This window comes from Saccharothrix mutabilis subsp. mutabilis, assembly GCF_039521145.1.
Taxonomy (GTDB): Bacteria; Actinomycetota; Actinomycetes; order Mycobacteriales; family Pseudonocardiaceae; genus Actinosynnema; species Actinosynnema mutabilis.
This window is the reverse complement of sequence record NZ_BAAABU010000001.1, coordinates 1-228144: the sequence shown is the minus strand read 5'-3', so window position 1 is coordinate 228144 and position 228144 is coordinate 1. Positions and strand designations below refer to the sequence as shown.

The window sequence follows — 228144 nt, the reverse complement described above, 5'->3', positions numbered from 1 at the left end:
CCGACGGCAGCGCGGTGCGCACCGGCACCTACCTCGGGCACATCGGCAACGAACTGCCGTGCGGCGGGTCGAGCACCGGTGCGCACGTGCACTTCTCGCTGTTGAAGGGCAACACGCACATCAGCGTCAACGGCATGACCATCGGCGGCTGGACGTTCTACGAGGGCGCCCAGGCCTACGGTGGTTACGCGCAGCGCGGCAGCACCCGCGTGAACGTCGGCGGCCGGGTCACCAACTACGGCGCCGGCACGACCCTGCCGACCGGCACGGTGAACGGCGGCTCGAACAGCTCGGTCACCCTGCGCTCCGGCCCCGGCTTGAGCCACGACGCCGTGGGCACGGTCGCGAACGGCACCGTCGTCTCCATCGCCTGCACGGCACGCGGTGAGACGGTGCAGGGCGTGTGGGGCGCGACCGACCTGTGGAACCGCCTCGAAGACGGCAAGTGGATCAGCGACGGGTTCGTGGACACGGGTTCCAACGAACCGGTGGCGGCTGCTTGCTGAACAAAGCCGTGGGCGGGCTCCGGCCTGCACCGAACCCGCCCACGGCCTCGGATTGGACTACAGTCCGGTTCGTGCTCGAACCGGATCACGAACTGCTCGACCTGCGCGGCGCGCGGCCGAAGGAACGGGCCGATGCCGCGCGCAACCGGGCTGCCGTGCTGGATGCCGCCGCGGCGCTGTTCCGTGAGCACGGGGTCGATGCCGTGTCCATGGACGCCATCGCCGCCGCCGCCGGCGTGGGCAAGGGCACGTTGTTCCGGCGGTTCGGGGACAAGGCCGGGTTGGCCGCCGCCCTGCTGGACGAGCAGGAGCGCACGCTCCAAGAGGCCGTGCTGACCGGGCCGCCGCCGTTGGGGCCGGGGGTCGATCGAGGAAGCCGGGTGCGGGCGTTCGTCGCCGCCTACCTCGACTACCTGCTGCCCCACCTGGCGCTGATCCGCATGTCGGAGACGGCCTCGCCGGGCGCGCGGTACCGGATCGGCTCCTACCGGTTCTGGCACCGCCACCTCACCCTCCTGCTCCCCGGCCCGGACCCGGAGGCCGACGCGCACACGCTGCTCGCCGCCCTGTCCGCCGAGCACGTGCACGCGGTCCTGCCCCGACTCGGGCCGGACCGCGTGCGTCAAGCCGCGCTCCGCCTCGCCGACGCCCTGGTCACCTGACCGGGAACCGCCGGACCGCGACGAGCACCGGGACCAGCAGGAGCAGGACGCTCCACGGGAGCGACCCCGGACCGGCCGCCGCGAGCAGGACACCGCCGACCACCCCGCCGCCGGCCATGGCCGCGTTCCACAGGGTCACCAGCATGGCCTGCGCGGTGTCGGCGGCCGGACCGCCGGCGTGCGCCACGGCGGTCTGCAGCAGCGTCGGCACGCCGCCCCAACCCAAGCCCCACAACGCGACCGCCGCGTAGACCACCACCGGACTGTCCGCCGGCACCCCCAACGCCCCCGCCGCGACGGCCACCAGGACCGTCGCCGCCACGGTCAGCGCCCGCAGCCGCCGGTCGATCAACGCCCCCACCAGCCAGATGCCCGCGATCGACGCGACCCCGAACACCAGCAGCACGACGTCCACCGAACCGCCCATGCCCACCGCGCCCAGGAACGTCGCGATGTAGGTGTAGAGGATGTTGTGCCCCAGCACGAACGCCGCCGTCACCACCAGCACCGCCACCACACCGGGCATCCGCACCGCCGCCGCGACCCGCGGCCGGCCCGACGGCTCGCCCGGGAAGTCCGGCACGGCGAGCAGGACCCACCCGACCAGGACCACGGCGATCCCCGTCATCACCCAGAACGCCGCCCGCCAGCCGACCGCGCCGCCCAGGAACGTCCCCGCCGGGATGCCCAGCGACAACGCCACCGGGATGCCGGCCATCACCACCGCGATCGCCCGACCCGCCGACTCCGCGGGCACCAGCCGCCGCGCGTAACCGGCCAGCAGCGCCCACACCACGCCCGCCGCGACCCCGGCCACGAACCGCGCCGCCAGCGCCACCGGGAACCACGACGAGACGGCCGTGACCGTGTTGGCCACCGCGAACCCGACCACCGCGATCAGCAGCAACCGCTTGCGCCGCCAGGACGCGGTCGCCGCCACCAGCGGGATCGCGGTGACCGCCGTGCCGACCGCGTACACCGTCACCAGTTGGCCCGCCGCCGACTCGCCGACGCCCAGGTCCGCGCTCAGCGCGGGCAGGACGCCGGCGGGCAGCGCCTCGGTCAGCACGGTCACGAACGCCGCCGTCGTCAGGGCCAGCAGGGCGCCCAGCGGGAGCCGCACCGATGTCATCACCATGAGCCGTATGCTCAAACCATCACACATGTGTGAAGGTCAAAGTGAGGGGGCGCACATGAGGATCGGGGAGCTGTCGGAACGCACGGGCACGTCCCGCCGCCTCCTGCGCTACTACGAGGAACGCGGCCTGATCGTGTCCACCCGCTGCGCCAACGGCTACCGGGACTACGACGAGCGCCTGGTGGACCGCGTCCTGCAGATCCGCGGCCTGCTCGACGCGGGCCTGCCGACGCGGATCATCAAGCAGATCCTGCCCTGCCTGGACAAGCCGCGCGTCATCTACTTCCCCGACGCCACCCCGGAGATGATCGCCACCCTGGAACGGGAACGCGACCGCATGACCGAACGGGTCGCCTGCCTGACCCGCAACCGCGACGCGATCTCCGAGTACCTCGACGCCGTGCGGGAGTACAACGGTCAGCGGTAGTGGGCCGCGACGACCTCGAACGCCGCCTTGCGCCGCCAAGTCCCGTCCTCGCACACCTTCACCACGCCGTAGGATGCCATGTCCAGGTCGAGGTCGTCCCGGTGCGGCAGGAAGTGGTTGGCGAACGTGTAGACGAACGCCGTGTCCACGCCGACCTCCTCGAACAGCGACAGCACCTCGTCCAGGTACCGCGCCTGCTCGGCCTCGTCGCGCTCGTACGGCCCGTCCAGCCCGACCGGCGTGGGGCCGTCCCACCGCACGACCAGGCCGCCGCGCGCGCCGAGGTCGCCCGCGCCCCGGAACGTCGCCGACCCGAACTCCGTGACGGCGAGGGGTTTCCCGGCCGCCACCAGGGACCGGATCGACTCGCGGTAGCGGTCGGCGACCTCCGCGGACCGGTAGGCGTCGACGGCGACGAAGTCGAACGGCGTCCAGTCCACGCCCTCGAACGGGATCGAGGCGTAGGTGACCTTCCCGCCGAACCGCTCCCGCACCACCGCCACCGCCCGCGCCAGGAACTCGTTGACCCGCCCGGGGACCGCCGCCAGCGCGGCGCCGACCTGGTCGCGCGGCGCGGACAGCAGCCACCGCGTCCGCTCGTGCCCGTCGGCGCCCGGCAGGAACCCGGTGGTGAACAGGCTCAGTTCGGCCCCGGTGACGAACACGACCTCCGCGCCCCGCCGCCGCACCCCCTCCGCCCGCTCGGCGCAGTCGACCAGCACCGCCAGCACCTGCTCCGGCGTCAACTCCCCGGTGAACGGCGAGAACCACACCTCCAGCCCCAGCTCGGCCGCCGACCGCGCGGCGGCTTCCAACCGCTCGGGGTGGCCACCGGTCAGCCGCACCGCCGTGCAGTGCAACTCGTCGCGGATGACGCGGAGGTCGCGCGCCACCACATCGAGATCCCACGGCTCGTGCGTGGTGTCCCCGTACTTGTTGATGAAGCCCGTGTCGTAGCTGATGCCCTTGCCGCGCATGCCCGCCCCTCTCGTTTAAGGTACGTGACGTACCCTATGTTAGGGTACACCGAGTACCGGAGGTGTGGGTGGAGCGGAAGACGCGACGGCGCGGAGCCGACCTGGAGGAGGCGATCCTCGACGCCGCCGCGGCGGAACTCACCGAGCACGGGTACGCCGCGCTGACCATGGACAAGGTCGCGAAGAGGGCCGGCACCAACAAGAACGCGCTCTACCGCCGCTGGCCCAACCGGGCCGCGCTGGCCATCGCCGCCTACAAGCACCTGGTGTCGGCCGAGACCCCGGTGCCCGACACCGGCGAGCTGCGCGGTGACGCGCTGGAGCTGTTGCGCCGCGCCAACTCCTACTGGTCGTCGCCGCAGGGAGCGGTGCTGCGGGACCTCATGGGGAGCATCGGTCTGCCGGAGTTGCTCGCCCAGGCCCGCGACGAGGTGGCCGACGCCGGCAGCGCGTGGTGGCTGACCGTGGTGCAGCGGGCCGTGGCCCGGGGCGAAGCGCGGCCGGAAGCGCTGCGCCCCAGGGTGGCGACGGTGCCGATCGCATTGCTGCGCAACGAGTTCCTCACCAGCGGGACGCCGACGGTGCCCGACCGCGTGCTGGTCGAGATCGTCGACGAGGTCTACCTCCCGCTGGTGCGCGACCGCTGAGGATCACCGGGCGGGGCGCAGCTCGCGACCGGCGGCGGTGAGGTGCTCCCAGGTCCGGCCGCGCTGGCTGGGCGGGGCGGAGCCGTCCGCGGTGCGCATCGGGTACACCAGCCCGAACGGCACGGGCTGGTCGAACTCGTCACCGCTGCGGATGTCGATCAGATCCCGGACGTGCGCCATCACGACCTCCTCACGGGGGTGGGTGGCCCGCCGCGGTGGGCGGGGCCGACGGTGGATGTCCGTCAATTACCCGTTTCCACGCGATGACAAGCGGGTTTCCGTTGCTGCATCAGGGTGAAGTCACGTGCCGATGTGTCGTCCACCGGACGCGCGGCGGCCGGGATCGCCTGCGCCACAACGACGTTCAGGTCCGCCGCAAGATCCCGCACAAGTCGGTCAGGGCGCCACCCAACGGCAGGTCCACCCGGACCGTCGCGTGGACATCGCCGCGGGTGCGGCCCTGGTTGACGATCACGACCGGTTTGCCCGCCCTCGCCGCGTGCCGCACGAACCGCAGCCCGGACATGACCGTGAGGGACGAGCCGAGCACCAGCAGGGACCGGGCGGCGTCGACCAGCCCGAAGCACTCGTCCACGCGCTGCTTGGGCACGTTCTCGCCGAAGAACACCACGTCCGGCTTGAGCACGCCGCCGCAGTCCGCGCACGGGACGACCTCGAAGCCCGCCACGTCCTCGGCGGCCAGGTCCACGTCGCCGTCGGGGTTGATCCGGGTGGCGGTGGCCTGGAAGTCGGGGTTGGCCGCGCGCAGGCGGCGGTCCAACTCCTCGCGGGGCGAGACGCGCCGGCAGTCCAGGCACAGGACGCGGTCGAGGTTGCCGTGCAGCTCGACGGCGTCGTGGGTGCCCGCCGCGTGGTGCAGGCCGTCGACGTTCTGGGTGATGACGCCGGACACGAACCCCGCGTCGCGCAGCTCGGTGACGGCGCGGTGGCCGGCGTTGGGGTGGGCGCGGGCGATGGTGCGCCAGCCGAGGTGGCTGCGCGCCCAGTACCGCCGCCGCCCGTCGGGGCTGCCGACGAACTCCTCGTAGGTCATCGGCGTGTGCTTGCGCAGGCTGCCGGACGCGCCCCGGTAGTCGGGGATGCCGGACTCGGTGGACAGCCCGGCGCCGCTGAGCACCAGCGCACCACCCCCGGCGACGACGGGGACGACCTCGTCCAGGCTCGTGGTGCGCGGCAGCGGCGCACCGGTGTCCGTCCAGCTCAAGGTGGGCCGCGTGCGCACGCGTCCCAGCTTACGTGCGTAACGCGACACCCACCGGAAACGATCAAGCGGGCATGACCGGCGCAGTGCCCAGGCCCGACGGCGAGCCCGACTTACCGCCGCACGTCGCCAACCACGTCGGCAGCGTCCACGGCCCGTCCGTCCAGGCGGGGTACGTGGCAGGCGGCATCCACTTCCACGCGCCCCCGCCGGCGACACCGGCACCGCGACCGGTGCGTGACCGACGCCTGGCGCGGGCGTGGCTGGCCGTCGTACTGCTGGTCTTCCTCGTGGCCGGGTTCGGCTCGTACCTGCTCAACGTGTCGGTCGGCCACGGTTCGCTCACCGCGAACCTCGCCGCCGACGGGGTGCTGCTCGCGGTGGCCGTGGGTGTGCTGGCGTTGCGGTGGCGGCTCGTGGCGCGCGATCTGTCGTTCGCGGCCTACGTCGGTCGGGTGCTCGCGCGGTGCGTGCCGCGCTGCGTGGCCATGACCTCCACGCCGGTTCTCGCCATCGTCGCCGTGGTGCTCGGCGCGCTCCTGGTGGCCTCGGTGTTCACGCCCGTGAGCGGCCACGAGTACACCGCCGCGCAGGGCCGCAACGGCGTGCTGCTGTTCCTGGTGGGCTTGACGGTCCCGGTGGTCCGCACGCTGGTCGTCCGCGCGCGGATCCACCGCCGGCGGTGATCCGGCGGGCGGCGGCCCGCCCATCACCTCAGAACTTGACCGTCGCGCAGCCCACGCGCGGGCCGGCGGTGCCCGCCTTGCCCGGTTCCGTCGCGGTCTTCTGCGCGTGGATCACGACCGAGCCGGCGCGGCGGTCGGAGAACTGCCACGGCACGGTCGTCTTGACCACGGCGTGGCCGCGCTCGTCGGTGGTGAAGTCCAGCCAGATCTCGTTGGTGGGGTTGGCGTAGTCCGGGTCCACCGACGGCTGGTTCGGGTCCACCACGTGCTGGTGGTGCGCGCCGGAGTCGGCCGGGGCCGGGCCGCACGGCTTCTGGTGCGCGTGCGAGCCGTAGGTCCGGTTCGGCACGAGCCCGTAGACGCTGAGCAGGACCTTCGTCGAGTCGCGCTTCGGCGTGGCGACCACGAGCACCTTGGCGCCCGGCGCGATCAACGCCGTGTCGTAGGTGAACGCCTTAGTGGCCACGTCGGGGGTCGCGAACCGCGCGAGCGTCACCGCGACACCGCCACCGCCGCCGGATTCCTCGGCCGTCGCGGTCCCGGCGGTGACCATGAGAGCCGCGCCGATGAGAGGGAGGAGACGCTTCACAGCCCGATGCCTTTCCGGATGGGTCGGCGACCGATTCCTACCCGGCGCACGTTAGCAGAGTGTTCTCCCTACGAAAGTCGCACAAATGTGGATCGCGGGGAGAAACACCTCACCCTCCCGCGAAATCACCCGTTGTGGTACCACCACCGGGTTCCGTCGGCGGTGTCCTCGATGGTGATCCCGCGTTCGCGCAACGCGTCGCGGATCTTGTCGGCCTCGGCGAACTCGCGCGCCGCCCGCAACTCCCGCCGCCGCGCCAGCTCCGCCTCCACGTACGCGTCGTCGTGGGACACCTCCAGGTCGAACGCGTCGAACAGGCCGTCCACCTCGCGCAGGAAATCCAGCGCGGCCGGACCCGGCGGCTCACCGGTGCGGTTGCGCTCCCGCACCCACTCGAACAGCACCGTGACCGCCGCGGGGGTGTCCAGGTCGTCGTCCAGGTGCTCGAAGAACCGCTCCCGCGTCCGCGCCACCAACTCCAGCGCCGCCGGCGACTCGGTGTGGCGCGGGTCCGCCAGCCGCGCGAAGTTCTCCACCCGCCGCCGCGCCGCGCGGGCGTGCGCCAGCGTCACGTCGTTGAACTCCATGGACGACCGGTAGTGCCGGCTGAGGAACGCGTAGCGCAGCGTCCGGAAGTCGGCCAGCTCCAGCGCCTGGCGGATGGTGAGGAAGTTGCCCGCGCTCTTGGCCATCTTCGCGCCGTCCACCCGCAGCAGCCCGGCGTGCATCCAGTGCCGGACCAGCGGGACCTTGCCCGAGGCCGCCTCCTGCTGCGCGATCTCCGCCTCGTGGTGCGGGAAGATCAGGTCCACCGCCCCGCCGTGCAGGTCGTACTGCGGGCCGAACACGGCCTCGGTGATCGCCGTGTCCTCGATGTGCCAGCCGGGCCGGCCCGGCCCCAGCGGCGTGTCCCAGTACGGCTCGCCGGGCTTGCGCGCCTTCCACAGGGCGAAGTCGCCCGGGTTGCGCTTGCCGGCGTGCTCGTCGATGCGGGCGACGGAGTCCTCCGCCTCGACGTGCGTGCGGCCGGACAGCTTGCCGTAGGAGGGGAACGTGGACAGGTCGAAGTACCAGCCGTCGTCGAGCCGGTAGGCGTGGCCGCGGTCGATCAGCGCCTGGACCTGGGCGACGATGTCCTCGATGTGGTCGTGCGCGCGCTCATAGGTGTCGACGGACGTGTTGCGCAGCGCCGCCATGTCCTCCAGGTACCGCGCCTCGAACCGCGCCGACAGCTCGCGCGGCGCGACACCGAGTTCCGCCGCCCGCTTGATGATCTTGTCGTCGACGTCGGTGATGTTCTGCGCGTAGGTGACCCGGTAGCCGCGCTTTTTCAGGTACCGCGCGACGAAGTCGAAATGCGTGTAGGTCTTGGCGTGGCCGATGTGGCTGAAATCGTAGACCGTGGGGCCGCAGACGAACATCCGCACTTCGCCGGGCGTCATCGGTTCGAACGGTTCCACGCGTTTGGTCAGCGTGTTGAAAAGGCGAACGGACACCGCAGAATCTCCTCGGGTGTTGGGAATCGGTTTTAGGAATTCACCGACGCCCGACACTCGGCCACGACCCGACGCACGGCGTCGTCGGCGGAACCGAAGATGACCCACACAGCAGCGGAGTGTAGCAGCAACCCACGCTGCGTGATCACCGTTCGCCCGGCCCGAACCCGACTTCCGGCCGTGCCACGCGGCCCGGGGACTGCGGCAACGTCACCGCACGCAATCCCCGAGTGAGGAGGACTCGTGCGAAGACTCTTAGCCGGCGCCGCCACGCTGGCCCTGCTGACCGCAGGTCTGACCCCCGCCGCCGTCGCCCAGGCCGCCCCGCGGGCCACCGCCGAGCAGCCGCAGCGGGTCACCGACGAGCTGCCGCACCCGCTGGAGGACAAGCGGCGGGCGTTGAAGCGGGAGGCGCTGGCCAAGGTGCTGACCGGCGAGGCCACCGCCGAGCAGCGCGACGGCAGCCGGGTCGTCCGGCTCGGCGGCAAGAACGGCAAGGTGGACCAGTACGTCGAGCTGGAGCGCCAGAAGACCGACAAGGTCTTCGTCGTGCTCGCCGAGTTCGGCGACGAGCGGCACCCGCAGTACCCCGACCAGGACACCGCGCCCGCCACGCCCGGCCCGCGGCGCTTCGACGGCCCGGCGCACAACGCGATCCCCGAGCCCGACCGCTCGGTGGACAACACCACCATCTGGCACCCGGACTTCAGCCGCGAGCACTTCGAGGACCTGTACTTCGCGACCGAGCCCGGCGCGAACTCGGTCGCCAACTACTTCGACCAGCAGTCCTCCGGCCGCTACACCGTCGAGGGCACCGTCACCGACTGGGTGAAGGTCCGCTACAACGAGGCCCGTTACGGCCGGTCCAACGGCTACCCGTGCGGCGGCAACGTCTGCAACAACTCCTACGACCTGGTCCGCGACGCCGTCGCGCAGTGGTTCGCCGACCAGCGGGCCGCCGGCCGCTCCACCGACGACATCCGCGCCCAGCTCGCCGAGTACGACACCTGGGACCGCTACGACTTCGACGCCGACGGCGAGTTCTCCGAGCCCGACGGCTACCTCGACCACTTCCAGGTCGTGCACGCGGGCGGCGACCAGGCCGACGGCGACCCGTGGCAGGGCGAGGACGCGATCTGGAGCCACCGCGGCTACGCGTTCAAGAACTACAACTCCGGTCCGGGCGGCAACAAGCTGGGCGGCGCGCCCATCGGGGACACGGGCCTGTGGGTCGGCGACTACACGATGCAGCCGGAGAACGGCGGCGTGAGCGTGTTCGCCCACGAGTACGGCCACGACCTGGGCCTGCCCGACCACTACGACACCAGCGGCGGCGGCACCAACGGCGTCAACTGGTGGTCGCTGATGGGCCAGACCCGCGTCGGCGTCGGGAACGAGCCGCCCGGCACCCGCGCCAACGAGCTGTCCGCGTGGGACAAGCTCCAGCTCGGCTGGCTGGACTACGAGGTCGCCGTCGCCGGCCAGGAGCGGGTGTTCGACCTCGGCCCGCACGAGTACAACAGCGCCAAGGCCCAGGGCCTGGTGGTCGTGCTGCCGGACGTGTCCAAGACGTTCGACCACGGCGACCCGTTCGCGGGCTCGAAGATGTGGTGGAGCGACAAGGGCAACGACCTCGACCACTCGATGACCCGGCCGCTGGACCTGACCGGGAAGTCCACCGCGGAGCTGACCCTCAAGGCGCGCTTCGACATCGAGGAGGACTTCGACTACCTCTACGTCGAGGCCGCCAACGCCGACGGCAGCTGGACCCAGCTCGACGGCACCGTGGACGGCAGGCCGTTCGTCCGCGACTCCGGCGACGCGCCCTCGATCAGCGGCACGTCCGGTGGCCGCTGGGTGGACGTGCGAGTCCCGCTGACCGCGTACGCGGGCCGGAACACCAAGCTGCGCTTCGCCTACCGCACCGACGGCGGCCTTGCGCTGCAAGGGTTCTTCACCGACGCCGTCACGGTGACCGCGGACGGCGCGCCGGTGCTGGAGGACGGGGCCGAAACCGGTTCCGGCTGGGCGCTCAAGGGCTTCCGGACCACGGCGGGCACCGAGACCAAGACGTTCGACCAGTTCTACATCGCCTCGCACCGCACGTACGAGTCCTACGGCGCGTACAACCGGACCGGGCCGTACCGCTACAGCTTCCCGGACAAGCCGGACTGGGTGGAGCACTTCCCCTACCAGGACGGCCTGCTGGTGTCGTTGTGGGACACGAGCTTCCTGGACAACAACACCAGCGAGCACCCCGGTGAGGGCCTGATCCTGCCGATCGACGCCAACCCCGCGCCGATCTACCACCTGGAAGGGCGGCCGTGGTCGCCGACGGTCGCGGGCTACGACGCGCCGTTCGGGTTGCAGAAGTCGGACTCGTTCACGCTGCACATCAACGGCAAGGCGTCCTATGTGCGCGGTCAGCCGGCGCGGCCGGTGTTCGACGACACCAAGCAGTTCTGGTACCCGGAAACGCCCACGACGGGCGTGAAGCTGCCGGCCGTGGGCGTCGGTCTACGGGTGTTGACGCAATCCGGCACGTCGATGAAGGTGAAGCTGTTCCGCACCAAGTAGGCGCGAGCGCCGGACGTGATCAATTCAGTGTCACGTCCGGCGCCCGTCCGGCGATGTAGACGGACATGGTGAGATCACGTGGCACCGCCGCCGCCCTCGTCGCCGCGCTGTCCCTGACCGGCTGTGCGCAGCAGCCCGCCCCGGCCGGTCCCGCCCGGTCGACCACCGGCGCGCCGCAACCGCTGCGGGTGAGCCTGTGCGACGCCCCCGGCGACCTGGCGGAGTGGATGCGCGCCGACGGCCTGCCCGTCGCCGAGGCCCGCTGCACCGCCGAACCGGCCGACGCCCGCCCGCTGCGCGCGTACGGCAAGTGGTCCTTCCCGCCGTCCGGGCGCGGCACGCCGCACGTGGAGTCCGTGGAGATCGCGGTGTTCGCCGACCGCGGCCCGGACGGCGGCAGCGCGTTCGACGACCTGCGGGCCGCCTACCCGCCGCACGAGCAGCGCACCGTGGCGGGGCACTACGCGAAGGTCGCCCACGGCCGCGGCCGGACCCTGATCAACCTGCCCGAGCTGCCCGAGCCGCTGGACATCACCATCACCACGACGATGACCGGCGCGACCGACGCCGAGCACGCCCGCATCCGCGCCGGCCACCTGCGCGCGCTGGAACAACTCGTGGCCACCGTCGCCCGGGCCTGAAACAGTTTTCCGCGTTGTGCGGGAAACCGCCGGCGGCGTGCGGAATAGCCGCCGGCGGTCAGGCGAATTCACCCGGAATCGGCGGCGCGCGATAGCCCGCGGGCTCGTCGCGCGCCGCCCTCGGAGGGCTGCGGGACCGCGAACGCGGGGACCCGCGACCCCCCTCCGGATTCCCGCATCCACCGCGGCCGGCGGCGGCGCGGGGCCGTCACTCACCCTGGCGGCGTCCACTCGGCGGAACCCCGGCGGCGTTCGGGCGAGCCCCCGCGCGTCCGCCCGGTCCCACCGACGGCCCTCCCGGCCGGGTCAGGGCCCCGGGGCGCACGGACATCTGCGGCCACGTGGAATATCTTTGTTCCGCCTATCACTTTCCACAATTTAGGCAACCCTTGGACGGTTACGTGCCCAATCAGAACGACCGACCTGACCGAGTGCGCACACCAACGCGCAATTCACCCGTTCAGCCGCTTCCGACATTGGTGCCGCGCCGAATACGGTCCTGTCCGGACCGCCGACCTGGACAGCGCGCGGTCACTCCGGGGGACGGGGGCGGGGAATCAGCCGGATCTTCAATTGAAGTTCCCACGTGGCACGCTTCGCGCCTTCTCCCGTCCCGGGCGAATCGCAGGTCTTCGCGTCAGGCGAGGTCCCCCAGTCCCGCTTGACGCCTGCGGAGGCCGGGGAGTCCGTCCACGGGGCTCCCCGGCCCTCATACCCCGGTGGCCGGACGACCGTGGAACAGCCGGTGAAGTCCAGTGTGGACGACCCGGTCCCCGAACCGCGCGCGACTAGCGGGCGACGCGGACCCGGGGCCCGCGCACCCGCCTGCGCCGCACGAAGGAGTGGTCGGCCGCGCAGCCGGCGAGCAGCGCGCCCGACACCAGGACCAGCGTTTCACCGCCGTGGACTGCGCATGCGCAGACCAGGACGGTCCAAAGCAGCAGCCTCATGCAGCAAGGCTAGGGACCCGCGTCACACCCGTCGAAGGATTTGAGGGAAGCTTAGGGTTCCGACTTCCGCGTGCTGGGCGGCGCCACCCCGGCCGCGGTCGCACCGGCCGACCGCGAGCAGGCCGGACCCGGCGCCGGCCGGCCCGCGCTACCGGTCCGGCCGGGCCACCAGCGACCAGAGGTAGCTCAGCGGCTCGCCGTCGGGCTCGTCGCGCTCGACGAACTCGGTGATCAGCTCCACCAGGCGCTCGTGCAGCTCGGCCTGGGACCGCTTGCCCAGCCGCAGGATGCCGCGCCGCACGTCCCGGTTCGCGTCGGGGCCGGCCTCGATGATCTCCGCGCGGTGCGCGCCCAGCATGGCCAGGTCCACCTGCTGCACCAGGCCGTCGCCGTCGTCCACCAGCCCCAGCCGCCAGGTGCGGCCGGTCGCGCGGTAGGGGCGTTCCAGCGCGCCTTTCGCGCCCGTGCGCACCGGTTCGGCGGCCAGGAACCCGGTGCCGACCAGGGCGCGGACGTGCCGCAGCACGGTCGCGGGCGCGACTTCGAGGCGTTCGGCCAGCTCCTGGTTGGTCCACGCGCGGTCGAAGCAGAGTCGGAGGATGCGCCACCGCAGGGGGTGCGCCAGCGCTTTCAACTCCTCGACGGACGCGGTGCGCGGGGGCTGGTCGGCGGGCACGCGTCGAAGGTTAGCCGAGCGGGCCTTGCCGCGCGCACCAGTGATTTGGTTCACTGCCATCGATTGCACTTCATGAAATCGGAGGGGTGGCATGGAGTTGGCGCGGCGAGTCGGCGAGTGGGTGCGCGAGCGGGAGCCGGACCTGGTGGCGGAGCTGGCCGCGTGGATCGCGCAGCCCAGCGTGAGCCGGACCGGCGAGGGCATGCCCGAGGCGGCGGCGCACGGCGTGGAGCTGTTGCGCCGCAGCGGGCTGTCCGCGCGGGTGGTGGAGACCGGCGGCTGGCCCGCGCTGGTGGGCACCGCGCCGGGACCGCCGGGCGCGCCGCACGTGCTGGTGTACGGCCACTACGACGTCCAGCCCGCCGGGCCGCTGCACGAGTGGGTGACGCCGCCGTTCCAACCGGACGTCCGCGACGGCCGCATGTACGGGCGCGGCACGGGCGACAACAAGGGCCAGCACCTCGCCCAACTGCTCGGGCTGCGCGCGTTGCGGGACCTGGGCGGGCTGCCGTGCCGGGTCACCGTGCTGCTGGACGGCGAGGAGGAGATCGGCAGCCCCAACCTGGCGAGAGCGTTGCGGCAGATCGGGGAGCCGGATCTCGTGGTGTGGAGCGACGGGCCGGTGCACGAGTCGGGGCGGGCGGCGGTCGTCCTCGGGGTGCGCGGGGTGCTGGCGTTCGAACTGCGGGCGCGCGGCGCGTCGGGCGTGCTGCACTCGGGGAACTGGGGCGGGGTCGCGCCGAACCCGGCCTGGCGGCTGGTGCACGCGCTGGGCACCATGCGTTCACCGGACGGCCGGGTGCTGGTCGAGGGCTTCGCCGACGCCGTGGAGGGGTTGAGCCCGGGTGAGCGGGCGGCGCTGGCCGCGCTGCCGGTGGACGTGCCGCAGGTGCTCGCGGAGATCGGCGTGACCGCCATGGAACCGCCCGCCGACCTCGGGTTCTACGAGCGCCTGACCGGGCCGACCTTCACCGTCAACTCGCTGACCTGCGAGGACGGCGGCGAGCACCGGACGGTCATCCCGAACGTGGCGGTCGCGAAGTGCGACATGCGGCTGGTCGGCGGGCAGCGGGTGGCCGAGGTGTCCGCCGCGATCGGGGCCCACCTGGCCCGGCACGCGCCGGACGTCGAGTTCGTGCCGGGCGCGGCGATGGAGCCGTCCCGGACGCTGCCCGAGACGCCGTGGACCGACGCGGTCCTGCGGGGCGCGCGGGAGGGCCTGGGCGAGGAGCCGCTGCTGGTGCCCGCGCTGGGCGGGAGCCTGCCGATCGCCGCGTTCACCGACGAGCTGGGCGTGCCGTGCTACGGGGTGCCGCTGGCCAACGTGGACGAGCGCAACCACGCGCCCAACGAGAACCTGGTGCTGGACTGGTTCCGGCGCGGGATCGTGGCGGCGGCGACCGTGCAGCACGCGATCGCGGAGGTGGGGCGGTGAGCCTGACCGACTTCGCGTGGGTGTGCGGCGCGGAACCCGGGCCGGACGGGCGGATCGCGTGGCTCAGCGACGCGACCGGCAAGGTCCAGCCGTACGTGGACGGGCGGCACGTGCCGGTGCCGGGGACCGTGCGGCGGTGCTCGTGGCACCCGTCCGGCACGAAGGTGTTGGTGCTGGTCGATCCCGACGGCGGCGAGGCGCACCGGCTGGCCGAAGTGGACGTGGCGAGCGGGGAGGTCGACTGGCTGGTCGCCGAGGATGGCGTGCGCTGCGAGGTGGGCGTGCCTTACGCGACGGGCGGGAACCCTTACAGCGCCGACGGGACGCTGTTGGCGTACGCGAGCAACGCCCGTGACCCCGAGGTGTTCGACGTGCTGGTGCGCGACGAGCGCGGGTCGCGGACCGTGCTGCGCGGTGACGACCGTTACCTGCCGATGGGCTTCTCCCCCGACTCGCGGCTGTTGCTGGTGCTGAAGTTCCACCAGAACGCCGACCACGAGCTGTTCGTGGTGGACCTGGCCGACGACTCCGCGCGGCGGATCACCGACTTCCCCGGTCCGGCGAAGTACGTGCCGGTGGGGTGGCTGCCCGACTCGTCGGAGATCGTCGTGTGCACCACGCAGGGCCGGGACCACCTGGGGCTGGCGACGCTGTCCCTGGCCGGGGAGCTGACCTGGATCGACACGCCGGAGTCCAGTGTGGAGGGTGGCGCGATCTCCGGTTCGCGCCTGGCGTGGGGCCGCAACGAGCACGGCTGGACCCGCCTGTTCTGGTCCGACGGCGCGCAGGTCCGCCCGGTGGAAGGGCTGCCCGACGGGCTCGCGGTGTGCGAGTTCGGCTACGACGGCCACGTGCTGCGGTTCACCCCGGACGGCAGGTTGCTGGTGCAGCTGGCCCGCCCGGACGCGGCCACCGAGCTGTACCTGGCCGACCTCGACGCCGGGACCGCCGAGCGCGTCACCGACTTCGGCCGGGACCTGCCCGCCCTGGTCGCCCCGACCGTCGTGCACGCGACGAGCCGCGACGGCCTGCGCATCCCATGCCTGCTCTACAAACCCGTCGGCGCGACCAACGCCCCGGTGGTGCTGTCCGTGCACGGCGGACCCGAGTCCCAGGCGTACCCGTCCTTCGACCCGCTGGTGCAGGCGTTGCTGGCCGACGGGATCGGCGTGCTCGCGCCGAACTTCCGCGGCTCCTCCGGCTACGGCCTGGCCTTCCAGCGGATGGTGTACGGCGACTGGGGCGGCGGTGACCTGGAGGACCTGGCGGCTGCCGCGGCGCTGCTCGCGGACGTGGAGTGGGCCGACGAAACGCGGCTGGGGGTGCACGGCGCGTCCTACGGCGGGTTCGCCGCGCTGTCGTGCGCCGCGCGGCTGCCGGACCTGTGGAAGGCGGCGGTCAGCGAGTGCGGGACGTCGGACCTGCTGACCGACATCGAGAACTGCCCGCCGACGTGGCGCAGGCGCACCAAGGAGTGGATCGGCGACCCGGACGACCCGGCGCAGCTGGCGAGCATGGTGGAGCGCAGCCCGATCACGCACGCCGAACGCGTGCAGGCGCCCGTGCTCATGCTGCACGGCGAGAACGACACGCGCGTCAACCCGGAGGAGTCCGAGCGGATGTACGCGCGGTTGAAGGAGCTGGGCAAGCCCGTGCGGCTGGAGCTGCACCCGGGTGTCGGGCACGAGGTGCACCGCGAGGGCCTGGCCGACACGATCGCCCTGATCGTGGACTGGTTCCGCACGCACCTGTGACCGATGTCGGCCCGTGGTCCCACGCCGGGGGTGGGACCACGGGCCGATCCGCGCGGACTCCTGCGCTACGGACCACGCCCGAACCGGACCGCGACGCTCGTCACGGTCGGCACGTTGCCACTGGTCGGAGCGCTCGCCTCCGCGAGCACGTTGGGCTGAACACCCCACACGCGCAAGTTCCGTGTATCCACCGAACGGCGGTCGACACTTGTGTTGGTGAAGGCATCGCGCAGGGGGTGCGGTGCCTTAGCCCGGCGATCCCGGGCGAACGGGGGAGACAAATCAATGAAACATCACGGGAGTGACAGCTTCTTCGTGGTCGGCGAGGGCGTGCTGGAGTTCAGTGGGGCTGGGGAGCCCACTGCCCGGCGGCCCCTCACGGTCGAGGAGCTGCGCCGGTTCCGGTTCTCGCGACTGGGGCCGGAGGGGGTCCAGCTGGACGAGGCCACGCGTACCGCCTTGGCGACCGCGATGACCGCCGACGTCCCGCAGCCCGATTCGGAGAACCCCGCCATCCCGGCCGGGTTCACCTACCTCGGTCAGTTCGTCGACCACGACCTGACCATGGACCGCACCGAGTCCCAGCTGGGCGGGGACGTCAACCTGGACGACCTGGTCCAGGGCCGCTCGCCCGCACTGGACCTCGACTCGGTCTACGGCCGGGGTCCCCTCGACCCCGCCGACCGCCGGTTCTACGCCGACGACCAGGTCAAGCTCAAGATGGGCAAGACCTCCGCCACCACGTTCCCGGACGAGCGGACCAACGTGGAGCTGGAGGGCTTCGACCTGCCCCGGGCCGGGTCCGGGGCGACCGGCGCGGAGCGGCGCCGCCCGCTGATCCCGGACGAGCGCAACGACGAGAACCTGGTGATCGCCCAGACGCACCTGGCGTTCATCCGGTTCCACAACCGGGTCGTGGACGAGCTGGCGCTGACCGGCCTGAGCGGGCAGCGGCTGTTCCGCCAGGCCCGCGCCCAGGTCGTGCGGCACTACCAGTGGATGCTGCGCCACGACCACCTGCCGCGCATCATCGACCCGGCGATCGTGGACGACGTGTTCACCAACGGCCGCCGCTTCTTCGAGGCGCCCGGCCGCGGGTACACCGGCGCGATGCAGCCGCCGACCATGCCGCTGGAGTTCTCGGTGGCGGCGTACCGGCTCGGGCACAGCCAGATCCGGGCCGCGTACGAGTGGAACCGCGTGTTCAACAGCGGCGGGCCGGGTCCGGTGGCGTCGCTGCTGCTGCTGTTCACCTTCACCGGGACCAGCGGCAACTTCCAGCCGGGCACCGACCTCGACGACCCGACGGTCGCCGGGGTGGACACGCTGCCCACCAACTGGATCGCGGACTTCCGCAGGCTCTACGACTTCACCGAGGCGGGCCGGCCCGACCTGGCGCCGACCGGCACCGGCGGCAACGTGACCAAGAAGATCGACACGTTGCTGGTCGACCCGCTGACCCGGTTGCCGGCGGGCACGTTCGACGGGCGGGGGACGCAGTTCCCGCCGATCCACCGCAACCTGGCGTTCCGCAACCTGACGCGGGCCATGATGGTCAAGCTCGCGACCGGGCAGCAGCTCGCCGAGCTGTTCGGGGTGGCGCCGCTGACCGCGGAGCAGATCCTGAACGGCAGCGGTGGCGTCACGCTGGACTCGCTGACCGAGGAGCAGAAGGCGGCGGTCGTGGCGAACACGCCGCTGTGGTTCTACATCCTGCGGGAGGCGGAGTTCGGCAACGGCCTGCTCGGGCCGGTCGGCGGCCGGATCGTCGCGGAGGTGTTCCACCGGGCGATGGAGGGTTCGCGCACCTCGATCGTGCGGGAGCCGTCGTGGCGGCCGGTGTTCGGGCCGGACTCGAACACCTTCCGGATGACCGACCTGCTGCTGTTCGCCTTCGAGGGCAAGGCCGACCTGCTCAACCCGTTGGGCGACTGAGATGTCCACGACCAAGGACTTCGAGGTCGAGGAGGTCGGATCGGTCCCACCGCAGCGGTGGGACCGCTTCGAGGCGTTCCTCCGCCAGGTCGCTCCGACCGCGCTGCGGCTGTCGATCGGGCTGCTGTTCGTCTGGTTCGGCCTGCTCAAGGTGGTCGGCCGGTCGCCGGTGGCCGATCTGGTGCACGCCACGCTGCCCTGGGTGTCCCGGGGCTTCCTGCTGCCGGCGCTGGGCGCGGTGGAGGTCGTGCTCGGCATCGCGCTGCTGCTCGGCAAACCGCACCGGACCACCCTGGTGGTGACGGCGGCGCACCTGGTCGGCACCTTCCTGGTGTTCGTGCAGGCGCCGTCGCTGGCGTGGTCGGACGGCAACCCGCTGCTGCTGACCGCGACCGGTGAGTTCGTGCTGAAGAACCTGGTGCTGGTCTGCGCGGTGCTGCTCCTGCTGGGGCTGCGCCGCCGGCACTAGACCCCGACGGCCCGCCGGCTGCCCCATGCCGGCGGGCCGCGTGTTCACCTGGGCGCAACTGCCGCAGGAGTCCTACGGCGTCGACGGGTTCATCACCGAGCGGACCGTGGAGCCCGCGCTGCTGATCCTGACCGCCCCGACCGGCGGCGGGCGGCCGGGCGTGGACCTGTCGTCGGCGGCGGCGACGCGGGTGGGCGCGGGCGACCGGTCGGCGCGCGTCGACGGTCCGGCCCGGGGCGAGGTGGGTCTGGTGGACGACCCGCACGACCTGGCGCAGGCCGACGCGGGGGTGTTGCGGCTGTGCGCGTTCCGGCTGCGGCTGCCCGCCTAGACGCCGGCGGGTTGGCGTTCGCTCAACGCGCGGCCGGTCGTGATCAGGTCGGTCGCGACGCGGTCCACCGCCTCGGTGAACTCCGGGGCGTCGCACCGCCAGTCCACGAGCTTGTCGTGCAGCCAGTTCCGCCACGCTCCGACCAGACGGGTGAACGTCTCGGTGCCCTCCGGGGTGAGCCGGTACCGGTCGCGGTCTTCGGTGAGCAGGCCCTTGGCCATGAGTTGCCGGGTGGTGGGTTCGAAAATGCCCGCGGGGACGCCGGTGTCGCGGGCCAGCCGGTCCAGGTCCGCGTCGCCGTGGTGGACGCTCTGCCGGAACACCTTGACCAGCAGCCAGGCCTGCGCGTGGCTCAGCGGAACACCGCCGCGGGACAGCACGTCGGGTGTCGGGTCGCGGTCCTCCTTGCCGACGATCAGCGCGACGAGCTTCTCCAGTTCCTGGTCGGACCCGGTGGACTGCGGCACGGCGAAGCTCTCCCCCACGCCGTTGTTGCCGGACGCGGCGACCCGGGCGGTGTCGCGCAACGGGACTTCGCGCAGGAAGAACGCGACCAGGAACGCCACCGCGGCCACCGGCGCGGCGGCCAGGAACACGCCTTGGAGGGTGTCGGCGTAGGCAGCCGTGATCGGCGCTTTCACCGCGTCGGGAAGGGCGTGCAGGGCTTGGACGTTGGTCGCGGCCCGCGGGTCCACGCCCGGCGGGATGGCGGCGGCCAGGTGTTCGGGCAGGCGGCTGGCGTAGATCGTGCCGAACACCGCCACACCGAACGAACTGCCCATGGTGCGCAGGAACGTCACCCCCGAGGTCGCCACCCCGAGGTCTTCGTAACTGCTGGTGCTCTGCACGACCACCACAGGCACCGGCATGCACATGCCCACACCCAGCCCCAGCACCAACATGTACGAAGACGCTTGCCAGAACGCCGTGTCAGTGTCCAACAGCGACAACAACAACATCCCGCACACCATCAGAATGCTGCCCACTATGGGAAACACCCGATACCGACCGGTCTTGCCTATCACGTTGCCGGTGGTGATCGACGCGATCAGGATGCCGATGACCAGGGGCAGCATCTCCAGCCCGGACTGCGTGGCCGAAGCCCCGTGCACGTATTGCAGGTAGGTCGGCAGGAACGTGACCCCGCCCAGCATCGCGAACCCGACCACGAAACTGAGCACGCTGCACACCGTGAACACGGGGTCGCGGAACAACCGCATGGGCAGCATCGGCTCGGCGGCCCGCCGTTCGACCAGCACGAACAACACCAACGCCACCAGCGACCCGGCGACCATCCACAGGATCGTCGGCGACGCCCACGGGTACTCCACACCACCCCAACTGGTGACCAGCGTCAACCCGGTGGCCGCCAAGGCTATGAGCAGGATCCCCAGGTAATCGATCCGCGGCTTCCCCGCAGCCCGAGCCCCCGGCAACGCCAGCGCTCCCACGATCAGGACCACGACACCCAACGGCAGGTTCACGTAGAACGCCCACCGCCAACTCAGGTGGTCCACGAACAGCCCGCCCAGCAACGGACCCACCACAGTGGACACGCCGAACAACGCCCCGATGAGCCCTTGGTACTTCCCGCGCTCGGACAAGGGAACAACGTCGGCGATGACAGCGGACGACGTCACCAACAACCCGCCCGCGCCCAGCCCCTGAATGGCGCGCGACACGATCAACCAGGTCATCGACTCGGACCAGCCACAAAGGAACGACCCGATCATGAAAAGCGCCACACTGGCCAGGAACGCGGGCTTGCGCCCGAACAGGTCCCCGAACTTGCCGATCAAGGCGGTCATGATCGTCTCGGCCAGCAGGTAGGCGGTGACCACCCACGACAGGTGCCCCGCGCCCCCGAGGTCGCTGACGATGGTGGGAAGAGCGGTGGCGACGATCGTCTGGTCCAGCGCCGCCAACAACATCCCCAACATGATCACGGCGATGACCGCACTCCGTGCCCGCCGCCCGACCTCCACCCGTTCGACCACGGCGACCTCCCACGGCGACGATAAGCGCCCCACCCCACCCCCGCTCGCCGACGCCCAGCCCACCCGAGCCACCCCCACTGTCGTACCCAGATGAGACAATGGAACCGGGGGCCGGAGGCCACGCCCGCGAACCAACCGCCTCCACACAGCCGCCTACCACGCCCTGCCACACCCGCCGCCGCGCGCCAGCCTCGCCGCCGCTGCACCCACCACCGCACCCGCCACCCAGGCCGCACTCGCCGTGCCCGGCCGCCCGCCATCCCGCGCCGCCCCCACCACACCCACCCCCGCCACCGCCCCCACCCGGTCGAGGCCACCCCTGCCCGAAATCGGGCACGCCGTTTGGCCGGGTGGTTGGCTGGTGACCATGCTGGACGCCGTGGACGACGAAGTGCCGGACGACCTCCTGCGGCACGTGGTGCGCACGACCGGGATCCCCCCGTCCCTCGCCCACCGCCTCGTCTCCGACGTCATGGGCTACTTCGTCGAAACCGCCACCGAATACGTGCAACGCCGCCACGCGGAGCTGCGAGCACAAGGACTCAAGAACGCCACCATCTGGGACCGCCTCCGCCAGGAGCTGGACACCCGCCCGGTGGCCGCCCCGAAGTTCACCGAGCGCCAGCTCCGCCGCATCGTCTACGGCTAGAAGGAGAACCACATGTGCGGAATCGTCGGGTACGTCGGCTCCCGGGACGCGGTGCCCCTCCTCCTTGAGGGCCTGCACCGCCTTGAGTACCGGGGCTACGACTCGGCGGGCGTGGCCGTGGCCGGCGCCGGCCTCCGGGTCGCCAAGACCGCCGGCCGGGTCGCCGACCTGCGCAGGGTCGTCCCGGCGGACATGGCCGGCACGGTCGGCATCGCCCACACCCGCTGGGCCACCCACGGCGAGCCCAACGACCGCAACGCCCACCCGCACACCTCGGGCGGCATCGCCATCGTCCACAACGGCGTCTTCGAGAACTCCGACCGCCTCCGCGCCCAGCTACTCGCCCAGGGCGTCACCCTCACCTCGGACACCGACAGCGAGGTCCTCGCCCACCTGGTCGCGCGCAGCGACAAGGCCACCCTCGAAGACGCCGTCCGCGAGGCGTTGAGCCAGGTCGAAGGCACCTACGGCGTGATCGTCATGGACGCGGACCGGCCCGGTGAACTGGTCGCCGCCCGCCGCGGCAGCCCGGTCGTGCTGGGCGTCGGCGAGCACGAGATGCTGGTCGCCTCGGACGTCTCCGCCCTGGTCAGGTTCACCCAGCAGGTCATCTACCTGGACGACGACGAGCTGGCCACCGTCACCGCCGACGGCTACCGCACCAGCACGATGGACGCCCGGTCCACCACCAAGTCCCCCACGTCGATCGACGTCGCGACCGCCGAGTACGAGCTGGGCGAGCACCCCGACTTCATGTACAAGGAGATGTCCGAGCAGCCCGAGGCCGTGGACCGCTGCCTGCGCGGACGCCTGGACCACCGGTTCCAGTCCGCCCGCCTCGGCGGGGTGAACCTCAGCCCGCAGGACTACCAGCGCATCCGCCGCGTCAAGCTGCTCGGCTGCGGCTCGGCGTACTACGCGGGGCAGGTCGGCGCGGGCCTGGTCGAGGAGCTGGCGCGCATCCCCGCCGACGCCGAGCCGGCCTCGGAGTTCCGCTACCGCAACCCCGTGGTCGACCCGGACACCCTGTACGTCGCCATCAGCCAGTCCGGTGAGACCCTCGACACGCTCGCCGCCGTGCAGGAGCTCAAGCGCAAGGGCGGCCACGTGATCGGCGTGGTCAACGCGGTCGGCAGCACCATCGCCCGCGAGTGCGGCAGCGGGATCTTCCTGCACGCCGGGCCGGAGGTGTCGGTGGCGGCGACCAAGTCGTTCACGACGATGGCGGTGGCGCTGGCGATGCTCGCCCTGGACCTGGGCCGCGTCCGCGACCTGTCCATCACCGAGGGCCGCCGCGTGGTCGCCGGGCTGGCCGAACTGCCCGCGACGATCGCGAAGATCCTGGGCGCTGAGCAGGAGATCGCCGACATCGCCCGGAAGTACGCGCGGGCGCAGCACATGTTCTTCCTCGGCCGGGTGCGCGGGTGGCCTGTCGCGCGGGAAGGCGCGCAGAAGCTCAAGGAGATCTCCTACCTGCACGCCGAGGCCTACCAGTCGGCCGAGCTCAAGCACGGTCCGCTGGCGCTGATCAACCCGGAGATGCCGTCGGTCGTGGTCGTCCCGGACGACGAGCTGCTGAGCAAGAACATCTCCACGATCGAGGAGATCAAGGCGCGCGGCGGCCCGGTCATCGCGGTCACCGACGCCGACCTGCCGCCCGGCCTGGCCACCGACGTGATCCGCATCCCCAAGGCGCACGACGCCCTCGCGCCGATCACGCTGTCCGTGCCGCTCCAGCTGTTCGCCTACCACCTGGCCCGAGCCCTGGACCGCGACATCGACCGGCCCCGCAACCTCGCGAAGAGCGTGACCGTGGAGTAGCCGTCAACCCGGCTGGAACAAGATCACCCGATCCAGCGACGGCCGGGTGTGGCGGATCCGCGCTACTCTTGGTGCGTGCCCAGAACAGACGTTGGGCGCGTCCCACGAACCAAGGAGTAGTCAACCATGTTCCGCCACCCCGCCGCCACCCTCGTCGCCCGCCCGCAGCCGCACCGCGGCGGGGCCATGACACAACGCCAGCGCGGCCGTCTGCCCGACCGGTGTCACCCCGGCCGGCACCACACGCCGCAACCCCCAGGCCTCGGGCCGAGTCCGACCACGCCACGGCTCGCCGGGCCAACGTCAAGCCCGGCCGCGCCACAACCGCCAGGCCCGCGGGCTCGCGGGCGCGTGGTGGCTGTGCGCCTCGCCGAACCGCAGCCGGATGCGCGCCCCGCCGAGCCTTCCGCGCTCGACGTGGATCGTGCCGCCGGTCACCTCCGCCGCCGCGCGAGCGATGTCCAATCCCAGCCCGGTCGACCCACCGCCCGAGGCACCCCGGTGCAGCGCGCGTTCCGGGTCGGCGATGCCCGGACCACCGTCCTCGACCACGAGGGTCACCCACCCGGCGTGCTTCACCACGGCCACGGTCACCGGCGTGCGCGGCGGGGTGTGGTGGAAGACGTTCTCCAGCAGCGCGTCCACCACCGCGCCCAGCGCGTCCGCCGACAGCAGCACGGGCGTGGGCTCGAACGGCAGGTCCACCTCGCAGGGCCGCCCCTGGTCCTCGGCGTGCGCGGACCAGAAGCCCATGCGGGCCTTGACCACCTCGGCCACGTCGCAACTGCCGGGTTCGGCCGCCGTCGCCACCGGGTGCAGCGACTCGATGATCCGGTCCACGTCGTGCTCCAGCGCGGTCACGGCGCTGCGGATGCGGTCGGCCACCGGGCCCGCGCCGATGGCGTCGGCGTCCAGCCGCAGGGCGGTCAGCGGGGTGCGCAGGCGGTGGGAGACGTCGGCGATCATCTCCCTCTCCTTGGCCAGCAGGCGTTCCGTGCGGTCGGCGGCGGCGTTGATGGCGGTCGCCAGGGCGGTCAGCTCGGGCGGGCCGTCGGCCTTGATGCGCACCTTGCCGTCGCCGTGGGCGATCTCCTCGGCGGTGTCGGCCAGCGTGCGCACGGCCCGCATCACCGGAGCCAGCACCCGCCGCCCCACCACGACCGCGCACACCACCGCCACGGCCGCCAACGCGAGCAGCGCGGCCAACCGCGCCACCAACCCCACCGTGACGACGGGAGCGGGCGTCGAGACCTCCACGACCGCCCGCCGACCGTCCACAGTAGACACCGAGGTCAGGCCTTCGCCCGCCGAAGACACCGAGCCGCGGCCGGAGCCGATGGTGGTGCCGTCGGGCAGGTGCACGGCCAACCGGCCCTGCGCGCCGGCGTCCGTCCGGGCCAGCGCGCTGCGCACCGCGTCCGGGTCGGTGGTCACCGACAGCACGGCGGCGACCGTCGTCACCTCGTGCCGGTCGGCCGCGGCGGCCCGTGACCGGGCCGACTCCACCAACAGCACACCCGCACCCAGCACCAGGAGGACACCCACCAGCGTCGCCGACCACCCCAGCGCACGGGTGAGCAGACCCCTCATTCCGGCGCCACCAGCTTGAACCCGACACCGCGCACGGTGTGCAGGTAGCGCGGCTTCGCGGCGGTCTCCCCCAGCTTGCTGCGCAGCCACGACACGTGGACGTCGATGGTCTTGTCGTCGCCCAGGTACGGCTGCCCCCACACCGCCTGGAACAGCTCACGGCGCGGCACGACCCGACCCGGGCGTTCCGCCAGGTAGGAGAGGAGGTCGAACTCCCGGCGGCTCAGGGACAGGGGCTGCTCGGCGCGGAAGGCCTGGCGTTGGGCCACGTCCACGCGCAGGTCCCCCACGGCCAGCACGTCCCGCTTCTCCGGGCGGGCCCCGGCCGTGGTGCGGCGGAGCAGGGCGTTGATGCGGGCGTTGAGGTGCTCGGCGGAGAACGGCTTGACGATGTAGTCGTCCGCGCCCGCGTTCAGCGAGCCCACGACGGAGCTCTCCGCGCCGCGCGCGGTGGCGATGATGACCGGCACGTCGCTCACCCCGCGCAGCATGCGCAGCGCGGCGACCCCGTCGAGGTCGGGCAGGCCCAGGTCCAGGATCACCAGGTCCGGCTCGCGGGTGCCCGCCTCGCGCAGGGCGGCCACCGCCGTGCCGACGGCGCGCACGTCGTGCCCGAGGTCGGTCAGCGCGTGGACCAGCGCCGCCTGGACCACCGGGTCGTCCTCGACCAGCAGCACCTTGGACATGGAGGGAGGGTAAGGCCTGGGGATGCCGGGTTGCCGGGGCGTTAGCGGGTTGTTGCGACTTATCGCAACCGTGCCTGGCCCTTAACGATCCCTTAGGGAAGCTCCGGCTACTGTCTGCTCCACCGAAATGCAGGGTGCCGCGGATCACACCGCGGTGGGAAATGCAATTGTGCGGTCCTGCGGGGCCGCGCACGAGGAGCGGGCGTGGCGGAAGTCGTTCTGAGCGGTCTCGGGAAAGTGTACGTCGACGGCACCCGCGCGGTCGACGACCTCAACCTGGAAATCCGCGACGGGGAATTCCTGGTGCTGGTCGGCCCCTCGGGGTGCGGCAAGACCACGGCGTTGCGGATGATCGCGGGCCTGGAAAGCGTGAGCGAGGGGGCCATCCGGATCGGGGAGAAGGTCGTCAACGAGGTGCCCTCGCGGGACCGGGACGTGGCGATGGTCTTCCAGTCCTACGCGCTCTACCCGCACCTGAACGTGTACGACAACATCGCGTTCGGACTCACCCTGCGGAAGCTGCCCAAGAAGGAGATCGACAAGCGGGTCCGCGAGGTGGCCGAGGTGTTGGAATTGCACGAACACCTCGACCGGAAACCGCGCAACCTGTCCGGCGGACAACGCCAGCGGGTCGCGATGGGCCGGGCGATCGTGCGCGCGCCGCAGGCGTTCCTGATGGACGAACCGCTGTCCAACCTGGACGCCAAACTGCGCGTGCAGATGCGGGCGCAGATCGCGCGCATCCAGCGCGACCTGGGCGTCACCACGGTCTACGTCACCCACGACCAGACCGAGGCGATGACGCTGGGCGACCGGGTGGCGGTGATGAAGCGGGGCGTCCTGCAACAGGTCGGCCCGCCGCAGGAGCTGTACGACCGGCCGGTGAACCTGTTCGTCGCCGGGTTCATCGGGTCGCCGGGCATGAACCTGGTGACCGCGCGGCTGGACCGCGACGACGACGGGCACTACTGGGTGACCGTCGGCTCGGACGCGTTGCTGCTGCCCGAGTCCGTGCTGCTGGCCCGCCCGGTGCTGGCGCGGTACGCGGGCCGGGACGTGGTCCTCGGCATCCGGCCCGAGGACATGGAGGACGCGGCCCTGGCCGACGCGCAGGAGGGGTCGATCCTGCACTCGGTGGCCGACCTGGTCGAGGCGATGGGCTCGGACGTGCTGGTGCACTTCCCGGTCGACGCCGCGCCCGTGGTCACCGACGACACCCGGGCGCTCGCCGAGGACGACGGCACCGCCGACCTGCCCAAGGCGGGCGGGGTGGTCCTGGTGGGCCGCTTCTCGCCCCGCACGCACATCTACGAGGGCCAGCCGGTGGCCACGTGGGTGGACACGTCCCGACTGCACTTCTTCGACCCGGCCACCGGGTTGTCGCTGTGGACCGACACGTCAGGAGACTGAAGAATGAGCCGCTTGAAGGTGACCGCCGCGCTGGTCGCGGCGATCGCGACGCTGAGCGCGTGCGGGGACGGCGGTACGACCGCCGGCGGAGGGGACGGCAAGTCCCTGAGCGGGCAGACCGTCGAGGTGGTCGGCACCTGGTCCGGCGACGAGCAGCTCCGGTTCGAGCAGGTGCTCAGCGCGTTCAAGGAGAAGACCGGCGCGGAGGTGCGCTACACACCGGCCGGTGACGAGCTGCCGACCGTGCTGCAGACCCGCGTGCAGGGCGGGACACCGCCGAACGTCGCGCTGGTCGCCCAGCCGGGCCTGGTGGAGCAGCTGGCCAAGGCCGGGTCGGTCAAGCCGCTGTCGGCGGACGTGGAGAAGCTGGTCACCCAGCACAACGCGGCGGTGTGGAAGAAGCTGGGCACGTTCGAGGGCAAGCTGTACGGCGTCTACTTCAAGGCCGCCAACAAGTCCACCGTCTGGTACAGCGAGAAGGCGTTCGGGCAGGTCGGCGCGGAGCCGCCGAAGACGTGGGAGGACTTCCTCAAGGTCGGTCGCGCGGTGGTGGACACCGGTCAGGCCGCCGTGTCGGTGGGCGGCGCGGACGGCTGGACGCTGACCGACTGGTTCGAGAACGTCTACCTGCGCACGGCCGGCCCGGAGAACTACGACAAGCTGGCCAAGCACGAGATCCCGTGGACCGACCCGTCGGTGCGCAAGGCGCTGGAGGTCCTGGCGCAGCTGTGGGGCGACCCGCGGCTGGTGGACGGCGGCGGCGCGGGCGCGTTGCAGACCGAGTTCCCCAAGTCCGTGATCAACGTGTTCGGCGAGCCGCCGAAGGCCGCGATGGTGTACGAGGCGGACTTCGTGGCGTCGGTGATCAGCACCAACACCAAGGCGAAGGTCGGCGAGGACGCGAAGTTCTTCAAGTTCCCGTCCATCGAGGGCAGCAAGGACGCCGTGGTCGCCGGTGGTGACGTGGCCGTGCAGCTCAAGGACGACGAGGCGACCAACGAGCTGATGAAGTTCCTCGCCTCGCCCGACGCGGGCAAGGTGTGGGCGCAGCTGGGCGGGTTCCTGTCGCCGAACAAGGACATCCCCGAGGACAACTACCCCGACGACGTGACCCGCGAGCTGGCCAAGCAGCTGGTCGACGCGGGCGACAACGTCCGGTTCGACATGTCCGACCTGGCGCCGGCGGCGTTCGGCGGCACGAAGGGCGCGGGCGAGTGGAAGGCGCTGCAGGACTTCCTGGCCAACCCGGCCGACATCGACGGGACGCTCCAGCGGCTGGAGTCCGAGGCCGCGAAGGCGTACCAGAAGTGACCGTCACCGCACAGCGGTCCCCCGCCGGCTCCCGGGCCGGCGGGGGTCGCCGCAAGCTCGCCGTCGACCCCACCCCCGGGCGTTCGCCGCGCCAGGCGGTGCCGTTCCTGCTGCCCGCGCTGCTCGTGCTGTCCGCGCTGGTGCTGTACCCGTTGGTGTACTCGCTGGTGCGCAGCTTCTTCGACCGGTCCGGCTCGGCGTTCGTGGGCGTGTCGAACTACGTGAACCTGTTCACCGACCCGCGCACGCTGACCGCGTTCAAGAACAACGTGATCTGGGTGGTGGTCGCGCCGGCCGTGGTCACCGGACTGGGCCTGATCTTCGCCGTGCTGACCGAGCGCATCAAGTGGGCCACCGCGTTCCGGCTGGTGCTGTTCATGCCGATGGCGATCTCGCTGTTCGCCTCCGGCATCATCTTCCGCCTGGTCTACGAGGAGGACCCGAAGCAGGGCGTGGTGAACGCGGTGACGGTCGGCGTGCACGACCTGTTCTCCGACCCGTCGCCCTACCCCGGCGCGCGGCCCCGCGACGGGCAGCCGTTCACCCCGGTGGAAGAGGGTTTCACCTCGACCAGGACGTTCGGGCCGGGCACGGCGGTGTCCGTGCCGCTGGTCGGGTTCCAGCCCGGGCAGATCCCCAAGGAGGCCTCGCCGGCGTCGCAGCCTTCCTCCGACGCGCGCGAGCTGCGCGGCGTGGTGTGGCTGGACGTGTCGGTGGGCGGCAAGGCCGGGCAGCTCGACCAGGGTGAGCGCGGCATGCCGGGGCTGGTGGTGGAGGCGGTGCGCGACGGGCAGGTCGTCGGGCGGACCACGACCGGCAACGACGGCCGGTTCACCTTCCCCGACCTCACCTCCGGCGACTACACGCTGCGACTGCCGCCGACCAACTTCGCCCTGCCGTTCCGCGGCCTGACCTGGCTGGGGCCGTCGCTGATCACCCCGGTGATCATCTCCTCCTGGATCTGGATCATGACCGGGTTCGCGATCACGTTCATCGCCGCCGGCCTGTCCGCGATCCCGCGCGACGCGCTGGAGGCGGCGCGGGTGGACGGCGCGACGGAGTGGCAGGTGTTCAAGCGGGTGACCGTGCCGCTGCTTTCGCCGGTGCTGCTGGTCGTGTTCGTGACGCTGGTGATCAACGTGTTGAAGATCTTCGAGCTGGTGTTCGTCATCGCGCCCGGCTCCGTGCAGGAGGAGGCGAACGTGCTGGCGCTGCAGATGTGGCAGGTGTCGTTCGGCGCGGGCGGCGACCAGGGCGTGGGCAGCGCGCTGGCCGTGGTGCTGTTCCTGCTGGTTGCCCCGGCGATGCTGTTCAACATCAGGCGATTCAGGCGGGAGCAGTCGTGACCGTGGTCGAGGTGTCGGTGAGCGGGGCGCCCCGGCGGGGTCTCGCGTCGCGGGTGGTGGCGCGGCTGGGCAGCGGCGTGGTGCAGGTGCTGCTGGCGCTGGTGGCGATCTTCTGGCTGGTGCCGGTGTTCGGGCTGCTGGTGGCGTCGCTGCGGCCGGAGTCGGCGAACACCGCCTCGGGCTGGTGGACCATCTTCACCAAGCCGTCCGAGCTGACCCTGGAGAACTACGCCGACCTGGTGGGCAACTCCACGGTGCTGCGGTCGTTCCTGAACACCGTCTACATCGCCGTGCCGTCCACGGTGCTGGTCGTGGTGATCTCGGCGCTGGCCGCCTACGGCCTGGCGTGGATCGAGTTCCCGGGCCGGATCTGGCTGACCACGCTGGTGGTGGGCCTGCTGGTGATGCCGATCCAGGTGGCGCTGATCCCGGTCGCGAAGCTGTTCGGTTCGCTGGGCCTGTTCGGCACGATCGCGGGCGTGGTGCTGTTCCACGTGGCCTTCGGCCTGCCGTTCGCGATTTTCCTGCTGCGCAACTTCTTCGTGGGCATCCCGAAGGACCTGGTGGAGGCGGCGCGGATGGACGGCGCGCGGGAGTGGGTGATCTTCAAGCGGGTGGTGCTGCCGATCGCGAAGCCCGCGATCGCGTCGCTGACGATCTTCCAGTTCCTGTGGGTGTGGAACGACCTGCTGGTGGCGCTGGTGTTCGCCGACCAGGACTCCGCGCCGATCACCGTCGCGCTGCGCGCACAGCTGCGCCAGTTCGGCACCAACATCGACCTGTTGTCGACCGGCGCGTTCCTGTCGATGATCGTGCCGCTGGCGGTGTTCCTGGCGTTCCAGCGCTACTTCGTCCAGGGCGTGCTGGCCGGTTCGACGAAGTGATGGAGCAACCCGCCCACCAGTAGCCGCCCAACCGTGCCCGCTCGTCGTGCGCCCCGACACCCCGGCGCGCGAGGGCGGGCACGGCTGCGGTCGCCGAAGGTGTCCTCCTCGGCCTTGACGCTCTGATCGCCGCTCGGACACCTGGGACCAGAGCACGCGCGCAGCGCCTCGTACACGACCCGCACGACGTGGGAATCGGCCAGTCCCGCAGGTAACCCCATGGTGATCGCCGGGTCAGAACCCCAACGCGGCACACCCGGCATCCACGGCCGCTTCCTGCAACTCCTCGAAGGGCGCGTCGGGGAACAACATCACGATGTCCGCAACCCCACCCAACGCCACCGCCGCCCGAACCGCGTCCCCGAACGAGGGTTCGCCGCCGACCAGCAGGTGCGCCAACCGGTGCCGCCAGTCGAAGATCTTGCCCACCAGCCCCAGCTCGTGCAGCGCGGTCAGTTCCTGGACGATCAACGCCACGACGTCGCGGTGCTTGTAGTGCAGCGCGAAGTACTGCTCCAACAAGGTGCGTGGGTCGGGCTGGTGGTGCTCAGCGGCGGCCACAAAGGCGTCGCCGTCGGCGAACAACGGCTCCACGATGCTGCGAACCAGGTCCTCGCGCGAGGCGAAGTGGTAGTAGAGCGCAGGCTTAGTGACCCCAAGCCGGTCGGCGATCTCCTGAAGACTGGTGCGCTGCAACCCCTGCCTCAGAAACAACTCCCGCGCCACCGCCTGCGCGCGCTCCCGCGTGTCCGACCGCCCCCTGACCATGGCGGCAGCATACCGACTTAACGTTCGGTAAGCCGCCACCCGACCGCCCGGCAAGTCACCCGCCCCGCAGGTCATCGCTCCACCTGCCCCCGGCCGCCACCCCGCCTGGCCACCCGCCCTCCCGCACCTCGTCCACCCACGGCCGGCCGCTCCACCCGCGCAACCCACCCGCCGCCTCTCCCCACCGCCTCACCCACTCGCCGACCCGCCGCCTCTTCCACCCGCCGACCCGCAGCCTCTCCCTTTTGCCGACCCGGCGCCTCTCCCCCGCCGCCTCACCGCCACCCGCCCGCCGAGCCACACGCGCACTGCTTGACTTAACGGTCGGTAAGCCTTGGCGCGGTCGCATCCATTGACTTACCATCCGTTAAGTAAGGAGGTAAGTCACATGGGGGTTCTGATCTCCGGCGCGAGCATCGCCGGGCCGGTGTTGGCGTTCTGGCTGACTCGTCACGGGTTCGAGGTGACGGTGGTCGAGCGGGCGCCGGCGTTGCGGAAGACCGGGGGCCACGCCGTGGACCTGTTCCGGCCCGCGATGGACATCGTCGAGCGGATGGGTCTGCTACCCGAGGTGCTCGCGCGCGAGACCGGCACCGACCGGTTGACCGTGCAGACGCCCGGCGCACGCCCGGTCGACATCGACCTGCGCCGCCTGTTCAGCGCGATGTCGGACCGGCACCTCGAGATCATGCGCGACGACCTGAGCGAGGTCTTCTACAACGCCACGCGCGACGACGTGGAGTACGTCTTCGGCGACTCGATCACGTCGATCTCCGCCGACGGCGAGGTCACCTTCGAGCACGGCGCACCCCGCCGCTTCGACCTGGTGATCGGCGCGGACGGCCTGCACTCGAACGTCCGCCGCCTGGTCTTCGGCGAGGTCCCACACCACTTCATCGGCGGGTACCTGGCGGTGCTTTCCCTGCCTAAAAATTTTAGTAAGCCGAACCATACTTTTCTGCGGGTGGGGGCGGGGCGGATGGCGGGTGTGTATACGGCGGACCACCTGCCGGATGCTCGGGCCGTCTTCCTGTTTCGGAGTGGGGAGTTGGAGTACCACTACCGGGACGTTGACCGGCAGCGGCGGTTGCTGCGGGAGGCGTTTGCGGGGATGCCTGAGGTGTCCGCCTGGTTGGTGGAGGACGGCAGTTTCTACTTCGACTCCATCACTCAGCTGCGGGTGGACACCTGGTCTCGGGGGCGGGTGGCGTTGGTCGGTGATGCCGGGTACTGCCCTGGGCCGGCGGTGGGGGGTAGTACCAGCTTGGCGGTGGTGGGGGCGTATGTGCTGGCTCATGAGCTGGCTGCGCATCGTGATCACGCTGCCGGGTTTGCCGCGTATGAGCGGGAAATGGGGGACTACGTGCGGCGTAGTCGGGCGTTCGCATTGACGGCGGCCAAGCGGCTGCTGCCTGACAGTCGGCTGGATCTCTGGCTGCTGCGCAACGGGGCTCGGCTCGTCTCTCGCCTGCCCGTGTCGGTGGGGCGGGCCGCGGCGAGGCTCAATCGCAACGGGGTTCGGTTGCACGACGAGGTTCGGGTCAAGGCTTATCCCGCCCCGACGAAGTCGGCCTGAAAGACAGCGGGCTCCCCTGGCCCCGAAAACCAAGGGAGCCCACCGGGCTACCACTGGATGGATTCCAGCGAGTCCAGGGGTGGGCGGTCGTCCAGGGATTCGGGCATCGCCAGGGTGTCCGCCGCTTGCAGGGTGGCTGGGAAGGTGAAGCCGCAGCGGGTCTCGATGTCGGCCAGGCGGACCTGGAAGACGCGGAACTCGTCCAGCTCCAGGGCTTCGAGCTGGTTCAGGTTCTGGGTGAGGATGAACGCCCTGGCCTTCAGGACGCCCTGCTCGACGAACGCGATCACCTTCCAGTACTCGCGCGGCAGGCGCACGCCGCGGAAGACCCGGTCGTCGGGCTGGAACACCGGCCCCCCGTAGACGCTGACGCGGAGGTTGTCCACGTCCACGTCCGCGAGGACCGCGTCCTCCAGCCTCCCCCAGAGGCCGCGTTTCGCGCTCTGGTTGAAGTCGTCCATCTGGGGCGTGATGTTGGTGAAGAAGAACGAGTCGACGTTGGCCTGCTCCGCCTCCGCCACCGGCCCCCACAGCAGGTCGGCGCGGCGGGCGATGTGGCCGCGGTCGAGGCGGTTGCCCTTGTAGAGGTCGTCGCCGACCTGGAACTCCGGCGGGATGCGGGAGTCGAGGATGAACGGGATGCCGCTGCGGTTCAACGTCTTCAGCGTCTTGCCGTCGATGTTCCACGCCACCCAGAACGCGAACCGCCGCGACTTGCTCTGGGCCAGCGAGAAGTGGGTGTAGTCGACGACCTCGGTGCCGTCGAGGACCACCGCGTCCGCCTTGGCCGTCGCGCCCAGGACCGGCACGCCCGCGGGCACGCCCAGGAAGTCCGCGGCGAAGCCCTTGGCGGCGCGCACCGGCTTCTTCGGCGGCTTGATGGTGACGCCGAGCTTCTCGAAGACCGACTGCGGCAGGCAGGCGAGGGCGTGCTCGTCGGTGCTGCCGTTGGTCTCGCCGCCGAAGTGCAGGCCGGCCATGGTGCGGGTGACCTTGCCGTTGGCGGCCTTGAACATCCAGGCGGCGCCGGAGTCGCCGGGCATGCTGATCTCGCCGCCGGGGCCGGGTTTGGCCGGGTCGGGGCCGATCTCGAAGCAGCCGATCTCCTTCTCGCCGACGTCCCCGCCGTAGTTGATCTTCACGATGGCGTCGACGCGGCGAACGATGCCGTGGGTGACGCCGGTGGTCCGGCCGCTCTTGACGACCTTGTCGCCCAGTTCCGGCTCGCCGATCTTCTCGACGGTCAGGCCCAGTTCGACGATGTCGGTGGCGAACGCGCGGTCCTCGATGGTGGCGATCGCGCAGTCGCCGGCCGCGCCGAGGTGGGACCTCACCAGGGTGCCGAGGCGGTTGAGGTCGGTGCGGTTGTCGTCGTGCGGGCCCGGCTGGACGATCGCGTCCCCCAACGCGCCTTTCGGGCCGTGCAGGACGTGCCAGTTCGAGAGCACGTAAGGCGTTCCGTCGACGCGGTCGTAGACGATGCAGCCGACGGTCCCGGCGGGCACCGACGGGTGCGCGACGCTGACGCCGGGCGCCACCGGGTCGATGCGGGACTTGCGCTCCCCCGAGGCGCGTTCCGCGACGACCTGGAAGTTGGCCTTGTAGTCGCGCTGCACGACGTCCGTGGGCACCTCGACGCCGTCCACGACGATGCACTTGGGCAGCAGTTCGGTGCCCAGCGCCTCCAGCGCCGACTCCTCGGCCTTCTCCTTGACGGTGAACTGGATGGCGATCTCGTCGGTCGGCTTGCCGTCCTCGACCTTGTAGCCGATGCCGATCGAGGACACGTTGCCGTCCCGCAGGAAGTCCGCGCCCTTTGTGCGCACGAACTGCCGTAGTGACGCCATGAGCGCGTCGTTCTTCTTCTTGGCCATGAGCGCGACCCCCTGTGTGCGCACGTCGGTGCCTTGCTGTCGACGTGCTCCTGCCCCTTGTTAGCCGCCTGGCGGCGCGTTCACCCGTTCAGCCCAGCCGGCACCGCCGAACGTCTCCACCTTCCACTGTGCCCACCGGAGATGACCGTTGGGCGAACGGGCGGTGGCGCAAGATCCTAAGGCAGCTAAAGGAGTCCGTGATCGCGGGCGTACAGGACGGCCTGGGTGCGGTCGCGCAGGCCGAGTCGGGTCAGGACCCGGGAGATGTGGTTCTTGACGGTGCCTTCGGCCAGGTGGAGGCGGCGGCCGATCTCGCGGTTCGTGCGGCCGGCGGCGACTAGGCGCAGGACCTCGATTTCGCGCTGTGTAAGTGAATGGTCACGCGGAGTTTGGGGGCGGACGGCGTTGGCGAGGCGGGTTGTGGCCGCCGGGTCGAACTGGGCGATGCCGTCGTGCGCCAGCCGCACCGCCGCGGCCAGTTCGCGGGCGGGGCGGTCTTTGAGGAGGTAGCCGCTCGCGCCGCCTTGCAGTGCTCGCACCACGTAGTCCTCGTCGTCGAACGTCGTCAGCATCACCACCCGGCACGACGGCACGCGGACGCGCAGCGCGGCCAACGCGTCGATGCCGTCCATGACGGGCATCCGGACGTCCATCAGGACCACGTCCGGAGCCAAGGACACTGCCTGGTCCACTGCCTCGCGGCCGTCGCCCGCCGTGCCGACGACGGCTATGCCGTCCTGGATGTCGAGCAGGGAGGCGATGCTCTCCCGGATCAGGCGCTGGTCGTCCACGACCAGCACGCGCACGTCGGTCACCGCGGGATCCGGACCGTCAGCCGGGTGCCCGCGCCGGGTGCGCTGCGCACGTCCACCGCGCCGCCCACGGCCGCGACGCGCTCGCGCATGCCGGACAGGCCGAACCCCTCGTCCGCCGCGGAGAAGCCCCGGCCGTCGTCGGCCACGACCAGTTCCGCACCGGAGCGTCCACAGTGGACTTTGACGGACACGGTGTCGGCGTCGGCGTGGCGCAGGGCGTTGGTGATGCCCTCCTGCGCCGCCCGGTACACCGCCAGCAGCACGGCCGGGTCGTAGCCGTCCTCGTCGCCGGCGCACTCCACCTCGACCTTGAGCCCTTTGGTCAACTCCGTCAACGCCGCCGACAGCCGGAACGGTTCGCGCAGCGCCCGCACCGACCGACGCACGTCCGCCAACGCCCGCCGCGCCGACTCGCGGGCCTCGTCCAGCGCCTTGTCCGCCACCGACGGGTCCCGGTCGCGGAACGCCGACGCCTTCTCCAGCAGCACGGACACGGCCGTCAGGTGGTGGCCCAACCCGTCGTGGATGTCGCGCGCCAGCCGGTTGCGCTCGGCGGCGGCGGACAGTTCGGCCAGCCGCGCACGACCCCGCTGCTCCTCCACCGCCACCGCCGCCATCGCCAACGTCAGCACCAGGCCCACGGCGAACATCAGCAGGTCCGACACGCGTTCGACGTCGTGCGTCCAGCCCGGCGCGGTCACGCTGAACGACACCACCACCAGCCCGGCGCACCCGAGCCCGAGCACGACGGCCACCGCCCGGCCGAACGCGAAGTACGCGCCGAAGGGCAGCAACAGCAACAACACCCGGGCCATGCCCGACCCGTCGGCCCCCGCCACCAGCACCACCAGCGCCGCCCGCGCCACCAGGAACGCAACCGGCCCGCCCAGACGCGGTTCGGCCAGGTCCAGCACGACCAGCGCCACCAGACCGCCGACGAACCAGCCGAACCGCGTCTCCCCCAGGCCGGTCAGCCCCGCGTACCCGCCGGCGAGCAGCACGGCGCCGTAGAGCAGGGGCGACAACCACGCGACCGGACGCACGACCGCAGGCTACTTCGGCGACGCCACCGCGCCGATAGTGCCGATCGGCACCTGTCACCGCACCCGGTCGACACCCCGGACGCACTCGGTCCGCACCATCGGCCGCGCCCGGTCGGCACTCACTACCGTGCCGGGCGCGCACCTAGCGTCGCCGGCCATGACCTTCCTGTTGCGTTTCGGCGCCGTCTGCGGCGTGCTGTCCGGATTGTTGATCGCGGTCCCCGGTGCGCTGGAGGCGTTCACCGGCGAGACCCTGCTGACCAGCCTCGTGATCGGGGTGTCGCCGGCGTTGGCCGCGCCCCTGCTCACCGCCCTGCACCTCAAGCAGCGGCACGCCGTCGGCCGCCTGGCCACCGCCGGGTACGCGGTGAACTTCGTCGGCCTCGGCTTGTTCGGCGCGGCGGCGTACGCGTTGAACATCGTGTTGTTCCCGCTCGGCGTCGCGCCCGCCGCGCCGACCCGGGTGGTGCTGCTGGCCAGTGCGGTGGTGTTCGCGGTGGGGTGCGTGTGGTTCGCGATCGGCATGGTGCGCGCCGGTGTGCACCCGAAGGTGCCGGTGTGGACGTACCTGGTGGCGCTGCCGGTGTTCACGCTCGCCGCCCGCCTGCCGGACACGCCGCTGACCAGCGCGTTGCACGTGCTGGTCGGCGGCGCCCTGGTGTGGTTGGCGGTGTCGGTCCACCCGAAGGCGGTGTCGTCCGCGGCGAGCCCTTCCTCGGACGCGGTGCCGGCGGGCTCGTAGCGCTTCGTCGGTACAACGTTGTAAAAGTGCCGTCGGCCATCTACGCTTCCGGCGATCCCGGCCGGGGCCGGACACCGTTCAACGCTGGAGACCAGTTCAGGCTGGAGACCAGTTCACGCTGGAGATCGGGGAGAGCACCGTTGGCTGATGTGTGGGTCGCGCCGGGCCGGATCAACCTGATCGGCGAGCACACCGACTACAACGACGGGTTCGTGCTGCCGATCGCCCTGCCGCACGCGGTGCGCGTCGCGGCGGCCCGCCGGGACGACGGCGTGCTGCGGGTGCGGTCCCGCCAGCAACCCGGCGTGACGGAGGTGCCCGTCCGCGACCTGGCGCCGGGCGCGGTGACGGGCTGGGCGGCGTACGTGGCGGGCGTGGTGTGGGTGCTGCGCGAGGCCGGGCACGACGTCGGCGGGTTCGACCTGGTGGTGGACGGCGACGTGCCGCTGGGCGCGGGCCTGTCGTCGTCGGCCGCCTTGGAGAGCGCCACGGCCCTGGCCGTCACGGAGTTGTCCGGCCTGGACGTCGACCGCTTCGCCCTGGCCCGCTTGGCACAACGCGCCGAGAACGACTTCGTCGGCATGCCGTGCGGGATCATGGACCAGTCGGCGTCCCTGCTGTCCCGCGAAGGCCATGCCCTGCTGCTGGACACCCGCACCCTGGACACGGCGCACATCCCGTTCGACCTCGCGCCGGCCGGCCTGACGCTGCTGGTCGTGGACACCCGCGCCCCGCACCGCCTGGTCGACGGCGAGTACGCCGCCCGCCGCGCCGCCTGCCACAAGGCCGCGGAGGTGCTGGGCGTCCCGGCTCTGCGCGACCTGACCGACGTCCCCACCGACCTGCCGGACGAGCTGTTGCGCCGGGTTCGGCACGTCGTCACGGAGAACCGCCGGGTGCTGGAGACGGCGGAGTTGTTGCGCGCCGGGGACCTGCCCGCCATCGGCCCGCTGCTGACCGCGTCGCACGAGTCCCTGCGCGACGACTACGAGGTGACCGTGCCCGAGCTGGACGTGGCCGTCGAGGCGCTGCTGGCGGCGGGCGCGCTCGGCGCGCGCATGACCGGCGGCGGTTTCGGCGGCTGCGTGATCGCCCTGGTGGCGGCGGCGGAGGTCGAGCGGTGCGCGGCGGCGGTGCGGGAAGCCTTCGCGCGCAACGGTTTCATCGCTCCCGGGTGCTTCACCGCGACGGCCGCTGCGGGAGCCCGAAGGGAGCGCTGACGGCGTTCGCTTCGTGGACATCTCACAGACATCTGCCCGTAGTTGTCAAGGAGTGTCCTCGCGCGCGTTCCGGGTGTACGCACTGTGTATGTCCCCACTGACACGGCGAACCCTGATCGCCGGCGGCATCGCCAGTGCCGGCGTCACGGTCCTCGCCCCCTCCCCCGCCAACGCCATCGCCTACCCGTTCACCCTCGGAGTCGCCTCCGGAGAGCCCGCGCCGGACGGCTTCGTCATCTGGACCAGGCTCGCGCCCAGCCCGCTCAACGTGGACGGCCTGGGCGGCATGACCAGCGCCAACGTGGCCGTGGAGTGGCAGGTCGCCACCGACCAGCGGTTCTCCCAGGTGGTCCGGTCCGGCACGGTCACCGCCGTCCAGGCGTGGGCGCACAGCGTGCACGTCGAGGTCACCGGGCTGGAAGCCGGCCGCGAGTACCACTACCGGTTCCGCGCGCTGGGCTACATCTCGCCGGTCGGGCGGGCCGTCACCGCGCCCGCCGTCGGCACCTCGCCCGCGCTGACCATGCTGTTCACCTCGTGCTCGCACTACGAGGCCGGGTACTTCACCGCCTACCGGCGGATGGCCGAGGAGAACCCGCACCTCATCCTGCACCTGGGCGACTACATCTACGAGGGCGCGGCGTCCACCACGAACGTCCGCAAGCACGCGCCCACCGTTGAGATCGACGACCTCGCCGACTACCGCGTGCGGCACGCGCAGTACAAGGGCGACCCGGACCTCCAGGCCGCGCACGCCGCCGCGCCGTGGCTGGTCGTGTGGGACGACCACGAGGTGGAGAACAACTACGCCGACCTGATCCGCAACGACTCCTCGCCCGCGGGTGACTTCCGGGCGCGGCGGGCGGCGGCGTACAAGGCCTACTACGAGCACATGCCGTTGCGGCCGGCGCAGGCGCCGGTGGCCGAGAACATGCAGCTCTACCGGCGGGTCCGGTGGGGCAGCCTGGCCACCTTCCACATGCTCGACACCCGCCAGTACCGCGACGACCAGGCGTGCGGCGACGGCACCAAGGTGTGCCCGGAGGCCGACGACCCGACCCGTTCGCTGACCGGTTCGGCGCAGGAGTCGTGGCTGCTCGACGGCATGCGGCAGAAGCTGGGCACGTGGGACTTCCTGGGCCAGCAGGTGTTCTTCGCGCAGAAGCTCGCCTCGGCCGACGGCGCGAAGTCGATGGACTCCTGGGACGGCTACACCGCCAACCGCGACCGGCTGCAACGCGGGTGGGACGCGGCGGGGTTGCGGAACACCGTAGTGCTCACCGGAGACGTGCACCGGTCGTGGGCGAGCAACCTGATGTTGAACTACAACACCCAGGACAAGGTCATCGGCACGGAGCTGGTGACCACGTCCGTGACGTCCGGCGGTGACGGCAACGCGGCGGACAACGCCCTGTCCAGCCTCAACCCGCACGTCAAGTTCTACAAGAACCTGCGCGGCTACGTCCGCACCGTCACCACCTCGACCCAAGTGGCCGTGGACTTCCGTTGCGTGGACCGGGTGACCGTGCGCGACTACCCGGTCAAGACCGTCAAGAGCTACGTCGTCCAAGCGGGCAACCCCGGATTGCAGGCGCCATGAAGAAGATCCTCGCTTTGACCGCGGCCCTCATGCTCGCGGTGACCGGAACCGCGTCCGCCGCCGTCACGTGGACCACCGCCAACAGCACCGCCACCGGCGACCAGGACAACGCGGCCGTGTCGGCGGTGCGCAACGGCTGGACCGCCGTGGTGTGGGAGGACGACCGCGACTCCGCCACGCCCGCCGACCCCGTGCACAGCGACGTGTGGATCAGGCTGTTCAAGGACGGCGTGTCCCGCTACGAGAAGAAGCTGTCCGCCGGCGGCACCGGCGACTGGCGGCACGTGCAGCCGGACGTGGCCGTGCACGACGACGGCAGCGCGGTCGTGGTGTGGGCGGAGGACCCGGACGGCAACGGGTTCTACAACATCGCCGTGCGCGCGGTGCGGGTCGACGGCACCATCGCCGGCTCCGCCACCGCGAACGCCAACTCCGACGGCCAGCAGCTCAACCCGGCCGTGGCCGCCGACCCGGACACCGCCGGGTTCGCCGTGGTGTGGGAGGACAAGCAGGCCACGACCAACCCGACCGTGCGCGTGGCCGGGTTCGCCTCGGTGACGTCCAAGACCTACGAGGCGCAGGTGCACAACGCCGGCGGCACCCACCAGCGGCCGGACGTGGCCGTGGGCGCGGCGGGCAACGCCGTCGTCGTGTGGGAAGAAGACGGGGACGGCAACGGGTTCTTCAACGTGGGCCGCAAGATCCTCACGCCGTCGGGCGGGGTGAAGCTGGCGCAGGGCGTGGCGAACGCGTCCGGCGGCGGTCAGCAGCGCAAACCCGTGGTGGCGGCCAACTTCAACGGCGACTTCGCGGTGGCGTGGGAGACCGACCACACCGGCACGGCCCAGGTGGCGGTCCGCTCGTTCCTCGCCGCCGGCACCGCATCGTCCACTGTGGATACTTTGGTGGCCGGCGCCGACCCGCAGGTGGGCATCGACGACCAGCGCGGGGTGGTCGTCACGTCCGTGGTCGCCGCGGACGTGTGGACCCAGGGCTTCAACCCCGACGGCTCCACGGACGGCCGCCTGGCCCGGCAGGCCACCAACCAGACCGTGACCGGGCGCCAGGACGAGCCCGCCCTGGGCGTCGACGCGTGGGGCCTGATCACCATCGCCTACACCGACGACAACGACGGCAACGGCTTCGACCAGGTCTACCTGGGCACCGGCTGGCAGAACAGCGACTGGTGACCTGGTGAGCCCGCGGCGCGTTCCCGCTCACGGGAGCGCGCCGCGGTGCTCCTTCGCCAGGCGTTTGGGCGCTTTGCACAGCCACGCCTCGGTGACCAGCTCCGCCAGCTCGTCCACCGGGATGCGGTCCAGGCGAACCAGGACCGCCGGGTAGCCGTCCAGGTGCGGGATCGTGAAGTAGACGGCCGGGCGTCGGCGATCAGCGCCTCCTTCACGCCCAGGTCGGGCACGCTCGCGCCCAGGATCGGCCCGTCGGGAGCGGACTCGCCGAGGTCCTCGCGGTCGCGTTTGCGCAGTGGACGGTCCCAGACGAACAGCTTGTCCTTCACCCGCCACGCGGGCAGCCCGTCGTACGAGGGTCGTTCGGTCGTCTCCGGCAACGCCAGAGCGAGCCGGCGCACGTCCTCCCAAGTGGCCATACGCGCACCCTAGTCCCGGCTCACGGGCGGATCGTTGGCACGACCAACGACGTGCGCTATCGTTGGCCTCACCAACATTGGTCAGACCAACGGAGTCACCGGTGATCGAGCCCTTCAAGCTGGACGTCCCCCAAGCCGACCTCGACGACCTCGTGGACCGCCTCGCCCGCACCCGCTGGCCCGACGAGCTGCCCGACGCCGGCACGGACTACGGCGTGCCGCTCGCCCGCGTCCGGGGTCTGGTGGAGCGCTGGAAGTCCTTCGACTGGCGTGCCGTCGAGGCCAAGCTCAACGCGTTCCCGCAGTTCACCACCCGCATCGACGGCCAGGACGTGCACTTCCTGCACGTCCGCTCCGACCGCGACGACGCCCTGCCGCTGCTGATCACCCACGGGTGGCCCAGCTCGGTCCTGGACTTCCTCGACGTCATCGAGCCGTTGCGCCGCGACTTCCACCTGGTCGTCCCGTCCGTTCCCGGTTTCGGCCCGTCCGGTCCGACGCGGGAGCGCGGCTGGAGCGTGCAGCGGGTGGGGCGGGCGTGGGCGGAGCTGATGGACCGGCTCGGCTACGACCGCTACGGCGCGCAGGGCGGCGACTTCGGCTCGGGCATCTCGCAAGCGGTCGCGGTGGCCGCGCCGGACAAGGTCGTCGGCGTGCACGTCAACTACCTGCCCACACCCCCGCCCGCCAGCGGCGAGGGCCTGTCGGCGACCGACCTGGAGCGGGTCGAGGCGATCAAGCGGTTCCTCGCCCAGCGCCCCGGCTACCAGGTCATGCACATGACCAAGCCGCAGGTCGTCGCCTACGGCGTCACCGACTCGCCGGTCGGCCTGCTCGGCTGGGTCGCCGACAAGTTCGACGAGTGGCTCGACCCGCGCTCGGACGTGTCCGACGACCGGTTGCTGGAGGTGGTGACCCTGTACTGGCTCACCGGCACGGCCGGCTCCGCCCTGCGCCTGGCGAAGGAGACCGCTCCCGGCGGGCCGCCGTGCCCCGCGCCGCTCGGTGTGGCGGTGTTCGCGCAGGACATCATCCTGGCCGTGCGCGGGGTGGTGGAGCGGCAGTACGACGTGCGGCGGTGGGCCGAGTACGAGCGCGGCGGCCACTTCCCCGCGATGGAGGTGCCGGAGCTGTACGTCGAGGAGGTGCGGTCCTTCTTCGCCGAGCTCTAAACCAGGAGGGAGACCCCGGTCGCCGTCACCACGACGGCGACCGCGCCGTCCAGCACCCGCCACGCCGAGGGGCGCGCGAACACCCCGGAGAGCCACCGTGCCCCGAACCCCAACGAGCAGAACCACAGGACGCTGGCCGCCATCGCTCCCAGCGCGAACCACCAGCGCTGCTCGCCGAACCCGGTCGAGGCGGTGCCCAGAAGCAGCACGGTGTCCAGGTAGACGTGCGGGTTGAGCCAGGTCAACGCCAGACAGGTGAGGATCGACCCGCCCGCGCCCCCGACCAGCACCCCCGGCCGCAGCATCCGGCGCACGGCCAGCACGCCGTACCCGATGAGGAAGGCCGCCCCGAACCAGCGCACCACCTCCAGCACGGTCGGCCACGCGGTCAACACCGTCCCCACGCCACCCACCCCGACCGCGATCAGCGCCGCGTCGGAGAGCGCGCAGATCGCCACGATCGCCGGAACCCGTTGCCGCAGAACCCCTTGCCGGAGCACGAGCGCGTTCTGCGCCCCGATGACGACGATCAACGACAACCCCATGCCGAGCCCGGCCAGCAACGCGTGCATCACGGTGGAGACGCTAAGAACGCGTCAGAGGTAAGGCCAGCTAAACTTTCTAAAGTATCGTTAGCGGGCGTGATGCTGGATCCGGAAGCCGTGCGGACCTTGTTGGCCGTGGTCGACGAGGGCACCTTCGACGCCGCCGCCAAGGCCCTGCACGTCACGCCGAGCGCGGTGAGCCAGCGCATCAAGGCTTTGGAGCAGCGGACCGGCCGGGTGCTGCTGGTCCGGGCGAAGCCGGCGCGGCTGACGGAGTCCGGCGCGGCCATCGCCCGGTATGGCAGGCAGCTCGCTTTGCTGGAGCAGGACACCGCCGGTGCTTTGGGGTTGGCCGAGACTCCGACGGCCATCCAGGTGGCCGTGAACGCCGACTCGTTGAACACGTGGTTCCGCAAGGTGGTTCAGGAGTTGGCGGGGGATGACGAGATCACTCTGAGCGTGCTGCGCGACGACCAGGACCACACGGCCGAGGCGTTGCGGCAGGGTTTGGTCGTGGCAGCGGTCACTTCCATGCCCGAGCCCGTGCAGGGGTGCAGCGTCCGTCCACTGGGGAGCATGAGGTACCACGCTGTCGCGAGCCGGTCGTTCACGCGGCGGTGGCGGGGTGTGGAGTTGGACGAGGTGCCGGTGGTGGTGTTCGACGAGAAGGACGACCTGCAGGACGCGTTCTGCCGTCGGATCACCGGGAAACCCGCTTCTTCCCGTCGCTACCTGCTGCCCGATGGCCCCGTGTTCGAGGACGCCGTGACCGCTGGGGCCGGGTGGGCTTTGTTGAGTGAGCACCAGCTTGCAAGGCACCGGTCTTTGGTACGTTTGTATCCTGATTCTCCTGTCGACGTACCTCTCTATTGGCAGCAATGGAAGCTTGATTCTTCCTTGTTGCAGCGCGTCGCTTCTCTTGTTTTTGACGCTTCGCGGTTTCAGCTTCATTAGCGCTTCGCTTTCTTCGACGCGCTTCGCGCTCTTCGAGCTTGGCCGCGCTGACGCGCTCTCAAGATCAAAAGCGCCTCGCCGGCGGGCAGGCCCCCGGGGTGGAAGGGCGTCGGTTCGTTCCCCGTACGGCCTGCCGGAGGCAACCACCCTTCAGCCTTCTCCGCAACCGGTGAAGCGTGGTTGCGGAGAAGGCTGAAGCGCGGTTGGGCTTCGCCCAGGCCGTACGGGGAACGAACCGAGGCCCTTCCTGTGGCTGATAGCCAAAACGGTGGCGCCTTCGGCGCCAAGAGCCGGGCCGGCTCGTCGGCAACCGGCAGTGCGCCCGGCCGGCTCGTCGGCAACCGGCAGTGCGCCCGGCCGCCCTACCCGTGCCGCCAGCGGTTGTGCGGTCTGCCGCCCCACCTCGCGCCGCCGGCCCTGCGCGCCCACCCTCCACAACCAGGCGCTCCGCGCGCAGCGCGGGGCTTCCTTTGGGCTATTTAGCCAAGGAAGGGCCTCGGTCTGTCCCCGTACGGCCTGGGCGCAGCCCAACCGCGCTTTGGTCTTCTCCGCAACCAGCTTTACCGGTTGCGGAGAAGACCAAAGGGTGGTTGCCTCCGGCAGGCCGTACGGGGACAGACCGACGCCCTTCCCACCCCCGGGGGCCTGCCCGCCGGCGAGGCGCTTTTGATCTTGAGAGCGCGTCAGCGCGCAACGCCCGAGAGCGCGAAGCGCGTCAGGCTTGACGGCGCGAAGCGCGTCAGGCTTGAGAGCGCGAAGCGCGTCCGAAAGAAGCGAAGCGCGAAAGTGAAGCTCAAAGAGAACGGAAAGAGATGCCGGCGTTGAGGAGCCGGGCGGTCAAAGCGTCGCCCATGGCCACAGCGGTGGTCACCTGCCCGGAGGTCATCGGCAACTCGTCGAAAGCGAGGCACATCGCCGACTCGCTGAGCATCTTCGCGGTCTCACCGTACCCGGGATCGCCGCCGGACACCTCGGTCACGACCCGCTGCCCGCCGCCCTCGCCGTAGAACAGCACCTTGAACCAGGACCGCGCCCGCTGCGCCTCGCTCGGTCCCGAACCCGGCTTGCGCCGGTCCAGCAACCAGCGCCGCACGGGCGGCACCTGTGCCAGTCCCATCAGAGCGCCCACCCCGCCTACCAGGCCCACCGCCATCGGCAGCCGGCGAACCGCGATGTGGTGGCTGTAGGTGAACGCGGGCCCGTAGCGGTCCAGCGCCGCGGCCGAGCGCAGCACCACCTGTGGGTCGATGGTCGGCGCGGGCAGCACCCACGCGCCCACCCGTCGGTCGAACCGCGGCGCGTCGAACTTGCCCCGCACGACCCGGCCGGCCGGCCTGCCCTCCACCGCGCGTCGCCGCTTCGCCACGCCGGCCATCGACCGCCACCGGGAGAACGCGGTCACCGCCGAGTGGAACGTGCCGCCCGAGAACGTGCCGGACGCGGTGACGAAACCCTCCACGGTCAGCGGCACGCCCTCCGGCAACCGGCCGACCGTGAAGTGCACGCCCAGGTCGTAGGGCACCGAGTCGAACCCGCACGCGTGCACCAGCCGCGCGCCGGTCTCCCGGGCCGTCTCGTGGTGGCGCAGGTAGGTCCGGTCCACGAACTCGGGTTCGCCGGTCAGGTCCACGTAGTCGGTCCCGGCCCGCGCGCACGCGGCGACCAGGCCGTCGCCGTAGTGGATGTACGGGCCGACGGTCGTGATCACGACCCGGGTGGACTCGGCGACGGCGCGCAGGGACGCCGGGTCGCCGACGTCGGCGATCAGGACGTCCGGTTCGCCGACCGAGCCGCCATCCGGGCCGCCATCCGGGCCGGGCAGGGCCGCGCGGACGGCGTCCAGGCGGGCGCGGTCGCGGCCTGCCAGTGCCCAGCTCGCGCCCGGGGGCAGGTGGCGTGCCAGGTACTCGGCGGTGAGGCGGCCGGTGAAGCCGGTGGCGCCGAACAGCACGACGTCGTACATGCGCAAGCCCTCCTGAGGGTCGTTCACAACGACAACGACGTCATCTTCCCCGGGTGACGCCGTTATCGCGCAGTTCACCATCCCGCCGCCGGGTGATCACCGCACCGTGCCCGCGCGTCCCTACCGTTCGCCGGGCCCTTGTCCGGCACATCAGCAAGCGAAGGGTTTCGGTATGCAGGGTCGCAAGGCCAGGCTCCCCCTAGCGGTCGTCGCCGTCGGCGTCGTCACCGCTGCCACCCTCACCGTCGTCGCCACCTCCGACCACCTCCCGACCGCCTCGGCGGCCACGGCCACGTTCGCCCCGACGGCGGACACGTACGTGGACAGCACGGCCACCGGCACCAACCACGGCACCTCCGGCCAGCTCGGCGTGGACAACTCGCCGATCAAGCGGATGTTCCTCAAGTTCGTGGTGTCGAACGTCTCCGGCACGGTGACCAGCGCGAAGCTGCGCCTCCACACCGACAACGTGTCCGGGGCCGCGAGCCCCAACGGCGGCACGTTCCGGTCGATGACCAACACCACCTGGTCGGAGACCGGGGTGACCTACGCCAACCAGCCCGCCATCGACGGCGCCACCCTGGGCTCGCTCGGCTCGGTCGCCCAGAACGCCTGGTACGAGGTCGACGTGACCTCCTACGTCAACGGCAACGGGACCTTCAGCATCGGCGTCACGTCCGCCAGCAGCGACGGCGCGGACTACGACTCCCGCGAGTCCGGCTCGACCACCGCTCCGCAACTCGTGGTCACCACCGGCACCACCACGACCACCACCACCACGCCGCCCAGCGGTGACCCCGTGCTCGTGGGCGCGGGCGACATCTCGAACTCCGGTTCGGGTGACAGCGCCACCGCCGCGCTCCTGGACAACATCCCGGGCACGGTCTTCACCACCGGCGACAACGTCTACAACGACGGCACCGCCGCGGAGTTCGCGAACTACTACGACCCGACGTGGGGCCGCCACAAGGCGCGCACCCGCCCGTCGCCGGGCAACCACGACTACCACACCTCGGGCGCAGCGGGGTACTACAACTACTTCGGCGCCCAGGCCGGTCCGTCGGGCCAGGGCTACTACTCCTACGACCTGGGCAACTGGCACATCGTGTCGCTGAACTCCAACATCAGCATGTCCGCGGGTTCGGCCCAGGAAACCTGGCTGCGCAACGACCTGGCGAACAACACCAAGCCGTGCACGGCCGCCTACTGGCACCACCCGCTGTTCACCTCGGGCGCCAACCACGCCCCGTCCACGGCGACGCGCCCGCTGTTCCAGGCGCTGTACGACCACAACGCCGACGTGGTGATCTTCGGCCACAACCACCAGTACGAGCGGTTCGCGCCGCAGAACCCCAGCGGCGGGCTGGACACCGCGCGCGGCATCCGCACGTTCGTCGCGGGCATGGGCGGCGCCAGCCACTACGGGTTCGGCACGATCAAGCCGAACAGCGAGGCGCGCAACAGCGACACCTACGGCGTGTTGAAGCTGACCCTGCGCAGCAACAGCTTCGACTGGCAGTTCGTGCCGCAGTCGGGCAAGACCTACTCCGACAGCGGCACGCAGTCCTGCCACTAGTCGCACCCCGCCGCACCCGGTCACCCTCGGGCCGGGTGCGGCACCCCCTCGGGTTGGAGGCCTCGCCGTGTACCTGTCCACGATCGACCGCCCGAAGACCGCCGGCTGGAAGGGCTTGAGCGGCACCGTGTTCGCGCTGGGCGCGGTCAGCCTGGTCACCGACGTGTCCTCGGAGATGGTCACCGCCGTCCTGCCGCTCTACCTGGTCATCGGTCTCCAGCTCAGCCCCGCCGCGTACGGCGCGATCGACGGCCTCTACACCGGGGCGACGGTCCTGCTGCGCCTGGTCGGCGGCTACCTCGCCGACCGCACCACCAAGCGCAAGGCCGTGGCGGGCTTCGGGTACGGGCTGTCGGCCGTGGCCAAGCTCGGCCTGCTGTTCGCCGGCACGTCCCCCGCCCTGCTCGGCGCGGTGATCACCGCCGACCGCGCGGGCAAGGGGCTGCGGACCGCGCCCCGCGACGCGCTGATCACGTTGGCCACCCCGGAGAAGGACCTCGGGCGGGCGTTCGGGGTGCACCGCGCGATGGACGGGGTCGGCGCGTTCCTCGGCCCGCTGGTGGCGCTGGCGGTGCTCGCCGTGGCCGGCAACTCGTTCGACTCCGTGTTCGTCACCAGTTTCTGCGTCGCCGCGATGGGCGTGGTGGTGCTGGTGGTGTTCGTCCGCGACCACCGCTCCCCCGTGCCGTCCACGCCGGTCCGCCCGTCCGCGTTCGTGGACCTGTTGCGGGACAACAAGATCCGGCGTGTGGTGCTGGCGGCCGTGGTGCTGGGCCTGGCGACCATCGGCGACGGTTTCGTGTACCTGTTGCTGCAGAAGCGGGAGAACCTCGCCATCGGCTGGTTCCCGCTGCTGGCCGTCGGCACCAGCCTGGTCTACCTGCTGCTGGCCGCGCCGCTGGGCGCGCTGGCCGACCGCGTCGGCCGCCTGCCGGTCATGCTCGGCGGGTACGCCTGCCTGGCCGCCGCGTACCTGCTGCTGTTCGGCCCGCTCGGCGGGTGGCCGCTGGTCGTGACCGTCGTGGTGCTGTACGGCGTGTTCTACGCCGCCACGGACGGGGTGTTGATGGCGTTGGCCGGGCCGCTGCTGCCCGAACACCTGCGCACCACCGGCATCGCGCTCGTCCAGACCGGGCAGGCGCTTGCCTACCTGGGTTCGTCGGTGCTGTTCGGCCTGGCCTGGCACTACTGGGGCCCGGAGACCGCCACCCGTGCCGCCGCGATCGGCGTCGCCCTCACCCTGCTCACCACGTTGGGACTCCTCGGACGCCGCTCATGACCACCACCCGCACCCGCATCGCCGTGACCGCCGTCGCCGCCCTCGTGCTCGGTGGCGTCGCGGTCGGCTACACCGCCCTGTCCGCCGCGCCGTCCAGCACGGTGTCGTCGGGTCCCGTGACGGGCCCGAAGCTCCAGGTGTTGAGCAACGGCGCGCTGTCCACGGTGTCCCGCACCGACCCGGCCGGTCCGCGCGAGGTGACCGAGCAGCGCTGCGACCGCGCCTACGCCGCCGGCGGCACGATCTCGTGCCTGCGCCCGGCGGGCGCGTTGAAAGCGGGCGAGTTGGCGGTGCTCGACTCGTCGCTGAACGTCGTCCGCACGGTCCCGCTGACCGGGTTCCCCAACCGGACTCGCGTGTCGGCCAGCGGCCGGATGGTCGGCTGGACCCTGTTCGTGGACGGCCACTCCTACGCGGCCAACGGGTTCTCCACCAGCACGGGCATCCTGGACGTGAAGACCGGGACCCTGGTGCGAAACCTCGAAGAGTTCAGCGTGGACGGTGGAGCCGGGGCGGACCGCAACTTCTGGGGCGTCACCTTCACCTCCGACGACAACCGCTTCTACGCGACCATGTCCACCGGCGGCCACCGCTACCTGGTGGAGGGCGACTTCGCGCGCCGGACGGTGAAACCGTTGGCGGACAACGTGGAATGCCCGTCGCTGTCGCCCGACGGCACCCGGATCGCCTACAAGGCCGCGGTCAACGGCGATCCGCAGCAAGGGTGGCGGATCTCGGTGATGGACCTGGCGACCCGCACGATCACGCCGCTCGCCGAGACGCGATCGGTGGACGACCAACCGGCGTGGCTCGACGGGAACACCGTCGCGTACGGGATGCAGCGCGCCGACGGCGTGAACGACGTCTGGTCGGTGCCGACCGACGGGACCGGAACCCCCGCGGTGCTCGTCCCCGAGGCGAACTCCCCCGCGCCGCTCTAGCCGGTTGACCCGGGCGGCGGGTACCGCCACCGGCCGCCCGGGTGGGAAAATCGCAGGTGACAACGTTGTCACCCCTCCTCACCCTGCGGGAGGAACCACATGCGCCTGCACTCCGCAGCGGTCGCGTTCCTGACCATCGCGGCCCTCGCCGTGCCGCTGTCCGGCACCGCCACGGCGATCACCGATCCCGCCCAGCACGTGGACCCGTTCGTCGGCACCAGGCCCGGCGGCCCCGACTTCGGGCACGGCGGCGGCGCGGGCAACACGTTCCCGGGGGCCGTCGCGCCGTTCGGGATGCTCCAGTGGAGCCCGGACACGGTCACCCACCAGCACGGCGGCTACCACTACGACGACAACCGCATCCGGGGCTTCAGCCTCACCCACCTGTCCGGTCCCGGTTGCAGCGACTTCGGCAACGTGCCGTTCATGCCCGTCCTCGGCACGAGCCCGGTCGCGCACTCGACCTTCAGCCACACCAACGAACAAGCGAGCCCCGGCTACTACTCGGTCGCGTTCGACAACGGCATCCGCACCGAGCTGACCGCGAACCAGCGTTCGGGCATCGCCCGCTTCACCTACCCGGCCGGGCAACGCGCCTCCCTGTCCGTGGACGCCGCCCGAGCCTTCAACGCCGCGAGCGGCTCCGTCACCGTGGGCGCCGACACGCTGTCCGGGTACACCGACAGCGGCGGGTTCTGCGGCACGGGCAACCGCTACCGGCTGCACTTCCACGTCACGTTCGACCGCCCGTTCAGCACGGCCGGCGTGGTCCAGGGCGACACCGTGGACACCACGCGCCGCAGCGTCGAGGGCAGCAGCCGGGGCAGCGTGCCGCCCGCGCCCAAGACACCCGGCACCCAGCACGTCCCGCCACCGCCCGCCGCCACGCAGGACGTGCGGCCGTTCGCCGCCGCCGCGTTCGTGTCGTTCGACGCGACGACGGTGACCGCGCGCATCGGCATCTCGTTCGTCAGCCTCGACGGCGCGAAGGCCAACCTGGCCGCCGAGGCCGGCACGAAGACGTTCGACGAGGTCCGCACGCAGTCCCGGGCGGCGTGGAACGGCTGGTTGAGCCGCATCGACGTCACCGGCGGCACCACCACCCAGCTGCGCACCTTCTACACGGCGCTCTACCACTCCCTGTTGCACCCGAACGTGTTCAGCGACGTGGATCGCCGTTACACCGGGTTCGACGGCCAGGTCCACACCACGGCCACCACCCAGTACGCGAACTTCTCCGGCTGGGACGTCTACCGGTCGCAGACAGCCCTGATCGCCCTGCTCGCGCCCCAGGAGGCCGCCGACATCGCCCAGTCCGCGGTCAACCAGGCCGCGCAGGGCGGTTACTTCGACCGCTGGACCGTCGCCAACGGCGGCACGGGCGTGATGAACGGCGACCCGATGGCCGTCATCGTCGCCACCATCCACGCGTTCGGCGGCACCGGGTTCGACACCGCCCAAGCCCTCACCCGCATGGTCAACGGCGTCAACGACATCCGCCAACGCCCGGGGTGGTTGCAGTTCAACAATTACGGTTACGTCCCGACCGGTCTGCCGGACGTGTGGGGCTCGGCGGCCACCACCCTGGAGTACACCAGCGCCGACTTCGCCATCTCCCAGTTCGCCGCACGCCTGGGCGACGCCGCGACCGCCGAGAACTTCCTGCGCCGCGCCCAGAACTGGCGCAACATCTTCGAATCCGGCGCGAAGTACCTCAAACCCCGCAACACCGACCTCTCGTGGCCGCCGTTCAGCCCGACGCAGGAGAACGAGTACGTCGAGGGCAACGCCGTGCAGTACACGTGGATGGTGCCCTACAACCACCGTGGGCTGTTCGACGCCATGGGCGGCAACGCGAACGTCGTGTCCCGTTTGGACACGTTCTTCACCGAGCTGAACGCCGGACCCAAGAAGCCGTACGCGTACCTGGGCAACGAACCGACCCTCAACACCCCGTGGGCCTACGCCTACGCCGGTGCGCCCGCGAAGACGCAGGACGTGGTGCGCCGCGCGTTGACGTCGGTCTTCCGGCCGGCGCCGGAGGGCTTGGTGGGCAACGACGACCTCGGCCAGATGTCGTCGTGGGCGGTGTGGGCGGCGCTGGGCATGTACCCGCAGACGCCCGGTCGTGCCGAGCTGGTGCTGGCCAGCCCGCAGTTCCCGGCCGCCCGCATCACGCGGGGCAACGGCCGCACGATCACCATCAACGCTCCCGGCGCGTCCGACACCGCCAAATACGTGCAATCGCTGCGCGTGAACGGGGCGGCTTCGGCGCGGCCCTGGCTCCCCGCGTCCCTGGTCGCGGACGGCGGCACGGTCGACTTCACCCTGGGCGCCACGCCCACGTCGTGGGGCAGCGCCCCGGGCGACGCGCCGCCGTCCCACGACGTCGGCCCGTACCCGCCGCGCGCGGGTGCCATCACGGGGCTCGCGTCGAAGTGCGCCGACGCGGACCCGAGCATCGCGGGCAACGGCGCCCCGGTGCGCTTGTGGGACTGCAACGGCACGCCGGCGCAGCAGTGGACGCTGGCTTCCGACGGCACCGTCCGTGCTCTGGGCAGGTGCCTCGACGTCAGCGGCAGCGGGCGGGCGAACGGGACCAAGGTGCAGCTGTGGGAGTGCAACGCCACGGGCGCGCAGCAGTGGTGGCCCCGTGCGGGCGCTCTGGTGAACCCGCCGTCCGGCAAGTGCCTCGACGTGCCGAACAGCAACACCGCGAACGGCGTCCAGTTGCAGATCTACGACTGCAACGGCACCGGCGCGCAGCAGTGGCGCGTGCCCTGAGGTGTCAGGCGGTGAACCAGGGAGTGACCACGGCCCGCCCGTCCTCCCTGGTCAGCCGCAACCGGACGGTCCGGTGCGGCAGCTCGGGCACGGCGACCCACCCGTCCGGGCCGATCCCGACCCGCCGCCGCCCCACCGGCGTCTCCACCACGACCTCACCGGAGACCCCGCCGACCAGGGCCCGCAACCCGCCGCCCTCGGCCTGGACGTCGACCGACACGTCCCCGGTCTCGAAGGCCAGCAGGTGCACGTCGTCCTCGCCGGAGCGGACCAGCTGCGGGGCGTCCCACGAGTCGTGCACCAGCTCGGCGAGTTCCTCGTCCAGCCGCCGGGTCGACAGGGCGGCCCGCGCGGCTCGCTCCACCCAGTCGGGCACGGGGTCCACCCGGCCCGCGATCGACCGCAGGCGCTCGACCAGCTCGTCGTCGTCCATCACATCTCCTCGGCGAGCTTGCGCAGGCGGTCCAGGCACCGGCCGCGGGAGGGCCCGATGCTGCCGACCGCGATGTCCAACACGCGGGCGATCTCGGCGTAGGACGGCGGCGGGTCGGCCATCAGCAGGCGGATCAACCGCCGACACGCGTCCGGCAACCGGTCCACCGCCCGCCACAGGGCGGCGTCCCGCTCGGCGAGCAGCAGGCCGTCGTCCGGGGGAGGCGAGTCGTCGGCCACGTCCGGCGGCTCCTCGTCGGCCGCCCGGCGACGCTCGGCCCGGCGCAGCAGTTGCAGGCACTCCCGCCGAGCGGTGGTCGCCAACCAGGCCGCGAGCCGCTCGGGGTCGCTCACCGTGCCGAGCTTCTCGACCAGCTTGAGCCACGTGTTCTGCACGACGTCGGCACAATCTGCGGTCCCGAGCCGGAAGCCCCGGGCGACGGACCACAACAGGGGTGTGTACCGGGCCATCAACTCGTTCCACGCCGCTTGGTCGCCCCGAGCGGCAGCGGAGAGCAGCGATGCGTTGTCCTCACCCACGACGCAGGATTGTTCCGCAACCACACCCATGCCAACCAGATGCCTAACACGGACGAGGTGATGCGCGCACGGCGGCGAGCGACGCAGCGCGAGGGGCAGGCCGGTGCACGCTGGCGGCGGTGGCGAGGCGGTGCGGTGGGGGCGGCGCGGCGGTGGGGTGGCGCGGTGGGCGGCGGCGAGGCGGTGGGGTGGCGCGGTGAGGTGGCGCGGTGGGCGGCGGCGAGGCGGCGCGGTGAGGGCGGCGCGGCGGTGGGGTGGCGCGGTGAGGGCGGCGCGGCGGTGTGCGGCGCGGCGGCGGCCCGTGGCAGGGCAGGGCGGCGGGCGGTAGCGGATGGCGTGTGCAGTTTAGCGCAAAACCGCTCACCCGCCGAACAACCGCCGGCACCCTCAGACCTGAACCACCTCGACCCCCCGCTCGCGGAACCGCCGGACGTCCTCCTCGCGCGCGTCGGTGTCGGTCACCAGCACGTGCACCTGCGTGATCGGGCAGATCGACGCGAACGCCCGCGCCCCGATCTTCGACGAGTCCGCCACCACCACGACCTTGCGCGCCCGTTCCGCCAGCATCCGGTTGATGTCCGCCTCGCCCTCGTGGTGCGCCGAAGCGCCCGCGTCCGGGTCGATCGCGTCCACCCCGAGGAAAGTCACGTCCAGGCTCAGACCACTGAGGATCCGGCTCGCCAGCGGCGACATCAGCTCGTAGGACTGGGGCCGCGCCACCCCACCGGTGACCACCAGTTTCACCTGCGGGCGCACGGCCAGTTCGTTGGCGATGTTCAACGCGTTCGTCACGACGGTGATCACCCCGTCGCCCTCGGCCCCGCCCACGTCCGCGCTGGTCATCAACGCCCGCGCCACCTCGGTGGTCGTGGTGCCGCCGTTCATGCCGACCACCGCGCCGCGGTGCACCTGCTCCGCCGCCGCCCGCCCGATGCGCTGCTTCTCCCCCGCCCGCCGCACGGTCTTGTACCGCAACGGCAGGTCGTAGGCCACCGAGTGGGCGACCGCGCCGCCGCGGGTGCGCGTCAGGAGCTGCTGCTCGGCCAAGTGGTCGAGGTCGCGGCGGATCGTCGCGCCGGAGACCGCCAGTTCCTCGGCGATGTCGTCGACCTCGATCTTGCCGCGCTCGGCCAGCAGCTCCAGCAGCGCGTTCAACCGCTCATACCGATTCACGGGCTACCTCCTGTGCATGAACATTAATGCACATTACAGATGCGCAAAAGTGCATCCGCTGAACACGCCGTCACAGCGTCTCGACCCGGACCTCGTCGTGCAGCTTGCGCAACAACGGCACGTCCACGCTGCCCGCCACCGGCGCCGCCACGGCCGCCGCCGACCAGGCGACCGCCGCGCGCAACCGCATCGGCCACGACGACTGCTCCACCAGCCCGTTGGCCAGCGCCGCCACGGCCGCGTCGCCCGCGCCGGTCGGGTTGCCGCGCACCGGGAACGGCGGCACGGCCCGCCACCGGCCCTCGCCGGTCACCGCGACCAGCCCTTCCGGCCCCAGGGACAGCACCACCGCGCCGGCACCCAGCGCGCGCAGCCGTTCCGCGCCCGCCAAGGGGTCCGCGCTGTCCACGACCTCGCGCAACTCGGCCGCGTTCGGCTTGAGCACGTCGGCCCCGGCGGACGCGGCGGCCAGCAGCGCCGGGCCGCTGGTGTCCACCACGACCGGCACCCCCGCGTCCCGGGCCGCCGCCACGACCCGGGCGCAGGTGTCCTCGGGCGTGCCCAGCGGCAGGCTGCCGGAGCACACCAGCGCCGACGCCTCGGGCAGCCGCGCGCGGACCAGGTCGAGCAGCTTGTCCCACTCGCTGTCCAGCAGCGCCGCGCCGGCCTCGTTGAACAGGGTCGCGTCGTCGTCGTCCACCACGGCCACGGTCATCCGCGTCGGCGCGTCCACGACCAGCAGCGCGTGCGGCACCTCCGACACGACCAGGTCCGCGCGCAGCGACTCGCCGAGCACGCCGCCCACCGGCCCGACGGCCAGCGTCGCGATGCCCATCTCGTGCAGCACCCGGCTGACGTTGAACCCCTTGCCGCCGGCCCGTTCCCGCACCGACCGGACCCGGTGCGTCGTGCCCGGCGCCAGCCGCGCCACCCGGTAGCTGACGTCCAGCGCCGGGTTCGGGGTCACGGTGAGGATCACCGGACGCTCCCGGCGGGCACCGCGCCCAGCACGCCCAGCAGCCGCGCCACCTCGCCCGCCATGCGGTCGCGCGCCGGGCCCAGGTACTTGCGGGTGTCCACGAGCTTCGCGTCGCCGAGCCGGTCGCGGACCTCGTCGGTGAACACCTTGTTGAGGTGCGTGGAGATGTTCACCTTCGTGATGCCCGCCTCGACCGCGCGCCGCAGGCCTTCGTCGGACACGCCAGACGAGCCGTGCAACACCAGCGGGACGTCCACAGTGGACCGGATCGCGGCGATCAGGTCGTAGTCCAGGGCGGCGTCCCGGGTGGTCATCGCGTGCGAACTGCCGACCGCGACGGCCAACGCGTCCACACCGGTCGCCGCGACGTACTCCTTGGCCTCACCGGGGTCCGTGCGCACGCCGGGCGCGTGCACGCCGTCCTTGCCGCCGACCTCGCCCAATTCGGCCTCCACCCAGATGCCGCGAGCGTGGCAGAACCGCGCGACCTCCTTGGTCACCCGCACGTTCTCCTCGTAGGGCGCGGTCGAGGCGTCGAACATCACCGACCCGATGCGGTGCAACGACCCTTCGCGCACCAGCGGCACGGACTCGATGTGGTCCAGGTGCACCGCGACCGGCACCGACGACTCCGCCGCCACCGCCAGCGCCGCCTCCAGCAGCGGCGCGAGGGAACGGTGGTAGCGCACGCAGTTCTCGCTGATCTGGAGCAGCACGGCGGTGCCCGCCCGCTCGGCGCCGGCGACGATCGCCGACGCGTGTTCGAGCTGGATGACGTTGAACGCTCCCACCCCGTGGCCGCCGGCGACGGCGGCGGAGACGATGGCGGCGGTAGGCCTCAGCACAGTGCACTCCTCTTGGCCGCGAGCAGGGCCGCGCCACGACAGCCGGCCAGCCCGCCGAGTTCGGCCGCCACCAGGCGCGGCCGGCGTTGGAAGGTCAGGCGCTCGCGCAGCGCCTCGTCCAGGGGTCGCAGCAGCAGCGCGCCCGCCGCGGACAGCCCGCCGCCGACGACCACCACCTCCGGCGCGAGCACGCTCGCCGTCCACGCCAGCGCCCGCGCCAGCGCGTCCACCGCGTCCTCCCACACGCGCCGGGCGTCGGCGTCGCCCGCGCCGACCAGCCGCGCCACGTCCACGGCTTCGACGGCCCGGCCGGTGCGGGCGGTGTGGCGGCGGGCGATCGCGGACGCCGAGGCGATCGCCTCCAGGCAGCCCCGCCGGCCGCACGCGCACGGCTCGTCGTGGCCGACGTCCACGTGCCCGATCTCCCCGGCGTACCCGCCGGCGTCGTGCACCCGGCCACCCAGCACGAGCGCCGCCGCGATGCCGGTCCCGATCGGCAGGAACAGCGCGTCCCGCGCGCCGCGCCCGCCGCCGGCGGCCGACTCCGCCAGCCCGCCCGCGCGCACATCGTGCCCGAACGCGGTGGCGCGGCCGAGCCGGTCGGTCAGCAGGGCGGCGAACGGCACGTCCCGCCAGCCGAGGTTCTCCGACCACACCGCGACGCCGCGCGCCTCGTCCACGATCCCCGGGACGACCACGCCGATGTCCGCGTCCCCGGCCGGGTCCAGCTCGCCGACCAGCCCGGACACCACGTCGACCACCTGCCCGACGACGTCCGGACCGGGGCGCGGCGTCGGCGCCGAGGCGTGCGCGAGGACCCGGTCGCCGTCGACCAGCACGGCCTTGGTGACCGTCCCGCCCACGTCGACCCCGACCACCAGACCCACCGCGCACCGCCTGTTCATGATTGCGCTCAACTGCGCGCAATCATGCACTTTTGGTCAGATAATGCGCAAGGGGTGTGCACAGCGCCACGTGCTCACGCGGCGACGGGCCGCCCGAGGTTCACGCGGCGCAGCAACGGGTGCCCGGCCTGCCACAGGTGCTCGCCGGCGGCGGCGATCAGGGCCTCGGCACAGCGGTGCAGGTCGGCTGCCGTGTCAGGGGAAGCACCGGTCCAGACGTGGTCGAGGGAGTCCGCGACCTCGACCGCCGGCGACACGACGACCAGGTCACGCACCGCCCGCTGCACCAGCGGGTGGACGTGGACCCGGCCGTCCAGGTGGGTGACCAGGTTGAGGCGGTGCAGGGCGCGCAGGGCCGACAGGTCGCGTCGGTGCAACAAGACGTCTTCCGGGATGCCGTCGGGTGCAAGCAACGACACCGCTTCGAGCATCGCCGGAGCACCCGGCGACAGCGTCCGCGCCCGTTCGACGGACAACGCCACCGCCTCGGCGAAGGTCCCGTCGTGCTCGTCGCCCGGGGAGGTCGCCGGGAACAGGTCGGCCACCCGGTGGCGGCGGTCGGCCAGGCGCGCGAGGTAGGCGGGCACGTCCAGTCCGGAGTCGATGAGGAAGGCCGCCGCCTGGGCCGCCGCCAGCGGGTGGTGGCCCAAGGCGTCCGCGAGCGCCGCCAGGTGGGGGAGGTCGTGCCGGGGATCGACCGACAGCCGGTCCACCAGGTAATCGGCGGCCTCGCCGGGCGTGAACACGCCGACCGGGACGACGCGGACGTCCGGGCGCAGCAACGCGGCGTCCCGGCGGCGGGTGGTCACCAGGGTCCGGCCGGCGCCCTCGGGCCACAGCCCGGACAGCACGGTCGCATCGTCGAGGTCGTCCAGCACCAGCAGCCACGGGGTGCGCGTCGACCGCAGCCACCCCAGGAACCGGTCGGCCGCCGCGTCATCGCAGTCGCAGGCCTCCCCCAGCGCACGCCAGGCACGGGCGTAGCCGGCGAGCACCGAGGGACGGTCGGCGGCCGACACCCACACCAGCAACTCGCACTCGGCCCGGCGGAACGCGGCGGCGGCCAACTGCGACTTGCCGACCCCGACACCACCGGTCAGCACGACGCGACGGGACTCCGACAGCGCGGAATCGACCGCGGCGGCGAGCATCGGCCGAGTGCGCAACGCAGCCGCCGCACCGGGAGGACGCCCGACGACGACCCGCGCCGCCCCGGGAAGAACGCCCGCCGCCAACCTGCCCGGAGCCGAAGGCTTGCCCAGGTCCGCCGGCCCGCCCGGGTCTGCGGGCGGGGCCGGGTCCGCGGAAGCGCGCTTGGCCCGGGCGGCCCGCCACAGCTCGTGCAGGTGGGCCACCTGGCCCGAGCCGCCGGTGGCCAGCACCAGGGCCAGCACCGCGTCGAAGTCGCGCGGCACCGACCGGCCGCTGATCCACTCGCCGAGCCGCCGCGCGTCGACCGCCACCCGCCGGCCCGACGGCAGCGTCACCCCGCCCGCCCGCCCGCCGCGCCAAGGCCTCGTCGGTCAGGTGCGGCAGCCGGTCGCGCAAGCCCGCCACCGCCGCCGCGAACTCCGCCCGCGGATCCCCGGACCGCCTCCCACCTCCCATGACGGCGAGCGTAGGTCGGCCACCCGACGCCGTTCACGAGGAAGTTTCCGCCCTCCGGCGTCCACAACGCCGGCAACGCCCCGTCCGCCGCCACCTTCTTCCTGGGTGCCAACGCCGTCGGCACCGCCCAGGTGGGCGCGCTGCAACCGGGCGCGTCCGCCGCCGTCGCCTTCAACGCCGGACCGCGCGCCGAGGGGTCGTACGAGTACACGGCGAAGGTGGACGAGACCAGGAAGGCCGGCAGGCGGTTGACAGCGGTCGCGACCGGCTGCGAATCTTCCTCACGAGAGCGCTCTCACACCTCTCCTCCCTGCACTAGGAGCTGTCGTGAGACTGATCGCGCAAGGCAGCGCGGTGGTCCTGGCCGTCGCGCTGACCACCCTGCCCTCCCCCGCCTCGGCCACCGGTCGCACCGCCGCCGACCGCGTCGCCGACACCACCCTGGCCGCCGCCCTGCACCGCGACCTGGGCCTGTCCCCCACCGGGGCCGCGATCCGCCAGGACCGGGAATCCCGGTCCGTCCCGGTCGAGACCGCGCTGCGCACGCGCCTGGGCGACCGGTTCGGCGGGGCGTGGTTCGCCGACGGGCTCAAGGTCGGCGTGCTCGACGAGACCGGCGCGGCGGCCGTGCGCGCCGCCGGGGCGACCCCGGTCCGGGTCGCGCACACCGAGAAGTCCCTGGCCACGGCCAAGTCCCGGCTCGACGGGACGGCCGTGCCGGCGGACGTCCACGCCTGGTACGTGGACCCGGCCACGAACTCCGTCGTGGTGGAGGCCGCGTCCACCGCCGCCGCCGAGGGTTTCGCGCGGCAGGCCGGCGTCACCGCCCGCACGAAGGTCTCCGAAGCGCCGCGCCCGCTCTACGACCTGCGCGGCGGCGACCAGTACGTGATCAACGGCAACACGTTGTGCTCCGTGGGCTTCTCGGTGAACAACGGCGGTTTCGTCACGGCCGGGCACTGCGGCGGCGCCGGCAGCCCGACGCTGGGCTACAACAACGTCAGCCAGGGCACGTTCGCCGGCTCTTCGTTCCCCGACAACGACTACGCGTGGGTCCGCACCAACAGCAACTGGACCCCGCGCCCGTGGGTGAACAACTACGCGGGCGGCAACGTCACGGTCGCGGGCTCGCAGGAGGCGGGCGTCGGCGCGTCGGTGTGCCGGTCCGGCCGCACGACCGGGTGGCGCTGCGGCACCATCCAGGCGAAGAACGTCACCGTCAACTACTCCGGCCGCCTGGTGTACGGGCTGACCTCCACCACGGCGTGCGCGGAGGGCGGCGACTCCGGCGGCGCGTGGCTCGCGGGCAACCAGGCGCAGGGCGTCACCTCGGGCGGCTCGGGCAACTGCTCGACCGGCGGCACCACGTTGTTCCAGCCGCTCAACGAGATCCTGAGCGCCTACGGCCTGACGCTGACCACCACGGGCGGCACCAGCCGGATCATCGGCTGGCAGGACAAGTGCATCGACGTGCCGAACTCCAACGGCGTGGACGGCCAGCGGCTGCAACTGTGGGACTGCAACGGCACCGCCGCGCAGAACTGGACGTTCCCCGGTGACGGCACCGTCCGCGCGTTCGGCCTGTGCATGGACGTGGCGTGGGGGTCGCGGGACAACGGCGCGGCCATCCAGCTCGCCACGTGCAGCGGCAACCCGGCGCAGCAGTTCGTGCTCAGCGCGGCCGGCGACCTGGTGAACCCGCAGGCGAACAAGTGCGTGGACGTCACCGCGTGGGGCGGCACCGGGACCCCGTTGCAGCAGTGGGAGTGCACGGGCGGCGCGAACCAGAAGTGGCGTCGCGGCTGAGTCGTGCGCGACCAGGCCATGCGCGACCGGGTCGAGCGCGACTGGGCCATGCGCGACCGGGCCGTGCGCGACCGGGCCGTGCGCGGCTGGGTCGTGTGGTGCTGCGAGGGTTCAGGCGAGTCCTCGCAGCATCAGCCCCCAGTACAGCCAGGGCAGCACGCGCCGTTTGAAGATGGTGTAGTCGGTGCGTTCCCGCATGGTGTCCAGCAGCGGGATCGACGGGCGTGGTCGGCCGGTGTAGTCGAACTCGGCCAGCAGCAGGGTCCGGCGTCCGGTGGTGATGGGGCAGGACGCGTACCCGTCGTAGGAGGCGGGCAGGTCGTGGCCGGCCAGGGACGCCAGCAGGTTGGCCACCACCACGGGCACCTGCTTGCGCACCGCCGCGCCGGTCTTGGAGTTCGGCGTCGAGCCGGCGTCCCCGAGCGCGAAGACGTCCGGGAAGTCCCTGTGCCGCAGCGTGTTCTTGTCCACCTCGACGTAACCGGACGGCCCGGCCAGCGGTGAGGACTTGATCCAGTCGGGCGCGCTCTGCGGCGGCACCAGGTGGGCGAACGAGTACGGCAGCGTGGTCATCCCGTCCGACCCGCGCACCACGACCTCCCGGCCGGACCGCACCGCCACGACCTCGCTCTCCAGGTGCACGTGGATGCCGTACCGCCGCGCGACCCCTTCCAGCACGGCCGAGTACTCCGGCACGCCGAACATCGCGGGCGTCGGCAGGACCAGGTGCACCTCGATGTTGTTCAGCACCCCCTGCTCGCGCCAGTGGTCGGCGGCCAGGTAGGCGATCTTCTGCGGCGCGCCACCGCACTTGATGGGGCCGGACGGCATCGAGAACACCGCCGTCCCCGACCTGGTGCGCTGGATGAACTCCCAGGTCAGCGGCGCGTAGGCGGCGGAGTAGTTGCTGGACGCGCCGTCGCGGCCGAGCGCTTCCACCAGGCCGTCGAGCCGGTGCCAGTCGAGCTGGATGCCCGGGCACACGACCAGCCGGTGGTAGCGCACCGACGTGCCGTCGTCCAGGTCCACCCGCCGGTCGAACGGGTCGACGCCGACGGCCGCCGTCCGCAGCCACCGCACGCCGCGCGGCACGACCTTCGCCATCGGCCGCCCGGAGGCGGCGGAGGGGGCGCGCCCGCCGCCGACCAGCGTCCACAGGGGTTGGTAGTGGTGCACGTCCGACGGTTCGACGAGGACGACGTCCCGTCCGTTGCGTCGTAATCGGGCGGCCGTGGAGATCCCGGCCGCGCCGCCGCCGATGATCACGATCTCGTGGCGCATGGCACTCCCAAAATGTCCGTACAATAACGCTAGCGGGTGAGCCGGGAGGGCTTCAAGGGAGACTTCCGGCATGACGTCGCGCACGCTGGACCGGTCCGCCACCACGCCGCTGTGGCGGCAGCTCCAGGACGACCTCGTGACCCGGCTGCGGGCGGGCGAGTTCCACGCCGGGTTCCCGGGCGAACTGGCCCTCATGGAGGACTACGGCGTCAGCCGGCACACCGTGCGCCAGGCGTTGCAGCGGCTGCGCGCCGAGGGGTTGGTGGTCGCCGAACGCGGACGCCAGCCGCGGGTGAGCCCGGCCGCCGCCGTGGAGCAGCCGTTGGACACCCTCTACAGCCTGTTCGCGTCGGTGGAGGCGGCGGGCATGGAGCAGCGCAGCGTCGTGCGGGTGCTCGACGTGCGCGCCGACGGCGTCGTCGCCGACCGCCTCGACCTCGAAGGATCGACCCCGCTGGTGCACCTGGAGCGGCTGCGGCTGGCCGACGGGGAGCCGTTCGCGATCGACCGGGTGTGGCTGCCCGCCGACCTGGCGCAGCCGCTGCTGACCGCCGACTTCACGCACACGAGCCTGTACGCGGTGCTGGCCGAGCGGACCGGCGTCCGGCTGGACGGGAGCCGGGAGACGATCAAGGCCGTGGTGCCGACCGACGCCGAACGCGCGCTGCTGGGGTGCGGCCGGGACGTGGCGTGCCTGTCGATCCACCGGCAGGGGTCCTCCGGCGGGCGGCCGGTGGAGTGGCGGCACACGATGGTGCGCGGGGACCGGTTCGCGGTGACCTCGGAGTTCCCGGCGGTGGGCGCGCGACCGACGAGGTCTGTGACACACCGCTGACGCTCCGCGCGGCGGTCCGTCATAATGTACGTACATATGACGGAGGTGCACGTGATGGAGATCGAGACGATCGGCACCGCCTCGCTGGGCGACCGGAGCTACCTGGTGCACGACGGCGAGGTGGCGCTGGTCGTGGACCCGCAGCGCGACCTGGACCGCGTGGAGGAGGTGGCGGGCCGGTTGGGCGTGCGGATCACGCACGTCGCCGAGACCCACGTGCACAACGACTACGTCACCGGCGGCCTGGCCCTGGCCCGGCGGCACGACGCGCACTACCTGGTCGCCGCCGCCGAGGAGGTCGCCTACGAGCGCCACCCGGTGCGGCCCGGCGACGCGCTGCCGGTCGGCGCTCTGGCCGTGACGGCCGTCGCGACCCCCGGCCACACCCCGCACCACCTGGCGTACGTGGTGTCGGCGGACGGCCGGCAGGCGGTGTTCTCCGGCGGCAGCCTGCTGTTCGGCTCGGTCGGCCGCACGGACCTGGTGTCCCCCGACCGGACCCTCGACCTGACCCACGCCCAGTACCACTCGGCCCGCGCCCTGGCCGCGGGCGTCGCGGAGTCGGCGACCCTGCACCCGACGCACGGTTTCGGGAGCTTCTGCTCGTCCGGGCCGGCGAGCGGGGCGCGGGCGTCCACGATCGGTGAGCAGCTGCGCACCAACCACGCGTTGACCGACCCGGACGAGCAGCACTTCGTGACGACGCTGATGGCGGGCCTGACGGCGTACCCGTCGTATTACTCGCACATGGCCCCGCTCAACCGCCTGGGCCCGACCGCGGCCGACGTGACCGTGCCCGAGCCGTTGTCGGCGACGGAGGTGCTGGCCCGGCTGGACGCCGGCCAGTGGGTGGTGGACCTGCGCAACCGGGTGGCGTTCGCGGCCGGTCACGTGCGCGGGGCCGTGAGCTTCGAGTACGGGACGAGCTTCGCGACGTACCTCGGGTGGGTCGTGCCGTGGGGCGAGCCGGTGACGTTGCTGGGGTCGGAGCGGGACGTGTCGGCGGCGATCCGGGACTTGTCGAGGATCGGCATCGACCGGCCGTCGGCGTCGTTCGACCTGTCCATCGGCGAGCAGGTCTCGTACCCGATGCGGGGTTGGGACGCCCTGGCGTCCGCCACTTCCCCGGTGGTTCTCGACGTGCGCCGCCCGGAGGAGTTCGCCGACCGCCACATCGTCGGCGCCGTCAACATCCCCCTGCACGAGCTGATGGGCCGCTTGGACGAGGTGCCGCCCGGCACGGTGTGGGTGCACTGCGCGTCGGGCTACCGGGCGGGGGTGGCGGCGAGCCTGTTGCAGCGGGCCGGGCGCGAGGTGGTGCACCTCAACGCCGACTGGTCCCGGGTGCACGGCGTGCCGACAACATGACCGCTTTCTGCCTGGCTCTGCTCGCCGGCGCCGTGGTGGGTCTGTCGTTGGGCGCGTTGGGTGCCGGCGGCAGCGTGCTGACCGTCCCGGCGTTGATCTACTTCCTGGACTTCACCCCGGAACACGCCACCACGGCCGCCCTCCTGATCGTCCTGACGACGTCCCTGTTGGCTCTGTTCACGCACGCGAGGGCCGGCGCGGTCCGTTGGCGCTTGGGCTTGCTGTTCGCGGCGGCCGGCGTGGTCCCGGCGGCCCTGGCCGGCGCTTACCACTCGATGGTCCCGCCGGCCGTCCTGACCGGGGCTTTCGCGGCCGTGGCGGCGGCTGCGGCCCTGACCATGCTGCGCGGCCCCGCTCCGGCCGAACGGGTCCGTCCGGTGCGGGCGGCGGGCGTCGGGGCCGGGCTGGGCGCCTTGACGGGGTTCCTGGGCGTGGGCGGCGGGTTCCTCACGGTGCCGGCGCTGGTGGGTGCCCTGGCCGTCCCGATGACGACGGCGGTGGGCACGAGCTTGTTGGTGATCAGCGTCAACGCCGGCACGGCTTTCGCGGTGCGGCTCGGGACGGTGGCAGCGTTGAACTGGGCTCTGATCGGGCCTTTCGCCGCCACGGCGTTGCTGGGCGCGTGGGATGGCAAGCGTTTGGCGGCCAAGCTGAACCCGGTCGCCCTGCGCAGGCTGTTCGCCGTGGTCTTGCTGGCGGTGGCAGCCCTGATGCTCACCGACGCCCTGTTCCTGTGACGCACCGCGGAACGGCCCTCGGCGGGTGTCACCGAGGGCCGTTCCCCGACCTGCGGAGGGTCAGATCTTGCCGGTGCCGGCGCCGGCCGTGACGATGGACTTCACGTTGCCCGCCGGGTCGAGCGTGTAGCCGTACGGGATCGACTTGACGCTGCCGCCCTGGTCACCCGAGCCCGAGTTGACGAAGTGGTTGTTGCGCGCCACCAGGTTCGCGGCCGGCGAGTCGCCCTCGCCGCGGTGGAACGGGTCCCGCGTGTTCTCGAAGAAGTTGCCCTCCACGAGAACGCCCGCCTCCATCGTGGACGCCACCCCGTAGTCGGTCACGCCACCGTAGTAGTTGTTGTAGACGTGCACCGGGTTGCCGAAGCGCACCCGCGGGTGGCGCTGCTGCGTCCCGTCGAACCAGTTGTGGTGGTAGCTCACGCGCAGCTTGCCGCGGTCCTCGCCGCCGTTGCCGTCGTCGTGGCCCAGCAGCATGGTCTTGTTGTGGCTGGAGAACTTGTTCCACGACACGGTCACGTAGTCGGACGCGCGCTTGACGTCCACGGCGCCGTCGTACCCGCTGGAGAAGCTGTTGTGGTCCACCCAGACGCGGCTGGAGTACTGGACGTTGATCGCGTCGTCCTTCCACCCCCGGAAGTTCAGGTTGCGGACGATCACGTTGGACGCGTTGGAGATGTTCAGGCCGTGCCCGGCGATGGTGGCGGTCGAGCCGACGCCGATGATCGTCTTGTTCGACGTCACCTTCGCCATGCTCGACAGCGTGATCGTGCCGGACACGCGGATCACGGCCGCGCTCGACGACTGGACCGCCGAGACGAACGCCGAGGTGGTCGAGACGGTCACCGGGGTGGCGCTGCCGCCACCCGTGGTGCCACCGCCCTGCGTCGCCCACCCCTCCAGGTTGAACGAAGCGGCCTGCGCCGGTGCGACGACGGCCACCGAAGCCGCGGCCACCGCCACGGCCGCGACCAGCGCACGGGAAATCGTGCGAGACATCGGGTTTCCTCCATACGACTGTGGATGACAGGAGAACCGGCGGCGGTTTTTCCCTACGGCTGGGCCATCACCACCTCTCCACCGTGTGATCGCGGATGTGCTCGACGTTCCAGGCGTCCCCCAGGCCGGGCGACGTGGGCAGGGTGACGTGCCCGGACGCGTCGAGCGGGTCAACGGCCGCGAGCCGGTGCGGCGGCACGCGGTCGAAGTCGTGGTGCGGGTGCAGCAGCCCGCGTTCGTACCAGCGGCCGGCGTCGGTGCCGCCGAGCACCGCGAGCGACGCGCTGCCGTCGCCGTGGATCTCGCAGTCGACGTTGAACGCCTCCGCCAGGTGAACGGCCTTGACCGTGGGCGTGATGCCGCCGACGTCGGTCGGTCCGGCGCGCAGGATGTCGCACGCCCCGGACCCGACCCACTCCGCCCGGCTCAGGTGCTTGCCCCACGCCACCTCCGGCCCGATCACCGGGATCCGCAGCTGGTCGGCCAACCACCGGTAGGAGGACGTCGACGCCTCTTCCATCGGCTCCTCGAACCAGTAGAAGTCCAGCTCCTCCAGCGCCTTGCCGAGTTCGAGCGCTTCGGTCCGCGAGTACCAGTGGTTCGCGTCCAGCATCAACGCGATGTCGGGCCCGACGGCGGAGCGAACGGCCGCGCACGCCTGGATGTCCGCGCGCACGCTCGGCGCACCGGCCACCGGCGGCATCCACGTGTGCAGCTTGATCGCCCGGTACCCCTGGTCCACCAACCGCTCGGCGAACTCGGCGTAGTCGGCCGGCGTGCTCAACCCGCCGGGGATCGAGTCGCCGCACATCGTGCTGGCGTAAGCGGGGATCGATGACCGCGCCCCGCCCAACAGCTTCCACACCGGCAACCCGGCGCGCTTGCCCACCAGGTCCCACAGGGCCGTGTCCACGTACCCCAACGCCCGGTCGGTGAACCGCCCGTGCGACCCGCGCTGGCGACGGGCCATCAAGCGCCACAACCGCTCCCGGTCCCACGGGTCCGCGCCCACCAGCACCGGCCGGACGTACGCCTCCAGAACGGCCGGCCGGAGCTGGTCGGGGTGCACCTGCACGCGCCCCACGACCCCGTCGGAGTCGGTGATCTCCAGCACCGCCTCGCGCACCTCGTGCTCGGCGCTGGGGTGCCGGTGCCCGCCGGAGTCCACCGCCGTCCACGCCGTGGTGGTGAACACCGACACCTCGACGGTCTCGATCACTTCCGCTCCTCCCACTCCTTCTGGGCGGCGGTCAGCTTGGTCGCCATCTCGTCCAGGAACGCCTGCGGCGCGAGCTCACCCAGCAGCACCTTCTGGTACTGCGGCTCGCTGTCGGTCTTGGTGATCGAGGAGTACTGCGGCAGGTAGACGGGAGCCGGCACGGTCACCGTCGCCGGGTCCTCCAGGACGCCCAGCGCCATCTTCACCGGCTGGTTGGACGCGATCCACGCCGCGTCGCGCACGTCGGTGTTCGCCGGGATCTGCCCGACCTTCTCGTTCCAGTACGAGTTCGACTCCTTCGAGGTCAGGAACTCCACGAACTTCCACGCCGCGTCCTGGTTCTCGCTGTTCTTGAACACCGCGAAACCGTCGGTCGGGTTGGGCACCACGGTCCGCTTGCCCGACGGCCCCACCGGCAGCGGCATCGCGGCCACGCGGTCGCCCAGGGCCTTGGTGACGTCGCCGTAGGACCCCAGGTTGTGGTGCATCATGCCGACCGACCCGCCGGTGAACTGCGCGACCATCTGGGTGTAGCTGTTGTTCACGTCCGCCTCGGGCGTGGCCTTCTTGTAGAGCGCGGCCACCTTGCCGACCAGCTCGGCGTTGCGCTCGTCGCCGACCGTGGACTTCCCGCCGCTGAAGAACTCGGTGACCCCGGAGTACGAGTACGCCTCGGTCAGCAGCTGGAACACCGAGCCCGCGCCGCCGCGGATGGTGTAGCCGTACCGGTTCGCGGCCCGGTCGGTCAGCTTCTCCGCCGCCGCCACCAGCTCGTCCCACGTCCGCGGCGGCGTGATGCCGGCCTGGGTGAACCAGTCCGTGCGGTACCAGACGACGTCCATGTTGCCCGACGACGGCACCGAGTACAGCTTGTCGTCCGGCGCGGTCTGCCGGACCGTCTCCACCAGCGACGGCAGCAACTTGCCCCGCAAGCCGCTGCCCTCGACGCGGTCGTCCAGCGCGACCAGGGCGTCCTGGCCCACCAGGTGCGCCAGGTACGACGTGGTCACGCCGCCGACGTCCGGCGTCGAACCGCCCGCGATGGCGGTGTCGTACTTCTGCTGCACCGACGAGCTGGGGATGCCGACGTACTCGACGTCGATGTCCGGGTTCGCGGCCTCGAACCGCTTGATCAGCTCCTCGTAGATCGGCGTGCGGCCGGGGCCGCCGTTGTTGTCCCAGAACACGATCGTCGTCCTGCCGCCGTCCCCGCCGCCCGACGAGCAGGCCGACAGCACCAGGGCCAGCACGACCAGCAGTGCCCGCATGGTTCCTCCCGCAATCCTCATCCCTTGACCGCCCCGGCGCTCAGGCCCTGCACCAGGTACCGCTGCACGACGGCGAACACCAGCACCACCGGCACGGCCGCGACCACGCCGCCGGCGGCCAGCGCGCCGAAGTCGGTGTTGAACTCCCCCAGCGCGTAGCTCAGCCCGACCGGCAGGGTGAACTTGTCCTGCCGGGAGGCGAACATCAGCGCGAACAGGAAGTTGTTCCACGCCCCGATGAACGCGAACGACCCCACCGCCACCAGCGCCGGTTTGAGCTGCGGCAGCATCACCGCGAAGAACGCGCGCAGCCGCGTGCAGCCGTCCACCATCGCGGCCTCCTCCAGCTCCACCGGGACGTTGCGCACGAACCCGCTCATCAGGATCAGCGCCAACGGCAGCTGGAAGGCGACGTCGGCGACGATCAACCCGGTGAGGCTGTTCAACAGGCCCGCCTCGCGGAAGATCACGAACAGCGGGATCAGCATCATCGCGCCCGGGATGAACTGCGTGCACAGCAACGCCACCAGGAACAGCCGCTGCCCGCGGAACTTGAACCGCGCCAACGCGTAACCGCCCATCAGCGACAGCACCGACACGAACACCAGCACGCCCAGCGCGATCACCATGCTGTTGTAGAAGAACGTGCCGAACCCGATGCCGTTCCACACGGTGTCGAAGTGCTCGAACGTGATCGGCCACGGCACGAGCGCGGTGGAGCCGGTGGGGCGCACGGCGAACACCAGCATCCAGTAGAACGGCACGAGCGTGAACAGCAGGTACAGCGCCAGCGGCACGTGCAGCCGCAACACCCGGCTCATGCGCGACTCCCGAACTTCGACAACCGCAGGTACAGGATCGAGAAGAACAGCAGGATCACGAACCCGGCCACGGTCAGCGCCGAGCCGTAGCCGAAGTCGTGCGAGTCGACCGCCTTGCGCGCCACGTACAGGGGCAGCGTGGTGGTCTGGTTGGCCGGGCCGCCGCCGGTGAGCGTGTAGATCAGGTCGACGTTGTTGAACTCCCACACCGCGCGCAGCAGCGTGGACAGGATGATCGCGTCCTTGAGGTGCGGCAGCGTCACGCTGATGAACCGCCGCCACCGGCCCGCGCCGTCCACCGCCGCCGCCTCGTACAGGTCCTTCGGGATGCTCTGCAGGTCGGCCAGCAGCAGGATCGCGAAGAACGGCACACCGCGCCACAGCTCGGTGACCACGGTCGCGGGGAAGACGGTGGCCGGGTTGCCGAGCACCGAGGTGCCCGGCGAGCCGATCCCCCAGCCGGCCAGCTCCTGGAAGATGCCGGTGGACGGGTTGTAGAGCAGGATCCAGATGCCCGTGGTGAGCACGCCCGACACCGCCCACGGGGAGAACACCAGCGCCCGCGCCAGGCCGCGCCCGACGAACGTCTCGTTCACGATCAGCGCGAGGACCAGGCCGAGCAGGAGTTGGAGACCGACCTCCACCACGACCCACTTGGCGCTGAACGCGAGGCTCTGCCAGAACAGCGGGTCCTCGGTGAGCATGAAGCGGAAGTTCTCCAGCCCGACGAACCCGTTCTTCCAGGGCTGGGTGACGTTGTAGCGCTGGAGGCTGTAGTGCACGACGCTGGCGATGGGGTAGAGCAGGAACACCGCCATCAGCAGCAGCGTCGGCGCGATCAGCGCGTACGGCGCCCACCTCTTGGTCCTCACCGAGCGCCCGCCCGCAGGTGCTTGACCTTGTGCGCGGGTTCCAGGCCGCGGGTGAGCGTCGGCGTCCAGCCCGCGTCGGCGGCCAGCGGCGTGTCCGGGTGGGCGGCGTTGAAGGCGGCGACGACGTCGGTCTGGCGGCCGTCGACCAGGTTGCCGCGCGTGGTGATCGCGGTGCCGCCCCAGTGCCGGATGACGTCCTCGGCGGGGATGCCCTTGATGTAGTTGTTCTCCGCGACGATCTTGGAGTGCACGCCCACGCCCCACGCGTAGTTGTAGGTGGGGCCGGCCTCGAACAGGTTGTCGTAGACGTGGACCTGGCCGAACCGGACGCGCGGGGCGCGTTCCTCGACGTTGCGGAAGACGTTGTGGTGCACCGAGACGCGCAGCTTGCCGGGATCGGTGGTGGAGGTGTTCGAGGAGCCGATCAGCATGGTCTTGCCGTGGTCTTCGAACCGGTTGTGGGAGACGGTGACCAGGTCCGAGCCGTTGGTGATGTCCAGCAGGCCGTCGTGCCGCTCGTAGGGGCGTCCGAAGTGGACGGTTTCGGTGGTGTCGGGTTGGTCGGTGAACGTCGAGCGGTCCACCCAGACGTTGGTGGCGCCGTTGAGGGAGACCGAGTCGTAGGACGAGTTCCAGTTGCCGGTGGCGCCGTCGGTCGGGTCCCACTGCGGGAAGCAGTCGCGGGTGTCGCGGAAGGTCAGGTTGCGGATGATCACGTTGCGCGCGCCGTGCACCCGCAGGTTGCCGCCGGTGATGCCCGCGCCCCGACCGTCGCCGACGATCGTGGTGTCGTCGCCGACGTTCAGCGCGATGGCGGCGGCCTGGTTTCGCGCGGAGGCGGCGCGGGCGTCCTCCAACGGCCCGGCAGGCTCGCGGTCCCGCCCCCAGACCGCCGGGTCGTAGGCCTTCAGGTATTCCTCCAGCGTGTACCCGCCGGTGGCGTAGGCGGCGCAGTCGGCCCGCAGGTCGATGACCCCGCGCACTTTCACCAATCGCGGCGCGGGACCGGCGAGCGCGGCCCGCAATTGCGCCGCGGTGCGCACGACGTGCACGTTCGACGCATTCGAGCCACCGGTGGTGCCGGACCCGGCGCTGGCCCAGCCGTCACCGGCCGACAGGACTTGTCTGCCCAGGTCATGGCCTGCCTGGACGGGCGTGGCGAGGGCGCAGCACAGCACGACCGCGACCACGGGAACCACGGGAATCCGCATGGCGACTTCCTCGACCGAAGATTTGTTCAGATTTGTGAACGCTTTCCAGAAGTGCGAACCGAGTATTACGACGGCGTGTGGCCGGCGTCAACGAAATGCTTTCGTTCGATGGGCGTTCGATCCCGATTGTCGAACGCGGGTCGAATTCGAATCGAATTCGACCCGCGGTGGGATGGACGGCCGGGAGCGGGGTCGGTGCCGCTTCTGCCGCCAGGCGGACCCACTACCCAGCCCCAGCCCAGCCCCAGCCCTCGCCCCCGTCTTCGCCCTCGCCCCCGTCCTCGCCCTCGCCCCAGCCCCAGCCCAGCCCCCCGCCCAGGACCTCACCTCACAGAGCGGGTGTGAAAGCCGCGATGCGAGCCGCCAGAACCCGCGCGTGCGGGTCCCCCCGGTACCGGTCGGCCAAGTGCCGCAACGGCTGCAACCGGTCGGCCACCCGGATCGAACTCACCTCGGACGCCAACGCCACCGCCCGCTGCCCCACCGCGTCCGCCTGGTCGAAGTCGCCGTCCAGCAGGTGGTTCGCCGTCAACGCGATCAAGCTCAGCGCCCGGCTCCGCGCCATCCGCTCCGGGTACCCCTCCACCGCCACCCCAAGAGCCGGGATCGCCGTCGCGGTGTGGGCCGGGTCCACCGTGCGGGCCAGTTCGGTGTGCACCACACCGGTGATCGCGGACAGGTCCGTCTCGTCGAAGAACCGCGCCCAGCCGGGGACGTCCTCCGCCGCCGTCCGGTCGAACTCCTCGTGCGCCTGCCGCAGCCGGATCATCGCCATGCCCTGGTCGCCCAGCCCCGCGTGCGCCCACGCCTCGTTCGCCCGCAGGATCGCCGTCGCGTGCCGCGACCGGGCTCGCCTGGCCGCCGCGACGCCCAGTTCGAAGATCTCCAACGCCTCGCGGCGCCGCGCGTTGTGCAGGCGCATCCGCCCGGACCGGTAGTGGATGTTGGCGACCAGCTCGTCGTGCCCGGCCTCGGCGGCCAGGGTCAGGGCCCGGTCCCACTGCCGCGCCGCGGCCTGTTCCAGACCGGTGTCGAAGCACGTCCAGCCCGCCAGGTTGTGCAGGTCGGCCAGCGCGACCAGCAGCCGGGTCCGCACCGCGGTCGTCGACTTCGCGCTCAGCAGCTGGTCGCTCCAGGCGGCGGCGACGATCACCGAGTCCCGGCACGCCCCGCCGCCCCGGCGGTAGTCCATACCGCGCAGCCGCTCCGTCTCCTCCTCCAACCGCACGACGTCACGCACGCCGATGCGCGCGGGGACACGTCGCTGCTCCACCATCGCCGCACCTCACAGTCGCCTCCTGCCGTCGGTGGCGATCAAACTCGCGGCGCGCGGCGGGCGGAAGGTGGTGCACCGCCGGTACCACCCCGCCGGACGCGTCCGTTGGAGACGCCCGCATTGGCCCCTGTCCCGGCCGGCACCGCCGTACGAGGCTTGCTCATGTGTTCACGCGGCTCCGAAGGTGTGGCTGCTCCAGTCGACACCACGAGGAGTACTCATGTACGGACAGGCAATCGCGTCCGCGCTGCGCCTGCACGACGGACGGGAGGTCTGGATGGCACCGCTGCGTCCCGATGACCGGGACGAGCTGGCCGAAGCGATCCGCACCGCCGACCTGGACACGCTGTTCCAACGGTTCTGCGGCGCGCCGCCGCCGGTCACGCCCGCGCTGCTGGCGCACCTGACGGAACTCGACCACGTGCGGCGGCACGCCCTGGTCGCGCGGGACCGGGACGGCCGGGGCGTCGCCATCGGCCGCTACGAAGCGACCCGGACCCCGCAGGTCGCCGAGGTCGCCGTGGCCGTGGCGACCGGGTGGCGGCGGGTCGGCCTGGCCACCCTGCTCGTGCGGCACCTCTCGGACGCCGCGCTGCGCAACGGTTTCCGCTGGTTCAGCGTCACCCACCTGCCCGGCAACCGGGCCGTGGCGCGGATGTTGCGCTCGGCGGGCGCGGTGCGGGTCGGGCCGGGCGGGGAGGCGATCGTGCCGTGCCGGCCGTGTGCGGAGCGCGAGACGCCGGCGGGGCTGCCGACGCGGGCACGGGCGGGGTATGGGACGCGGGCGCGCTGAAGTCACGATGCTGGTGGAGCGGCTCGTCGCCCGGTGGGCCGCGAAGGACACCGCCGGGCTGAGCAGGCTGTTCGCCGACGAGGTGCGCTGGTGGACCGCACCGGTCCCCGGCGCGCCGTGGCCCGCGGAGGTCCACAACCCGCGCGAGGTGGAATCGTTCTTCCTGGCGTTCCGGGCGGTGCTGGAACTGACCGGCATCACCACCCGCGACCTGCTCGTGGACGACGCCGACGCGGTCCTCACCGGCCGGCTGCACGCGCGCGTCCGCGCGACGGGCGCTCCGGCGGATTTCGACTTCGCGCTGGTCGTGGGCGTGCACCGCGGGCTCATCACGGACTTCCGGATGCACACCGACACACTGGCAATTGCACGTGCACTGGCGCGAGATGTTCCGCCGGTATCACCGTGATGCTTTCCCGATTCACCCGGACGCGCTGGAAGAATGGACCCACAATCCCGACGACCACGGAAAGGGGGAGGCACTGTGCCGGTGTCCGGTCCCATCAGCGAAATCCTCGCCCACCTGCGGCGCGGCCGGAACCTCACGCAGGACGACCTGGCCGCACGGCTGCACGCCGCGTCCGGGAACACCAGCGTCACCAGGGAAGAGGTGTCCCGCTGGGAACGTGGCAAACGCATCCCGGGCCCGTACTGGCGCGCCTGGCTGGGACAGGTCCTGGACGCGTCGCAGCAGGAATTGGAACGGGCCGCCGCAATCGAACGCGCGGCGCGCCGGAGGCATTGAACTGTTCACACAACACGGTTGTCGCCCGATGCCCGGTGTGGTGACAATTCACGACGTGTCGACCACCAGGGACGGGCTGTTGGCCGCGGCGGCGGAAGCGTTCGACCGCGACGGTTACGTACGGGCCACCATCGACGACGTGTGCGATCGCGCGGGGGTGACGAAAGGCGCGCTGTACGGGCATTTCAGCTCCAAGAAGGCGCTGGCGCTGGCCGTGCTCGACCGGCAGGCGCGGGAGTGGGCGCGGGTCCGGGAGCGCCTCCAGCGCGTGCACCGCAGCCCGTTGCAGGTGTTGATCGACCTCGGGTACGCGGTCAACCGGGACCGCGCCGTGGTGCAGCGGTTGCTGTTCCAGGCGCCGCTGTGCGACGACGTGGCCGAGCGGCAGGTGGCCCGGTGGACGGCGACCGTGCTGGACCTGTTGCGGCACGCCGAGAACCGGGGTGAGCTGCGCCCCGGCGTCGACCTGGTGGAGTGCGCCGACGGCGTGGTCGCCGCGCTGGTCGGCGTGCACCTGGTGGCGATGGCCGTGGACGGGCCGTCGGGCGGTGCGCGGCAGGTCGCGGACGTGTGGCGGACGTGGCTGCCCGCCGTCGCCCAGCCCTCGGTGTACGCGACGCTGCGGATCACCCCGAGATGACCGTGGCCGCCCAGGGTGCCCGCACGCGCGCCGCGCTGGTGGCCGCGGGCACCGACCTGTTCGACCGGCACGGGTACGACAACACGTCGTTGGACGCGGTGTGCCGGAGCGTGTCGGTGACGAAAGGCGCGTTGTACCGGCACTTCCCCTCCAAGCAGGCGTTGGCGGTGGCGGTGGTCGAGGAGTACTTCCGCCGGTGGCACGTGGTGCGGGCCGAGTGCGAGGCGCGGGTGGGTCCGCTGCAGGCGCTGGTGGACCTGACCCACCGCATGGCGGAGCTGACCGGGACGGACCCGACCGTGCGCGTGGGCGTGCGGCTGCTGTTCACCAGCGAGCTGTTCGACCTGTTGGCGGGCCTGCACTTCAGCAGCCTCACCACCACCGCCCGCGACCTCCTCCGCCAGGCCGCGGCGGCGGGCGAGCTGAACCCGGACCTCGACCCGCGGCGGGAGGCGGAGGCGATCGCGGCGGCGGTGGTGGGCACGCAGGCGTTGACGGTGATCACGAAGACCCGCACCAACACCCTCTCCACGATGTGGCACCACCGCCTGAACCACCTGGTTCCGCCGGCGAGCCGCGGCCTCTACCGCGTCGGGTGACGCGGCGGGTCAGGCGGCGTCTCGCGTGTCGTCGCCGGTCGGGCGTGTCGGGGGGCCGGCCGGCGGGGTGCGGTGGCCCTCGGCGGACAGGTGGTCGAGGTGGGTGCGGTGGCCCTCGGCGGACAGGTGGTCGAGGTGGGTGCGGAGGCGTGAGCCGGTGATGGCGGACCGGTGGAGCTTGTCGAAGGCCTGCACGTGGCCGCGCACGTCGTCCGGGTCGGTGATCACGACGTTGCCCGCGAGCAGGCCGAAGACGACCATCGACTCGTCGTAGACGTGGAACCCCGCGTCCGGCACGTCCACCCGGGTGAGCCACGGGATCACGCCCAGCTCGACGGTCGGCGCGAGGCTGATCTCGCGCAGCCACGGCCAGTTGTCCGGGTCGGAGCGCAGCGCGCTCTCGGACAGCACGACGACCAGCCGCCGGTCGCGGTCGGGGGTGCGGAGCAGCTGTGGCGGGAGGCTGGTCAACGCGAGGATGCGGACGGTCCGCGCCGCCGCCTCGGCCCGCGCGACCACGACCTGGCGCCCGGCGACCCCGCGGTGCACGACGGCCCGCCGGTGCGCGGCCTCGCGGACGACCTCCTCGGCCAGTGAGATCAGCCTCTGCCGGGTCTCGGGCGCGGTCCGGTAGACGTCGGCCAACCGAGCCACGTCGGCCACCTTGGGCACCAGCCGCCCGGTCTCCACCTTGGACACCTTGGACTGGCTGATCCCGGCCAGGTGCCCCGCCGCGGCGCCCGTCAGCCCCGAAGCCAGGCGGGCGCGCAGCAGTTCGGTGGACAGCTCCTGCCGTCGCGCGCGGGCGTCGCGGACGGGCAGCAGCGGCTTGCGGGGTGGTCGGTGGCCACGTCCGCGCAGGCGGACCCCTTGGGCGATCAGGGTGCTGCGGACGGTGCTGTAGGACTTGCCGGTGGCGGCGGCCAGCGCCCGGATGGTCTGGCCCTTGGCGTAGCCCTTGACGACCGTCGTCGTGAAGTTCATGCGGAGTCCCTCCTCGGCAGGGCGCGGCTGTGCACGGGCAACACGAACGCGCCCGCTCGCGTGCCCGGTGGGGTGGTGGATCCACGCTGCACACGTGCACGCGCGTGACGGGCAGGCACAACCCTCGTGCCCGCGATCGGCCGACGACGCGCCCGCCCGACGACGCGCGCTGCCAACCGGGCCACCAGACGCGGCACGCCAGGCACGGCGCAGCAGGCACGGCGCGGCTTCCGCGTTCTGCGCGACACGGCTTCCGCGGCACGGCTTGCGCGGCACGGCAGGCAGCCGCCCCGATGATCCTCCCCCGGAGTCCTCACCCGCGACGTTAACCTGCACGTGCAGGCTGCACGAGTACACCTTCGAGTGAAGAAAGTCCTGTGCCACAGGACTTTGCGGCACACTCACAACAACAGCGGAGGTCCGGCGAGAGGTGAACCATGCCCGGGAACGGTGCGAGTCCGACGGCGGCCAAGCGGCGGCTCGGGCAGGCGTTGGCGCGGTTGCGTGAAGCGGCGAACGTCAGCCAGGAGCACGCCGCCAAGGTGCTGGAGTGCTCACCGGCCAAGGTCCGGCGCATCGAGGTCGGCGACGTGGCCGTCCGGCAGGCCGAGCTGACCCTGCTGCTGGACCACTACGGTGCCACGCGCCAGGCCCGCGAGCCCATCGAGGAACTCGCGCGGGAAGCGCGGAAACGCCGTCCCCGCACGAACTTCGGCACCGTCCTGCCCGGTTTCTTCCGCAGGTTCCACGCCCTGGAGCAACTCGCGACGGAAGTCCTGCGCTACCAAGCGGAACTGGTCCCCGGCCCGCTCCAGACCGCCGACTACGCCCGCGCCGTGCTCACCGCCCACCCGGGCCGTCCGGCCGAGGAGGTCGAGCGCCTGGTCGAGGCCCGGTTGTCCCGCCTGGACCGCGTCACCGACGGCGAGCAGCGACTCCACGCCGTGCTGCACGAAGCCGCCCTGCGGGCCACGGTCGGCACCCCGGACACCATGCGTGCGCAACTCCGCCACCTGCGGAAGCTGTCCGGCCTGCCGAACGTGACCCTCCAGGTCCTCCCGCTGGACGCGCCCGCCCACGCCCTGACCGGCTACCCGTTCGTCCTGCTGCGGATCCCCGACAGCGACCCGGTCGTGTACCTGGAGGCCCTGACCACCGCGACGACCGTCGAGAATCCCGCGCACGTGGCGAGTTACGAGGAGGCGTTCGACGCGCTCCGCCAGGCGGCCCTGCCCCCGACCCGGAGCGTCACCCTGTTGAACGCCTTGGAGAAGTCCCGGTGAGCGGCCGGGTCGCGTGGCGCAAGTCGAGCCGCAGCGGCGGCACCGGCGGTGATTGCGTGGAACTGGCCCACACCCGGTCCGCGGTCCTCGTCCGCGACTCCAAGAACCCGGACGGCCCGAAGCTGGTCTTCACTCCCGCGCATTTCGCGGGTTTCCTCAACGCGCTCAGGAACGGCTGAGCCGCCACTCGCGCACGACGTGCTCGACGTCGAACGGCATCATGTTCAGCGGCGGGCCGGACAGCGGCTTGCGGATCGCCTCGGTGATGCGGGCGTTGATCTCGCCGAGGATCCGCCGCACCTCGTCCTCGGTGCCCGCCGCCCCCGCCGCCGCACGCGCTTCGGCCGCTTCCTTGCGGAGTTGCAGGGTCGGGGGCAGCATCGTGCCTTCTTCGCGGCGGACCTTGTCCTTGACCCACCAGAGTTCGTCGTGCGGCTCGGAGAGGCCGGCGAGCGGCTTGCCGGCGCCGGGGAGGTCGTCGAACTCGCCCTTGTCCTGAGCTTCGCGAATCTGCCGCTCCACCCACGTCTCGAACCCGACCCCGGCGGGCTTGCGCTGAGTCATACCCACGACGGTACCCGCGACCACCCACGCCCGGCCGCCTCCACGACGGTGCCGGCGGGGGTCGATGCGGCAGGGGGCACGAGCGGGGAGCGGCTGGCATCGGTGGTGGCCGGACGGCCAGGCCGGGCGGGCGGTGCGGCGAGGGCGGTGCGGCGAGGGTGGGCGTGGCGGCCGGGCGGGCGTGGCGGCGAGGCCGCGCGGCGAGGCGACACAACGGGCCGGCGCGGCGGGCTGGCGGGGCCGCGCGGGCGGCCGGCGGCGGGCGGCGGGCGGCCGGCGGCGGGGCTGCGCGTGGGGCGGCGGGGCGGGGCGGGCTGCCGGGTGGGCGGTGGTGGGGCCGGGCGATGCTGGGGCATGGGTGCGGGGTTGGGGTGAGGTGGGGGCGTTGCGCGTTGTTCGGCGCGTTCCGAAGGTCCCCCTGCCGTGCCCGCCCGCTCCATATCACGGGACGTGCGGAGGGCGGAGTGGTTCCCGATCCTGCATGTCACTCGATCGGGTACACCCACCTCCCTTACCAGATTCGATCATACCAACACACCACCTGGGGCCCATTCCCGCCACCCGGCACAACATGTAGTGTCCAGCGCGCTGGTGGTTCACCGTCCTACCCGGTGAGGCAAGAGGGAACCCGGTGTGAGTCCGGGACTGCCCCGCAGCGGTGAGCGGGAACGACCGCCGTCAGACGAGCACTGGGTCCAACGGGCCTGGGAAGCGACGGCCAGTAGGTGTGTGCACGGTGCCCGCGAGTCCGAAGACCTGCCACCCGTGCGCGCGCCGGACCTCGGCGTGCGGTCTGGTCCTGCTCACGAGGAGAGAGCCTTGACCGTTGTCGACGCGCGGCCGTTGGACGGCCTGCGTCTTGAGTTGGCGCGACTCGCCGCCGACCTGCCCGATGTTCGCACCGACCGGGTCCTCCGGTTGGTTGAAGCCGGGGCAGGAGCCGAACAGCAAGAGCAAGAGCCAGAGCAAGAGCGAGTGGCTCGGGAGTTGGCGGTCAGGGGCGCTGCTGCCCTGACGGCCACTGATCCGCAGTACTCCAAGCTCGCCGCGCGGCTGCTGGCCGGGACCATCCGGGCCGAAGTCGGAGACCATCGACGCTTCTCCGCGAGTGTGGAGCTGGGATCCCGACTGGGGCTGCTGTCGGAACGGCTGGCCGGGTTCGTCGCTCGGCACGCCGACGCCCTGGACGACACGATCGACGAAGCCGCCACGGACCGGTTCGAGTACTTCGGGCTCAAGACCGTCTACGACCGCTACCTGTTGCGCCACCCCGAAAAGCGCACGGTCATCGAAACGCCCCAGCACTTCTTCCTGCGCGTCGCCTGCGGGCTGTCGGAGACCGTCGAGGAGGCGCGGGAGCTGTACGCCCTGCTCTCCCGCCTCGACTACCTGCCCAGCTCCCCCACCCTCTTCAACGCCGGCACCCGCCACCCGCAGTTGTCGTCGTGCTTCCTGCTCGACTCGCCCCGCGACGAGCTCGACTCGATCTACCACCGCTACGCCGAGGTCGCGCGGCTGTCCAAGTTCTCCGGGGGCATCGGCGTCTCGTGGACCCGCGTCCGGTCCCGGGGCTCGCTCATCCGCGGCACCAACGGCCGTTCCAACGGCATCGTGCCGTGGCTGCGCACCCTGGACGCCTCGGTCGCCGCGGTCAACCAGGGCGGCCGGCGCAAGGGCGCTGCCTGCGTCTACCTCGAACCCTGGCACGCCGACGTCGAGGAGTTCCTCGAACTGCGCGACAACACCGGCGACGAAGCGCAGCGCACCCACAACCTCAACCTGGCCCTGTGGGTGCCCGACGAGTTCATGCGGCGCGTCGAGGCCGACGACCCCTGGTCGCTGTTCGACCCCAAGGACGTCCCGCACCTGACCGACCTCTGGGGCGCGGACTTCGACGCCGCCTACCAGCGGGCCGAACGGCAGGGCCTGGCCAAGCGCACCCTGCCCGCCCGCGCCCTGTACGGCCGCATGATGCGCACCCTCGCCCAGACCGGCAACGGCTGGCTGACCTTCAAGGACACCGCGAACCGCACGTCCAACCAGACCGCGGTCCCCGGCAACGTCATCCACCTGTCCAACCTGTGCACCGAGATCCTGGAGGTCACCGGCGACGACGAGACCGCCGTGTGCAACCTCGGCTCGGTCAACCTGGCCCGCCACACCACCCCCGACGGCATGGACTGGGACCGGCTGCGGGCGACCGTCCGCACGGCCGTGAAGTTCCTCGACCGCACGATCGACCTCACCTACTACCCCACCCCGGCGGCGGGCGGCGGCAACCGGCGCTGGCGGCCGATCGGCCTGGGCGTGATGGGCCTCGCGGACGTGTTCTTCCAGCACGGACTCGCCTTCGACGCGCCGGAAGCGCTGGAACTGTCCACCGGGATCGCCGAAGAGATCGCGCTGACGGCGTTCGAGACCTCGGCGGACCTGGCCGAGCGGCACGGTCCGCACCCCGAGTTCGGCGCCACGAGGGCCGCGCGCGGCGTGCTGCACCTCGACCACTTCCCGCACGCCGACCCGCGGCAGCCCGAGCGCTGGCGGCGACTGCGCGAGAAGATCGCCCGGCACGGCCTGCGCAACTCGCTGGTCGTGGCCATCGCGCCCACCGCCACCATCGCGTCCATCGCGGGCTGCTCGGAGTGCATCGAGCCGGTGGTCTCCACGCTGTTCAAGCGCGAGACCCTGTCCGGCGAGTTCCTCCAGGTCAACCCGTACCTGGTGCGCGACCTCAAGGCCCTGGGCCGCTGGGACCAGGCCACCCGCGACGCCATCAAGCGGGCCGACGGCTCGGTCCAGGGCCTGGACCTGCCGGCCGACCTCAAGGCCCGCTACCGGACCGCGTGGGAACTGCCGCAGAAGGCGTTGATCGACCTCGCCGCCGCGCGCACCCCGTACGTCGACCAGGGGCAGTCGCTGAACCTGTTCTCGGCCTCCCCCACCATCGGCAAGCTGTCCTCGATGTACGCCTACGCCTGGCGCGCCGGTCTCAAGACCACCTACTACCTGCGCTCCCGGCCCGCGACCCGCATCAACCAGACCACCGTCGCGGCCAAGTCGACGTGCGACCTGGAGAACCCCGAGACCTGCGAGGCCTGCCAGTGACGCTCCTCGACCCCGGCATGGACCTGACCCTGCGCCCCATGCGCTACCCGGACTTCTACGAGCAGTACCGGGCCGCCATCCGCAACACGTGGACGGTCGAGGAGGTGGACCTCGCCGCCGACGTCGCCGACCTGGCCCGCCTCACCCCCGCCGAGCACCACCTGGTGCACCGGCTGGTCGCGTTCTTCGCCACCGGCGACTCGATCGTGGCCAACAACCTGGTGCTCAACCTCTACCAGCACGTCAACGCGCCCGAGGCCCGCCTCTACCTCTCGCGCCAGCTGTTCGAGGAGGCCGTCCACGTCCAGTTCTACCTGACCCTGCTGGACACCTACCTGCCCGACCACGACGAGCGGGCGCGGGCGTTCGCCGCGATCGAGCACATCCCGTCGATCCGCGCCAAGGGCGAGTTCTGCTTCAAGTGGATCGACTCGATCAACGGCCTGGCCGAGCTGCGCACCCGCGCCGACCGCCGGGCGTTCCTGCTCAACCTGATCTGCTTCGCCGCGTGCATCGAGGGCCTGTTCTTCTACGGCGCCTTCGCCTACGTGTACTGGCTGCGCTCGCGCGGCCTGCTGCAAGGCCTCGCCACCGGCACGAACTGGGTGTTCCGCGACGAGTCGATGCACATGAACTTCGCGTTCGGCGTCGTGGACACCGTCCGCGCCGAGGAGCCGGAGCTGTTCGACGACGCGTTGCGCGCCGAGGTGACCGCCATGCTGCGCGAGGCGGTCGAGGTGGAGTTCCGGTTCGCCCAGGACGTGTGCGGCGGCGGTCTGCCCGGTATGAACGCCCGGGACATGCGCGAGTACCTGTCGTACGTGGCCGACCAGCGGCTGGTGCGGCTGGGCCTGGACCCCGTGTTCGGGGCGGCGAACCCGTTCCCGTTCATGGAGTTGCAGGACGTGCAGGAGCTGACCAACTTCTTCGAACGGCGCGCCTCGGCCTACCAGGTGGCGGTGCCGGGCACGGTCGCGCTGGACGAGGACTTCTGAGGCGGTGCTGCCGGTCGCGCTGGGGTGCGCGACCGGCAGCGTCCACTCAGGACCCGCAGACCGGCGCCGGGGTCCAGCCGGCCGGGTCGCCGTTGACGATCATCCCGGCGGTGGCCGAGCCGCCGGGCCCGACCTGCGAGTTCCAGCCGGCGTGGCGGACGGTGGCGTCGCTTGCGGTCTGGCTCACCGTGCCGTTCCACACCTGCGCCACCGACATGCCCTGGGCCAGCGTGAACCGGACCCACCAGGCGGACACGGGCGTCGTGCCCCGGTTGGTGAAGGTGACCTCGGCCTGGAACGCGCCCTGCCACTTGTTGACCACCTTCACCACGGCGTCGCACGTCGAACCCGGCGGCGTCGTGGTGGTGGTGGTGGTCGTGGTCGTGCTGGTCGGCGGTGCGGAACCGAGGGCGTTCACCACGGCGGGGAACCACCGGCCGGCGATCTTCCGGTCGCCGGAGGCGTTGGGGTGCACGCCGTCCCCGGTGTCGGCGGAGGTCGAGAACCCGGTCCACTGGTCGACCACGGTCACCGGCGACCGGGCGGTGGACTTCGCCGCCGCCCAACCCGGGATCGCCGCGTTGAGGTCGACCACCCGTTGCGCGCACTCGGCGCAGTTGGCCGGGTTCATCGGGATGATCTGCGCGACGAGCACCTGCACGTCCGGGTTGTCGGCCCGCATCTGGTCGACGAGCTTGCCGAACGCGGCCAGGATCGTCGCCGGTGACCGGTTGTTCCAGACGTCGTTGGTGCCGAAGTGCATCAGCACGACGTCCGGGTGGGTCTGGGCGAGCCACCCGACGAGCTGGTTCTGGTCGGCCACGTTGGTCGCCAGGAACCCGCCGTGCCCCTCGTTCTCACCGTCGTAGGGGAAACCGCACCCCTGCCCCGGCAAGGTGCCCACGAAGTCGATGTCCGTGTGCCCCGCCGCCCGCAGGTCCCGGTCGAGCAAGGCCCGCCAGCACCCGGGCGAGCCGGTGATCGAGTCGCCCAACGCCATGATCCGCACGGGGTCGGCCGCCGTGACCGGAGCGGCTTGGCCGGGCGCGGCCACCACCAACGCGACGATGGCGGCCAGCACCCCCAACAACGCGGCTAGAGCACCGTTCTTCCGCATCGCCGTCACGCCGTCGCGCAGGTCGCGCCGTTGAGGGTGAACGACGTGGGCACGGAGTTGGCGCCGTTCCACGTGCCGATGAACCCGAGGCTGACCGAGCCCGCCGGCGGGATGTCCGCCGTGTAAGAGGCGTTGGTCATGGTGACGTTGCCGCCCGACTGCGCGTGCGACGCGCCCCAGCTCTGCGTGATCGTCTGACCGTTGGCGTAGGCCCACTTCAGGGTCCAGCCGTTGACCGCGGCCGACCCGGTGTTGGTGATCTTCACGTCACCCTGGAAGCCGCCCTGCCACTGGCCCGCGACCTTGTACGCCACCGCGCACGCCCCGCCGCCGCCACCGGGCTGCGTGGTCACCGCGACCGTGCCGGACCGGGCGGACCGGTTGCCGGCGGCGTCACGGGCGTAGACCGCGAAGGTGTAGGCGGTCGAGGCCGACAACCCGGTCACCGTGGCCGTGGCGCCGGTGGCCGACGCCGCCGGGGACTCGGTGGCGCCGCTGACCCGCACCACGTCGTAGCCGGTCACGCCGACGTTGTCGGTCGAGGCGGCCCAGGACAGCGTCACGGAGTTCGAGGTCACGCCGGACGCCGTGGGCGTGCCGGGAGTGGTCGGGGCCTGGTTGTCGCCGCCGCCACCGCCGTAGACCGTGGCCTCCTTGGAGGTGGCCTTGATGCCGTTGGCGCCGTTGAACGCCCGCTGGCCCCACGGCGACAGGTTCGCCGGGTCCCAGTTCACGGCCAGGTCGAGGTACTCGACGCCGCCGCCGTTGCCCGACCACGACCAGGCCAGGTAGCCCAGGCCGCGCTGCTGGGTGGTGGCGAAGATGGTGTCCTCGTCGGGGTTGCCGTCGGAGTGGTCGTGGCCGAACTCGCCCACCACGATCGGCAGGCCGGCGCTGACGAACCGGCCCAGGTAGTCGTTGACCTCGGCGGCGGTGTCGAACACGCCGTACATGTGGATGGAGAACACGACGTTCTTGGCCGGGTCGGCGGCGAACACCGAGGCGGCGTTGTCGCGCATGGTGAACGACCAGTCCTGGCCCCAGTTCGGGGCGTCCACCATGATCGTGTGCCCGAATCCCGCCGCGCGCAGCCGGGCGATGGCGTCCTTGTTGTCGGCCGCCCAGGTGGAGTAGCCCTGGTTGCCGTACGGCTCGTTGCCGATGTTGAGGATGACGTACTGCTCCTGGCCGGCCAACGCGCTCTTGATGCCGATCCAGTAGTCGACCGCCCTGGCCAGGCTGACCGCGCCGCTCTGCTCGCCGTAGCCGGTGGTGTCGTGCACCTCCAGCACGCAGATCAGCTTGTTCGCCTTGCACTGGCTGACGACGTTGGCCACGTCGGCGGCGTCGTTGCGGGTCCAGCGGTCGCCGCTGGAGAGCACGACGCGGACGGTGTTCGCGCCCAGCGCCTTGACGTCCTTGAGGGCCTGGGCGGTGCGGCTGGTGTACCAGGTGTGGGCGTGGTTGACGCCGCGCATGACGAACTCGTTGCCGTTGGCCTCGTACAGCTTGCCGCCGCTGACGTAGAACCCGGTGGCCGCCGACGCGGGCGGCGCCGCGGTCAGCAGGGAGAGGACCAAGGCGGCGATGGCGGCGCCGACCATGGTGAATCGCTTGCGCATGGGTGTTCCTCGCGTAGTCGTCGACACTGACACGGGCGAGCGCAGGGCAGCGCTCCCACACCAAAGCAATTAACCGCTTAAGTGTCAACGGGCGGACCAACGCGAAGGTCTCTCGGATCAGGCGGCGGGCCCCGTGCTCGACCTCGGCACCAGCTCGGGGTCGGAGGTCTTGACGTGCTCCACGGCCTCGCCGGCGATCACGTCGAGCAGCAGCCGGACCGCCGCCGCGCCGCGCTCGGCGATCGGCCGCCGCACCGCCGACAGCGCCGGCCGCACCAGCCGGCACAGCGCCGAGTCGTCCCACGCCACCAGCGAGAGCTGTTCGGGCACCGACAGGCCCAGCTCGTGCGCCACGCCCAGCGCGGACACCGCCATCACGTCGTTGTCGAACACCAGCGCCGTGGGCGGGTCGCCGCCGGTCAGCACCCGCCGCGTCACCCGCGCCGCAGCCTCGTCGGAGTAGTCGGTGTGCACGATCCGCGCCTCGCCCAGCCCCAACCGGGCCGCCGCCGAGGTGAACGCCCGGGACCGGGTCCGGGTGTGCACGAACCGGGTCGGCCCGGCGACCCGCACGATGCGCCGGTGCCCCAGGGCGACCAGGTACTCCAACACCTCCGCGACGGCGGCCTCGTCGTCGGTCCACACGCACGGCAGGTCGGCCACTTCGGGCTCGCCCAGCACCACCGCGGGCAGCCGCAGCTCGCGCACCAGCTCCACGCGCGGGTCGTCCTCGACCAGGTCGACCAGCAGCACCCCGTCCACCCGCCGCTCGCCCCACCAGCGCCGGTACGCCGCCAGCTCGGCTTGGGCGTTGTCGGTGACCTGCAACAACAACGCCGTCGGGCCGCCCGCCAACGCGCCCTGGATGCCCGCGATCAACTGCATGAAGTACGGCTCGACGCCGATCACCCGGGCCGGCCGGTCCACCACGAGCCCGATGGCGTTGGCCCGCCCGTCGCTCAGCGACCGCGCCGCGCTGCTGGGCACCCACCCGAGCCGGTCGGCGATGTCCATGATCCGCCGCCGGGTCGGTTCGGACACCCCGGGCCGGTTGTTCAGCGCGTACGACACCGCTCCGGTCGACACGCCGGCGGCCTTGGCGATGTCCGAGATGGTCGGACGCTTAGCTCCCACCCGCGCCTCCTTGCCAGGGTGATCGCCGAGTCTAGACCGGCGCCACCCCCGGATGCTCCACTACTGTGATTAACCGCTTAACAGCTCCCGAAGGGAGATCGAGGTGCCCTGGTTCGACCTGCCGGAAGCCGAGCTGAAGACCTACCGGACCGCCACCGCGGAGCCAGCGGACCTGGACGCCTGGTGGCGCGACCGCCTCGACGCGGCCCGCGCCCTGTCGCAACCCCCGATGCTGACCCCGTACGGCGAGGACGTCTACGGCCCGCTGCGGGTGTGGGACGCGGAGTTCTCCGGCGCGAACGGCGACCGGGTCAAGGCCTGGTACCTGCGCCCGCCGACCGACGCGGACCTGCCCACGGTCGTGACCTACATCGGTTACGGCGGTGGGCGGGGCCTCCCGGCGGACCACGTGCTCCTGCCGTCCGCCGGCTACGCGGTGTTCGTGATGGACACGCGGGGCCAGGGAGGGCGCTGGTCCACGGGCCAGACCGCCGACTCCGGCCCGGCCGGCCCGGAGTTCCCGGGCGTCATGACCAGGGGCATCGCCAGCCCGGAGACCTACTACTACACGCGTTTGATGACCGACGCCGCGTTGGCCGTGGAAGCGGCGGCCTCTGTGGACGGCGTGGACGCGACCCGCATCGCCGTCTCGGGTGGCAGCCAGGGCGGCGGGTTGGCGCTGGCCGCGGCGGCTCTCAAGGGCGACGCGGTCAAGGTGTGCCACGCGGACGTGCCGTTCCTGTGCGACTTCCACCGCGCCATCACCATCACGGCGGCCGACCCGTACGCGGAGATCTCGCAGTTCCTGGCGCACCAGACGACCCTGATCCCCGCCGCCCTGGACACCCTGCGCCACGTGGACGCGGCGCTGCTCGCCCGCCGCATCACCGCGACCACGCTGATGAGCGTGGGGCTGATGGACGAGGTCTGCCCGCCGTCCACGGTCTACGCGGCCTACAACGAGATCCAGGCCCCGAAGGACCTGGCGGTCTTCCCGTTCAGCGGCCACCAGACCCCGAGGACGCACGACGAGACGAAACTGCGTCACCTGCACGCGCACCTCTGACGCAAGCCCCGGGTGCGCGCGAAGCGCGCATACACAGCCCCGCTTCGTGTCTTCCTTGGCGGCCTGCCCGCCGGCGAGGCTCTTTCATCTTTGAACTCGCGCTGTCGCGCTCTTGAACGCGCTTCGCGCTCTCAAGATGAAAAGCGGCGCTCGCCGCGCGGCAGGCCCCCGGAGGGGAAGGGCGTCGGTCTCCCTCCGCACGGCCTGCCGGAGGCAACCACCCTTTGGTCTTCTCCGCAACCGGAAAAGCTGGTTGCGGAGAAGACCAAAGCGCGGTTGGGCTGCGCCCAGGCCGTACGGAGGAAGACCGAGGCCCTTCCCGTGGGCTTGCAGCACGGCGTCGCGCCTGCGGCGCGAAAGCAGCGGGTGCGGGGCGCGAATAGCGGGGGCGTGGCGCGAAGAGCGGGGGCGTGGCGCGGCGCGGCTTGGCTTGGCGTGAAAGGAACGGGCCGTGAGGGGACCACCGCCATAGCCCCCTCACGGCCCTGTCCGGTCAGTGGACGATCTTGCTCTCCGGCGGCCCCAGGTAGCTGGCCTTGAGCCCGCCGGTGTCCACGACCAGCTTCTGCACCACCACCGTCGGGTCCACCATCCAGAACTTCAGGGTGTGGACGCCGGCACCCAACTCGTGGCGGGTGGCGGTCCGGTTGACGTTGTCGGACGTGTTGCGCTCCCACTGCTTGTTCATCGTGGTGTCGTTGGCACCGGTGGCCGCCGTGATGTCCACGACCTGCGGCGCCTGGCCGTCGAACGACACCGCGTAGCGCAGGCCGCTGCCGGACAGCACCGGGTTGCGCGGCGACAGGTGGGCCCACACGGTCACCGGTCCGCTGGTCTTGAGCGTCAGCTCGTACTCCAGCCGCGGCCCGTCGGGGTTGCGGCTCGGCGCGGTGACCGGGAACGGCTCGACGCCGTCGCCCGTGCGGCCCAGGTCGTGGATCACCTGCCACCGCACCCCGTCACCGCCGACCATCCGGGTGGCGTGCGCGGCTTCCATCGACACGTACCCGTTGGCCTCCACGAAACCCCGGGGCCGCAACGGGGTGTTGTCCACCACCGCGTCCACCCGCACGGTCCGGCCGGCGCCGGTGATCGTGATCGGGGTCGTCGTGCGACCGGCCGGGGCCTTCGACCAGTCGACGCGGACCTGCAAGCGGGTCTGCTCGGTGACGGTCCCCTTCGGGCGGTCGACCCGGATCCACGGCTCGCTGGTCACCGAGTAGTCGAACGGCACCGACCCGCGGTTGAACACGTCCACGAACTGCCCCGGCTGCGACTGCCACCGGCTGAACTCCGGCAGCACCGCGGCGGTCGAGGACGCGGGCCACCACTGGTCGGACCCGTCCACCGCGACGCCCAGCTCGGCCACCGCCGGCAGCTCGATCCGCTTCACCGCCGGGAACACCTCGTCCGGCAGGGCCTCGTGGTTCAGCTCGGGCTGCTGCCAGGGCGCGTTGGGCCCGTACCGGGCGATGTCGCCGTACCCGATCTTGGGCTGGGTCTGGAAACCCTGCCACTTCCCGCCCGCAAGCACGTTGTTGTAGTAGTCCGACATGGCCTGGTCCTCGGCGAACCGGGCCTCGGTCTCCGCCGCCAACGCGTTGGCCGACGCCCGCCCCTGCGCCACGTAGAGCAGGTTCTTGAACTCCGCCAACCGCAACGCGTACAGGTTCGCCGACGCCTTCACCTGGTAGTAGACCAGTTGGTGGTAGCCGTCCTGGAGGTACGCCGGCAGCGACCGCTTGATGCGCTCCGCCCGCTCGGCCAGCTCCTGCCACTGCGCCGTGACCCGCTCGATCTCCTGGTAGTCGGTCAGGCTGAACGGCGTGGCCTGGTCGTCGTAGACCACGGTCGTGCCCTCGCCGCTGATCCTGCGGTTGAGCAGCTCGGGCTTGCGGTCGGACTGGAGCTTGGAGTAGTCGCGCAGCACCGACGCGATGCCGGCCGCGCGCGCCGCGCCGAAGTTCTGCGCCGCGTACCGCCGCTCCCACTCGCCCAGCTTCTCCAGCGGCCACCGGTTCGGGTTCCAGGCGTAGTCCAGGAAGAACTGCAACGGCAGCTCGTTGTTCTTCAGGTCGCCGACGTTGACGACCCACAGCCGGTCGACGCCGTACTGGTAGGACTGGTTGAGCTGGTCCCAGATGTTGGGCAGCAGGTTGGTGTCCACCCACTTGTAGTTGCGGCCACCGCCGACGTAGTCGAAGTGGTAGTACAACCCGTAGCCGCCGGACCGGGGCGGCAGGTCCCGCGCGGGCAGCTTGCGCATGTTGCCCCAGTTGTCGTCGCAGAACACCACGGTCACGTCGTCCGGCGGGCGCAGCCCCTGGTCCCAGTACCGCTGGACCTCCTTGTAGAGCGTCTGCACCTGCGGCACGTCCGTCATGCCCTCGCGGGCGAGGATCTCCCGCTGCGACGCCAGGATCTCCTGCATCAGCTCGATGCCGTCGCCGTCGGGCAGGCTGACGTCGCCGTTGCCGCGCATGCCCAGCGTGACGACGCCCTCGAAGTCCTGCTCCTTCATGCGCTTGACGCCATCGGTCCAGTACTGCTTGATGGCGTCCTGGTTGCGGCGGAAGCTCCAGTCGCCGTTGCCGCCGTAGGGGTCGGAGACGCCGGGTCGCGCGTGCCGGTTCCACTCCTCGATGCCGCGCATCATGGGCGCTTCGTGCGAGGTGCCCATGACGACGCCGTACTCCTTGGCCGTCCGGTGGTTCAACGGGTCGTCCTCGGCGAACGCCCGCCCCCACACCGCCGGCCACAGGTAGTTGGCCTTGAGGCGCAGCATGGTCTCGAAGACCTTGGCGTAGAAGTGGCGGTTGAAGCCGTTCGGGAACCCGGGCGCGTGCCCGTTGCCGAAGAACTTCGGCGCCCACCGGCCCAGCTGCGGGTTCTCGTCGTTGATGAAGAACCCGCGGTACTTCACCGCCGGCGTGCCCTGGCTGTGCCGTCCGGGCAGCACGTGCAGCTCGGTGCGCTTGCGCGGCTGCACGTCGTCCCAGAAGTACCAGGGCGACACCCCGATCTCCCGTGAGACGTCGTACGCGCCGTAGATCGTGCCCCGCTGGTCGCTGCCGGCGATCACCAAGGCGCGCCGCACACCCGGCAACGGGTTCTGCACGACCTGTTGGACCGAGGTCTCCCACTTGCCCCGCAACCCCGACACGTCGAGCTTGCCGCGCCGCACCAGGTCGTCCACGAGCGGGCTGCGGCCGACCGTGCCGACGATGACGGCGCCGTCCACGGCGTCGTCGCGCACGACCGGCCGCACGCCGGTGACGCGCTCGACGTCGTCCCGCAGGTCCCCGACGACCCGCACCACACCGGGGAAGTCGTCCGGGCTCACGACCAGCGGCGCGACCCTCCCCTTGGACGCCAGGGGGAACCGGCTCGGCCCGCCGACGTCGACCACGTACCCCTCGGTCCGCGACTGCGCGACCGGCTCGGCCGCCGCAGTCGGCACTGCGGGCGCTAATAACGCCAACGGCAACAACAGGGACAACACCTTCATCGGCCACCTCCGTGTGGCGTGGTGTCGACCGGGGTCACCAGCACGCGGTCGTGCCCCACGACCCTGGGCTCCCCGGTGAGCTGGACCGACTTCTCCCAGCGGATGTCCTCGCTCGACGTCCCGACCAGCAGCCGCAGCTCGCCCGGCTCGACCACCCGCCGCCCGTCGCGGCCGGTGAACGAGGTCCGGTCGGCGTGCAGCCGGAAGGACACCCGCGCCGCCTCGCCCGCCGCCAACGGCACGCGCGCGAACCCGACCAGCTGCCGCACCGGCCGCGTCACGCTGGCCACCGGGTCGTTCAGGTACAGCTGCACCACCTCGGCCCCGTCCCGGGACCCGGTGTTGCGCACCACCGCCGAGACGACGACCTCGCCGTCGGAGGGCAGCGAGTCCCCGGCCTCGAACCCGGACAGCTCGAAGGAGGTGTAGGACAGGCCGTGCCCGAACGCGTACAGCGGCGACGGGTCCACCGAGCTGATGCCGCCCGGCCCGCCCAGGATCGGCCGCAGGTAGGTGGTCGGCTGCCCGCCGGACCCGCGCGGCACGCTCACCGGCAGCTTGCCCGACGGGTTGACCCGCCCGCTCAGCACCCCGGCGACCGCGCCCGCGCCCTCCTCACCGGGGAAGAACGCCTGCACCACCGCCGCCGGCGAGTACCCGCCCAGCGCGTAGGGCCGCCCGGCCAGCAGCACCAGCACCACCGGCTTCCCGGAGGCCAGCAGCGCCTCCAGCAGCTCGCCCTGGACACCGGGCAGGGACAGGTCCTCCGCGTCGCACCCCTCGCCCGACGTCCCCCGCCCGAACAGCCCCGCCCGGTCGCCCAGCACGGCCACCACCACGTCGGCGTCGGCCGCGACCTCCACCGCCGCGGCGATCCCCGAGCGGTCGTCGCCGGAGACCTCGCAGCCCCGCGCGGTCACCACGTCCACCGCCGGGAACTCCGCCCGGAACGCCTCCACGAACGTGGCGATCCCGATCCCCAGCGCCACCTCGGGGTGCTGCACGCCCACGTGGTTGGGGAACGCGTAGCAGCCCATCAGCGACAGCACGTCGTCCGCGCACGGCCCGACCACCGCGACCTTCGCGGCGTTCAACGGCAGCACCCCGCTGGAGTTGTCCAGCAGCACCACCGACCGCTCCGCCATGTCCCGCGCCAGCTCGCGCAGCGCCGGCGGGTCGAGGTCGACCGGCTCGCCGCGCACCACCGCGGGCGAGTCCGGGGACCAGTCCGGGTCCAGCAGCCCCAGCTCGCACTTCTGGGTCAGCACCCGCACCACCGCGCGGTCCACCAGGGACTCCGGCACGGCCCCGGAGCGCACCAGGTCCGCCAGCGGGTGCCCGTAGCAGCGCACCGAAGGCAGTTCCACGTCCACGCCGGCGGCCAGCGCCAGCGCCGCCGCCTCGCCCGGCGACCCGGCGACGCCGTGCGCGGTCTCCAGGAACGACACCCCGAAGTAGTCCGCGACGACCACCCCGGTGAAGCCCCACTCCTCGCGCAGCAGCCCGGTCAGCAGGGAGGTGTCCGACGCCGGCGGCACCCCGTCGACCTCGGCGTAGGAGTGCATGACCGACCGGGCCCCGCCCTCCCGCAACGCCATCTCGAACGGCGGCAGCACCACGTCGGCGAACTCGCGCGGCCCCATGTGCACCGGCGCGTGGTTGCGCCCGCCGCGCGAGGCCGAGTACCCGGCGAAGTGCTTGAGGGTCGAGACGATCCCGGTGGACTCCAGGCCGCGCGTGTAGGCCGCGCCGAGCAGCCCCACCAGGTACGGGTCCTCGCCGATGGTCTCCTCGGTGCGCCCCCACCGCGGGTCGCGCGTCACGTCGAGCACCGGCGCGAGGCCCTGGTGGATGCCGACATCGCGCATCGACAGGCCGACCTCGCGGGCCATCCGCTCCACCAGCACCGGGTCGAACGACGCGCCCCAGGCCAGCGGCGTGGGGAACACGGTGGCCCGCCACGCGGTGAACCCCGACAGGCACTCCTCGTGCGCCATCGCCGGGATGCCGAACCGGTTGTTGGCCACCAGGCGGCGCTGCGTCTCGGCCAGCACGCGGGCGCCGACCAGCGGGTCCACCGGCCGGGTCCCGAACACGCGGGTGAGCTGGCCGAGGCCGGGCTTGGTCAACTCGTCCCACGGCGGCAGCGGCTCGGCGAACTCGTGCTGGGCCGGCGCCACCTCCTCGTCGTCCTCCGTCACCCCCACCCACACGCCCACCAGCTGGGCCAGCTTCTCCTCCAGGGTCATCTCGGCCAGCAGCGCGGCGACGCGCTCGCCGGTCGGTCGGCCCGGGTCGGCCCAGGTGTTCACGTGCACGGAGGCTCCTTCGTTGACGATCGGACGACGAGTTCGGTGGCCAGTTCCACCCGTTCGGTCTCCACCGGGCGACCCGCGATCAGGTCCGCCAGCATCCGCCCCGCGTGCCGCCCCATCTCGGTGAGCGGCTGGCGGACGGTGGTCAGCGCCGGCGACGACCAGACCGCGACGGGTAAGTCGTCGAACCCGACGACGCTGAGGTCGTTCGGGACGGACAGGCCCGCGACGCGGGCGGCCTCGATCACGCCCAGCGCCTGCTCGTCGTTGCCCGCGAACACGGCCGTGGGCCGGTCCGGCAGGCGCAGCAGCTCCGACGCGCACCGGAAGCCGCCCTCGTGCTTGAAGTCGCCGTGGCGCACCAGGGCGGGGTCGAACGGCAGGCCGGCGCGGTCCAGCGCGGCGCGGTAGCCGTCCACCCGGGCCCGGCTGCACAGCATCCCGGCCGGTCCGCCGATGACCGCGACCCGCTGGTGGCCCAGCCGGATCAGGTGCTCGGTCGCGGCCAGGCCGCCCGCCCAGTTGGTCGCGCCGACGCTGGGCACGTCCGGGTTGGGCAGGTCGACCGGGTCGATGACGACGACGGGGATGCGCGACCCGGCCAGCACCCGCCGGTCGGCGGCGGTGAGCTGGGAGGTCACCAGCAGCGCGCCCGCGCGCTTGGCGTCGACCAGCGACGCGGCCCAGGAGGAGTGGCCGCGCTGGCCGGCGGCGGAGGAGACGACCACGTGCAGGCCGCTGTCCACCACCCCGCGGATGATCTCGACCGCCCACGGGCTGTCCAGGGCCGTGAACACGAGGTCCACCAGGAGCTGGCCGGAGGCCCGGCGCGCGCCCACCGGCACGTAGTCGTATTCGGCCAGCAGGCGACGCACGCGGGCCCTGGTCTCGGGTCCGACGTCGTCCTTGCCGTTGAGGACCTTGGACACCGTCGGGAGCGACACCCCGGCTGCCGCGGCGATCGTGGCCAATGTGGCTCGACGCATGCGGCCGATAGTATCGAAACCAGATCGAAACTCAATAGCGTCGTGACGACCTGCGGAAACCAGCGGAAACGTCTCAATACGACACCCGGAGGTGACCCTTGACACGGGTTGTTCACCTGCCTAGGGTTCCCGCAAGTCGTGGATGTTTCGAAATGTTTCGACGCCGCGAACAATCCGCAGCGTGGCAGAAGGGTGGCGGTCGCATGTCCCGCCGATCATGGATGCGAACCCTGATTTCCACAGGGCTCGTCGCCGTGGCAGCAATGGTCTCCGCGTGTGGCACGGCCGGTCCGGCCGACCCCGGCGCGGGCGGGGTGAAGGTGTGGGCGCTCCAGGACCCCGTCCTCAACCCGATCGAGCAGAAGTCGATCGACTTCTTCAAGTCCGGCGGCGGCAACGCGTCGCTGGAGACGTTCGGCAACGACCCGTACAAGCAGAAGCTGCGGGTCGCGATCGGCTCGCCGAACGCGCCGGACGTGTTCTTCAACTGGGGCGGCGGCAACCTCAAGGAGTACGTCGACGCCGGCAAGATCGCCGACCTGACCCCGGTGCTCGACCAGAACAGCGCGCTCAAGAACGCGTTCCTGCCCAGCGTGCTGGACGGCGCCAAGATCGACGGCAAGTACTACGGCATCCCGATGCGCGGTATGCAGCCGGTCCTGCTGTTCTTCAACAAGGAGGTCTTCGCCGCCGCCGGCGCGCAGCCGCCGAAGACGTGGGACGACCTGCTGGCCCTGGTGGACACGTTCAAGGCCAAGGGCGTGCAGCCGATCTCGCTGGCCGGCTCGCAGGCGTGGACCGAGCTGATGTGGATCGAGTACATCCTCGACCGCGTCGGCGGCCCGGAGGTGTTCCGCGACATCCGCGACGGCAAGGGCCAGGGCTGGAAGGACCCGGCCGTGCTGGAGTCGCTGACCAAGCTCAAGGAGCTGATCGACCGGGGCGGCTTCGGCACCAACTTCGCCTCCGTCGGCTACGACGTCGGCGGCGCGTCGACCATCCTGGCGCAGGGCAAGGCCGCCATGCACCTCATGGGTTCGTGGGAGTACGTCAACCAGCTCGGCCAGAGCCCCGACTTCGTCAAGAAGGGGTCCCTCGGCTGGGTGGCGTTCCCGTCGATCGCCGGCGGCAAGGGCGATCCTGGCAACGTGGTCGGCAACGCGAGCAACTACTACTCGGTGACCTCGGGCTCCGCCCAGGCCGAGGCGGCGAAGAAGTTCGTCTCCACCGCGCTGCACGAGGACTCCTACGTGCAGGCGCTGATCGACGCCGGTGACGTGCCGGCCGTCGTCGGGGTCGAGGAGAAGCTCGCCAAGGCGCCCAACGCCGAGTACACGACGTGGATCTACGGCCAGGTCAAGGACGCGAAGAACTTCCAGCTGTCCTGGGACCAGGACCTGCCCGCCGAGAAGGCCACGTTCATGCTGACCCAGCTCCAGGAGTTCTTCCTGGGCAAGGTCTCGCCGCAGCAGTTCGTCGACGCGGTGGCCGCGCGCTGATGCGAACGCAGCGACCGTCCGGCTGGTACGCCGTCCCCGCCTACGGGTTCTTCGCGCTGTTCGCGGTGCTGCCCATGGTGCTCGTGGTGTACCTGAGCTTCACGTCGTGGCAGGGCCTGGGCACGCCCGTGCCCAACGGGACCGTCAACTGGTCCCGCCTGCTCGACGACGGTGAGGCGCATGCCGCCGTGGGGCGGACCGTGCTGCTGATGGTCGTGTCCTGGCTGGTCCAGACCCCGATCGCGATGTTGATCGGGGTCTGGGCGGCCGGGCCGCAGCGGTCCCGCGCGGTGCTCAGCTCGATCTTCTTCCTGCCCCTGCTGCTGTCCACGGCGGCCATCGCGCTGCTGTGGCAGGCGTTGCTGGACCCGAACTTCGGCATCGCGGCGGGCGGCACGCAGTTCCTGGGCGATCCCGACATCGCCATCTACACGGTGGTGTTCGTGATCTCCTGGCAGTACATCCCGTTCCACACGCTGATGTACCAGGGCGCGGCCCGCGCCATCCCGGCGTCGCTGTACGAGGCGGCGACCATCGACGGCGCGTCGCGGGTGGGCAAGTTCCTGCACATCACGCTGCCGCAGCTGCGGTACACGCTGGTGACGTCGTCGGTGCTGATGCTCGTCGGTTCGCTGACGACGTTCGACACCGTGCTGATCCTCACCGGCGGCGGCCCCGGCACGGCCACCCGCATCCTGCCGCTGCACATGTACATCACCGGCTTCAGCGGGTTCGAGATGGGCTACGCGAGCACGATCGCCGTGGTCCTGGTGGTGCTGGGCACCGCGCTGTCGGTGGCGGTCATGCGCTGGAGCGGCTTCCGCGCGATGAGCAGCCAGCAGGAGGGCTCGTGAAGTCACGTCCGAACTGGCCCGCCGGGCTCTTCGCCCTGGTGTGGCTGGTGATCGTCGTCGGACCGCTGTACTACGTGGTGACGGCGAGCCTGCGCACGCGCCAGGAGTACCTGGGTTCGCACCCGCTGGAGTTCCCGACCAAGCCCACTTTGGACAACTACGTGTCCGTGTTGGAGGGCGGGTTCGGCCAGTACCTGGTGAACAACATCATCGTCACGGTCGCGACCGTCGCCATCGTGCTCCTGGTGGGCGTGCCCTGCGCCTACGCGGTGGTGCGGGGCACCGGTCGGTTCGTGCAGCGGGGGTTCACCCTGCTGTTGATGGGCCTGGCGATCCCCGCGCAGGCGACGATCATCCCGGTGTACCTGCTGATCACGAGGATGAACCTCTACGACAGCCTGACCGCGATCATCCTGCCGACGGCGGCGTTCGCGCTGCCGGTGGCGACGCTGGTGCTGACCAACAGCCTGCGCGACGTGCCGCCCGAGCTGTACGAGGCGCAGGCGATCGACGGGGCGGGCCCGTTCCGGGTGCTGGTGAGCCTGGTGCTGCCGCTGGCCCGGCCCGCGATCATGACCGTGGTGGTCTACACGGCGTTGAACGCGTGGAACGGGTTCCTGTTCCCGTTGGTGCTGACGCAATCGGAGTCGAGCCGGGTGCTGACGCTGGGCCTGTGGAACTTCCAGGGGCAGTTCGGGACGAACATCCCCGCGCTGATGGCGGCGGTGCTGCTGTCGGTGCTGCCGATCTTCGCCGTGTACCTGTTCGCGCGGCGCTTCCTGCTCAGCGGTCTGACCGCGGGCTTCGGCAAGTAGGACGCCGGACCAGGGGCCCGCCGGGCGGCGGGCCCCTTCCCGTGTCTGAGAGCGGGGTCACCCGCGAAGTCGCCGTAATGAGACTGCTTCCGATAGTTTCGGTGACGTATGCTGCCCCCATGCCGACCAAAGCCGAGCAGTCTTCGCCGGATGGCACCACCTCCGGCAAGATCACCATTGCCGACATCGCGGCCGAGGCCGGCGTATCGGTGCCGACAGTTTCGAAGGTGATGAACGGGCGTGCCGACGTCGCCCCGCACACCCGGGAACGGGTCGAGGCGATCATCCGGCGGCACGGCTACCAGCGGCGCTCCGACGAGCGGTCCCGGCGGTCCAACCTGGTGGAGCTGATGTTCCACGAGCTGGAGAGCGCGTGGGCGCTGGAGATCATCCGCGGGGCCGAGCAGGTCGCCGCCGAGCAGGGCCTGGCCCTGGTGCTGTCGGAGTCGCAGGGCAGGCTGACGCCCGGCCACGGGTGGCTCGAAGGGGTGATCGCGCGCCGGCCGCTGGGCGTCATCTCGGTCTTCTCCGACCTCACCGCGCAACAGCTGGCCAAGCTGCGGGCCCGGGACATCCCGGTCGTGGTGGTCGACCCGATCGGCGAGCCGCAGGACTCGACGCCGTCGATCGGCGCGACGAACTGGAACGGCGGCCTGACCGCCACGCGGCACCTGATCGAGCTGGGCCACCGGCGCATCGCCATGATCGGCGGCCCGGAACGGGTCCTGTGCAGCCGGGCCCGGGTGGACGGCTACCGCGCGGCGCTGGAGACGGCGGGCCTGGCCTTCGACCCGGCCCTGGTCCGCTACGGCGACTTCCACGTCGAGTCGGGCCGCCGCCAGTTCGAGCCGCTGCTGGACCTCGCGGACCCGCCGACGGCGGTGTTCGCGGGCAGCGACCTGCAGGCGCTGGGCGTGTACGAGGCGGCGCGGGCGGCGGGCCTGCGCGTGCCGGAGGACCTGTCGGTGGTCGGCTTCGACGACCTGCCGGTGGCCCAGTGGGTCGGCCCACCGCTGACCACCGTCCGCCAGCCGCTGCAGGACATGGCGGCGGCGGGCACGCGGCTGGCGATCACGTTGGCGCGGGGTGACGAGCCGGAGCACCGGCGCATCGAACTGGCGACCACGCTGGTGGTCCGGCAGAGCACCGCTCCCCCGCGCTAGGTCGGGACAGGCGGCACGGCACTCCCGCGGCCGTCGCGACCTCGTCGCACGGGCAACTTGAGTAGCCTGGGCACATGGAGATCCTGGCCGGCGCGGTGGTCGGCGTGGTGGCGAACCTGCTCGTCGGCGGACGTCCGCGCAAACGGGGTCCGGTGTGGCCGGCCGTTCTCGCGAACACGGCGCTGGGAGCCCTCGGCGCCGGCCTGAGCTGGGTGGTGCTGGCCTTTATCACCGGGGAGAAGCCGGAGTTCGGTTTCGACCCGGGGAGCCTGTTCGCCGCCGTCGTCGGGGCCGTCGTCCTGCTGCTGCTGTGCCGCCTGATCCACGGCCGTCCGGCCAAGACCCCCTGATCGCCCGTCGGGACGACGCGGCTTCGGCCGGTGTGGTGGACCCGCCCCCGGACCGCGGGGCTCCGGCAACCGCTTGCGGAGCGCGGTCGGGGGCGGGTTCCCGTCTCGTCTGCCACCGTCACGAGGGCGAAGCCGGACACCGCCGAGTCGGTTCGCCGTGGAGGTCGGTGGGACGAGCCGTCAGTGGTGGTGATGGCCCTCGAACTGGACGTACTGGCAGCCCGGCGTCTCCGCGGGCAGGGTGTGGCCCGCGGCGGGCGGGGTGGTCGGGGTGCAGGTCAGGCGGTGCAGGCCGAGCAGTTCCAGGCCGATCGTGCCGCTGAGGGCGAAGCCGTTGCCGAAGCCGAAGTCCGGGTTGTCGCTGACCTGCCCGGACTTCATGGCCTCCTGCCACGCCTTCTGGAACTCCGCCAACCGGTCACGCCGGAACACCACCAGGCCCAGCCGCTCGTACGGGCCGGCCTTGCACGTCGCCCACCGGTCCACGTACGGCGCGTACAGCGTCGCCCGCAGCGGACCGACGAACTCGGCGAACTCCTCGATGGTCCGGTCGGTCGGCTCCTCGCACTCGCCGGTCTTCTCCTCCACCCACGCGGCGACCTCCGCGGGGCTGCCCAGCGGCGGGCCCAGCGCACCCGAGCCCAGGCCGGTGGAGTCGGGCGCGCCGCACGCGACCGACCCCACCAGCAGCAGCGCGACCAGGACCGCGCGGCGGGCGAACATCACCCGCACCGCGCGCCGTTGAGGGTGAACGCCGTCGGCGCCGTCGCCGGGCCCGTGCCGTTGAAGCCGAACGACGTGGACGCGCCGGCCGCGAGGTTCTGGTTCCAGCTCGCGCCCTTGGCCGTCGCCTTGCCGTCCGCCACGGTCACGGTCGCCGACCACGCCTGGCCGACGCCCTGCCCCGCGGGCACGTCCCAGGCCAGCTGCCAGCCGTTGACCGGCGCGGTCCCGGTGTTCTTCACCGTCACGTTCGCGGTGAACCCGCCGGACCACACGCTGGGCGTCGCGAACGTGACCGTGCACGCCCCCGGCTCACCGCCGCCCGGACCGGTGGTCACGCTGACCGCCGCCGACGGCGGGGACGTGTTGCCCACCGCGTCCCGCGCCACCACGTAGAACTGGTACGCGGTCGCGGGTGTCAGACCGGTGACCGTGGCCGTGGTGCCGCTGCCCGACGCGACCGGCACGTCCGTCGCGCCCGCCTCGCGGAACACCTGGTAGCTCGTGACCCCGACGTTGTCGGAGGACGCGGCCCAGGACAGCGTCACGGAGTTCGAGCCGGCCGTCGCGGTGGGCGCGCCGGGCGTGGTGGGCGCCTGGGTGTCGCCGCCGCTGCCGCCCTCGAAGACCACGTCGGAGCAGCTGTAGAACGCCTCGGGGCTGTCGTTGCGCTGCCAGATCGAGTAGATCACGTGCCGGCCGGACTTGTTGGGCAGCGTGGCGTTCCACGTGTACTCGCCGCCCACCGCCACCGGGTTGGTGATCGAGTTGAACGGCGCCGGCTCCAGGTCCGACCACCGCAGCGGCTGCCGCGGGTCGTACCCGTCGCGGGTGACGTACTGGTCCCACGTGCCCGGGTGCGGGGCCCACGCGTTGTAGTGGATGGTGATCTGCGAGCCGGCCCGCAGCGTGGTGGTCGGCCAGTCGTCGCGCCCCAGGTTGTAGGCGTCGTACTTGGTGGTCGGGCCGCACAGGTCGCCGTCGGCGATGATCTCGCGGTGGCGGCCGGCGGCGTTGGAGATCAGGTTGCCGTACCAGTCCCACAGCGGCTGCTTGCCGCCGATGGCCACGGCCGCCTGGCACGCCGGGTTGGTGGGGTTGAGGTCGCCACCACCGCCGCCGATCCGGCCGTCCTCGTAGCACGCGTAGGTCCGGCTGGCCGGGAAGGTCATCGAGCCGTGCGCCACCGCGACGCCGGTCTGCGCGAGCACGGTGGTCACGCCGGCGATCCCGAGGGCGGCGAGGGCCAACGCCCCGAAGCGCTTGAGTCGCAAAGGATGTCTCCTTCAGATCGACGGTGATCTGGCAGGGGGGGTCGAACAGCACAAGAGATCTGGGAGCGCTCCCAGAACACTGTGGCAGTCCGGTGACCTTGCGTCAACGACCCGTTTCATTTGGTCGCCGCCGGGTACCGCTCGGGGCATGCGGATCGCCGTGGTCGGGCAGATCGCCCGAGACCTCGTCCTGGTCGTCCCCGAAGTCCCCGACGCGGGCGGCACGTCGCCGGTCCGGCAACGCCGGGAGGTGCTCGGCGGCAAGGGCGCGAACATCGCCGTCAACGTCGTCCAGTTGGGCGCGTCGGCGGCGCTGGTCGGCGTCGCCGGGGACGACGACGTCGGCGACCGCCTGGTCGACCACCTCCGGGCGGACGGCGTCGACACGACTTCGGTGGCCCGCCGGGGCCGGTCGGCGCTGATCGTGGACGTCGTGTGCGACGGCCGGTGGCGCTACCTCCAGGACATCCCCGACACGTCCCTGGTCGCGCCGACCGACCTCGGGCCGTGCGTGGCCGAGGCGGACGCCGTCGTGGTGCAGCTCCAGCAGCCGCACGACACGGCGCTGGCCGCCGCGCGCCGGGCGAGCGGTCTCGTCGTGCTCGACGGCGTGGCGGCGCCGGACGTGCTCGCCGAGGCGGACGTCCTGCGGGCCGACCAGCACGAGTGCGAGCAGCTGACCGGCCGGTCGATCTCCTCCCCCGACGACGCCCTCGACGCCGGCCGCGCCCTGCTGGAGCGCGGGCCGTCGCTGGTCGCGCTGGAGGTCGGGGGCGAGGCGAACGTGCTGGTCTGGCCGTCGGGCTCGGCCGTCGTGCCGCTGACCGAGGTGGCCGTGGTGGACACGACCGGCGGCGGTGACGCGTTCGTCGCGGCGCTGACCGTCGCCCTGGTCCGGGGCGACGGGCCGGAGGCGGCCGGGCGGCTGGCCGTGGCCGCCGCGGGCCGCGCGGTGGACCACGCCGGCGGGCGGACCGACCTGGGCGGGCTGCGCGCCCCGGGGCGGTGACCGGCGGCGGGCGGACCCCGTGATGGACGCGCGCGGACAGGTTCCGTAACCTGTCCGAGACCTCGACGGGCCTCACTCGTCCGGGGGATCCGGTGTTCAAGGAGGACCGCGCGATCGTGGCGTCGTACCCCGTTCAGCGCACCGTCCGCGCGGCTCTGGCGGCCACCGCCGTCCTCGCGCTGGCCGGTGGAGTGTCCGTGCCGCACGCCGTGGCCGACCCGGTGCCCACCGACGGCTCCGAGGCCCTCAAGCGGTACTTCGAACTCGCCCACGAGGCCGAGCGGCTCAACGAGCAGCACCTGCGCGCCGAGGAGGAGCTCGAAAAGGCCAACGGCACGATCGAGCAGGCCCAGCGCGACCTCGCCGCCGCCCAGCAGGCGCAGGGCCGGTTGCAGGGCCAGGTGGACCTGCTCACCGAGGCCTCCTTCGAGGGCGCCCGGTTCTCCCAGCTCTCGGCGTTGCTGGTCAGCGACTCGCAGCAGGACTTCCTCAACCGGATGACCGCGCTGGGCGTGCTCGCGGGCGAGAACGCCGAGGCGGTGGCGGGCCTGAGCGCCGCGGTCGACCAGGCCAACGAGGCCACCCGCCGCGCCGGCGAGGCGGTCGACGCCGCCAACAAGGCCATCGCCGACATCGACCAGCGCAAGGCCGCGCTGGACGAGCAGATCGACGAAGCGCGCGCGGTCTACCGGGCGCTGCCCGAGCACGAGCGCGACCGCCTCGCGGCCAAGGGCTACACCGGTCCGGTCGAGACGCCGCCGGGCAAGGCCGGCGACGCGGTGCAGTACGCCCTGGCCCAGCGCGGCGAGCGGTACGTGTTCGGCGCCAACGGCCCCGACACGTGGGACTGCTCCAGCCTCATGCAGGCCGCGTACCGGTCGGTGGGCATCGCGATCCCGCGCACGACCTACGGCCAGGCCACGATCGGACGACCGGTGTCGCTCAACGAGGTGAAGGCCGGCGACCTGATCATCTACTACTCGGGCCAGACCCACGTGTCGATGGCGATCGACGGCATCCGCGCGGTGCACGCCTCGACCGAGGGCGTGCCGGTCTTGATCCAGGACATCGAGTCGATCGGGCCGATCAGCACGATCCGGCGCGTGGTCGGCTGAAACGCGGGTACTCCCCCCTCGACCCGTGACCGTCGAGTCGAGGAGGCACCAGTGCCCGATGTCGTCGACCTCATCATGCAGGACCACCGCGAGGTGGAGCGCCTGTTCGACGAGCTGAAGAACAACCCCGAGAAGCGACCACTGCTCACGCCCGTGCTGTCCGCGGTGCTGACCGCCCACAGCCGGGCGGAGGAGGACTCGGTGTACCCGGTGGCGCGGGACGAGGCCGGCGAGCAGGAGGAGATCCAGCACAGCCAGGAGGAGCACGTCGAGGCGGAGACGCTGCTGGCGAAGCTCATCGCGTGCGACCCGACGTCGGCGGAGTACGACACGGTGCTGGAGAAGCTGGTCGAGGGCGTGACGCACCACGTGGAGGAAGAGGAGTCCACGGTGCTGCCCGGCATGCGCCGCGCGCTGGAGGACTCGCGGCGCGAGGAGCTGGGCGAGGCGTTCGCCGCCAGCCGCGCCAAGCACCTGGGCGAGCTGCCGGGCCAGGCGACCAAGGAGGAGCTGATGGCCCAGGCGATGAACAAGGGCGTGAGCGGCGCGTCCTCGATGAGCAAGGGTGAGTTGGAAAAGGCGCTCCACTCGTCGTGATGACGTGCGTCACCCGGGTGCGCGGGCATAGGCTGGTGGGCGCGGACGGGCCGAACCGGTCGGCGCGGCCCGCGCACCCGAGGTGAGCATGGAGGACAGCCCCGTCGAGCTGTCGGTGGTGGAGTCGTCGCCGAACACCCTGGTCCTGCGGATCGCGGGTGAGCTGGACATGGCGACCGTCCCCGCCGCGACCGCGTTCGCCCACGCCCACCTGGGACGCACGCGACGCGAACTCGTGCTCGACCTGAGCGGCGTGACCTTCTTCGCCTCCGACGGCATCACCCTGCTGCTGACCATGCGCTCGGCGTGCCAGGCGGTCGGCAAGTCGCTGCGCGTCGTGGCCACCACCCCGGCCGTCCTGCACCCGCTGGAGGTCGCGGGGCTGCGCGAGCACTTCGCGATCACCTCCGGGCTGGAGGAGATCGGCTAGCGCGCGGCCGGCGCTAACCGTTGGGCTCCATCACCAGGATCGCCCCGTTCGGCTCGCCCGAGTTGGACCGCAGCGAGCTGCACACCACCCGCACCACCACCTCGCGCCCCTTGCGGTTGATCGCGTCGAGCTTCACCTCGGTCAGGAACGACGCGTCGGCCAGCGCCTGCCGCACGACCGGGCGCAGGTCGGCCACCGGCAGGCCGATGTCCAGGTCGAGCAGGTGCTCGCCCTCGGCCTCGTCGCGGCGCACGCCCCACAGCTCCTCGGCGCCGCGGTTCCACGCGATGACGCGCATCCCGACGTCCAGCACGATCACGCCGGCGCGCAGCGAGGTCAGGATGGACTCCAGGAACTCGTTGACCTGGTCCAGCTCCAGGCTGCGCTCGCGCAGCGTCTCGTTGATGACCTGCAACTCGTCGTTGGTGGACTGGAGCTCTTCGTTCATCGTCTCCAGTTCCTCGTTGGTGGACTGGAGTTCCTCGTTGGTCGTCTCCAGTTCCTCCACAGTGGACTGGAGTTCCTCGTTCGTGGTCTCCAGCTCCTCGTTGGTCGACTGGAGCTCTTCGTAGGCGGATTCCAGCTGGCGGTTGGCGTACTCCAGGTCGTCGAGCAGCCGGCGCGCCGCGGTGACGTCGTGGAACACGATGGACACGCCCAGGACCGCGTTGTCCGAGGCGATCAACGGGTTCAGGTGCACCTCGAACCACAGCGACCCGCCGGGCGTGCGCAGCCACTCGACGTCCTTGACGCGCAGCGCCCGGCGTTCGGCGCGGGCCTGCTCGACGTGCCCGCGCAGCTCCACCGGGCGGTAGGACAGGTCCAGGTCGCGCAGCGGGCGGCCGACGTCCCTGGCGCCCAGGCCGAACAGCGTCTCGGCCTGCTGGTTGGCCAGCGCCAGCACGTCGTCGCCGGTGACGACGACCTGCGCCACCGGGCTCGCGGAGAACGCCAGCTCGCGGAGCTGGTCCAGGCCGCCGACGTCGATCCGCCGGTCCTGCACGAACGCGTGCGTCACGAAGTGCCCGCCGCCGGCGGCGCTGCCCGCGCTCTTGCGGAAGACGCGCCGCTTGAGGTCGATCGGGTCGAAGATCCGGCCGTGCGAGAGCAGCATCTCCGCCTTGCCCAGGAACAGCACGCCGCGCGGCACCAGCGCGAAGTGGAACCGGTGCAGCACCTTGGCCTGCGTCTCCTGGTTGAAGTACATCAACGTGTTGCGGCACACCAGCAGGTCGATGCGGGAGATCGGCGCGTCCTGCACCAGGTCGTTGCGGCCGAAGATGACCGAGCGGCGCAGGTCCTTGCGGAAGGCGTGGCGGCCGTTGAGCGGTTCGAAGTACTTGGCGACCAGCTCCGGCGGCACCCCTTGCAGTTCGCGTTCGCCGTAGGAGGCGTGGCGGGCGTGGGTGAGCGCCTCCTCGTCCACGTCGGTGGCGTAGATCTTGACCCGCTGGCGGAACCGCTCGACGCCCAGCGCCTCGGTGAACGCCATGGCGAGGCTGTAGGCCTCCTCGCCGGAGGCGCAGCCCGCGCTCCACACCCGCACCGGGTCGTCGGGGCCGCGTTCGGCCAGCAGCGTCGGGATGATCTCGGCGCGCAGGTGGTCCCACGCGTCGGGGTCCCGGAAGAAGCCGGTGACGTTGATCAGGATCGTGTTGAACAGCGCGCTGAACTCGTCGGCGTTGACCTGGAGGTGGTCGATGTAGTCGACGTGGTTGTCGATGCCGACCTCGTTCATGCGGTGCCGGACGCGGCGCATGAGGCTCGTCCGCTTGTACCCGGTGAAGTCGAACCCGCGCGACTCCTTGAGGTAGCGGAGGACGTCCTCGAAGCCGCGGTCGGGGTCCTGGCCGTCACTCACACCGCAGAACGCTACTCGTCGCGCACCGGAGCGGGCCAAGCCGTCACCGGTGGGTGTCCAGGACCGCCCAGACCACCTTGCCGCCGCCCGGCCACGACGTGTGCCCCCACACCCGGCTGACCCGCTCCACCAGCCGGACCCCCCGACCCCCCGGCGTGATCCCGCCGTCCCGCCGCCGCGGCGGCTCGGTCGCGCCGTCGTGGACGGCGATGGTCAGCGTCGGGCCGCGCAGCTCCAGGCGCAGGTGCGGCGCGCTGCGGGCGTGCTCGACCGCGTTCTGCACGAGTTCGGTGACCACGAGCAGGGCGTCGTCCAGCACGTCGTGCACGTCCCACCGCACGCACGTCTCCCGCACGAACTGCCGCGCCATGAGCGCGCTCACCGAGGACTCGGGCAGCCAGGTCTCGTCGCGCCGCCGGTCGGGGCGCTGCTCCGCGGCGACCACGGCGTCGTGGACGGACGGGTAGTAGCGGACGGACCGCCCCGCGCCGCCGGCGGCCAGCGCCCGCCGGTGGTTCGCGCCCGCGCCGACCAGCACGACGGGGACGCCGGGCCACTCCGACACCCGCATCCACACCGTCGTGAACACCGACATCACCGCCGGTGTGGCGACCTCGAAGCCGTCGTCGAGCACCACGACGACGGCGGTCGGTCCCTCCAAGGCGCATTTGAGGAGGCTGTCGCGCAGGTGCGCGTAGGTGCTCAGGTCCAGCCGGCCCGAGGGTCGGACGATCGTCGCGCCGGCCTCGGTGCCGACGTCGAGCGTCAAGGTCATCAGGCGTGCTCCGGTGGGTTCGGTCTGGTGAACGTTCCGTCGAGCAGGTGCGCGCGCAGCACGTCCGCCGCGCCGGCGGCCTCCGCCTCCGCCCGCCGGCACCGCTCGACGATCGAGTGGCTGCCGCGCGCCTCGGCGGACAACCGCATCCGCCGCGACAGCGACACCTGCTCCTCCAACGCGCGCAACGCCGCCCACAGGGCCCTCTCCAGGGCGGCGTCCTGGGCTTCCAGCAGGGCTTCGGCGGTCCAGGCGTGGCCGACGTGGCAGCGGAACCGGGTGTGCTCCCCGTCCAGCGCCATCAGCGCACCACCGCAGTCGGGGCACGAGAAGCTCGACGGCGTCCCCACCGACTCCACCTCACCGGGGCCGGCGCCCGACCCGTTCGCGGCCCACGCGGCCTCCCGGCGCAGCAGCTCGGACGGGTCGTCCGCGTCCGCGACGGGACCGCCGACCTCGCCGCGCAGGAGTTCGCCCATCTTGCCCGCCGCCAGCACGTGGTCGGCCTCGACGTGCCGCAGGACCGCGTGCACCATGCCCGCGAACAGGGCCTCCTCGGGATCCTGCACCACCGTCAGCCCACCCCGCGCGGCGATCGCGACCATGCCCGCCGCGCCGTCGTCGAGCGTGCCCGACAGCACGACCCCGACGACACCGGGACCGCGGGCCAAGGCGGCCGAGCGGAACAGGGCGTCCACGGAGGGCCGGTGCCCGTTCTCCGTGGGCCCGCGCGACAGGTGGACCACGCCGTCGACCACGATGACGTGGTGGTCGGGCGGCGCCACGTGGATGCGGCCCCGGCGCAACGCCATCCCGGCCCGAGCGGGCACCGCGGGCAGCGGCCCGCTGCGGTCGAGGATGGTGGGCAGCGCGCTGGTGGCGCGAGCGGGGATGTGCAACACGACCGCGACCGCCGCGTCGAGGTCTTCGGGCAGGCCCGCGACGAACGCCCGGAGCGCCTCGACGCCTCCCGCGGACGCGCCGACGACTATCAGGTCCCTCGATGGCATGGGGTGCACCTCGGGTCGTGGATACCCCGCTGCTTCGGAGGGTACTCGTTACGATTCGGTCCTTCGGGGTCCGACACGGACGCTTCGGTGGTCCGACACGGGACGGCGGTGGGGTGGTGCTCTGGAGTGCCGGCGCGGTGGCGCGCATGCTGGGCGTCTCCCCCACGACCCTGCGCACGTGGGACCGCAGGTACGGGTTGGGGCCGAGCACGCGCGAGGAGGGCAGGCACCGCCGGTACAGCGAGGAGGACGTCTCCCGGCTGCGGCACATGCTGGCCCTGACCGGGCGGGGCGTGGCGCCGGCCGCCGCGGCGGCGATCGCGATGGGCCGCACCCTGGACGTCGAGGACGGCGGCGGTCCGCAGGAGGCTTCGGCCGCGCCCGACGACTCGCCGCTCGATGACACCTCGCACACCGGCGAGGAGTCGCGGGCGGGTGGCTCGCGGGCGAGCGGTCTGCCGGCCGGCGGCTCGCGGGCCGGCAGTTCTCGGGCCGGCGGCTCACCGGTCGGCAGTTCTCGGGCTGGCGGCTCGCGGGCGGGTGGCGGGCCGCGGTCGGTGCCCGTCGAGCGGAACGGGTGGGCTCCGGAGGTTCGTGGCTTCGCGCGTGCGGCGTACCGGCTGGACCTCCCGTTGATGACCGATCTGGCGGGCGGGCTGGTGGCGCGGCACGGGGTCGTGGTCGCGTGGGAGCGCGTGCTGGTGCCGTTCCTGGTGGCGTTGGGCGAGAAGGTGTCCGCGCAGGGGTCCGGGGTGGAGGTCGAGCACCTCGCGACCACGGCCCTCCTCGACGCGGTGCGCGGCGCGGTGCTGCCGGTGTCCGGGCGGCTGCCGGCGCTGCTCGCGTGCGCGCCCGACGAGCAGCACAGCCTGCCGCTGCACGTCCTCGGCGCGGCCCTCGCCGAACGGGGTTGCGCGTCCCGCCACCTCGGTGCCCGCGTGCCCGCCGCGGCACTACTCGATGCGGTGAAGTTGTTGGAGCCCCGGGTGGTGGTGCTGTGGGCGCACGCGTCCGGGTACGCGTCCCTGGCGCCCGTCCACGACCTGCTGGAACGCGGTTGCGAGGTGCTGGTCGCCGGTCCCGGGTGGACCGTCGTGCCGCCGGGGGCGCGGCGGATCGGGTCGTTGAGCGAGGCCGTGGAGGCCGTGCTTGAGTTGAACCGATTTTGAAACGAATTTAGGCTCTGAGAGGTCCCTCCGACCTCAGGACGTGAGCCCATGCCCGAGCTGTCCCGTCTTCCCCAGCCGGTCGCCGAGTCGTGGGACTGGCAACTCCAAGGTTTGTGCCGGGGCATGGACAGTGCCCTGTTCTTCCACACCCACAACGAACGCGGTGCCGCCCGGGAGCACCGGGAGGCGCAGGCGAAGGCGGTGTGCGCGCGGTGCCCGGTGGTGGCGGAGTGCCGGGCGCACGCACTGGCCGTGGAGGAGACGTACGGCGTGTGGGGCGGCTTGGGCGAAAGCGAACTCCGCCGCCTGATCGCCCGCAACCACCGCAAGCGCCACGACACCCCGACACCGAAGCGCGACTGACCCGGCCGACACCGGAGCGCGGCCGACCCCGGGCGCGGCCGACACCAGGCGCGGCCGACACCAGGCGCGGCCGACACCAGGCGCGGCAGACCCCAGGCGCGGCAGACTGCGGCTCGCGGCCCGTCAGCGAACCTGGGCGGCGGCGCTCTTCGGCCGCCATTGGGTGTAGCCCGCTTCCTCGGCCTCGGCGATCGAGCGGAAGGTGACATCGCCCTTCATGCGCTTGAAGTAAGGCGAGTCAGGCGTGTGGAAGATCATCGACTTGGAACTGCCCTTGACCTCGACCACCGCGACCGGGGCGGGCGCACTCGCCAGCACACTCGCGGGCGCGGGCGCGGGCTTCGGGGCAGCCTTGGGCTTCGGGGCGGGTTCGGGCTTCGGGGCGGCCTCGGGCGTGGGCTCTGCGGCGAGTGCGGGGGCGTGGTCGGGTTCGGGCGTGGTTTCGGCTTCGAGTGGGGGTTCCGGCTCGTCCGCCTTCTCCGGTGCTTCCTCGGGTTGGGTCGGGATGGTCAGCGTGCCGACGGGCAGGGCTGGGCGCGGTCGGGTGGTCGGGTGGGTGAGTTCGGCGCGCAGGCCGCGGATCGTGGCGCGCAGCGGCAACCACGTCAGGACCGCGCCCGCCAGGAACGCGAACCCGCACAGGACGAACATCTGGGCGAACAACCAGAACACCGCTGCTCCTAGCTCATCAGGACGTCGACCTGGCGCGTGGCCGGGTCCGTGTTCTCCGGCGCGGCGTCGAGGACGACCGCCGTCCGGATCCGCTCCGGCCGCACCCCCTGCGCGACGAACAGCGCCCGCACCGCGTCCGCCCGCTGCTGCGCCAGCGCACGGGGGTCCGGGTGGCCGCTCGCAGAGGCGTGGCCGGTCAGCGTGACGGTCGCCCTCGGCGCCACCAGCAACAGCCGGCCCACGCGGTCCACCAGGACCGGGCCGTGGCCCTGCCACGCCGTGGACGACGGCTCGAACCGGAACCCGCCGTTGCCGTTGACCATCGCCGTGACCGACCGCCGCAACGCCGCGAGGTCGAGGTCCCCGCCGACGACGTCCACCCGCGGGTCCCGCGCGCCCAGCGCGGTCAGCGCCTCGCGCAGGGCCGCCGCGCGCGGCTCGTCGGGCACGGTGGCCCGGACGTCGAGCGTGTCGCCGGTCGCGACCGCGGTGAGGTCGTGCGCGGACGCGGCGAAGGCGGCGGCGACCACGTCGGCGGCGGCGGACGCGCTCAGCGGCGACCGGGTGCCGTTCTCCGACAGGAAGTCCGTCACCGCGAGATCTGCCGGGGGATCGGCCGGCCGGTGATCCGTCGCCTGGGGGTCTGCCGCGTGGTGGGAGTCGGCTGCGGCCCTGACCGCGTCGAGCAGCGCGCGCCGCTCTTCGGCGTCGGCGACGGCGCCGGCGAGCAGCACCCCGGCCCCGGACACGGTGACCGCGAGGCGTCCGGCGGGCTCCCGCTCGGCGATCCGCGCTCGGGCGAAAACTCCCGATGCCGCAAGGAGAGCGGGCACCAGCACGGCACCGACGAGCCATGCTCGCCACGCTGGGGACTTCAGCACCGGGCGTTCGTACCGGAAGTGCCCGTCCCGATGCCACCAGCGCACGCCGTACCCCCAGGACACCGCCCGGCAATTCACCTGTCCAGGTGACGATCATTCGCGAGCACAAGGAATCCGGCGGCGGCGCGACACGCGGGACCCCCGCCGCGACCGTCCGGATCGGACGGGGTAGGGTTCCCCAGTCGCACCGATCTTCGGCGGCGAGACCGGCCGGAGCGCGACGCGAAGTCCCTGTGAGCGCACCGAAGTCGGGCACGACGGAGTGACGCCTCGACCGGGTCCGTTCGAACCAGGACCGTCGAGTCGCTCGACCTCCGCACGCCCCCAAGGCATGCGTCATCACGCCCACGCCCCTCAAGCTCCGGCGTGAACCGTCCTCACCGCGTCAAGCCGAAGCCCGACCCGCGACCATCACCTTCAAGCGGCGAGAGGCAGCACCCCCGTCCGGCAGCCGCACCTGCTGCACACCGGGTGGGCGGGCGCCCGCACCACCACCTCGGCCAGCAACCGACGCGAATCCTCGAACGTCGGCGGGCGCTGACCGGGCACCAGTAACGAGTCGAGCACCTCCTGCCACCGCTTCGCCCGGGCCCGCGACCGCTCCACCGGGTCCCGCAGCCGGGCCCGCGACCGCGCCTCCTCCCGGGCCTGCTCCCCCGACTCGCCCAACGGCCGCCGGGGTCGCGGCGCGGTGAGCCGGGCGTTGCGGCGGTTGACCCGCCACCACTGCCCCAGCGTCATGCCGGCGACCGGGGGGCGCGCACGCCGCGCGCCCCCCTGCCACCACGACCAGAGCCGCACGCGGAGGAAGTCGTGCGCGGCCTGGTCGCGGTTCCTGGGTCTGCCCTGCCTGGTCCCGTCGGGCCTGGAGTCCACGGCCGCCAGCAGGGCGTCGACGCTCCACCCCTCGCCGAACCACGGCTCCACGACCTCGCGCAGCAGCGCGCGGTCCGCGTCACCCCAGCTCGCACGCAGGCACAGCGCCTCGACGGCCGTGTCGATCTCGTCGTCGGTCTCGGGGATGACACGGCCGGGCCACTGCCGGGGATCGAGTCGTACGCGCATCCCTAGCTCCCTTCCGAACGCGTACCGAACACCTGTTCGAGATAGTGCCAGAGGGGTACGACAATTCCGGGGGCCAAGTCTTGACTGTCCTGAAACAGGAAGTAAATGCGCAGGTCAGAGCGTTGTGAAGCACTTCGGGGTCGAGGGGCGCGACGGCGCTGGAGCACGCCGCCGCGCCCCCCGGGTCACGGCTCGTCGACCTCGGCCTCGATGCTGCTCAAGGTCGCTTCGACCTCGTCCAGGCCGGGGTCCGGGACGGCCTCGCCCCGGCACGCCACCAGCGACGTGAGCAGGGCCGCCACGAGCAGCGCGGCCCTCACTTCACACCGCAGTGGTCGGCCTGGAACTTGTCCACCCGCTCCTGCACCTTGCCCAACCGGGCGAGCTGCTCCCCGCGCCGCTCCGCGCGCTTCTCCAAGCGCTCGGCGCGGGCGGTGTCACCGGCGTCCCGGGCCTTCTGGGCCTGCGCCTTGAGCCAGGCCGTGGAGCCGATGACGTCCGCGCCACCGTTGATGCGGGTGGTGAGGCGCGTCACCCGGTCCTCGACGCGGGGCAGGCGCTGCTCGCAGATCTTCTGGACCTGCTCGGGGCTGAGCGTGACGGGGGCGTAGGTCTTGTCCTGCGCGGACGCGACACCGGTCGTGGCCAGGCCGGCGCCGGCGACGAGGGCCGCGACGGCGATGCGACGGATCCATGTGTTCATGCGCCCACGATCGCGGGACGCGGTGAGCGCCCGGTGCGGCGCATGTTCGGGTTGTGCAAAGAAGGGGGTTTGAGCCGGGCCCGGAACGGCAACCCTCCGCGCCATGACCGACACCCTGTGGGACGAGTTCCATCGCGTGGTGAACATGACCTCGCTCGAACTGGAGGACTGGCTGCGCACCCGTTCGGCGGATGAGAACTCCGAGGCACTGCCCGACCAGGCGGGCACCCCGACCGGCCAGGAGGTGCTGAGGGTGCTGCGCAAGCGGCGCACCGACCTGACCACTGAAGACGTGCGCGTGATGCGCAAGGTCGTGGAACGCGTCCACGAACAGCGCCGCGAGGACCTGGAACCGACCGCCGGCGAGGCCCACTGGCGCCACCGCCTGATGTCCATCGGCCACGACCCGCTCAAGCCGGCCTGAGACGTCGACGGCGGTCCTGCCAGCAGGCGCGGGAGCAGGCGCAGAGGCAGGTCAGGCGCGGGGGCAGGCGAAGGCAGGCGAAGGCGCGGGGGCAGGCGGGGGGCAAGGGGGCAAGGGCGGGCAGGGGTAGGTCAGGCGTACCACCGGGTCGGGCGGTACGGGCCCTGGTCGGCCGGGATCCGCGCGCCCCGGCGCTTCTCCGCACGCCGCCGGGCCGCGTAACGCTCGATCTCCGCGTGCCACGCCCGCCGGCTGGCTTTGACCGCCGGCTGGCTTCGACCGCCACCAAGGCCCGCAGCAGCGCGTCCTCGTCGCGTTCGAACTCCCCGGCGAGGGTGCGCAGGTGGCCCAGCGTCGCCAGGAAGCCGAACGGCTTGTAGAGCGACGCGCACGAGCGCAGCGCGCCGACGCGGTCGGCGTACGGCAGCGTCGTGTCACGCGCTCTGCGGGCGTGGTTGGTGAAGCTCATGCTGATCCGGACGCGGCCTCCGGCCCCCGTCTCCATGATCGCACGGGGTACCGACAGAAATTCGGCCTCGCTAGCGCAGCGCCGGGCCGGCGTCCACGCGGTCCGCGTCGCCCAGGCGCACGCCCGACGCCGGGACCAGGCCGAACTGCACCACCTGGCGGCGGGTCAGCAGTTCGGTCAGCCAGTCGGTCGCCACGCGCAGGCGGTTGCCCGGCAGCGCCAGCAGGTGGTAGCCCCGCGCCACGACCTTCGCGGGCCAGCCGGTCAGCGGCACGTGCAGCGGGTTGGCCACCGCCTGGCCGCCGGACAGGTCCACGACGAAGCCCAGGTCCCGGTGGCGGTAGCGGGCCGGGGTGCCGTGGCCCAGGGACGCCGCCACGTTGCGGCCGGCCAGTTTGCCCTGGCGTTGGGCGTGTTGGGCGGTCATGGGGGTGGGTTTGCCGTCGTTGTGCAGGTCCGGCACGGCGGCCACGTCGCCTGCCGCGAAGACGTGGGGGTGGTCCGGCACGGTCAGGTCTTCCAGGACCACCAGGCGGCCCTTCTCCGTCGGCAGGGCCACCGACTCGACCAGGGGATCGGGCCGGACGCCCACGCACCACACCACCGTCTTGGCCGGGATCTCGCTGCCGTCGGTGAGTTTCGCGCACGACGCCGTCACCTCGGCCACGCTGGTCTTCAAGCGCACGTCGACCCCGCGCGAGCGCAGGACCTCCACAGCCGGCCCGGACAGGCGTTCGTCCAGGCCCGGCAGGACGCGCGGAGCCATGTCGACCAGGACCCAGCGCACGGGTGGCGCGGCGGGGCGGCCCTTGAGAGCCGCCGCCGTGAGTTGTTGGCCCTGGGCCACCAGCTCTGTGCCGGTGTAGCCCGCGCCGACGACCACGATCGTGGCGCGGGCGGCGCGTTCGGCCGGGTCGGTGGCCTGTTCGGCCAGTTCCACCTGGCGCAGGACGTGGTCGCGCAGGAACACCGCCTCGGCCACCGACTTGAACCCGTAGGCGTGCTCGGCGACGCCCGGGATGGACATCAGCCTGGTCACGCTGCCCGAGGTCAGCACGATCCGGTCCCACTCCAGGACCTGCTCGCGCCCCTCGACGTCCACCGCCGTGCAGGTCCGCGCGTCCAGGTCCACCCCGGTCGCGTGCGCCTGCACCAGCCGGGTCCGGGGCAGCTTGGGTCGCAGCGGCACGGCCACCCGGCGCGGGTCCAGCGTGCCGCCCGCCACCTCCGGCAGCAGCGGGACGTACAGCATGTAGTCGGTCGGGTTCACCGCCACCAGCTCGGCCGCGTCCGGCGGCAGCGCCCGCTCCAACGCGCGCAGGCAGTGGTAGCCCGCGAACCCCGTCCCGACCACCAGCACCCGTGGCTTGGCCATGATCCGACCACCTCCGTCCTCCGCCGGGTACCCCGCGCCGGGAAGGGGTAGACACGAGGGCATGAGCATCGGGCTGCCCGACGGGATCACCGCCTGCCTCTTCGACCTCGACGGGGTGCTGACCAGCACCGCCGTGCTGCACCGCCGCGCGTGGCGGCGCACGTTCGACGACTTCCTGCGCCCCCGCGGCGAACCGCCGTTCGCCGAATCGGACTACATCAAGTACGTGGACGGCCGTCCCCGCTACGACGGCGTGCGCACGTTCCTGGCCTCCCGCGGCATCACGCTGCCCGAGGGGGCGCCGGACGACCCGCCCGACCGCGACACCGTCCACGGCGTCGGCAACCGCAAGAACGAGCTGATCGACGCGATCATCCGGCAGGAGGGCGTCGCCCCCTACCCGGGCACCGTCCGCTACCTCGACGCCGTCCACGGCAGGCTGAAGGTCGGCGTGGTGACCTCCTCGGCGAACGCGACCCGGGTCCTCGACGCCGCCGACCTGTCGAAGTACGTGCAGGCGCTGGTGGACGGCGTGGTGATCAGCCGGGACGGGCTGCGCGGCAAGCCCGCGCCGGACTCCTTCCTGGCCGGCGCCGAAGCGCTGGGCGTGGCGCCGGAGCAGGCGGCGGTGTTCGAGGACGCGTTGGCCGGGGTCGCGGCGGGACGCGCGGGCGGGTTCGGGTACGTGGTGGGCGTGGACCGCGCGGGGCAGCGCGCGGCGCTGCTGGACAACGGGGCGGACGTGGTGGTCGAGGACTTGGCGGAGCTGCTGTGACCGGTTACGAGATCCAGCCGTGGGCGTTGCGCTGGCACGGCCTGTCGGTGCCCGACCTGCGGCGGACGGAGTCGACGTTCGCGCTGTCCAACGGGCACATCGGCATGCGCGGCACGTTGGACGAGGGTGAGCCGCGCGGCCTGCCCGGCACCTACCTGAACGGGTTCTACGAGGAGCACTCGCTGCCCTACGGCGAGGGCGGCTACGGCTACCCGGAGGCCGGGCAGACCGTCGTCAACGTCACCGACGGCAAGGTCGTCCGGCTGCTGGTCGAGGACGAGCCGCTGGACATGCGCTACGGCCACGCGCTGGACCACGAACGGATCCTGGACTTCCGGTCCGGCACGCTGCGCCGCCACACCGAGTGGGAGTCGCCGACCGGCCGCCGGATCACCGTGCGCAGCGAGCGGCTCGTGTCGTTCACCCAGCGCGCCGTGGCCGCGATCCACTACGTCGTCGAACCGCACGACGACCTGCAGCTGGTGGTGCAGTCCGACCTGCTGGCCAACGAGCCCGTCGAGCACCGGGGCGGCGACCCGCGCGTGGCCGCCGCGCTGGACGCGCCGCTGGTGGCCGACTTCGCGTGGGCCGAGGGCGCGCGGGCCGTGCTGGCGCACCACACCCGGCGCTCGGGCCTGCGCATGGCCGCCGCGATGGACCACGAGCTGGACGTCAGCGACGGCGTGCGCACCGGCATCCACGCCGAGGGCGACCTGGCCCGGTTCACCGCCGCCGTGGACGTCCCGGCGGGCGGCGCGCTGCGGCTGACCAAGTACCTCGGTTACGGCTGGTCCGCGCAGCGGTCGGTGCCCGCGCTGCGGGCGCAGGTCGACGCGGCGCTGGCGGGCGCGCGGCAGACCGGCTGGGAAGGCCTGCTGCGCGAGCAGCGCGCGTTCCTGGACGACTTCTGGGAGGTCGCGGACATCGAGGTGGACGGCGACGAGGAGATCCAGCAGGCGCTGCGGTTCGCGCTGTTCCACATCCTCCAGGCCGGCGCCCGCGGCGAGACCCGGGCGATCGCGGGCAAGGGCCTGACCGGCCCCGGCTACGACGGGCACGCGTTCTGGGACACCGAGATGTTCGTGCTGCCGGTGCTGACCTACACGGTCCCCGACGCGGCGCGGGACGCCCTGCGCTGGCGGCACTCCACGCTGCCCAAGGCGCGCGAGCGGGCCGTGGTGCTGGGCCAGCACGGGGCGGCGTTCCCGTGGCGGTCCATCAACGGGGCGGAGTGCTCGGCGTACTGGCCCGCGGGCACGGCGGCGTTCCACGTCTCCGGCGACGTGGCCCACGCGGTCGCCCAGTACACCGCGGCCACCGGCGACGTCGAGTTCGACCGCGAGTGCGGCACGGAACTGCTGGTGGAGACCGCGCGGCTGTGGATGTCGCTGGGCCACCACGACCAGCACGACGGGTTCCGCGTCGACGGCGTGACCGGCCCGGACGAGTACTCGGCGATCGTGGACAACAACGTCTACACCAACCTGATCGCGCAGAAGAACCTGCGGGAGGCGGCGCTGGCGGCCGAACGGCACCCCGAGAAGGCCGGTGACCTGGGCGTCAAGCCCGAGGAGGTGCGGGCGTGGCGGCTGGCGGCGGACAAGATGCTGGTGCCGTTCGACGAGCTGCTGGGCGTGCACCAGCAGGCCGAGGGGTTCACCGCCCACGCGGAGTGGGACTTCGCGCGCACCGCCGAGGACGAGTACCCGTTGCTGCTGTCCAAGCCGTACTTCGACCTCTACCGCAAGCAGGTGGTCAAGCAGGCGGACCTGGTCCTGGCCATGCACGTGCGCGGTGACGTGTTCACCCCCGAGCAGAAGGCCGCGAACTTCGCCTACTACGAGGCCCGGACCGTGCGGGACTCGTCGTTGTCGGCGGGCACGCAGTCGGTGCTGGCGGCCGAGGTGGGCGCGCTGGAGCTGGCCTGGGACTACCTGGCCGAGGCGGCGTTCACCGACCTGCACGACCTGCACCACAACGTCCACAACGGACTGCACATGGCGTCGCTGGCGGGCGCCTGGATCGCGGTGGTCGCCGGGTTCGGCGGCATGCGCGACCACTCGGGGCTGACCTTCGCGCCCCGCCTGCCACCGAGCCTGGCGCGGATGGCGTTCCGCATGTCCTACCGGGGCACGCGGTTGTGCGTGACGGTCGGCCGGGAGGAGGCGACGTACCGGATCGTGTCGGGCGGCGCGCTGCGCACCGAGCACCACGGCAAGCCGATCGTGGTGGAACCCGGCACGCCGCTCACCCTCCCGATCCCCGAGCCGCCCACGCCGCCGGAGGTGCGCCAGCCGCACGGCCGCGAACCGGTGCGCCGGGAGCCGAGGCCCTAGTCGCCCTTGTGGGGGCGCAGCGCCGACGGCTTGTGCACCGCGTCCCGGCCGCTCTTCGCGCTGCGCACGCGGTACTGCGGGTCGTCCTTGGAGGCCTTCACCTTCCGGCCGGCGGCCTCGGTGTCCTCGGTGATCTTCTCCTCGACCTTGCCGTGGGTGGTGCTGCCGTGCGACTTCCACTCGACTTCGTCGCCCTTGCGGAACGTTTCGCCCATGACTTCTCCTCCGCCGAATCTTCCGGTGCCCCACGGGTACCCGCTCCACCAGGGGAACCAACGGAGGGGTCATGGACGAGCACCAGCGGATCAGGGACGAGTTCTCCGAGGCGGTCAACCTCACCGCATCGGAGTTGGAGGACTGGCTCGGCACGGACGAGTCGCGGGCCGTGGGGCAGAAGGACGGTGGCGACGAGTCCACCGGGCACGCCTCCGGGCGCCGCATCGTGCGGTTGCTGCGCACCAAGAAGGACGACCTCAGCGACGACGACTACGCCCACATGCGCAAGGTGGTCGGGTACGTGCACCGGCACCTCGCGCAGCGGCCCAAGGACGTCGAGGACTCGGCGTGGCGGTACTCGCTGATGAACTGGGGCCACGACCCGTTGAAGCGGTGAAGACGCCCGGCCAGGGCTCCTCGGGGGGAGGGGAGCCCTGACCGGGACTTGCAGGCGGCCCAGGGGGGCTGTGGCCGCCTACGCCATCATCGTCGCGCGCCGGCGCCCCCGTTACGCGCGGTGCCGGGGATTTCCCCATGGGACCATTCGGAATGGCAATGGGGACGCGCGACCGCCGTATCGCACCACACCGCGACCGTCCACTTCGTCCCGGGGGTCGTGGCATCCCGCGCGACGGGGATCGTTACCGCAGATCTGCGGGTTTCACCTGAAAATGGGTAACCCACACAGGTGAGATGTCCAGCGCGCGGGCGGTCCGCCGGTCAGTATCCCCGGGTGTGAGCGGAACACCGATCTACGACGAGCTGGCGGCGACGTACCTCGCCGACCTCGACCTCAGCGCCCTGGACCGGCCCGGGCCCGAACCCGTCGTCGCTCCCGAGCCCGCCGGACCCGCCGAGCCGCAGCCCCGCGGTCGCACGAATGCGTGATCTTGACACCCCGCCGCGCGCGGGGGTAGTACGACTGGTGACGTGACCAGGGCCGCCGCCTGTGGGGAAGGTGGAGCGGCATGCGCGTGCGGGCGGTGCTCACGGCGGTCTTCCTGCTGGCGGCGTGCACGGCCGCGCCTCCCGAGCGGGTGACCCTGACCTGGTGGGACCACCTCGACCACTCCCCCGTCGCCGACCAGGCCGTCGAGGCGCTCATCGCCCGCTACCGCGCGGCGCACCCGCACGTGGAGATCGAGCGGACCGCCGTGCCGCGCGCCGAGCTGGAAGAGCGCCTGGCGCGCGGACCCCGGCCCGACATCGCCGCCGTGGACGTCGCCGCCCTGCCCCGCCTGGCCGCCGCCTCCGCCCTGACCGACCTGAGCGGGCGGTTCCAGGGGTGGGACCTGCCGTTCGTCGAGCCCGCGCGGGACAGCGTCCGCTCCGCCGGCCGCTACTACGGCGTGCCGCTGCGCACCGACACCCCGGTCCTGCTCTACAACCGGGACCTGCTCGCCGCCGGCGGCGTCGCCGGACCGCCCGCGACGTGGGCGGACCTGCGGGTCACCGCGCAGTCGCTGACCGGGGCGGGCCGGTGGGGCCTGTGCCTGGCCGCCGGGGCGGGCGACGACCTGACCGGCACGTTCCTGCCGTTCCTGTGGCAGGCGGGCGGCGACGTGCGGGACGTCACCGGAGCGGTCGACGCACTGTCCTTTGTGGACTCTTTGCTCACGGGCGCCCACCCCGACTCCCTGCGGTGGTCCAGCGCCGACGCGACCACGGCGTTCACCCAGGGGCGGTGCGCCATGACGGTGAACGGCCCGCGCGCCGTGCCCGCGCTGAACGCGGCCGGTCTCGACTGGGGCGCCGCGCCCCTGCCCGCGGGCCCCGCCGGCACCGCGTCCCTGGTGCGCGGCGAGGCGTGGGTGGTGGGCGCCGGCAGCCCGCACGCCGACCGGGCGTGGGAGGTGCTGCGGTGGCTGGCCGAGCAGCCCGACAACGCCACCGAGTTCGGCGCGGCCCTGCAGGCGGTGCCCAACCGGTCGGACACCGCCGCCGACCCGGGGTGGCAGTGGGACCCCAACCTCGGCGCGTTCACCACCCAGCTCGCCTCCGCCCGCTCCCCCTACACGCCGCGCCACCCCGAGGTCTCGGCGGAGCTGTCCGCGATGCTGCGCGCGGTCCTGCACGAGGGCCGCCCGCCGGCCGACGCGGCGGCCGACGCCAAGCCCCGCCTCGACCCGCTGCTGCGCTGACGGCGGCGGCGAATTGCAGATCATGTGCAGCAAACCGGTCTGTGGAGCCGAAAAACGCGGACCCCGAGCCGTTCACACCAGCCCGACCACCGTTCACCGACGACACCCCCGATAGGGGGGACATCCGTGCGTGGCGCAGGGCAAGGTATCCGGTCTCGGGCGTCGCCCCGCGACGACCGGGGTATCCGGGTCGCATGCGGAAAGAGGCACCGGTGAAGGACAAGGTCGAGAAGGGCGACACCACCACGCGCCCGTCGATGACCCGCGCCCAGCTGCTCGCGCTGGTCGTCGGGTCGCTCCAGCTCGTCTTCGCACTGGTGCCGATCCTCCCGATGAGCGCGGGCCACCAGGCCCTGCACGTGTGCACGGGGCTGGTCGGGATCGCGCTGGCGTGGAAGCACCGGTACGCCCGCCTGTACGGCATCGCGCTGCTCATGGTCTACGGCAAGCTCTACCTCGACGGCGTCGACACCTCCACCACCTGGCTTCAACTGCCCACGCTGGAGACGGCCGCCAACGGGCGGTCCGCGCTCGCGGGCCTGGTGATCGCGCTGGTGCCGGCGGTGACCCGGCGGTAGTCGCCCGCGGTCATCGTGCCGTCGGGGTGGAAGCGCAGCTTGGGGCTGCTGCTGTGGGCGATCGACTCGAACATCACGCGGTCCGCCGCGGTGGTGGGCCGCCAGTACATGTGGGCGCCGTGGGTGACGCCCATGTCGAGGTCGATCATCGTGGCCACGGCGCGGTCGTAGCGGCGGCCGGTCAGCGGCAGGCCGCCGGAGGCGTGGATGTCGAACACGTCGTGGTCGCCGGTCAGGGGCCGCAGCACCCCGCGCCGGTCGTAGCCGTGCACGACGCCGTCGCGCACGAGGTATTCACCGAGCTGTTCCAGCAACGCCATCTTGGGGCCGAGGTGGTCGAACTCGTCGCTGCGCTGGGTGAAGCGCTTCAGCAAGCGGTCGGTGACCCCGTAGCGGGGTAACCGGGGCCGGAAGAAGCCGACCAGGCCCCGGTAGCGGTGCCGGGCGCCCAGGCGGACGTCCAGGTCGTCGATGGTCTTGGCCTTCACGGCCTCGGGCTTGGGCAACGCGCCGTCGCGCAGCCACGCCACGGCGTGCGGGTTGGTGGCCCGCACGTCGATGACGAGGTCCTGCTCCGCGGCCACCTGCTGGAACTTTCGGGCGTTCTCGGTGGGCATGCCGAAAACCGGCTCCACGGACGCCATCGGGAAGAGGTGATCAGTGCGCACGGGTATTAAGGTCCGCCCGAAAACCGCGTGCACCAGAGCGCCGGCTTCGGTTAGCTCTAAGCGTGACCCCTGATGCGCTGATCGGACTCCTCGCCGGTCCAGACCGGTTGCGCGTGGTGGCCGCACTGGTCCTGGGTGCCCGCAACGTTACGGAGATCACCGAAGCGACCCGTTTGGACAACCGCGTGGTGGACCGGGCGCTGCGCAAACTCCGCACCGCGGGATTGGTGGAAGCCTACGGCGAGGTGCTGGTCCTGCGGGAGGAGGTCTTCACGCACGCGGCCCGCGTGGAGCGGCCGCGGGAGGATCCGTTCCTGAGGGACGGACGGCTGCTCAAGCTGCCGGCACAGCGCGGGCGCCGGCGCGAGGTGCTGGAACGGGTCGTCGTGGTGTTCGAGCCGGGTCGCCGCTACGCCGAGCGCGAGGTGACCGAGACGCTGCGCGAGCGGTGTGAAGGCGGCGAGGTCGACCACGTGGCCGTGCGGCGCCACCTGGTCGACGAGGGCCTGCTGGACCGGGCCGACGGCGAGTACTGGCGCTCCGGCGGCCCGGTCGAGGTCAGTTGAACCGGTCGGGGTCGGGCCCGATGCGCTCGCCCCGGTCGAGGGACGCGATCCGGTCCAGGTCGGACTGGTCGAGTTCGAAGTCGAACACGGCGAAGTTCTCCGCGATGCGGCTGGGCGTGACCGACTTGGGGATGACGACGTTGCCGAGCTGGAGGTGCCAGCGCAGCACGACCTGAGCCGGGGTGCGGCCGTGCTTGGCGGCGACGGCGGTGAGCACGTCGTCGCGCAGCAGGTCACCGCCCTGGGCCAGCGGGCTCCACGCCTCGGTGGCGATGCCGTGCTCGGCGTGGAAGGCGCGCAGCTCGGCCTGCTGGAGGCGGGGGTGCAGCTCGACCTGGTTGACGGCGGGCACGGTGCCGGTCGCGTCGACCACCCGTTCGACGTGGGCCGGTTGGAAGTTGGAGACGCCGATCGCCCGGACGCGGCCGTCGGCGAGGAGCTTGCCCAGGGCGCGCCAGCTGTCGACGTAGCGGTCGCGGGCCGGGGCGGGCCAGTGGATGAGGTAGAGGTCGAGCCGGTCGAGGCCGAGGCGGGCGAGGCTCGCGTCGAACGCGCGGAGGGCCTCGTCGTAGCCCTGGTCGGAGTTCCACAGCTTGGTGGTGATGAACAGCTCGTCGCGGGGGTGGTCCTGGATCGCCCGTCCGACGGGTTCCTCGTTGCCGTAGATGGCGGCGGTGTCGATGCTGCGGTAACCGGTGCGGAGCGCCTCCCGCACGGCCGCCTCGGTGTCCTCTGTGGACACCTGGAAGACGCCGAAACCGAGTTGCGGCATGGTGACGCCGTTGTTGAGGGTGATGGTGTTCGTCATTCTCACCATGATGCCCGCTGTCAACGACTCCCACGTCCTGGACGGCGTTGACCCCTTGGACGTGCCCGCCGCGAAGGGGGTGGCGGACCTGCCCGCGCGGCGCATCCTCGCTGGTTCGCGCAGGCCCACGGCATCGTGGTACCGCATGGACGACCCTGGTCGAACAGTCCGCCCTGGCCTGCTGACCCGCCCTCGTCAGGCGGCCCGCGGAGTCCTTCACTGCGACATTCGGGCTACTTCGCGTTCCACCGGCGGAGGCAGGCGGCGCCGGTCGCGCAGGGCCGCGGGGAGGCGGTGCAGGGCCTCCGCGAAGGCCCGGCGAGCGGGTGGGGTGGTCAGGGCCTGGCGGCCCAGGGCCAGGGTCGCCCGCAGCGCCACGCCGGGTGGGCGGCGCAGCCAGGTGGTCAGCAGGTCGTTGCGCAGTTCCCGGGTCCGGCCGGCCGCCGGCGACGCCCGGGACGGGGACGGCTGGTGGTGGGCGGTGACCGAGTCCACGTACGCGCAGGCCCAGCCCGCCGCCGCCAGGTCCCACGAGAACAGCCGCTCCTCGCCCCGGAAGAACAGCAGGGGGTGGAAGCCGCCCACGTCCAGGAAGGCCCGGCGCCTGACCACCGCCGCGCAGCACAGGAAGCCGAAGACGCTCGGGCCGGGCAGGTCGTGGGCGCGCCCCAGGGGCGAGGACGCCATTTCGGAGCAGATGGGGTCCTCGCGGCCATCCGGTTCGATGACGGTGCGGGCGGCGATCAAGCCCAGGCGCGGGTGGGCCTCGAACAGCTTCTCCGCGTGGTGGAGAGCGTCCGGGGACCACCACGAGTCGTCGTCGCAGAAAGCCACGTACGGTGTACGGGCGGCCTGAACGCCGTGGTTGCGGGCGATCGCGCCGAAATTGCGGCCCAATGGCAGAACGCGCACGTTCGGGAATCGAGCGGCCCGGCGCGCGGTGTCGTCGGACGAGCCGTTGTCCACGACGACGATCGGCACCTCCAGCCCGGCCAACCGCTCCAGGGTGCGCGTCAAGTCCGCCACGCGGTCGCGCGTGGCGATCACCACCGTTGTCCCCTCCACCGCCGGGTACTACCCGGGCGACAAGTGGTTACACCCCCGATCCACGGGTAGCTCCTCGACATGGGCTTCGAACGAGCGGTCGTGACCGGTGGCGCCGGGTTCCTGGGTTCGCACGTCTGCGCAGCGCTGCTCAAGCGCGGCACGGCGGTCACCTGCGTGGACGACTTCCGCACCGGGTCGCCGGACAACGTGCCCGAGGGCGTCGGGCTGGTCGTGGCGGACGTGTCGAAGCCGCTGGACCTGCTCGGACCGGTCGACCTGGTGATGCACCTGGCCTGCCCGGCCTCGCCCGTCGACTACCTGCGCGACCCCGTCGGCACCATGAAATCAGGCGGCCTGGGCACGTTGCACGCGCTGGAGCTGGCCAAGCGCAAGAACGCGCGCATCGTCATCGCCTCCACCAGCGAGGTCTACGGCGACCCCCTCGAACACCCGCAGAGGGAAACCTACTGGGGCAACGTCAACCCCATCGGCCCGCGCAGCGTCTACGACGAGGCCAAGCGCTTCGGTGAAGCCCTGACCTGCGCGTTTCGCCGGGAGTACGGCACGGACACCGGCATCGTGCGGATCTTCAACACCTACGGCCCGCGCATGCGCACCGACGACGGTCGGATGATCCCCACGTTCTTCAGCCAGGCCCTGGCCGGCGAACCGCTCACCGTCCACGGCGACGGCAGCCAGACCAGGTCGCTGTGCCACGTGGACGACCTGGTCCGCGGTCTGGTCGCCATGGCCCACAGCGACCACCCCGGCCCGGTCAACCTGGGCAACCCCGAGGAGGTCACCGTCCTGGAGGTCGCGCGCCGGGTCGTCGAGGTGTGCGGCAGCGAGTCGGAGATCCGGCACGTCGAGCCCATGCAGGACGACCCGCGCCGCCGCCGCCCGGACATCTCCCTGGCCCGCGAGGTCCTGGGCTGGGAACCCCGGATCGACCTCGCCGAGGGCCTCCGCCGCTCGTTTGACCGACATCTCGTCGGGTAGTCGCCAGCCAACCACAGGAAAGGGGACGACCGTGCGCGTGCTCGGGATCAACGCGATCTTCCACGACCCCGCCGCGGCGCTCGTCGTGGACGGACGCATCGTGGCCGCCGCCGAGGAGGAACGGTTCTCCCGGCGCAAACACGGCAAGCGACCGGTGCCGTTCTCGGCGTGGGAGCTGCCGGAGCAGGCGGCCCGCTGGTGCCTCGCGCACGCGGGCCTGTCGCCGGGCGACCTGGACGCCGTCGCGTACTCGTACGACCCGTCGCTGGTCGAGCCGAACGACGTGCCGTGGGAGGACCTGCGCACGGAGTACGCCCGCCGCGCGCCCCAGTTCCTGGCCACCGCGCTGCCGGGCCTGGACCCGGGCATCGTGCGGTTCGTGCCGCACCACGCGGCCCACGCCGGTTCCACGGGCCTGGCCGCGCCGTTCGACGGCGACTGCGCGGTGCTGGTGTCCGACGGGCGCGGTGAGTGCGGGTCGCACCTGGCGGGCAGCTACCGCGGGCACCGGCTGGAGACGCTGGCCGCGCAGAAGCTGCCGCACTCGCTGGGCCTGCTCTACGAGGACCTGACCGAGCACCTGGGTTTCCTGCGCTCCAGCGACGAGTACAAGGTGATGGCGCTGGCCTCCTACGCCAAGCCCGTGCACCTGGACCTGATGCGCGAGCACATCAAGGCCACCGAGGACGGCGGTTTCCACATCACGCCGGTGGACTGGGCGACGCTGGCCAAGCGGCGCGGGGCCGACGACGAGATGACCCGTGAGCACGCCGAACTGGCCGCCAGCGTGCAGGTGCGGCTGGAGGAGGTGCTGCTTGACCTGGTGCGCTGGCTGCACGACCGCACCGGGCAGCGGCGGCTGACGATGGCCGGCGGTGTGGCGCTGAACTGCGTGGCGAACACGCGGATCTTCGCCGAGGGGCCGTTCGACGAGGTGTGGGTGCAGCCGGCGGCCGGTGACTCGGGCACCGCGCTGGGCGCGGCGCTGCACGTGGTGGCGGAGGCCGGTGAGCCCGCCGCCGCGATGCCGGGCGCGGACCTCGGGCGCGGCTGGACCGACGACGAGATCGAGGAGTACCTGAAGCGGGCCAAGATCTCCTACGAGGAGCCCGCGGACGTGGCCGAGGAGGTCGCGCGGGCGTTGGCGGAGAACCGGGTCGTGGCGTGGTTCCAGGGTCGCAGCGAGTACGGCCCGCGCGCGTTGGGCCGCCGCTCGCTGCTAGCGAACCCCTGCTACGCCGAGAACCTGGAGCGCATGAACGACGTGAAGGGCCGTGAGCAGTTCCGGCCGATCGCGCCGATGGTGCTCGCGGACCGCGCGTCCGAGCTGTTCACCCGAGGCCCGTTGCCCAGTCCCTACATGCTCTTCGTGCACGACGTGCGCCCGGAGTGGCGGGACCGCATCCCCGCGGTCGTCCACGTGGACGGCACCGCGCGGGTGCAGACCGTGGACCCGGCCACCGAACCGCTGGTGGCGCGGGTGCTGGAGGGTTTCGCGGCGCGCACGGGCGTGCCGGTGATCGTCAACACCAGCCTGAACACCGCGGGGCGGCCGATGGTGGACGACCCGCGCGACGCGCTGGAGTGCTTCGGCTCCTCGCCGGTGGACCTGTTGGCGATCGGGAAGTTCGTGGTGCGGCGATGAGTCCCGATTACGCCGTGGTGATCCCGACCGTCGGCCGGGCGAGCCTGAGCGTGGTGCTCGACGCCTTGGAGCACGGCTCCGGGCCGCCGCCGCGCGAGGTGATCGTCGTGGACGACCGGCGCGACCCCGGTCCCCTGCCGCCCACGCACGGGGCGCGCGTGCTGCGCAGCGGCGGGCGCGGCCCGGCGGCGGCGCGCAACGTCGGCTGGCGGGCGGCGTGCTGCGAGTGGATCGCGTTCCTGGACGACGACGTCGTCCCGCCGCACGACTGGAAGAAGCAGCTCGCCGCGGACCTGGAGGCGGCGGACCTGGACGTGGGCGCCTCGCAGGCCGGCATCACCGTGCCGCTGCCGCAGGACCGGCCGCCGACGGACTGGGAACGCGGCACCGCGGGCCTGGCCGACGCCAAGTGGATCACGGCGGACATGGCCTACCGGCGGGCGGCGCTGGTGCACGCGGGCGGGTTCGACGAGCGGTTCCCCCGCGCGTACCGGGAGGACGCGGAGCTGGCGCTGCGGGTGCAGGAGCACGGGTACCGGATCGTGCGCGGGTCGCGGCGGACCACGCACCCGGTGCGGGAGTCGGACTTCTTCGCCAGCCTCCGCCAGCAACGGGGCAACGCCGACGACGCGTTGATGCGCCGGTTGCTGGGCGAGGGCTGGCGGGAGCGGATCGGCGGGCACCCCGGCCGGTTGCGCCTCCACGCGATGACCACGGCGACGTTCGGCCTGACCGTCCTGTTGGGACTGTTCCGGTCGCGGCTGGCGCTGGTCACCGGTGCGGTGTGGGCCGGGTTGACCGCGAAGTTCGCCTTGGAACGCATCGCCCCCGGGCCGAAGACACCGGACGAGGTCGTGCGCATGGTGGTGACCAGCGTCGCCATCCCCCCTGCCGCGTGCGCCCACCGGGTGCGCGGCGAGCTGAGGCACCGGGCGGTGCGCCCATGAGGGTGTTGGTGTTGCGCGCCTTGGGGTTGGGCGACCTGTTGACCGCGATACCCGCGTTGCGCGGGCTGCGGCGGGCGTACCCGGACGCGGAGATCACGCTCGCCGCGCCGGCGTGGCTGTCCGACGCGGTGGACCGCGTCGAGGCGGTGGACCGGCTGCTGCCCACCGAGGGCCTGGCGCCGATCGACTACCGCGAGCCCGACCTGGCGGTGAACCTGCACGGCCGCGGGCCGCGCAGCGTGGACCTGCTGCGGGTGACCGGCCCCAAGCGGCTCATCACGCACGGGACGCACGTGCCGTGGCGCGACGACCAGCACGAAGTCGACCGCTGGTGCCGGCTGCTGGCCCGCTACGGCATCCCCGCCGACCCGGAGAACCTGCACCTGACCCCGCGGGCCGTCCCGGAGCGGGCGCCCGCGAAGGGGCCGGTGGTCGTGCACCCCGGAGCCTCGCACGGCGCGCGGCGGTGGCCGGTGGAGCGGTTCGCCGCCGTGGTGCGGGCGATCGGGTCCGACGTCGTGGTCACCGGCAGCCCCGGCGAGGCCGGGCTGGTGCGGGCCGTGGCGTCGGCCGGCGCGGGGCGCGTCCAGATCGGTTCGCTCGGCGAGCTGCTGGACCTGGTGGCGGGCGCGCGGGCGGTGGTGTGCGGCGACACGGGTGTCGCGCACGTCGCCACCGCCTACGGCACGCCGTCGGTCCTGCTGTTCGGCCCGGTGTCGCCCGAGCACTGGGGCCCGCGGTCCGGGCCCCACAAGGTCCTGTGGCGCGGTCGGACCGGCGACACCTTCGCCGACGAACCCGACCCCGGCCTGCTGGAGATCACCGTCGAGGAAGTCCTGACGGCGTTGGGAGGTGTGTCGTGGCCCGGATCGGTGTCATCGGCGCGGGCTATGTCGGTCTGACCACCGCCGCCTGCTTCGCCCACCTCGGTCACGAGGTGGTGTGCGCGGACGTGGACGCGGGCAAGGTGGCGGCGCTGCGGCGGGCCGAGGTGACCGCGCACGAGCCGCGCCTGGCGGAGCTGGTCGCCGACGGCGTGGCGGACGGGACCCTGGACTTCGTGCTGGGCAACGGCCCCGCGCTGACCGGGGTGGACTTCGTGTTCCTGTGCGTGCCCACGCCCACCGGCGAGGACGGCGCGGCCGACCTGAGCGCGGTGGACGCGGTGCTCGCCGAGACCGAGCTGAGCGACTGCGTGCTGGTGGTGAAGTCCACCGTGCCGCCCGGCACGGCCGACCGGATCGCCGCCGACGTGCGGGTGCCCGTGGTGTCCAACCCGGAGTTCCTGCGCGAGGGCCACGCGGTGGACGACTTCCTGCGCCCGCAGCGGATCGTCGTGGGCGGTGAGGAGGAACCGGCGCGCCGCGTCGTCGCCCTCTACCCCAACGCGCCCGCCCTGGTGACCGACCGGGCCAGCGCCGAGCTGGTGAAGTACGCCAGCAACTGCTTCCTGGCCATGAAGCTGTCCTACGTCAACAGCCTGGCCGAGCTGTGCGAGCAGGCGGGCGCGGACATCGAGGACGTCACCGAGGGCATGCGGCTGGACGAGCGGATCGGGTCGGCGTTCCTGCGGCCCGGACCGGGGTGGGGCGGCTCGTGCTTCCCCAAGGACACCAAGGCGTTGCTGTCCACTTCGGACGAGAAGCACGTGGACTTCTCGTTGCTGCGCGCGACGATCGACACCAACGAGCGCCAGGCGCACCGCGTGGTGGAGAAGGTCCGCGCGGCGGCGGGCCCGTTGCGCGGCGCGCGGATCGGGTTGCTGGGCCTGACGTTCAAGGCCGGCACCGACGACCTGCGGGACTCCCCCGCGCTGGCGGTGGCCGCACTGCTCGCGGCGGAGGGCGCGGTGCTGACCGGCTACGACCCGTGCGTGGACCACGACGCCGGGCCGGTGCGCGTCACCGACTCGCCGCTGTCGGCCGCCCGGAACGCCGCCGCGCTGGTGGTGCTGACCGAGTGGCCGGAGTTCGCCGAGCTGGACTGGCCCGCGCTGGCCGCCGGCATGTCCCGGCCGGTCATCGTGGACACGCGCAACCTGTTGCCCGCGGACAAGGTCACCGAGAGCGGGTTCCAGCTCGTGGCCCTGGGCCGTTGACGCCGGGCCGTTGACACCGGGCCGTTGACGCCGGGCCGTCAGGCGGGCCTGGTCAGGTCGCGCACCTCCGGGCGCGGGCGGAAGCCGGCCGACCGGTAGGTGGCGACCGCGCCGACGTTGGAGCTGGGGGTGCAGACGAGCGCGCTGGACGAGCCCATCCGCTGGAGCGCGGCCGCGGCGGCGAGGTTGACCGCCTTGCCGTGGCCGTGCCCGCGGTGGTCCCGGTGCGTGCCCATCGGTTCGAGCAGGCCGGGCTTGCCGGGACCGGCCGACCACACCAGCACGGCCGCCACGGCGTTGTCCCGGGTGTCGTGGGCCAGCAGGCACCGGGCATCGCGGTAGGGCGAGCCTTGCGCCATCGCGTGCCAGCGCTGCTCGGTGAAGGTCGAGCGGTCGAACGACGCCCGGATCACGGCGGCCCACAGCGGGGCCCGCTCCGGCCCGACCACCTCGATCCGCACGCCGGGGTCCTCGACGGGCGCGGACAGGTCGCGGCGCAGGGGCGTCCACGGCTCGCCGGCGACCCAGCCGTGGTCGGGCAGGAGGTCTTGGAGCAGCGCGTCCACCGGCGCTTCGACGCTCACCCGGCCGTCCGGCAGCACGCCGCGCCCGGCGTCGGTGAGGTCTTCCACCAGGCGGTCGGCCAGTTCCGCGTCCCGCCGCACGTCCGGCGCGGTGGTGACGCGCAGCAGGTCGGGGCCGTCGAGCAGGCCGACGGCGAGGACGCGCCCGTCCCGGCGCCACGTCCGGACCGCGGCGGCCGTCGCCTCCGCGCCGAACCGCCGGTACCAGCCCAGGTCGCCCGGGTGCAGTTGCATGGGCGCGCCCTCGACCTGCCACTCCCCCAGCGCGTCCACGGCCTCGTCCAGGCCGTTGACGTCCGGCGTGCTCATCACGATCGCCACGGCGGTGATCACACACCACCGCGGCGGTCGTGCGCACGCGGATTTACGAGCCGGTGGACACCTTGCGACGGGGCTGGAACTGGCCCAGGTGCACGACCTTCATCGACGTCATCTCGTCCAGCAGCTCCGGGCCGTACCCGAAGCCGGTGCCGGACATGCGCCGGGGCTGCGCCGCGCCGCCGGGCGCGCCGCCGAACACCGCGTTGACCTTGACCGTGCCGACGGGCAGCGTCCGCCAGGCCTGTTGCGCGTGCGCCATCGAGCCGGTGAGGACGGTCGCGGCCAGGCCGTGCTCGTCCACGACGGCTTCGGCGAGCCCTTCCTCGAACGAGCCGACCACGCGGACCGGGGCGACCGGGCCGAACGTCTCCTGGCGCATGACGCGCATGCTCGGGGTGCAGCGGGTGAGGACGGTCGCCGGGTAGTACGCGCCCGGCCCGTCCGGCACCTCGCCGCCGATCAGCACCTCGGCCCCGTCGGCGACCGCTTCGGCGACGTGGGCGTGCACGAGCCCGCGGTGCTCGACGTCCACCAGCGGCTGCGCCACCCAGTTGCGCGCCTCGCCCACGAGGGCGTGGAGGAACTCGTCGGCGATCGCCTCGTGGACGAAGATCCGTTCGACGGACGTGCACAGCTGGCCGGCGTTGGTGAACGCGCCCAGCGCGGCCTGCGCCGCCGCCCACCCGGGGTCCACGTCGGCGTCCACGACGAGCGCGTCGTTGCCGCCGTTCTCCAGCAGCGCCTTGGCTCCGGTGCGGGCGGTGGCGGCGAGGATCGACCGGCCGGTGGCGGTGCCGCCGACGTGGGCGACGACGTCCACGTGGTGGTCGGCGGCCAGGCGTGCGCCCACCGCGCCGTCGCCGGTCAGGGTCTGCAGGACGCCGTCCGGGAAGGCCTCGGCCATCAGGGTGCCCATGAGCAGGCCCGTGTGGGGGCAGCGTTCGCTGGGCTTGTGGACCACGGCGTTGCCGGTGACCAGCGCCGCGCCGAGCAGTCCGCAGGCGACGGCGACCGGGTCGTTCCACGGGGTGAGCGCCACGACCACGCCGCGCGGTTCGGGCACCATGAAGTCGGTGGCGTCCCAGGAGCCGAGCAGCGACCGTCCACGGTGGACCGGTCCCAGCTCGGCGTACTGCTCCAGCGTGGACACGCCGGCGAGCACCCCTTCGCGCGCCGACTCGACCGGCCGGCCGGTCTCCTGCTCCAGGACCTTCGCCAGCTCGTCCGCGTGCGTGCGCAACACCCCCGCCCCCTGGCGCAGGGCCGCCCCGCGCTCGGCGGCCGGCGTGGCGGCCCAGCCCGGCTGGACCTGGCGGGCGGTGAGGACTGCGCCCGCGACCTCCTCCTCGGTGGCGGTGGGGAGGTGGCCGATCGACCGGCCGTCGCGGGGGCTGCGGATGTCGAGGTCACGCATGTCCGTCATGGCGACCGGGTACCCGACCGACCACGGGGAAACACCCAGGGAGGACCCATGCCCGGACGCAAGGAACTGCCCAGCACGGTCGCCCGTTCGCCGAAGAAGGCGCAGCGGACGTGGATCAAGGCGCACGACTCGGCGGTGGAGACCTACGGCGAGGGCGAACGCGCCCACCGGACCGCGTTCTCGGCGCTGAAGCACTCCTTCGAGAAGGTAGGCGACCACTGGGAACCCAAGGACCACAAGGGCCCGTCGGACAAGCAGGCCGCGCGCAGCACGCCGCGGCAGGGCAAGACGGCCGGCGGCGTCGACGCGAACGCGAGCAAGCAGCACCTGTACGACGTGGCCAAGCGCCTGGACGTGCCCGGCCGGTCGAGCATGACGAAGCAGGAGCTGGTGGAGGCGATCCGAAAGGCGAACAACCGCAAGACCGCGAAGGCCCGTTCCTGAGGGCGGGCCGGCCGGGTTCTGGGTGTCACCCGATCGAGTGACATGCAGGATCCGGCACTTTTCGGCTCTTCGCGCGTCCCGTGTATGAGGAGGGGGCGCGGAGCGGGTGTGGCCGGGTTCGCGTGCGCAGCGGGGCCGTTGGGCGGGGCAGCGGGGCCGCTGGGTGGGTGGGAGTGGCTCAGGCGGCCGGGGTCAGGGTTCGCGCCACTTCGTGTCGGTGAGCATGCCCGACGCCTGCGGGCCCATGAGGAGCATGCCGCCGTCCACCACGAACGACGCCCCGGTCACGTACGAGGCCGCCGGGGTCGCCAGGAACGCCACCACCGCCGCGACCTCCTTCGCGTGCCCCGGACGGCCCAGCGGCACGCCCGGCCTGGACTGGGTGCGCGGGTCCACGTCCTCCTGGCCCGTCATCGGGGTCGAGATCTCGCCCGGCGCCACCGAGTTCACCGTGATGTCGTGCTCGGCCAGCTCCATCGCCAGCACCTTCGTCAACGCGCCCAAACCGGCCTTCGCCGCGCAATAAGGGGCCGAACCGACCCGGGGCGCGTGCTCGTGCACCGACGTGATGTTGATGATCCGCCCGCCCTTGCCCGCCTCGATCATGTGCCGCGCCGCGCGCTGCGAGCACAGGAACGCGCCGTCCAGGTCCACCGACAGCACGTGCCGCCAGGTGGCGAAATCCATGTCCATCGCCTTGGTCGCGGAACCGGTGCCGGCGTTGTTCACCAGCACGTCCACGCCGCCCAGCTCCTCGGCCAGCTCGTCCACCACCGACGCGGCGGCCGGCAGGTCGGACAGGTCCAGGCGCCGGACGGCGGCCCGGACCCCCAGGTCGCGGACCTTCGCGGCGGTGTCGGAGGCGCCCTGCTCGTCGGTGTGCCAGGTGATGCCCACGTCGGCGCCGCCGCCGGCCAGGGCCACGGCGATCGCCTCGCCGATACCCGAGTCCGACCCGGTCACGATGGCGCGCAGCGGCGCGCCCCTGCGGTCCTGCGGGAGTGGTGTGCCCATGTCCGGCGGGTACCCGCGCCCGGGTTTGCGACACACCGTGACGGGAACGCAGCAGGGGACAAGGCAGGTCGAAGGGAGAGACCAACCATGAAGGCCGTCACCTGGCACGGCAAGCGGGACGTGCGCGTGGACGAAGTCCCCGACCCCATCCTCAAAGAGCCGACCGACGTCATCGTCCGCGTCACCTCCAGCGGCATCTGCGGCTCTGACCTGCACCTTTACGAGGTGATGGGTCCGTTCATCGACGAAGGCGACATCCTCGGGCACGAGCCGATGGGTGTGGTCGAGGAGGTCGGCGCGCAGGTCACCGCGGTGAAACCGGGCGACCGGGTGGTGGTCCCGTTCAACATCTCCTGCGGCTCGTGCTTCATGTGCGGGCAGGGCCTCCAGTCGCAGTGCGAGACCACCCAGGTCCGCGAGCAGGGCACCGGCGCGGCGCTGTTCGGCTACACCAAGCTCTACGGGCAGGTGCCCGGCGGGCAGGCCGAGTACCTGCGGGTGCCGTTCGGCAACACGCTGCCCATCAAGGTGCCGGAGGGCCCGCCGGACGACCGGTTCGTGTACCTGTCCGACGTGCTGCCCACGGCGTGGCAGGCGGTCGAGTACGCCGACGTCAAGGAGGGCGGCAGCCTCGTCGTGCTCGGGCTCGGGCCGATCGGCGACATGGCGTGCCGGGTGGCGCGGCAGATGGGCGTCGCCAACGTCATCGGCATCGACCTGGTCCCCGAGCGGATGGCGCGGGCGCGGCAGCGCGGCGTGACCGTGATGAACGTCCGCGACAGCCACCTGGTCGACCACGTCAAGGACCTGACCGACGGGCGCGGCCCGGACGCCGTCATCGACGCGGTCGGCATGGAGGCGCACGGCGCGCCCGTCGCGAAGCTCGCCCACCAGGCGGTGGGGCTCCTGCCGGACGCCATCGCGGCCCGGTTCATGAAGACCGCGGGCGTCGACCGGCTGCACGCGCTGCGCCTGGCGATCGACCTGGTCCGGCGCGGCGGGACGATCTCCGTCGTCGGCGTGTACGGCGGCATGGCCGACCCGATGCCGATGCTGACCCTGTTCGACAAGCAGGTCCAGCTGCGGATGGGCCAGGCGAACGTGTGGCGCTGGGTGCCGGAGATCCTGCCGTTGCTGACCGACGGCGACCCGCTGGGCACCGAGGACTTCGCCACCCACCACCTGCCGCTCGAACAAGCGCCGCACGGGTACGAGATCTTCCAGCAGAAGCGGGACAACGCCGTCAAAGTGCTGCTCACGCCATGAGGCGCTATCGTCCGCGCATGGTGCGGTGGTTGGGCGTGCTGGCCACGGCCGTCGTGGTGAGCGGGTGCGGTTCCAGCAGCGCGGACGTGGTGCGCGGCGCGGCCGAGGAGTTCCTGGCCGCGGCGTCTTCCGGTGACGGCGAGCGCGCCTGCTCCCTGCTCACCGAACGGGCGCGAGCGGATTGTTCCAGTGTGGACATTCCCGGTGGGACGGTCGAGGAGATCGCCGTGTGGGGCGACGCGGCACAGGTCCGCACGTCCTCCGGCGACACGTTGTTCCTGCGCGAGATGTCCTCCGGCTGGCGCGTTTCGGGCGCGGGGTGCGAGACCGTGCCCGACCGGCCCTACGACTGCGAGGTGGGTGGGCCGTGACGCAGCGCGGGATGTTCTACGCCTACCTGCTCGGCGTCCTGGCCGGGTTGGCGTGCTTCATCGTCATCGGGGTGATGGGGCTGTGAAGAGGTTCTTGCGCGACAACGGCCTGGCGCTCACGTTCGGCCTGCTCTTCCTCGGGTCGCTGACCGGGCAGGCGTTCGCGGGCAACGCGGACCTGAACAACCGGCGGCTGGTCGACGGCGGCGACCCGATCGGGCTGTGGCAGTACGTGTTCTCGTCGGACTTCGCGGTGGACGTGGCGGAGAACTGGCAGTCCGAGTACCTCCAGTTCTTCCTGTTCATCCTGGCCACGGTGTGGCTGATGCAGCGCGGTTCCAACGAGTCCAAGCCCGCCCACCGGCTGGGTCCGGAGTCCGACGAGCAGCAGTACCTGGGCGAGCACGCGAAGCCGAGTTCCCCACCGTGGGCGCGGGCCGGCGGCTGGCGGACGCGCCTGTACTCCAACTCGCTGGGCCTGCTGATGCTGGTGCTGTTCCTGGGCTCGTGGCTCGCGCAGTCGGTCGCGGGGCGCAGCGCCTACAACAACGAGCAGCTGATCGACTTCCAGGACCCGGTGAGCTGGTGGGAGTACGTGCTGTCGGCCGACTTCTGGAACCGGTCGCTGCAGAACTGGCAGTCGGAGTTCCTGGCGATCGGGTCGATGGCGATCTTCAGCGTGTACCTGCGGCAGCGCGGTTCGTCGGAGTCCAAGCCGGTCGGCGCGCCGCACGACAAGACCGACGAGTCCGGTTGAGCGGCGGTCACCGGGCCCGGGGCGGTCAGGGGGCGGGGCGGTCACCGCGACGAGGCAGTCAGGGGGCACGGGGCGGTCACCGCGACGGGGTGGTCCGGGCGACCACGCGGTCGCGGCCGGCGTCCTTGGCCGCCAGGAGGGCGATGCTCGCCTCCTCCACCGCGTCGGTGACCGTCGCGCCCTCGCCCACCTCGACCGCGCCCACGGACACCGTCACCACCCCGCTCGGGTCGCCCCGGTGTTCGATGCCGAGCCCCCGCACGGCCGCCCGGACCCGTTCGGCGAGCGCCGTCGCCTCGGCGAGCCGGGTTCGGGGCAGCAGGACGGCGAACTCCTCGCCGCCGTAGCGGTAGGTCCGGCCCGGCACGGTGGCGGCGATGGCCGCGCCGACCCGGCGCAGCGCCTCGTGGCCGGCCAGGTAGCGGTAGTGGGTGTTGTAGCTGTGGAAGAGGTCGATGTCGGCGATCAGCAGGCAGTACGGTCGCGGGGACCCGTGGAGCCGGGCGTGGTCGGCGTCGAAGGTGGCCGCGTTGGGCAGGCCGGTCCGCTGGTCGGTGGTCGCCGCCTCGACCAGGGCCTCCCGCTCGCGGCGCAGCCGTTCCAGCTCATCGGCCAGGCCGTCCAGGTCCAGCTTGTGCGCGAGCGCCCAGTCGCGCAGGTCGTCGTGGTAGACCACGGCGCGCGACCGGCCGGCGGCCTTGGCCCGGTACATGGCGACGTCCGCGTCGCGCAGCAGTTCCTCCACCCGGTGCCCCCGGCGCACCGCCACGACGCCCACGGACCCGGTCACGCGCACCGGCTCGCCCGCGACCTCGAACGGTGACCCGATCGCCGCCAGGACCTCCTCGGCCACGGCGCGCGCCTCCGGTTCACCGGTCCCGTCCAGCAGCACCACGAACTCGTCACCGCCGAACCGGGCCGCCGTCCCGCGCCCGGTGACCACCTCCGCCAGGCGCTCGCCGACCCGGCGCAGCACCTGGTCCCCGGCCCCGTGGCCGAGGCGGTTGTTGACGTCCTTGAACCCGTCGAGGTCGAGGAACATCAGCGCCGGCCCCGGTCCGCCGCGCACCGCCTGCTCCAACCGGGGCAGCAGGCCCGCCCGGCTGGTCAGGCCGGTGAGGGCGTCGGTGTCCAGCGCCGCGCCCAGCCGCGCGGCCCGTTCCGCCCAGCCGGTCACGTCCAGGGCGACGACCAGCAGCCCGCCGACCGCGGGGTCCTCGCGCAGGTCGCGGACCACCAGGTCCACGCTGCGCGCCGCCGAACCCGCCACGGGGACCGTGCACGTGCCGCGGGACGCCCCGGTCGACGCGGCCTGGAGGAACGTCGCCACGGACGCGGCGTCCTCCGGGGCCACGAGGTCGGGGAACACCCCGGACGCCGTCCCGAACAACCGCGTCGCGGCGGGCGAGGCCCACCGCACGGCCAGGTCGTCCGCGCCGAGCACCAGCACCGCCGCGTCCCCGCGCTCCAACACCGCCTGGTGGAACCCGATCCCCTCGCGCACCCGAAGCCCCCTTCGCAACGCCACCCCGACGGTAGCGAAACGATCACGGGAGCGCGGCGGAACCAGGCCGGCCGATCGCCGGACGGCCCCGAACGGCGCAACCGGTCCGGGCCGCCCGGTCCGGGTCGCCTAGTCCAGGTCGGCGTCGTCGGCGGCTTCGATGTCGTCCTGGCCGCGTTCGCGCCACGGCAGCAGGAACCACAGGGTGCCGAAGAACGCCGCCGCCAGCACGCCCATCACGATCGACAGCCAGCCGCCCACGATGACCTCGGCCAGCAGCAGGATCGTGCCGGTCATCGCCACCGCCAGGCACGCCAGGCCGCTCACGGCGAAGCGGTTCGCCACCTCGATGATGTCCTCGCGCCGGCCGCGCCGGAACAGGATCCGGTGCCACGCGGCGGGCGCGGTCAGCAACGCCACCGCGCCCGCCGCGAACAGCACCGTGATCAGGTGCGTCGAACGGATGTAGAGGTCGGCTGACGCGTAGCGTTCCGTGAACGCGATGGACAGCAGGAAACCGAACAGGATCTGCACGCCGGCCTGGGCCACGCGCAGTTCCTGCAGCAACTCGTTGAGGTTGCGGGCCAATCTGCGCTGATCGGAGAGTTCGGCTTCGCTCACCCGCCCCGAATACCCGGCATCAGTGCTGGTCAACCACCCTGATGGTCGTCAGCGACGCGTCGGTGGGGTCCGGCAGGTACATGCCCGCCTCGTGGCCGCTGAGCAGGTAGTCCACGACCGCCTCGGTGATCACCTCGCCGGGCAGCGCGGCGGGCACGCCCGGCGGGTACGGGCTCAGCGTCTCCGCGCAGATCCGGCCGACCGCCTCGCGGGCCGGCACGTGGGAGGCCGTCGCGAAGTGGGCCTCGCGGGGCAGCACGGCCTGTTCCAGCTCCAGCTCGCCCGGGTCGGGGATCTCCACCCGCTTGGCCCGCGGCAGCTCGCCCGAGTGCTCCACCAGCGCCGAGATGGCGGTCACCAGCCGTTCCACCGTCTCGTCGTCGTCGGCCACGGTGATCTGGGCCGCGATGCGCCGGTGGTCGGACAGGCCCACGTCCACGGCGCACTCCGAGCGCAGCCACTCGTTGGCCGTGTACCCGGAGATGCCCAGCTCGGACAGGTCCATCACGATCTTCAACGGGTCGTGGTCGTCGGCGCGGTCCGGGCTGACCACGTGCTCGCGCTCCACCACGGTCACCAACCCGCGCAACCGGTCCCGCACCTCGGCGCACCGCTTCAGGGTGCGGTCCAGCAGTTCCTCGCCGTGTTCGACCATCTGCCGCCGCCACCCGTCCAGCCCCGCGTAGACCAGCGCGGACGGGCTGGTGGTGTCCAGGATGTCCGCGCGCAGCGACAGCACGTCCGGGTCCACCCGGTCACCCCGCAGGTGGTACACCGAGCCCTGCTCCAGACCCGCGCCCATCTTGTGCACGCTGGTCACGCACAGGTCGGCGTCGGCGTCCATCGCCCACGACGGAAGACCGGGGTGGAACGGCAGGTGCGCGCCCCACGCCTCGTCCACGATGAGCGGCTTGTCGTGGGAGTGGCACACGGCGGCCGTCTCCTTGATGGCCGCGCACGTCCCGTAGTCGGTGGGCGTGATGAGCAGCATCCCCTGCGCGTCCGGCGCGCGCGAGAACGCCTCCGCCACGTCGTCGGGCGCGGGCGGGTAGGACCACTCCCAGAACGCGTCCCACCGCGGGTGCACCCACACCGGCTGCACCCCGCTGATGATCAGCCCGGCGATGACGGACTTGTGGGCGTTGCGCGACACCAGCAGCTTCTGCCCCGGGCGGGCCACGGTGATGATGCACGTCTTCACCGACAGCGAGCTGCCGCACGTGGAGAAGAACGCCTTGTCCGCGTCCACGGCGTCGGCCATCAGCTCCTCGGCCTCGGCCAGGACGCCGCCGCTCATCATGCGGTCGTCCAGGCCGTTCATCATGATGATGTCCGACCGGAACACGTCCTTGCCCAGCACCTCCAGCACCCGCGGGTCCACGCCGCGGCCCTGCTTGTGGCCCGGCGGGATGAACGGGACGTGTCCGCGCCGGTGGTAGTCGGCGATGGCGTCCAGCACGGGTGCTTTCGAGTGGTCCATACGCCCGTGTGCCACGGTCACACCACCTCCAAACCGCCATCCCCCTTGCGGGTCGCGCGCAGCCGCAGGGCGAAGTGGTTGAGCGTCGCCGGGAACGGCGGGTCGAGCGTCTCGAACTCCAGGTGCTCGCGCAGGGTGTCCAGCATGGTCCCGGCGCTGACCAGCACCAGGTCCCGTCCCGGGCACACGCCCGGACCGGCGCTGAACGGCACCAGCGCGGGCTCCTCGTTCGGCCACAGCTCGGGCCGGCAGGTGTCGCCGTAGAACCGGTGGAAGTACGGCGCGAACACGATGAACGTCGTGTTCTCCGGCAGCCACGTCCCGTGCCAGCGGGTCGCGATGGTGCTCTCCCGCAGGATCACCGGAGTGGTCGGCCACAGCCGCGCCGACTCCAGGATGCCCGCCGGACCCGACGCGCCGATCGCCAGCGCCCGCATCGTCACGATCCCGGCCGCGTCGAAGGCGAACAGCCAGTGCGGGGCCTGCGAGGCCACGTCGTCGGCCGGCGCGAGCGACGCCAGGCTGTTGGGCTCGGACCGCTCCAGGTGCTCGTGCAGCCGCCGCTCGAACCGCCGGCGCAGCCCGCGGCGCTTCGGGTGCAGGAACGCCCAGTTCGCGTTGCCGCGCAACGTCTTCAGGTCGTCGGTCAACGCCGAGTCCTCGCGCGCGCCGGCCCCGAGGACGATGCGCCGCGCCACCCGCCACCACACCCGCGCGAAGTCGTCCCACGTCAGCACGCCGGTGTTCATCACGTGCCGCACCAACAGGTCCGCCTCGTCGCGCACCACGGCCTCGACGTCGAGCTTCTCCGGCCGCAGCACGACGTCGTTGAACCGCCTGCGCTTCTCCCGCTCCGGCCCGCGCGTGGCCAGCGACCCGTGCGGCTGGAAGTGGTTGAGCGCCGCGCGCTTCTCGGTGGTGGCCGGGTGGAACGGCTCGGGCGTGTCGGCCAGCAGCCGGGCCACGTCCTCCGGGTCGAGCACCAGCGCGACGCTGCGCCCGGTCACCCGCAGCCGCAGCGGCTCGGGCCCGTACTTGTCCCGCAACGCCTTCATCGTGCGCACGGCCATCGCGTCGGCCTGCACCTTCTCCGCCAGCGCCATGCTCGACGGCCGCCGCACGATCACCCCCTTGGCCAGGGTGGGCAGCAGGACGTTCGCGAACGCCTTGCCGGTGTCCAACCGGGAGGCTACGGCCATGACCCCTCCTCCTCGTGCGCCACGACCAGTTCCCGGACCTCGCACCCGGCGGGCTGGCGCAGCGCGAACATGATCGCGTCGGCCACGTGCTCGGGCGGGTTGAGCTTGGCGTCGTCCGGCGGCCGGTACTGCTCGGCCCGGCCGTCGAAGAACCTGGTCTTCATGCCACCGGGGATGACCAGCGTCACCCCGGTGCGCCCGGCGGTCTCGGCCGCCAGCGCCCGGGTGAACCCGACCACGCCGAACTTCGAGGCGCAGTAGGCGGTCGCGTCGCTGACGGCCTTGATGCCCAGCGTGGAGGCCACCGTCACCACCCGGCCGCCCTCCAGGTACGGCAACGCCGCCCGCACCACCGCGGCGGTGCCCAGCAGGTTGACCAGCACCACCCGTTCCCAGTCGGCCGCGGGCACGTCGACGAGCTTGCCGCACGCGTCCGTGCCCGCCGCGGTCACCACGGCCCGCAGCCCGCCGTTGCGCTCGGCGATGTCGCGCACCGCCCGTTCGGCGGCCCGCGTGTCGGACAGGTCGACCGACTCGAAGTCCACCGCCTCGTCCGACGCGGGCGCCGCCTTGTCCAGCACGAGCGGCTGCCCGCCCGCTTCGCGCACCGCGTGCACGACGGCCGCGCCCAACCCGGACGCGCCGCCGGTCACCAACACCTGCCCCACCATGTCCTAGCCCCTCCTCGCCAGTAGCCGGGTCGTGGACCGCCCCTGGTGGTACGGCACCACCACGGTCCGCCCGCCCCAGGACCGCACCAGCGCGGCCTCGGGCAGGGATTCGGCGCGGTAGTCGCCGCCCTTGACCCAGATGTCGGGCCGCAGCCGGTCCAGCACCCGTTCCGGGGTGTCCTCGTCGAAGATCACCACGTCGTCCACGCACTCCAGCGCGCGCAGGATCTCCGCGCGGTCGTGCTGCCTGGTCACCGGCCGGTCCGGGCCCTTGAGCCGCCGCACGGACTCGTCGGAGTTCAGGCACACCACCAGGCAGTCGCCCAACGCGCGCGCCGCCTCCAGGGTCCGCACGTGGCCCGCGTGCAGCAGGTCGAAGCACCCGCCGGTGGCCACCACCACGCCGCCCCGCGCCCGCGTCGCGTCCACCGAGGACCTGCGCACGGTGTGGAACCCGGAGGCGCCGCCGGCGGCCAGGAAGTCAGCCGCGGACGCCACGGCGGCGGCCACGGCGTCGTCGGTCGCGTCGCCGCGCATCAACCGGGCCGCCGCGGTCACCGCGAACCGGTCCCCCGCTCCGCACGGGTCCAGCACGGCCACCGGCGGCGCGGGCACGGCCACGGGCGTGCCGCCGAAGTGCAGCAACGCGCCGTCCGCGCCCAGCGTCACCACGACCGCCTTGGCGCCCCAGCGCCGGCGCAGCGCGTCGGCCGCCTCCTCGGGGTCGTCGCAGCCGCTGAACCGCGAGGCCTCGCTGTGGTTGGGCGTCACCAGCCACGCGCCCGGCGTCGGCTCGGGCCCGCGCGGGTGCGGGTCCCACACGACGGGCCTGCCCGCCAACGCCTCGCGCAGCCGCCCGTCGAAGGCCAGCCCGCGCCCGTAGTCCGACACCAGCACCATGTCCGCGGCGCGCACCGCGTCCAGCATCTCGTCGGTGGCGGTGGGCCGGCCGCGCCCGCCGCCCCGGTCCATGCGGGCGATCGAGTGCCCGCCGCAGCGCAGCCGGGTCTTGACCGAGGTGGCGGCGGGCGAGTGCCCGAACACCGCGGGCACGTCGGCCAGCGCGTCGCGCAGCCGCCACCCGTCGGCGTCGTCGGCCACCGCCGTCACCAGCGTGACGTCCACGCCGTCGCGCCGCGCCAGCGACGCCGCCAGGCCCGCGCCGCCGGGCCGCACGCGCTCCTCGCGCACGTCCAGCACGGGCGCGGGGGCGTCCGGGCACAACCGGTCGGCCGTGCCCTCCACGTCCACGTCCAGCAGGCTGTCACCGACCACGACCAGCTTCACGACACCCTCCGGGAGGACAGCGGCAACGCGGCCTCGAACGCCTCGCACAGCGCGTGCACCGCGACCAGCTGGGCTTCCTGCACGTTGGCGGGGACGCCCGGCAGCGCCAGCACCTCGTCGGCCACCGCCGCGAGCGGGTTGGGGGCGGGACCGGTCAGCGCCCACACCACCGCTCCCGCGCGCCGGCCGGCGTGCGCCGCCTCCAGCAGGTTCGGGCTCTTGCCGCTGGTGGACAGCAGCACCACCACGTCGCCGGGGCGGGCGTGGGCGGTCACCTGGCGGGCGAACACCTGGTCGTAGCCGTAGTCGTTGCCGATCGCGGTCACGCTGGAGGACTCCGCGCACAGCGCGATCGCCGAGAACGGCTGCCGGTCGTCGCGGAAGCGCCCGACCAGCTCGGCGGTCAGGTGCTGCGCCTCGGCCGCGGACCCGCCGTTGCCCGCCGCGAGCAGCCGCCCGCCGGCGGTCAGCCGCCGGGCCAGCAGCGAACCCCAGCGGGTGACCCGCGAGGCCTGTGCCTCCAACCCGGCCAGCGTCTCCGCCAGCCCGCGCAAGTGCTGCTCGACGCTCACTTCGCGCCACCTCCCACGGCGATGTCGGCCGGCACCCCGGCGCCCGCCCGTTCGTAGACGCGCGCGGTGTCCGCCGCGACGCGGTCCCACGTGTAGCGGGCGTGCACCCGGTCGGTGCCGGCCAGGCCGAACGCCTCCCGCCGGCCCTGGTCGGCCAGCAGCGACCGCACGGCCCGCGCCAGCGCCACCGGGTCGCGCGGCGGCACCAGGCACCCGGTCACGTCGTCCACGACGGTGTCGGTCAGCCCGCCCACCGCGGAGGCCACGACCGGCACGCCGCACGCCATCGCCTCCAGCGGCACGATCCCGAACGGCTCGTACCACGGCACGCACACCACCAGGTCGGCCGAGCGCAGCAGCGACGGCATCGCCGTGCGCGACACCTGGCCGATGAACCGCACCCGGTCCCGCACGCCCATCTCGCGGGCGTGCTCCAGCAGCCGCAGCGCCTCCGGGTCGGCCGCCATGTCCGCCGACCCGCCCGCCACGACCAGCTCGGTGTCGGGCAGCGACCGCAGCGCGGTGATCACGTCCGCGAAGCCCTTGCGCGGCACCAGCCGGCCGACGGTGACGATCCGGTGCGGCAGCGCCCGCCGGTCGCGCGGACCCTCGGGCCGGAACAGCTTCGGGTCCACGCCGCAGGGCACGACGGTGATCCGGGACCGGGGAACGCCCATCCGCAGCAGCTCGAACACCTCGTCCCCGCAGGTGGCCGCGATCCGCGTCACCTCGCGGCCGACGAGCCGCTCGGTGGCGATCCGCTCCACCGGGCTGGTGTCGGCGCCGCCCTGGTGGCGGCGCTTGACCGTGCCCAGGGCGTGGAAGGTCTGCACGACCGGGACGCCCAGGCCGCGGGTGGCCAGCACGGAGGCCAGGCCGGACATCCAGAAGTGCCCGTGCACGACGTCGGGCGCGTCGAACTCCCAGCGCGCCCGCAGGTACCTGGCGAACTCGCCCATGTGCGGCAGGAGCTCGTCCTTGGGCACCTGACCGGGCGGTCCGGCCGGCACGTGGACCACGTCGTAGCCCTGTTCGGTGCGCACGACCTCGGGCAGGTCGGGGCTGTCGCGGCGGGTGTAGACGGCCACCTCGTGCCCCTGGGCGACCAACGCGGCGGACAGCGACGCCACGTGCACGTTCTGCCCGCCCGCGTCCACCCCGCCCAACGCCGCCAACGGGCCGGCGTGCTCGGACACCATCGCGATCTTCATCGACTCACCTCCGCCAACAACCGGTCCCAACCACGCAGGAACGCGTCGAGGCCGTACCTGGCCAGGGCGAACTCCCTGGCCTGCTTGCCCTTCTCGCGGGCCAACGCCGGATCGGCCACCAGCTCGGCCACGCCGCGTTCGAGTTCCGCGACGTCGGTGGACACCACGCCCGCCTCGGGCGGCACGGCGCGGACCACCTCGGTGCACGCGAGCGCCACGACGGGCATGCCCAGGTGCATCGCCTCGATCAACGACAGGCCCAGCGACGTCCACCGCACCGGGTGCAGGTAGAGCCGGCGCCTGGCCACCTCGCGGTGCAACACGTCCAGCGGGTGGTCACCGCGTCCCCACTCGCCGAGTTCCTCGGTGCCCATGCCGAACACGTCCAGCGGCGCCACCGCCGCGAACCGCGCCAACAGGTCGGTACCCACCACGCGGCCCCGCCGAACCGGGTCGTTCACCACAACGGCGGAGTGCGGCAGTTCACCGGTGTAGAGGTGGCCGGGGTCCACCACGCCGTGCTCGACCACCGTGGTCCGCGTGGTGCCGCAGTCCCACATGAGGTCGTTGAAATGGGTGACGTGGACCAGAAGGCCCGGCCAGTCGGCCATGGGGTGCTTCAGGTTGGGCTTGGCGGGCGTGTTGTGCTCCAGGTAGATCACCGGGATCCCCTTGGGCACCAACGCCAGTTGCTCGACCTCCTGCACGACCGCGACATCGGCGTCCACTTCGGACAGGTCCACCTCGCGCGCCGCCGGCCAGTCCCGCCCCAGCAGGCCCTTGCCGTGCGGCGGCCCGGGGACCAGGTACTCGTGGCCGCCCCGGACGAACGCGTTCGCCCACGACCCGTGCACGTGCCACACCAGGACCTTCACGCCCGCACCCCCACCAGTTGCTGCACGGCGGCGACCACGTGGCCGGGCGTCACCCGGTCCAGGCACGGGTGGCCGGGCACCGGGCACTCCCGCGCCCGCGTCCCCGCGCACGCCGCGCGTTGGTCGCCCAACAGGACATGCGGCCCGTGCGGCGCCCACCGGGCGGCGGGCACGACGGGCGCGAACAACGACACCACCGGCGTGCCGACGGCGACCGCGAGGTGCGCCGGACCGGTGTTGCCCACCACCACCGCGTCCGCCGCGGCGAGCACCCCGGACAGCTCGGCGAACGTCGTGCGCCCGCCCAGGTCCAGGCCGTGCGCGCCGGCGACGTGCGCGGTCAGCTCGGTCTCGGCGGGACCGCCGGTCACCACGACCCGGTGGCCCGCCTCGCACAACGCCTCCACCGCCGCCCTGCACCGCTCCGGCGACCAGGCCCGCGCGGGCACCGACGCGCCGGGGTGCACCACGACGTACGGCGGCGGGAACGGCGACTCCGGCGGCGGCAGCACCGCGAGCCGGCCGTCGTCGCCGGGCGGCAGCTCGAACCCGGCCGCGCGCGCCACGCCCAGCGCCCGGCTCGCCTCCGGGATGTCCGGGTCGTCGCGCAGCCGGACGTCCAGCAGCGACCCCGGGTAGTCCACCGACCGCGCCACGATCCGCGGCACGCCCGCCAGCCGCAGCAGCAACGCCAGCGGCAACGGGCTCTGGTGGAACGAAGTCAGGATCAGGGCGACGTCCGCGCGCACGCCCTTCAACAACGCCACCAGACCTTCGATGTCCGGCGCGCGCACCTCGGGCGCGGGCGCGGCGATCCACGGGCAGTCCCAGCGGATGATCCGACGAACCCCCGGCAGCAACTCCGCCGCCTGCCCGCCCTTGTGCCCGCACAGCAGGACGACCTCGCCGGACGCCGCCGCCGCGCGGATCGCCGGGCCGGCCAGCAGCACGTCCCCGTCGCTGTCCAACCGGGCCACCAACGTCCTCTGTGGACCGTTCATCGGATCACCGCCAGCGCCGAGACCAGATCCGTTGCCGTGCAAGGAGCACGATCGACTTCCTCCCGCAACGTCCGTTCCGTCGGGACCAGCACCGACCGCGCGCCCGCCGCCCGCGCCGCGTCCACGTCCGCGCCGATGTCGCCGATGACCACCGTCCGTGACGGATCGACGTCCAGCGCGGCGCACGCGGCGATCACCAGGCCGGGTTTGGGTTTGCGGCACTCGCACCCCTCGTCCGGGTGGTGCGGGCAGATCTGCCACGTGCCGAAACGGCCCAGCAGCTCCTCCACCCGCGCGTTGACCGAGGCCACCTGCTCGCGGGTGAGCAGCCCGCGGCCGATGCCGGACTGGTTGCTCACCACGCCCGTCTTCACACCGCGTGCGCGCAGCTCACGCACCGTTTCCACGGCTCCCGGCATGAGCGAAACGCGTGCCGGGTCACCGTTGTACGGCACATCTCGAACTAGCGTGCCGTCGCGGTCGAACAGCACGGCCTGGGGGTACTGGTCCACAGAGGAGAGTTAGCCGGTGAGCCGGCTCGCAAACACTTCTCGGAGAAGCGCTACTCACTGTCACCCATGTGTGGGGCGCGGCCCCCGTGGGTAGCCCAGGAGGGCAGTCGACCAGAGGAGAGGTTGTTTCCTGTGACGACGATCGAGAAGTCCGTGGACGTCGAGGTACCAGTGCAGACCGCGTACAACCAGTGGACCCAGTTCGAGTCGTTCCCGGAGTTCATGGAAGGTGTCGAGCGCATCGACCAGGTGACCGCCACCCGCACCCACTGGGTGACCAAGATCGGTGGTGTGCAACGGGAGTTCGACGCCGAGATCACCGAGCAGCACCCCGACGAGCGCGTGGCCTGGCACACCGTCGACGGCCCCCCGCAGGGCGGCGTGGTGACCTTCCACCGGCTCGACGACCGGCACACCCGGGTGCACCTGCAGATGGAGTACGACCCGCAGACGCTCACCGAGAAGGCGGGCACGGCCATCGGGGTCGTGCAGACGCGCATCTCCGGTGACCTGAAGCGGTTCAAGGAGTTCATCGAGCGCCGCGGCACCGAGACCGGTGCGTGGCGGGGCGACGTGAGCCGGCCGCCGCAGGCCGGGGAGACGCGCCACGACCTGCCCGACGGCGGGTTGCCGGGCGACCCGATCCGATGAGCACGCGGGCGGCGCGGGGGCCGCGGAGACGGAGCTGGGCGCACCCGCCCATCCCCCGCCCCCCGTCCGCCCGCCGAACACCACCGCGGAGCTTGAAACCACAGGCTCCCCGCGAAAGGGGCGACCTCCTCGGAGGTCGCCCCTTCTTCGTGCGGGTTTCAGCCCCTCTTGAGGCGCTCGAACACCTGGTTCACCGACTGCCACAGCGCCGACGCCGCGTCACCCAGCAGCGACGGCCCGCTGCCGCGCGCGATGTCGATGCCGGCGTCGTCCTCCTCCCTGGGGTGCACGTCCTGCGCCAGCAGCCGCCCGACCACCGCGAGCACCACGTCCGGGTGACCCAGGGGCAGGGGCGCGGCGAAGGTCTGCACCGACTTGACCACGCCCTCGTGCCGGTTGGCCAGGTCACCGACCCGCGCGCCGGCCGCCGCGCCCGCCACCAGGTGCACGGGCACGTCCCGGTCGCGGAACTCCGCCAGGACCTCGTCCACCTCCTGCCAGGGCTCGTCGGCCGCGGGCAGCCGGCACCACATCACCTGGAGGTGGTCGGTCAGCGGGCGCCACGTCGCGGGCAGCTCGCCGTGCGGCGCGGCCCCCGACGGGTCCAGCACGACCACGGCGGGCGCGTCGACGGGACCCGCCCACACCGCGGACGGCCCCTTGGTCCTGGTCTCACCCATGCGACACCTCCAGCGCGGCCGGTTCCACGCAGTAGACGGTGAAGGCGGAGCGGATGATCGGCTGCGCCACGTTGCGCACCCGCACCCCGCCCGGGGTCATGCCGTGCTCGACGCCGAAGTGGGCGTGCCCGTGCACCGCGAGGTGGGTGCCGGTGTTGTCGATGGCCTCGCCCAGCAGGTAGGAGCCGAGGAACGGGTAGATCTCCGGCGGCTCGCCGCGCAACGTGTCCGGCACCGGCGCGTAGTGCGTCAACGCCACCTTCACGTCCGTGTCCAACTCGCCGAGCGCGTGCTCCAGCGACGCGGCGATCTCGCTGGTGTGCTGGATGAACGCCTTCATCTCCCGCTCGCCGAAGGCGCTGCCGCACTTGCCCGCGAACCCGCCGCCGAAGCCCTTCACCCCGGCCACGCCGAGGGTGTGCCCGTCGACGGGAATGGTCACGGAGTCGCCCTCCAGCACGATGAGCCCGGCGTCGCGCAGCACCTGCGTGACCTCCACGGGCTTGTCGTCGTGGTGGTCGTGGTTGCCCAGCACCGCCACCACCGGCACCGGGAGGTCCTGGAACTCGTCGGCCACGACCCGGGCCTCCGACACGGTCCCGTGCCGGGTCAGGTCGCCCGCGAGCAGCAGCACGTCGGCGTGCTCGCCGACCTTCTCCAGCGCGGGCCGCAACCGCCCGCGCGCGTCCTCGCCGAGGTGCACGTCCCCGACCGCGGCGACGCGGATCATCGCAACTCCTCCCTGCCCTCGGGTTCACCGACCGGCGTGACCTTCACGTCGTCCAGCACGGTCAGCTCCGGCGCGACGTCGTGGATCACCGCCTCCAGCTCGGCGCGCCGCTCGGCGCACGCCACGTCGCCGGACAGCAGCACGTGGTCGCCGCGCACGGTCACCCGCACGCCCAGCTCGGTGGTCCGCGGGTCTTCGGCCAACGCCCGGCGCAGCCGGGCCGCGAGGTACTGCTCAGCGGTCATCAGGGGCTCCTGTGATCCCGAGGCGCTCGATCAGCACGAGGAACGCCTCCGCGTACGGGGAATGGGCGGTGGCCTCGCGGACGCGCCGCCAGTCGATCTGCTCGCGCAGCGCCCGCGCGAACGGCAGCAGCTCGCTGAAGTCGCAGCGGTGGCCGTCCAGCACGAGCAGCTTGCTGATCATCACTTCGGTCGCGGGCATCACCGGCAACGTCACCGAGCCGACGGCCAGCTCCTCGGCCCGCCCCAGCGTGTCGTCGGTGACCGGCACCTCGTTCGGGCGGAAGAGCAGGTCCACCAGCGAGTCGCCGTCGTAGACCTTGAGCAGCCAGTCCTCCGGGGCGTCGGCCGCTCTCATCCCGGCGGCGACCAACGCGCTCACGGCGGGCTTGGCGTCCTCCTCCCGCACCAGGATGTCCACATCGTGCTCAGTCGCCGGCCCGCCCCGCGCGTACACCGCGCAACCACCGGACAACGCGAACGGGATCTGCTGCTCGCGCAGCACCTTCGCCACCTTGGTCAAAGTGCGCAACAACTCGTCCTGAACGCCGCTCATGGTCCTGACTACCCCGAGCGACAAGGCTTCACACGGCTCCGCACGGGTACCCGAGGCGCATGACTGCGACCCCTCCCGACCCAGACCCGGCCACCACCCCCGGCCTCGAACCGGGCGGCGGCGTGGCGCCGGGCGACACCCCTCCGGACTCCGGTTCGACCACCTCGGGCCTGACCCACCACGAGCCCCAGCCCTCGCGCGCCCGCAACATCATCGCCCTGGTCATCGTGTTGATCATGACGGTGATGGTGGTGGGGTTCATCGTCGGCCAGATCATGGGCTGGGCGAACCTGTTCTAGGGCTTGAGCGGCGGGCTGGCCGGCACGCCCTCGCCCCGGCCCAACCCGCCGAACAGCTCGGCCAGCACGGTGCGGGCGTTGTGCCGGGGCGTCCACCCCAGCTCGTCGCGGGCCCGGCTCACGTCCAACAGGGGCGCGGTCAGCGCCAGGTCCACCCACCCGTGCGAGGTCGGCTGCAACCGGGCCAGCCAACTGACCCGAGCCGCCGTGCGCAGGACCACAGGCGGGATCGGCACGTGCTTCGCCTTCATGACCTCCGCCAACACCTGAGGTGTCACCACAGGCTCGGACGCGAGGTTCACCGCCCCCGGCAGCTTCTTCCGCAACACCAGCGCCAACGCGTCCGCCACGTCGTCGCTGTGCACGAACTGGAGCACGAAATTCCTGGGCAACGGCAGGACCGGCACCCCGGCTCTGAACAGCACGCGCGGCACGAACGGCCCCAGGAAATAGCGCTTGATCTCGGTAGCCGCATCCGGCTGGAGGATCAACGCCGGCCGCACCCGGGTGACCGTCAACGTCGGATGCTCACGCTCGATCCGGTCCAACTGGTGCTCCACAGCCGCCTTGTGCCGACTGTAGTAAGACGACGAAACGCCATCGGTAGGCCAACTCTCGTCCTTCAGCCCGTCCTTGACCGCCGGCGAATAAGCGCCAACCGACGACATGTGCACCAGGTGCGGCACACCGGCCTTCACAGCGGCCCGGAACACCCGGTCACTCCCGGCGACGTTCGTCCGGAACATCTCCGGCTCGTCGTGACTGGGCTGGATCTTCCACGCCAGGTGCACCACCGCGTCCGCCCCGCGCAGCACCTCGGCCATCGGCTCCTCGGCTCCCGGCTTGGACAGGTCCACCGGGGTCCAGTCGATGTCGTAGGGCGGCTCGGGGTCCGGCGGCCGGCGGGAGACGCCGTGCACGGTCGTGTCCGGTTCTTCGGCGAGCCTGCGCAGCAGGGCGGTGCCCACGTTGCCGGTGGCGCCCGTGACGACGATCCTCATGCCGGACCGGTTACCCACGCGGGAGCCGGGCGCAACCCACGGGAGGGCACGGGTGTTCGCAGCGGCGGGGTGGGGACTGGTGGCCGGTTCGGCGTTGCTGGTCGGGGCACTGGTCGGCTACCTGGCAAGGGTGCCGCGCGGGGTCATCGCGACCGTGATGGGCTTCGGCAGCGGCGTGCTGATGTCGGCGGTGGCGTTCGACCTGATAGCCGAGGCCCACAACCTGGGCGGCCTGCTCCCCACCGCGGGCGGCGCGGCAGCCGGCGCGGCCGTCTACACCGCCGCGAACGCCTACCTGGCAAGCCGAGGCGCCCGCCACCGCAAACGCTCGGGAAAGCAGCCCAGCGAATCCGAACAAGCCGGTTCAGGCACAGCAATCGCCATCGGCGCACTGCTGGACGGAATCCCCGAATCGGTAGTCATCGGCGCAAGCATGATCGGCGGCGGCGGAGTAAGCGCGGTGACGGTAGCGGCGGTCTTCATCAGCAACGTCCCAGAAGGCCTCTCCAGCGCAGCCGGCATGCGCCAGGCTCACCGCAGCAAAACATACGTATTCGGCCTGTGGACCGCAATCGCATTGATCAGCGGCCTGTCGGCCCTCCTGGGAAACGCACTGCTAACGCAGGCCGACCCAACCTGGCTGGCCGGCATCACGGCGTTCGCCGGCGGGGCAATCCTGTCCATGATCGCCGACACCATGATCCCGGAAGCCTTCGAAGACGCACACCTACTGGTAGGCCTGTCCACCGTAGCCGGCTTCCTAACCGCCTTCGCCCTCTCCCACACATGACCACCCGCCAAGCGCGGCAGTCCACCGGAGGGGACACACCCCGACCCGGGCTTCTTGCTTGTGTCATCTCCGTATGGCCCGCCCGAAGGGCTACCACATTTTTGACCGGGTGCGGCCGAAATTTTGTGAGGAACGAGCAAAATTTTAGCGGCACCCGGTCAAAAATGTGGTCGGCTTTGCCGGGCCATGCGGAGATGACACAAGCAAGAAGCCCCCGCCTTGGCAGTTGTGTCCATCTTCGGTGGCTCGCCCGCCGGCGAGGCTCTTTTAAGCTTTGAACTCACGCTTCACCGCTCAAGCCCCCGCTTCGCGGGTCCAAACGCAACGCGCTCCGCGCTCGCAAGCTCGAACGCGCTCCGCGCTTGAGAACGCGCCCCACCCCAGCGCTCATCCCCCAGCCGGAGCCGGAATCGGATTCTTCGCCAACGCCTCAGCCGCCGCATACAGATTCGACGCCATAGCCTTCCCCGTAGACACCGACCACTCATGCCCGTGATCGGTGTCCGCAAAGGAAGGCCCCGGCCCAGGCCCCATGTTCCAATACGTCCAAGCCTGCCCCGGCACCGTGTACCCGATGTCGAGCAACGCCCCCGACACCTCGCTGATCACGTGGTGCGCCCCGTCCTCGTTCCCGGTCACCACCACGCCCGCCACCCTGTTGTACGCCACCGGCCGGCCCTCGTCGTCCTTCTCCGAGATCATGGCGTCCATCCGCTCCAGCACGCGCTGCGCCACCGACGACGGCCGGCCCACCCACGTCGGCGTCGCCACGACCAGGATCTCCGACCGCAGCAGCTCCTCGTGGATCGCGGGCCACTCGTCGCCGTCACCCAGGTCGGTGACAACCCCCGGTGGCACGTTCCGGTCCACTACCCGGATCGGGTGAACGTCCACCCCGCGCTCCCGCAGGGCGTTCTCCACCACCGCCGACAGCAGCTCGGTGTTCGACCGCTCGGGCGACTTCTTCAACGTGCAGTGCAGCACGACCGCCCGCATCACGACCTCCCGAGCGCCGCGCGGATCAGGTCGCGCGCCCGGTCCATCAGCGCCACGGGCGGGCCGAGCAGCATGTTCGCCGCGGGGGACTCGATGCCGGGGTGCGGCCGGGTCGGTGCGATCTTCTCCGCCGCCCGCACGGCCTTGGCCAGCGCCCGCAGCCGGTCGCCGTCGTACTCGGCGCGCAGGCGCGGGAACTCCTCCTGCTCCTCGTGGTTGGCGTGCGCGAGCACGTCGTCGCGCAGCTGGGCGAGCAGGGTGTCGAAGCCCTCGGCGTCCGGTCCGATCTCGTCCAGCGTGGTGAGCAGCTCCTTGGCCCGCCGCTCCTCGGCCACGCGGGCGTCCACGACGGCGTCGCCGCCCTCGCCGCGCCGGGCGGCGGGGTGCACGATCTCCTCCTCCGCCGTCTCGTGCACCGCGAGCAGCCGGACCAGCCGGCGGAACGCGTCCTTGCGCTTGTCCCCGTGGGCGGTCTCGACCTCGTCGAACAGGGCGCGGATCTCGCCGTGCTGGCGGACGAGCAGTGCGATCACGTCTTCTTGGTCGTTCATGCACGGTGGGTTACCCACGAACGCACCACCGAACCGGCGACGGCCGGCACCCCGAAGGACACCGGCCGCCCACCGCAACGCCGCTCACCCGCAGACGCCGCCCACCCGCAACGCCGCCCACCCGCAAACGCCGTCCTCCCGCAACGCCGCCCACCCGCAAACGCCGCTCACCTGGAACGGCGACGCTCACCGGTGCACGGTCAGCTCCCGCGCCGCGGCGTACTGCTCGCGCACCACCGGCGTCGGGTCGGCCTCGAACAGCTCCGAGGTCAGCTCCGACCACACCGGCGGCGAGTCCGCCCCGCTCACCGCCCAAGCCGCCTGCCGGGCGGCCCCGTCGGCCACGTACTCACTCGTGGCGGGCAGCACCACGGGGCACCCGAACACCGCCGGCGCGATCGCCCGCACCGCCGCCGACTGGGCGCCGCCGCCGATCAGCAGCACCCGCTCGACCGGCGTCCCCAGCGCCCGCAGCGCGTCGATCGCGTCCGCCAGGCTGCACAGCAACCCCTCCACCGCCGCCCGCGCCAGGTGGGCCGGCGTGGCGGTGTCCAGGCGCAACCCGTGCACCGCGCCGGTCGAGTCGGGCTTGTTCGGCGTCCGCTCGCCCTCCAGGTAGGGCACCAGCACGAGCCCGCCCGCCCCGGCCGGCACGCTCAACGCCAGCCGCGACAGCTCGTCCAGCGACACCCCGAGCAACGCCGCGGTGGCGTCCAGCACCCGCGACGCGTTCAGCGTGCACACCAGCGGCAGGAACCCGCCCTCGGCGTCGGCGAACCCGTTCACCGTCCCGCTGCCGTCGGCCACCGGCGCGACGGCCCGCGCGAACGCCGTCCCGGAGGTGCCGACCGACACCACCACGTCACCGGGCCGGGCCTGCACGCCCAGCGCGGCGGACGCGTTGTCCCCCGCGCCGACGCCGAACCGGCCCGCGACCAGCTCCGCCGGACCCAGCACCGACGGCAGCACCGGCACCTTCCCGAGCGCCAGCTCCAGCAGGTCCGCCCGGTAGTCCTCTGTGGACGGTGACCAGTACCCGGTGCCGCTGACGTCGCTGCGGTCCGTGGTCAACGTTTCCAAGGACGCGCCGGCCGGAGCGGACCCGCCGGCCAACCGCCAGGTCAGCCAGTCGTGCGGCAGGCACACCGCGGCCGTCCGAGCCGCGTTGGCAGGCTCGTTGCGCGCCAGCCACCGCAGCTTGGTCACGGTGAGCGAGGCGACGGGCACGTTGCCCACCGCCGACGCCCACTCCGCGCGCCCGCCCAGCTCCTCGACCAGGTCCGCCGCCGCGCCCGCCGACCGCGTGTCGTTCCACAGCAGCGCCGGCCGCACGACCTCCCCGGCCGAGTCCAGGCAGACCATCCCGTGCTGCTGCGCCGCGACGGACACCGCCGCCACGTCGTCGATCCCGCCGGCCGCCCGGAACGCCTCCTGGAGCGCGTCCCACCACGCCGCCGGGTCCACCTCCGTGCCGGCCGGGTGGGCCGCCCGGCCCTCCCGCACCAGCGCACCGGTCTCGGCGTCGCGCACGACCACCTTGCAGGACTGGGTGGACGAGTCGACGCCCGCGACGAGCGTCATCCGCGAGCGCCCAACAGGTGCTCCAAGGCGAGCTGACCGAGGTGCACGAACCCGTAACCCCTCTCCACCGCCGGCGTGATGTCGTCGTCGCCCTTGATGAAGTCCACGATGGACTCGCCCTCGCCCAGCGTCGGCTCGGACAGCTCCAGGACCCCGCTGGCGCGCAACGCCTCCTGCACCTCCGGGTCCGCCCGGAACGCCGTCGCCCGCTCGCGCAGCAGCTTGTAGGTGCGCATGTTGGCCGCCGCGCTGGCCCACACGCCGTCGACGTCCTCGGTGCGCAACGGCTTGTAGTCGAAGTGCCGCGGGCCTTCGTAGCCGCCGTGCTCCAGCAGGTCCACCAGGAAGAACGCGGACAGCAGGTCGCCGTGGCCGAACACGAAGTCCTGGTCGTAGCGCGGACCCTTCTGCCCGTTGAGGTCGATGTGGAACAGCTTGCCCTGCCACAACGCCTGCGCGATGCCGTGCACGAAGTTCAGGCCCGCCATCTGCTCGTGCCCGACCTCGGGGTTCACGCCGAACAGCGACTCGTGCTCCAGCGTGGAGATGAACGCCAGCGCGTGCCCGATGGTGGGCAGCAGGATGTCGCCGCGCGGCTCGTTCGGCTTGGGCTCCAGGGCGAAGCGGAAGCCGTAGCCCTGGCTCTCCGAGTGCGCGGCGATGGTGTCCAGGGCCTCCCGGTACCGGTCGAGGGCGGCGCGGACGTCCTTGCCCGCGTCCACCTCCGAGCCCTCCCGGCCGCCCCACAGCACGATGGTCTGCGCACCCAGCTCGGCCGCCAGCTCCAGGTTGCGCAGCACCTTGCGCAGCGCGAACCGCCGCACGGTGCGGTCGTTGCTGGTGAAGCCGCCGTCCTTGAACACCGGGTGGGTGAACAGGTCCGTGGTCACCATCGGCACGACCAGGCCGGTCTCGTCCAGGGCCGCGCGGAACGCGGCGACGCGCCGGTCGCGCTCCACCGCGTCCGCGCCGAACGGGATCAGGTCGTCGTCGTGGAACGTGACGCCCCACGCACCCAACTCCGCCAGCTTGCGCACGGTCACCGGCGCGTCCAGCGGGGGGCGGCTCGCGTGGCCGAACGGGTCGCGACCCTGCCACCCGACGGTCCACAGGCCGAAGCTGAACTTGTCCACGAGGGCACCTCCAATAAGTTTGATGCCTGAACTTATCGCACGATGCCGCTATCCTCCAGTGGTGTCCCGACCGCAACCCGCGAGCCAGCACACCGTGCGACGGCACAACTCCGCTCTGGTGCTGGACGCGATCACCACGCACCCGGGCTCGTCCCGCGCGGCCGTCGCGACCCGGACGGGCCTGACCAAGGCGACCGTGTCCAGCCTGGTGGACCGCATGATCGCGGCCGGCCTGGTGGTCGAGGGCGAGGCGCAGGCCCGCCCGGGCCCGGGTCGGCGGGGCACCGCGCTGCACCCCTCCCCGGACGGCCCGCACGGCCTGGGCGTGGAGATCGGGGTGGACTACGTGGCCACCTGCCTGGTCGACCTGACCGGCCGGGTCCGCCACCGGGCGCTGCGCCCGAGCGACAACCGCACGTCGTCCCCGGCCCGGGTGCTGACCAAGGCCGCCACGGCGATCAAGGCCGCGCTCAAGCGCAACGTGCCCATCGGCGGGGTGGGCGTGGCCGTGCCGGGCCTGGTGGAGACCGCGACCGGCATCCTCCGCGTGGCCCCCAACCTGGGTTGGGAGGAGGTGGACGTGCGGGGCGAGCTGCGCTCGCGGGTGGCCCTCGACGTGCCGGTCCAAGTGGGCAACGAGGCGAACCTGGCCGCGCTCGCGGAGCTGTGGCACGGCCACGGCGACCAGGACTTCGTGCACGTCTCGGGCGAGATCGGCATCGGCGCGGGCATCGTCGTGGCGGGCGCGCTGTTCGACGGGGTGCGCGGGTTCGGCGGCGAGATCGGCCACCTCCAGGTGGACCCGAACGGCCCGCCCTGCCCGTGCGGCGCGCGCGGCTGCCTGGAACGCCTGGCGGGCCAGGACGAGATCCTCAAGGCCGCGGGCTGCCCCACCTTCGACGACCTCCTCGCCGCCCTCGACGCCGGCGACCCGTCGGCCACCGAAGCGGTGTCCGAAGCGGCGCGCTGGCTGGCCACGGCCCTGACCGGCGCGGTGAACCTGCTGGACCTGCCCACGGTCGTCCTGGGCGGCACCTACGCCCGCCTGGCCCCCTGGCTCACCGAGACCCTGCGGACCACCCTGCGCGACCGCGTCCTGGGGGCGCGCTGGTCCCCCACCACCGTCCTGACCTCGACCCTCGGCCCGGAAGCGGCGGTCCGGGGCGCGGCGAGCACCGCCGTCCGGGCGATCCTCGCCGACCCCGACCCGTACATCACCGCCGCGCAGGCCTGAGCCCCCCGCCGTTCAGGCCTGCGCCGCGCGACCACCGCGCGGTCCTGAACCGCGCGACCACCGCGCGAGCCGCCCGCCGAACCCGAACACCACCCGACCAAACGCGAGCAGGTCTCGCGCACGGGCACACTGGAAGGTGTCCTGGACCGGTTCACCCGGATGCGCGCGCCCGAAGCGGACTCGTCCAGGGTGTTGATCTGAAAGCCTGGACGGCGCCCCGTCGTCTCGGGGACCTTGGTCAGGGGGTGAACCGGTGCCGCGTGGAGAACGTCCGCTGGACGTGGGTGACAGCCCGCTGCTCAAGTTTGCGGCGGACCTGAGGTCGCTGCGGGACAAGGCGGGCGGGTACAGCTACCGCCAGCTGGGGGCCCGCGCCCACTACTCGGCCACCACGCTGTCCGACGCGGCGGGCGGCCGGAAGCTGCCCACCCTCGCCGTCACCCTCGCCTACGTGCGCGCCTGCGAGGGCGACGTCGCCGAGTGGGAGGACCGCTGGCACAGGGTCGCCGCCGAGGTGCTGCCCACCCCGCAGCCGGCCGCCGACGAGGGCCACCCGCCCTACGCGGGCCTGGCCGCCTACGGCACCGAGGACGCCGAGTGGTTCTTCGGCCGCGACCACGTCCTGGAGGACCTGGAGAAGCGCATCGCCGCCCGCCGGTTCGTCGCGGTGTTCGGCGCCTCGGGCGCGGGAAAGTCCTCGCTGCTGCGCGCGGGCCTGGTGCCCAGGCGAGCGGACCGGACCACCGTCACCACCCCGTCGGAGCGCGGCTTCACCGTCACCGACCTCGACCAGGACCTGCTGATCGTCGACCAGTTCGAGGAGCTGTTCACCCTCTGCCCGGACCCCGACCAGCGCGCCGCCTTCATCGACGCCCTGCTCACCGCCGAGTGCCGCGTGGTCGTGGGCGTCCGCGCCGACTTCTACGGCCACTGCGCCCAGCACCCGGCCCTGGTCAAGGCCATCACCGACGGCCAGCTCCTGCTCGGCCCGATGGGTCCGGAGGAGCTGCGGCAGGTCATCATGCAGCCCGCCGTGAAGGCGAACTGCACGGTGGAGACCGCGCTGGTCTCCCGCCTGATCGCCGACGCCACCGGCCAGGCCGGCGTGCTGCCGCTGCTCTCCCACGCCCTGCTGGAGACCTGGCGCCGCCGCCGCGGCACGACGCTCACCCTCGCCGGCTACGAGGCGGCGGGCGGCATCCAGCACGCCATCGCCCAGACGGCCGAACGCACGTTCACCTCGCTGGAGAAGCAGCAACGCGCCCTGGCCCGCCAGGTCTTCCTGCGGCTGACCGCCCTGGGCGACGGCACCGAGGACACCAAGCGCCGCCTGCCCCGCGCGGAGCTGGACGACGACGTGGACGTGGACGTCGTGCTGGACCGCCTGGCCCACGCCCGCCTGCTGACCCTCGACCGCGACACCGTGGAGATCTCCCACGAGGCCCTGATCCGCTCCTGGCCGCGGCTGCGCAACTGGCTGAGCACCGACCGGGACGGCCTGCGCACCATGCGCCAGCTGACCGAGGCGGCGGCCACCTGGGACTCCCTGGACCGCGACCCGGACGCGCTCTACCGGGGCTCCCGCCTGGACACCGCCCTGGAGTGGACCACCCGCGACGGCGTGCGCACCAGCACCACCGAGCGCGACTTCCTCAAGGCCAGCCAGGACGCCCGCAACGAGCAACGCCGCCGCGACCACCGCCAGACCCGCCGGCTGCGCCAACTGGTGGCGCTGCTGCTGGTGCTGCTGCTGTTCGCGGGCAGCGCGGTGGTGCTGGCCATCCGCGCCCAGAAGCAGGCCGCCCAGGAGCGCAACCTGTCCGTGGCCCGGCTGGTGGCCAACGAGGCCCAGAGCAAGCGCGCCACCGACCGCCGCACGGCCAACCAGCTCATCATCGCGGCCTACCAGCTCAGCCACACCGACGACCTGCGCGACCAGGTGCTGAGCTTCCACGCCTCGACCAGCGCCGACCTGGTCAGCCGGTCGGTCTTCCCGACCGGCCCGGCCACGGGCCCGGACGGCACGGCGCTGCCCAACGCCCGCGTCCCCGTCCCGGCCGACGACCACGTCTTCCGCCGCCTGGGCGGCTTCCTGACCCCGCGCAACACCGTGACCAGCCTGGTGGTCACCGACAGCCAACAGGCGTTCGCCACCACGGCGGAGTCCCCCGACGCCCAGATCTGGGACATCACCGACGCCCGGTCCCCGGTCCTGGCGCACACGTTCAAGCAGCCGCTGATCCACGCCGCGTTCTCCCCCGACGGCCAGACCCTGGTCACCGTCGAGAGCCCGGCCCTGGTGCGCCTGTGGGACGCCTCCAACCCGTACCAGCCGGTCCTGCGCGGCACCATCACCACCCACCCGCGGGCCGTCAACGCCATCGTGTTCTCCCCGGTCGGGGGCACCACCCTGGCCACCATCGACAACCAGAGCACGGTCCGCCTCTGGGACATCGCCAACCCCGCCGAACCGCGCCAGGTCGGCGAGCTGGACGACGGCCAGGACGTCACCACCGCCGCCCTCGACCGGGACTCGACCACCATCGCGGTCGCCGGCCGCTCGGGCACGATCCGCCTGTGGGACCTGCGGGCCAACCCGTGGAACCCGACCCGGCTCGCCGACTTCGACGCCCATCGGGACCGCGTCACCGCCATGGGCTTCCGCCGCGACGGCGCGGCCCTGGCCAGCGCAGGCAAGGACGGCACGGTCCGAATGTGGGACCTCGCGTCCCGGCAGCACCCCACCCAGCGGGGCCGGATCAGCGGCAACACCGACAGCATCTACGCGGTCGGCTTCGGCGACGCGCCGGACTGGGTGATCACGGCGAGCGCCGACGGCACCAGCCGTTCGTGGGAGTTCAACCTGGACCTGGCGATCGCCAACATGTGCGAGACCGTCGGCCAGCCGCTGACCCCGGACGAGTGGCGCCGCAACTTCAACGGCATCCCCTACAGCCCGCCCTGCTCCTAGCGGGACCTCACCCGCTCGCCTGACTGGCGGCCCCCGCGCGCCGGTCCGATAATCACCGTGTGACCACTCCCCGTGACGAGGACCGCACCGACGCGATCCCCACCTCCCCGATCACCGGCGCGCCGCCACCGGTCGGTCCGACGTCCGTGGACCGCCACCCGGAGAGCCGGCTCGACCCGGACACCAGGCGCGCCCCGGAACCCGCGCCCGGCAAGCGCGTGAAGATCAAGTCGACCCGGATCAGCGGCACGTGGGTCGCCGTCCTGGCCTCGATCGTCGTCCTGGTCTTCCTGCTGATCTTCATCCTGCAGAACGGGACCGACGCCACCATCCACTTCCTGGGCATCGCGACCACGCTGCCGCTGGGCGTGGCGCTGCTGTTCGCCGCCATCGGCGGCGCGGTGATGGTGGCCCTGGTCGGCGCAGCCAGAATCCTCCAGCTGCGCCGCCAGGCCAAACGAGGGCTCACGCGCTCCTGATCGCTAAGCCGAACAGGACGCACCGTTGAGCGTGAAGCCGGTGGGTGTGACGTTGCTGCCCTGCCAGCTCGCCTGGAATCCGAACTCCACCGAACCACCCGCCGCGATGGTCCCGTTCCAGCCCTCGTTGGTCACCGTGGCGACAGCGCCGCTCTGCGACGCCTTGCCGTTCCAGGCGTTGGAGATCACCTGCCCGCTGGGGAAGGTGAACCGCAACGCCCAGCCCTGCACCGCGCCCACGCCCCGGTTCGTGATCTTGACCGAGGCCGTGAACCCGCCAGCCCACTGGCTGGAGACCTTGTACTCGACGTGACACCCGACCGGCACACCAGTCGTCGTGGTGGTCGTCGTCGTGGTCGTCGTAGTAGTGGTCGTGGTCGTCGTGGTGGACGTCGTGGGCGGCGCTCCGACCGGGTCGGCGTAGAGGACGCCGCGCCCGTTCGTGCCCAGGTAGACCCGCCCGTACACCCTCGGGTCACCGGTGATCGCCTCGCCCATGTTCCCGTACTGGTGCCGGTCGTCGTTGATCCGGACCCAGTTGGCGCCCACGTCGTCCGAGCGGTAGACGCCGGTAGCGCCACCCAGGCTCAGCACCGCGAACAACGCCGGGTACGCGCGACCGGGAGCGGCCTTGCCGAACCCGATGTTGACCGCCGAGGCGACCCCGCTCACCTTGGTCACGGTCGCGCCGCCGTCGACCGACCGGAACAAGCCGCCTTCGCCGGCCAGCCACAGCTCGCCTTCCCGGCCCGGCACGGCGTGCAGCTTCGCCGCCGACACCGCCGCCCCGGCCGTGAACGACGCCCCACCGTCCACACTGGAGTACACCCGGCCGCCGGCCAACGCGTAGAACCGCCGCGGGTTCACCCGGTCCGACTCCACGACCGCACCGGTCGGCACCCCCGCGGACGGCGTCCACGAGTTCCCGAACCCGACCGCGTGGTGCACCGCGGCCCCGGCCGGGCTCCACACGAACCGCGAGCCGTCCGCAGCCGCCGCGACGGTCCCGCCACCGGTGACCCCGCCCGGTTCGGAACCGGCGAACCAGTTCGCGCCGCCGTCGGTCGAGAACGCCACGTGCGCGGCGCCGTCCACGTTGCCCGACCGGACCATCACCGCCGGCGAGGTCTCCGCGTAGTCCAACGACGTCGTCGAGGTGAAGTTGGGCTGCTGGAACATCATGGCCGGCACCTTGGTCAGGTCCGTGTGCCGGAACCCGCCGATGTCACCCAGCCCGCTCACCAGCGGCGCGCCGCTCGGCGGGCTGACCAGGTCCAGCACGGCCGTTTCCTCCAGACCGCCCACCACCGGCTTGATGGTGATCTTCCCGCCGGCGTCCCACTTGGTCAGGTCCGTGGTGCCGTAGATGGTGGCCCCGGTGCCGTAGAGCATCCGGTCGGAGTCGAACGGGTCGATCTCCATGGACTCGACCATCCACCCCAGCTTGGGCGTGACCTCGGGCGGCTGCGGGTTGGCGCCCCACGTCAGCCACGGCGCGGCGGAGACGTCCAGCTCGTAGCGGAAGCTCCGGTTCGGGTAGGACGTGAAGTCCCACGCCCGGGTCCACGTCGCGCCGCCGTCGGTGGACCGGAACAGGATCACGTCCGGCCACCACGAGATCTGCGAGGCGACCATGAGCACGTTCGGGTTCTGCCGGTCCACGGTCAGGCCGGAGTACCCGTAGTAGGCGTCGGGGCTGTCCGAGGGGACCGGGCTGATGCGGGTCCACGTCCCGCCGACCGTGTCGAACTTCCACACGTCGCCCTTGCCGCCGTCGTACGGCCCGCCGGTGTCGCTGGTGGCGATGACCAGGTTCGACCCGGCGAGGACGCCCTTGTGCGCGATGAACCCGGTGGGCTGGCCGGGCAGCCGGCTCCACGTGGCCCCGCCGTCCACGCTGCGGTAGACGGTGTTCTGCTTGTCCGCCACGCCCACGTAGATCGTCCGGCTGGCGCCGCCCGTGGAGGACCGCGGGTCGAACGTCACCCACACGACGCCCTGGATGTCGTTGAGGTAGCCGTTCGGGTCGGCGGGGTCGGCGACGTAGTCGCCCGGGTTGGGGAAGGAGTCCACCCGCGCCCAGGTCGCCCCGCCGTCGGCGCTGCGCCACAACCCCTTGCCGCTGGGCGCGCCGAAGTACAGCACCCGCCCGTCGTTGGGGTCGACCGCGAGCCGCTCCCCCATGCCGCGGCCGGGCATGTTGCCGCCGACCTTGAACGGCAGCTCGGCGACCTGCCACGTGGCCCCGCGGTCGCCCGACCGCAGGATCGCCCCGTTGCCCGGGTCCCAGCTGTTGGTGTACATGCCGACGGCGGCGTAGACCTTGTTCGCGTCACGGGGGTCGGGGGCGATCGACGCGACGCCGTTCCACCCCCACCGGTCCCAGCCGACCCAGTCCAACAGCGGGATCCAGCGCCCGGACGCCTTGTCCCACCGGTACGCGCCGCCGATGTCGGTGCGGGCGTAGACGAGGTCCTTCTCCGCCGGGGAGAACACGATGCCGGGCACGAACCCGCCGCCGGCGATCTCGACGTTCTTCCAGTCGTACCGCTGCTCCGGGGCGGCGGTGGCGGGCCTGGCCTGGGTGGACACCAGCACCAGCCCCACCGCCGCGCACACCGCGGCGGCCACGGCCACGAGCCGCTTCACCACGAGTCGGGGTGCCATCTCCTCAAGCGCTCCTTTGCGCGGGGATCAGCCGAAGCGGACCACGATGGCGGTCAGGTCCACAGGGGTCGGTGCGGGAGCCGGACGTTCTGGGAGCGCTCCCAGAACCACACAGCCGAACGGTAACGCCCCCGTCGCGCAACGTCAACAGGCGCGCGGCGGCCCTACTTCGGCCTGACGACGACTTGGGCGCGCTCGACCCGACCCGCGCGGCCCACCTCGGCCTGACCACGACCTCGGCGCGCTTGACCCGACCCGCGCGGCCTGCTACGGCCCGCTGGAAGCCGCAGGTCGGGTCAGGCGCTGCCGCGCTTCACCATCGACGTGGGCAGCAGCAGGAACGGCGGCAGGTTCTCCTCGCCCGCCAGTTCCGCCATCAGCCGCCACGTCATGGTCCGGCCCAGCTGCTCGACGTCCTGCCGGATCGTGGTCAACGGCGGCACCGCGGTCGAGGCGATCATCAGGTCGTCGAACCCGACCACGGCGACGTCCTCGGGCACCCGCTTCCCGTGCGCGTGCAGGGTCTGGAGAGCACCCAACGCCATGATGTCGGCCGCGACGAACACCGCGTCGATGTCCGGCGACCGCGACAGCAGCTCCTCCATCGCCGCCGCGCCGCTCTCCGGGGTGAAGTCCCCGTAGGCGACCAGGTCGACCGGCAGCCGGGCCTGCGACATCCCGCGCTTCCACCCGGACAGCCGGTCCATGCCCACGGCCATGTCCCGCGGGCCGGCGATGGTCGCCACCCGCCGCCGGCCCAGCGACGCCAGGTACCGCGCCGCCTCCATGGCCCCGTTGAAGTTGTCCGAGTCCACATAGGGCACGCCGCCGGCGCCCAGCGGCCTGCCGCCCACGACGGTCGGCAGGCCCGCGTCGGCGAGCGTCCTGGGCAGCGGGTCCTGGCCGTGCAGGCTGATCACCAGCACGCCGTCGACGTGGCCGCCGCACAGGTAGTTCACCAGGTCCTGCTCGTCGCCCTCCTTGCTCATCATGAGGACGAGCTGGACCCGCTTGCCCGCCAGTTCGGCGTGCACGCCGCGCAGCACGCCGGCGAAGAACGGGTCCGCGAGCACCCGGCTGCCCTGCTCCGACACGACCAGCGCGATGCAGTTCGCGCGGCTGCCGGCCAGGGTGCGGGCGGCCTGGTTGGGGCTGTAGCCGAGGCGCGTGATGGCCTGGTGCACGGCCTCACGCGCCTTCGAGCTGACGTACGGTTCGCCGTTGATCACCCGTGACACGGTGGACTTGGACACCCCGGCGGCCCGGGCCACCTCTTCGAGCCGGGTGTTGGGTCGGCGCGCCTTGGGCGGGTCAACGGCATCGGTCACGAGGCGGCCGTCGCTGCGAGCGCGTTGCCCCGGGCAACCTTCGAGTACCACATGGCGCTCATCTTAGGTGTCCGCACCTGCGTCTCGTAGTCGACATGCACGATCCCGAACCGCTTGGCGTAACCCTCCGCCCATTCGAAGTTGTCCATCAGCGACCAGGCGAAGTAGCCGCGCAGGTCCACGCCCTCCTGGATGGCCTCCCACGCCGCCCGCAGGTGCCCGTCGATGTAGTTGAGCCGGTCGACGTCCTCGATCGAGCCGTCGTCGCCGATGGCGTCCGGGTAGGCCGCGCCGTTCTCGGTCACGTACAGCGGGATGTCGGTGTACTCCCGCGCGACCCGGACCAGCACCTTCTTCAGCCCGTCCGGCTCGACCTCCCAGTCCATGTCGGTGCGGGGCAGGCCCCGGCTGGGGAAGGACACGTGCTCCGCGCCCACCCACGGCGACCCGGTGGCCCGCCTGCCCTCGGCGACCGGGGCGGCCGGCGCCGGGGTGCCGCTGACGAAGTGCTCGGCGTAGTAGTTCACGCCCAGCTGGTCCAGCGGCGTGGAGATGATCTCCAGGTCGTTCTCCCGGATGTGCTTGGTGAACCCGTACGGCGTCAGGTCCTGCACGACGTCCTCCGGGTACTCGCCCTTGAACAGCGGGTCCAGGAAGATCCGGTTCTGCAGCCCGTCCAGCCGCCGGGCCGCGTCCAGGTCGGCGGGGTCGTCGGGGTCGGCCGGGATGATCGGGTACATGTTGAGCGTGATGCCGACCTTGGCGTCGGTGGACTGCGCGCGAATCGCTTCGACGGCGAGCCCGTGCCCGAGCAGCAGGTGGTGCACCGCGGCGACGGCGGCCTCCGGCTCCTGCCGGCCGGGCGCGTGGACGCCGGCCGCGTAGCTCAGGAACGAGGAGCACCACGGCTCGTTCAACGTGGTCCAGTTGGCCACCCGGTCGCCCAGCGCGCCGACGACCGACTCGGCGTACTCGGCGAACCGGTACGCGGTGTCCCGGTTGGTCCAGCCGCCCTTGTCCTCCAGGGCCTGCGGCAGGTCCCAGTGGTAGAGCGTGAGCCAGGGGGTGATCCCCTTGTCCAGCAGCGCGTCGACCAGCCGGGAGTAGAAGTCCAGGCCGGCCTGGTTGACCGGGCCGGCGTCGGGCCGCACCCGCGGCCACGCGGTGGAGAACCGGTAGGCGTGCAGGCCCAGGTCGGCCATCAACTGGACGTCGGACTCGACGCGGTAGTAGTGGTCGGCCGCGGGCTCACCGGTGTCGCCGCCGACCACGGCCCCCGGCACCTCGCAGAACGTGTCCCAGATGGACTTGGTGCGACCGTCCACGGTGGTCGCGCCCTCGACCTGGAACGCCGCGGTCGCGGCGCCCCAGACGAAGCCCTCGGGAAAGGAAATCGACTCCACAGCTACCCCTTCACAGCACCCTGCATGATCCCGGCGACGATCTGCCGCCCGAGTACGAGGAACACGAGCAAGATCGGGACCGTGGCCAGCGTGGTCCCGGCGAGCACGAGCGAGTTGTCGACGTAGTAGCCGCTCTGGAGCTTCTCCAGGGCCACCTGCATGGTCGGGTTCTCCGCGTTGAGCGCGACCAGCGGCCAGAGGAAGTCGTTCCAGGACATCATGAACGTGAAGACGCCGAGCATGGCGGCGGCCGGGCGCACGGCCGGCAGGCACACGTGCCAGAACGTCCGCAGCAGGCTGCACCCGTCCATGCGGGCGGCCTCGATCAGCTCGTCGGGGACGGCGTCCACGATGTACTGGCGCATCCAGAACACGCCGAACGCGGTGATCAGGTTCGGGACGATGACCGCGCCGAGCGTGCCGGACCAGCCGAACTCGGCCATCGCCATGTAGAGCGGGATGATCCCGAGCTGGGTCGGCACCGCCAGCGTGGCGACGACGAACACCAGCAGCGGGCCGCGCCCCTTGAACCGCAGCTTGGCGAAGGCGAACCCGGCCAGCGTCGACAGCAGCACGACCGACAGCGTCACCGTGCCGGAGACGATGACGCTGTTGCCCAGCGCCTTCCAGAACGGGATGGTGTCGAACACGCGTGCCGCGTTGGTGAAGAACTTGCCGCCGGGCAGCAGGGGTGTGTCGGCGGCGTCGTCGTTGCTGGCCACGACGAACGACCAGTAGAACGGGAAGGCCGACCCGAGGATGAAGGCGGTGAGCACCCCGTAGACGCCGAACCCGGGCCGTTTGGCCGGCGAGGACGGGCCCTTGCGGGCGCGCGTCGCGGTGCTTTGCTTCTGGAGCATGTCAGCCCTCCCCGGTGCCGGCGAGGCGGCGGGTGAGCAGGAAGTTGATCCCCGCGATGGCGATGATGATCAGGAACAGCACCCAGGCCATCGCCGAGGCGTAACCGAGGTCCTGCGACTGGAAACCCGACTGGTACATGTAGAGCACGACCGTCTGGTACTGGTTGGTCGCGCCGCCGTTGCTGCTCCCGGCGGGGGCGAACAGCTTGGGCTCGGTGAAGATCTGCAACCCGCCGATGGTCGAGGTGACGATCACGAAGATCAGCGTCGGGCGCAGCAGCGGCAGGGTGATGCTGAAGAACTGCCGGGCCCGGCTCGCGCCGTCCACGATGGCGGCCTCGTAGACGTCCCGCGGGATGGCCTGCATGGCGGCCAGCACGATCAGCGCGTTGTAGCCCGTCCAGCGCCAGTTGACCATGGTGGCGATGGCGACGTGGCTCCACCAGCGGTCGGCCTGCCAGTCGATCTTGTCGATCCCGAAGAAGTCCAGGACGTTGTTGACCATGCCGTACTGCGGGCCGAACAGGTCGCCGAAGATGATCGTCAGGGCGACGAGGCTGGCCACGTAGGGCAGCAGGACACCCATGCGCCACGCGGTCCGGGCGCGCAACGCGGTGTTGAGCAGCACCGCGAGCAGCACCGCCACCACGACCTGCGGGCCGCTGGAGAGCACGAAGATGCTCAGCGTGTTGACCAGCGCGTTCCAGAACTGGTCGTCGGTGGCGAGGGTGACGTAGTTCTCGACGCCGATGAACGGCGTCTCGTCCGCGCCCAGCTCCCAGTCGAACAGCGACACGTAGGCCGTGTAGACCAGCGGGAACAGGCCCGTGATGGCGAACAGGACGAAGAACGGGGCGATGAACAGGTAAGGCGAGTACTTGACGTCCAGGCGCGTGAGGCGGTGCCGCCACGGGAGCTTGACGTCCTCGTCCGCGCGCCGCGGCGGGCGGGGCTCGACGCCCCGCCCGCGCGCGACCGTGAGTTCGGTGGTCACTTGGCAGCCTTCTTGGCTCCCTCGACGACCTGCTGCCAGCCCTCTTCCGCGGTCTTGCCCTGCTCGACCGCCTGGAGCGCCGGCGCGATCACGTTGTCCTGGATCTCGCCGTCCTTCGGGCCCTTGTACTGGGCGCCGGCGACCTTGTTGGCCTGCTCGGCGAACAGGAGGCCGACCTTCTCACCGCCGAAGTAGTCGTTGGTCTTGTTGAGCAGCTCCGGCGAGATCAGCGCCTGGGTCTGGCTGGGGAAGGTGCCCTTGGCGACGAACGCCTTGATCTGCTGCTCGGGGGCGGTCAGCCACGCGGCGAGCTTCGCGGCCTCCTTGGCGTTCTTGCTCTGCTTGGGCACGGTCAGGTACGAGCCGCCCCAGTTGCCGCCGCCGCCGGGGAAGGCGGCCGTGACGGCCCAGTGGCCCTTGTGCTCGGGGCCCGCGTTGCCCTCGATCACGCCCAGCATCCAGGACGGGCAGGTCTTGGTGGCGAAGGCCGACTGCTTGAAGCCGTTCTGCCACTCCGGGCTCCACGCGACGAGCTTGGCCGACTGGCCGCGCGCGACCGCGCCGGTGACCTGCTGCCAGATCTTCTTGTCGTCGTTGGTCTCGATCACGAGCTTGTCGTCGCGGTCGAAGTAGCCGGTCTTGGCCTGGTTGTGCATGGGGTTGAAGATCTGCGCGGCCGAGTCGAACCACGGCTTGCCGGTGGCCTTGACGTACTTGTCGCCGGCCTCGAAGTAGGCGTCCCACGTGGCGAACAGGGCCTTCACGCCCTCGGGGTCGCTGGGCAGGCCGGCGGCCTCGAAGAGGTCCTTGCGGTAGCACATGGCCAGCGGGCCGATGTCGGTGCCGTAACCGATGAGCTTGCCGTCCTTGCTGGTGACGGCGTCGGTCTTCCACTGGAGCCAGCGGTCGGCGCGCACGTCCGCCGGGCCGATCTCCTTGAGGTCGTTGAACTGGCCGGACTTGGCCATGACCTGGCTGAGGTAGCCCTCTTCGACGGCCTCGATGTCGGCGAGCCCGGAACCCGCGCCCAGCTTGGTGAACAGGTTCTGGTGGTGGGGGTTGCCCTGGCCGGTCTTGCGGTGCGTGATCTTGACGTTCGAGTTCGCGGCCTCGTACTCCTTGAACAGTTCCTCGTACCCGAACTCGTTGAACGTGGCGACGGTCAGCTCGACCTTGCCGTCCGGGGACGCGCCGGAACCCCCCGAACCACATGCCGCGGTGACTGCGGCGAGCACTGCGGTGCAGGCCACGACCTTGGCCAAGCCCGCTCGACGGTTGCGCACGAGAACTCCTCAGTTGATCGGCGGTGACGTTCTGGGAGCGCTCCCAGGTTTCGGCGAGTGTGGTTCTCCCCACGCACACGTGTCAAGCACTCGTGTCCGCGCTGTTACCTACGTGGCAAGGAAGACCGACGGGACTATCCGGACGAATCCGCACAGAGACGGACTCGGTACGCAGCGCAACGCCGTGGAGCGCTCCCAGACGGCCCCGGGACTGGTGCTCCAACCGGCGGCCACCATTCCTCCGGACACCCGCCGGGCGCCTGTGGCGCGAGCAACACGGCTATTCGCGGTGACGTGGCCCGAGCGCTCGATCGGGCGGCCCTTCGCGCGGGGCGGGACGTTTCCGGGATCGGAAAAGTAGTGCGTGTGACCCCTAGAAACACGTGCGGCGCGCACCGCAAAGGATGCGCGCCGCGACGTGGAAATACTTCAGCGACCGTCTTCCAAGTCGCCTTCGGTCTCCAGGTAAACCGCCTTCAAGGCGTCCAACGTCTCCTGTTCCGGGTGTTCCCACATCCCCCGGTCCGCCGCCTCCAGCAGCCGCTCCGAAATGCCGTGCAACGCCCACGGGTTCGACTCCGAGAGGAACTTCCGGTTCTCCGGGTCCAGCACGTAGCTCGCGGCCAATTGCTCGTACATCCAGTCCGCCACCACGCCGGTGGTCGCGTCGTAGCCGAACAGGTAGTCCACGGTCGCGGCCAATTCGAACGCGCCCTTGTAGCCGTGCTTGCGCATCGCGGCGAGCCAGCGCGGGTTGACCACGCGGGCGCGGAAGATGCGGTTGGTCTCCTCGTGCAGCGTCCGGGTGCGGACGGCGTCCGGGCGGGTGCTGTCGCCGACGTAGGCGGCGGGGGCCTTGCCGGTCAGCGCGCGGACGGTGGCGACCATGCCGCCGTGGTACTGGAAGTAGTCGTCGGAGTCGGCGATGTCGTGCTCGCGGGTGTCGATGTTCTTGGCCGCCACCGCGATCCGCTTGTACGCGCTCTCCATGTCGGTGCGCGCCTCGACGCCGTCCAGCTCGCGGCCGTAGGCGTAGCCGCCCCACACCGCGTACACCTCGGCGAGGTCGGCGTCGTCGCGCCAGTTGCGGCTGTCGATCAGCGGCAGCAGGCCCGCCCCGTACGCGCCCGGCTTGGAGCCGAAGATGCGCAGGGTGGCGCGGCGGCGGTCGCCGTGCTCGGCCTCGGCCGCTTGGGCGTGCGCCCGGACGTAGTTGTCCTCGGCGGGCTCGTCCAGGGCGGCGACGAGCTGCACGGCGTCGTCCAGCAGGGCCACCACGTGCGGGAACGCGTCGCGGAAGAAGCCCGAGATGCGGACCGTCACGTCGACGCGCGGACGGCCCAGCTCGTCCAGCGGGATCGGTTCCAGGCCCGTGACGCGGCGGGACTGGTCGTCCCACACCGGCCGGACGCCCATCAGCGCGAGGACCTCCGCGATGTCGTCACCGGCGGTGCGCATCGCGCTGGTGCCCCACACCGACAGGCCCACCGACGGCGGCCACTGCCCGTCGTGGTCGGCGCGGTAGCGCTCCAGCAGGGACTCCGCCATGGCCTGCCCGGTCTCCCAGGCCAGCTTGGACGGCACCGCCTTGGGGTCCACGGAGTAGAAGTTGCGGCCGGTCGGCAGCACGTTCACCAGGCCGCGCAACGGGGACCCGCTCGGCCCGGCCGGGACGTACCCGCCGTTGAGCGCGTGCAGCGTGTTGGCCAGCTCGTCGGTGGTGCGCGCCAGCCGCGGCACGACCTCCAGCGCGCCGAACTCCAGGATGCGCGCCACGTCCTCGTCGTCGGTCAACGTCCGCGCGGCGGCCGGGTCCCAGCCGGCGTCCTCCATCGCCTGCACCAGCGCGCGGGCCTCGGCCTCGACGGCGTCCACCGAGGTCCGGGTGGAGTCCTTGAGCCCGAGGGCCTCGCGCAGGCCGGGCAGCGCGGCGACCTGGCCGGCCCACATCTGCTTGGCCTGGAGGATCGCGAGCACCAGGTTGACGCGGGTCTCGCCGGTCGGCGGCTCGCCCAGCACGTGCAGGCCGTCACGGATCTGGACGTCCTTGACCTCGCACAGCCAGCCGTCCACGTGCAGGATCAGCTCGTCGAACTCGGCGTCGTGCGGCCGGTCCTCGATGCCCAGGTCGTGGTCGAGCTTCGCGGCCTGGATCAGCGTCCAGATCTGGGCGCGGATGGCGGGCAGCTTCGCCGGGTCCATCGCGGCGATGTTGCCGTGCTCGTCCAGCAACTGCTCCAGCCGGGCGATGTCGCCGTAGCTGTCGGCGCGGGCCATCGGCGGCACCAGGTGGTCGACCAGGGTGGCGTGGACGCGGCGCTTGGCCTGCGTGCCCTCACCCGGGTCGTTGACCAGGAACGGGTAGACCAGCGGCAGGTCGCCCAGCGCGGCGTCCGGGCCGCAGCCGGCGGACAGGCCGACGGCCTTGCCGGGCAGCCACTCCAGGTTGCCGTGCTTGCCGACGTGCACGACGGCGTCCGCGCCGAACTCCGACTCAAGCCACCGGTACGCGCCCAGGTAGTGGTGGCTCGGCGGCAGGTCCGGGTCGTGGTAGATGGCGATCGGGTTCTCGCCGAAGCCGCGCGGCGGCTGCACCATGACCACGACGTTGCCCGACCGCAGGGCGGCCAGCACGATCTCGCCGTCCTGGTCCCGGGAGCGGTCCACGAACAGCTCGCCGGGGGCCTGCCCCCAGTGCCGCTCGATCTCCTCGCGGGTCTCGTCGGGCAGCGTGGCGAACCACTCGCGGTAGGCGGAGGCGGCGATGCGGACCGGGTTGCCCTGGACCTGCTCCTCGGTGAGCCAGTCGACGTCCTGGCCGCCGGCGGCGATGAGCGCGTGGATCAGGGCGTCGCCGTCGAGGTCGGCGACGCCGGGCAGGTCGTCGCCGATGTCGTAGCCGTTGTCGCGCAACGCCTTGAGCAGCCGCACGACGCTGGCCGGGGTGTCCAGGCCGACCGCGTTGCCGATGCGGGAGTGCTTGGTCGGGTAGGCCGACAGCATGACGACGATCTTCTTGTCGGCGTTGGGGATGTGCCGCAGCCTGCCGTGCCGCACGGCGATGCCCGCCACGCGCAGCGCGCGCTCGGGGTCGGCGACGTAGACGGTCAGGCCGTCCTCGTCGATCTCCTTGAAGGAGAAGGGGACGGTGATGATCCGGCCGTCGAACTCGGGGATGGCGACCTGCGTGGCGGTGTCCAAAGGGGACAGTCCGTCGTCGTTCTCGTCCCACGCGGCGCGGCTGGAGGTCAGGCACAGCCCCTGGAGGATCGGGATGTCCAGCGCCGCGAGCGCGCCCACGTCCCACGCGTCGTCGTCGCCGCCGGCGGACGCGGTGGCGGGCTTGGTGCCGCCGGCCGCGAGCACGGTGACCACGAGGGCGTCGGCCTTGCCGAGTTCGGCGAGCAGCTCGGGCTCGGCGGTGCGCAGCGACGCGCAGTAGACCGGCAGCGGCCGGCCGCCCTTGGCCTCGATCGCGTCGCACAGGGCGTGCACGAACGCGGTGTTCCCCGCCACGTGGTGCGCCCGGTAGTACAACACCGCCACCACGGGACGCCGCGACAACTCCTCCGGCGACAAGGCGGCCGAATCGTCGGTGGTCGGTGCGACGATCGAAGCGGGGGCCGGAGGCCGCTCCAGCACGCCCCAGTTCGGCGCGGCGGTCGGCGGGTTGAAGCCGAAACCGGTCAGCAGGACGGTGTCGGACAGGAAGTTGAACAGCTCCGCCAGGTTCGCCGGACCGCCGTGCGCCAGGTAGGCGTGCGCCTCCGCGCACACCCCGCCCGGCACGGTGGACAGCTCCATCAGCGGGGCGTCCGGGTTCTGCTCACCACCCAGCACCACGACCGGGCGCGGGCCGGCCAGCAGCCAGTCGAGGCCCTCCTCCCACATCCGGCGACCGCCGAGGATGCGCACGACCACCAGGTCCACGCCCTCGACCAGGGCGGGCAGGTCGTCCACGGTGAGCCGGGCGGGGTTGCCCAGCCGGTAGTCCGCGCCGCTCGCGCGAGCGGACAGCAGGTCGGTGTCGGAGGTCGACAGCAGCAGGATCACGTGCGGGCTCCATCCCTCGGGGGTCCTCGCCCCAGGTCGTAGGGGACGGCGGGCGGAGTTCCTGACTCCCGGGCTCGCACCCGGTCACAGTGGCGGGACCGCGCCGGACTCGCACCGGCTTCCTCCTGTTGCTTCGCCGTTCGGGGACAACCCTAACGGGCGTTAGCATCCAGCCCATGCCCCAGGAGCGTGAACGACCCGACGCGTGCCCCGGCGCCGTCGACGTGCACCAGGCGGCCGACGGCGGCCTGGCGCGCGTCCGAGTGCCCGGCGGGACGCTGTCGGCGGCGCAGTTCGACGCGCTGCGCGGTGCCGCGCTGGAGTTGGGCGACGGGGCACTGGAACTGACCTCGCGGGCGAACGTGCAGATCAGGGGCTTGCGGCCGGGCGCCGAGCACGTCCTGGGAGCGCTCCTGGCCGACATCGGCCTGCTGCCCTCGCGGACGCACGAGCGGATGCGCAACATCATCGCCGCGCCGCTGGAGGACAACCAGGGGTTGGTCGACGGGATCGACCGCGCGCTGTGCGCGGTGCCGGAGTTGGCCGACCTGCCGGGGCGGTTCCTGGTCACGGTGGGTGCCGGGGTCAGCGGGCTGGGCGGTGACATCGGCCTGGTGGGTGACGCGTTGTTCCTGGCCGGAACCGATTCCGGGCTGCGCGTGACCGATGCAGTGGCGGCCGTGGTGACGGCTTCCCGGTTGTTCCAGGAGATCCGCGGCAGCGCCTGGCGGCTGTCCGAAGTGGACTCCGGTGTGCGGAAGATCACGGACGCCCTGGGCGCCCCGGTACCCGGGAGGATTCCCCCGACTGTGACTCCGGTCGCACCCGGGGTGCACGGCGACGTCGTCGTGGCGGGTGTGCCGTTGGGTCGGTTGGACGCGCGGCTGCTCGCCGGAGTGCCGGTGCGGATCACGCCGTGGCGCAGCGTGGTGGTGCCGGTCGGGGCGGACACCACGGGCCTGTTCACCTCGTCGGATTCGCCGTGGCACGGGGTGAGCGCGTGCACCGGGCGGCCGGGGTGCGCGAAGTCGCTGTCGGACGTGCGGGCGGACGTCACGGCGTGGATCGGCACGCCGCACGCGGGCCGGGTGCACTGGTCGGGCTGCGCGCGGCGGTGCGGGCGGCCGGCGGGGGACGTGGTGGAGTACGTCGCGACCGGCGACGGGTACGAGGAGATCAGGTGACCAGCTACATCAAGGACGGCGCGGAGATCTACCGCCAGTCGTTCGCGACCATCCGCGCCGAGGCGGACCTGACCGGGCTGCCGGCGGACGTGGCGCGGGTCGCGGTGCGGATGATCCACGCCTGCGGCATGGTCGACCTGGTCCGGGACATCGCCCACTCCCCCGGCGTGGTGGCTTCCGCGCGGGCGGCGCTGCTGGCCGGTGCGCCGATCCTGTGCGACGCGCAGATGGTGGCGGCGGGCGTGACGCGCAAGCGGTTGCCCGCGGACAACGAGGTGCTGTGCACGTTGTCCGACCCGCGCGTGCCGGGCCTGGCGGCGGAGCTGGGCAACACGCGCAGCGCGGCGGCCCTGGAGCTGTGGGGCGACCGGCTGGCGGGCGCGGTGGTCGCCATCGGCAACGCGCCGACGGCGTTGTTCCACCTGCTGGACATGGTGGCCGCGGGCGCGCCGAAGCCCGCCGCCGTGCTGGGCGTGCCGGTCGGGTTCATCGGCGCGGCGGAGTCGAAGGACGCGTTGGCGGCCAACGACCTCGGCCTGGAGTACCTGGTCGTGCGCGGGCGTCGGGGCGGCAGCGCCATGACCGCGGCGGCCGTCAACGCGATCGCGAGCGAGGAAGAATGACGGGCAGGCTGTACGGGGTCGGAGTGGGGCCGGGCGACCCGGAGCTGGTGACCGTCAAGGCGGCGCGGCTGATCGGCGAGGCCGACGTGGTGGTGTTCCACAGCGCGCGGCACGGCCGCAGCGTGGCCCGCAACATCGCCGCCCGCTACCTGCGCGAGGGCCAGATCGAGGAGCAGTTGGTGTACCCGGTCACGACCGAGGACACCGACGACTACCAGGGCGAGATCGACGCGTTCTATGAGGAGTGCGCGGCGCGGCTGGCGGCGCACCTGGACGCGGGGCGGACCGTGGTGGTGCTGGCCGCGGGCGACCCGTTCTTCTACGGGTCGTACATGCACCTGCACAAGCGGTTGGCGCACCGGTACCCGGCGGAGGTCGTGCCCGGGGTGACGTCGGTGTCGGCCGGGGCGGCGGTGATCGGGAAGCCGTTGGTGGAGCGGGACGAGGTGCTGACCGTGCTGCCCGGGACGCTGCCCGCGGACGCGTTGGCGGCGCACCTGGCGACCGGCGACCCGGTGGCGATCATGAAGCTGGGGCGGACGTTCCCGCGGGTGCGGGAGGCGCTGGAGCGGTCGGGGCGGCTGGCGGAGGCCTGGTACGTCGAACGCGCGACCACCGGCAAGCAGCGCACCGCGCCACTGTCCGAAGTGGACGCCGAGGGGGTGCCGTACTTCTCGCTGGCCCTCCTGCCGAGCAAAGCCCCCGCACCGGCAGACCACGCGGGGAGCGGCGCTGCGGCCGGCGGCGCTGCGGCGGACGGCTCGGCGGGCGGCGGCGCTGCGGCAGGCGGCGCTGCGGCAGGCGGCTCGGCGGGCGGCGGCGCTGCGGCAGGCGGCTCGGCGGGCGGCGGCGCTGCGGCAGGCGGCTCGGCAGCGGACGGCTCGGCGGCGGACGGCGCTGCGGCCGGCGGCTCGGTGCGTGGCGAGGTGGTCGTGGTGGGTTTGGGGCCGGCGGGTCCCGAGTGGCTGACCCCCGAAGCACGTCAGGCCCTCGCGTCGGCCGATGACCTGGTCGGGTACGTCACCTACCTGAACCGCGTATCCACCGGCCCCCGCCAGCGCAAGCACGCCTCGGACAACAAGGTCGAGTCCGAGCGGGCGGCGTTCGCGTTGGACCTGGCCAAGCGGGGCCGGCGGGTGGCCGTGGTGTCCTCCGGTGACCCCGGGGTGTTCGCGATGGCCAGCGCCGTGCTGGAGGTGGCGGCGGAGGAGCAGTTCGCCGACGTGCCGGTCCGGGTGCTGCCCGGCATGACCGCCGCGCACGCCGTCGCCAGCCGCGCCGGGGCGCCGCTGGGCCACGACTACGCCGTGGTCTCCCTGTCCGACCGCCTCAAGCCGTGGGACGTCATCGCGTCCCGCCTGGCCGCCGCCGCTGCCGCCGACCTGGTGCTGGCGATCTACAACCCGGCCTCGCGCAGCCGCACGTGGCAGGTCGAACGCGCCCGCGACCTGCTGCTGGAGCACCGCTCCCCGGACACGCCGGTCGTGGTGGGCCGCGACGTCGGCGGGCCGGAGGAGGAGGTCCGGGTGGTCCGCCTGGCCGACCTCGACCCGGCCACCGTGGACATGCGGTGCCTGCTGCTCATCGGGTCGTCGCAGACGCGGGTGTCGGCCCGGGGGACCGTGTTCACCCCGCGCCGCTACCCCGGCTGACCCACTCGACGGCTTCGGCGACCGTCCCGACCACCTCGACCCCGTCGGGCAGGGGCGGTCGCCGGACCACGACGACCGGGATGCCCAGTTCCCGGGCCGCGGTGAGCTTCGCGGCGGTCATCGAGCCGCCGCTGTCCTTGGTCACGAGCACCTCGATGCGGTGTTCCCGCATCAGGGCCACCTCGCCGGCCACGGTGTACGGGCCGCGGTCGAGCAGGACCGTCACACCGGGCACCGGCGGCTCGGGCGGGTCCACCGTCCGGGCGACCCCGCCGCGGAACGCCGCGAGCCCCTGCCGCCCGGTGGTGATGAACGCCCGGCGCTCCCCCACCGCCGCCGCCGCGTCGGCCGGCGAGTCCACCCAGGTCCAGTCGTCGCCGGCGCCCGCCGCCCACCCGGGCCGGCGCAGCACGAGCAGCGGCACCCCAGCCACCCGGCACGCTTCGGCGGCGTTGGCGGTGATCCCCCCGGCGAACGGGTGCGTGGCGTCCACGACCGCCGACACCCCCTCGGCCCGCAGGTAGCCGACCAGCCCGGCCACCCCGCCGAACCCGCCGATCCGCACCTCGCCGACGGGCAACCGGGGCGCGCTCACCCGCCCGGCCAGCGACGACACCACCCGGAGGCCGCCCACCAGCTCATCGGCGAGGGCGCGGCCCTCGGCGGTGCCACCCAGCACCAACACCGTTCTCATGGTTGTTGCATCCTGACCCCGTGAACCTGCGCTACGGGTGGACGACCGGGGCCTGCGCCACGGCCGCCACCACCGCCGCCTACACGGCGCTGCTCACCGGCGAGTTCCCCGACCCGGTGGAGATCCTCCTGCCCAAGGGCCAGACCCCGTCGTTCGCCCTCGCCCGGGAGGAACTCGCCGCCGACCACGCGTCCGCCGCCGTCGTGAAGGACGCCGGCGACGACCCGGACGTCACCCACGGCGCGCTCATCCGCTCGACGGTCCGCCACGGCGCGCCCGGCACGGGTGTCACGTTCGAAGCCGGGCCGGGCGTCGGCACGGTCACCAAGCCCGGCCTGCCGCTGCCGGTCGGCGAGCCGGCCATCAACCCGGTGCCCCGGCAGATGATGCGCGAGCACGTCGAACGCGTCGCCCGCGCGCACGGCGGCACCGGGGACGTCGTGGTGGAGATCTCCGTCGAGCACGGCGAGGAACTGGCCAAGAAGACCTGGAACCCGCGCCTGGGCATCCTCGGCGGGCTGTCCATCCTCGGCACCACGGGCATCGTCGTGCCGTACTCGTGCTCGGCGTGGATCGACAGCATCCGGCGCGGCATCGACGTGGCCCGCGCCGCCGGGTACACCCACGTCGCCGGGTGCACCGGCAGCACGTCGGAGAAGGTCGCCGCCACCGTGCACGGGCTGCCCGAGGACGCCCTGCTCGACATGGGCGACTTCGCGGGCGCGGTGCTGAAGTACCTCAAGCGCCACCCCGTGCCGCGGCTGACCATCGCGGGCGGCATCGGCAAGCTGTCCAAGCTCGCGGACGGCCACCTCGACCTGCACTCGGGCCGCTCGCAGGTCGACCACGACTTCCTGGCGTCCCTCGTCGACGACCCGGACCTGGCCGAACGCGTCCGCACCGCCAACACCGCCCTGGGCGCGCTGCACCTGTGCCAGGAGGCCGGCGTCCCGTTCGGCGACCTGGTCGCCGAACGGGCCAAGCGCACCGCCGAGGACGTCCTGAAGGGCGCGCCGGTCGCGGTCGACGTGATCGTCATCGACCGCGGGGGCACGATCGTCGGCCGCGCCTAGCCGCGGCATCGGTCCACGGAGTACAGGTGGCTGTCGATGAAGCCCTCGGCGGCCAGCACGTCCCCGACGATGATCACGGCGGTGCGCTTGATGCCGGCCTCGTGGACGGACGCGGCGATCGTGGACAGCGTGCCGCGCAGCACGACCTCGTCGTCACGGCTGGCGTAGGCGACGACGGCCGCCGGGCAGTCCGGGCCGTAGGAGGGCAGCAACTCGGCCACCACCTCGTCCACCCGCTGCACGGCCAGGTGCAGCACCAGCGTCGCGCGGGACCGGCCCAGCGTGGCCAGGTCCTCCCCCGGCGGCATGGGCGTGGCCCGCGCGGCGGTCCGGGTGAGGATCACCGTCTGGCCCACGCCGGGCACGGTCAGCTCGCGCTTGAGGGTGGCAGCCGCCGCCGCGAAGGCCGGGACGCCGGGGGTGACGTCGTAGGGGATGTCGAGGGCGTCGAGGCGGCGCATCTGCTCGGCCATCGCCGAGTACACCGACGGGTCGCCGGAGTGCAGGCGCGCCACGTCGTGCCCGGCGGCGTGCGCGGCGGACAGCTCGGCGGTGATCTGGTCCAGGTCGAGGTTCGCGGTGTCCACCAGGCGCGCGTCCGGTGGGCAGTGGGACAGCACCTCGACCGGCACCAGCGCCCCCGCGTACAGGCACACCGGGGAGGACTCCAGCAGCCGCACCGCCCGCAGGGTCAGCAGGTCCGCCGCGCCCGGTCCGGCGCCGATGAAGTGGACGGTCACGCGTTCTCCTTCGTCACGGCCCACGTGGTCACGGGCATGTGCGGGCGCCAGCCGGTGAAACCGCCGACGCGGGTGTCCCGGCTGACCGACAGCCGGGTGAGCGAGCCGCCCAGCTCGCCGTGCCACCGGGCGAGCACGGCCTCGGACTCCACGGTGACGGCGTTGGCCACCAGCCGCCCGCCCGGCCGCAGGGCGTCCCAGCAGCGTTCCACGACACCGGGGGCGGTCAGGCCGCCGCCGATGAACACGGCGTCCGGCGTGGGCAGGTCCAGCGCCTGCGGGCTCGCGCCCTCCACGACCCGGACGGCGGGAACGCCCAGGGCCTGCGCGTTGCGGGTGATCCGCGCGGCCCGTTCGGGCGAGCGTTCGACCGCGATGGCCCGGCACGACGGGTGCGTGCGACACCACTCGACGGCGATGCTGCCCGACCCCGCGCCCACGTCCCACAGCAGCTCGCCGGGGCGAGGTCCGAGCAGCGCCAGCGACACCGCGCGCACCTCGCGCTTGGTCAGCTGCCCGTCGTGCTCGTAGGCGTCGTCGGGCAGGCCGGGGACCAGCGAGTACCCGCCCGGTCCGCACTCCACGGCCAGCACGTGCAGCGGGTCGGCGGCGGCCAGGTCGTGGTGGACGCGCTCCCCCGGCCCGCCCAACTGCTCCAGCACGGTCAGCCGCGCGTCCCCGGCCACCGCGGCGACCTCCGGCGGCGACCCGCCCAGCACCAGCACGCGCCGCCCGGGGTGCAGGAACGGCACCAGCAGCGACACGGGCTTGCCGACCAGGCTCACCACGTCCACCGCGTCCAGCGCCCACCCCAGCCGGGCGCACGCCAGCGACACCGACGACGGGTGCGGCACCACCCGGACCGCGTCCGCGCCGAGCAGCCGGACCAGGGTCGTGCCGATGCCGTGGAACATCGGGTCGCCGCTGGCCAGCACGCACACCCGGCGGCCGGCGTGGGCGTCGAGCAGCCCCGGCAGGGCGGGCAGCAGCGGTGCCGGCCAGGCCACCCGGTCGAACGCGCCGGGCACCAGGTCGAGCTGGCGGGCGCTGCCCATGACGACCTCGGCGGCGGAGATCTCCTCCCGCGCGGCCGGGGACAGCCCGTCCCAGCCGTCGGCGCCGATGCCCACGACGGTGACCATCAGACGTTGCCCAGGACGCGCGTGACGGCGATCTCGATCACGACCCGTTCGGGGTTGGGGCGAGGTTGGCGGTAGCGCTGCGCGTAGCGCTGTTCGGCGTCGGCGACCTCTTCGGGCGACTGCCGGACCACCGCGCGTCCCTCCAGCGTCGACCACCGCGCACCGTCCACTTGGCACACCGCGACCCGCGCGCCTTCCGGTCCCGCCGCGAGCACCTGGCGCACCTTGTGCGAGCCGCGCGAGGCGATCACCCGTGCTGTCGCCGACTCCACGTCCAGCGTGACGCCGACCGGCACCACGTGCGGTGTGCCGTCCGACCGCACGGTGGTCAACGTGCACAGGTGGCGTTCGGTCCAGAACGCGCGGAAGTCCTCGCCCTTGCTCGACAACATGCGTGCATCATGCGGCACGAGCGCGCTATGGTCGAAAACGTGACGCGTCGATTTAGCCGCCCCCGGCCGGGAGACCCGGCCATCCGGGGCGTGCGCTGACGCGGGTCCCGAGGTGGCGGACCGGCCCGGGGGTGTGTCCCCCCTTCATCGCCGGCCCACTCCGCGAAGGACTTCCGCGATGCCTCGCGACCTCAGCGACCCCGCCCAGGGGCCGCACGCCATGCAAGTGCTGCTCGACCAGATCCTCGCCGCCCTGCGCGGGCCCGAGGTGCGCCTGATCCGGGAGAACCCGGAGGTGGCGGTCGAGGACAACTACGAGAACCTGGGCTACCCGCCCGACGCCATCACGCGTGACGCCCGTTACACCCGCTACACCGCGCCCGGCCGGATGCTGCGCAGCCACACGTCCGCGATGGTCCCGCCCGCGTTGCGGGTGCTGGGCACCCAGGAGTGGGACGACGTGGTGCTGGCGTGCGCGGGGATGGTGTACCGGCGCGACACCGTCGACCGCGTCCACTCCGGGACGCCGCACCAGCTCGACCTGTGGCGGATCTCCCGGCACCGGGCCGACCTGGACGAGTTGATCGAGGTCGTGATCGGTGCGGCGCTGCCCGGGATGCGGTACCGGACGGTGCCCGCCGAGCACCCGTACACCACGGCCGGGCGGCAGATCGACGTGCTGGTCGACGGCTCGTGGCTGGAGGTCGGCGAGTGCGGCCTGGCGGCGCGGCACGTGCTGAGCCGGGCGTGGCTGCCGGAAGAGGCCCACGGCCTGGCGATGGGCCTCGGCTTGGACCGGTTGCTCATGCTGCGCAAGGGCGTGCCGGACATCCGCCTGCTGTCGGCGACCGAGCCGCGCGTGGCGTCCCAGATGCTCGACCTGACCCCGTACCGGCCGGTGTCCAAGCACCCGCCGATCACGCGGGACGTGTCGGTCGCGGTGGCGGCGGAGCAGGACGGGGAGACCATCGGGGACGTCGTGCGGTCGGTGCTGGGCGACCTGGTGGAGGAGGTCGTGGTGCTCAGCGAGACGCCGGTCGCTTCGCTCCCACCGGTGGCCGTGGCGCGGCTGGGCGCGTCGGTCGGGCAGAAGAACGTGTTGCTGCGCTTGGTGTTGCGGCACCTGACCCGGACGCTGACCGACGAGGAGGCCAACGCGGCCCGCGACGCCGTGCACGCCGCGGTCCACGAGGGTGCGGTCAGTGCAGTCGCGCCTTCTCCGGTGTGAAGAGGAAGGGGACGGAGTAGAGGTCCGAGAACCGCTTGGTGGAGCCGAAGCTCTGCGTGGCGAGTTCGTCGTACTTCTCGCGGAACTCGGGGTGGTCCAGCGCCGGCGGGACGTCGTCGGCCTGGGCCAGCGTCCCGGTGAACAGGGTCAGTTCGTGGGCGAGTCCCTCGTCGTTGAGGTGGAAGGACGCGCGGGGGTTGGCCTTGATCCGGTCGAGCCGCTTGGCGCTGGGCCGGGAGTAGAACAGCACCCGGTCCTCGTGCCACAGGAACCACACGGGTGCGGGCTGCGGCGTGCCGGCGCGGTCGACCGAGGTGATCCACCCGATCATGCGCTCGGCGAGGTCACGGGCCACCCGGGCACCCAGTTCGGTGGACGGGTCGGGTAGCAGGCTCATTGATCGCTCCAGTGGGTGATCGCTCCAGCGGGTCGTGTTGATCATCCCTGGGAACGCCGGGTGGGGGGCGGCTATTCCGGCTTGCGGTGTTCCTTGAGGTAGTTGTAGATCGTGTAGCGGGTGACGCCGAGCACACCGGCGAGGTGGTCGACGGAGTCGCGGATGAGGAACAGGCCGGCGTCGTCGAGCATCTGAACGACCTGGGACTTGTGCGACTTCTTCATCAGCTCGACGGGGATGCCGACGCTGCTGACGGCCCGTTCGATGAGAATGCGTTGCAGGGTGTCTACGTCGCTGGGGAAGGTTTCGACCGGCGGTTTTGGGCTGCCGGCGTCGCTGTTGACGTGGCGCGCGGCGGCCTCGGCTGGTGCGGGGCTGGCTGCGGCGGCCTCGACTGCGGCGGCCTCGACTGGGGCGGGGTTGGTTGCGGCGGGGTTGGTTGCGGCGGGGGCAGCGGGTTCGGCCACCCGTCTGGGTACGACGATTTGCGTTCGCGCGGAGGCTCGGAGCGCGGATAGGGCCGCAGTTAGGCGGGCGGCGGCTTCCGGGCTGGTTGAAGCGTGCGGTGATAGGCGGATGTGTTCCGGGCGGATCGTGGCTGTGATGCCTTCTCGGACCAGAGCCTCGCCTACCAGCGTGGTCGGCTTGTCGCCCATGGTGAAGGCCAGGATGCCCGACGATTGAGGGCGTTCCGAGACGATGTGGCCGCCTGCCCGCTCGATCACTTCCGCTAGGTTGTTGGATTGTTGAACGATTCTTTTGTTGAGTTGTGGGATTGTTGCTAGTTCCGCCAGTTCCAGGGCTGTCGCCAAAGCGCCTGCTGTGATGGGGCTCAGGTTGGTGATGGACCAGGCAGCAGCGCCGGCCGCCAGGGGGTGGAGGGTATTGTTGAACAATCCGGCGTCTTCTGCGCCCGTCCAGCCCGACAGGACCGGCGTCAAACGGTCCAGGGCGCGGTCGGACAGGACCATGAAGCCCGTCGACCAGCCTGCCCGAAGCCACTTCTGGCCACCGACCACCAGGACGTCCGCCACCGACCACGGTTCATCGACCACGCCGAAGCCCTGGATGCCGTCCACGATCAGCAAGCGGTCGCCCACGACCTCCCGGAGCGCGGCCAAGTCGGCTCGGTAGCCGGTTCGGAAGTCCACCGCGCTCACGGACAAGGCCGTGGTGGCCGGGGTGAGAGCAGCGCGGACCGAAGCCGGGGTGACCGGGGAGGCGGGCAGCCACTGAACCTCCGCCCCACGGGCTCGGGCCCACGGGTAGGTGTTGGCCGGGAACTCGGCCGGCGACACCAGGACCTCACCCTCCAGGGCCAACGCCACCTGGAACAGACCCGTGCTGGTGTTCGGCGACAACACCACGTGCGCGGCGCCCACCCCGCACAACCGCGCGACCGCCGCCTTCGCCCGCACCTCCTCCCGCATCAATCCGTCCACAGTGGACGACCCCGCCCGCATCGACCGCTCCAGCAACCGCGTGGACTCCTCCACCACGGCGTGCGAAGGCGGCCCGAACCGGGCGAAGTCCAAGTACCCCTCCGGCTCCTGGAACTGGACGAGGTACGACGACGGGATGCGCATGATCAGAGCACCTTCACGAGGAACCGCCTCTTCCGTGCGGCCATGGTGACGTCGGTGCGGCCCGCAGGCTCGTGATCAGCGGGGCACGGCCACCTCCTGGCGCTTCGCGTGCCCAGACGGTACAACTAGCTGTTGAAAGCGTCCACAGACCGTTGAAGGGAATCGTGGGGTTCCCGCGCGCGTTGTCCCGGGTAACCCGGGGCGAAACCCCAGTCGAGGCGAGGAGTACCCATGGCGACGGTGGAGCTGACCACGGAGAACTTCGACGAGGTGGTCGGCGGTTCCGACCTGGTCCTGGTTGACTTCTGGGCGGACTGGTGCGGCCCGTGCAAGCAGTTCGCGCCGGTGTTCGAACGGTCGGCGGAGAAGCACCAGGACATCGTGTTCGGCAAGGTGGACACCGAGGCCCAGCAGCAGCTGGCGGCGGCCTTCCAGATCCGGTCGATCCCGACCCTGATGATCGTGCGCGACGGCGTCGTGCTCTACGCGCAGCCGGGCGCGCTGCCCGAGTCCGCGCTGGAGGACCTCATCGACCAGGCGCGCAAGGTGGACATGGAAGAGGTCCACAAGCAGGTCGCCGAGCAGCAGGCCTGATCAGCGCGGCGTGACGCGGCCTCCGGCCCCCGGTGTCGATCGTCCCACGAGGGACCGACAAAACCGGAGGTCGGGGGCCGTTCGTCGAGCCCAGGGCCGTGGTGCCGAGGGCGGTGGTGCCGGGGCCGTGGTGCCCAGGGCGGTGGTGCGGGGGCGGCGGTCAGGGCAGGGCGGTGGTGCCGGGGCGGCGGTCAGGGCAGGGCGGGCAGGGTCGGGGGCAGGTTGAACAGCTCGAAGTGCTCCGGCCCGATGAACGACGTCAGCTCGGCGATCTTGTCTCCCCGCAGGGCCAGGACGGTGATCGACCACGCCGTGTGGACCTCCTCGCCGTCGCGACGCAGGTAGCAGGCCACCGCCGGGTGGGTGTTCGCGCTGGTCACGACGTGTCGCCACGCCCCGCACCGGAGCGGCGTGGCGCGGGCGAAGGCCATGACCGGGGCGCGGCCCCGGTACCAGTCCGGCAGTGGCGGCATGGACCACGTCACGTCCTCGGTCAGCAGCGCCACCAGGGCGTCTGCGTCCCCGCGTTCCAGGGCGGCGGCGTAGTCGGTGGCGATCTCGCGGACCCGGGCGTCTTCCAGCTTGCTCAACGCGGGCTGCCCGGCCGGGGTGCAGGCCTTGGCGGCCAGGACCCGCCGTGCCCGGGCCAGGGCCGAGTTCACGCTGGTCGTGGACGTCTTCATCACGTCGGCGATCTCGGCGACGCTGAACCCCAGCACCTCGAACAGCAGCAACGCCGCGCGCTGGTTGCCGGGCAGGTGCTGCAACGCCGCGACGAACGCCAGTTCCACCGCCTCCCGCTGCTCGTACCGCGCGTCCGGGTACGGGCCCAGCCACGCCACGTCGGTGCGCGGCGCCCGGTCCTCGACCACCGTGCTCGCCGGCCCGAGGTCAACCGGCAACGCGCGCCTGCCCCGGCGTTCGACGGCGTCCAGGCAGGCGTTGGTGGAGATCGCGTACAGCCAGCTGCGCACGGACGACCGCCCCTCGAACCGCCCGAACCCGCGCCACGCCCGCAGCAGGGCCTCCTGGACGGCGTCGTCGGCGTCGTGGGCGGACCCCAGCATGCGGTAGCAGTGGGCGTGGACCTCCCGCTTCAGCGGCTCCACCAGGCGCGTGAACGCCTCGTGGTCACCCCGCCGGGCGAGGTCCACGTCGGACCCGCGAACAGGAACTTCGCTCACGAGCGACGATTCTGCCCCGCGCCGGCGGTCTACCACCTCCGAACGGACATTCCCGGACCGGAGGAACCCCATGAACCACGTCGTTGACAAGCTCCGCGTCGAAGGCGCCACGCTCCACTACGAACTGCGCGGCGCGGGCCCGCTGGTCGTGCTGGTCGGCGCGCCCATGGACGCGCGGGCGTTCGAGGCGGCGGCCGACCTACTCGCCGCCGACCACACCGTGCTCACCACCGACCCGCGCGGCATCCTGCGCAGCACGGTGGACGACCGGGGCCTCGACTCCACCCCCGAGCTGCGCGCCGACGACCTGCGCCGGCTCGTCGAGCACGTCGGCGTCGGCCCGGCGGCGGTGTTCGGGTCCAGCGGCGGGGCGGTCAGCGCGCTGGCGCTCGCGCAGCGCCACCCGGCCGCCGCGCACACCGTGATCGCGCACGAGCCGCCGCTGGACCAGCTGCTGGACGACCGCGAGGAGCTGCGGGTCAAGACCGAGGACATCGTGGCCACCCACCTGGCGGGCGACGTGCTCGGCGCGTGGAAGAAGTTCCTCGCGGTGGCGAACATCCACCTGCCCGACGAGGTGGTCGAGCACATGGCCGCCGCCCAGGACGACCCGCAGGCCGCCGCCGACGCCTGGTACCAGCACGCCCGGATGCTCCTGCCGACGACCCTGTGGGAGCCCGACCTGGACGTGCTGCGCGCGTCGCCGACCCGGGTGCTGGTCGGGCTCGGGGAGGACTCGGCGGGCCAGCTGTGCGACCGGACGTCCCGGGCGCTGGCCGCCGCGCTGGGCGTCGAGCCGACGATGTTCCCCGGCGGGCACATCGGGTTCGCGGAGGACCCCGCGCCGTTCGTGGAGCGCCTGCGCCCGCTGTTGTGAACTACTCGTGCGTACACAACGGGTGATGTGGGTAGTCATGGGCCGATGAGAGGAGACGGCCCATGAACCACGTCGCCAGCGACCGCGACCCGTCCACCGCCGAGCTGGTCAGCCGGCTGTCCGAGCAGGTCAGCAGGCTGGCCCGGGACGAGATCAGGCTCGCCGTCGCGGAGGTGAAGGACAAGGGGAAGCACGTCGGTGTCGGCGCGGGGCTCCTCGGCGGGGCCGGCGTGCTGGCCTGGTTCGGTGTGATGGCGCTGATCGCCGGGTTGGTCCTGGTGCTGGCCCTGGTCATGCCCGCGTGGGGCGCGGCGTTCGTCGTCGCCGCCCTGGTGTTCGCGGTGGCCGGGGTGCTCGCGCTGGTCGGCCGTCGGCAGATCGACCGGGGCACGCCGCCGATCCCGGAGCAGGCCGCCGAAAGCGTCAAGCGGGACATCTCCCAGGTGAAGGCGAGGGCGCACCGATGAGCAAGGACAACCCGCAGGACCCCGCCGAGCTGCGCGCCGACATCGAGCGGACGCGCGGCGATCTCGGCGACACCGTCGAAGCGCTGGTGCACAAGGCGGACGTGCCCGCGCGGGTCAAGGAGTCCGCGCAGGAGAAGGTCGAACAGGTGAAGGACACCGCCGCGCACGGCGCGGACCGGGTGAAGGAGACCGCGCAGCAGGGCGCGGCGCAGGTCAAGGACACGGCCGTGCTGGTGAAGGACCAGGCCGCCGCGGTCGCCGAACGCGTCAACACCGTGGCCGCCGTGGCCGCGGAGAAGGCGCAGGAGACGGCGTCGAAGGTGACCGTGCAGGCGTCGCAGGCGACCGACAAGGCCGTGCGGGCGCTGCCGCAGCCGGTCGCCGAGCAGGTCCGCCGCCACCCGGCCGCGCTGGCCCTGGGCGTCGCGGCGGCGGTCCTGCTGCTGTGGCGGCTGGTGAGGGGCAGGTCATGAACAAGCTGCTGTACCGACCGCTGGGCATGCTGTTCAGCGTCCTGGGCGGCCTCGCGGCCTCGCGGCTGTTCGCCCAGGTGTGGAAGCTGATCAGCGGCGACAAGGTCGCGCCGACCGCCACCCAGAAGGACCGCGGGTGGGGCGAGGTGCTGCTGGCGGCCACCGTCCAGGGCGCGATCTTCGGCCTGGTCAAGGCGGCCATCGACCGCGGCGGCGCCACCGGCTACGACAAGCTGACCGGTGAGTGGCCCGGCGACACGCGGGACGTGGACAAGTAGGCCGCACGACGAAGCGCTGACCCGTGTCCGGTCGCGGTGCCGGTGCCGGCACCGCGACCGGACACGGGTCACTCCTCGGTCAGAACCTCGGCGTGCGCTTTTCCAGGAACGCCGCCACGCCCTCCGCGTACTCGGCGCTGTGCACGGCCTCGTCGTACAGCGCCCGCACCGCCGCGTCCTCCTCGACCTGGCCCTCGGTGACCCGGTTGACGATCTGCTTCGCGCCCCGCACGCTCACCTGCGCCCGCGACGCGATGACCTCCGACAGCTCCTTCACCCGGGCGTCGAGATCCTCGTGGACCTCGTTGACCAACCCGATGCGCAACGCCGTCGCCGCGTCGATCAGCTCGCCGCTGAACAGGATCTGCTTCGCCCACGCCGGCCCGACCACGTCGACCAGCTGCTTGGTGGACGTGAAGTTGTAGACGATCCCCAGCTTCGCGGGCGTGATGCCGAACCGCGCACCCGACGACGCGATCCGCAGGTCGCACGCCAGCGCGATCTCGCACCCGCCGCCCACGCAGAACCCGTCCACCGCCGCGATCGTCGGCTTGCCCAACGACGCGATGGCCCGCTCCCCGTTGTGCACGGCCTCGCTGTACCGCGCCGCGCCCGCGGCGCCCGCCCGCAGGGTCGAGAACTCGCTGATGTCCGCCCCGGCCGAGAAGTGCTCGCCGCCCCGCACGACCAGGACCCGCACCTGCGGGGCCGCCGCCACCTCGGCCATCAGGCCCGGGAGCGCCGACCACATCTCGTAGCTCATGGCGTTGCGCTTGGCGGGGCGGTCGATGGTGAGCGTCGCGACCGGCCCGGACGTGTCCAACCTCAGCGTCATCACCGGAGAGTAAGGCCGGAAGCGGGAACCAGCGCCGTGACCGCTCTCACGCCAAGCGCCGGCCACCGGCCGCTCCACCCCGCCGGCGTCAGCCCGCCAGCCACCAGAACGTCAGCCCGCCCACCACCAGCCCCATCGCCACGCCGCCGAGGACCTGGGCCACCGTGTGGTCCCGCAGCGCCACCCGCGACCACGCCACCAGGGCCACCGCCGGCGAGAACACCAGGGTCCACCACCCGTAGGTCACCACCAGCACGGCCAGCGCCCCCGCCGCCACGGCCGCGTGCACCGAGATCTTCCACCCCCGCCCGCCGGGCACCGGCCACAGGAACGTCACCCCGATGCTCACCAGCAGGCTCAGGAACATCGACACCGACAACGCCAGCATCAGGTGCGGCGCGTCGCCCATGACCAGCAGCAGGATGCCCACGCCCAACGACAACGCGCACGTGAACAGCGGCACCAGCCGGCCCTCGCGGTTGGTCACGTGGTGGCCCTGCCACCGGCCGCGCCGCGCGCCCCGCACCACCACGGCCATCGGGATCACCGACCCGAAGACGCCCACGACCGTCCCCCACACCACCGTCGCCACCGGGTCACCGGTCGCGTGCCACGCCACCAGCAGCGGCAGGCTCAGCACCAGCACCCACGGCGCCAGCAACTCGGTCACCACACGGGCCAGTAAAGGTGGCGTGGAAATGGCCATGCAGCGCAGCGTAAAGCTCGGCGGTCGCGGGCGAGGGCAAGATCGCCCACGACCACCGAGCCGTGTGACTAGGAGCGGTACGCGTTGCGGGTGTAGGTCAGGCTGAAGCTGCCCCGGTTGGCGAAGTACACCGAGACCAGGTAGGCGGGGTCGTTGGCGAGCGCGCCGCGCTGGAGGTCGCTGCCGTCGTTGCCGTCGTCCCAGCCCCACGCCGTGTTCGCGGCGTTGTCCTTGCCGTTGTCGCCGCGGAACGTGCCCCAGCCCGCGTAGGTCGTGGAGTCGTTGCGCCGGGCCCACAGGCCACCCGCCGCGAACGTGTCGACCAGGCGGTAGCCCACGGACCGGTCGTTGCCGCCCGACGGCACCTCGCCCGCCGACGACGGCACGTACACGACACCGTCGCCGCCGGGGAACTCCGCGCCGTTCCACGCGTAGAGCCCGTGCCCCTTGGCCTCCTGCCGCGTGGTGGGCCGGCCGTTCTGGAGCAGGAGCGTGCCGTCGACGCTCTCCCGGCCCGAGGTGAACGTGCTGCCGGCGGGCACGTACGAGTAGAAGTCGCTGTGCGCCACCGTCACCACGGCTTCGAGCCTGCCGAACACCGTGCCGTCCTTGCGCACGGTCGCGAGCATGCCCTCCATGTCGTTCTCGTGGGTGTACTGGCCGAACGGGTCCGGGAAGTCCTCCCAGTCCCGCGGGTGGTAGAAGCTGTAAACGATGAACCAGTGCGTCGAGGTCTCCACCACCGAGTAGTACGCGGCGCCGGTCAACCGGGACACGGTGTCGTCCTGGGACTCCCAGTTGTTCAGCGTGTTCCACTCGCCGTCGAAGTCCACTGTGGACACGTAGTCGGCGTCGTGGTCCGACGAGTCGGTGTCCTGGTAGTGGACCGGCGCCCAGTGGAACGCCAGTTCGGCGTCGGTCGCCGCCGACGCGGGGGCGGTGAGCAGCAGCGGGAGCGAGACGGCCGCGAACAGCGCCGCCGCCGCTTTGCGCGCAGGGGACAAGGTGCTCCACCTTCCGTAGACAGGGACGTGGCCCGTCGGCCGAGCCAACGGGCCACGCGGAACCCTGCGGTGAAGCGGCGACCAACGCAAGGCGTTGATCAGGTGAGCGTTACGGGGACACGTAGAAGACCCGCGACCCCTGCCCCGGAACGGTGCCGTCGGGCGTCCGGCTGGACACGACGACCACCAACCGCCCCTGGGACTGCGGCGTGTGGGTGAACCGCGCCGTGCCGTCCGCGCCGACCGGCACGGTCTGCTCCGGGCCGCCGTCCAGCGTGTAGACGAACGCGGTCGCGCCCGCCTGGTTCGCGGTGAACACGATGTCCGCCGGCACGCCCAACTGGAAGATCGGCATCTGCACGGACGGGGCCGTGGTGCGGATCCAGTACCGGTAGGAGCGCGCCGGGGAGCGGTTGCCCGCCCGGTCCACGCCGGAGACCTCGATCGACACCGGTCCGTCGGTGGCCGGGGTCGTGGTGATCGTCGCCGAGCCACCGGGCCGGTCGGCGGCCACGCGGCCGGAACCCACGGCGTGCCCGGAGTACTCGAACGCGACCACGTCCTCGTCGCCGCCGGCGCCGAAGGTGAAGTCGCCCTGGACGCCCTCGCCGCCGTCACCGGGCGGGCCGGCGTCCTCCCGGTACACCGCGGAGGTCACGGTGGGGGCGTTCGCGGGCGGGGTGTTGAAGGTGACCTCCAGCGCCGGGTCGGTCGCCAGCGACCGGCCGTACGCGACGTCGCCCTGGTGGTCGCGGTTGATCCGGGCGACGAGCGTCAGCGACGTGCGCCCCTCGGCGACGGCGTCCTGGACGATCCGGTCGAGGTCACCGGGCCGGGAACATCTTCGCCATGCCCGGCGGCGGGGTGAACGGCCGCCAGTCGCCCACCGGTTGGGCCAACCGGTCGGCGACCACCCACCACACGGACGAGTTGTAGCCGTAGCCGAGGTGGCTGCCGGTGACGGCGACGTTCTCGCGGCGCGGACCCGGTTCCTCGATGCACGTCCGCCACGCCACGATGCCGTCGGACCGGGAGTACACCGACGTGGCGGGCACCGGGATCGGCGGTCGGGTGTGCTCGGGCGGCGGTCGGTCCGCGCCGGCCACGTAGAAGCGGGCCAGCAGCTGGTAGACCGGGTTGACCCGGGTCTGGCGCAGGTCGGTCATCGCGTACGGGCTGCCCAGGGTGACCACCTGGCGCACCAGCTCGGGCGCCTCGCGGGCCAGTTCGCGGGCGAAGATGCCGCCCAGGCTCCACCCGACCACGCTGACCGGGCCGTCCTCGGCGAGGGTGCGCAGCAGCGACCGCATGCCGGTGACGACGGGGACCGACGGGCCGATGTTGCGGCCCAGGCCCCAGCCGTGGACGGCGTAGCCCAGCCCGGTGAGGAACTTGCGCAGCATGCCCGTGGCCCCGTCGGTGGCGCCCAGGCCGGGCAGGACGAGCACGGTGTGCCCGTCACCGCTGGGCGCGGCGCGCAGCAGGGACCGGGTGGCGGCGAACTGCCCGATGTCCACCACGGCCCGGGTCGGTTCGGTGAGGTACCAGAGCAGGTGCGGTGGCGTGCCGGTGTGCTCCGGCGGGATCTCCGGTAGTGCCGACATGGCTCCTCCCCCCGCGCTCGCCGTCGAGCGTTCCCGGGTTTCCATGATGTTTCCCAAGAACCGGTTGCACCAGTCCCAGATACGTCTCGACGCGGTGTCGGGGCGGTTCCACGGGCGGAACGGGGGGCGCGACCACGGCCGGTCGCGCCCCGCCGGGTCAGCGCAGACCGAAGGCCCGCACGACGGTCTGCTCGACCGACGCCCCGCGCACGTCCCGGGCCTTGACCCGCAACGAGGCGAACCCGCTGTGCGGCGCGTCCAGCAGCACGTGGCCGGCGCGGACCGGAGCCGCCGCCCACGTCACCCCGTCGTCGTAGGACACCTCCGCCGTCACACCCGACAACGGCCACCCCGGCGCGCCCTCCACCCGCTGCACGGCGAACGGCACCCGCAGGGCCCCGCCGGTCGCCCGGTTCGCCAGGTCCACCTCGGGTGTGAACCGCACGACCAGCAACGGCAACCGGGACTCGCCGCGCCGCGACGGGAAGTCCCAGACCGCCCGGACGTCCGTCGAGAACGCGCCCTCGTGCCGCACCCGCGACTCCACGCGGTACCGGGCGGGCTCCGACACGGCCGCGAACTCCACGATCTCCGCGTCGGTCGCGGTCACCGGATGTCCGTCCCGGTGCACGGTGGTGTGCCGGGTGAGGTTCCGGTCGTACACCCGCACCCACTGGCCGCGTGTGTCGGCCAGCAGTGGCACGCGCATCGCCATCGCGTCGCCCGTCCGGTCGGCCTGGAGGTACTCGCCGCGCAGGACCGGGCCGAGCACCGCGCGCAGCACGTCGTGCGTGGTGCGCTCGCCCGCGGCCAACTCCACCCGCGGCGCGAGGGAGCCGCCGAGGTCGTGGGCCGACGCCCACCGGCCGGCCGTGTAGTGGACGGTCTGTTCCACCGCACCGCGGACCGGGCCGCCGTACAGGGTCAGGGCGCTGTCGTCCCACGCCGCTCCGGCGCTGGGGTACACGACCTGCCGCTCCCCCACCGCGTGCACCCGCGTGCGCACCTCGGCCATGTCGGCCACGCGCACCCGGTGGTCCTGCCACCGGGTGCCCCGGAACGCCGCGAAGTGCAGGCGCGGGCTCGCCGCCACCCACTGCGCCGTCGCCGGCACCGGACCGCCGCGCACCAGGTCCGCCACCGACGCGTCGGCGAAGGCCAGCGGCAGGGCCGCGCGCTCGATCTCGACGCCCCGCACCGGACCCGCGTGCACGGCCATCACCGCGCCCGCGCGGGCCAGCGACTCCAGGCGCGGCAACAACTCCGCGTCCGGCACCGACAGCACGACGACCTTGCCGCGCACGTCGACCTGCTCCCCGTCGAGCACCGCGTCCGCCCGCACGTCCGGGTCGGCCGGCCACGGCCCGCCCATCACCGGCCGGGCCTCGACACCCTGCCCGGCGAGGGTGAGCGCGAGCGGCCGTTCGAAGCGCGCTTCCCCGTAGACGTACCGGAAGTGCGGGGCCTCGCCCGGACCGATCTCCAGGTGCATCGGGGCGCCCACCTCGCCGTGCGCGACGGCGGTGGCGCCGGAGGGCAGGTTCGGCAGCGGCCCGACGCCCATGCCGACGCTCCACGTCCCCCGCTGCGCCACCGGCTGGTCGAACTCGACCGTCAGCGGCCGGGTGGCGCGGACGTCCACGACCACCTCCACGTCGCCCTGGACGGCCACCTCGGGCCGTCCGATCAGGAACCGGCCGCGCTGCGCCATGCCGCCGACGACCAGGGCGTAGCGCCCGCGCTCGACGGGGATCGCCTGGTCGGTCGGGGCCAGGCTGTGCTCGCCGGTGTCGAGGTTGGTCAACGCGATCCGGGCCGGCACCGGGCCGTTCTCGTCCACCACCCGGACGGTGAGGTCGTGCACGGGGTGGGGCGTGTGCGCCCAGAGCACGGTCAGCACCCGCACGACGCCGCCCTCGGCCACCAGCCGGCCCGACCGCGCCCCGGGCTGGTCGGCCCGCACCGAGACGGAGGCCGTGGCCGTGCCGTGCGCCGGGACCACGAGGGTGTCCGGGGTGACCGTGCCGAGGTCGGTCCGCAGCCGCAGCACGACCGGCGCGGGGCCGGTGTTGCGGTAGGTGACCGGTCGGGTGGCGGTCGTGCCCGCCGGGACGTCGCCGAAGCCGACGTCGCCGCGGTCGGCGGTCACGGTCGCGGCGGCGGCGCGGGCGAGGTCGAGCCGGCCCGCGCCCTGCGCGGTGACGGGCGTGTCGGCGGTGGGGTTCGCCGACCCCATCAGCGCGGCCTTGAGCTGCCCCGCAGGCCAGTCCGGGTGCCGCTGCGCCAGCAGCGCCGCGCCGCCGGCGACGTGCGGGGCGGCCATGGACGTGCCGGAGGACTGGGTGTGCAGGGCGTCCAGCGGCTGGCCCATCGCCGTGCCCGCCGCCCGCGCCGCGACCACGTCCACGCCGGGCGCGGCGAGGTCCGGCTTGGCCGCGCCGCTGCCCGGGACCGGTCCGCGCGAGGAGAAGTCCGCCACCGCGCCGGCGTCGTCCACCGCGGCCACCGCCAGCGCCTCCGCCGCCACGGCGGGCGTGGTGACGCTGCGGTCCAGCGGCCCCCGGTTGCCCGCCGCGACGACGAACAGGGTGCCGTGCTGCCGGGTCAGCTCGTCCACGGCCTGCGACAACGGGTCGGTGCCGTCGGTCTCGTACCCGCCGACGCTCACGTTCACCACGTCGCTGCCCTGCTCGGCCGCCCACCGCAGGCCGGCGATCAGCTGCGACTCCCGGCCGCGCCCGGACCGGTCGAGCACCTTGCCGACCAGCAGCGACGCCTCGGGGGCCACCCCGCGCAGCCGCCCGCCCGAGGCGGCGCCCGACCCGGCGATCGTGGCGGCGACGTGCGTGCCGTGGCCGTGGTCGTCGGCGGGGCCGCCGCTGTCGGTGAAGTCCCGCGCGGCCACCACGCGGCCCGCCAGGTCCGGGTGCGTCGCGTCGTAGCCGGTGTCCAGGACGGCGACCTTGACGCCCCGCCCGGTCAGGCCGGCCGCCCACGCCCGCGGCGCGCCGGTCGCGGGCACGGTCCGGTCGAGCAGGGCCCGCACCGGGCCGTCCAGCCAGATCCGGCCGGCCGACCGCGCCGACGGCCCGACCAGGTCGCGGAACGCCCGCCCCGAGCGGTCCTTGGGCACCGCCGTCCCGGCGGCCGGACCCGGGCCGGACACCACCAGCGGCACGTCGGCGCGCGCGGCGTCGTCGTAGCCGGACCGCAGCAGCTCGCTGACGTTGAACAGCCGCGGGTCCAGCCGGCCCTCGCCGACCAGCGGCGCGGCGTCGTCGGGGACGACGTGCAGGTCCCCGTGGCGGTCGACGTGGCGGTGGTAGCCGAACGGTTCCGCGCGCGGCGCGGGTTCCACGGCCACCACGTCCCGGCCGGCGACGGCCACCCGGTCGCCGGTGATCAGCGTGACGTGCCGGACGGGCGCGGGCGGCGGCGGTCCGGCGGCGGCCGCGGGCGCCACCACCACGACCAGCCCCAGCAGGACGCCGACGACGACGCCCAGTTGTCCGATGCGCAAGACGTACCCCCAAGGAGACGGTGTTCCCGAGGGCTATCCGCTCGCGGCGCGGATCGGGTTCTCAGCCGGACGGGTGGCCGTACAGCCCCGGACCGTCCACGCGGACCCCGGCCAGGAACGTCGTGGACGCCGCGTAGGAGGCCTCGACCAGTTCCGCCGTGTGGCCGAAGTCCAGCGGTGTCACCGGTTGCACGGGCGGTCCGGGCAGGTAGAGCACCGGGACGTCCGCCGCCGCCAGCTCCACCTCCAGCACGGCCTGGTTGCGCATCCCCAGCGTGGCCCAGAACAGCAGCGTCTCGGCGAGCGTGCCGGGCACCGTCGGCAGGTGGCCGGGGAACGCGCAGTCCAGCACCACCAGGGACTTCGCGCCCATCGCCAGCGCCTGCCGGATGGGGACGTTGGCCAGCACGCCGCCGTCGTAGAGCACGTGGCCCTCGCGGTGGACCGCCGGGTAGATGCCCGGGATCGCGGCGCTGGCCAGCACCGCCGACACCAGGTCGCCCTCGGTGAGGGTCAGCGCCGTGCCGGTCACGCAGTCCACCGCCACCGCGCCGAAGGGCAGGGTCAGCTCGGCGAAGTCCGCGACCCCGCCGAGCCCGAACTCCAGCACCTGCGCCAGACCCGTGTTGGGGAACAGGTGCGTCTTGTGCTGACGAAGCGTCCGTGCCTGGGCGAGCAGGCCGCCGGGGAAGACGCGGGCGCGGGTCATGTGGTGCCAGATCTCGGCCAGCCGGGTGGCGGCGTGGTCCGGGTCCAGGGCGACCAGCGCGCCGTTCACCGAGCCGACGGACGTGCCGACGACCAGGTCGGGCGTGACGCCGTGCTCGGCGAGGGCGCGCAGCATGCCGACCTGGCCCGCGCCGAGACTGCCGCCGCCGCCCAGCACGAACCCGACCGGGCCGGGGAGTTCGATCACGCACCGCATCGTCGCACGAACTCCAGGACGCGCTCGGCGGCGTCCAGCCGGTGGTCGGCCCCGGGCCACAGCTCGACCTCGGCGTGCGGGAGCGCCGCCCGCAGCCGCCGCGCGGCCTCCGCCCCGTCGTGCACGACGCTGCGCCCGCCGAAGACCGCGAACGTCGGGGCGGTGACGCGGCGCAGGTCGGCGCCGAACGGGACCTGCGGCGGCAGGTGCGCCCGGAACTCGCGGACGCCCGCCAGCACCAGCCGCACGTCCGGCCGGTCCACGTCCAACCCGCCCGCCCAGCGCAGGAACCACGCCCACGCCCGGTCGTGCCGCACCAGCATGGCCACGGCCCCGCGCCACACCACGCCGAAGGAGAAGCCGACGGACACGGCGGTCGGGTCCACCAGGCTCGCCGACGCGACCCGCTCGGGCGCGTGGATCGCCGCCGCGCACACGTGCCACCCGCCGGTCGAGGCCCCGACCAGGTGCGCCCGCCCCACCCCGAGCCCGGCGACCACCTCCCCCAGCCACCGGCCCCGGTCGCGGGCGTCCCGGATCGGCGCGGTCTGCACGCTCAACCCGGCCTCCCCCAGCGTGTCCACCGCGTACACGGTCCGGTCGCCCAGGTACCGCTTGAGGCCCTCGCCCCACCCGGCGGCCGTGGCCGACAACCCGGGCAGCAGCACCAGCGGCGCGCCCGTCGACCCGAACCGGTAGACCCGGGTGGTGCCGTACGCGGTCGGCACGTCCATTTCGGCGTCGGGCTCCGGGCACGCCTCCCACGCCCCGCGGTAGGCGGCCAGGTACCGGTCACGAGCCTGCGAACTGCGGAAATCCCCCGTTTTCATGCGGGGAACGCTACGAATCCGCCGCGCCGCCGTCTTGGACGAAAGTAAACTCGCGCCCATGTCGGCCTGGTCGCTCGTCGCACCGCGGCGCGACGTCGCCCGCGCCGACCCGCTGTCGTTCGGCCGGCCGGACGTGCCGGGCGTCCTGTCCTACAGCGCCCACGACACCACCACCGGCCCGCAGAGCTGGACGGTCACCCCGTTGGCCGCGGTGACCGTGACCCTCGACCTGATCACGCCGGACCGCGCGGGCCTCCCGCCGTCACCGATCATCGGCCCGCGCGACCGCCCGCTGACCGCCGTGCAGTCCGGCCGCGCGCTGGGCGTGACCGTCGCGTTGTCGCCGCCGGCCGCCTACGCGCTGCTGGGGCCGCTGCACGAGTTCGCCAACGCCGCCGTCGCCCTGACCGACGCGCTGACCACCCACCTGCCCGAACGCCTGGCCGACCTGCGCACGTGGCCGCACCGCTGGACCACCCTGGACCACCGCCTGGCCCGCCGCCTGCGCACCGGCCCACCCCTGGACCCGCGCCTGGCCCACGCCTGGCGCCGCCTCACCGCCACCCGCGGCACGCTGCGCATCGAGGCGCTGGCGGCGGAACTGGGCTGGACCCGCCAACACCTGGTCCGCCGGTTCCGCCACGACCTGGGCCTGCCCCCGAAGACCACGGCCCGCGTCCTGCGCCTGCACCACGCGGCGAGCCTCCTGCCCACCACCCCGCCGGCGGAGGTCGCGGCCCGCTGCGGCTACGCCGACCAGTCCCACCTCAACCGCGACTTCCGCGCCCTGACCGGCACCACCCCGACCGCCTACGCGCCCTCAGCCGCAATCATGCGGTAAATCGCCGACAAATTGCCCCGATCGCCGCAGTCGTACAGATTGGACAGCCGATCCCGTTCGAGGAGTCCTCACTTTTCTGCGATTGCTTCGAGGCAGAACACCGGCCGCTACACTCGCGCAATGAGCGAAACCCGCGTCGGCATCGGTGCCGAGGATGTCGAGCAGTGGTTCGAGCAGGAGAGTGAGACCGAGCCGGGCGAGCGCCTCCACGACGCCGATCAAACCGATCCCGGCAAGAAGTACGCGATCAGCCAGCTCCGAGTCGTCCGGGAGACCAAGGACTACCAACTCGACTACCTGCGCCACGCCCTGCAACCCGGTAAAGAGCTGATCGACACGGCACCTGCCTACCAGCGACGGCTCCGCTGGTCCAACAAGAAGAAGTCGCTGCTCATCGAGTCGTTCCTGCTCAACATCCCGGTGCCGCCCATTTTCCTGTTCGAACGGGATTACAACGAGTACGAGGTGATCGACGGTCGCCAGCGCCTGGAAGCGATCAGCGCCTTCCTCGGCGACGAGTACGCGCTGAGCGGCCTTGAGTACTGGCCGGAACTCAACCGCCTGCGCTTCAGCAAGTTGCCCAAGGTGCTCCAGAAGGGCCTCCTGCGCCGGAGCCTGCCTGCCGTCGTGCTGTTGGCGGAAACCAAAGAGACAGCGGAAGACGGCCTCGACGTCCGCCGCGTCCTCTTCGACCGGCTCAACACCGGTGGCACGCGGTTGAACCCGCAGGAACTCCGGAACGCCCTCTACCCGGGCACCTTCAACGCCTTGCTGATCAAACTCGCCCGTTCCGCCGCGTTCACCGACACCTGGGGAATCCCGCCGCAGGTAGCCGGTGAAGAGCGGGAACCGACCGAGGAGCTGCTGCGCAACCCGCTCTACTCCTCATTGGCCGACGCTGAACTGGTCCTGCGGTTCTTCGCGCTCCGGAATGCCATCGTCACCGGCAAGCAGGGCTCGCTGCGGTCGATCCTCGACAGCTACATGGAAAAGCACGCGATGCTCGACGACAATGAGTCCCAGGCCATGGAAGAGCAGTTCATCACGTGCCTGAGCCGACTTCGTGCAGTGTTCGGCGACATGACGTTCCGGCTCACGTCCAAGCGCCTCAGCCGACCGCTCTACGACGCGCTCATGATCGCCTTGAGCCGGAATCCCGAGATCGACATCGAGAACCGGGCGGACAGCATCCGCGCCGCACTCAAGTCCGCCTTGGACGATGAGGCGAAGTACGACGTCCTCGTCGGCCGGGGAAACACGATCAACGCGATCCACGAGCGGGTTGAACTCGCCGACGAGATCCTCCATGCGAGGGGATGACTGAGCGCCCCATGTCCTCCGCAACCTTGGCGCTGGACCAGTTCCACGCAGACTTGCAGCGGGCGAACCACCTGCTGAGACTGATCAAGGAGTTCCGTCGCTTCGCCGGGAGCGACGTGCCCGCAGAGATCCGCGAAGGCACCGTCACCTGGTCGGAAGCGGCGGACCTTGCCGATGCCGCCCCACACGTCCGCACGGACTTACCCGTGCTGTCGGGATCGATCCTCCTCTACATATGTGGCCGCTTCGAGCACTTCGTCCGAGAGCTGGTCGTCGCGTTGGCCGACGACATGGCAGCCAAGGCGTCCACGTACCGCGCCCTCCCCGACCGCCTGCGCAACGAACTCCGGGTCAAGACACTCGAGGTCGCGCAGAACCCCAGCCGCTTCGGTTACACCTCCACCGAGGCCGAACAACTGGTGATCGGACTCGCCGAGAACCTGACGGGCACCAATGACGTCGAGGGAGTATCGATCTCCTCTCGCGTGCTGTCGATCACCGAGACCAACATGAACCCCGCCACGCTGGCCGAGGTCCTCAGACGTGTCGACATCACCGACGTCTGGAAGGAACTGGGGAAGCAGTCGCGGCTGAAGGCCCACTTGGCCAAGATCGCCGACACCGAGTGCACGAACGAAGCCAAAGCGCGTCTGGAAGCCCTGATGAAGAGTCGCAACGGCATCGCCCACCCGACTGGCGCGAACGTGTTCCCCGGACCTGACAAGGTGCTCGAAGCGTCTGAGTTCCTCAAGGTGCTTTCGGGTGTCATAGCGGATCTGGTCGAGGTGCCCCGGCCCTCGCTGAACTCGGGCGGGTGATCACCGCGGCGGGCCCTGGGCGATGCGGTCGCGGATCTTCGCCGCGGGTGACTCCCAGTCCGACTCGATCCACCACGTCGCGCCGGCCTCCGCCCACGCGCCGAGGTCGACCGGGCCCACGCCCTCCGCCACCACGTCGTAGCCCTCCCACGGCAGGCCTTCGGCCTCCCGCAGCGACCGGACGACCGCGACGACCTCCGCCAACTCCTCCGGTCCCGCCGGGCTCCGCGCCTCCGCGCCGGGCGCGACGACGTTGGGCAGCAACCCGTCCCACCGCGCCGCCCGCCGCAGCGACACCCGGCGGGGGTACGCGCCCACCACCCACACCGGCACGCGGGGGCGCTGCACGGGCGGCGGTGGCGGGAAGAAGTCGGTCGGGTCGACCGAGTAGCGCTTGCCGGAGAACGAGAACGGCTGCCCGCGCATCAGCCCGTCGTACACCGCGAGGCCTTCCTCCAGCAGCAACGCCCGTTCCGCGCGCCCCTGGTCGGGTTCGAACGCGGTCCACCCGGGGTGCAGCGCGCCCAGCCCCACGGCCAGCCGCACCCGCCCGCCGGACAACCGGTCCAGCGTGCCCACCTTGGACGCCAGGTCCCACGGCTTGACCCGGGGCAGCGGCGTCAACATGGTGCCCAGCACCAGGTTCGACGTCCGCATGGCCGCGGCCGTCAGCGCGACCCACGCGTCCACGCCCCACACCGACTCGGCGAGGAACACCCCGTCCCACCCGGCGGTCTCCGCCCGCGCGGCGCACTCCGCCACGTCGGGGGCGTCGAAGAACGGCAACACGATCCCGCAACGCATGACCACACCTTCTCACGATCCGAACGCCCTTGGCCCGCGCCGAGCCGGGGTGCCAGCATCGGGCCATGTCCCAGGCCGCCGCGTTGAGCTCGCGCCGCCACGTCGACTTCCGGCGGCAGGCGAGCGCGCTGTGTGCCAACCCCGCCTGATCAGTCCACTTCGGACATCGGCACGGGAGGACACCCATGCAGACCCGCCGCCGCGGCGCGACCGCCGCGACCGTCCTGCGCTCGGTGCTGGACCACGGCCCGGTCGCGCGCAGCACGATCGCGCGGCTGACCGGCCTGTCCCCGGCCGCGGTCACCCGCCAGTACGCCGAACTCGCCGACCGCGGGCTGGTGCGCGAGGTCGACGAGCGGCGCGTGCCGCGCGCGACCGTCGGCCGACCGCACGTGCCGGTGGACATCGACGTGGACCGGTACGCGGTGTGCGGTGTGCACATCGCCGTCCCGCACACGACGTTGTCCCTGGTGGACCTGCGCGGCCGGGTGCTGCACCAGGAACGTGAGCCGCACCGGGCGCGCACGCCCGAGGCCGTGTTCGAGCGCGTCCTGGCCCGGTTCCCGGCCTTCCTGGAGCGCGCCGGCGCCGGCCGCACGCCGCTGGGCGTCGGGCTGGCCACGGGCGGCTGGGTGGACCCGGAGCGCGGGGTCGTCGTGCGGCACAGCCAACTGGGGTGGCGGGACGTGCCGGCGCGGGAAGCGTTGCGCCCCTTGGGACTTCCGGTGCACGTGGAGAGCCACGGCCGCGCGCTGGCTCGCGCCGAGCAGCTGTTCGGCGACCAGCGGACCCGGTCCAGCATGGTGCACCTGTTCGTGGGCAACGTGGTGGACGCGGCGATCGCGACCGGCGGCGCGGTGCACCACGGGCCGCGCTCGGCGTCCGGTGACGTCGCGCACCTGCGCTTGGAGGGCAGCACCGCGTCGTGCCCGTGCGGCCGGCGGGGTTGCTTCCAGGCCACGGTGTCCGACCGGGCGGTCGCCGAACGCGCGGCGGACGCGGGCCTGATCCCCGAACCGTCCCTGCCGCTGCTGCTCGACCTCGCCCGCGCGCGCGACGCCGCCGCCGTGGCCCTGCTGCGGGAACGGGCGCGGCACGTCGGCCGGGCCGCCGGGCTGCTGCTCGACGTGATCAACCCCGAGGTGCTCGTGGTCGCCGAGGCCGGTGTCGTGCACGTGCCGGAGTGCCTGGCCGAGGTGCGCGCGCAGGTCGGCGACCGGGCCGCCGCGGTCGTGCCGACCAGTTTCGGCCGGGACGTGCTGAGCGTGGCCGCCGGTTCGGTCGTGCTGGACGCCATTTACGGCAGCCCGCTCGACCTGTGCGCCTGAAGTTAATTTCCGAAATCGCAAAATTGACCGCCGCCCGAGCCCGGGCGAAGCTGTTCCGGTAAGCATTCGAACCCCGCAAGGAGAAAGCGATGACGGCTACCCTCGACAAGATTTCGGTGCGTCCCGTAGCAGGTCACATCGGTGCGGACATCTCGGGAATCGACATTTCCCGACCTTTGGGCGCCGCCGCGCTGGACCTGGTGAAGAACGCGCTCAACGAGTACAAGGTGCTTTTCTTCCGCGACCAGGCGCTGGACCACGCGAGCCAGGTCGCATTCGGCCGCCAGTTCGGCGAACTCACCTACGCGCACCCGCACGACGACGCCCCTCCCGGCGGTTTCCCGGAGATCTTCACCATCGACCCGCGCCGCTACGAGGAGCGCTACGGCGCGGACTTCACGCAGCAGGTCCAGCGCCGCCGGTACAGCTACTTCTCCGGCTGGCACACCGACGTCACGCCCGCGGTGAACCCGCCGGCCGGCTCGATCCTGCGCGCCGAGACGGTGCCCGAGCGCGGCGGCGACACCACGTGGACGAACCTGGTCGCGGCCTACGAAGGCCTGTCCGCCCCGCTCAAGTCCTTCGTGGACGGCCTGCGCGCCGAGCACCGGTACGGCGGCGCGCACGGCCAGGGCGACGGCGCGTACGCCAAGCGCGTCAACGACAACCTGTTGGTGGCGGTGCACCCGGTGGTCCGTGTGCACCCGGAGACCGGCGAGAAGGCGCTGTTCGTCAACCCCGGCTTCACCAGCCACGTCGTGGACCTGTCGCCGCGCGAGTCCAGGGCGGTGCTGGACCTGCTCTACGCCGAGATCACCCGCCCGGAGTACACCGTGCGGTTCCGCTGGGAGCCGGGCAGCGTGGCGTTCTGGGACAACCGCGCCACCGCCCACCTCGCGCCGAACGACCTGGAACACCTCGACGTCGAGCGCCGCCTGCACCGGGTGACGCTGGTCGGCGACGTGCCGGTGGGCCCGGACGGGCGCGAGTCGGAGCTGGTGGCGGGCGCGCCGTTCACCGCCGAGCACACCGTCAAGGTCGACTGATGACCGCCGTGCTGCCGTCGTCGGCGTTCCGGGCGGCGTTCCGGCGCCACCCGGCCGGGGTGGTCGTGATCACCGCCGACGCCGAGCACGGCCCGGCCGGCTTCACCGCCACGTCGTTGACCTCGGTCTGCGCCGAGCCGCCGCTGGTGTCCTTCGGCGTCTCGACGGGGTCCTCCAGCTGGCCGCACGTGCGCGACGCGCGCGGTGTCGTCGTGCACTTCCTGGGCGCGCACCAGGAAGACCTCGCCCGGCGCTTCGCCACGAGCGGCCTCGACCGGTTCGCCGCCCCCACGAGGTGGCGAAGGCTCGCGGGCGGCGAACCGGTCCTCGACGGCGTGGCCGGGTGGTTGCGCGCCGAGGTCGAGTCCCGGCTGCCGGTGGGCGACCACCACCTGGTCCTGGCGCGCGTGGTGGAGACCGCGCTGCGCGACGACGTCCCTCCCCTGCTCTACCACGACGGCCGCTACCACACGATCTAGGAAACCCCTGATGACACAGCCATCCACGTCGGCCCCGCGCCGGCGCTCGTTCCTGGCCGGCCTGGTGGGCGTGGGGGCGCTCGGCGTCGTGGGCTGCGCGCCCGCGGGCGGCGCGAGCGGTCCGGCGCCCGCCGGGCCGCTGCCCACGGCGGTCCCGCCCGGCACCCGGCTCACCATCTCCATCCGCACCACGCTCAAGCAGCTCGAAGCGTCCGGCGAGCTGGCGAAGCTGCCGTTCGAGGTGCCGGAGTGGCCCAACGTCACCGCCGGTCCGGACGTCATCCAGGCGTTCCGCGCCGGGTCGGTGGACCTCGCGGCCAACGCCGGCATCCCGCCCCTCCAGGCCGCCGCCATGGGGTTCGACGCCCGGATCGTCGCGGTGGCGCACCGGGAGACGCCGACCTACCAGTTCGCCACCGCGCCCGGCACGGACATCGCATCGGTGCGGGACTTCAAGGGCAAGAGGATCGCGTTCTCGCAGGGCCAGGCCCAGGGCGTGCTCGTGCTGCGCACGATCAAGGAGCTGGGCTGGTCCAACGACGACGTCGAACTGGTCGCCCTGACCAGCCCGCAGTTCCTCACCGCCCTGCAATCGCGGCAGGTGGACGTGGCCGTGCTCGCCGAACCCAGCACGACCAAGTACATCGGCCAGTACGGCAAGGACGGCGCACGCGTCGTCGACATGAACGCCGTGGACCTGCTCACCGTCCTGTGGGCGCCGGTGTCGGTGTTGCAGGACCCGGCGAAGGCCGCCGCCGTCCGCGCGTTCATCCCGTTCTGGGCGCAGGGCCAGGTGTGGGCGTGGGAGCACCCCGAGCGGTGGATCGACCACTACTACGTCAAGGACCAGAACGTCACCGCCGCCGACGGCGACCGGATCGTCAAGTCGCACCCGCGCCCGTACTTCCCGGAGAGCTGGGACCGGGCCGTCGAATGGGAGCGGGAGACGGCCGAGCTGCTGGCGCGGGGCGGCTTCACCCCGCCGGTCGAGGTCGCCGACCTGTTCGACCGCCGCTTCGAGGGCCTCGCCGCCCAGTCCGTCCCCGCCACCTACCGGAGCAGGCCATGACGCGGACCCTCGCGCCGCCGACCCGGCGCGCCCCCGTCGTCCGGTCCGCGCCGACCGCGCCGCGCCGACGCCGCCTGCGACCCGGGAAGGCCATCCCCTACGGCCGGGCCGTCGGTCCCCTGCTGGTGATCGCCGTGTGGAGCGTCGCGTCGGCGTCGGGCTGGCTGGACCCGCGCCTGCTGTCCGCGCCGTGGACGGTGGTGGAGACCGGCGCGGAGCTGGTGGCCAACGGGAAGCTGCCCGACAGCGTGCTGACGTCGTTGCGGCGGGCGGGTCTGGGCTTCCTGCTCGGGGCGGTCGTCGGCACGGCGCTGGCCGTCGCGGCCGGGTTGAGCCGGGTCGGCGAGGCGTTGATCGACGGCACGGTGCAGGTCAAGCGGGCGATCCCGTCGCTGGGCCTGATCCCGCTGCTGATCCTGTGGCTGGGCATCGGCGAGAGCTTCAAGGTCATCGTCATCGCGATCGGCGTGGCGGTCACCCTCTACATCCAGACCCACGCGTCGCTGACCGGCATCGACCAGCGCTACGTCGAGCTGGCCGAGGTGGTGGGGCTGAGCCGCGGGCAGTTCGTGCGCAAGGTGGTGTTCCCCGGCGCGCTGCCCGGGTTCTTCGTCGGGCTGCGGCTGGGCGTGACCGGGTCGTGGCTGTTCCTGATCGTGCTGGAGCAGATCAACGCCACCAGCGGGATCGGCTACCTGATGTTCCAGGCGCAGAACTACGGGCAGAGCGACGTGATCGTGGTCGGGCTGGTGGTGTACGGGCTGTTCGGGTTCGTCTCCGACGCCCTGCTGCGGCTGGTGGAGAGGAGGGTCCTGGCGTGGCGGCGGACGTTGGGCGGCTGACCGGCGCGGTCGCGGTGCGGGACCTGGTGCGGCGCTTCGGCGACCGGGTCGTGCTGGACCACCTCGACCTCACCGTGGCGCCCGGCGAGTTCGTGGCCCTGTTGGGGCGCAGCGGTTCGGGCAAGTCCACGCTGCTGCGGGCGCTGGCCGGGCTGGACCACGACGTCGAGGGCGGCGGTGAGCTGCGGGTGCCGCACGAGGTCGCGGTGGCGTTCCAGGACTCGCGGCTGCTGCCGTGGCTGCGCGTGCTGGACAACGTGGTGCTCGGCCTGTCCGGCGCGCGCGACCGGGGCCGGCGCGCGCTGGCCGAGGTCGGGCTGGAGGGCCGGGAGCGGGCGTGGCCCAGCGAGCTGTCCGGCGGCGAGCAACAACGCGTGGCGCTGGCCCGCTGCCTGGTGCGCGAACCCGCGCTGCTGCTGGCCGACGAGCCCTTCGGCGCGCTGGACGCGTTGACCCGAATCAAGATGCACGACCTGCTGCGCGAGCTGTGCGCGCGGCACCGCCCCGCGGTCCTGCTCGTCACCCACGACGTGGACGAGGCCGTGACGCTCGCCGACCGGGTCGTGGTGCTGGAGCGGGGCCGGATCGGGCTGGACGTCCGCGTCGAGCTGCCCGAGCCCCGCTCCCACCGCGACCCGCTGTTCCAGTCCCACCGCGACCGCCTGCTGCACGCGCTGGGGATCACCGAAGGAGCCACCCCGTGACCGAACTGCACCTCAACCTGTTCCTGCACGACACCGGGCACCACGAGGCGTCCTGGCGGCTGCCGGGAAGCGACCCGCACGGGCACCTGAGCACCGCCTACCACGAGCGGTTGGCGCGGATCGCGGAGGCGGCGAAGTTCGACTCGGTGTTCCTGGCCGACTCGCCGGTGCTGTGGGGGCGGGTGGGGCGGCGGCCGTCGGGCAAGCTGGAGCCGACGGTCCTGCTCACCGCGCTGGCCCGCGCCACGTCCCGGATCGGCCTGATCGCCACCGCGTCCACCACCTACAACGACCCGTTCAACCTGGCGCGGCGGTTCGCCTCGCTGGACCACGTCTCCGGCGGCCGGGCCGGCTGGAACATCGTGACGACGGCCGGTGACGACGCCGCCCGCAACTTCGGCCTGGAGGCGCAGCCCGCGCACTTCGACCGGTACGAGCGGGCCGACGAGTTCCTGCACGTGGCGAAGAAGCTGTGGGACTCGTGGGAGGACGACGCGATCGTGGCGGACAAGGAGCGCGGCGTGCACGCCGAGGACTCCCGGGTCCACCCGATCGACCACGAGGGCCGGCACTTCCGGGTGCGGGGTCCGTTGAACGTGCCGCGCTCGCCGCAGGCGTACCCGGTGCTGGTGCAGGCGGGTTCCTCCGAGGACGGGAAGGGCTTCGCGGCGAAGCACGCCGAGGCGGTCTTCACGGCGCAGCAGACGTTGGCCGAGGCGAAGGCCTTCTACGCCGACATCAAGGACCGCGCGCGGGCGGAGGGCCGCGACCCCGACCACGTGAAGGTGCTGCCGGGCCTGGTCCCGGTGATCGGCGCCACGGAAGCCGAGGCGAAGGCGTTCGACGCGGAACTGGACCGCCTGATCGTGCCCGAGTACGCCCGCGAGCAGCTGGCCAGGACGCTGCGGGTGGCCCCGACGGACCTGCACCTGGACCGCCCGCTGCCGGCCGACCTGCCGACCGAGGACGAGATCGAGGGCGCGAAGTCCCGGTACACGCTGATCGTGGAGCTGGCGCGCCGGGAGGACCTGACCGTGCGGGCGCTGATCGGCCGCTTGGGCGGCGGGCGCGGGCACAAGACGTTCGCGGGCACGGCCGAGCAGGTCGCGGACACCATCGAACACTGGTTCCGCGAGGGCGCGGCGGACGGCTTCAACATCATGCCCGCCGTGCTGCCGTCGGGCCTGGAACGGTTCGCCACGGAGGTGGTGCCGATCCTGCGCCAACGCGGCCTGTTCCGCACGGACTACACCGGCACCACCCTGCGCGACCACTACGGCCTACCCCGGCCGGCCAACCAGTTCACCCCAAATAACCAGTCCACCTCGGCCACCGTGTGAACCGCCCGCCTCTCCACCCACCTCGGCGGGTGGGGAGGCGGCCCTACAACTCCCGCTTGAACGCCTTGCCGAGCCCGGTGACGAGGCAGATGGCCAAGACCCAGCCCAACGCGGTGAACACCGACGACCCCCACAGCACCCACCCGACGGGCACCCACAACTCGCGCTGTCTCAGGTTCACCACGGGTAGCAGCAGGTCCAGCGTGTAGAGCACCGGCTCGAACCCCACGTCGAGGTCCGCCTTGGCCCGCCGGAACCCGTCCGGGTGCGCGACGGCGGCGGCGACGGCGCCCACCACCGTCAGGGCGGCGACCCAGTACAGGACCCACAGCGGCCGGTACCCGTAGCCCACCGTCCACTTGAGCACGAAGCCGAGCGCCCGGTCGATCGCGCCGCGCACGCCCCGACCGGCCCTGCGCCCGGCGTCCTGGCCGGCGATCAGCACGTGCTTGGCGTCGTCGTGCTTGCCCGCCGCCTCGTACACCTTCGCGAGTTGGAGGTAGACCTGCGGCACGTACTCCTCGGCGCCGCCGCGCAGGCACTGGACCCGGACCGCCCGGCTCAGCCCGTTCACGGGCAACGCCTTGTAGACGAACTCCGTGAGCCGCAACCGGTCCGGCCACTTGCAGTCGCGGTCGTCCAACTGGCCGGCGGACGCGTACCGGAGGTCCACCCCGCCGGCCGGTTTCGTCGTGAACCCCACCCGGAGCCGACCGCGGACGGTGGTGCCCTCAAGCACCAGCGCCGTCTCGTCGTCGGAGATCCGCGCGTCCGCGATGTCGAGGTTGCCCGCGATCCGCATGCCGCGCATCAGCACCGGACCGTCGGCGTGCAGGCCGTCGAGCTTGGCCGAGTGCCCGACCTCCGCCCGGTCCGCGCGGATGGCCCGGCTCCGGTTGGTGAAGCGGCCACCGCTCCAGACCAGGCAGCCGTGCACCTCGGCGCCCGCCAGGTCCACCACCCCGTCCGCGACGAACCCGTCGGACATCAGCAGGTCCCGCTCGACCGTCAGGCCGATCGCGGTGATCGACTCCCCCGCCGGGTTGGTGAACCGCCCGCCGGCGCAGTCCAGGTCGCCCTCCACGCACGCTCCGCTGAGCACGACGGCGCCCTCGGCGTGGAAGCCGTCGTCACCGGCTCCCGACGCCGACCTCCGGTGGCCGAGGTGCAGGTCGCGGTGGACCACGAGGCCCGTCGCGTCCAGGGCGGTGTCGGTGCTGTTCTCGACGTGCCCGCCCTCGCACCACAGGCTGCCGCCGATGTCCGCGCCGGCCAGCAGGACCCGTCCTCGCACCTCGAACCCGCTGCGGCAGATCATGTTCTGGCGGACGCGCGCGCGGGCCAGGTCGAGCGCCGTCTCACCGGGGCTGGAGAACCGCCCGCCGGTCAGGTCGAGCATCCCCGTGACGTCGCAGCCGGTGAAGTCGGCCGGCCCTTCCACCGAGGCGCCGCGGAACCGGACATCGCTGTCCACGACGACGCCGCTCGCCCGCAGCGCCACCGCGGCGGGGTGCCGGAACACCGCCCCGGTGCAGTCGAGACCCCCGCGCAGCCGGGCGTCGGCGACACGCACCTCACCCTCGACCAGGAACCCGTCGCGCCAGTAGACGCGTTCGTCGATGACGGCGCCCTTGAGGTCGAGGGCCACTTCGCCCGCCTTCAGGAAGTGCGCGCCGTCGCAGTCGAACTGGCCGCCGATCCGCGCGCCGATCATCCTGACCGGGCTCTCGGCGCGGAAGCCGCCGCTGAACTTGACGTCCTGGTAGACCTTCATCCCGTCGGCCGCCAGCGCGTGGCCGGCGGGGTTGGCCAGGCGGGACCCGGTCAGCAGCAACTGGCCGTGGACCCGCGCGCCGATGAGGTCCACGAGCCCGGAGCAGTCGCACCCGACCAGTTCGAGGTTGTGCGCCACGTCGACCTGCGCCCCGCTCAGGCCCGGCAGCCGGCAGCCCGTCAGGTACAGGCCGAACAGCTTGGCCTGCTCGACGTTGGGCTCGCCGGCGAAGGCGCACCCGACGAACTCGACCGGGTAGCCGATCGTCCCGGCCTCCAGGTCGAGCGCGTCGACCACCTTCGCGTCGCGGACGACCAGGGAACGGCAGGGGGCGCGGTCGTCGAGCAGCACCTCTTGGAGGACGAACGCCCTGATGGTCGCGCCGCCGGCGGAGTGGTCGACCTTCGCCCCGGGCTTGATCGCGTCGCGCAGGGCGCGCTCGGCCGCGGTGAGTCTCGTGATCATCGCGTCGGACCTCCCGACCGCTAGGGTGCAAGGTACGTCGCGGATACGCACGTGCTGTTGCGAATGGCCTAGAAGGTTCACCCGAAAGGGCGGCGACACGGCCGACCCGCCCACTTCGCCCCCTGAACGCCCGCGCGGGCGGCTTCCGGGCAGAATGCCTGTCGTGACCACAGCCATCCACCAGAGGATCGCCGACGAGCTGGGCGTGCGTGCCGGACAGGTCAGTGCCGCCGTCGAACTGCTCGACGGGGGCTCGACCGTGCCGTTCATCGCCCGCTACCGCAAGGAGGCGACCGGCGCGCTGGACGACGCCCAGTTGCGCACGCTGGAAGAGCGGCTGGGCTACCTGCGGGAACTGGAGGAGCGGCGGGCCGCCGTCCTGGAGTCCATCCGGTCGCAGGGGAAGCTGGACGACGCGCTCGAAGCCGCGATCCTGGCCGCCGACTCCAAGGCCCGCCTGGAGGACCTCTACCTGCCCTACAAGCCCAAGCGGCGGACCAAGGCGCAGATCGCCCGCGAGCAGGGGCTGGAGCCGCTGGCCGACGGGCTGCTGACCGACCCCACCCAGGACCCGCAGGTCGTCGCCGAGGACTACCTGACCGAGGAGGTGGCGGACGTGGCCGCCGCGCTCCAGGGAGCCCGCGCGATCCTGGTCGAGCGGTTCGGCGAGGACGGCGACCTCATCGGCGAGCTGCGCGAACGGATGTGGTCGCGGGGCCGGGTCGCGTCCAAGGTGCGGGAGGGCAAGGAGGAGGAGGGCGCGAAGTTCTCCGACTACTTCGACTTCTCCGAGCCGTTCGGCAAGCTGCCCTCGCACCGCATCCTGGCGCTGTTCCGCGGCGAGAAGGAGGAGGTCCTCGACCTCCACCTCGACCCGGGCGACGAGGACGAGGAGCCGTCGGGCTACGAGGTCGCCATCGCCGCCCGGTTCGGCGTGGACAACCGGGGCCGCGCGGCCGACAAGTGGCTCGCCGACACCGTCCGCTGGGCGTGGCGCACCCGCATCCTGGTGCACCTGGGCATCGACCTGCGCTCGCGGCTGCGCCAGTTCGCCGAGGACGAGGCCGTGAAGGTGTTCGCGTCCAACCTGCGCGACCTGCTGCTGGCCGCGCCCGCCGGCACCCGCGCCACGATGGGCCTGGACCCCGGGTTCCGCACCGGCGTGAAGGTGGCCGTGGTCGACGCGACCGGCAAGGTCGTCGCCACCGACACCATCTACCCGCACGTGCCCGCCAACAAGTGGGACGAGTCGATCGCCAAGCTCGCCGTGTTGGCGCGCAAGCACTCCGTGGACCTGATCGCCATCGGCAACGGCACCGCCTCGCGCGAGACCGACAAGCTGGCCGCCGACCTGCTCAAGCGGCACCCCGAGCTGAAGCTGACCAAGGCCGTCGTGTCCGAGGCGGGCGCGTCGGTGTACTCGGCGTCCGCGTTCGCCTCCGCCGAGCTGCCCGGCCTGGACGTGTCGCTGCGCGGCGCGGTGTCCATCGCCCGCAGGTTGCAGGACCCGCTGGCCGAGCTGGTCAAGATCGACCCGAAGTCCATCGGCGTCGGGCAGTACCAGCACGACATCACCGAGACCAAGCTGTCCCGCTCGCTGGACGCCGTGGTCGAGGACTGCGTGAACGCGGTGGGCGTGGACCTCAACACCGCGTCCGTGCCGCTGCTGACCCGCGTCTCGGGCATCACCGCGGGCCTGGCGGAGAACATCGTCGGGCACCGCGACGCCAACGGCCCGTTCCGGACGCGGCGGGCGTTGAAGGACGTGCCGCGCCTGGGCCCGAAGGCGTTCGAGCAGTGCGCGGGCTTCCTGCGCATCCCCAACGGCGACGACCCGCTCGACGCGTCCGCCGTGCACCCCGAGGCGTACCCGGTGGTGCGGCGCATCCAGGAGGCCGCCGGCGCTGAACTGATCGGCAACACGAAGGTGCTCAAGTCGCTGCGGCCCGAGCAGTTCGTGGACGAGCAGTTCGGCCTGCCGACCGTCACCGACATCCTGCGCGAGCTGGAAAAGCCGGGCCGCGACCCGCGTCCGGCGTTCAAGACGGCCACGTTCGCCGAGGGCGTGGAGAAGATCGCCGACCTCAAGCCCGGCATGGTGCTGGAGGGTGTCGTCACGAACGTGGCGGCGTTCGGGGCGTTCGTGGACATCGGCGTCCACCAGGACGGACTGGTGCACATCTCGGCGCTGTCCAACACCTACGTGAAGGACCCGCGGGATGTCGTGAAGTCCGGTGACGTGGTGCGCGTGAAGGTGCTCGAAGTGGACATCGCGCGCAAGCGGATCGGGCTGACGTTGCGGCTGGAGGACGAGCCTGGGCGCAAGGGGCCGCAGCAGCGTGACCAGCGTGACCAGCGTGATCAGCGTGGTTCGCGCGGTGGTGGTGGCGGCGGTGGTGGTGGCCGGGGTGGTCGGTCGCAGCAGCGGCAGGAGCGACCGCCGGCGAATGGTGCGATGGCTGAGGCGTTGCGTCGTGCGGGGCTTGGCGGGTCCAAGTAGCCGAGGGCGGCGCGAGGCCGAGTAGCGGAGCGCGGCGCGGGGCTTGGCGGCTCGAAGTAGGGGTATCCCGCTGGGCATGAGGGTCGTCGTCACGGGTGCGAGCGGCAACGTGGGGACGGCCCTGCGCCGGGTCCTGGCCGAGTTGGACGCGGACGTGGTGTGCGTCGCCCGGCGCACCCCCGCCGCCGCCGGGCCCCGCGAGACGTGGCTGAGCTGCGACATCGGGGCCCCGGCGGCGGAGGTCGCGCTGCGCGACGCCTGCGCCGGGGCCGACGCCGTCGTGCACCTCGCCTGGGCGGTCCAGCCCGGTCCCGACGACCCGCCCATGCGGCGCACCAACCTCGACGGCAGCGCGCACGTCCTCGCGGCGGCGGCCGGGGTCCCGCACGTCGTGGTCGCCTCCTCGGTCGCCGCCTACACGCCCGCGCCGCACGTCGTGGACGAGACCTGGCCGTGCGAGGGCGTCCCGGGCAGCGCGTACAGCCTCCAGAAGGCACGGCTGGAACACCTGCTCGACCAGTACGACGGCGCACCGGTGGCCCGGATCAGGCCGTGCGCGATCGTCCAGCCCGACGCCGGCGGCGAACTGGACCGCTGGGTCCTCAGCCCGCTCGTCCCGCCCGGCCTGCTCGGCCGCCCGTGGCTGCCGGTGCCGCTGTGGTCGGGGTTGCGGGCGCAGATCGTGCACGCCGAGGACGTCGCCCGCGCCATCGTCGTCCTCCTGCGCCACCGCGCCGAAGGGGTGTTCAACGTCGCGGGCGAGCCGGTGCTGCGCGCGGACGACCTCGCGCGCGTGTTCGGCGGCTTCCGGGTGCCCGTCCCGTTCGGCCTCCTGACCACCCTGGCCTGGCCCACCTGGCGGCTGGGCCTGCAACCCATGCACCCCGGCTGGCTGCGCCTGGCCGACCGGGCGTCCATCGTGGACACCACCCGGCTGCGCGCGCTGGGCTGGGAGCCCCGCCACGACGCCCGCGCGGCCCTGGCCGAGTTCGTGCGCGCGGTGGCCGAGGGCCGCGGCGCGTGGGGTCCGCTCGCGCCGCGGGCCGGTGCGCGGTTGGGCAGACTGGGGTGGGGACGTCCCGTGCACCAGAGCCAAGGAGGCTGAGTGGCCGACGACGTGGATGCGGTGGTCATCGGGTCCGGACCGAACGGGCTGGTCGCCGCGAACCTGCTGGCCGACGCCGGCTGGGAGGTGGCGGTCCTGGAGGCCGCCGACGAGCCGGGCGGCGCGGTGCGCACCGCCGAACTGACCGCGCCGGGCTTCCGCAACGACCTGTTCAGCGCCTTCTACCCGCTGGGCGCGGCCTCACCGGTCATCGCGGGCCTCGGGCTGGACCGCCACGGCCTGCGCTGGCGCCACGCCCCCGAGGTGCTGGCCCACGTGCTGCCCGACGACCGGGCGGTCCTGCTGTCCCGGGACGTCAACCGGACGGTGGCGTCGGTGGAGAAGTTCGGCGCGGGCGACGGCGACCGTTGGTATGCGGAGTTCCAGCGCTGGCAACGGGTGCGCGACGCGTTGATCGAAGCCCTGATGCGACCGTTCCCGCCGGTCCGGGCGTCGGCCGGCCTGATGCGCGCGCTGGGTCCGGCGGAGGCGCTGCGGATGGCGCGCATGTTCGTGCAGCCCGTGCGGGCCTTCGGCAACGAGCGCTTCACCGGCGAGGGCGGCCCGTTGCTGATGGCCGGGAACGCGATGCACACCGACTTGGGACCGGACCAGGCGGCGAGCACGGCGTTCGGCTGGCTGCTGTCGATGCTGGGCCAGGACGTCGGCTACCCGGTCCCGGAGGGCGGGGCGGGCAAGCTCACCGAGGCGATGGTCAAGCGCCTGGGCGGCGTCGTGGAGTGCGGCCGACGGGTGGACGGGGTCGTGGTCGCGCGGGGACGGGCGCTGGGCGTGCGGGACGCGGAGGGCGGTTTCGTCCGTGCCCGCAAGGCGGTGCTGGCCGACGTGCCGGCGCCGGTGCTGTACCTGGACCTGTTGGGCGCTGATCACTTGCCCGCGCGCCTGATGGACGACCTGGAGCACTTCGAGTGGGACGACGCCACGGTGAAGGTGGACTGGGCGTTGTCCGGCCCGATCCCGTGGACGGCCCCGGAGGCGAGGAGCGCCGGGACCATCCACGTGGGCGGTGACTTCAACGGCTTGGCGATGGCGAGCACGGAGATCGCGGTCGGCAAGCTGCCCCGGATCCCGTTCGTGATCATGGGTCAGATGACGACCGCGGACCCGACCCGGTCACCGGCCGGGACGGAGGCGGCGTGGGCGTACACGCACGTCCCGCGCGGGGAGAGCTGGTCGGCGGACCGGGTGCGGCGGCGGGCGGACCGGGTGGAGCAGCTGATCGAGCAGCACGCGCCGGGGTTCCGGGAGCTGATCATCAAGCGGTCCCTGCAAGGGCCCGGGGAGTTGGAGGCCGGGAACGCGAGCCTGGTCGGGGGGTCGATCAACGCTGGGACGGCGGCCATCCACCAGCAGCTGGTGTTCCGGCCGGTGCCCGGGTTGGGGCGGTCGGACACGCCGGTGGACCGGTTGTTCCTGGCGGGGGCTTCGGCTCATCCCGGGGGTGGGGTGCACGGGGCGGCTGGGGCCAACGCGGCTCGGGCGGCTTTGGCGCGCAACGGGCTGGCCGGGGATGGGTACCGGCTGCTCATGCGCGGTCTTCACGAGATCTTCTACTGAACTCGCGCGTGGTTGCGCTTCGCGCTCTCAAGATCAAAAGTGAAGAGCGAAAGATCAAAGCTAAAAGCGGCGCTCGCCGCGCGGCAGGCCCCCGGGGGTGGAAGGGCGTCGGTTCGTTCCCCGTACGGCCTGCCGGAGGCAACCACCCTTGGGGGTTCTTGGCAACCGGTGGAGCGTGGTTGCCAAGAACCCCCAAGCGCGGTTGGGCTGCGCCCAGGCCGTACGGGGAACGAACCGAGGCCCTTCCTGTGGCTGATAGCCCGTTGAAGAGCGCGCCTGCGGCGCGGGAGGGCGCTGGCGGGCTGGTCAGTTGCGGCTTTCCTTGCGTACGGCCAGGTCTGCCAGGCGGTGCAGCGTCTCTTTGTTGCGGGGGGCCAGGAAGAGGGCCTGGGCGGCTGTCGGGAGGACTGAGAGGGGGCCCTTTTGGACTTCCTCGTGCATGGTCACCTGGGTTGCGCCGGCTTCCTCCGCCAGCTCGAAACGGACGCGGGCCGCGCCGAAGGGCCACAGGCCGGCTTCCAGTTCCAGTGACCGGTTCGGGTCGCAGGAGACCACCCGGGTCACGTCCTGGACCAGGGCCGGCCAGGTGCCGATGCTGTGGTGGATGCGCGTGCCGGGCGCGGGCCAGCCGGTGTCCACCTCTCGGATGTGGGCCGCGCCCACCACCCAGCTCGCGTACGACCAGCCGTCCGACAGCACGGCGAACACGCGGTCCGCCGGGGCCGGTACCCGCAGGTTCACCTCGACCATGTCGTGCGGGTTCCCCGCCCGCCGGCGGGGAAACTACTTCGCTCGGGTGCCCTTGAGCTTCACCAGGTCGGATTCGAACAGGTTCGCGATCGCGGCCAGGCCGCCCGGCACCTCCGGGTCCGGCTTGGCGATGTAGGACTGGGTGCTCGACGGGCGGCCGACCAGCGAGAACCGCAGGGGGCCGGTCAGGCTGTTCGTGTCCACCGAGTTGGTGTCCTGGAACGCCCGCAGCACGCCGTCGCGGCTCAGGTCACCGGCCGCGCACGCCTTCTCCAGCACGGCCGCGAAGGCGATGCCGATGGCGTAGCCGTGGTCCACCGAACCGGTCGGCTTCTCGCCCGGGAACTTGCGTTCGAACTTCTCCGCCACCGAGCGCGGGCCGGGCAGGTCGGACGCGTAGGGCGCGATCGGGGAGACCACCTGCACGCGCTCGACCACGGCCTGCGCCACCGGCGAGTCCAGGATCAGCGGGTCGTAGCCCACGGCGTTGACCAGGAACGGGGCGTCCCAGTCGAGCTTGTCGGCGGTGCCCACGGCGGACGCGGTCTGCGGGGGCGAGGTGCTCAGGAAGACCGCCTTCGCGCCGGCCGCCTTCAGCTCCTGCACCGGGGCGATGACGTCCGTGGCCGACTCCGCGACCGTGCGCGTCACCAGGTTCAGGCCCCACTGCTGGGCGGCGAACCGGCTGCCCTCCAGGCTGTTGCGGCCGTAGTCGCTGTCCACGTGGATGTGGCCGATGGTGTCGCCGTCCTTGATGACGCCCTGGCGCTTGAGGTGGTCCAGCCCGTTGATGACGTCCAGGTCGTAGGTCGTGCCGACGATCATCATGTGCGGGTTGCCGAGCAGCGTCGCCGACCACGACGCGGGGGCGACGATCGCTCGCGTCTGCATGAGGTCCGGGGCGATGGCGGCGGTCATCTGGGCGCCCGCCACGTCGATGAAGCCGAGCACCTGCGGTTCCAGCTCGAAATAGCCCTCCAACGCCCGGTCGACGTTGTAGCCGTGGTCCTTCTGCTTCAATTCCACCTTGCGACCGCACACGCCGCCGCGTTCGTTCAGCTCGCTCAGGAACAGCTCGTAGCCCTTGATCCGGATCAGGGCCGACTGCGAGAACGGGCCGGTCATGTCGGTGAGCACACCGAGTGCGATCGTGTCCGCCGTGACGCCCGGGCCAGCCTTGACCTGGGGTTTCCCGTCGTCGGCCGCGCAGCCGGCGAGGGCCAGGGCGGCGGCCAGGATGATCACGAGGTTGCGCACGAATGTCTCCCACATATCCGCTACCGACCAGTAGGAGTATTCGGTGCACCCACCCGGATCACCTAATCTTGTGACCAGTCCCACGTTCGTGAACTTCTGGTCGCATGCTCCGTAACGCGCACGGGGACCCACCGTTCGGAATGGATTCCGAAACGTTTTCCAGCGGGTTTTGGGCCGAACGGAGCAGTGCGCCGGGGCTGGGCGACCGTGAACGATCCGGGTTCTAATACTGGGATCGGCCGACCTCCCTGGAGCCCGCACATGACGCCTCCGCGCACCAGTTCCCCCGTCCTGGTCGGCCGGGGCGACGAGCTGGCCGCGCTGCTGCGGGCGGTCGCCGGGCAGCCGTCCGTCGCACTGGTCGTGGGCGAGGCGGGGGTCGGCAAGAGCCGTTTGGTGCGCGAGCTGCTGCGCCGGCCGGAGGTGGCGCCGCTGCGCGTGCTGACCGGGTTCTGCCAACCCCTGCGCGAGCCGTTCCCGTACGGGGCGGTGCTGGACGCGTTGCGCACGCTGCACGTGCGGGGTCCGCTGAGCCCGGTGACCGGCGTGCTGCGGCCGTTGCTGCCCGAGCTGGCCGACCGGCTGCCGGAGCCGCCGCGGCGGCCGGAGGACCCGCGCCACGAGCGGCACCACCTGTTCCGCGCGGTGCGCGAGCTGCTGTCGGCCGCCGGGCCCGTGCTGCTGGTGGTGGAGGACCTGCACTGGGCCGACGACGGGTGCCGCCACCTGCTGCGCTTCCTGATGTCCGACCCGCCGCCGAACCTGACCGTGCTGGTCACCTACCGCCGCGAGGACGCGCCGGGCGGGATGGCGCTGGGCACCGCCTACCGGCCGCCGGCGGGCGTGACCGGGGTCGTGGTGGAGCTGACGCCGCTGGACCGGGCCCAGGTCGGGGACCTGACGGCGGCGATCCTGGGCGTGGACGCGGTGTCCGCCGAGTTCGCCGCCCGGCTGCACGAGCGCACGGCCGGCATCCCGTTCGTGGTGGAGGAGATGCTGCGCGCCCTGCCGGAGGCGGACTGGCGGCTGCTGGACGACGTCGAGGTGCCGGCGCTGCTGCGCGACGCGATGGCCGAGCGGTTGGACCGGCTGCCCACCACGGGCCGCCGCATCGCGCACGCCGCCGCCGTGCTGGGCGTGCCGGCGTCGGAGGACCTGCTGGCGCGGGTCGGCGCGGTGGAGCCGGAACGGGCGCGGACCGCGTTGACCCACGCCCTGCACAGCGGCGTGCTGCACGAGCACGGCGAGATGCGGTACGGGTTCCGGCACGCCCTCGCCCAACAGGCCGTCTACGACACGCTCACCGGCCCGGAACGGCAACGCCTGCACGAACGGGCGCTGGACGCGTTGGAGGACGTGGTCCCGCGGCCGGTCATGCAGCTGGCCGAGCACAGCCGGCGCGCGGGCCGCCCGGCGGACTGGCTGCGCAACGGCGAGGCCGCCGCCGACCGGGCGCTGGAGGTCGGGGACCCGTCCACCGCGACGCACCTGTACCGGCGGCTGCTGGACGAAGCGACCCTGCAACCGTCCGATGTGGACAGGTTGGCGGTGAAGCTGGGCCAGGTGGCCCGGGGCGGCATCGACCAGCACGACCCGCGCACCACCCTGGAACGGCTGCTGGACGACCGGCGGCTCTCCCGCCCGGCGCGCGGCGAGGTCCGGCTCAACCTCGGCTTCCTGCTGATCCGGCAGTTCGAGAGCGTGGTGCAGGCCCGGTTGCAGATCGAGCTGGCCGTGGAGGAGCTGACCGACCGGCCGGACCTGGCCATGCGCGGCCGGGCCGTGCTGGGCCAGCCGTTCATCGGCGCGACGCCGCTGGCCGAGCACCTGCGCTGGATGCGGGTGGTCGACTCGTTCATCGAGGGGTGCGACGACCCGGCGGTGCGGTACTCGCTGCTGGCCAATGAGCTGGGCTCGCGGCTGTCGATCGGCGACCGGAGCGTGCTGCGCGAGCTGGACCGGCTGCCCGCGAGCGCCGACGACGTCGAGACCCGCCGCCACCTGGCCCGCGCGAACTGCAACGTGGCCGACGCGTGCATGCTGGTCGGCCACTTCGACCTGGCGCGCGACTTCCTGGACAAGGGCCTGCGGCTGACCGTGGGCGCGGGCGTGCCCTTCACCGCGAGCACCGGGCAGTCCACCCAGATCCACCTCGACTGGTACTCCGGCAACTGGGGTTCGCTGGTGCCGCGGGCCGGGCGGCTGCTGGAGGAGTACCGCGAGCTGCTGCCGGTGGCCAGCGAGATCTCCCTGGTGCTGGGCTGCCTCGCGGTGGCGCGCGGCGACTGGGACGAGGCCGAGCGGCACCTGGCGGAGAGCGGTGTCCGGTCGGTGGAGAACTCGATCACGCCGGTGGCGTTGAGCGGGTTCGCGGCGCTGACCCGGCTGTGGCTGGAGCGCGGCGACCCGGCGCGGGCCTGCGCGGAGGCGGACCGGGGACTGGACCTGTTGCGCCGCAAGGGCGTCTGGGCGTGGGCCGGGGAGCTGGCGCCGTCGGCGGTGGACGCCTACTGCGCCTCCGGGCGGGTGGAGGACGCGACCAAGCTCGTGGAGGAGCTGTCGGCCGGGATCGCCGACCGGGACGCGCCGCTGGCCGTCGTGGCGCTGAAGGTGTGCCGGGCGCTGCTGGCGGTCGCGCGCGAGGAGGAGGCCGTGTTCCCGCTCCAGGAGGCGCGGCGGGCGGCCGACGAGCTGGGCCTGGCCTACTACTCGGCGGTGCTGTCCGAGCGGATCGCGTTGTGCGGCTTGGCGAGCGGCCCGGAGGCGGCGGTGGCCGCGCTGGGCGAGGTGGCCGACCGGTTCGACGCGCTGGGCGCGAGCCGGGACGCGGCCCGGTGCCGGCACCTGGTGCGCGGCGCGGGCGTGGCGACGCCGTCGCGGCGCGGGCGGCGCGGCTACGGCAACGCCCTGTCCCCGCGCGAGCAGGACGTGGCGCGGCTGCTGGCCCAGGGGCACACCAACCGGGAGATCGCCGAGGTGCTGTTCCTGTCCCCGCGCACGGTCGAGCAGCACGTGGCGCGGGTGCTGCGCAAGCTCGGCGTCACCTCGCGCACCGAGCTGGTGACCTGAAGCCGAAGAGGGCCCGCGGGTCCACGCCGCAGGCCCTCCGCTGTGTCCAGTCGGCCGATCAGGTCACAGGTACGAACGCTGTCCCCACGGCATCGCCGCGGCGAGCTGCGCGCGGCGGCCGATGTCGAGCTTGCGGTAGATCCGCGTGATGTGCAGTTCGACCGCGCGGGTGGACACCGAGAAGTGCTCGGCGATCTGCCGGTTGGTCATGCCCTCCAGCATCATCAGCGCGATGCGGTGCTCGTGCGGCGTCAACTGCTCGCGGGACCGGGCCTCCGCGCTCTGCCCGTCCCTGGGTCGCACCATGCCCGGGACCCGTTCGCCCTCCGGCACGCCCATCAGGACGTGCCACTGGCGGATCCGCACCTCCGCGATGGACTGCGAGCGCACGTACGGGTCCCCGCGCACCAGGTCTCGCGCGGCGGACTCGTCGGGCACCTGGCAGATCAACAGGACACCGGAGCCGTCGGCCCACGGTCCCGTACCCACCAGGACGCCCTGCTCGGCGAGCGGTCGCCAGTATTCGCGATGTGCGAGATGAATGGATCTCCGCACCTGGCGCGCATCACGAAATGTCAACTCAACGGCGAAAGCCACTGGACTGATCCCCATTTCATTCCGCGGCCGACTTTCGTGACACACTCAACTGTCCCCATAATTCAGTGTCAAGTGAGACAGCTCACACGGGGGATTGTGGAACCCTATGGGTCCTATAGCCGCTTTTCGAACCAGTGCTCCGCATAGCGGTCGTCATTGAAGGCCGGCACCTCAGCGTAACCGTGCCGGGTGTAGAGCTTCCGGGCTTCGACCAGGTCAGCGCGGGTGTCGAGCCGAATGGAGGATGCGCCAAACGAGACAGCCGCCGCTTCGACCGCTACCAGGAGTGCTCGCCCGCCGCCGAGCCCGCGCGCGTCCGAATGGACGAACAGCCGCTTCAGTTCCGCAATTTTCGGGGTAACCATCCGGAAGCCGGCGCACCCCAGGTCGCGGCCGTCCCGGGAGGCCACGAAGAACATCGAAAGATCGTCGGTGGGGTCGTCCGCGATCGCCTGGTCCACCTCGGTGTCGGTGGCCGGGCGGCCGTAGTAGCGGCCGATGATGTCGGCCAGGTAGGTGCGGATCAGGCGTACCGCAACGGGGCTGTCGGCCGCAACGGGCTGAACGGTCCAAGTCGTCACGCGGCTATTCTCAGCACCCGATGGGCCATTCGGACACCTGGTTTTCGCCATTCCGGACGCGTGTAAAGTCCTCGCCCGTGGCAGCGCAACAGGTCCGCGTCGAGCGGGACGCGGCGGGGGTCGCCGTGCTCACCGTCGACGCTCCCCCGCTGAACCTCTACACCGCGGAGCTCCAGGACCTGCTGGACGCCGCCGTCGGCGACCTGGAGGACCGCCCCGCGCGGGCGCTCCTGGTCCGGTTCGAGGGCAAGGTCGTCAGCGGCGGCGTGGACGTGCGGCTGTTCGCCGCGCAGGAGACCAGGGCGCGGGCCAAGGCCCTGTTCGACCAGATGCTCGACCTGCCCGACCGGGTCGCGGCCCTGCCGTTCCCGACCGTCTTCGCCGCGCACGGCCTGTGCCTGACGTGGGCGTTCGAGGTGGCGGTGGCGTGCGACATCCTGCTGGCCTCGGAACGGGCGTCGTTCGGGCTGGTGGAGAAGGTCATCGGGCTGACCCCGACGATGGGCGGCACGCAGCGCCTGGCCGCCCGCGCGGGCGTGGGCCGGGCCAAGGAGTTCGTGATGACCGGCGACCGGTACGACGCGGCCACCCTGGAGCGGTGGAACGTGGTCAACCGCGTCCTGCCGCACGAGGGCTTCGACGACGCCGCGCTGGCGTTCGCCACGTCCCTGGCCGCCGGACCGACCCTGGCGCACGCGGCCACCAAGCAGGTGCTGGCCTACTACGAACGCGGCGGCGTGGCCGAGGCGAACGAGCACATCACGTCGATCGCGGCCGACCTGTTCGAGACCGAGGACCTGCGCAACGGGGTGGCGTCGTTCCTGGCCGACGGGCCGGGCAAGGCCGTGTTCACCGGTCGCTGATCCGGCGGTACTCCAGCCACCGGTCGTTGACCTGCGCCCAGATGGCCTGGTACTGCGCGAACACCTCCTCGACGTGGGCGCGGTCGACGTCCTCGGGCGGGGTCGCGGCGATGTAGTGGGCGAGGTCGTCGCGCAGCCGGAAGAAGCGGTACTGCGACTCCTCCATCAGCACCCACAGCGACCGCCACGCGAAGAACGGCTCCAGCGCGCTGACCACCGTGGTCAGGGCGACCAGGGAGAACGCCAGGCCGGTCCAGAAATCCAGGTCCTGCCAGCCCAGGATGATCGTGGCGGTGGCGGACAACGACAGCAGCGAGATCTTCAACGCGGCCGACCGGCGGCGGAACCGGTCCTTGCGCGACCGGCCGTACTCGGTGGCGGCGTTGATCCGCGCGAGCAGGTCCACCGCGAGTTCCGACGGCGTCAGGCCGGCCCGGACCGGCTGCTCCTTGTCCACGCCCGCACCCTAACGGGGGTCGTAGACCGACGGGCCGTACCAGGCCAGGGCCGAGCGGATCTCCGCCACGTCCCGCTCCCGCCGCTTGCGGTAGCGCTCGTGCGAGACCGGGTAGACCCGCAGGCCGCCCTTGTGGGCGCGGAAGCTGCCGCGGCCCAACGACTCCGGCGCCTTGGCCGCCCCGACCAGCCACACCACCACCCAGGGCCGCGAGTGGTGCGCGTCCACCCGGACGCGGGAGATCGCGTACCAGGGCAGGCGGCGGCTGTGCGTGCCGTTGGACAGCACGATCCCGTCCGGGCCGATGTCGATGCTCAGCGGCGACCGCAGCACCCCGACCAGCAGCCGCACGGCCGCCAGCGCGAACACCAGGAACGCCACCAGCGCCGCCGCCCGCACCCCGTTGGGCGCGCCGGAGTTCTCACTGGCGATGCCCACCGACACCAGCGCGGCGAACGCGTGCGCGGACATCCAGCCCAGCCCCACCGCGCGCGAGGTCTTGAACTTCGACCCGCTCTTCTTCGCCGGCGGCGTGTAGGGCTTGACCGGCCCGACGACCTTCGCCGGACCCGCCGGCCGCGCCTTCGGCGGGTCCTCGACCAGCAGGCGGGTCGGCGGCTTGGCCTCCTGCCCCATGACCCGGGTCGGCGGCTTGGCGGGCAGCTCGCGCAGCTGGGTGTGCCGCTGCTCGACCAGCGTCCGGACCTGCGCCGGCAGCCACGACGGGTCGTTGGACGGCGGCCCGATCAGCTCCAGCAGGTGGGCGGGCGTCGGCCGGCGCGCCGGGTCGCGGACCAGGCACGGCACGATCAGCGGCACCAGGCCGGGCGGCACGCGGGTCAGGTCCGGGTCCTGGTGCACCACCCGGTAGACCAGCGCGGACGTCGCGCCCTCGCCGAACGGGCCCGCGCCGGTCGCCGCGTGGACCAGCACCGAGCCCAGCGCGAACACGTCGCTCTGCGGGGTGATCTTCGAGCCGACGACCTGCTCGGGCGAGAGGTAGCCGGGCGTGCCGAACACGATCCCGGCCTCGGTCAGCCCGGAGCTCTCCAGCGCGCGGGCGATGCCGAAGTCGATGACCCGCGGCCCGTCGGTCGCGAGCAGCACGTTGGACGGCTTGAGGTCGCGGTGCACCAGGCCCGCGCCGTGGATGGCGACCAGCGCCTCGGCCAGGCCGGCGGCGAGCCTGCGGACCGCGCGCTCGGGCAGCGGCCCGAAGTCGTGGACGGCCTGCTGGAGGGTCGGGCCGGGCACGTACTCGGTGGCCATCCAGGGCCGGTCGGCGTCGGGGTCCGCGCCCACCACGGTGGCCGTCCAGAACCCGCCCACCGCGCGCGCCATCTCGACCTCGCGCCGGAACCGCTCCCGGAACTGGGGGCTGTCGGCGAGCTCGGCCTTGGCGACCTTGACCGCGACCGGCCGCCCGCCGCGGGACCGGGCGAGGAACACGGAACCCATCGCCCCGCGACCCAGGGCGGCGAGCAGCGTGTAGTCGCCGATCCGCTGCGGGGCGTCCGGGGGCAGTGGCTGCACACCACCCACATTAGAGAAGTCCGGGACCGGACCGGTCGCAGTCGGTCCGGTTCAGGCCGTCATCGTTATCCCCGTCACCGTTCCGCGAGGTCGAGCAACTCCCGGGCCCGCGAGTGCCACGAGTAGGTCAGCACCGACTTGCGCAGCGCGTTCGCCGGCTTCAGCCCGCCCCCGGTGAGGGTCTCGCGGACCGCCTCGACGAACTCGGCGTGCGTGCGCACCCCGCGCACGCGGTCGCGGTAGGCCTCCAGCTCGGCGAAGTCCGTGCTGACCACCGGCAGGCCCAGGGCCAGGTACTCCTTGAGCTTGATCGGGTTGGAGTGGCGGATCCAGTCGTTGTCCAGCCACGGCATGATCGCCACGTCGAACGCCGAGCCGTAGGCCGGGATCGTGCCGTAGGGGCGGAAGCCCAGCCAGTGGACGTTGGGGTACTTGTCGTAGCGCTCCATCGGGTGGGTGGCGTCGCCGATGAGCACCAGCGAGACGTCCGGCAGCTCGACCGCGAGCCGTTCGAGCAGGTCGAAGTCGACCAGGAAGTCGTCCAGCGCGCCGAAGAACCCGATGCGCGGGCCGTCGATGGACCGGATGTCGTCGGGCCACTCGAACTGAGGGCGGGCGGTGAAGTGGTCGACGTCCACGCCGTGGTCCAGGAAGTGGGCCCGGTCGCCGGTCAACGCGCGCTCGTCGTCCATCAGGACGTGGCTGACGTAGACGACGTGGTCGGCGTTGGTGAGCAGTTGCCGCTCCAGCGCCTGGATGGCCGCGCGGTCGGCTTCGGGGAAGTCGGAGTGCCGGTCGGACCGGTTGAACACCAGGCTGCGGCGGCGCATCGGGGCGACCACGTCCCAGGCGGTCGGGATGGTGACCATGATCACGGGCGTCTTGAGCCGCAGGAACGCCGCCACGAGCCGCACCTGGGCGCGCACCAGGACCGCGTTGACCCGGCGCAGGAAGGGTGAGCCGTAGAACGGCAGGGGCAGCGGGGACATGACGTAGAAGTTCGGCAGCGGCTTGCGGACGAACTTCGCGACGCTCTTGAGCTTGCGCAGGATGCGCCGGGCCACGTGCGTGCTGTTGCCCCGGGTCGGCATGCGCATGCCGATGCTGTTGACCACCAGCACCCGCCGCCGTTCGGCCACCGACCGCATGAGCTGGAAGTCCGAGTGCGCCCGGTTGTGGTACCACCAGTCCTGCGCGGAGAAGCAGATCCACCCGGCACCCTCGTCGTCCCGGGCCGTCGCGGGCCACCGCCGCCACCGCACCAGGTCCCGAACCGCCCGCCGGTGCTTCGCGCCACGCGGCGCCCGCAACACCTCGTTGAGCAGGACCGCCCACCACATCACGAACGCGGCCGACCGCCCTCGCCGCTCCCGCACCATCCGGACCCGGTTGGTCGTCGCCATCGACCACAACCAGGCGGAGGTCGACTGCTCACCCCCGAGGTGAACGGCACCGGCCCGGGGCTCGTACCGCACCGCGAACCCCCGGTCCCCGGCCCGGAGCATGTACTCGGTCTCCTCGGAGTACAGGAAGTACCGCTCCTCCAACCACCCGGTCGCCTCCCGGCACTCCCGCGAGATCAACCACGCGGCCCCGGTCACCCACTCGGCCGACCCGGCCGTCTCGTACCGACGCGGATCGACGACGACCTCACCCAGCGCCTCGACCTTCCCGGCCCGATGCCCGCCGAGCACCGCCTCACCGACCGCCCGCAACACAGTGGGCGCACGCCGCAACGACAACTGCGGCTCCCCGTCGGCCCCCACCAGCCGGGGGGCGGCGATCCCCGTGCCCGGCAGGGCGAGCGCGGCCAGCAGCAACTCCACACACCCGGGTTCAAGCCGAACATCCGGGTTCAGCACCAACACGTCGCAGTCGGGCGCAGCCGCGAACCCGGCGTTCACCCCGGCGGCGAACCCGTCGTTGGTTCCCCGGGCCACGACCTGGGCCTCGGGCGCCACCCGACGGACAACGTCCAGCGTGTCGTCGCCGGAATTGTTGTCCACCACCACGACACGACTGTCCGGAATGGACTCCAACGCGGCGGCGACCGACCGGAGGCAGTCCTCCACGACACCGGCACTGTGGTAGGTCACGATGACCACGGCAAGCGGCACGGCGTTCACTTCCCCTTGCCCAAACGAGTCTGCACCGCACCCGCCAACAACCGGAAGGCGAACGGCAGGTCGTCCCGCAGGTACCGCTTGGCCAACCGACGCGGTTCGAGGGCGAGCCGGTGCAACCACTCGGCCCCCACCTTCTGCACCACCCCGGAAGCCCGCTTGAACTCCCCGGCCGCCATCGGGATCCCGGCCCCGCACCCGAGGTACCAGGCCCGCGGAAGCTCGGCCCGCAACATCCGGATCACCCGCTCCTGCTTGGGGAACCCGAGCCCGACCAGCACGAGATCGGGCTGCGCGGCCACCACCTTGGCCACCGCCGCGGCGGCCAGCCCCGCGTCGACGTCGAACCCGAACGGCGGCGAGTCGGTGCCGACGACCTTCAACCCGGCGAACCGCTCCCCCAACACCCGAGCAGCCTTCTCCGGCACCCCGGGGTTCCCACCCAGCAGGTAAACCGACCGACCGGCCCCCGCCGCGGCCTCGGACAAGGTGAACACCAACGAGGCCCCGGTAACCCGCTCAGGCACCGACACCCCCGCCAACCGCCCGGCCCACACCACCGGCATCCCGTCCGCCACCACCATCTCGGAGGAGGCGACCAGCGCGCCGAGCGCGGGATCCCGCGTGGCAGCCCGAACGATGTCGACGTTGGCCGTGACGATCGCCCCACCCTCACCCCGCTGCCAACACTGGACGACATGCGCGGCAACGTCGGACTCACGAACAGCCCAGACGTCAACGGCACCCACCCGAACACGGGGAGCCTGCGGGAACGACGACATACCCGCGACATCGACCAGACCAGGCCCCCCGTTACCCAGCAGGACCGACACCACACCCAAACCACGAACCGCCGCTCTTGGCGCGAAGCGCCGACCGGGCAGCCCACCGGAGGGGACACAACCCAAGCCGGGCTTCTTGCTTGTGTCATCTCCGTATGGCCCGCCCGAAGGGCTACCACATTTTCCCGGGGT

General features: G+C 72.3%; 213 protein-coding genes, 1 pseudogene and 2 riboswitches (1 of these 216 only partly in view). Of the genes and pseudogenes, 103 read left to right on the top strand and 111 right to left on the bottom strand.

The annotated features are described in order from the left end of the window. On the top strand, positions 1-506 hold the final stretch of the coding sequence (locus ABD126_RS01065) for a peptidoglycan DD-metalloendopeptidase family protein (RefSeq protein WP_343931636.1). The gene continues 682 nt to the left of window position 1, outside the view; the window shows 506 of its 1188 coding nt (coding positions 683-1188); its start codon lies off the left edge, out of view; its stop codon occupies positions 504-506. A 71-nt stretch (positions 507-577) separates the two neighbouring features. Then, entirely contained in the window at positions 578-1168 is a 591-nt protein-coding gene (locus ABD126_RS01060) for a TetR/AcrR family transcriptional regulator (protein WP_343931635.1), read from the top strand. Here ABD126_RS01060 and ABD126_RS01055 read toward each other — a convergent pair. Beyond that, positions 1161-2300 carry an MFS transporter gene (locus ABD126_RS01055; protein WP_343932177.1) on the bottom strand — a complete coding sequence of 380 codons (1140 nt, stop codon included), beginning with the start codon at positions 2298-2300 and terminating at the stop codon, positions 1161-1163. The two genes, ABD126_RS01060 and ABD126_RS01055, sit on opposite strands and share 8 nt — an antisense overlap. 61 nt (positions 2301-2361) lie before the next feature. Between ABD126_RS01055 and ABD126_RS01050 the strand changes: the two genes are divergently transcribed. Continuing rightward, the gene (locus ABD126_RS01050) at positions 2362-2733 is read left to right on the top strand and encodes a MerR family transcriptional regulator (RefSeq protein WP_343931634.1); all 372 of its coding nucleotides are present in this window, start codon (positions 2362-2364) and stop codon (positions 2731-2733) included. On the opposite strand, the gene ABD126_RS01045 is transcribed toward ABD126_RS01050, so the two are convergent. Beyond that, entirely contained in the window at positions 2724-3710 is a 987-nt protein-coding gene (locus ABD126_RS01045) for a glycoside hydrolase family 113 protein (RefSeq protein WP_343931633.1), read from the bottom strand. The two genes, ABD126_RS01050 and ABD126_RS01045, sit on opposite strands and share 10 nt — an antisense overlap. A gap of 68 nt (positions 3711-3778) precedes the next feature. Here ABD126_RS01045 and ABD126_RS01040 point away from each other — a divergent pair, with 68 nt between their 5' ends. Next, positions 3779-4357 (top strand): TetR/AcrR family transcriptional regulator, encoded by a 579-nt coding sequence (locus ABD126_RS01040; protein WP_343931632.1) that lies wholly within the window; start codon positions 3779-3781, stop codon positions 4355-4357. Between the two features lie 3 nt (positions 4358-4360). On the opposite strand, the gene ABD126_RS01035 is transcribed toward ABD126_RS01040, so the two are convergent. Both ABD126_RS01035 and ABD126_RS01030 read right to left on the bottom strand, forming a co-directional pair. Continuing rightward, complete coding sequence (locus ABD126_RS01035) at positions 4361-4537, bottom strand: hypothetical protein (protein WP_343931631.1); 177 nt, start codon at positions 4535-4537, stop codon at positions 4361-4363. 184 nt (positions 4538-4721) lie between these two features. Further along, complete coding sequence (locus ABD126_RS01030) at positions 4722-5600, bottom strand: NAD-dependent protein deacetylase (RefSeq protein WP_343931630.1); 879 nt, start codon at positions 5598-5600, stop codon at positions 4722-4724. Between the two features lie 53 nt (positions 5601-5653). Between ABD126_RS01030 and ABD126_RS01025 the strand changes: the two genes are divergently transcribed. Further along, positions 5654-6265, top strand: coding sequence for a hypothetical protein (locus ABD126_RS01025; RefSeq protein WP_343931629.1), 612 nt, complete (start codon positions 5654-5656; stop codon positions 6263-6265). Between the two features lie 28 nt (positions 6266-6293). Here the strand turns inward: ABD126_RS01025 and ABD126_RS01020 are convergent, their stop codons facing one another. Together ABD126_RS01020 and cysS are read right to left on the bottom strand one after the other, a co-directional pair. After that, positions 6294-6854, bottom strand: a complete 561-nt coding sequence (locus ABD126_RS01020; RefSeq protein ID WP_343931628.1) for a superoxide dismutase — start codon at positions 6852-6854, stop codon at positions 6294-6296. Positions 6855-6979: 125 nt separating this feature from the next. Further along, complete coding sequence (cysS, locus tag ABD126_RS01015; protein ID WP_343931627.1) at positions 6980-8350, bottom strand: cysteine--tRNA ligase; 1371 nt, start codon at positions 8348-8350, stop codon at positions 6980-6982. Positions 8351-8593: 243 nt separating this feature from the next. Between cysS and ABD126_RS01010 the strand changes: the two genes are divergently transcribed. Further along, on the top strand, positions 8594-10927 hold the full coding sequence (locus ABD126_RS01010; protein WP_343931626.1) for an immune inhibitor A domain-containing protein: 2334 nt from the start codon (positions 8594-8596) through the stop codon (positions 10925-10927). Between the two features lie 65 nt (positions 10928-10992). After that, positions 10993-11568 (top strand): hypothetical protein, encoded by a 576-nt coding sequence (locus ABD126_RS01005; RefSeq protein WP_343931625.1) that lies wholly within the window; start codon positions 10993-10995, stop codon positions 11566-11568. Positions 11569-12356: 788 nt separating this feature from the next. Here the strand turns inward: ABD126_RS01005 and ABD126_RS01000 are convergent. Continuing rightward, entirely contained in the window at positions 12357-12518 is a 162-nt protein-coding gene (locus ABD126_RS01000; protein WP_343931624.1) for a hypothetical protein, read from the bottom strand. 148 nt (positions 12519-12666) lie between these two features. Continuing rightward, complete coding sequence (locus ABD126_RS00995; RefSeq protein ID WP_343931623.1) at positions 12667-13194, bottom strand: ArsR/SmtB family transcription factor; 528 nt, start codon at positions 13192-13194, stop codon at positions 12667-12669. A gap of 91 nt (positions 13195-13285) precedes the next feature. Here ABD126_RS00995 and ABD126_RS00990 point away from each other — a divergent pair, with 91 nt between their 5' ends. The 5 genes from ABD126_RS00990 (at position 13286) to ABD126_RS00970 (ending at position 19118) form a co-directional block, all read left to right on the top strand. Beyond that, positions 13286-14629, top strand: coding sequence for a M20/M25/M40 family metallo-hydrolase (locus ABD126_RS00990; protein WP_343931622.1), 1344 nt, complete (start codon positions 13286-13288; stop codon positions 14627-14629). Further along, positions 14626-16383 carry a S9 family peptidase gene (locus tag ABD126_RS00985; protein WP_343931621.1) on the top strand — a complete coding sequence of 586 codons (1758 nt, stop codon included), beginning with the start codon at positions 14626-14628 and terminating at the stop codon, positions 16381-16383. Before ABD126_RS00990 ends, ABD126_RS00985 begins: the two co-directional genes overlap by 4 nt. Positions 16384-16668: 285 nt before the next feature. Then, the gene (locus ABD126_RS00980) at positions 16669-18318 is read left to right on the top strand and encodes a peroxidase family protein (protein WP_343931620.1); all 1650 of its coding nucleotides are present in this window, start codon (positions 16669-16671) and stop codon (positions 18316-18318) included. A 1-nt stretch (position 18319) separates the two neighbouring features. After that, on the top strand, positions 18320-18787 hold the full coding sequence (locus tag ABD126_RS00975) for a DoxX family protein (protein WP_343931619.1): 468 nt from the start codon (positions 18320-18322) through the stop codon (positions 18785-18787). A gap of 25 nt (positions 18788-18812) precedes the next feature. After that, positions 18813-19118, top strand: coding sequence for a hypothetical protein (locus tag ABD126_RS00970; RefSeq protein WP_343931618.1), 306 nt, complete (start codon positions 18813-18815; stop codon positions 19116-19118). On the opposite strand, the gene ABD126_RS00965 is transcribed toward ABD126_RS00970, so the two are convergent. Next, entirely contained in the window at positions 19115-21058 is a 1944-nt protein-coding gene (locus ABD126_RS00965) for an MDR family MFS transporter (RefSeq protein ID WP_425542726.1), read from the bottom strand. The genes ABD126_RS00970 and ABD126_RS00965 overlap by 4 nt on opposite strands. A gap of 424 nt (positions 21059-21482) precedes the next feature. Here ABD126_RS00965 and ABD126_RS00960 point away from each other — a divergent pair, with 424 nt between their 5' ends. Together ABD126_RS00960 and glmS are read left to right on the top strand one after the other, a co-directional pair. Further along, the gene (locus tag ABD126_RS00960) at positions 21483-21764 is read left to right on the top strand and encodes a hypothetical protein (protein ID WP_425542725.1); all 282 of its coding nucleotides are present in this window, start codon (positions 21483-21485) and stop codon (positions 21762-21764) included. 12 nt (positions 21765-21776) lie between these two features. Beyond that, positions 21777-23585, top strand: a complete 1809-nt coding sequence (gene glmS, locus ABD126_RS00955) for a glutamine--fructose-6-phosphate transaminase (isomerizing) (RefSeq protein ID WP_343931616.1) — start codon at positions 21777-21779, stop codon at positions 23583-23585. A gap of 303 nt (positions 23586-23888) precedes the next feature. On the opposite strand, the gene ABD126_RS00950 is transcribed toward glmS, so the two are convergent. Then, a complete protein-coding gene (locus tag ABD126_RS00950; protein WP_343931614.1) occupies positions 23889-25175 on the bottom strand; it encodes a sensor histidine kinase in 1287 nt (428 codons plus the stop codon). Then, positions 25172-25861, bottom strand: coding sequence for a response regulator transcription factor (locus tag ABD126_RS00945; RefSeq protein ID WP_343931613.1), 690 nt, complete (start codon positions 25859-25861; stop codon positions 25172-25174). The genes ABD126_RS00950 and ABD126_RS00945 overlap by 4 nt, the downstream gene beginning before the upstream one ends. A 204-nt stretch (positions 25862-26065) precedes the next feature. Here ABD126_RS00945 and ABD126_RS00940 point away from each other — a divergent pair, with 204 nt between their 5' ends. The 4 genes from ABD126_RS00940 to ABD126_RS00925 are packed head-to-tail and all read left to right on the top strand — an operon-like array spanning position 26066 to position 30812. Then, positions 26066-27271, top strand: coding sequence for an ABC transporter ATP-binding protein (locus ABD126_RS00940; RefSeq protein WP_343931612.1), 1206 nt, complete (start codon positions 26066-26068; stop codon positions 27269-27271). A 3-nt stretch (positions 27272-27274) separates the two neighbouring features. Beyond that, positions 27275-28582: an ABC transporter substrate-binding protein gene (locus ABD126_RS00935; RefSeq protein WP_343931611.1), complete on the top strand. Its 1308-nt coding sequence runs from the start codon at positions 27275-27277 to the stop codon at positions 28580-28582. Then, a complete protein-coding gene (locus tag ABD126_RS00930) occupies positions 28579-29928 on the top strand; it encodes an ABC transporter permease (RefSeq protein WP_343931610.1) in 1350 nt (449 codons plus the stop codon). Before ABD126_RS00935 ends, ABD126_RS00930 begins: the two co-directional genes overlap by 4 nt. Beyond that, a complete protein-coding gene (locus ABD126_RS00925; protein WP_343931609.1) occupies positions 29925-30812 on the top strand; it encodes a carbohydrate ABC transporter permease in 888 nt (295 codons plus the stop codon). Before ABD126_RS00930 ends, ABD126_RS00925 begins: the two co-directional genes overlap by 4 nt. Before the next feature lie 234 nt (positions 30813-31046). Here ABD126_RS00925 and ABD126_RS00920 read toward each other — a convergent pair whose 3' ends face one another. Further along, a complete protein-coding gene (locus ABD126_RS00920; RefSeq protein ID WP_343931608.1) occupies positions 31047-31580 on the bottom strand; it encodes a TetR/AcrR family transcriptional regulator in 534 nt (177 codons plus the stop codon). A 388-nt stretch (positions 31581-31968) separates the two neighbouring features. On the opposite strand from ABD126_RS00920, the gene ABD126_RS00915 reads away from it, so the two are divergent. Then, entirely contained in the window at positions 31969-33156 is a 1188-nt protein-coding gene (locus ABD126_RS00915; RefSeq protein ID WP_343931606.1) for an FAD-dependent monooxygenase, read from the top strand. A gap of 47 nt (positions 33157-33203) precedes the next feature. On the opposite strand, the gene ABD126_RS00910 is transcribed toward ABD126_RS00915, so the two are convergent. The 3 genes from ABD126_RS00910 to ABD126_RS00900 form a co-directional block, all read right to left on the bottom strand. After that, a complete protein-coding gene (locus tag ABD126_RS00910) occupies positions 33204-35054 on the bottom strand; it encodes a DNA/RNA non-specific endonuclease (RefSeq protein ID WP_343931605.1) in 1851 nt (616 codons plus the stop codon). 161 nt (positions 35055-35215) lie between these two features. Then, positions 35216-35845 (bottom strand): response regulator, encoded by a 630-nt coding sequence (locus ABD126_RS00905; protein WP_343931604.1) that lies wholly within the window; start codon positions 35843-35845, stop codon positions 35216-35218. Then, on the bottom strand, positions 35842-36888 hold the full coding sequence (locus tag ABD126_RS00900) for a sensor histidine kinase (RefSeq protein ID WP_343931603.1): 1047 nt from the start codon (positions 36886-36888) through the stop codon (positions 35842-35844). Before ABD126_RS00900 ends, ABD126_RS00905 begins: the two co-directional genes overlap by 4 nt. Positions 36889-37045: 157 nt before the next feature. Here ABD126_RS00900 and ABD126_RS00895 point away from each other — a divergent pair, with 157 nt between their 5' ends. The 4 genes from ABD126_RS00895 (at position 37046) to ABD126_RS00880 (ending at position 41640) form a co-directional block, all read left to right on the top strand. Then, the gene (locus ABD126_RS00895) at positions 37046-37630 is read left to right on the top strand and encodes a hypothetical protein (RefSeq protein ID WP_343931602.1); all 585 of its coding nucleotides are present in this window, start codon (positions 37046-37048) and stop codon (positions 37628-37630) included. Between the two features lie 101 nt (positions 37631-37731). Then, on the top strand, positions 37732-38850 hold the full coding sequence (galK, locus tag ABD126_RS00890) for a galactokinase (RefSeq protein WP_425542724.1): 1119 nt from the start codon (positions 37732-37734) through the stop codon (positions 38848-38850). A gap of 88 nt (positions 38851-38938) precedes the next feature. Beyond that, positions 38939-40450, top strand: coding sequence for an alkaline phosphatase D family protein (locus ABD126_RS00885; protein WP_343931600.1), 1512 nt, complete (start codon positions 38939-38941; stop codon positions 40448-40450). Next, positions 40447-41640 (top strand): hypothetical protein, encoded by a 1194-nt coding sequence (locus ABD126_RS00880; RefSeq protein WP_343931599.1) that lies wholly within the window; start codon positions 40447-40449, stop codon positions 41638-41640. Before ABD126_RS00885 ends, ABD126_RS00880 begins: the two co-directional genes overlap by 4 nt. Here the strand turns inward: ABD126_RS00880 and ABD126_RS00875 are convergent. Further along, complete coding sequence (locus ABD126_RS00875; protein WP_343931598.1) at positions 41604-42059, bottom strand: hypothetical protein; 456 nt, start codon at positions 42057-42059, stop codon at positions 41604-41606. The genes ABD126_RS00880 and ABD126_RS00875 overlap by 37 nt on opposite strands. 101 nt (positions 42060-42160) lie before the next feature. On the opposite strand from ABD126_RS00875, the gene ABD126_RS00870 reads away from it, so the two are divergent. Then, the gene (locus ABD126_RS00870; protein ID WP_343931597.1) at positions 42161-43231 is read left to right on the top strand and encodes an epoxide hydrolase family protein; all 1071 of its coding nucleotides are present in this window, start codon (positions 42161-42163) and stop codon (positions 43229-43231) included. Here the strand turns inward: ABD126_RS00870 and ABD126_RS00865 are convergent. Further along, a complete protein-coding gene (locus ABD126_RS00865; protein ID WP_343932175.1) occupies positions 43228-43803 on the bottom strand; it encodes a LysE/ArgO family amino acid transporter in 576 nt (191 codons plus the stop codon). The genes ABD126_RS00870 and ABD126_RS00865 overlap by 4 nt on opposite strands. 72 nt (positions 43804-43875) lie before the next feature. Between ABD126_RS00865 and ABD126_RS00860 the strand changes: the two genes are divergently transcribed. Continuing rightward, on the top strand, positions 43876-44730 hold the full coding sequence (locus tag ABD126_RS00860) for a LysR family transcriptional regulator ArgP (RefSeq protein WP_343932174.1): 855 nt from the start codon (positions 43876-43878) through the stop codon (positions 44728-44730). Between the two features lie 793 nt (positions 44731-45523). On the opposite strand, the gene ABD126_RS00855 is transcribed toward ABD126_RS00860, so the two are convergent. Beyond that, positions 45524-46693 carry a saccharopine dehydrogenase family protein gene (locus ABD126_RS00855; protein ID WP_343932173.1) on the bottom strand — a complete coding sequence of 390 codons (1170 nt, stop codon included), beginning with the start codon at positions 46691-46693 and terminating at the stop codon, positions 45524-45526. A 172-nt stretch (positions 46694-46865) separates the two neighbouring features. Between ABD126_RS00855 and ABD126_RS00850 the strand changes: the two genes are divergently transcribed. From ABD126_RS00850 to ABD126_RS00835, 4 genes are all read left to right on the top strand, one after another. After that, on the top strand, positions 46866-48269 hold the full coding sequence (locus ABD126_RS00850; RefSeq protein WP_343931596.1) for a CBM96 family carbohydrate-binding protein: 1404 nt from the start codon (positions 46866-46868) through the stop codon (positions 48267-48269). Between the two features lie 67 nt (positions 48270-48336). Beyond that, entirely contained in the window at positions 48337-49548 is a 1212-nt protein-coding gene (locus ABD126_RS00845; RefSeq protein ID WP_343931595.1) for an MFS transporter, read from the top strand. Then, complete coding sequence (locus ABD126_RS00840; protein WP_343931594.1) at positions 49545-50489, top strand: TolB family protein; 945 nt, start codon at positions 49545-49547, stop codon at positions 50487-50489. Before ABD126_RS00845 ends, ABD126_RS00840 begins: the two co-directional genes overlap by 4 nt. A gap of 99 nt (positions 50490-50588) precedes the next feature. Further along, on the top strand, positions 50589-53273 hold the full coding sequence (locus ABD126_RS00835) for a lectin (protein ID WP_343931593.1): 2685 nt from the start codon (positions 50589-50591) through the stop codon (positions 53271-53273). A gap of 4 nt (positions 53274-53277) precedes the next feature. Here ABD126_RS00835 and ABD126_RS00830 read toward each other — a convergent pair whose 3' ends face one another. From ABD126_RS00830 to ABD126_RS00800, 7 genes are all read right to left on the bottom strand, one after another. Beyond that, positions 53278-53706 (bottom strand): hypothetical protein, encoded by a 429-nt coding sequence (locus ABD126_RS00830; RefSeq protein ID WP_343931592.1) that lies wholly within the window; start codon positions 53704-53706, stop codon positions 53278-53280. Beyond that, positions 53706-54245 (bottom strand): RNA polymerase sigma factor, encoded by a 540-nt coding sequence (locus tag ABD126_RS00825; protein WP_343931591.1) that lies wholly within the window; start codon positions 54243-54245, stop codon positions 53706-53708. Before ABD126_RS00825 ends, ABD126_RS00830 begins: the two co-directional genes overlap by 1 nt. A gap of 387 nt (positions 54246-54632) precedes the next feature. Then, positions 54633-55418, bottom strand: a complete 786-nt coding sequence (locus tag ABD126_RS00820) for a DeoR/GlpR family DNA-binding transcription regulator (RefSeq protein ID WP_343931590.1) — start codon at positions 55416-55418, stop codon at positions 54633-54635. Between the two features lie 70 nt (positions 55419-55488). Then, positions 55489-56397 (bottom strand): 1-phosphofructokinase family hexose kinase, encoded by a 909-nt coding sequence (locus tag ABD126_RS00815; protein WP_343931589.1) that lies wholly within the window; start codon positions 56395-56397, stop codon positions 55489-55491. Then, positions 56394-57242 (bottom strand): class II fructose-bisphosphate aldolase, encoded by an 849-nt coding sequence (locus ABD126_RS00810; protein WP_343931588.1) that lies wholly within the window; start codon positions 57240-57242, stop codon positions 56394-56396. The genes ABD126_RS00815 and ABD126_RS00810 overlap by 4 nt, the downstream gene beginning before the upstream one ends. Beyond that, on the bottom strand, positions 57236-58147 hold the full coding sequence (locus ABD126_RS00805) for an ROK family protein (protein WP_343931587.1): 912 nt from the start codon (positions 58145-58147) through the stop codon (positions 57236-57238). Before ABD126_RS00805 ends, ABD126_RS00810 begins: the two co-directional genes overlap by 7 nt. Positions 58148-58221: 74 nt before the next feature. Beyond that, positions 58222-59634 carry a hypothetical protein gene (locus ABD126_RS00800; RefSeq protein WP_343931585.1) on the bottom strand — a complete coding sequence of 471 codons (1413 nt, stop codon included), beginning with the start codon at positions 59632-59634 and terminating at the stop codon, positions 58222-58224. Positions 59635-59826: 192 nt separating this feature from the next. On the opposite strand from ABD126_RS00800, the pseudogene ABD126_RS38750 reads away from it, so the two are divergent. Together ABD126_RS38750 and ABD126_RS00795 are read left to right on the top strand one after the other, a co-directional pair. Continuing rightward, a pseudogene (locus tag ABD126_RS38750) lies at positions 59827-59973 on the top strand (CARDB domain-containing protein); the annotation flags it as partial. Positions 59974-60082: 109 nt separating this feature from the next. Then, positions 60083-61561, top strand: coding sequence for a ricin-type beta-trefoil lectin domain protein (locus ABD126_RS00795; protein ID WP_343931584.1), 1479 nt, complete (start codon positions 60083-60085; stop codon positions 61559-61561). A gap of 111 nt (positions 61562-61672) precedes the next feature. On the opposite strand, the gene ABD126_RS00790 is transcribed toward ABD126_RS00795, so the two are convergent. Further along, the gene (locus ABD126_RS00790) at positions 61673-62842 is read right to left on the bottom strand and encodes an NAD(P)/FAD-dependent oxidoreductase (protein WP_343931583.1); all 1170 of its coding nucleotides are present in this window, start codon (positions 62840-62842) and stop codon (positions 61673-61675) included. A 70-nt stretch (positions 62843-62912) separates the two neighbouring features. Between ABD126_RS00790 and ABD126_RS00785 the strand changes: the two genes are divergently transcribed. The 3 genes from ABD126_RS00785 to ABD126_RS00775 are packed head-to-tail and all read left to right on the top strand — an operon-like array spanning position 62913 to position 65782. After that, entirely contained in the window at positions 62913-63677 is a 765-nt protein-coding gene (locus ABD126_RS00785; RefSeq protein WP_343931582.1) for a GntR family transcriptional regulator, read from the top strand. A gap of 54 nt (positions 63678-63731) precedes the next feature. Next, complete coding sequence (locus ABD126_RS00780; protein WP_343932172.1) at positions 63732-65045, top strand: MBL fold metallo-hydrolase; 1314 nt, start codon at positions 63732-63734, stop codon at positions 65043-65045. Continuing rightward, positions 65042-65782: a sulfite exporter TauE/SafE family protein gene (locus ABD126_RS00775; protein ID WP_343931581.1), complete on the top strand. Its 741-nt coding sequence runs from the start codon at positions 65042-65044 to the stop codon at positions 65780-65782. The genes ABD126_RS00780 and ABD126_RS00775 overlap by 4 nt, the downstream gene beginning before the upstream one ends. A 60-nt stretch (positions 65783-65842) precedes the next feature. On the opposite strand, the gene ABD126_RS00770 is transcribed toward ABD126_RS00775, so the two are convergent. The 7 genes from ABD126_RS00770 to ABD126_RS00740 all read right to left on the bottom strand — a co-directional run bounded on the left by ABD126_RS00770 (position 65843) and on the right by ABD126_RS00740 (position 73448). Continuing rightward, positions 65843-66781, bottom strand: a complete 939-nt coding sequence (locus ABD126_RS00770; protein WP_343931580.1) for a pectate lyase family protein — start codon at positions 66779-66781, stop codon at positions 65843-65845. A gap of 67 nt (positions 66782-66848) precedes the next feature. Further along, entirely contained in the window at positions 66849-68000 is a 1152-nt protein-coding gene (locus ABD126_RS00765; protein WP_343931579.1) for an enolase C-terminal domain-like protein, read from the bottom strand. Beyond that, positions 67997-69268 (bottom strand): ABC transporter substrate-binding protein, encoded by a 1272-nt coding sequence (locus ABD126_RS00760; RefSeq protein WP_343931578.1) that lies wholly within the window; start codon positions 69266-69268, stop codon positions 67997-67999. Before ABD126_RS00760 ends, ABD126_RS00765 begins: the two co-directional genes overlap by 4 nt. A 17-nt stretch (positions 69269-69285) precedes the next feature. Next, positions 69286-70089, bottom strand: coding sequence for a carbohydrate ABC transporter permease (locus tag ABD126_RS00755; protein WP_343931577.1), 804 nt, complete (start codon positions 70087-70089; stop codon positions 69286-69288). Next, positions 70086-70961 carry a carbohydrate ABC transporter permease gene (locus tag ABD126_RS00750; protein ID WP_343931576.1) on the bottom strand — a complete coding sequence of 292 codons (876 nt, stop codon included), beginning with the start codon at positions 70959-70961 and terminating at the stop codon, positions 70086-70088. Before ABD126_RS00750 ends, ABD126_RS00755 begins: the two co-directional genes overlap by 4 nt. Continuing rightward, positions 70958-72172, bottom strand: coding sequence for a pectate lyase family protein (locus tag ABD126_RS00745; RefSeq protein WP_343931575.1), 1215 nt, complete (start codon positions 72170-72172; stop codon positions 70958-70960). Before ABD126_RS00745 ends, ABD126_RS00750 begins: the two co-directional genes overlap by 4 nt. A 328-nt stretch (positions 72173-72500) precedes the next feature. Then, positions 72501-73448 (bottom strand): NsdA family TPR-like regulatory protein, encoded by a 948-nt coding sequence (locus tag ABD126_RS00740; RefSeq protein WP_343931574.1) that lies wholly within the window; start codon positions 73446-73448, stop codon positions 72501-72503. A 220-nt stretch (positions 73449-73668) separates the two neighbouring features. On the opposite strand from ABD126_RS00740, the gene ABD126_RS00735 reads away from it, so the two are divergent. From ABD126_RS00735 to ABD126_RS00715, 5 genes are all read left to right on the top strand, one after another. Then, positions 73669-74241, top strand: a complete 573-nt coding sequence (locus ABD126_RS00735; protein WP_343931573.1) for a GNAT family N-acetyltransferase — start codon at positions 73669-73671, stop codon at positions 74239-74241. A gap of 7 nt (positions 74242-74248) precedes the next feature. Further along, on the top strand, positions 74249-74650 hold the full coding sequence (locus tag ABD126_RS00730) for a nuclear transport factor 2 family protein (protein ID WP_343931572.1): 402 nt from the start codon (positions 74249-74251) through the stop codon (positions 74648-74650). Between the two features lie 81 nt (positions 74651-74731). Next, on the top strand, positions 74732-74986 hold the full coding sequence (locus tag ABD126_RS00725) for a helix-turn-helix transcriptional regulator (RefSeq protein ID WP_343931571.1): 255 nt from the start codon (positions 74732-74734) through the stop codon (positions 74984-74986). 55 nt (positions 74987-75041) lie between these two features. Beyond that, on the top strand, positions 75042-75626 hold the full coding sequence (locus ABD126_RS00720; RefSeq protein WP_343931570.1) for a TetR family transcriptional regulator: 585 nt from the start codon (positions 75042-75044) through the stop codon (positions 75624-75626). Next, on the top strand, positions 75623-76225 hold the full coding sequence (locus ABD126_RS00715; RefSeq protein ID WP_343931569.1) for a TetR family transcriptional regulator: 603 nt from the start codon (positions 75623-75625) through the stop codon (positions 76223-76225). Before ABD126_RS00720 ends, ABD126_RS00715 begins: the two co-directional genes overlap by 4 nt. Before the next feature lie 9 nt (positions 76226-76234). On the opposite strand, the gene ABD126_RS00710 is transcribed toward ABD126_RS00715, so the two are convergent. Then, a complete protein-coding gene (locus ABD126_RS00710) occupies positions 76235-77209 on the bottom strand; it encodes a helix-turn-helix domain-containing protein (protein WP_343931568.1) in 975 nt (324 codons plus the stop codon). Positions 77210-77646: 437 nt separating this feature from the next. Between ABD126_RS00710 and ABD126_RS00705 the strand changes: the two genes are divergently transcribed. Together ABD126_RS00705 and ABD126_RS00700 are read left to right on the top strand one after the other, a co-directional pair. After that, positions 77647-78492: a helix-turn-helix domain-containing protein gene (locus ABD126_RS00705; RefSeq protein ID WP_343931567.1), complete on the top strand. Its 846-nt coding sequence runs from the start codon at positions 77647-77649 to the stop codon at positions 78490-78492. Then, positions 78489-78671, top strand: a complete 183-nt coding sequence (locus ABD126_RS00700) for a DUF397 domain-containing protein (RefSeq protein ID WP_343931566.1) — start codon at positions 78489-78491, stop codon at positions 78669-78671. Before ABD126_RS00705 ends, ABD126_RS00700 begins: the two co-directional genes overlap by 4 nt. On the opposite strand, the gene ABD126_RS00695 is transcribed toward ABD126_RS00700, so the two are convergent. After that, positions 78658-79056 carry a DnaJ family domain-containing protein gene (locus ABD126_RS00695; RefSeq protein WP_343931565.1) on the bottom strand — a complete coding sequence of 133 codons (399 nt, stop codon included), beginning with the start codon at positions 79054-79056 and terminating at the stop codon, positions 78658-78660. The genes ABD126_RS00700 and ABD126_RS00695 overlap by 14 nt on opposite strands. Positions 79057-79631: 575 nt before the next feature. After that, a riboswitch (cobalamin riboswitch) is annotated at positions 79632-79834 on the top strand. A 197-nt stretch (positions 79835-80031) separates the two neighbouring features. Between ABD126_RS00695 and ABD126_RS00690 the strand changes: the two genes are divergently transcribed. Beyond that, a complete protein-coding gene (locus ABD126_RS00690) occupies positions 80032-82161 on the top strand; it encodes a ribonucleoside-diphosphate reductase subunit alpha (RefSeq protein ID WP_343931564.1) in 2130 nt (709 codons plus the stop codon). Further along, positions 82158-83156 carry a ribonucleotide-diphosphate reductase subunit beta gene (locus ABD126_RS00685; RefSeq protein ID WP_343931563.1) on the top strand — a complete coding sequence of 333 codons (999 nt, stop codon included), beginning with the start codon at positions 82158-82160 and terminating at the stop codon, positions 83154-83156. Before ABD126_RS00690 ends, ABD126_RS00685 begins: the two co-directional genes overlap by 4 nt. 46 nt (positions 83157-83202) lie before the next feature. Here ABD126_RS00685 and ABD126_RS00680 read toward each other — a convergent pair whose 3' ends face one another. The 3 genes from ABD126_RS00680 to ABD126_RS00670 all read right to left on the bottom strand — a co-directional run bounded on the left by ABD126_RS00680 (position 83203) and on the right by ABD126_RS00670 (position 87029). Continuing rightward, positions 83203-84273 carry a GDSL-type esterase/lipase family protein gene (locus ABD126_RS00680; RefSeq protein WP_343931562.1) on the bottom strand — a complete coding sequence of 357 codons (1071 nt, stop codon included), beginning with the start codon at positions 84271-84273 and terminating at the stop codon, positions 83203-83205. 5 nt (positions 84274-84278) lie between these two features. Next, positions 84279-85895: a cellulase family glycosylhydrolase gene (locus ABD126_RS00675; protein ID WP_343931561.1), complete on the bottom strand. Its 1617-nt coding sequence runs from the start codon at positions 85893-85895 to the stop codon at positions 84279-84281. A gap of 117 nt (positions 85896-86012) precedes the next feature. Then, on the bottom strand, positions 86013-87029 hold the full coding sequence (locus ABD126_RS00670) for a LacI family DNA-binding transcriptional regulator (protein ID WP_343931560.1): 1017 nt from the start codon (positions 87027-87029) through the stop codon (positions 86013-86015). A gap of 103 nt (positions 87030-87132) precedes the next feature. Between ABD126_RS00670 and ABD126_RS00665 the strand changes: the two genes are divergently transcribed. Further along, positions 87133-88095 (top strand): acetylxylan esterase, encoded by a 963-nt coding sequence (locus ABD126_RS00665; protein ID WP_343931559.1) that lies wholly within the window; start codon positions 87133-87135, stop codon positions 88093-88095. A gap of 493 nt (positions 88096-88588) precedes the next feature. On the opposite strand, the gene ABD126_RS00660 is transcribed toward ABD126_RS00665, so the two are convergent. The 3 genes from ABD126_RS00660 to ABD126_RS00650 are packed head-to-tail and all read right to left on the bottom strand — an operon-like array spanning position 88589 to position 94904. Further along, positions 88589-91603, bottom strand: a complete 3015-nt coding sequence (locus ABD126_RS00660) for a glycosyl hydrolase 115 family protein (protein ID WP_343931558.1) — start codon at positions 91601-91603, stop codon at positions 88589-88591. Further along, positions 91600-93921, bottom strand: a complete 2322-nt coding sequence (locus tag ABD126_RS00655; RefSeq protein ID WP_343931557.1) for a beta-xylosidase/alpha-l-arabinosidase — start codon at positions 93919-93921, stop codon at positions 91600-91602. The genes ABD126_RS00660 and ABD126_RS00655 overlap by 4 nt, the downstream gene beginning before the upstream one ends. Further along, positions 93912-94904, bottom strand: a complete 993-nt coding sequence (locus tag ABD126_RS00650) for a LacI family DNA-binding transcriptional regulator (RefSeq protein WP_343931556.1) — start codon at positions 94902-94904, stop codon at positions 93912-93914. The genes ABD126_RS00655 and ABD126_RS00650 overlap by 10 nt, the downstream gene beginning before the upstream one ends. Before the next feature lie 263 nt (positions 94905-95167). Here ABD126_RS00650 and ABD126_RS00645 point away from each other — a divergent pair, with 263 nt between their 5' ends. The 5 genes from ABD126_RS00645 to ABD126_RS00625 all read left to right on the top strand — a co-directional run bounded on the left by ABD126_RS00645 (position 95168) and on the right by ABD126_RS00625 (position 99585). Further along, positions 95168-96403, top strand: coding sequence for an extracellular solute-binding protein (locus tag ABD126_RS00645; protein WP_343931555.1), 1236 nt, complete (start codon positions 95168-95170; stop codon positions 96401-96403). Then, positions 96403-97257, top strand: a complete 855-nt coding sequence (locus ABD126_RS00640; RefSeq protein WP_343931554.1) for a carbohydrate ABC transporter permease — start codon at positions 96403-96405, stop codon at positions 97255-97257. Before ABD126_RS00645 ends, ABD126_RS00640 begins: the two co-directional genes overlap by 1 nt. Further along, positions 97254-98072 carry a carbohydrate ABC transporter permease gene (locus ABD126_RS00635; RefSeq protein WP_343931552.1) on the top strand — a complete coding sequence of 273 codons (819 nt, stop codon included), beginning with the start codon at positions 97254-97256 and terminating at the stop codon, positions 98070-98072. Before ABD126_RS00640 ends, ABD126_RS00635 begins: the two co-directional genes overlap by 4 nt. A 119-nt stretch (positions 98073-98191) precedes the next feature. Next, complete coding sequence (locus tag ABD126_RS00630) at positions 98192-99235, top strand: LacI family DNA-binding transcriptional regulator (protein ID WP_343931551.1); 1044 nt, start codon at positions 98192-98194, stop codon at positions 99233-99235. Positions 99236-99309: 74 nt separating this feature from the next. Then, the gene (locus ABD126_RS00625) at positions 99310-99585 is read left to right on the top strand and encodes a GlsB/YeaQ/YmgE family stress response membrane protein (RefSeq protein ID WP_343931550.1); all 276 of its coding nucleotides are present in this window, start codon (positions 99310-99312) and stop codon (positions 99583-99585) included. A 180-nt stretch (positions 99586-99765) separates the two neighbouring features. Here the strand turns inward: ABD126_RS00625 and ABD126_RS00620 are convergent, their stop codons facing one another. Both ABD126_RS00620 and ABD126_RS00615 read right to left on the bottom strand, forming a co-directional pair. Next, positions 99766-100308: a hypothetical protein gene (locus ABD126_RS00620; protein WP_343931549.1), complete on the bottom strand. Its 543-nt coding sequence runs from the start codon at positions 100306-100308 to the stop codon at positions 99766-99768. Next, complete coding sequence (locus tag ABD126_RS00615) at positions 100308-101582, bottom strand: lytic polysaccharide monooxygenase (protein ID WP_343931548.1); 1275 nt, start codon at positions 101580-101582, stop codon at positions 100308-100310. Before ABD126_RS00615 ends, ABD126_RS00620 begins: the two co-directional genes overlap by 1 nt. Before the next feature lie 148 nt (positions 101583-101730). Here ABD126_RS00615 and ABD126_RS00610 point away from each other — a divergent pair, with 148 nt between their 5' ends. From ABD126_RS00610 to ABD126_RS00595, 4 genes are all read left to right on the top strand, one after another. Then, positions 101731-102591 carry a PfkB family carbohydrate kinase gene (locus ABD126_RS00610; protein WP_343931547.1) on the top strand — a complete coding sequence of 287 codons (861 nt, stop codon included), beginning with the start codon at positions 101731-101733 and terminating at the stop codon, positions 102589-102591. 92 nt (positions 102592-102683) lie between these two features. After that, on the top strand, positions 102684-103706 hold the full coding sequence (locus tag ABD126_RS00605) for a C40 family peptidase (protein WP_343931546.1): 1023 nt from the start codon (positions 102684-102686) through the stop codon (positions 103704-103706). Positions 103707-103757: 51 nt separating this feature from the next. Further along, positions 103758-104303: a hemerythrin domain-containing protein gene (locus ABD126_RS00600; protein ID WP_343931545.1), complete on the top strand. Its 546-nt coding sequence runs from the start codon at positions 103758-103760 to the stop codon at positions 104301-104303. Between the two features lie 88 nt (positions 104304-104391). Continuing rightward, a complete protein-coding gene (locus ABD126_RS00595) occupies positions 104392-104733 on the top strand; it encodes an STAS domain-containing protein (RefSeq protein WP_343931544.1) in 342 nt (113 codons plus the stop codon). Between the two features lie 13 nt (positions 104734-104746). Here ABD126_RS00595 and ABD126_RS00590 read toward each other — a convergent pair whose 3' ends face one another. The 3 genes from ABD126_RS00590 to ABD126_RS00580 are packed head-to-tail and all read right to left on the bottom strand — an operon-like array spanning position 104747 to position 108379. Then, the gene (locus tag ABD126_RS00590; protein WP_343931543.1) at positions 104747-106594 is read right to left on the bottom strand and encodes a CheR family methyltransferase; all 1848 of its coding nucleotides are present in this window, start codon (positions 106592-106594) and stop codon (positions 104747-104749) included. A gap of 43 nt (positions 106595-106637) precedes the next feature. Continuing rightward, positions 106638-107369 (bottom strand): ATP-binding protein, encoded by a 732-nt coding sequence (locus ABD126_RS00585; RefSeq protein WP_343931542.1) that lies wholly within the window; start codon positions 107367-107369, stop codon positions 106638-106640. Further along, positions 107369-108379, bottom strand: a complete 1011-nt coding sequence (locus tag ABD126_RS00580) for a chemotaxis protein CheB (protein ID WP_343931541.1) — start codon at positions 108377-108379, stop codon at positions 107369-107371. The genes ABD126_RS00585 and ABD126_RS00580 overlap by 1 nt, the downstream gene beginning before the upstream one ends. Before the next feature lie 116 nt (positions 108380-108495). Here ABD126_RS00580 and ABD126_RS00575 point away from each other — a divergent pair, with 116 nt between their 5' ends. Together ABD126_RS00575 and ABD126_RS00570 are read left to right on the top strand one after the other, a co-directional pair. Next, on the top strand, positions 108496-109548 hold the full coding sequence (locus ABD126_RS00575; RefSeq protein ID WP_343931540.1) for a MerR family transcriptional regulator: 1053 nt from the start codon (positions 108496-108498) through the stop codon (positions 109546-109548). 48 nt (positions 109549-109596) lie between these two features. After that, on the top strand, positions 109597-109911 hold the full coding sequence (locus ABD126_RS00570) for a WhiB family transcriptional regulator (RefSeq protein ID WP_343931539.1): 315 nt from the start codon (positions 109597-109599) through the stop codon (positions 109909-109911). Positions 109912-110034: 123 nt separating this feature from the next. Here ABD126_RS00570 and ABD126_RS00565 read toward each other — a convergent pair whose 3' ends face one another. From ABD126_RS00565 to ABD126_RS00545, 5 genes are all read right to left on the bottom strand, one after another. After that, positions 110035-110583 carry a sunset domain-containing protein gene (locus ABD126_RS00565; protein WP_343931538.1) on the bottom strand — a complete coding sequence of 183 codons (549 nt, stop codon included), beginning with the start codon at positions 110581-110583 and terminating at the stop codon, positions 110035-110037. Positions 110584-110591: 8 nt separating this feature from the next. Continuing rightward, on the bottom strand, positions 110592-111416 hold the full coding sequence (locus ABD126_RS00560; protein ID WP_343931536.1) for an OmpA family protein: 825 nt from the start codon (positions 111414-111416) through the stop codon (positions 110592-110594). A gap of 465 nt (positions 111417-111881) precedes the next feature. After that, the gene (locus ABD126_RS00555) at positions 111882-112529 is read right to left on the bottom strand and encodes a hypothetical protein (protein WP_343931535.1); all 648 of its coding nucleotides are present in this window, start codon (positions 112527-112529) and stop codon (positions 111882-111884) included. A gap of 185 nt (positions 112530-112714) precedes the next feature. Further along, positions 112715-112849: a hypothetical protein gene (locus ABD126_RS00550; protein WP_343931534.1), complete on the bottom strand. Its 135-nt coding sequence runs from the start codon at positions 112847-112849 to the stop codon at positions 112715-112717. Beyond that, on the bottom strand, positions 112846-113232 hold the full coding sequence (locus ABD126_RS00545) for a hypothetical protein (protein WP_343931533.1): 387 nt from the start codon (positions 113230-113232) through the stop codon (positions 112846-112848). The genes ABD126_RS00550 and ABD126_RS00545 overlap by 4 nt, the downstream gene beginning before the upstream one ends. A gap of 103 nt (positions 113233-113335) precedes the next feature. On the opposite strand from ABD126_RS00545, the gene ABD126_RS00540 reads away from it, so the two are divergent. After that, positions 113336-113656: a DUF3140 domain-containing protein gene (locus ABD126_RS00540; protein WP_343931532.1), complete on the top strand. Its 321-nt coding sequence runs from the start codon at positions 113336-113338 to the stop codon at positions 113654-113656. 539 nt (positions 113657-114195) lie between these two features. On the opposite strand, the gene ABD126_RS00535 is transcribed toward ABD126_RS00540, so the two are convergent. Continuing rightward, a complete protein-coding gene (locus ABD126_RS00535; RefSeq protein ID WP_343931531.1) occupies positions 114196-115500 on the bottom strand; it encodes an NAD(P)/FAD-dependent oxidoreductase in 1305 nt (434 codons plus the stop codon). A 61-nt stretch (positions 115501-115561) separates the two neighbouring features. Here ABD126_RS00535 and ABD126_RS00530 point away from each other — a divergent pair, with 61 nt between their 5' ends. Next, on the top strand, positions 115562-116275 hold the full coding sequence (locus ABD126_RS00530; protein ID WP_343931530.1) for a beta-phosphoglucomutase family hydrolase: 714 nt from the start codon (positions 115562-115564) through the stop codon (positions 116273-116275). Next, the gene (locus ABD126_RS00525; RefSeq protein ID WP_343931529.1) at positions 116272-118611 is read left to right on the top strand and encodes a glycoside hydrolase family 65 protein; all 2340 of its coding nucleotides are present in this window, start codon (positions 116272-116274) and stop codon (positions 118609-118611) included. The genes ABD126_RS00530 and ABD126_RS00525 overlap by 4 nt, the downstream gene beginning before the upstream one ends. Here ABD126_RS00525 and ABD126_RS00520 read toward each other — a convergent pair. Beyond that, entirely contained in the window at positions 118608-118826 is a 219-nt protein-coding gene (locus ABD126_RS00520; RefSeq protein WP_343931528.1) for a hypervirulence associated TUDOR domain-containing protein, read from the bottom strand. The genes ABD126_RS00525 and ABD126_RS00520 overlap by 4 nt on opposite strands. A gap of 71 nt (positions 118827-118897) precedes the next feature. On the opposite strand from ABD126_RS00520, the gene ABD126_RS00515 reads away from it, so the two are divergent. The 4 genes from ABD126_RS00515 (at position 118898) to ABD126_RS00500 (ending at position 121546) form a co-directional block, all read left to right on the top strand. Further along, entirely contained in the window at positions 118898-119224 is a 327-nt protein-coding gene (locus ABD126_RS00515) for a DUF3140 domain-containing protein (protein ID WP_343931527.1), read from the top strand. Between the two features lie 338 nt (positions 119225-119562). Next, complete coding sequence (locus ABD126_RS00510; protein WP_343931526.1) at positions 119563-119715, top strand: hypothetical protein; 153 nt, start codon at positions 119563-119565, stop codon at positions 119713-119715. 80 nt (positions 119716-119795) lie between these two features. Continuing rightward, positions 119796-120968, top strand: a complete 1173-nt coding sequence (locus tag ABD126_RS00505) for an ABC transporter substrate-binding protein (RefSeq protein WP_343931525.1) — start codon at positions 119796-119798, stop codon at positions 120966-120968. A 194-nt stretch (positions 120969-121162) separates the two neighbouring features. Then, positions 121163-121546 (top strand): DUF4383 domain-containing protein, encoded by a 384-nt coding sequence (locus ABD126_RS00500; RefSeq protein WP_343931524.1) that lies wholly within the window; start codon positions 121163-121165, stop codon positions 121544-121546. On the opposite strand, the gene ABD126_RS00495 is transcribed toward ABD126_RS00500, so the two are convergent. After that, positions 121456-122214, bottom strand: a complete 759-nt coding sequence (locus ABD126_RS00495) for a hypothetical protein (protein WP_343931523.1) — start codon at positions 122212-122214, stop codon at positions 121456-121458. The genes ABD126_RS00500 and ABD126_RS00495 overlap by 91 nt on opposite strands. A gap of 62 nt (positions 122215-122276) precedes the next feature. On the opposite strand from ABD126_RS00495, the gene ABD126_RS00490 reads away from it, so the two are divergent. Next, positions 122277-122780 (top strand): DUF2087 domain-containing protein, encoded by a 504-nt coding sequence (locus tag ABD126_RS00490; protein WP_343931522.1) that lies wholly within the window; start codon positions 122277-122279, stop codon positions 122778-122780. Here the strand turns inward: ABD126_RS00490 and ABD126_RS00485 are convergent. Together ABD126_RS00485 and ABD126_RS00480 are read right to left on the bottom strand one after the other, a co-directional pair. Continuing rightward, positions 122773-123588, bottom strand: a complete 816-nt coding sequence (locus tag ABD126_RS00485; RefSeq protein ID WP_343931521.1) for an aldo/keto reductase — start codon at positions 123586-123588, stop codon at positions 122773-122775. The genes ABD126_RS00490 and ABD126_RS00485 overlap by 8 nt on opposite strands. A gap of 216 nt (positions 123589-123804) precedes the next feature. Beyond that, positions 123805-124638: a glycosyltransferase family 2 protein gene (locus ABD126_RS00480; protein ID WP_343931520.1), complete on the bottom strand. Its 834-nt coding sequence runs from the start codon at positions 124636-124638 to the stop codon at positions 123805-123807. A gap of 75 nt (positions 124639-124713) precedes the next feature. On the opposite strand from ABD126_RS00480, the gene ABD126_RS00475 reads away from it, so the two are divergent. From ABD126_RS00475 to ABD126_RS00455, 5 genes are read left to right on the top strand one after another with little or no spacing between them, the layout of a single operon-like run. Next, on the top strand, positions 124714-125634 hold the full coding sequence (locus tag ABD126_RS00475) for a UDP-glucuronic acid decarboxylase family protein (protein ID WP_343931519.1): 921 nt from the start codon (positions 124714-124716) through the stop codon (positions 125632-125634). 31 nt (positions 125635-125665) lie between these two features. Further along, positions 125666-127279 (top strand): carbamoyltransferase family protein, encoded by a 1614-nt coding sequence (locus ABD126_RS00470; protein ID WP_343931518.1) that lies wholly within the window; start codon positions 125666-125668, stop codon positions 127277-127279. Beyond that, entirely contained in the window at positions 127276-128226 is a 951-nt protein-coding gene (locus ABD126_RS00465) for a glycosyltransferase family 2 protein (protein WP_343931517.1), read from the top strand. Before ABD126_RS00470 ends, ABD126_RS00465 begins: the two co-directional genes overlap by 4 nt. Continuing rightward, positions 128223-129128, top strand: a complete 906-nt coding sequence (locus ABD126_RS00460; protein ID WP_343931516.1) for a glycosyltransferase family 9 protein — start codon at positions 128223-128225, stop codon at positions 129126-129128. The genes ABD126_RS00465 and ABD126_RS00460 overlap by 4 nt, the downstream gene beginning before the upstream one ends. Next, positions 129086-130324, top strand: a complete 1239-nt coding sequence (locus tag ABD126_RS00455) for a UDP-glucose dehydrogenase family protein (RefSeq protein ID WP_343931515.1) — start codon at positions 129086-129088, stop codon at positions 130322-130324. Before ABD126_RS00460 ends, ABD126_RS00455 begins: the two co-directional genes overlap by 43 nt. Before the next feature lie 38 nt (positions 130325-130362). Here the strand turns inward: ABD126_RS00455 and ABD126_RS00450 are convergent, their stop codons facing one another. Beyond that, positions 130363-131241: a GNAT family N-acetyltransferase gene (locus tag ABD126_RS00450; RefSeq protein WP_343931514.1), complete on the bottom strand. Its 879-nt coding sequence runs from the start codon at positions 131239-131241 to the stop codon at positions 130363-130365. A gap of 31 nt (positions 131242-131272) precedes the next feature. Then, positions 131273-132652 carry an aldehyde dehydrogenase family protein gene (locus tag ABD126_RS00445; RefSeq protein WP_343931513.1) on the bottom strand — a complete coding sequence of 460 codons (1380 nt, stop codon included), beginning with the start codon at positions 132650-132652 and terminating at the stop codon, positions 131273-131275. A gap of 48 nt (positions 132653-132700) precedes the next feature. On the opposite strand from ABD126_RS00445, the gene ABD126_RS00440 reads away from it, so the two are divergent. Further along, positions 132701-133096: a ChaB family protein gene (locus tag ABD126_RS00440; RefSeq protein WP_343931511.1), complete on the top strand. Its 396-nt coding sequence runs from the start codon at positions 132701-132703 to the stop codon at positions 133094-133096. A 192-nt stretch (positions 133097-133288) separates the two neighbouring features. Here ABD126_RS00440 and ABD126_RS00435 read toward each other — a convergent pair whose 3' ends face one another. Next, a complete protein-coding gene (locus ABD126_RS00435; RefSeq protein ID WP_343931510.1) occupies positions 133289-134110 on the bottom strand; it encodes an SDR family oxidoreductase in 822 nt (273 codons plus the stop codon). 87 nt (positions 134111-134197) lie between these two features. Between ABD126_RS00435 and ABD126_RS00430 the strand changes: the two genes are divergently transcribed. The 3 genes from ABD126_RS00430 to ABD126_RS00420 all read left to right on the top strand — a co-directional run bounded on the left by ABD126_RS00430 (position 134198) and on the right by ABD126_RS00420 (position 136504). Next, positions 134198-135376: a zinc-dependent alcohol dehydrogenase gene (locus ABD126_RS00430; RefSeq protein ID WP_343931509.1), complete on the top strand. Its 1179-nt coding sequence runs from the start codon at positions 134198-134200 to the stop codon at positions 135374-135376. A gap of 17 nt (positions 135377-135393) precedes the next feature. Further along, positions 135394-135747, top strand: a complete 354-nt coding sequence (locus tag ABD126_RS00425) for a hypothetical protein (protein ID WP_343931508.1) — start codon at positions 135394-135396, stop codon at positions 135745-135747. Positions 135748-135829: 82 nt separating this feature from the next. Beyond that, positions 135830-136504 (top strand): DUF6766 family protein, encoded by a 675-nt coding sequence (locus ABD126_RS00420; RefSeq protein WP_343931507.1) that lies wholly within the window; start codon positions 135830-135832, stop codon positions 136502-136504. A 76-nt stretch (positions 136505-136580) separates the two neighbouring features. Here ABD126_RS00420 and ABD126_RS00415 read toward each other — a convergent pair whose 3' ends face one another. The 11 genes from ABD126_RS00415 to ABD126_RS00365 form a co-directional block, all read right to left on the bottom strand. Then, the gene (locus ABD126_RS00415; protein WP_343931506.1) at positions 136581-138008 is read right to left on the bottom strand and encodes a GGDEF domain-containing protein; all 1428 of its coding nucleotides are present in this window, start codon (positions 138006-138008) and stop codon (positions 136581-136583) included. Positions 138009-138137: 129 nt separating this feature from the next. Then, positions 138138-138629 carry a DUF6328 family protein gene (locus ABD126_RS00410; RefSeq protein WP_343932171.1) on the bottom strand — a complete coding sequence of 164 codons (492 nt, stop codon included), beginning with the start codon at positions 138627-138629 and terminating at the stop codon, positions 138138-138140. A 19-nt stretch (positions 138630-138648) separates the two neighbouring features. Continuing rightward, on the bottom strand, positions 138649-140124 hold the full coding sequence (locus tag ABD126_RS00405) for an aminotransferase class I/II-fold pyridoxal phosphate-dependent enzyme (RefSeq protein ID WP_486374847.1): 1476 nt from the start codon (positions 140122-140124) through the stop codon (positions 138649-138651). Positions 140125-140126: 2 nt separating this feature from the next. Further along, on the bottom strand, positions 140127-141308 hold the full coding sequence (locus tag ABD126_RS00400; protein ID WP_343931504.1) for a cytochrome P450: 1182 nt from the start codon (positions 141306-141308) through the stop codon (positions 140127-140129). Beyond that, entirely contained in the window at positions 141299-141979 is a 681-nt protein-coding gene (locus ABD126_RS00395) for an SDR family oxidoreductase (RefSeq protein ID WP_343931503.1), read from the bottom strand. Before ABD126_RS00395 ends, ABD126_RS00400 begins: the two co-directional genes overlap by 10 nt. Before the next feature lie 3 nt (positions 141980-141982). Then, on the bottom strand, positions 141983-143266 hold the full coding sequence (gene rfaE2, locus ABD126_RS00390) for a D-glycero-beta-D-manno-heptose 1-phosphate adenylyltransferase (protein WP_343931502.1): 1284 nt from the start codon (positions 143264-143266) through the stop codon (positions 141983-141985). Further along, positions 143263-143838 (bottom strand): D-sedoheptulose-7-phosphate isomerase, encoded by a 576-nt coding sequence (locus ABD126_RS00385; protein ID WP_425542711.1) that lies wholly within the window; start codon positions 143836-143838, stop codon positions 143263-143265. The genes rfaE2 and ABD126_RS00385 overlap by 4 nt, the downstream gene beginning before the upstream one ends. Beyond that, complete coding sequence (locus tag ABD126_RS00380) at positions 143835-145049, bottom strand: glycosyltransferase (RefSeq protein ID WP_343931501.1); 1215 nt, start codon at positions 145047-145049, stop codon at positions 143835-143837. The genes ABD126_RS00385 and ABD126_RS00380 overlap by 4 nt, the downstream gene beginning before the upstream one ends. Further along, on the bottom strand, positions 145046-145924 hold the full coding sequence (locus ABD126_RS00375; RefSeq protein ID WP_343931499.1) for a glycosyltransferase: 879 nt from the start codon (positions 145922-145924) through the stop codon (positions 145046-145048). Before ABD126_RS00375 ends, ABD126_RS00380 begins: the two co-directional genes overlap by 4 nt. Continuing rightward, entirely contained in the window at positions 145921-146925 is a 1005-nt protein-coding gene (locus tag ABD126_RS00370) for a glycosyltransferase family 9 protein (protein WP_343931498.1), read from the bottom strand. Before ABD126_RS00370 ends, ABD126_RS00375 begins: the two co-directional genes overlap by 4 nt. After that, positions 146922-147416 (bottom strand): D-glycero-alpha-D-manno-heptose-1,7-bisphosphate 7-phosphatase, encoded by a 495-nt coding sequence (locus ABD126_RS00365; RefSeq protein ID WP_343931497.1) that lies wholly within the window; start codon positions 147414-147416, stop codon positions 146922-146924. Before ABD126_RS00365 ends, ABD126_RS00370 begins: the two co-directional genes overlap by 4 nt. Before the next feature lie 153 nt (positions 147417-147569). Between ABD126_RS00365 and ABD126_RS00360 the strand changes: the two genes are divergently transcribed. Then, entirely contained in the window at positions 147570-148088 is a 519-nt protein-coding gene (locus ABD126_RS00360) for an SRPBCC family protein (protein WP_343931496.1), read from the top strand. 158 nt (positions 148089-148246) lie between these two features. On the opposite strand, the gene ABD126_RS00355 is transcribed toward ABD126_RS00360, so the two are convergent. The 4 genes from ABD126_RS00355 to ABD126_RS00340 are packed head-to-tail and all read right to left on the bottom strand — an operon-like array spanning position 148247 to position 150296. Then, the gene (locus tag ABD126_RS00355; RefSeq protein WP_343931495.1) at positions 148247-148768 is read right to left on the bottom strand and encodes a hypothetical protein; all 522 of its coding nucleotides are present in this window, start codon (positions 148766-148768) and stop codon (positions 148247-148249) included. Beyond that, entirely contained in the window at positions 148761-149498 is a 738-nt protein-coding gene (locus ABD126_RS00350; RefSeq protein WP_343931493.1) for a metallophosphoesterase family protein, read from the bottom strand. The genes ABD126_RS00355 and ABD126_RS00350 overlap by 8 nt, the downstream gene beginning before the upstream one ends. After that, positions 149495-149743, bottom strand: coding sequence for a BON domain-containing protein (locus ABD126_RS00345; protein ID WP_343931491.1), 249 nt, complete (start codon positions 149741-149743; stop codon positions 149495-149497). The genes ABD126_RS00350 and ABD126_RS00345 overlap by 4 nt, the downstream gene beginning before the upstream one ends. Continuing rightward, positions 149733-150296, bottom strand: a complete 564-nt coding sequence (locus ABD126_RS00340) for a nucleotidyltransferase family protein (RefSeq protein ID WP_343931490.1) — start codon at positions 150294-150296, stop codon at positions 149733-149735. The genes ABD126_RS00345 and ABD126_RS00340 overlap by 11 nt, the downstream gene beginning before the upstream one ends. A gap of 59 nt (positions 150297-150355) precedes the next feature. Between ABD126_RS00340 and ABD126_RS00335 the strand changes: the two genes are divergently transcribed. Then, positions 150356-150595, top strand: a complete 240-nt coding sequence (locus tag ABD126_RS00335; protein WP_343931489.1) for a DUF6480 family protein — start codon at positions 150356-150358, stop codon at positions 150593-150595. Here ABD126_RS00335 and ABD126_RS00330 read toward each other — a convergent pair. Next, positions 150592-151596, bottom strand: a complete 1005-nt coding sequence (locus ABD126_RS00330; protein WP_343931488.1) for an NAD-dependent epimerase/dehydratase family protein — start codon at positions 151594-151596, stop codon at positions 150592-150594. The genes ABD126_RS00335 and ABD126_RS00330 overlap by 4 nt on opposite strands. Between ABD126_RS00330 and ABD126_RS00325 the strand changes: the two genes are divergently transcribed. After that, a complete protein-coding gene (locus ABD126_RS00325; protein ID WP_343932168.1) occupies positions 151595-152386 on the top strand; it encodes a ZIP family metal transporter in 792 nt (263 codons plus the stop codon). The genes ABD126_RS00330 and ABD126_RS00325 overlap by 2 nt on opposite strands. A gap of 387 nt (positions 152387-152773) precedes the next feature. On the opposite strand, the gene ABD126_RS00320 is transcribed toward ABD126_RS00325, so the two are convergent. The 4 genes from ABD126_RS00320 to xylA form a co-directional block, all read right to left on the bottom strand. Continuing rightward, complete coding sequence (locus ABD126_RS00320) at positions 152774-153382, bottom strand: flavodoxin family protein (protein ID WP_343931487.1); 609 nt, start codon at positions 153380-153382, stop codon at positions 152774-152776. Beyond that, positions 153382-153933: a hemerythrin domain-containing protein gene (locus tag ABD126_RS00315; RefSeq protein ID WP_343931486.1), complete on the bottom strand. Its 552-nt coding sequence runs from the start codon at positions 153931-153933 to the stop codon at positions 153382-153384. Before ABD126_RS00315 ends, ABD126_RS00320 begins: the two co-directional genes overlap by 1 nt. A gap of 186 nt (positions 153934-154119) precedes the next feature. Beyond that, positions 154120-155514 carry a xylulokinase gene (locus ABD126_RS00310; protein ID WP_343931485.1) on the bottom strand — a complete coding sequence of 465 codons (1395 nt, stop codon included), beginning with the start codon at positions 155512-155514 and terminating at the stop codon, positions 154120-154122. Continuing rightward, positions 155511-156647 (bottom strand): xylose isomerase, encoded by a 1137-nt coding sequence (xylA, locus tag ABD126_RS00305; protein WP_343931484.1) that lies wholly within the window; start codon positions 156645-156647, stop codon positions 155511-155513. Before xylA ends, ABD126_RS00310 begins: the two co-directional genes overlap by 4 nt. Positions 156648-156708: 61 nt before the next feature. Here xylA and ABD126_RS00300 point away from each other — a divergent pair, with 61 nt between their 5' ends. The 3 genes from ABD126_RS00300 (at position 156709) to ABD126_RS00290 (ending at position 161331) form a co-directional block, all read left to right on the top strand. Then, the gene (locus tag ABD126_RS00300) at positions 156709-157881 is read left to right on the top strand and encodes an ROK family protein (RefSeq protein ID WP_343931483.1); all 1173 of its coding nucleotides are present in this window, start codon (positions 156709-156711) and stop codon (positions 157879-157881) included. Between the two features lie 253 nt (positions 157882-158134). Further along, complete coding sequence (locus ABD126_RS00295; protein WP_343931482.1) at positions 158135-160852, top strand: nSTAND1 domain-containing NTPase; 2718 nt, start codon at positions 158135-158137, stop codon at positions 160850-160852. A gap of 59 nt (positions 160853-160911) precedes the next feature. Then, complete coding sequence (locus ABD126_RS00290; protein ID WP_343931481.1) at positions 160912-161331, top strand: LapA family protein; 420 nt, start codon at positions 160912-160914, stop codon at positions 161329-161331. A gap of 3 nt (positions 161332-161334) precedes the next feature. Here ABD126_RS00290 and ABD126_RS00285 read toward each other — a convergent pair whose 3' ends face one another. The 7 genes from ABD126_RS00285 to cobN all read right to left on the bottom strand — a co-directional run bounded on the left by ABD126_RS00285 (position 161335) and on the right by cobN (position 173919). Then, on the bottom strand, positions 161335-163998 hold the full coding sequence (locus tag ABD126_RS00285) for a cellulose binding domain-containing protein (RefSeq protein ID WP_343931480.1): 2664 nt from the start codon (positions 163996-163998) through the stop codon (positions 161335-161337). 296 nt (positions 163999-164294) lie between these two features. Next, positions 164295-165326, bottom strand: a complete 1032-nt coding sequence (locus ABD126_RS00280) for a LacI family DNA-binding transcriptional regulator (protein ID WP_343931479.1) — start codon at positions 165324-165326, stop codon at positions 164295-164297. Continuing rightward, positions 165323-166720, bottom strand: a complete 1398-nt coding sequence (locus ABD126_RS00275; protein ID WP_343932167.1) for a GH1 family beta-glucosidase — start codon at positions 166718-166720, stop codon at positions 165323-165325. Before ABD126_RS00275 ends, ABD126_RS00280 begins: the two co-directional genes overlap by 4 nt. An 11-nt stretch (positions 166721-166731) precedes the next feature. Then, the gene (locus tag ABD126_RS00270) at positions 166732-167589 is read right to left on the bottom strand and encodes a carbohydrate ABC transporter permease (RefSeq protein ID WP_343931478.1); all 858 of its coding nucleotides are present in this window, start codon (positions 167587-167589) and stop codon (positions 166732-166734) included. A 1-nt stretch (position 167590) separates the two neighbouring features. Then, positions 167591-168583 carry a carbohydrate ABC transporter permease gene (locus ABD126_RS00265; RefSeq protein ID WP_343931477.1) on the bottom strand — a complete coding sequence of 331 codons (993 nt, stop codon included), beginning with the start codon at positions 168581-168583 and terminating at the stop codon, positions 167591-167593. Continuing rightward, entirely contained in the window at positions 168580-169866 is a 1287-nt protein-coding gene (locus ABD126_RS00260) for an ABC transporter substrate-binding protein (protein WP_425542710.1), read from the bottom strand. The genes ABD126_RS00265 and ABD126_RS00260 overlap by 4 nt, the downstream gene beginning before the upstream one ends. Before the next feature lie 429 nt (positions 169867-170295). After that, a complete protein-coding gene (gene cobN, locus ABD126_RS00255; RefSeq protein WP_343931476.1) occupies positions 170296-173919 on the bottom strand; it encodes a cobaltochelatase subunit CobN in 3624 nt (1207 codons plus the stop codon). A 30-nt stretch (positions 173920-173949) separates the two neighbouring features. Then, a riboswitch (cobalamin riboswitch) is annotated at positions 173950-174089 on the bottom strand. Positions 174090-174095: 6 nt separating this feature from the next. On the opposite strand from cobN, the gene ABD126_RS00250 reads away from it, so the two are divergent. Genes ABD126_RS00250 through ABD126_RS00240 form a run of 3 tightly spaced genes read left to right on the top strand, consistent with a single transcriptional unit; the run spans position 174096 to position 177378 of the window. Next, positions 174096-175103 carry a hypothetical protein gene (locus ABD126_RS00250; RefSeq protein WP_343931475.1) on the top strand — a complete coding sequence of 336 codons (1008 nt, stop codon included), beginning with the start codon at positions 174096-174098 and terminating at the stop codon, positions 175101-175103. Continuing rightward, positions 175100-175726 carry a precorrin-8X methylmutase gene (locus ABD126_RS00245; RefSeq protein WP_343931474.1) on the top strand — a complete coding sequence of 209 codons (627 nt, stop codon included), beginning with the start codon at positions 175100-175102 and terminating at the stop codon, positions 175724-175726. Before ABD126_RS00250 ends, ABD126_RS00245 begins: the two co-directional genes overlap by 4 nt. Beyond that, on the top strand, positions 175723-177378 hold the full coding sequence (locus tag ABD126_RS00240) for a precorrin-2 C(20)-methyltransferase (protein WP_343931473.1): 1656 nt from the start codon (positions 175723-175725) through the stop codon (positions 177376-177378). The genes ABD126_RS00245 and ABD126_RS00240 overlap by 4 nt, the downstream gene beginning before the upstream one ends. Here ABD126_RS00240 and ABD126_RS00235 read toward each other — a convergent pair. After that, positions 177353-178072, bottom strand: coding sequence for a cobalt-precorrin-6A reductase (locus ABD126_RS00235; protein ID WP_343931472.1), 720 nt, complete (start codon positions 178070-178072; stop codon positions 177353-177355). The two genes, ABD126_RS00240 and ABD126_RS00235, sit on opposite strands and share 26 nt — an antisense overlap. A gap of 26 nt (positions 178073-178098) precedes the next feature. On the opposite strand from ABD126_RS00235, the gene ABD126_RS00230 reads away from it, so the two are divergent. Next, positions 178099-179145: a cobalt-precorrin-5B (C(1))-methyltransferase gene (locus tag ABD126_RS00230; protein ID WP_343932165.1), complete on the top strand. Its 1047-nt coding sequence runs from the start codon at positions 178099-178101 to the stop codon at positions 179143-179145. Here the strand turns inward: ABD126_RS00230 and cobM are convergent. From cobM to ABD126_RS00215, 3 genes are read right to left on the bottom strand one after another with little or no spacing between them, the layout of a single operon-like run. Continuing rightward, positions 179142-179885 carry a precorrin-4 C(11)-methyltransferase gene (gene cobM, locus ABD126_RS00225; protein ID WP_343931471.1) on the bottom strand — a complete coding sequence of 248 codons (744 nt, stop codon included), beginning with the start codon at positions 179883-179885 and terminating at the stop codon, positions 179142-179144. The genes ABD126_RS00230 and cobM overlap by 4 nt on opposite strands. Continuing rightward, complete coding sequence (gene cbiE, locus ABD126_RS00220) at positions 179882-181027, bottom strand: precorrin-6y C5,15-methyltransferase (decarboxylating) subunit CbiE (RefSeq protein ID WP_343931470.1); 1146 nt, start codon at positions 181025-181027, stop codon at positions 179882-179884. Before cbiE ends, cobM begins: the two co-directional genes overlap by 4 nt. Then, positions 181027-181419 (bottom strand): pyridoxamine 5'-phosphate oxidase family protein, encoded by a 393-nt coding sequence (locus ABD126_RS00215; RefSeq protein WP_343931469.1) that lies wholly within the window; start codon positions 181417-181419, stop codon positions 181027-181029. The genes cbiE and ABD126_RS00215 overlap by 1 nt, the downstream gene beginning before the upstream one ends. 178 nt (positions 181420-181597) lie before the next feature. Between ABD126_RS00215 and srmL the strand changes: the two genes are divergently transcribed. Continuing rightward, positions 181598-182647 carry a PheS-related mystery ligase SrmL gene (srmL, locus tag ABD126_RS00210; protein ID WP_343931468.1) on the top strand — a complete coding sequence of 350 codons (1050 nt, stop codon included), beginning with the start codon at positions 181598-181600 and terminating at the stop codon, positions 182645-182647. On the opposite strand, the gene ABD126_RS00205 is transcribed toward srmL, so the two are convergent. Further along, positions 182619-183044: a TIGR03667 family PPOX class F420-dependent oxidoreductase gene (locus ABD126_RS00205; protein ID WP_343931467.1), complete on the bottom strand. Its 426-nt coding sequence runs from the start codon at positions 183042-183044 to the stop codon at positions 182619-182621. The genes srmL and ABD126_RS00205 overlap by 29 nt on opposite strands. Positions 183045-183115: 71 nt before the next feature. After that, the gene (locus ABD126_RS00200; protein ID WP_425542723.1) at positions 183116-184633 is read right to left on the bottom strand and encodes an aminotransferase class V-fold PLP-dependent enzyme; all 1518 of its coding nucleotides are present in this window, start codon (positions 184631-184633) and stop codon (positions 183116-183118) included. 228 nt (positions 184634-184861) lie between these two features. Here ABD126_RS00200 and trxA point away from each other — a divergent pair, with 228 nt between their 5' ends. Next, on the top strand, positions 184862-185224 hold the full coding sequence (trxA, locus tag ABD126_RS00195) for a thioredoxin (RefSeq protein ID WP_343931465.1): 363 nt from the start codon (positions 184862-184864) through the stop codon (positions 185222-185224). Positions 185225-185415: 191 nt separating this feature from the next. On the opposite strand, the gene ABD126_RS00190 is transcribed toward trxA, so the two are convergent. Continuing rightward, a complete protein-coding gene (locus tag ABD126_RS00190; protein ID WP_343931464.1) occupies positions 185416-186408 on the bottom strand; it encodes a sigma-70 family RNA polymerase sigma factor in 993 nt (330 codons plus the stop codon). A 70-nt stretch (positions 186409-186478) separates the two neighbouring features. Here ABD126_RS00190 and ABD126_RS00185 point away from each other — a divergent pair, with 70 nt between their 5' ends. From ABD126_RS00185 to ABD126_RS00170, 4 genes are all read left to right on the top strand, one after another. Beyond that, positions 186479-187285 (top strand): alpha/beta fold hydrolase, encoded by an 807-nt coding sequence (locus ABD126_RS00185; RefSeq protein WP_343931463.1) that lies wholly within the window; start codon positions 186479-186481, stop codon positions 187283-187285. Between the two features lie 62 nt (positions 187286-187347). Then, complete coding sequence (locus ABD126_RS00180) at positions 187348-187752, top strand: phage holin family protein (RefSeq protein ID WP_343931462.1); 405 nt, start codon at positions 187348-187350, stop codon at positions 187750-187752. After that, positions 187749-188225 (top strand): DUF3618 domain-containing protein, encoded by a 477-nt coding sequence (locus ABD126_RS00175; RefSeq protein WP_343931461.1) that lies wholly within the window; start codon positions 187749-187751, stop codon positions 188223-188225. Before ABD126_RS00180 ends, ABD126_RS00175 begins: the two co-directional genes overlap by 4 nt. Continuing rightward, on the top strand, positions 188222-188503 hold the full coding sequence (locus ABD126_RS00170) for a DUF4235 domain-containing protein (RefSeq protein ID WP_343931460.1): 282 nt from the start codon (positions 188222-188224) through the stop codon (positions 188501-188503). The genes ABD126_RS00175 and ABD126_RS00170 overlap by 4 nt, the downstream gene beginning before the upstream one ends. 79 nt (positions 188504-188582) lie before the next feature. Here ABD126_RS00170 and ABD126_RS00165 read toward each other — a convergent pair whose 3' ends face one another. From ABD126_RS00165 to ABD126_RS00130, 8 genes are all read right to left on the bottom strand, one after another. After that, entirely contained in the window at positions 188583-189338 is a 756-nt protein-coding gene (locus ABD126_RS00165; protein WP_343931459.1) for an enoyl-CoA hydratase/isomerase family protein, read from the bottom strand. An 88-nt stretch (positions 189339-189426) separates the two neighbouring features. Continuing rightward, positions 189427-190008 carry a phosphatase PAP2 family protein gene (locus ABD126_RS00160; RefSeq protein ID WP_343931458.1) on the bottom strand — a complete coding sequence of 194 codons (582 nt, stop codon included), beginning with the start codon at positions 190006-190008 and terminating at the stop codon, positions 189427-189429. Between the two features lie 104 nt (positions 190009-190112). Then, positions 190113-191048, bottom strand: coding sequence for a hypothetical protein (locus tag ABD126_RS00155; RefSeq protein ID WP_343931456.1), 936 nt, complete (start codon positions 191046-191048; stop codon positions 190113-190115). A gap of 109 nt (positions 191049-191157) precedes the next feature. Then, the gene (locus ABD126_RS00150; protein WP_343931455.1) at positions 191158-191706 is read right to left on the bottom strand and encodes a hypothetical protein; all 549 of its coding nucleotides are present in this window, start codon (positions 191704-191706) and stop codon (positions 191158-191160) included. Between the two features lie 166 nt (positions 191707-191872). Next, complete coding sequence (locus ABD126_RS00145; protein ID WP_343931454.1) at positions 191873-192652, bottom strand: esterase/lipase family protein; 780 nt, start codon at positions 192650-192652, stop codon at positions 191873-191875. A 157-nt stretch (positions 192653-192809) separates the two neighbouring features. Next, positions 192810-196172 (bottom strand): S8 family serine peptidase, encoded by a 3363-nt coding sequence (locus tag ABD126_RS00140; protein WP_343931452.1) that lies wholly within the window; start codon positions 196170-196172, stop codon positions 192810-192812. 61 nt (positions 196173-196233) lie between these two features. Next, positions 196234-197097: a patatin-like phospholipase family protein gene (locus ABD126_RS00135; protein WP_343931451.1), complete on the bottom strand. Its 864-nt coding sequence runs from the start codon at positions 197095-197097 to the stop codon at positions 196234-196236. Next, positions 197085-197927: an alpha/beta fold hydrolase gene (locus ABD126_RS00130; protein ID WP_343931449.1), complete on the bottom strand. Its 843-nt coding sequence runs from the start codon at positions 197925-197927 to the stop codon at positions 197085-197087. The genes ABD126_RS00135 and ABD126_RS00130 overlap by 13 nt, the downstream gene beginning before the upstream one ends. 58 nt (positions 197928-197985) lie before the next feature. Here ABD126_RS00130 and ABD126_RS00125 point away from each other — a divergent pair, with 58 nt between their 5' ends. From ABD126_RS00125 to ABD126_RS00115, 3 genes are all read left to right on the top strand, one after another. Beyond that, the gene (locus ABD126_RS00125; protein WP_343931448.1) at positions 197986-198768 is read left to right on the top strand and encodes a helix-turn-helix transcriptional regulator; all 783 of its coding nucleotides are present in this window, start codon (positions 197986-197988) and stop codon (positions 198766-198768) included. Between the two features lie 120 nt (positions 198769-198888). Then, entirely contained in the window at positions 198889-200088 is a 1200-nt protein-coding gene (locus tag ABD126_RS00120) for a GmrSD restriction endonuclease domain-containing protein (protein WP_343931447.1), read from the top strand. Between the two features lie 11 nt (positions 200089-200099). Then, complete coding sequence (locus ABD126_RS00115) at positions 200100-200906, top strand: HEPN domain-containing protein (protein WP_343931446.1); 807 nt, start codon at positions 200100-200102, stop codon at positions 200904-200906. Here ABD126_RS00115 and ABD126_RS00110 read toward each other — a convergent pair whose 3' ends face one another. After that, a complete protein-coding gene (locus ABD126_RS00110; RefSeq protein ID WP_343931445.1) occupies positions 200907-201710 on the bottom strand; it encodes an LLM class flavin-dependent oxidoreductase in 804 nt (267 codons plus the stop codon). A 185-nt stretch (positions 201711-201895) separates the two neighbouring features. Between ABD126_RS00110 and ABD126_RS00105 the strand changes: the two genes are divergently transcribed. The 7 genes from ABD126_RS00105 (at position 201896) to ABD126_RS00075 (ending at position 208518) form a co-directional block, all read left to right on the top strand. Further along, entirely contained in the window at positions 201896-203038 is a 1143-nt protein-coding gene (locus ABD126_RS00105; RefSeq protein ID WP_343931444.1) for an ROK family transcriptional regulator, read from the top strand. 89 nt (positions 203039-203127) lie between these two features. Continuing rightward, positions 203128-204084: a TauD/TfdA dioxygenase family protein gene (locus ABD126_RS00100; protein ID WP_343931442.1), complete on the top strand. Its 957-nt coding sequence runs from the start codon at positions 203128-203130 to the stop codon at positions 204082-204084. Continuing rightward, positions 204084-204563: a flavin reductase family protein gene (locus ABD126_RS00095; RefSeq protein WP_343931441.1), complete on the top strand. Its 480-nt coding sequence runs from the start codon at positions 204084-204086 to the stop codon at positions 204561-204563. Before ABD126_RS00100 ends, ABD126_RS00095 begins: the two co-directional genes overlap by 1 nt. A 10-nt stretch (positions 204564-204573) precedes the next feature. Continuing rightward, the gene (locus ABD126_RS00090; protein ID WP_343931440.1) at positions 204574-205632 is read left to right on the top strand and encodes an ABC transporter substrate-binding protein; all 1059 of its coding nucleotides are present in this window, start codon (positions 204574-204576) and stop codon (positions 205630-205632) included. Then, entirely contained in the window at positions 205629-206474 is an 846-nt protein-coding gene (locus tag ABD126_RS00085; protein WP_343931439.1) for an ABC transporter permease, read from the top strand. Before ABD126_RS00090 ends, ABD126_RS00085 begins: the two co-directional genes overlap by 4 nt. Next, on the top strand, positions 206450-207178 hold the full coding sequence (locus ABD126_RS00080) for an ABC transporter ATP-binding protein (protein ID WP_343931438.1): 729 nt from the start codon (positions 206450-206452) through the stop codon (positions 207176-207178). The genes ABD126_RS00085 and ABD126_RS00080 overlap by 25 nt, the downstream gene beginning before the upstream one ends. Then, positions 207175-208518 (top strand): LLM class flavin-dependent oxidoreductase, encoded by a 1344-nt coding sequence (locus ABD126_RS00075; RefSeq protein ID WP_343931437.1) that lies wholly within the window; start codon positions 207175-207177, stop codon positions 208516-208518. The genes ABD126_RS00080 and ABD126_RS00075 overlap by 4 nt, the downstream gene beginning before the upstream one ends. A 43-nt stretch (positions 208519-208561) precedes the next feature. Here ABD126_RS00075 and ABD126_RS00070 read toward each other — a convergent pair whose 3' ends face one another. Beyond that, positions 208562-210757, bottom strand: coding sequence for a hypothetical protein (locus tag ABD126_RS00070; RefSeq protein WP_343931436.1), 2196 nt, complete (start codon positions 210755-210757; stop codon positions 208562-208564). Between the two features lie 154 nt (positions 210758-210911). Between ABD126_RS00070 and ABD126_RS00065 the strand changes: the two genes are divergently transcribed. The 3 genes from ABD126_RS00065 to ABD126_RS00055 all read left to right on the top strand — a co-directional run bounded on the left by ABD126_RS00065 (position 210912) and on the right by ABD126_RS00055 (position 215940). Beyond that, entirely contained in the window at positions 210912-213257 is a 2346-nt protein-coding gene (locus tag ABD126_RS00065; RefSeq protein WP_343931435.1) for a Tex family protein, read from the top strand. Positions 213258-213333: 76 nt separating this feature from the next. Next, positions 213334-214362: an NAD-dependent epimerase/dehydratase family protein gene (locus ABD126_RS00060; RefSeq protein ID WP_343931434.1), complete on the top strand. Its 1029-nt coding sequence runs from the start codon at positions 213334-213336 to the stop codon at positions 214360-214362. Continuing rightward, positions 214363-215940: a phytoene desaturase family protein gene (locus ABD126_RS00055; protein WP_343931433.1), complete on the top strand. Its 1578-nt coding sequence runs from the start codon at positions 214363-214365 to the stop codon at positions 215938-215940. Positions 215941-216246: 306 nt separating this feature from the next. On the opposite strand, the gene ABD126_RS00050 is transcribed toward ABD126_RS00055, so the two are convergent. After that, positions 216247-216690 (bottom strand): SRPBCC family protein, encoded by a 444-nt coding sequence (locus tag ABD126_RS00050; RefSeq protein ID WP_343931432.1) that lies wholly within the window; start codon positions 216688-216690, stop codon positions 216247-216249. Positions 216691-216723: 33 nt separating this feature from the next. Beyond that, on the bottom strand, positions 216724-217947 hold the full coding sequence (locus ABD126_RS00045) for an ABC transporter substrate-binding protein (protein WP_343931431.1): 1224 nt from the start codon (positions 217945-217947) through the stop codon (positions 216724-216726). Between the two features lie 261 nt (positions 217948-218208). Between ABD126_RS00045 and ABD126_RS00040 the strand changes: the two genes are divergently transcribed. Then, the gene (locus ABD126_RS00040) at positions 218209-221016 is read left to right on the top strand and encodes an ATP-binding protein (RefSeq protein WP_343931430.1); all 2808 of its coding nucleotides are present in this window, start codon (positions 218209-218211) and stop codon (positions 221014-221016) included. Positions 221017-221079: 63 nt separating this feature from the next. On the opposite strand, the gene ABD126_RS00035 is transcribed toward ABD126_RS00040, so the two are convergent. Both ABD126_RS00035 and ABD126_RS00030 read right to left on the bottom strand, forming a co-directional pair. Beyond that, positions 221080-221628: a LuxR C-terminal-related transcriptional regulator gene (locus ABD126_RS00035; protein ID WP_343931429.1), complete on the bottom strand. Its 549-nt coding sequence runs from the start codon at positions 221626-221628 to the stop codon at positions 221080-221082. A 98-nt stretch (positions 221629-221726) separates the two neighbouring features. Beyond that, positions 221727-222194 carry a GNAT family N-acetyltransferase gene (locus tag ABD126_RS00030; RefSeq protein WP_343931428.1) on the bottom strand — a complete coding sequence of 156 codons (468 nt, stop codon included), beginning with the start codon at positions 222192-222194 and terminating at the stop codon, positions 221727-221729. A gap of 77 nt (positions 222195-222271) precedes the next feature. Here ABD126_RS00030 and ABD126_RS00025 point away from each other — a divergent pair, with 77 nt between their 5' ends. Then, positions 222272-223057: an enoyl-CoA hydratase/isomerase family protein gene (locus ABD126_RS00025; RefSeq protein WP_343931427.1), complete on the top strand. Its 786-nt coding sequence runs from the start codon at positions 222272-222274 to the stop codon at positions 223055-223057. On the opposite strand, the gene ABD126_RS00020 is transcribed toward ABD126_RS00025, so the two are convergent. From ABD126_RS00020 to ABD126_RS00005, 4 genes are all read right to left on the bottom strand, one after another. After that, positions 223044-223514, bottom strand: coding sequence for an SLATT domain-containing protein (locus ABD126_RS00020; RefSeq protein WP_343931426.1), 471 nt, complete (start codon positions 223512-223514; stop codon positions 223044-223046). The two genes, ABD126_RS00025 and ABD126_RS00020, sit on opposite strands and share 14 nt — an antisense overlap. A 9-nt stretch (positions 223515-223523) precedes the next feature. Beyond that, complete coding sequence (locus tag ABD126_RS00015; RefSeq protein WP_343931425.1) at positions 223524-225047, bottom strand: serine/threonine-protein kinase; 1524 nt, start codon at positions 225045-225047, stop codon at positions 223524-223526. Positions 225048-225121: 74 nt separating this feature from the next. After that, positions 225122-227164: a glycosyltransferase gene (locus ABD126_RS00010; protein WP_343931424.1), complete on the bottom strand. Its 2043-nt coding sequence runs from the start codon at positions 227162-227164 to the stop codon at positions 225122-225124. 5 nt (positions 227165-227169) lie between these two features. Beyond that, the gene (locus ABD126_RS00005) at positions 227170-227952 is read right to left on the bottom strand and encodes a WecB/TagA/CpsF family glycosyltransferase (protein ID WP_343931423.1); all 783 of its coding nucleotides are present in this window, start codon (positions 227950-227952) and stop codon (positions 227170-227172) included. Positions 227953-228144: the final 192 nt, after the last annotated feature.

Coding starts and splice junctions, on each gene's coding strand:
- ABD126_RS00310 (WP_343931485.1), bottom strand. CDS start 155,514: ATGACGCTCGTCGCGGGCGTCGACTCGTCCACCCAGTCCTGCAAGGTG.
- ABD126_RS00500 (WP_343931524.1), top strand. CDS start 121,163: ATGCGGAAAGAGGCACCGGTGAAGGACAAGGTCGAGAAGGGCGACACC.
- ABD126_RS00050 (WP_343931432.1), bottom strand. CDS start 216,690: ATGGTCGAGGTGAACCTGCGGGTACCGGCCCCGGCGGACCGCGTGTTC.
- ABD126_RS00185 (WP_343931463.1), top strand. CDS start 186,479: ATGAACCACGTCGTTGACAAGCTCCGCGTCGAAGGCGCCACGCTCCAC.
- ABD126_RS01055 (WP_343932177.1), bottom strand. CDS start 2,300: ATGACATCGGTGCGGCTCCCGCTGGGCGCCCTGCTGGCCCTGACGACG.
- ABD126_RS00860 (WP_343932174.1), top strand. CDS start 43,876: ATGCTGGATCCGGAAGCCGTGCGGACCTTGTTGGCCGTGGTCGACGAG.
- ABD126_RS00125 (WP_343931448.1), top strand. CDS start 197,986: ATGTCGGCCTGGTCGCTCGTCGCACCGCGGCGCGACGTCGCCCGCGCC.
- ABD126_RS00035 (WP_343931429.1), bottom strand. CDS start 221,628: ATGGGGATCAGTCCAGTGGCTTTCGCCGTTGAGTTGACATTTCGTGAT.
- ABD126_RS00545 (WP_343931533.1), bottom strand. CDS start 113,232: ATGAACACATGGATCCGTCGCATCGCCGTCGCGGCCCTCGTCGCCGGC.
- ABD126_RS00285 (WP_343931480.1), bottom strand. CDS start 163,998: ATGGCACCCCGACTCGTGGTGAAGCGGCTCGTGGCCGTGGCCGCCGCG.
- ABD126_RS01050 (WP_343931634.1), top strand. CDS start 2,362: ATGAGGATCGGGGAGCTGTCGGAACGCACGGGCACGTCCCGCCGCCTC.
- ABD126_RS00425 (WP_343931508.1), top strand. CDS start 135,394: ATGGTGCGGTGGTTGGGCGTGCTGGCCACGGCCGTCGTGGTGAGCGGG.
- ABD126_RS00935 (WP_343931611.1), top strand. CDS start 27,275: ATGAGCCGCTTGAAGGTGACCGCCGCGCTGGTCGCGGCGATCGCGACG.
- ABD126_RS00745 (WP_343931575.1), bottom strand. CDS start 72,172: ATGCGGATTCCCGTGGTTCCCGTGGTCGCGGTCGTGCTGTGCTGCGCC.
- ABD126_RS00445 (WP_343931513.1), bottom strand. CDS start 132,652: ATGACGGACATGCGTGACCTCGACATCCGCAGCCCCCGCGACGGCCGG.
- ABD126_RS00090 (WP_343931440.1), top strand. CDS start 204,574: ATGACACAGCCATCCACGTCGGCCCCGCGCCGGCGCTCGTTCCTGGCC.
- ABD126_RS00170 (WP_343931460.1), top strand. CDS start 188,222: ATGAACAAGCTGCTGTACCGACCGCTGGGCATGCTGTTCAGCGTCCTG.
- ABD126_RS00345 (WP_343931491.1), bottom strand. CDS start 149,743: ATGACCGCTGAGCAGTACCTCGCGGCCCGGCTGCGCCGGGCGTTGGCC.
- ABD126_RS00760 (WP_343931578.1), bottom strand. CDS start 69,268: ATGCGGGCACTGCTGGTCGTGCTGGCCCTGGTGCTGTCGGCCTGCTCG.
- ABD126_RS00695 (WP_343931565.1), bottom strand. CDS start 79,056: ATGACTCAGCGCAAGCCCGCCGGGGTCGGGTTCGAGACGTGGGTGGAG.
- ABD126_RS00835 (WP_343931593.1), top strand. CDS start 50,589: ATGCGCCTGCACTCCGCAGCGGTCGCGTTCCTGACCATCGCGGCCCTC.
- cbiE (WP_343931470.1), bottom strand. CDS start 181,027: ATGGTCACCGTCGTGGGCATCGGCGCCGACGGCTGGGACGGGCTGTCC.
- ABD126_RS00850 (WP_343931596.1), top strand. CDS start 46,866: ATGCAGGGTCGCAAGGCCAGGCTCCCCCTAGCGGTCGTCGCCGTCGGC.
- ABD126_RS01005 (WP_343931625.1), top strand. CDS start 10,993: ATGGTGAGATCACGTGGCACCGCCGCCGCCCTCGTCGCCGCGCTGTCC.
- ABD126_RS00540 (WP_343931532.1), top strand. CDS start 113,336: ATGACCGACACCCTGTGGGACGAGTTCCATCGCGTGGTGAACATGACC.
- ABD126_RS00205 (WP_343931467.1), bottom strand. CDS start 183,044: ATGAGCCTGCTACCCGACCCGTCCACCGAACTGGGTGCCCGGGTGGCC.
- ABD126_RS00875 (WP_343931598.1), bottom strand. CDS start 42,059: ATGGCCACTTGGGAGGACGTGCGCCGGCTCGCTCTGGCGTTGCCGGAG.
- ABD126_RS00620 (WP_343931549.1), bottom strand. CDS start 100,308: ATGTTCGCCCGCCGCGCGGTCCTGGTCGCGCTGCTGCTGGTGGGGTCG.
- ABD126_RS00960 (WP_425542725.1), top strand. CDS start 21,483: ATGCTGGACGCCGTGGACGACGAAGTGCCGGACGACCTCCTGCGGCAC.
- ABD126_RS00610 (WP_343931547.1), top strand. CDS start 101,731: ATGCGGATCGCCGTGGTCGGGCAGATCGCCCGAGACCTCGTCCTGGTC.
- ABD126_RS00070 (WP_343931436.1), bottom strand. CDS start 210,757: ATGATCACGAGACTCACCGCGGCCGAGCGCGCCCTGCGCGACGCGATC.
- ABD126_RS00060 (WP_343931434.1), top strand. CDS start 213,334: ATGAGGGTCGTCGTCACGGGTGCGAGCGGCAACGTGGGGACGGCCCTG.
- ABD126_RS00105 (WP_343931444.1), top strand. CDS start 201,896: ATGCAGACCCGCCGCCGCGGCGCGACCGCCGCGACCGTCCTGCGCTCG.
- ABD126_RS00775 (WP_343931581.1), top strand. CDS start 65,042: ATGACCGCTTTCTGCCTGGCTCTGCTCGCCGGCGCCGTGGTGGGTCTG.
- ABD126_RS00650 (WP_343931556.1), bottom strand. CDS start 94,904: ATGCGTCGAGCCACATTGGCCACGATCGCCGCGGCAGCCGGGGTGTCG.
- ABD126_RS00970 (WP_343931618.1), top strand. CDS start 18,813: ATGCCGGCGGGCCGCGTGTTCACCTGGGCGCAACTGCCGCAGGAGTCC.
- ABD126_RS00235 (WP_343931472.1), bottom strand. CDS start 178,072: ATGAGAACGGTGTTGGTGCTGGGTGGCACCGCCGAGGGCCGCGCCCTC.
- ABD126_RS00250 (WP_343931475.1), top strand. CDS start 174,096: ATGCCCCAGGAGCGTGAACGACCCGACGCGTGCCCCGGCGCCGTCGAC.
- ABD126_RS00585 (WP_343931542.1), bottom strand. CDS start 107,369: ATGACCTTGACGCTCGACGTCGGCACCGAGGCCGGCGCGACGATCGTC.
- ABD126_RS00430 (WP_343931509.1), top strand. CDS start 134,198: ATGAAGGCCGTCACCTGGCACGGCAAGCGGGACGTGCGCGTGGACGAA.
- ABD126_RS00965 (WP_425542726.1), bottom strand. CDS start 21,058: ATGTTGGGGATGTTGTTGGCGGCGCTGGACCAGACGATCGTCGCCACC.
- ABD126_RS00325 (WP_343932168.1), top strand. CDS start 151,595: ATGCCGGACCGGTTACCCACGCGGGAGCCGGGCGCAACCCACGGGAGG.
- ABD126_RS00630 (WP_343931551.1), top strand. CDS start 98,192: ATGCCGACCAAAGCCGAGCAGTCTTCGCCGGATGGCACCACCTCCGGC.
- ABD126_RS00840 (WP_343931594.1), top strand. CDS start 49,545: ATGACCACCACCCGCACCCGCATCGCCGTGACCGCCGTCGCCGCCCTC.
- ABD126_RS00130 (WP_343931449.1), bottom strand. CDS start 197,927: ATGAAAACGGGGGATTTCCGCAGTTCGCAGGCTCGTGACCGGTACCTG.
- ABD126_RS00885 (WP_343931600.1), top strand. CDS start 38,939: ATGTCCCCACTGACACGGCGAACCCTGATCGCCGGCGGCATCGCCAGT.
- ABD126_RS00730 (WP_343931572.1), top strand. CDS start 74,249: ATGCTGGTGGAGCGGCTCGTCGCCCGGTGGGCCGCGAAGGACACCGCC.
- srmL (WP_343931468.1), top strand. CDS start 181,598: ATGCCTCGCGACCTCAGCGACCCCGCCCAGGGGCCGCACGCCATGCAA.
- ABD126_RS00115 (WP_343931446.1), top strand. CDS start 200,100: ATGTCCTCCGCAACCTTGGCGCTGGACCAGTTCCACGCAGACTTGCAG.
- trxA (WP_343931465.1), top strand. CDS start 184,862: ATGGCGACGGTGGAGCTGACCACGGAGAACTTCGACGAGGTGGTCGGC.
- ABD126_RS00755 (WP_343931577.1), bottom strand. CDS start 70,089: ATGAGCCGGGTGTTGCGGCTGCACGTGCCGCTGGCGCTGTACCTGCTG.
- ABD126_RS00625 (WP_343931550.1), top strand. CDS start 99,310: ATGGAGATCCTGGCCGGCGCGGTGGTCGGCGTGGTGGCGAACCTGCTC.
- ABD126_RS00465 (WP_343931517.1), top strand. CDS start 127,276: ATGAGTCCCGATTACGCCGTGGTGATCCCGACCGTCGGCCGGGCGAGC.
- ABD126_RS00710 (WP_343931568.1), bottom strand. CDS start 77,209: ATGAACTTCACGACGACGGTCGTCAAGGGCTACGCCAAGGGCCAGACC.
- ABD126_RS00475 (WP_343931519.1), top strand. CDS start 124,714: ATGGGCTTCGAACGAGCGGTCGTGACCGGTGGCGCCGGGTTCCTGGGT.
- ABD126_RS00515 (WP_343931527.1), top strand. CDS start 118,898: ATGGACGAGCACCAGCGGATCAGGGACGAGTTCTCCGAGGCGGTCAAC.
- ABD126_RS00675 (WP_343931561.1), bottom strand. CDS start 85,895: ATGCGCAAGCGATTCACCATGGTCGGCGCCGCCATCGCCGCCTTGGTC.
- ABD126_RS00040 (WP_343931430.1), top strand. CDS start 218,209: ATGACGCCTCCGCGCACCAGTTCCCCCGTCCTGGTCGGCCGGGGCGAC.
- ABD126_RS00645 (WP_343931555.1), top strand. CDS start 95,168: ATGGTCTCCGCGTGTGGCACGGCCGGTCCGGCCGACCCCGGCGCGGGC.
- ABD126_RS00270 (WP_343931478.1), bottom strand. CDS start 167,589: ATGCTCCAGAAGCAAAGCACCGCGACGCGCGCCCGCAAGGGCCCGTCC.
- ABD126_RS00135 (WP_343931451.1), bottom strand. CDS start 197,097: ATGCGGTGCGTGATCGAACTCCCCGGCCCGGTCGGGTTCGTGCTGGGC.
- ABD126_RS00880 (WP_343931599.1), top strand. CDS start 40,447: ATGAAGAAGATCCTCGCTTTGACCGCGGCCCTCATGCTCGCGGTGACC.
- ABD126_RS00100 (WP_343931442.1), top strand. CDS start 203,128: ATGACGGCTACCCTCGACAAGATTTCGGTGCGTCCCGTAGCAGGTCAC.
- ABD126_RS00855 (WP_343932173.1), bottom strand. CDS start 46,693: ATGTACGACGTCGTGCTGTTCGGCGCCACCGGCTTCACCGGCCGCCTC.
- ABD126_RS00570 (WP_343931539.1), top strand. CDS start 109,597: ATGCCCGAGCTGTCCCGTCTTCCCCAGCCGGTCGCCGAGTCGTGGGAC.
- ABD126_RS00350 (WP_343931493.1), bottom strand. CDS start 149,498: ATGATCCGCGTCGCCGCGGTCGGGGACGTGCACCTCGGCGAGGACGCG.
- ABD126_RS00945 (WP_343931613.1), bottom strand. CDS start 25,861: ATGTCCAAGGTGCTGCTGGTCGAGGACGACCCGGTGGTCCAGGCGGCG.
- ABD126_RS00145 (WP_343931454.1), bottom strand. CDS start 192,652: ATGTCGGCACTACCGGAGATCCCGCCGGAGCACACCGGCACGCCACCG.
- ABD126_RS00240 (WP_343931473.1), top strand. CDS start 175,723: ATGACGGGCAGGCTGTACGGGGTCGGAGTGGGGCCGGGCGACCCGGAG.
- ABD126_RS00895 (WP_343931602.1), top strand. CDS start 37,046: ATGACCTTCCTGTTGCGTTTCGGCGCCGTCTGCGGCGTGCTGTCCGGA.
- ABD126_RS00555 (WP_343931535.1), bottom strand. CDS start 112,529: ATGCGCGTACGACTCGATCCCCGGCAGTGGCCCGGCCGTGTCATCCCC.
- ABD126_RS00400 (WP_343931504.1), bottom strand. CDS start 141,308: ATGGCCGTAGCCTCCCGGTTGGACACCGGCAAGGCGTTCGCGAACGTC.
- ABD126_RS00915 (WP_343931606.1), top strand. CDS start 31,969: ATGGGGGTTCTGATCTCCGGCGCGAGCATCGCCGGGCCGGTGTTGGCG.
- ABD126_RS01000 (WP_343931624.1), bottom strand. CDS start 12,518: ATGAGGCTGCTGCTTTGGACCGTCCTGGTCTGCGCATGCGCAGTCCAC.
- ABD126_RS00740 (WP_343931574.1), bottom strand. CDS start 73,448: ATGGTGGAGCAGCGACGTGTCCCCGCGCGCATCGGCGTGCGTGACGTC.
- ABD126_RS00335 (WP_343931489.1), top strand. CDS start 150,356: ATGACTGCGACCCCTCCCGACCCAGACCCGGCCACCACCCCCGGCCTC.
- ABD126_RS00505 (WP_343931525.1), top strand. CDS start 119,796: ATGCGCGTGCGGGCGGTGCTCACGGCGGTCTTCCTGCTGGCGGCGTGC.
- ABD126_RS00990 (WP_343931622.1), top strand. CDS start 13,286: ATGGAGTTGGCGCGGCGAGTCGGCGAGTGGGTGCGCGAGCGGGAGCCG.
- ABD126_RS00830 (WP_343931592.1), bottom strand. CDS start 53,706: ATGGACGACGACGAGCTGGTCGAGCGCCTGCGGTCGATCGCGGGCCGG.
- ABD126_RS00865 (WP_343932175.1), bottom strand. CDS start 43,803: ATGCACGCGTTGCTGGCCGGGCTCGGCATGGGGTTGTCGTTGATCGTC.
- ABD126_RS00370 (WP_343931498.1), bottom strand. CDS start 146,925: ATGAACGGTCCACAGAGGACGTTGGTGGCCCGGTTGGACAGCGACGGG.
- ABD126_RS00095 (WP_343931441.1), top strand. CDS start 204,084: ATGACCGCCGTGCTGCCGTCGTCGGCGTTCCGGGCGGCGTTCCGGCGC.
- ABD126_RS00215 (WP_343931469.1), bottom strand. CDS start 181,419: ATGTTGTCGAGCAAGGGCGAGGACTTCCGCGCGTTCTGGACCGAACGC.
- ABD126_RS00660 (WP_343931558.1), bottom strand. CDS start 91,603: ATGAAGGTGTTGTCCCTGTTGTTGCCGTTGGCGTTATTAGCGCCCGCA.
- ABD126_RS01025 (WP_343931629.1), top strand. CDS start 5,654: ATGACCGGCGCAGTGCCCAGGCCCGACGGCGAGCCCGACTTACCGCCG.
- ABD126_RS00110 (WP_343931445.1), bottom strand. CDS start 201,710: ATGCGTTGCGGGATCGTGTTGCCGTTCTTCGACGCCCCCGACGTGGCG.
- ABD126_RS00165 (WP_343931459.1), bottom strand. CDS start 189,338: ATGACGCTGAGGTTGGACACGTCCGGGCCGGTCGCGACGCTCACCATC.
- ABD126_RS00085 (WP_343931439.1), top strand. CDS start 205,629: ATGACGCGGACCCTCGCGCCGCCGACCCGGCGCGCCCCCGTCGTCCGG.
- ABD126_RS00530 (WP_343931530.1), top strand. CDS start 115,562: ATGAGCATCGGGCTGCCCGACGGGATCACCGCCTGCCTCTTCGACCTC.
- ABD126_RS00520 (WP_343931528.1), bottom strand. CDS start 118,826: ATGGGCGAAACGTTCCGCAAGGGCGACGAAGTCGAGTGGAAGTCGCAC.
- ABD126_RS00975 (WP_343931619.1), top strand. CDS start 18,320: ATGTCCACGACCAAGGACTTCGAGGTCGAGGAGGTCGGATCGGTCCCA.
- ABD126_RS00790 (WP_343931583.1), bottom strand. CDS start 62,842: ATGCGCCACGAGATCGTGATCATCGGCGGCGGCGCGGCCGGGATCTCC.
- ABD126_RS00595 (WP_343931544.1), top strand. CDS start 104,392: ATGGAGGACAGCCCCGTCGAGCTGTCGGTGGTGGAGTCGTCGCCGAAC.
- ABD126_RS00395 (WP_343931503.1), bottom strand. CDS start 141,979: ATGGTGGGGCAGGTGTTGGTGACCGGCGGCGCGTCCGGGTTGGGCGCG.
- ABD126_RS01045 (WP_343931633.1), bottom strand. CDS start 3,710: ATGCGCGGCAAGGGCATCAGCTACGACACGGGCTTCATCAACAAGTAC.
- ABD126_RS00340 (WP_343931490.1), bottom strand. CDS start 150,296: ATGAGCGGCGTTCAGGACGAGTTGTTGCGCACTTTGACCAAGGTGGCG.
- ABD126_RS00460 (WP_343931516.1), top strand. CDS start 128,223: ATGAGGGTGTTGGTGTTGCGCGCCTTGGGGTTGGGCGACCTGTTGACC.
- ABD126_RS00180 (WP_343931462.1), top strand. CDS start 187,348: ATGAACCACGTCGCCAGCGACCGCGACCCGTCCACCGCCGAGCTGGTC.
- ABD126_RS00380 (WP_343931501.1), bottom strand. CDS start 145,049: ATGAAGATCGCGATGGTGTCCGAGCACGCCGGCCCGTTGGCGGCGTTG.
- ABD126_RS00735 (WP_343931573.1), top strand. CDS start 73,669: ATGTACGGACAGGCAATCGCGTCCGCGCTGCGCCTGCACGACGGACGG.
- ABD126_RS00005 (WP_343931423.1), bottom strand. CDS start 227,952: ATGTCGTCGTTCCCGCAGGCTCCCCGTGTTCGGGTGGGTGCCGTTGAC.
- ABD126_RS00705 (WP_343931567.1), top strand. CDS start 77,647: ATGCCCGGGAACGGTGCGAGTCCGACGGCGGCCAAGCGGCGGCTCGGG.
- ABD126_RS00715 (WP_343931569.1), top strand. CDS start 75,623: ATGACCGTGGCCGCCCAGGGTGCCCGCACGCGCGCCGCGCTGGTGGCC.
- ABD126_RS00320 (WP_343931487.1), bottom strand. CDS start 153,382: ATGCGGGCGGTCGTGCTGCACTGCACGTTGAAGAAGTCGCCCGAGCGG.
- ABD126_RS00770 (WP_343931580.1), bottom strand. CDS start 66,781: ATGTCTCGCACGATTTCCCGTGCGCTGGTCGCGGCCGTGGCGGTGGCC.
- ABD126_RS00805 (WP_343931587.1), bottom strand. CDS start 58,147: ATGAACAGGCGGTGCGCGGTGGGTCTGGTGGTCGGGGTCGACGTGGGC.
- ABD126_RS00440 (WP_343931511.1), top strand. CDS start 132,701: ATGCCCGGACGCAAGGAACTGCCCAGCACGGTCGCCCGTTCGCCGAAG.
- ABD126_RS00315 (WP_343931486.1), bottom strand. CDS start 153,933: ATGAACGACCAAGAAGACGTGATCGCACTGCTCGTCCGCCAGCACGGC.
- ABD126_RS00980 (WP_343931620.1), top strand. CDS start 16,669: ATGAAACATCACGGGAGTGACAGCTTCTTCGTGGTCGGCGAGGGCGTG.
- ABD126_RS00355 (WP_343931495.1), bottom strand. CDS start 148,768: ATGGGTGAGACCAGGACCAAGGGGCCGTCCGCGGTGTGGGCGGGTCCC.
- ABD126_RS00920 (WP_343931608.1), bottom strand. CDS start 31,580: ATGGTCAGGGGGCGGTCGGACACGCGGGAGCGCGCGCAGGCGGTGGCG.
- ABD126_RS00065 (WP_343931435.1), top strand. CDS start 210,912: ATGCCTGTCGTGACCACAGCCATCCACCAGAGGATCGCCGACGAGCTG.
- ABD126_RS00785 (WP_343931582.1), top strand. CDS start 62,913: ATGACGTCGCGCACGCTGGACCGGTCCGCCACCACGCCGCTGTGGCGG.
- glmS (WP_343931616.1), top strand. CDS start 21,777: ATGTGCGGAATCGTCGGGTACGTCGGCTCCCGGGACGCGGTGCCCCTC.
- ABD126_RS00330 (WP_343931488.1), bottom strand. CDS start 151,596: ATGAGGATCGTCGTCACGGGCGCCACCGGCAACGTGGGCACCGCCCTG.
- ABD126_RS00435 (WP_343931510.1), bottom strand. CDS start 134,110: ATGGGCACACCACTCCCGCAGGACCGCAGGGGCGCGCCGCTGCGCGCC.
- ABD126_RS00120 (WP_343931447.1), top strand. CDS start 198,889: ATGAGCGAAACCCGCGTCGGCATCGGTGCCGAGGATGTCGAGCAGTGG.
- ABD126_RS01035 (WP_343931631.1), bottom strand. CDS start 4,537: ATGGCGCACGTCCGGGATCTGATCGACATCCGCAGCGGTGACGAGTTC.
- ABD126_RS00950 (WP_343931614.1), bottom strand. CDS start 25,175: ATGAGGGGTCTGCTCACCCGTGCGCTGGGGTGGTCGGCGACGCTGGTG.
- ABD126_RS00780 (WP_343932172.1), top strand. CDS start 63,732: ATGGAGATCGAGACGATCGGCACCGCCTCGCTGGGCGACCGGAGCTAC.
- ABD126_RS00175 (WP_343931461.1), top strand. CDS start 187,749: ATGAGCAAGGACAACCCGCAGGACCCCGCCGAGCTGCGCGCCGACATC.
- ABD126_RS00680 (WP_343931562.1), bottom strand. CDS start 84,273: ATGCGGAAGAACGGTGCTCTAGCCGCGTTGTTGGGGGTGCTGGCCGCC.
- ABD126_RS00580 (WP_343931541.1), bottom strand. CDS start 108,379: ATGCCATCGAGGGACCTGATAGTCGTCGGCGCGTCCGCGGGAGGCGTC.
- ABD126_RS00640 (WP_343931554.1), top strand. CDS start 96,403: ATGCGAACGCAGCGACCGTCCGGCTGGTACGCCGTCCCCGCCTACGGG.
- ABD126_RS00535 (WP_343931531.1), bottom strand. CDS start 115,500: ATGGCCAAGCCACGGGTGCTGGTGGTCGGGACGGGGTTCGCGGGCTAC.
- ABD126_RS00485 (WP_343931521.1), bottom strand. CDS start 123,588: ATGACGAACACCATCACCCTCAACAACGGCGTCACCATGCCGCAACTC.